Here is a 230,686-nt window from a genome sequence, read left to right as displayed (position 1 = left end):
TTTTTTGATTTTTTAATTACAGACAAACCGATAATTTTCTATTCTTGGGATAATGATATTTACGATTCGACCAGGGGATTGTACTTTGATGAGAAAGAATTACCAGGACCGATTCTAAGTACGATAGATGAAGTGATTGAATCGATTAACGCAATTGAATCAGTGAAAGCTGAATACAAAGAAAATTACAATAGAGCAAAAGAAAATTTTGTGAAATATGAAGATGGCTGGGCAACTAAACGAGTAATAAATTATATATTCAAGGATCAAGCAGCTGGTTCTGGTAAAGTCGTAAAGTTAACAAATACCAAAGAAAAAGTTCTAATATATACAGGTGGAATGCAAAACAATGGTATTACTTCTAGTTTATTGAATCTCTTGAAAAATATAGACTACGATAGATATGAAGTTACTTGTTTCATGGGCAATCCTAATACAAAAGAAAAACTGGAGAATGTGAATAGGATTCCGAAGCAATGTCATCTTATTTTCAAACCAGGATATGCCATTCTTACCCCGGAAGAAAGTAAGAATCTTAGAAAGATAACTTCACAAAATAATGTAGATCGTATTGATAGTTCAATGCTTCCTTGGGAAGGTTTTCGAAGAGAAGCAAATCGTATTTTTTCAAATAGTAAATTTGATGTTGCTATTGATTTCTCTGGTTATAGTTTCTATTGGGCAAAATATATTTTATCATCAGATTCAAAAAAGAAAATTTGTTACATGCATAGTGATATGGATGCTGATAGACAAAAAATAGTAAATGGAAGACAAGTTCATTTTAAAACCCTAGGGCAATTATTTAGTGTATATGATCGCTTTGATATGTTATTGGCTGTATCTCCAGTTATGGCCGATGTGAATAAAAACTCTCTGAAAAAGTTTATTCCAGAAGAAAAAATTAGTTATGTATTAAATTCTTTAGATTTAGAAAAACTATTTAGTAATGATGATAGTACTAAGGAAGAAAAAAAACCTATTATAAAAAAAGTAAATATAGAATTAGAGTTAACGAGTAAAATGGATATTCTCGTATGGGACACATTTCGTGAGAAATCTAGTAAAATGTATCCTTATAAGGACGATTTAAAAATAAAAGCTATAGCATCTGTAAAATATAAAAGTAAAGAGTTCTATAAAATCTTAATAGACGATGTTTATGTGGGATGGGTTGATGCACAGAACTATACTAAAAAGTATCCTTATTTACTTTCAAAGGAACCTTATTCGTCGTATGGTTATATAAAAAGGCAAAAAAACAAGGTCTTTTGGATCGATCTTCCTACAAGTGATCTTAGTAAAAGATATGGAACGACCGATTTTTATAAATACTTATATGTAAGAATTATTGAGAAAGCCACTTTAAGTAATGGAGATATCTATTTTCATATTATTATTGATAATTATGTTAATGGATGGGTCTATTACAACGTAATTAACGAAGTACCAAGATTCAGTAAAATTAGAAGAGTCAAGAATATTATATCTAATTTAAAGAGGCTAGCTGATAAGAAAAAAAATCCTTTATTAACAATTAACGAAGAAGGTTATGTATCTATAAATAGTATAGATGGAAAAGATCCGTTCGATAAAGCGGCGAACAATAATTTAAATTTCAATTCTGTTAACTTAATAAACAAAATAGTCAAATATACTAAGATTATTGATAATTTTTATGGAACTTACTATCTTTTATTTGATGGCAGCAAAAAAATTGGTTGGGTAAATAAGAATAATCTGCGTTTTATATCAGATGATCAAATTGTTTCAGAAAGAAAAGTAAGAGTGGAGATATTATTGAATCCAGGAAACAATAAGTATACTGATTGTTTCCTAAAGAATCCTATTACAATTGATAAAAAAGAAACTATTATTGTTGATACTTTAATTGAATCCACTAAAGGGTCTTTCTTTTATGATGGAACTTTCTATTTTGAAACAAAAGATGTTGAGATAGTAAAAGAGTTTGGAAAATATGATCTACTTGGGAACTTCATTTTACTTCCAGATGAAAGTAATTATAATATTATTTCTATTGGAAGATTATCTGTTGAAAAGCAGCAAGATAAGCTTATTACTGCTTTTCAAAACTTCCAAAAAAAGGTTCCTAAAAGCAAATTGTACATCTTGGGGGACGGCAATTTAAGAGAAGAATTAATATCAATTGTTAAGGATAATAACTTAGAAGATTCTGTTTTTCTAATGGGACATGTTTCTAATCCTTTTGCAATACTGAAAAAGTGTCAACTTTTTACTTTAACCTCGGCCTATGAAGGTCAACCTATGGTTCTTCTTGAAGCTTTATCTTTAGGTATTCCGGTTTGCTCAACTAATATTCCAGCGAGTAATTATGTTCTTTCAAATGGAGATTATGGTATACTGGCATCCTCTAATGATATCAATGGGATAGAAAACATGTTATTGGAGTCTTATCATAGTCAAGACGAATTTAAGAGATTTGATGCAAATGAGTACAATAAAAAAGCTGTAGAGATGTTTTATGATAAAATTAGCATACTGTAAGTGACGTATTAAATAAATATATTTTAAGGAGTATCAATTATGAAGTATTTTGTATCTGGAGGCGCTGGTTTTATAGGGTCTACCATTGTCAACACGCTAATTAAAGAAGGAAATGAAGTCATTGTTTTAGATGATTTATCAATGGGAGATCTTCAAAATCTGAAGCAATCGAAAAATTTAACATTTGTTAAAGGTGATATACGAGACAAAGAAATGATCAAGGAAATATTTGAAAAAAATACGTTTTCGTTTATCTTTCATTTAGCAGCAATCGCCAGTGTCGCAGATTCAATTGGCAGACCATTATTAACACATCAAGTTAACATGGAGGCGACTCTAAATTTATTAGAGCTCTCAAAACAAACTCAGAAAAAACTAAAGAGATTTGTCTTTGCTTCATCTGCCGCTGTATATGGAGATGAACCTTCTTTACCTAAAACCGAAAATTCAAAGATAAAGCCTTTATCACCGTATGCTATTGATAAATATTCTTCGGAACAATATGTTTTACTTTATAATTCACTTTATGATCTACCTACTAGTGCTGTACGATTTTTCAATGTATATGGACCTAATCAAAACCCATCATCGCCCTATTCAGGTGTACTTTCTATAATAACGAACCATTTCAAGAAACTGAAAAACCATGAAAAAAATGTGTTTACCCTTTATGGTGATGGAAGTCAGACAAGAGACTTCGTCTATGTTGACGATGTCGTTCAAGCATTAAAAATTGTGTCAGAAAAAGAAGAGGCACAAGGTAATGTTTATAATGTTGGTACTGGTACTCCAAGTTCAATTAATGATGTACTGGATATTTTTAAATCAGAGACAGGTATAGAGCCAATCATTAAATATGAAAATGTAAGAAAAGGAGATATTCAAGACTCATATGCAGAGATATCTGAATTAAAAAAAATCGGCTATTCCCCTAAATATGATTTGAATAGAGGCATATCCACATATCTATCTACTGAACTGAATTTCGGGGATTTGAATGGATAAATATAAATTAATAAAATAGAAATGGAGCGAATTAATGATTGTTTCTCGCATCAATAAAACCAAAGGGTCGAACATAGAAAAAGGTTTTTCGCTAATAATATTAACCATTGTTATAGTAAGTATATTGCTGACATTTAATTCTAATCCTTTTTCAAATAGGCTAGATGCGCATGATTCTTCAATGTTTTTGTATTTTGGTAAAGGGATGTCTGAGGGGATGGTTCCTTACAAAGATATTTTTGATCATAAAGGTGTCGTCTTATTTTTTATTCAATATCTGGCAAGTATAGTCGGATTTGGAAATATATTTATAGGTATTTTTGTTATACAGGCTGTTTTTTTAGTTGTAGCGATAATTTATCTTTACAAAATCGGTATACTGTTAACTAAGAGTTATACAGTTAGTAGTTTGATTTTATTGATTTCCACAGGGCTATTTGCTGAGCTTTATGAAGGTGGTAATTTATCTGAAGAGTATGCATTAACTTTTATCGCTATTTCATTATTTTATTTCATAAAGGAGATTATGGCGGATTCTTTAAAGAATCAAACTTACTTTTTTCTTGGGTTAATGGGTGGATTAGTTTTCTTTATGAGAATGAACATGATTTCATTATGGGCAGTATTTTGTATTGGGATTGCTATCCGAGAAATGATGACTAAAAATTATAAAGTTTTAGCAAAGAAAGCCTTGTTGATTTTTCTGGGCGGAATTTTTGTTGTTGCAATTGCATTTAGCTATTCAATAATAACAAACTCTTTTAGTGAAATGATATATCAAACTTTTACATTGAATTTGGAGTATTCATCTGTTACATTTTCTGAAAGAATCTCCTCTTTTAGATTTTTCTTTGAATTATTCTCAGTTTATGGAATGCCACTTATATCAGCTTTTATGCTTGCTGTGTATTTTATTAGGTCAAAATATTTGACTAAAAGTCAGCGTACGATCATTCTTAGTATCTTAATATCATTGATATTAAACTTTTTTACAATAATACTTTCTGGACGTAATTATCGTCATTATGCAACTACAGGGATTCCTTTTTTATTGGCAGCACAATTTATTGTTGTTAGTTTTTATTCAACGAAATTGAGTAAGAAAAATAATTTGTTAGCATTATGTACAGTTGTCATTTTTATGGTGCCGGCTTTTGTGCCCACTGTGGCAGAAAGAATCAATAATGTTGTCAGGAAAGACATGCCTATTTTTCAGCAAGAGCAATTGGACATCGCTGATTATATTAATAAAAATTCGAGTGAAAACGACGTGATCTATGTTCATGCAATTGATGCGAATATCTATTTGCATGCAAATAGATTCTCGAATTCCCAATTTTTTGTATTACCGTCTTTAAACTATGAAGAATTCCCTGATTTGAAAAATCAGTTTATACATTCAATGGAAAATAATCCTCCTAAATTTATAGTTATATCAAAGAATTCTTATTTGTCTGATAATCCCAACAATACTAGATTAAATAAAGTTGTTATTGATAAGATACAATCGAACTATATTCAAATTGGAAAATTTGATAAAAACTACTATCTTTTTGAATTGAATCTTTAAGAAAAGCTGTTTTTTAAATCTATTAAGAAAGAAACTAATTCTATTCCACTCCTCCTAACTTTCGTGTATAATGGTACAAGCCAGTATTACGAAAGTTAGGAGGAGTTGTTTTGAGTAAACAACATCCAGAGGATAAGTCCTTTAAAGACGAAGTATTAGGAGCTTTAAAGCAACCTCAATCAGATCAAACCCAAGAAAGCGATGGTTTGAACGAGCGTCCTATTCAACAACCTCAAGAAGAGGTGGGTTCGCGAACTGCAAGTGGAAAGACCAAAAATAAACAAGCAAAGCAAGCTGCTACAAGTCGTAGGGCAGCAGCAGAAGAAGTGCCCATAGCTGAAGGTGGGGAAACGCAATTGCGCAAGCAGCAACGCAAAAAAGAAGATCGGATTGTCAATCGGATCGTTTTGATCGTAGTCCTTGCTCTGCTCGTCATCGGTGGTGTTTTAGGATTTTCAATGTATCGTTATGTGACATCAGGATTGCAGCCGTTGAATCCAGAAGATACAGAAACGGTGGCGGTTGAGATTCCTAGTGGATCGTCCAACAAAGCAATTGGAGAAATATTGGAAGAAGACAATATCATTAAAAGTGGTATGATTTTTAACTATTATACGAAATTCAATAATTTAACTGGATTTCAAGCAGGAAATTATCATTTTTCTCCTAGTATGACATTGGATCAAATCTCAAAGATGCTGCAAAATGGTGAAGGATCGGTCACCTCTGATGCAAAAGTGACGATTCCAGAAGGATTTGATGTTGATCAAATCGGTGATGCTCTAGCGGAAGCAACGAATATCTCGAAAGACGATTTCTTAGCTTTGATGGAAAGTGACGAGTTCTTTGAAAAAATGAAAGAGACCTATCCTGAGCTTTTAGCAAGTGCCGGCGATGCGCAAGGTGTGCGTTACCGACTAGAAGGATACTTGTTCCCAGCGACGTATGACTACTATACAGGGAATACCCTAGAAGAAGTCGTTACCCAAATGGTGGATAAATCAAATTCAGTCTTGTCAAAATATTTCGATCAAATCGCTCAAAAAGAAATGACGGTTCAAGAAGTCCTTACTTTGGCATCACTTGTTGAAAAAGAGGGCAGTAAGCTAGAAGATCGTAAAAATATCGCACAGGTATTCTTCAATCGTTTAGCGATTGATATGCCGCTGCAATCGGATATTTCGATTCTATACGCGTTAGGTGAGCACAAAGAGCTAGTTACTTATGAGGACACTCAAGTTGACTCTCCTTATAATCTCTATGTGCATACTGGCTACGGACCTGGACCATTCAACAATCCAAGTGAAGCAGCGATCCAAGCGGTCTTAGATCCAACACCGAACAACTACTATTATTTCGTTGCTGACATTCAAACCCAAGAAGTGTACTTTGCGGAAACCTATGAACAGCATATGCAATTAGTGGAACAATATGTAAACAATACCTCAAATTAAATTTTCATAGGTTTATAGTTTACATTTAAAAAAAAGCATGGTAATCTTTTGTGGACTCATCGCAAAAGATTACCTTTTGCGATTTATTAGAAGTTACTAAAAGGAGAAAAGAACTATGGTAGAAAAAGTTTACCCAATGACACTTGAAGGAAAAGAAAAGCTAGAACAAGAATTAGAAGAATTGAAAACGGTAAAACGCGGCGAAATCATTGAACGTATCAAGGTAGCCCGCAGTTTTGGCGATTTATCCGAAAACTCAGAGTATGAGTCTGCTAAAGATGAACAAGCGTTTGTCGAAGGCCGAATCACTACTTTAGAAAATATGATTCGTTTTGCAGAGATCATTGATAATGAGGGTGTAGATTCTGATGAAGTTTCCATCGGAAAAACAGTGATTTTTGTTGAGTTGCCTGATGGTGACGAAGAAGAGTACATGATCGTCGGTAGTGCTGAAGCAGATCCGTTTTCTGGTAAAATTTCCAATGATTCACCAATCGCTCGTGCCTTGATTGGGAAAAAAGTCAACGATGAAGTGACGATCTCAACGCCAGGCGGAGATATGCAAGTAAGAATCACAGAAGTAAAGAAAAGCTAATTGCTTGATCACTCGATCAATCTAGTTGACCCTGTTGTTCATTCTCCTTTAGGGAATTTGATCAAACAGGGTCTTTTTTCGGACCAGCGACGGATGGACAAACCATTTTTTTCAGGTATGATAGAGTAGAATTACTAGGAGGAGGAGCTTGAATGAAAAGTCCTTGGCGTTTTTTCTTTATTGTTGAAGCGCTCTTACTGCTTTTTGCGGTATGGCAAATTTTATCTAATCCGCCATTATTATTTTTATTAATACTTGGTGTGACGTGCTTGGTCCTTGTGAACCGAAGTGAGCGCAAGAGCAATTTTAAAAATTTCTTGATGGTCTCAAGTTCCATTGCTATTTTGATCAGTTTGTTAAATAGTCCAGCACTGTGGCTGATGCTGATTTTTGCGATTTTATTTATTGGTTTAAAAGGAGTCGAGATTACCGGAATCGACTTAACTAAAAATTCATTCTGGCGCAAAAAACAAATGATTATCGTTGAAACTGAAGAACCCAAAGCTGATCATCCACTGAAACAAAAGCAGCAATGGTTAGGCAATGAACGGATCGGCAGTCAAGTCTATGAATGGGACGATATCAATTTAGATATCTTGACGGGAGACACTTTCATCGATCTAGGCAACACTTTATTGCCTAAGAAAGAAAACGTCGTGATCGTACGAAAAGGCTTTGGCAGAACTCGTATTTTAGTGCCTGCTGGTATAGCAATCAAATTAGAGCACAGTACTTTTATTGGCTCCGTTATCTTTGAAGGCGAAGAAACGAGCTTGAAAAATGAAAAAGTGACGATCTACAGCCCTGATTATGGCGAAAATAGTCGGCGTTTGAAAATCTTGACGAATACCCTTGTTGGTGATGTTGAGGTGATTCGGGTATGATCGGGAAATTTTCAAGAGGCATGATCGCTTTTTATGCAGGATTAGCAAGTTTTTTTACCATGATTTTGATGCTGTTTTCCTATTTGTATGCCAGTGGGAAAAATAATTGGCTGATAGAAGTCTTTCAAATCAAGCTCTTCTTTATCCCAATCGTCTTTCACTTACTTGTAATATCTGCATTGATTGCTTTAGCTGTCTTTTTACTGATTTCTTTTTTTCGCAACCGTCAATACGGTCCGGTGGAAGAAAAGTTAAGACTGTTAGCCAGCGGCTATATCGATAGCCCTTTATTGGAAACAAAAATCCCCCATGCGTCTGAAAATCATTTGATTGCGAATGTGGATCGTGACATTGCCAGTATCCAATCGAAGATGAAACAGATGTCGATGGAATTACAGCAATTGAATGCGAAACCGCAGTTTGTTGATGGTCAGACGAAAGAAGAGATTTTAGAAGCAGAAAGGCAGCGTCTGGCTCGTGAATTGCACGACTCTGTTTCTCAACAGCTGTTTGCCGCCATGATGATGATGTCTGCACTAAATGAGCAAGCGATTCGAACAGATGCTCCAGAAAGCCAAAAGAAACAGTTAGCTATGGTCACAGACATTATCAATGCTTCGCAATCTGAAATGCGGGCGCTCTTGCTTCATCTACGACCTGTTACTTTGGAAGGGAAGAGTCTAAAGCAAGGAATCGAGCAATTGTTAAAAGAATTAGAGACCAAAATCAAAATTCTATTGACTTGGGATATTGAAGACTTTACGATGCCTAGTTCGATTGAAGATCAACTCTTTCGTGTGATCCAAGAACTCTTGTCTAATACACTGCGTCACGCCAAGGCCAATGAGTTGGAAGTTTACTTGCATCGTATTGATAATAACGTGTTATTGCGGGTGATCGATGACGGTGTTGGCTTTGATCCACAAGATCAAAAGGCTGGCAGCTATGGCTTAATGAATATCCGAGAACGGGTAAGTGCCGTTGGCGGAACGTTGAAAATTATTAGTTTTAAAAATCAAGGAACCAGTATTGAAATCAAAGTTCCACTGTTGAAGGAGGCATAACGTATGATTAAAGTGTTGTTAGTTGATGACCATGAAATGGTTCGTCTGGGGGTCTCTTCTTATCTATCGATTCAAGACGATATAGAAGTAATTGGGGAAGCGGAAAATGGTCGAGTCGGGTATGAAAAGGCATTGGAATTACGTCCAGATGTGATTTTGATGGATTTGGTGATGGATGAAATGGATGGGATCGAATCTACGAAATTGATTTTAAATGATTGGCCCGAAGCAAAAATCATTATTGTCACTAGTTTTATTGATGACGAAAAAGTCTATCCTGCAATAGAAGCGGGGGCGGCAGGTTACCTGTTAAAAACGTCTACTGCTCATGAGATTGCGGAAGCCATTCGTGCAACCCAGCGAGGAGAGCGGGTCTTAGAACCCGAAGTCACCACGAAAATGATGGATCGTTTGACGAATCGGACACCGATCCTGCATGAAGATTTGACCAATCGGGAACAAGAAGTGTTACTGTTGATTGCCGAAGGAAAGAGCAACCAAGAGATTGCGGATGCACTCTTCATTACGCTGAAAACAGTGAAGACACATGTGTCAAATATCTTATCAAAATTAGAAGTAGAAGATCGTACACAAGCCACGATATATGCTTTTAAACATGGCTTGATAAAATAAAATCTTAATAATCATACCTCCTCATGGCAAGCAGGGGAGGTTTTTGTTATACTAAATAATGATCTGGCAAACAAAGGAGCGTTTGTGGTGAAGCAAAATTATGCAATTATTGGATTAGGCCGTTTCGGTGGTAGTATTTGTCGTACGTTGATTGAATCAGGTCAAGAAGTATTGGCGATCGATAGCAACGAAGATCGTGTCAATGAGTATATGAATATCGCCACCCATGCAGTGGTCGGCAACGCACAAGATGAGATGACGTTACGTTCATTGGGTATCCGTAACTTTGACCATGTCATTGTTGCGATCGGTGAGGATATTCAAGCCAGTATTTTGGTGACCTTGATGGTAAAAGAAATGGGTGTTCCTAATATCTTAGCGAAAGCCCAAAACGAATACCATGCCCGTGTACTGGAAAAACTCGGCGCAGACCGTGTCGTCCATCCCGAACGTGACATGGGGATTCGCATCGCCCATAATCTAGTTTCCAAAAATATCTTAGATTATATTGAACTATCTGATGAATTTTCTCTAGCAGAGATTCGTGTGTCCAATCCACGTTTTTTCAATAAATCCCTGATTGAACTGAATTTTCGACAAAAGTATGGTCTGACAGTTGTTGCGATTCGTCGGGGACCAGGACAAGTGATCGTTTCGCCAGATGCAGAGGCGATCGTGCGTGAAAATGACAATTTACTCGTGATCGGCAATACAGATGATGTAGATATACTTGATGAACATATGAATGATTAGGAGTGAAGAAAATGAACTTAACGATAAGTCCTGAAGCAATGCAATGGTTTAAAAAAGAATTGGTGGTAGACCAAGGAAGCGGGATTCGTTTTTTCGGGAAAATTTATGGCAAAACACAAGTGCATGACGGATTTTCCGTGGGAATGTCAGTCGATAAACCAGAACGTCCGATCGTCGAACAAACCATTGATGGCTTGCTTTTTTTTATTGATGAAGCAGACGAATGGTTTTTCAAAGGCTATGATCTAACTGTGGACTATGATGAAACGTTAGATGAACCGAAATATGATTTTAGCGAAGATAAAAAATAATATGAGTTTGGTCAAATGATGACCGATGTAACTCGATTGGCTCTAGGAGATGAAACCGATGTTATCAATTGTTGTACCTTGTTTTAATGAAGAGGCAAGCTTGCCGATATTCTTTGAAGAAACAGAAAAAGTGAAGAAACACTTAAATATGCCTTTTGAATATATTTTTGTTAATGACGGATCTTCAGATCAAACCCTGTCTGTTTTAAGAGACTTGTATCGTACACACCCTGAAAGTGTTCGCTATCTATCTTTTTCGAGAAACTTTGGCAAAGAAGCTGCTCTATATGCAGGATTGCAAGCTGCTAAGGGCGATTTTGTCACTGTGATGGACGCAGACCTGCAAGATCCGCCGACTTTACTGCCGGAAATGTTTGCGATGCTAGAAGCAAAACCGGAACTTGATTGTATAGGGACAAGACGGGCGGATCGCAAAGGAGAACCAAAGATCCGCAGTTTTTTCTCAGATGCCTTCTACAATATTATCAATAAGATTGCCGATACTGAAATGGTAAACGGTGCGCGAGATTTTCGCTTGATGCGCCGCAATATGGTTGATGCAGTTTTACAGCTGTCAGAGTACAATCGCTTTTCAAAAGGGATCTTCAGCTGGGTTGGGTTTGACACTGAATACATCGCCTATGAGAATCGAGAAAGAGTAGCGGGTGAGACGTCCTGGTCATTCTGGAAGCTATTCCAATATTCGATCGATGGTATCGTCAACTTTTCAGATACGCCTTTGAATATCGCCTCGTTTATTGGTGCGCTTTCCTGTTTTGGTTCTCTGATTGCTTTGATCTTTATTGTGATAAGAACTTTTATTTATGGTAATCCTACAAGTGGATGGCCTTCATTAGTAACTATCTTCTTATTTGTTGGTGGTTTGCAATTGCTTTGTTTAGGGATCATCGGAAAGTATATCGGAAAAATTTTCTTAGAGACTAAAAATAGACCTTTGTACTTTTTGAAAGAAACCGAAAAAGACCAAGAAAAACAACGATAAAATAAAAGTGTACATTCTGAGGGGTTTGCCCCCAACTGTACACTTTTTTTGTGGAAAGAGTTTGTTAGTATCCCTTATCCAAGTTTATCTCATTTTTAACAAGTTCTTGTTTCGTTAAAAATTGTTGGAAATTCGCTAAGAAAATATCCATAAATGCCTTTTGAAAATGGGGCGTGTGTCCTGAGATATGAGGAGTAATCAACAGGTTTTCGGTATGCCATAGCGGATCATTTTCTGGTAGAGGTTCCTCTTCAAAAACATCTAGTGCGGCAAATGCCAGCTGCTTTTTCTCTAATGCCTTTGTTAATGCGGCAGTATCCACGCTAGGACCGCGACCGACATTATAAAATGAAGCGGAAGGCTTCATTTGTGCAAAAAAGGCTTCATCATACAAATGTGTGGTTTCTTCTGTCAGTGGAAGAATATTGATGATGCAATCGGCGGTTTTTGCGCAAGCGTGTAAGTCAGATAACGCAAACGTTTTTTCAAAACCTGCCACCTCATGGCCGCTTGTATTAATGCCAATCGGATGTACACCAAAAAAGGTTAATGCTTTGGCTAATCTTTGGCCGATTTGTCCCGTACCAACGATCAAAATCTCTTGATCAGATAGCTTTGCATAAGGAATCGTATCCGGTGCCCATTGCTGTTTTCTTTGTTGTTGGATTGCTTGGAAAATCCCGCGGTTTTCCATAAAGAGCAAAGCCAATAAATGGTCTGTAATCGATTCCGCGTGTATGCCACTGCCATTTGATAAGAGAATGTTGTATTTTGCAAACTCTTTTAATGGCAAGGTGTCTACACCAGCCGAAATCGCCTGGACCCATTTCAAATTTGTTTTTTCGGTTAACAGGTGTTCGTTCCATGCTGGCTTCCAACCGATAGTGATTTCCACTTGTGACCAATCAATTGCTTGGTTCTTTGAGTACACGAGAAATTGATAGTCTTTTTCCATTTGTTCCACATAAGTGTCGCGAAAGTTGCGAGTGGCTAAGATTATTTTTTTCATTGCCAAGCCTCCTTGTATCTTAAGTGTAGCAAAGAATGAGAAAAAAGCCATGTTCAATGAATTGAACATGGCATAGATCATTTTTTTAATTGTATTTTTGGTGAATCTTTGACACCTTGTGTAAACAAGAATAGGGAACCAAACAAAATAAAGGTGGTAGCATCAAAGGAAGGCAGCGCTAGTTGTACAATAACACTAATGAGTGTAGGAAATGCAGCACAGACAATGAGAATCTTTAAATTTTCGAAAAAGGTATAAGAGAATAGCTTCAATTTCGTATAGATCGTTGCAATAAAGGTTCCCATGATTAAGGTGATCAGTAAGCTGACAAACGTGGGATATAAGGCGACAAAAAAGACAATGATTTTTATCAGCCATGGGATCGCTTGGTTGGATAAGGTTTCTCGAATCGCCTGACCGTTAAGATTACGCAGTGCTGGTTCACTATAATCAAACTCTAATTGGTTTGAATCGAACATAGACGTTGAGAAACCAGAAGAAGGGATACGAATGACCAGCTGATCTTTTAACAAACCTACTGCAATCACCGAGCCGGTGACATCAGATGCAATATCTGCTGGTGTACGATTGCCATCAGGATCAAAAGTAAAGATGATCGAATCGGTTTGATAGATGAACCCTTGCGTATTGGGAGCGACAGAAAGCTGTCCATTTTCGATCGTAAAATCAGGAATCGTTTCTCCGATTTTTTGTCCATCTGCTTGCACATCACGAAAGACGTCTAAGACATTGATGGTAACTGGCAAAGCCATCATCACGGCTGCACCTAATAGAAAAACGATCACTTTGGAAAACTCTGCTTTTTTGACGAATTTTAGCTCTGGTATTCGAAAAAAAGCAATTTTAAATAGTTGGACGATAGTCATTTGCTGATAAACTCCTTTGTGGTATAACTAGAGTAATTGTAACGAAGGGTTCTTAGGATTACAAGGAATTCACAAAAAAAGAGCCAAATATCTATTGAATAAGTAAATAAAGTAATGAAAGTAGGCATATGTATGCAAAAGTTTATTGAATACAAACAAATCTTACAACAAAAAAAACTGTGGGAGCCACTCACGTATTTATTTTTTGGTGGTTTGACCACCGTAGTCAATATTGTCGTCTATCTTATTTTTCGTGAAGGGTTTGGTTTTTATTATCAAACAGCGAATGTGATTTCTTGGATCGCTTCTGTTTTATTCGCTTACTTTACAAATAAGTTATGGGTCTTTGAAGCAAAAACAAAAACGAAGCAAGAGTCTTGGGCGGCATTTGGAAAGTTCATTTTTTTTCGCGTTATATCATTAGGCTTGGACATGCTCTGTATGTATTTCTTTATCTCAGTTTTAGCTACCGGAGATCTTGTTGCCAAGCTGGTCACCCAAGTCGTTGTTGTTTTGGCAAATTATGTGTTTAGTAAATTTTTGATTTTCAATACGAAAAAAAGTGAGAAAAAGTAAGCATATTTTTTGAACAAAGTCTGATAGTCTGATAATGTTACTTATGTAAACATTATCATTGAGGAGGATTTTTTTATGACTTACACATTACCAGATTTACCTTACGCATACGATGCATTGGAACCATATATTGATGAAGAAACGATGCATTTGCATCATGATAAACACCACAACACTTATGTAACAAACTTAAATGCAGCGATTGAAAAACATCCTGAATTAGGTGAAAAAACAGTTGAAGAATTATTAGCAGACTTTTCTTCTGTACCAGAAGACATTCAAACAGCGGTTCGCAACAATGGCGGCGGCCATGCTAACCACACATTCTTCTGGGAAATCTTAGGCCCAAAAGCTGGTGGCGAACCTACTGGGGCAATCAAAGAGGCAATTGAAGAAACATTCGGCAGCTTTGAAGACTTTAAAGAAGAATTTAAAACTGCTGCAACTGGACGTTTTGGTTCAGGTTGGGCATGGTTAGTCGTTAAAGACGGTAAACTAGCAATCACTTCAACCGCGAATCAAGATTCACCATTGATGGATGGTCAAACACCTGTTTTAGGTTTAGATGTTTGGGAACATGCATATTACTTAAAATATAAAAATGTTCGTCCAGAGTACATCAATGCTTTCTGGAGTGTTGTTAACTGGGATAAAGTGAACGAATATTTCGCAAAAGCTTAATCAAACTATTAGGAAGAAGCCTGTCTAAGGGCTTCTTTTTTGTTGATGGAAAGAAATTTCATTATTGCTAACGCTTACATATTCCGCTATAATGAAATCGACGGAATCGTCGGATTATAATTATTGGAGGCTTTACACACTATGGAACATGGGAAAGTAAAATGGTTCAACAACGAAAAAGGGTTTGGTTTTATTACAGTTGACGGTGGCGATGATGTATTTGTACACTTCTCTGCCATTCAAGGAGATGGGTTTAAATCGCTTGAAGAAGGACAAGAAGTTGAATTTACGATCGTTGAAGGTGCCCGCGGACCGCAGGCAGCGGAAGTAACCAAAGTCTAAATCAGAACAAAAAAGCTGAGTAACTGAAGTGCCTCAAAAAGATATTTTTTCTTGTTTGATTTTTGAGGCCACAATAGATACTCAGCTTTTTTAATTTGCTATTTCTTTCCATATTTGGTATCTTCAATACATTAGTAAGACTAGGAAGCGAAGAGGGATAAGAATGAAACGAGTAATCACTTACGGAACATTTGATTTATTGCACTATGGACATATCAATCTTTTGCGTCGTGCAAAAGAACAAGGCGATTATTTAATCGTAGCACTGTCAACGGATGAATTTAATTGGAATGAAAAACAAAAAAAATGTTACTTTTCTTATGAGAAAAGGAAACAATTATTAGAAGCGATTCGGTATGTGGATCTAGTGATTCCTGAAGAAGGCTGGGCTCAAAAAGTTTCTGATGTCAAAGAGTACCATGTTGATACCTTTGTTATGGGAGACGATTGGGCAGGAAAGTTTGACTTTATTCAAGAAGAAACCGATGCTGAAGTGATTTATCTAGCACGGACACCAGAAATATCAACCACGCAAATCAAAAAAGATTTGAAACTCAACAATTAAAAGGACTGTTATTAAAAAAGCATCTTTTACAGATGTTTTTTTTATTGAAACCAACTCCAAGAACTTAAGAATTTATTACTAGTTTTTCATTGATTATTTGTTCAGAACTCAAAATATGGTATGATGTTTTGTGAGTTGACTTGATCAATTAGAAATTCTATGAGAATGGATGAAGAAAGTGGAAAAAGAAATCAAAGTCCGTGCAACTTTAGTGACGAAAGAATACGACTTATATAAAAAGAAAGCTGATAAAGTAAAAGCGCTATTCAAGTTCTATCATCGCAATGTTCCCCGATTTTGGGCATTAAAAGGAGTCAGCTTCGATGTGAAAGCTGGTGAATCAGTGGGGATCATTGGGATCAATGGCTCTGGAAAATCAACTTTATCGAACGTGATCAGTGGCATTATTCCACCGACATCCGGTACGATGGAAGTAAATGGTGATACCTCGATCATCGCAATCGGTGCGGGGTTAAAATATCAGCTGACAGGGTTAGAAAATATTCGGCTCAAAGCATTGATGTCTGGAATGACTAATAAAGAAATTGATGAAAAAATGCCTGAAATAGTAGCCTTTGCTGATTTAGGTGATTTTATCAATCAACCCGTTAAAAGCTATTCCAGTGGGATGAAATCACGGTTAGGCTTTGCTATTGCGGTTCATAATGATCCAGATATTTTAGTCATTGATGAGGCGTTGTCTGTCGGAGACGAAACGTTTTATCAAAAATGTGTGGATAAGATCATGGAATTTAAAGAAGCAGGAAAAACGATCTTTTTTGTTAGTCATGCTTTAGGACAGGTAGAAAAACTTTGTGACCGAACGATTTGGATGCACTATGGTGATTTACGGATGTTTGGTCCTACTGAAGAAGTAATGGCTGAATACCGCAAATTTATCGATTGGTTCAAAAAACAACCAAAGAAAGAGCAAAAAGCCTATCAAGATAACTATAAAGAAGAACAAAAAGCATTTAACTTGGACAAACTAGCAGAAAAAAGCCGTGAAGATCATTTTTTGCAACAACAAAATCTTTCCGACCAAATGATTCAAAAAAACTTGAAGCGCACGCCATTAGGAGAAAAAATGAGCTGGCCGACAAAAGGGATCTTAGGTTTGGTCGTAGTCGCAACGATATTCTGTTCGCTGGTTTCTTTTAGTGGGCGTTCGATTACTTACGCAATTAAAAATCCTGTTGAAACGATTAGTCAAGTTTTCAAATAAAGAAGATGTTTCTTTGTTTAGTTCAAATAGAAAAGGAAGAAGTTTGTGAAAGAGATTGCTGCAGTTATAAAAGAACAATTTAAACATGCGGGAATTATATTCCGGATGTCTCGATACGAAGATAAGGCTACTTATCAGAGCCATTATTTGGGATTAGCTTGGCAAATATTAAACCCTGCGATTCAAATCGGTATTTATTATTTAGTTTTCGGATTAGGAGTGAACGGGAATAGAGAAGTTGATGGCGTTCCTTTTATTATTTGGATGCTGATTGGGATCACGGCATGGTTTTATATTAATGCATCTGTGTTAGGTGCCTCCAACAGTATTCATCGACAAGTAGGAATGGTAGCGAAAATGAAGTTCCCAGTAAGCATTTTACCTTCGATCAATATTATAAGTAATCTGTCATCGTACATCCCTATGGTGGCAATAGTGATAGGTTCGTTATTCATAGCGGGTGTAACACCAAGCATCTATTGGTTACAATTTATTTATTACTTTCTTGCGATGGTCATCTTCTTATTTGCATTTGGCCTTTTGAATGCAACCATAACGGTACTGATTCGTGACTATCACATTTTTTTGCAGTCTGTTTTGAGATTATTATTTTATGTTTCTGGTCCAATATGGGATATTAATAATCGAAACATGCCTGTTTGGTTGATTAAAATCCTTCGCTTAAACCCATTTTACTATTTGATCGAAGGATTTCGGGATGCTTTCCTTTCTCGAGCATGGGTTTGGGAAAAAACGACCTACACACTTATATTCTGGTGTCTAACTTTGATGCTTCTTATTTTAGGAAGCCATTTGCATATGAAGTTCCGTGCTCGTTTTGTTGATTACATTTAAAAATGATGTTTTGACGTGTGCTCTCTATCTTAGAGAGCGCACTTTATTTGTTTGTAATTTTTTCTTTATTTCAAATAAGTGACGGAAGCGTTACGGATGAAAGTTATTCTTGATAGCGGTTGCTGAACGTTGTATTTTGTGGGAAAATTTACTCGATAAGTGATTTTTTATTGGCGAGGTGCAGGATGCGGAGTTATCAAAAAGTAATAGTCAGTATTTTAGTCGTGTTAGTAGTTGGAATCATTGGGTTAACGATTTATGGCATGCAGATCTATCAAGAGACGAATGCTACATTCAACCAAATCTCAAAGTCTGTTGATCGTAAAACAGACAAACGAGAAACAGCGATCAGCATTGAAGAGCGCGATCCATTTTCCATTCTGTTAATGGGGATTGATACAGGGGCGCTGGGACGAACCGAGCAAGGCCGTTCAGATAGCATGATGGTGGTAACAGTCAATCCTGAGAAAAAGCAGTCAACGATCGTTAGTCTTGACCGTGATATCTATACGCAAATCGTTGGCTTTAATACGATCGATAAGTTGAATCATGCCTATGCTTTCGGTGGTGAAGCGATGGCAATGGATTCAGTTGAAAATCTTTTAGACATTCCTATCGACCATTATGTGACGATCAATATGCAAGGGATGCGGGATTTGATTGATGCAGTAGGCGGTATCGAAGTGACAAATGCCATCGATTTTACGTTAGAAGGTGTCCATGTCCCTAAAGGACAAATCACTTTAGATGGAAAAACAGGCTTGGCCTACGCAAGAATGCGCAAACAAGATCCAGAGGGAGATATAGGGCGACAAAGAAGGCAAAGAGAAGTGGTGACGAAAATCCTTCAAAAAGTCATGAGCTTGGAGGGAATAGGAAATTACCGCAACATCCTTAAAGCAGTTGAAAAAAATTCGAAGACGGATCTTACCTGGAATGACATGATGGATATCGGCACGAATTACATGCCTGCTTTTACGACCATCGAGCAAGAGCAGCTACAAGGGGAAGGACAACTGATTGGTGGGGTATATTATCAGCTATTAGGCACGAATCAGTTATTGTATACGCAAAATTTGTTAAAGGAGCAGTTGCAACTTCCGACGAACGAGGGGTTGACCCAAGGCGATGAATATACTAACGGATCGCCTAATTATCAGTTATACGACGACAGTTTGACCTTCTCAGAAGAAAATTCAACAACTGGGGAGTAGCTAGTTTCTTTAGAAGCCTAAAAAGCAGGGTGACCGAAAGTCCTCCTGCTTTTAGTTTTCCACAATAACATCAATCAATTTCTTGTTTCACGAAATCAACAAATGAAAAAACATAAGAAAGCTTAAAAAAACAATTTTTTCATGAAAGAGTGAAAATGAAACAATCTATCTGTGAAACATTCAGGCAGATATCATTGAGTTTTTATAGTTTTTTCTAAGGATTAATGGATATTTTTTGTTTTTTCTGTTTCAGATCGAATTTTTTGGTAAAATAGGACAGTAGTCATTATAGATTGGAAGGATAGATGAGATGAAGAATTTGAAAGATAAAGTTGTCCAAGGGATACGTAAGGGGCCAGAAGAACCAAAGGCCAAATCGTATCGCAAATCTCATGTTCCATTTCGATTGAACTTTTTGTTTTTTATTATATTTGCTTTGTTTGTATCATTGATTGTCCAATTAGGCTATCTACAGATCGTCAATGGCGACAATATTGAGCAGCAATTGAAAGCTTCATCTGTAGTGGAAGTAAAAGGAAGTGCCCCTCGGGGGATGATTTACGATGCTTCTGGGAAAGCTTTAGTGGAAAATCAAGCCAATGCAGCAATCACTTTTACCCGGGGAAACAAAATGACCGCTCAAGATCTTTTAGAAACGGCCAAAAAATTGAGCGAGTTGATCGAAATGCCAGTCGACAAAAACTTGTCTGATCGAGATCTTAAGGACTTTTGGTTGGCAGATGAAGACAATCTTGAAAAAGCAACTGAACGATTGAGTGATGAAGAGCGTTCTTTAGGTACTTCTGAACAATATACGGCAACCGTTGAGAAAGTGACCGAGGAAGAAATCAATTTCTCCGATGCCGAATTAGAAGCAGCCACGATTTTCAAGCGGATGAACAGCGCACAATCCTTGAGTACGGTCTTTATTAAGACGTCGGATGTGTCTGACCAAGAATTGGCAGTTGTTGCTGAAAACATGGTCGATTTACCAGGAATCTCCACCGGGACCGATTGGACACGAAAGATCGTTGAAGGAAGTTCTCTGGCTAGTTTGATCGGAACGGTGACTAGTGAAGAACAAGGAATACCTGAAGAAGTTCTAGACGAATTCTTAGAAAAAGGTTACGCACGTAATGATCGCGTTGGACGTAGTTATTTAGAACAGCAATATGAAGAAGTTTTACAAGGAACAAAATCCATCTCTGAAATATCGCTTGACAACAACAACAATATTGAAAGTCAAAAAGAAACCTTTGCAGGCGCAAAGGGGGATAATCTGGTTTTAACACTCGATGCTGAATTTCAAGCGAAAGTTGACAAGATTTTGCAAGACAATTTTCAAAAACTGATTGATTCTGGTGCTGCTGAGTATTCCCCAGGGGTATACGCAGTGGCGTTAAATCCGAAAACCGGCGGTGTCCTTTCCATGTCCGGGTATCATCATGACACGGGATCAAATGAAATGCAGGAAAATGCCATTGGTACCTTTATTAATTCCTTTGTACCAGGGTCCGTCGTCAAAGCAGGAACCTTGGCTGCCGGTTGGGAAAACGGCGTCTTAAACGGCAACGAAGTGCTGCTGGATCAACCAATCAGAATCGGCTCCGATGTAAAAGCTTCTATTTTCAACCCAACTGGGGCAAATAATCGCAATCTTTCTGCGGAGCAGTCATTGGAAGTTTCTTCTAACTCCTATATGATGCAAGTCGCTTTACGTTTGATGGGCATCAATTATCAGTCAGGCATCTCGATTCCAACAGTGGATCGTCAAGGGGATGTCTACGAAAAACTCCGTTCCTCTTTTGCCTCTTTTGGTATGGGAACTGAAACAGGGATCGATTTACCAGGAGAAGCAACTGGTATCAGCACATCCATTGAGAACATGGACCCTGTCAGTGATGGCGGAAAGATCCTCGACTTAGCATTCGGCCAGTTTGATACTTATACGACACTGCAACTGGCACAATATGCAGCAACTGTTGCTAATGGTGGCAAAAGATTGCAGCCTCACATCGTTGACGGAATCTACGACAATGATGAAACAGGCGGACTAGGTTCGCTGATTGAGGACATCGAACCAACGGTATTGAACGAGGTTGGTTTATCAGATGCGCAAATGCAAATTATCCAAAATGGCTTTTACGATGCGGTTCATGGAACGGATGCTTGGGCAACTGCCAAAGGCCTGGCTTCTGCGAAAATGGAAGTCTCTGCCAAAACAGGTACTGCCGAAACACCCATCGTGGATAGTAATGGCAATACCATCAGCTTAGTTAACTTAAACATCGTTGCCTACGGGCCAAGCAGTGATGCGGATATTGCGATTGCGATCGTGATGCCTCAATTGAAAGGAGACACCGATACGCATCCCAATATTCAAATCGCGAAAGAGATCATGGATGCTTATTACGACTTGTATATGAAATAAACAAAAAATCGCAGTGAAAGCTGCGGTTTTTTTAGTTTATAAGAATGCGGATAGAAAACCATCTTTTAGTGAGAAAGACTTGCTATTTTTGAATGATTGGCTTAGAATACTAGCGGTCAAGAGATAATTTTGATTTATACGATAAATAAAAAGATAAACTGATAATAAAAAGGGGCCCAAAGCACAATCATGAACAAGGAATGTTTAAGCAAACAAGAACTGATGAAACAGTTGGGACAATTTACACCAGCTGAAAAAAAAGAGATTCGTGAGTACTTGCAACGGAAAAATCCATTGCTTTTTCGTAAATTTGAGCGAATGAAACACGATCTTTACCGCTTGGAATCACGGCGTGTCCAATGCGAAATTGAAAATAACGAAAAGGAGTTAGGTCTTCTAAACGATAAGATCCTTTTGAAAAAAGAAGATTTTCTTGAGCTGTTATTAGCTATTCGAAAGAAAAGAGGGTAATGGATGGAATTTATTGAACTCGTCATTATCATTGCAATTCTCGTCACGTTATCAAATGTGGCGAGCAAAATATTACCCTCGGTACCGATCTTTTTTATTCAAATCATCTTAGGAATTTTATTAGGTTTAACAGAAATGGGACAGGAAATCGCTTTTGAACCGGAAATGTTTTTAGTAATGATCATTGGACCATTGCTGTTTCGTGAAGGAGAACGAGCAGATGTACCTGAAATTCTCAAAAACAGCAAGATCGTCCTGTTTTTGGCTTTTGGCGGCGTTTTAATGACACTGTTTGCTGTCGGCGGAACGCTCCATTGGTTGATGCCTACGATTCCTCTGGCTGCTTGTTTCGCTTTTGGTGCTGCGTTAGGACCAACTGATGCAGTGGCAGTCTCCTCATTAGCAAAACGTTTGAAAATTTCCAAAAACATTATGCACATTCTGGAAGGCGAGGGCTTACTGAACGATGCTTCAGGGGTTACCGCATTGCAGTTTGCTATCGTAGCTTTGACCACCGGGAGCTTTTCAGCAGCCAACGCAGGGTTCCAGCTCCTATTCTCTAGTATCGGCGGCGGGCTTGTCGGTTACTTGATCGTGTGGCTGAAACGCCGAATTTTGCGCTTTATTGAAAAAATCTCGGCACAAGATGTCACAGTATACTTATTGATCGAACTGCTCTTGCCATTTGCTGCCTATTTGCTGGCCGAAATGATCGGGGTCTCAGGGATCATCGCAGCCGTTGTGGCAGGTGTAGCCCAAGCCCAAAGAAAACGACGGATCTCGTTGTTTGATGCAGAGCTGGCGAACATTTCAGAAAGTACTTGGTCGACCATTGTCTTTACATTGAATGCATTGGTGTTTCTTTTTCTAGGAATCGAGTTGTCACAAGTATTTTCACCAATCTGGGAGAGCAATAATTATGCAAACTGGCATCTAGTGATTACGATTTTGGTGATCACGGCGGTGATCTTCCTTGTTCGTTTTCTCTTTTTGTTGTTTTACTATTGGTTTTTACAGTCAAAAAAACAAGTATCAATGAATCAAGTCGCCTTGTTGACTTTTGGCGGAGTCAAGGGAACAGTCAGTTTGGCAGCCATCTTTATTTTGCCTGTGATGGTGCATGATGCACCCTTTCATGAAAGAGGCTTGCTTCTGTTTTTGACCGCTTGTGTGATCTTACTGACATTGATCATCAGCGTGATGGTCTTGCCATACTTGGCAGATGGGGAAGCTGCCGAAAGCGTCGACTTCAATCACTTGCTGATCTTAGAAGACGTCATCGAACAATTGGAAGCAGAAGAAAAGCAAGAACTCTCGGATAAAGGCCGTTTAGCGATCGATGCTGTCATCAATTCCTATGAAAATCGGCGCTGGGAGTTGTATCGCAATAGTTTGACTGATTCAGAAAAACAAGAAATCCAAGAAATTCAAGGATTGATCCTATCGATCGAACAAGACGGCTTGGATGAAGCTTATCGAAATGGGAAAGTCAGCTTAAATGGCTACCGTTTTTATTCACGGTTTATTTCTCAGCAACAGCATTCCCTCGCAAAACAAATTCTCTCATTCTTTAGTTTTTGGCTCTTCTTTATTCAGCGATTTATCCGTATTTTGATTCATCCTCGCTTGTTTTTACAGCGACAGCAGCAGCTAAAAGCTGCCTTGAAGCAACGAGACATTTCTGAAGTACAAAAAATTTACTTAAAGAACAGTGAATATATTTTTCATAGTTTGAGCAATTTAGAAGATGTCTATGATTCCTCGCTGATCAATTTCTTTATTCGTCAACGAGAAATGAGCATCAAACGGTTTGAACACAGCAATTTCATTGAAACGATCATGATCGAGCAAGACCCGATTTTTGTTAAGAAAGTCCTTTGGGGCTATTACCTTGAGCGCAAGACGATCGATGAATATGAAGTGGCTGAAAAAATCTCAACGATTTCGGCAAATGAATACCGACGCAATGTCAATCTGTTAGAATCGTATGCGATGTCTCGAGCAGAAGAACAGCCGAAACAGCGAATGTTTCGCCGATAATACGTCTCAAGAGGCGCACAACTTAAGGCACGTTTTATGGAGTGTCTTCGTCAGGTTATTCCTAAACGATGATCAACATCGATGATCAGAAGGAGTAGACTGACGAAGGCATTCTTTTTTACAAAAATTGATTTTTTTCTCTCATCGTTTCCGCTGATGAAATGTGGTACAATGAGCGAAGAAAAAACTCAGGAGGGATTCTGTGAAAGAATTAAAAGTAAGTGAATTAACCAAAACATATGGTGAAAAAACACTGTTTGATCAGCTTTCTTTTCTGATACATGAAAAAGATCGAATCGGTTTGATCGGTGTCAATGGCACGGGTAAATCGAGTTTGTTACGGATCTTGGCCGGTTTGGATCGCGGAGATGGCGATCGCCAAACGGTATTTGCCGCCCAAGATTATCGCATCGGTTTCTTGACTCAAGACAATCAGTTACAAGAAGAATTATCTGTTGTAGATGCTGTTTTTCAAGGCACCAGTCCGCTGATTCGCGTTGTTCGTGACTATGAAAAAGCGCTGATTGCCTTAGAGAATAATGGCTTGGATCAACAAACGCAACGGAATTATCAGTTGGCAGAAGAAGCGATGAATAAAGCCGATGCTTGGAATACAGATACAACTGCCAAGATCATTTTACAAAAACTTGGGATCAATGAGTTAGAAAAAAAGATCAGTGAATTATCTGGAGGTCAAAAGAAACGAGTGGCTATGGCTCAAGTATTGATCGATGAACCAGACTTGTTGTTATTGGATGAACCGACTAACCACTTAGATTATGATGCGATCCAATGGTTGGAAGGCTATCTAAAAAATTATCGGGGTGCATTATTGATGGTGACCCACGATCGCTACTTTTTGGATCGAGTCGTTAATCGGATCTTTGAATTGTCTTTTGGCAAGCTGCATGAATATCAGGGCAATTACGAGACGTATCTTCATGCTCGAGCAGAAAGAGAACGTGTGGAGGAGACGCAAGAAGACAAGCGCAAGCAGTTGTACAAACATGAGTTGGCTTGGATTCGCACTGGAGCGAAGGCCCGTACAACGAAACAACAGGCACGGATCGATCGTTTCGATGATTTAAAAGAAAACCTACATCAAGTAAAACGAAACGGCGAAGTGGCCATTGATGTTGCTACGACACGCTTAGGCAAACAAGTCTTAGAACTAAAAGATGCAAGTTTCAAGATTGAAAACAAAACGATTTTGTCTCACTTTGATTTGTTGATTCAATCAAGAGAACGCTTAGGGATCACAGGAGAAAACGGTGCGGGCAAATCGACGTTGCTCAATATTTTAGCTGGTCGCCTGCCTTTAGAAGAAGGGGAGCGTACGATGGGCGTGACTGTGAAAATGGCTTATTATACGCAAACGATTGAAGCGATGAACCCTGATCAGCGAATGATTGCTTATTTGCAAGAAGCAGCCGAGGAAGTGCAAAAAGTGGATGGCTCCCAAGTCAGTGTCGCAGAAATGCTGGAACAGTTTTTATTTCCGCGATCCATGCATGGCACCAAGATCGGCAAGCTGTCTGGTGGGGAAAAACGACGCCTATTTTTACTCAAGCTATTGATTGGACAGCCAAATGTTCTCTTGTTAGATGAACCGACCAACGATTTGGATATTGATACCTTGACGATTTTGGAAAGTTATTTGGAAACATTCCCAGGTGCAGTCATCACTGTTTCCCATGACCGCTACTTTTTAGATAAAGTTGCCCAAAAATTGCTGATCTTCGAAGGAAATGGCAGAATTACGTCCTACTTTGGTTCCATCAATGAATATCTAGCAGCCAATACCAATAAAGCTAGTTCGAGTGTACTAGAGCCAAAAGAAACAAAAACCGATTCACTTTCTGCTGAAAGTGAGGCGTCTGCTGCAGCGCCTGTCAAAAAGAAACTGAGTTATATGGAACAAAAAGAGTGGGCGACGATTGAAGATGATATCGCGGCATTAGAAGAAAAAGCAGCCGCTTTGACCGAAGAAATGAATCATCATGGCGCGGACTTTACTAAGCTGCAAAAATTACAGCAAGAAATCAGCGAGGTTGAAACGCAACTGGCAGAAAAAATGGATCGCTGGGAATATTTGAGCGAATTTGTATAGAGTAAAGGAGAGAACGATGGAACAAGCATATTTAGATCTAGGAAGAAAAATATTAGCAGAAGGCAATGATAAAAGTGATCGTACAGGAACGGGAACACGCAGTGTCTTTGGTCATCAAATGCGTTTTGATCTGTCCCAAGGCTTTCCTTTGCTGACAACAAAAAGAGTTCCTTTTGGCTTGATCAAGAGCGAATTATTGTGGTTTCTAAAGGGAGATACCAATATCCGCTACCTGCTGGAACATAATAACCACATTTGGGATGAATGGGCGTTTGAACGCTATATTAAAAGTGATGCTTATACAGGTCCTGATATGACAGACTTTGGTCGCCGTTCATTAGTGGATGAAGCTTTCAATGAACAGTATCAACATGAGTTGAAACTATTTTGTGAAAAAATCTTAGCCGATGATGCTTTCGCTGAAACTTTCGGCGATTTGGGCCATGTATATGGGTATCAATGGCGGCATTGGGAAAAAAGTACCGGCGGGTTTATCGATCAAATCAAAGAAGTGATCGACATGATCAAAACGACGCCGGATTCTCGCCGTCTGATCGTCTCCGCATGGAATCCTGAAGATGTACCGACGATGGCGTTGCCACCTTGTCACACAATGTTTCAATTTTATGTTCATGAGGGTCGCTTAAGCTGTCAGCTGTATCAACGCAGTGCCGATGTCTTTTTAGGCGTTCCCTTCAATATTGCTAGTTATGCGCTATTAACGCACCTGATTGCTCATGAAACTGGACTAGAAGTCGGGGATTTTGTCCATACATTAGGCGATGCTCATCTGTACAGCAATCATATGGAACAGATGAAGGAACAGTTGACTCGTTCGGTACGTCCTGCGCCAACCTTACAGTTAAATCCTGAAAAACAGTCGATTTTTGATTTTGAAATGGAAGATATTACCTTGGCAGGGTATGATCCGCATCCAACGATCAAAGCACCGATCGCAGTTTAAGTGGTTGTTTGGGTTTCATTTCATAAAGAAAGGAATGAGGCGTAATGGTAAATACCCACAAGCGAGGCTTTGCGACGACCTTTCATCAGAGACATGCTGGATCGATTACTGTAGCGCTCATTGAGCAAGTCATCGAGTTCTTGCATCAGCACTATGATGCAGTTTGGCTATCCGTATCCGAAGAAACAGTGCCAGAGCTAAAGGAAGCCATTCGATCAAATCAGCAGTGTACTGCCATTTTTATACCAGCAAAAGGAGCAGCGGATGCCCGCAGAAGGCTTGTTTTTGCTGCCCAGCACCACCTGCCAGCTTTGGATTCGCTGCATATTTGTGATTTTGATCGCGTGGTGACGTGGATTCAGACCTATCCAGAAGAACTAGTGGCAATAAGCAAAAAGCCTTTACCTGCGAATACGTATTGTATCCTAGGACGAACTGCAAGGGCATTTGCGAGTCATCCGCAAACGTGGCAAAGAACGGAGCGCTTGATCAACGAGATCGCTGCTGACTTCTTTCAAATAGAAGAAGTTGATATCGCAGCTGGTAGTGCTCTCTTTCCAATCTCCCTGATACCGACCTTGCTGAAAAACAACAACGCGCATTTAAACGATGGGGAATGGCCGCGAAATGTCCAAAGAAGCGGCGGCACAATTGTTTACCAAGCCTGTGATGGCTTGCGCTTTGAGGAGCGCAACAAAGATCCATTTGAGCATGAATCAGCTTTTCAGCTGATGCAGCGGCTGCAGGTTGCTGCTATTATTTCGGAGTCATTTTATACAGAAGGGATGTAATTTTTATGTTGATCGCACTTTGGGCACAAGATCAAAAGGGGTTGATCGGAGCGGATGGTACACTGCCGTGGCATTTGCCGAATGATTTGAAATTTTTTAAAGAGCAAACCATCAATAATACGATTATAATGGGACGCAAAACCTTTGAAGGCATGGGAAAAAGATTACTGCCACAGCGTACGACGATCGTTTTGACGAGTGATCGGGATTATCAAGCCAACGGCGCCTTAGTGATGCATGACCGTGAGGAAATTTTGGCGTATGTAAAGCAGCAAGAGCATCCCGTTTTTTTAACTGGTGGAGCAGGTGTTTTTGAAGCGATGATTGACGATTGCGATCAATTGTACCGTACAGTGATCGCTGCGGAATTTAACGGAGATGTGTATTTCCCAGAGATTGATTGGATGCAATGGAAACTTGATCATGTGATCGATGGGATCGTCGATGAAAAGAACCATTATCCCCATCAATTTGAATTTTATCGTAGAAAATAAAAGAACAGGAAGCTTTCTGCAGCGAAAGTTTCCTGTTCTTTTTTTATAAGCAGTGCTTCATTTTTAGGTATACAACAAGACGGAAAAGTACATCAGTCCAGCACCTAACATAACGAATAAGTGCCAAACCACATGCATGAACCGAACGGATTTTAAACTATAGAATAGCGCACCTACAGTATAAGAAACACCACCGCTTGCTAGTAAAAATGTTCCCCAGTAGCCTAAATGTTCGATCAGAGGTTTAAAGGCAATAACACATAACCAGCCCATGATGATGTAGATCAGGGTGGAGATTTTTGAGACGGTCTCTTTTTTATGAAGAGTCAGTGACTTATAAACGATGCCGCTAATTGCTAGTAGCCAAATCAAGACAAAGAGTGACCAGCCAAGCCAGCCTTGGATACTAAGCAAGCAAAAAGGTGTATAACTTCCAGCGATCAGCAAGAAAATGGAGGCATGATCAAAGACTTGGAAGACCTTTTTTGCTTTGGTAAAAATCAAACTGTGAAATAAGGTAGAAAAGAGGAAGAGCAAAATCATCATCGACCCATAAATGGCATAGGAAACGATGTGGATAGGTGACCCTAGATTTGCCCCCTTGATTAAGAGGATGACCAGTCCTGCGATACTCAGTCCTAATCCGATCCCGTGGGTTACTGCATTTAATACTTCATTGACGATCAAATATCTGCGACTAAACTTCATGTGCTGCATTCGGCACCGTCCTTTCGAATCGAAATTAGATGAAAAAAAATTTTCTCTCTGTTATACTTAGTATAAATGGTCTGTGGTTATTTTACCACGAAAAAAGACTTGATTTAAAGAGAGAGTGAATATATGATGGCAAATCTTAAAATTGTGACAGATTCTTCCAGTACGATGGAACCAAGTGTCCGTGATGCTTTGGCTATCCATGTCGTGCCTTTATCTGTAATGATCGATGGTGTCGTTTATCCAGATGATGAAACGCTGCCGGGAGAAAAATTTATGCAAATGATGGCGCAAGCCAAAGAATTACCTAAAACTAGTCAGCCGCCGATTGGTCATTTTGTAGAACTGTATGACGAATTAGGCAAAGATGGCAGTGAAATACTATCGATCCATATGACCAAAGGTCTTAGTGGCACTGTGGAAGCGGCTCGTCAAGCCAGTCATTTATCAAAAGCCAAAGTCACCGTGATCGATAGCGACACGACAGACCAAGCGTTGGCTTTTCAAGTGATTCGGGCAGCAGAATTGGCTAAAGCCGGTAAGACACTAGAAGAAGTTTTACCAGAAGTGGATCTGGTGCGTGAGCATACGAAATTATTTATCGGCGTTTCAACGTTAGAAAACTTAGTAAAAGGTGGGCGCATCAGTCGTGCCAAAGGTCTTTTATCGAGCTTACTGAACATGAAAGTGATCATGGATTTTGATCATTCAGAACTGATTCCAGTCGTCAAAGGACGCGGCGTCAAGACGTTCAATAAATGGTTTGAGGAATTAAAAGCAGAATTGAAGAATATGCCAAAAGTGACGAAAATTGGTATTTCTCATGCAGAAGGGTTAGAAATCACGGAACGTTTCCAAAAAGAACTAGCAGAATTGTTTCCTGACTTGGAGATCCCATTGCTTCACACAACACCGATCATCGCCACTCATACAGGTAGAGGTGCGTTTGCGATCACTTACAGTACGGAAAAAAAAGGTGCTTCCTTTCAGCGATTCGTTTGACGACGAATCGCTTTTTGGTGTATGAAAAGCTGAAAGGAAGAAAAAGCAGAATGAAGCTGCGATTCTTTGTCTATTCAGAGAGTAGGGAGCTGTTTTCTTTCTTAAGTTTGAAGGATTGCGACTAGGAATTTTATGAGAATTTTGTTAAAATAGCAAAGATTACAAAGGAGTTTGAATACCTGTGAAATGGAAGAAATTAGTAACTTATTTGATCGTTGTGGGACTGATAGCCGTTGGAACGGGTGTACTGTTTCATTTAGCTGTTCCCAAAGCGCAACCACTGCTGACCCCTGTGGATAAGCTAGCAGCCAATGATTCGAAAAAATCCGCCATTGAATACCTCGCTCTTGGGGATTCATTGACAGAGGGTGTTGGGGATGAAACAGCTCGGGGCGGCTTTGTGCCTATTTTGGCAGGAGATCTAGAGGACCGCTATGATCTGAGCAATTTAGTAACCAAAAATTATGGGGTCGCTGGTGAACGAAGCGACCAGATTTTAAAACGAGTCAAAAATGATGAAGACTTGCGCCAAGACCTTAGTCAAGCGGACTTGATTACTTTGACCGTCGGCGGAAATGACGTCTTAAAAGTGATCCAAAGCAATTTCTTCGGTCTGAGTATCGAGACGTTTACGGAACCGATGGCAGAATATAATGAACGCTTAAAAGATTTATTCGCTCAAATCCGTGAACTAAATAGCGATGCCCCAATCTATGTTTTGGGTATTTACAATCCATTTTATCTGAACTTTCCAGAGATCACCGACATGCAGACGATCATTGATAACTGGAATAAACAGACGGAAACGTTCGTCAATCAGCAAGAAAATGCCTTTTTTATTCCTATCAACGATTTGCTCTATAAAGGGTTAAGTGATGAGGTCGGTATTGCGGATACAGAAGAAGACGCAACTGAGGAAACAACACAAACAACCGACACTGGAAGTGTACCTGAGTCATCGGCGCCAAATGCTGATGAGACACAAAGCAGCACGTCGGCGACTACCGACTCATCGCAAGCTGTCGGGAATAATATCACCAACAATGTTTTGTATGAAGGCGACCGCTTCCATCCCAATAATCTTGGGTATCAACTGATGGCGAATGCCGTTCGCGATGAAGTGATCAAAACACAAAACTATTGGTTGCTAGAGGAGGAAGCAAAATGAAACCAAGCGAATCAAAGAAGCAGCTGGAAAAAACAGCTGCAAGCACTAAAAAATCGATCAACTACTGGAAAATTGCTTTTCTAGTTCTGGTCGGCATCCTTTTGGGGACAACGGTTTTCTTTGCTTCAAGAATTTTTCAGCAGCGAGAAACTGGCTTAAATGAAAGTGCTGAACTTGTTCAACGGGAGGGCAGTCCTGTTCTGACCGTTAACAGCAACAAAAGCCAAGTCAATCAATTGATTGATTTTTATCTATCTGATTTTCAAAAGGATCAAGAGGTAAAATATAATTTTGAGCTGAGAAACGAAGCACTCTTAACAGGCGAGTTTCAAGTATTAGGGTTTCCTATCACGTTTTATCTCTATTTTGATCCTTATGTGACAGAAGAAGGCAATGTCCAATTAAAAGCCAAAAGTTTATCGATTGGCACCTTGGATTTGCCCACCAGTGAAGTAATGAAAATGATCAAACGTAGTTTTAAATTTCCCGAATGGATCGATGTCAATGCCGATGAACAAATTATACTGATACGATTGGATCAATTCCGCATGCAAAACGGATTGTTCATCAAGGCAAACAAAATCAATCTTGTAGATGATGAAATTCAAATGAGCTTATATTTACCAGCTGAAACGGAGGATGAATAATGGAACGAGCAATTTTTGCAGGTGGGTGTTTCTGGTGTATGATCCAGCCCTTTGATGAACTCGAAGGGGTGCATTCGATTTTTTCTGGCTATACCGCAGGACATACCGAAAATCCAACCTATGAAGAAGTCAAAAGCCATCAAACAGGGCATACCGAAGCAGTAGAAATCATTTTCGACCCAGAAAAAATCAGTTTTGAGGAGCTCTTGACGATTTATTGGCAGCAAACAGATCCAACCGATGCTTTTGGCCAATTTGAAGATCGCGGCGACAATTATCGTCCGGTTATCTTCTATTTTAACGAAGAGCAGCGAAAAAAAGCCGAAGCCAGCAAAGCAGCACTTCAGGCTTCCGGTCGCTTTACCGATCCGATCGTGACTACGATCGAACCAGCGCAACCCTTTTATTTAGCGGAAGAAGAACATCAAGAGTACTACAAAAAGAATCCTGAAAATTTTGCTCGCAATCATGCCCGTCGAGCAGCCTTTTTAGAAGATCATTGGGAGCAAGAACATGCGTAAAAGTTTTTATAGCTATTTAATGGCAGTCAAAGGTCCGAGTCATACAGATGAGGCTCAGATCTTTGCCACTCATGCGAGTCATGATATTCAGTTTCCAAAGCACAGTGATGATTATGATGAAGTCTCTTCTTATCTGGAACTAAACGTTGATTATTTGCCATCCATGGATATTTTTGATCGTATCTGGGCAGAGTATCTCGAAAATAACAAATAAAAACGTCCTTCGTTTTGCCTGTATAAATGCTCAGAACGAAGTTGTTTTTTCTCAGAGAGGTGTTGTGAATGAAAAATGTAACGACAAGCCGATATATCGTTTCTCTTGTCTGTGTCGCGATTTTGTCTGGAGGCGGTGTCTACTTATGGCAAACAGCCCAGCAAAATCAGCAGACGACACAGCCGGCGACAGAAACGACGACAGAAGCCAGCGGGATGGAGAAAATCCAGTCGTTGTATGACCAGATCCTTGCGAATTATTACCAAGAAGTCGATGAGGATGCATTGATTGAGGGTGCTCTTCAAGGGATGACCGATGCGCTTGACGATCCTTACACGACGTATCTAAACCAATCAGATGCGGATAACTTGGATCAGTCCCTCTCAGGAAGTTTTGAAGGGATCGGTGCTACTTTGTCGATCGTGGAAGACTATCCCGAGGTCGCACAAGCGCCAATCAAAAACACCCCTGCAGAAAAAAGTGGTCTGCGCATGAATGATCGAATCGTCAAAGTTGATGGGGAAGATACGCAAGGACAGGAATTGTCTGAAGTCGTGAGTAAGATTCGAGGGGAAAAAGGCACGCAGGTGACCTTAACGATTCAGCGTGGAGCAGATACCTTTGATGTGGAAATCACTCGGGACGTGATCCCAATCGAAACGGTCCATGGTGAACTGGTTGAAAATGATGATACGATCGGTCGAATTGATATTACCTCCTTTGCCGAAAACACAGCAGCTGAGTTGAAAGAAACGATCACCGAGTTGCGGGAAGACGGTGCGAAGTCGTTTGTTCTTGATCTAAGACAAAATCCTGGTGGATTGCTGGATCAAGTCCAGATCATGGCAAGTATGTTTTTAAAAAACGGTCAAACGATCGTGAAGTTTGCCAACAATCAAGGGGTTGTCAGTGAGACCAAAGCGAGCGAAGCATTGGATGAAGGATTCAAAGTCACAGAGCCAGTCGTTGTTTTAGTCGACGGCGGCAGTGCCTCCGCAGCTGAGATTTTTGCCGCAGCCTTGCAAGAATCAGCGGATATCCCAGTCGTTGGTACGGAAACCTTTGGTAAGGGGACCGTTCAAAATGTGAAAGATCTGGGGGATAATAGTGAATTAAAAATGACGGTCATGAAATGGCTGACACCGAATGAAAATTGGGTCAACGATCAAGGTGTGATGCCGGACTATGAAGAGGATTATCCAGAATATGCGTATTTCCCGCCATTACCTCGTGATAATGCCTTAAAAGCTGGACAATCGTCAACGGCTGTCAACAATCTGAATCAATTTCTTAAAGCGTTAGGGTATGCCACGAGCGGCGATACCTTCAATGACGAGACGACTGCAGCTGTGAAAGCCTTCCAAGAAGCTCATGACCTAAAGGCAACTGGTGAAGTCGATGCCGACACTGCCCAAGCAATTGAAAAAGAAGTAGCAGAAAAACTCAAAGCAGAGGACCCAGCGTACTTAAAAGCACTGTCCTTGCTTTCAGAAAAATAAGTAAGGAATAAATCGGAGAGGAGGTAGATTTGTGAATGCCAAGAAACAGTGGATCGATCGTTTTTGGCTAGTCGTAAAATATGCCTTGATCGCCTTTGCAACAGCCTTCTTGATTCGGGCATTTTTACTGATTCCGGTTCCTGTTGAAGGGAACTCCATGGAAGGAACGTTGCAACAAGGAGATATGGTAGTCATCGAAAAGATTTCACCGATCCAGCGTTTTGATGTCGTTGTTTTCCAGCTGCCAGATGGTTCGACCTATATCAAGCGAGTGATTGGCTTGCCGGGTGAGTCGGTAAAATATGTCAATGATCAGCTTTACATTGATGATGAACCGGTAGATGAAGATTTTCTAGTGAAAAACCGCAGCAACGATCATGAGTCTGCCTCTTATACCAATGATTTTGATTTGGAATCTTTATTGGGCGTGGAGAAATTAGGCAAAGACAGTTATTTTGTCATTGGTGATAATCGACGTGCCTCTAAAGATAGCCGCTCCTTTGGTCCTATATCAGGCGATGCGATTTTAGGCAATGCCCGCTTTGTTTATTATCCATTGACTCATATTCGGCTGATTTAGACTGAGAAAAATAGAATGTTCCTAATAAACATCCCCCCTTGGAATCATCTGTTGATTCCAAGGGGGGATTTTGTATAGCAATGATCCTTTTTCAAAAGGATGTGGTTTGTATCGAGAAAAGGGTGGACTTAGGCGCTATTGGCAGTTATTCTTTGTATTTTTTCATTAAAAGCAGCCAAGAGTTTCTGACATAGATTCGTTTCAAAATCACGGTAGCGGCAAAAATCAATGATCGCAGTGTTTTCCTCGGTTGTAAAAGGAGGTAAAAGCTGTGGGGAACTCAGAATATAAAAGTCAAAGGGTTCCTCTGTGGGCAGCGTGATCCGTTCAATTTCAACATAGGGCAATCGTTCACATATATTAAACACTTCCATTGAGACCAAGTAATTGGATACATAGACAAAAGCAACTTTAAGCTTATATTTCTGTTCCTTTTCGATGTAAATGGGGTAAAGCAAACACGCTTGATAAAAAGCAAGATCCGTATAACAGGCTTTTAACCACTCGTAGCCTTTGCGGTTTGCTATTTTACGCCAAAAACTCTGAATCGTATTTGTCAAAATCGTATGTAATGGGTACTTATCTTTGATTACAGTTGTTTCGAAAAAATTTAAAAGAGGGACTTTTTGCTTGAATATGCAGAACTTCAGCAATGTAAGATATGTATTCATATAAAGAAACGATTGATGGTCGAAATCAAAATCACAGAGAAATTTTTGGCAGTGTGCTTCAAATTCAGCCATCAGTTCCTTTAACTCCGATTTTTCATGCTTGTAACAGTCTTGAATGATCGGAAGGCGCACGTCTGCTGCTGAAGTTAGCATCGGCCAGTAATAAAAAAGGAAAAACAAAGCATTGATCTCAAGAATATCTATCGCTGAATCAATGATTTCAAAAAACGCTGAAAAGAAATCAAGATTTTCACCACTGGGAATAAAGGACTGGTTCGTTAACTGATAAAGATTTGTCGCGTGACCATTCTTGATACGAAATAGACAGATTTTGCAATGAAGCAAGGCTTCTTTTTTGCCAATCTCATACTTGCTTTTGTACTTCGTTCCTTCGTAAGTCACAAAAAGTTCTTCGATCTCTTGATCAAATGCCCTCGCCAAACTATCTCCTAAAGAAATGTGCCAGATAAAATTAAACAATAAGATGCGAATCACCATCTCCGAACCTGTAAGTGCCATAGCGGACTGATTTAACGTCACGTTGAATTCTTTCAAATGGTCTTGCAGCTTCTTTGTTTGCCGAAAGCAAGTCGAACGACTGATATAGTTTCTTTGGCAAAATGCCAGTAAACTTTCATCTTGATTGGTCAAGATGCTTAACAATAATTTGTAAGAAATGCTTTCTTGCGCTAAAAATTGCTGATATTGGTTGTATTCAATCAAATTTTTAGGAAGATTCAGGGTGTTTTTATGTAATGAAAGATTCACTGGGGAGAGGTTTTGCAAGTCGAGTTGGATCGAGGAAAGTAAACTTTTCAATCGTGTTGCACTCAAATGGGTCAGATTTTTCACGAACTCTAGGTTGTATTCACCCGGAGCAATTGATAATAGTTTTCCGTAGAGTCCGATTTTGTCTAACGCTCGGGTATCTAAGAGTATTTTTTCAATCAAATGATCACCTTCTTGTTTTATTAATAACGTATTTATATAACGGTGTAAAGACACGTCTCAAAACTTTTGCTTTTTTTTAGAAAAATTGAGACAAATTTTTCATAGAACTGTCTCATAAAGAACAAAAATAGAAATCGCAGGTGAAAAACGATAGTTTTTTTACATTATTAAATAACATATAGATAATGAATTGACTTTAAAATAACCAGCTTTTTTTTCTTATGAATAACTAAAGGTGTGCCAATTAGTTCTATTTTTCAGAAAATAAAAAAAAGAGGTGTCTTTTGCTTCTTTCTTGTATGATCAGCTTGTAATTTTTGATTCTTTGAAAGGAGGTCTTTTTATGTTTTTGACAAAGAGACACCACTGGTTCTCTTTCATTTTCTGTATGTTAGGGGGAATATTATTTTTCATTTATTCGAGTTTGCAAATAAATGGGACTGCAAGTGCACAAGAAGAACATACGATCACTATTGCTGAAACGAAGCAGATCAAACTGACTGGTCACCAAGAGGGCACTCAATTTTCTTTATGCTATCAGCTACCACAAAAAAACAAACAGCAGCGTCTCTGGGTACAACTATACGCGATCGATGAAACGAAGGAACAGTTGTTACTAAAAACAAGCAATGAAGAGATGACTCAAGTCAAGGATGATTCCGCACAGTCTTGGCTTACAACCCAAGATTTCTTGCAAACACCAACGGAACAAGAACTAATCTTTCAGCTGCCTGAAGAAACGAAAAAGCTAAAGTTGATGATTCAGATCGAAGAATATGACAAGGAAGGTGAAGAATCGTACAACCTACTGTCTTCGAATGAATCAGTTTTTGAAATCCCACTTGCCACAAATTCTGCTTCTTCAGAAACGTCAGAAGTCAATTCTGGCACTGGATCCTCTTCAGAAGCCGTGAGTGAGTCGACCTCGGAGCAAGCGTCGACTGAAAGTTCAAAAGAAGTTTCGAACGAAGAAACGAAGGAAGAGACAAACGAGACAGGAACGGCGACAAATGCTTCTGAAGAGGAAACGCTCATTGAACCATTTAAACAAGAACGTCTTTATCAAAAAACGACCGTTTCACAGGCTTTTGCTTCGATTGAACCAGATTATACGACAGACCAAAGCGGGACGTATCCTGTGGCGAACTGGAAAACTGATGAAAACAGTAACGTCTTAAATCATCAGGGGAACAAGGATGCAGGCGAAACGTGGGACGGCATAACTACATGGAATGGCGATCCAGCAAATTTGACCCATTCATATATTGAATATGGTGGTGTAGGAGACGAAGCAGATTTCGCGCTACGAAAATTTGCCAAAGAGACGAATACCCCAGGACTATTTGATGTCTACCTAAATGTACGAGGGAATGTTCAACGTCAAATTGATCCCATCGATGTCGTGTTGGTAGTGGATTGGTCAGGCAGTATGAATGAGATGGGACGGATCGCAGAAGTGAAAAAAGGCGTGGATCGCTTTTTGAATCAAATTGAAGGAAGCGGCATTCAGGATAGTGTCTACATGGGCTATGTCGGTTATTCCAGTGATGGCAGCAATTATCAAAACAAAACCTGCCAATTAGGAAAATTTTCTGAAGTCAAAGAGACGATCCGATCGATGACGCCAGAAACAGCAGCTGGGGGAACCTTTACACAAAGGGGGCTACGTCAAGCAGGGGATATGCTATCGACGCAAAACGGACATAAGAAAGTCATCGTTTTGCTAACGGATGGCGTTCCTACTTACAGTTATCATGTGTCTAAAGTGCATACCCAGGCAGACGGCAGTTATTATGGAACCGCCTTTTCTCTTACTCAAGACCAGCCGATGAATACATCGTTTCTCTACAATGGCTATTTTGCGTTTGATCAACAGAACAATTATAAATGGATCAACAATACCTTTATCGCCACGATTGGTGAAGCGATGGCGTTAAAAGAACGCGGCATCGAGATTCATGGGTTGGGGATTCAACTGCAAGGAGATCAAACCGCTGGGTATACAAAGGCTGATGTCGAGAAAAAAATGAGACAGATGGTTTCTGCTGATGAAGATGGCCATCTTTATTATGAGTCAGCCAATGAAGCAGCGGATATTGCCGACTATCTCGAGAAAAAAGCCCTTCACATTTCGGCAACAGTCACCGATGGCGAGATTACTGACCCCATTTCGCAGCCATTTGTCTACGAAGAAAATAGCTTGTCCGTCAAAAGTGTCGGGTCTGCTGCTCTAACGGTGCAGCCTGACATTTCGATGTCTGACAATACAATCCATGCTTCAGGTCTTTATTTAGGCGAAGGGCAAGAACTGCAAATTCATTATCAAGTGCGGATTCAAACAGAAGCAGCGGATTTTAAACCAGATACTTGGTATCAAATGAATGGCGAAACGGTATTTTATCCGAATCATCAGTCCGATCAAAAGGCATTGTTTGCTGTGCCATCCGCCAAAGCACCTGGGAAGGAGGTGACGATCAAAAAGCACTGGGAAGAATACGATGGCGATACCTCCAGTCGTCCCGAAACGATCTATTTTGAAATAAGCAGGAGTCCTGTCAGCAATGAGAATAGCTGGCAAACAGGGTATCTCAAACTTACTGAGACCGATGCCCAAGATCAGACAACTTGGGAACGAAGCAAGGTTTACGCGCTTTCTGAAAAGGATGGGACGGAGTACGAAGAAACCCGTTTACTGCCACTGTATAACAATCAAGGAGAAACTTTTGATTATCAAGTCACAAATGAACGAGCAGTGGCAGGTTATGAAGCGACAAAAGTGGACGCTTATACATGGAAAAACACAAAGGCGTTTGTGCCCTTGGCATTAAACCTGATCAAAAAATCCGCTGTAGGAGAGGTGAAGCTGACAGGTGCCGTTTTTGAATTAACGGGGGCAGGAGAGACAGTGACACTTGTGGATCAAGGGGATGGAACGTATGGGCTGCCAGCAGATACTGAGTTGCAAAAAGATCAGACCTATCGTTTGGAGGAAGTCACTGCACCGGCGGGACATCATTTGTCTAAGCAGACAGAGTGGCTAATTCATATCGATGCGCAAGGGAATACGACGATCGATGGGCACCCCGTCACAGTGGACGATCATACGATTACGCTGGAGATCACCAATCCGTTTACAGAAATTCCAGTTGCTATTCGAAAATATACGGTACAAAAAGAGCAGCAAGTACTGTTAGCTGGGGCTGTCTTTTCTCTGCAACAAAAAACAGCAGCGGGGGATTATCAAGAAATTGCCTCAGAAACATCGAATGATGTGGGGACGGCTGAATTTACGATCCTTGAGCCGGGCGCTTATCGCATCTCAGAAACAGCCGGTCCGCTAGGATACGATACGATTGCTGGTGATTATGAGTTTGTCGTTGGTTCAGACGGAAAGATCCAGTATCAAGGGGAAAACGTCGCTGCAGATGCCAACTGTTGGACTCTTACCCATGGCAATCAGTTAAAACCTTTTGATTTGGTGGTCAATAAACAGGATGAACTGGGACAAGCGCTTGAGGGAGCCAAATTCCGCTTAAGCGGAAACGGTCAGACGATAGAATTACCAGAATCCCAAGAATCGCTAGCGGTATTTCATTTCCATGATCTAACACCAGGCAGCTATACCTTAGAAGAAATTGTTACGCCTACAGGCTATGCTGGTTTAACAGCACCTGTGAAAATCAGGATCGAAGAGGATGGCAGTGTCTTGATTGACGAAAAATTGCAGCCGAATCTTCTTGTTTCTGGAGAAAAGAACAATCAAATAGAATTGATCGTCACCAATCAAGTAAAAGTGTCTCTTCCTGAAACAGGAGGGAATTGGCATGGGTGGCTGGCGATTCTTTCAGCAGGTCTACTAGTCCTTTTAACAGGTAGCTATCTGTACGTTACGCGCAAAGATAAGCCTTCATTAAAGTAATTTGACCATTCGTGAAATAAACGAAAATATCAAACATATCAAACATAGAAGAGAGGAAAGAACAATGAAAAAGATTTTTAATCATACGAAAATGGTTTGTCTCCTATTTTTACTTCTGCCATTTGTCTTTTTTGGAACGAAAAATCAGCAAGTATCCGCAGAGAGCAATTTGGCACAGGTCCATCTGCATAAAAAGAAAATGGTCAATCTGCCAGGTTCATTGATTCAAAATAGTGGGACTGAGATGGCAGAGTTTGATCAATACCAAGGCTTAGCCGATGTCACTTTTTCTGTCTATGATGTGACCACAGCATTTTATGAAAAACGATCTGCAGGGGCATCCGTTGAAGAAGCGAAGCGTCAAGTCCAAACCTTGACGCCTGGTTCCCCTGTAGCTAGCGGGAAAACAGATGCAGCCGGTGATTTGGTTTTTGAATTGCCGAAAAAACAAGCCGATCGGGATGCAGTTTACACCATTGTAGAAGACCCTAAAGACGGTGTTACCACTGCTGAGAACATGGTGATCGCCTTTCCTGTTTACGAAATGATCCAACAAGCAGACGGGTCGTATGCTTACGGGGAAGAAGAATTAGACACGATTCATCTTTATCCTAAAAATACTGTCACAAATGAAGGAACGCTCCTTGTGAATAAACGAGGAACGGGGGAAAACGAACCACTGAATGATGCGGAATTTGTCATCTCAAAGCAAGAAGGAAACGCACAGACCAAGAAATATATTTTAAGTGCAGCCGATGGACTTTATACGTGGACGACTGACAAACAAGCAGCGTACCGCTTTTTAACAGGTAAACAATATGCTGCTGGAGAAACGACCATCGATGTTGAAGAAAACCAAAAAGGACAGTTAAAAGTTGAGCAGTTAGAAGCAGGCACCTATCAATTAGAGGAAACGAAAGCCCCAAGTCAAGCCGCCTTGATCGAGCAAGAAACCATCAAGGATTTTTCGATCACAGCAGGCAATGACGTCACGGTTGAGTTAACAGTCAAGAATGACACGACAAATGTTACCAAAACAACACCACAATTAGACGGCAAAGACGTGGGAATCGGCGAAAGAATTCAATATCACCTAACGGTCAATATCCCATTAGGTATCCAAGACAAAGTAGGAGCAGAAAACAAATACAAACATTTCCAATTGATCGATGCGCACGATCCAGCATTGACTTTTGAAAACACAGCAGAGGGAGAAACTGGCTATGCGTTGTATGATGGAGAAAAGAAAATCGATTCAACGAACTATCAAGTAACGGAAAAAGAGCATGGCTTTACGGTAACCATCAATCCAGAATTTGTGCCGCAATTAACGCCGGGAAATCAATTGCGCTTTGTGTATTATATGTATTTAAATGAACAGGCTATGCCTATCAATGGCTTTAAGAATGAAGCAAATGTAGAAACAGATTTCATGACGGATCAAACGCCGCCAAGCGTGGAAGTTTTGACAGGGGGCAAACGCTTCTTAAAAGTCGATGGGGCTGTGACCGCTACCGAAGCGCTGGCAGATGCAGTTTTTGTTGTACGAGATCAAGACCGTGATGATGCCAACTACTTGAAAATCGAAGAGGGAACCAAACAGGTATCTTGGGTGCAAACAGCGGATCAAGCGACGAAATTTACCACAGGAACAGATGGATTGGTTGATATCATCGGGTTGAAATTTGGCACGTACTATTTGGAAGAAGTAAAAGCACCGAAAAATTACGTGCTGCTAACAAATCGCATCGCTTTTGAAGTCCATGAAACGTCTTATGGAACGAAAGAGCAATTGGGAGAGCCCGAAAAAGTTCCTAACCGCCGCAAAGGAACCTTACCAGCAACTGGTGGTGTCGGCACGTATCTAATGAGCGCAATCGGACTGGTGATCGTTAGTTTAGCAGGGGTTTATTTTGTAAAACGGAAAGGGTAAGTAAATGAGATGAAAAAGCACGATGAGTATCAGACGAAGAAATGGCGTAAAAGCACCAACTAGAAAAGTAACTTTATTGGATTTTTTGATGGGTGTTCTGCTGCTGCTAGGGGTTTTGATCATCAGTTATCCTTTTGTAAGTAATCAGCTCAACACGTTTTTGGATCAACAGTTGATCAGTTACTACCAAAGCCAAGCCAAAAAAATGAGTGAAATAGAAAAACAACAAAAAAGGAACCAGTTGGAACGAGCAAATCAAGAGCTAGCACAGCAGCCCAGCAATCCTGGAATCAAAGAAACGCAAGATTTATCAGAAACAAGGGACTCAGAATCAGTTGATACACCTGATTACTATGAACGACATACGATCGGCGTTTTAAATATCCCCGTAATTGGTGTCGCTCTCCCGATTTTTGATCAAACCACCGATACGTTGTTAAAAAGAGGCGCAACATTATTGGAGGGCGCTTCGTATCCAATAGGTGGTGAAGATACCCATGCGGTTCTTTGTGGGCACCGTGGGTTAACGAGTGCAACGCTCTTTACTGATCTGCCTAAGCTGCAGATCGGTGATGAGTTTTATATCGAAACGTTTGATGATACATTGGCGTATCAAGTAGATCAGATAAAAACGGTCGACCCTGATGATACTCAGGCATTAAAAATTGTGAAAGGCAGCGATTACGTCACGCTGTTGACCTGTACCCCCTATATGGTCAATAGCCATCGTTTATTGGTACGGGGCAAAAGAATTCCTTATGTTGAAGAAAAAGAAACAGCCGCCGCCAAAAAAGCACAGCAGCAAAAAGTAGGATTGATGCTAGGCGTGATCACTGTTCTTATCCTCCTCTTGTTGATTAGTAACAGGATTCAGCGGAAAAAACGTCTTCATTCGAATACTTCCATTGATGAAAAGTAAGGATCGTTCGTTTTTCTCACTAAGTAGAAGAAAATGACTTTTTAACCTTAGTCAGAATGAAACATGTCGTGTGAAATATGGTACAATAACTAAGATAAAAGATAGCAAAAAAGCAGTCAGACTATTGTGAGTGTGTTAGGAAAAACCAAAATAAAGCGGTAAGGATGCTTCATTCAACCACTTCCCCAAAATTAAAAGTCAAGGAGCGTTGAAACAAACGCGCTCGAAGCTTTTCCTATGCATCAGGTTGGAAAAAGAACTTTGATCCGCAAACAGTTCAGCTAGTTTGCTGCACTGATGGGTTTTTCAGACTCAAAAAAAGCAAGTAGCCTTCGTTCTTGTCACCTATAGACTACACGAATATAAAAACGACTGTCTTTTTTATCAATTCGAAGAAGTACCAAGGAGGAAAACGTTCAAATGACCATTCAATGGTTTCCAGGCCATATGGCGAAAGCCAGACGTGAAGTAAGTGAAAAATTAAAGTTCGTGGATATCGTTTTTGAACTCGTGGACGCACGCTTGCCGATTTCATCCCGCAATCCGATGTTAGATCAATTATTACAACAAAAACCACGATTGATCTTGATCAATAAAGCGGATCTCGCAGATCCCGTTCAAACCAAAAAATGGGAGCATTATTTCCAAGCACAAGGCTATCTAGCACTGGCAATCAACGCCCAAGACAATCAAGGGGTTAAAGCCATTGTTCCTACAGCAAAACAAGTCTTGAAGGAAAAAATTGCTCGCGACAAAGCGAGAGGCTTGAAGCCTCGTGCGATTCGAGCAATGGTGATTGGCATCCCGAATGTCGGAAAATCGACCTTGATGAACCGCTTAGTAGGGAAGAAAATCGCTCAGACGGGCAATAAACCCGGCGTGACGAAAGGGCAGCAATGGCTGCGTTTTGGGACTGATCTAGAGCTTCTAGATACGCCTGGGATCTTATGGCCAAAATTTGAAGATCCTGAGATCGGCAAGAAGTTGGCATTGACCGGAGCGATCAAAGACCAGCTGATCCATTTGGATGATATTGCATTGTATGGTCTTGATTTTTTTGCCCGCTATTATCCTGAAAGAATCGCGAATCGTTACCAACTAAAAGCGGAAGAAGAGGCGTTGTTAGCGCCCGATCTGTTGATGAAAATCACGGAAAAACGTGGCTATAAAGACAATTACGATCGAGGAAGCGAACTCGTTGTCTTCGACATTCGGCAAGGAAAATTGGGCCGATATACACTAGATCGAGTGGAGGAAATGGAAAGCCAAGATGAAACAACCGATTAAGACAATCAAAGAGCGATTATTTGATCCAGCTTTCAATGACCAAGCGTATTTGCAGGCGCTGCAAGCAGATGAACGAGCGGGGGTCCAAAAGCTGCTGCAACAATACGAGAAACAGCGAGTGAAACACCAGCTATTGCAGGAAAAATACGAAGAAATGATGCGTTTTGAAAACGAAGCATTTCAGCAAGGCGCCCGTTTTATTGCTGGTTTAGATGAAGTGGGGCGCGGACCATTAGCAGGACCCGTTGTGTCAGCTGCGGTCATCTTGCCTAAGGAATGTCAGATCTTAGGTCTAAATGATTCCAAACAGCTTTCTGCCAAGAAAAGAGAAGAGCTGTTTATCGAAATTCAAAACAAAGCCGTTGCTGTCGGTATCGGTGTGGTCAGTCCAGAAGAGATCGATCGGATCAATATCTATCAAGCCAGTCGTCTAGCAATGAAAGAAGCCTTGATCGACTTAGCAGTCAAGCCCGAGTATTTACTGATCGATGCGATGACGATCGATACGGAAATCCCTCAACAAAGCTTGATCAAAGGAGATGCCCGTTCCATTTCCATTGCCGCAGCAAGTATCATCGCCAAGGTATATCGAGACAACTTAATGAAAGATTTTCATGAAGTCTATCCTTTTTATGGGTTTGATCAAAATGCTGGGTATGGAACCAAAGTCCATTTAGAAGGGCTAGCTGCCCACGGAATCTGTCCTATTCATCGAAAAACATTTGCGCCAGTAAAACAATATCTATAAATTTCATCCATCCCTCTTTTTTTAGCGAATCTTATAAGTAAGATTACTAAGAAAAGAGGGCTTTGTTTATGAAGTATCAACAAGCAACAGATTTTGAAAAACAGTTGATAAAACTGTACTACTGTCAGGGAATTGGTCTGCAAGGTTGTTGGAAGATCATTTGGCATTGGTTGGAAACAAAAGAGATGAATTGTTCGCTGGAAGAGATGATTGCCATCGGGGTCCTTCCACAGCACCGTGCGGTTTTTCGGCGATCATGGGAGCGATTGACGGACGAACACATCGCACAAAAGATGGGCGCACAAAACTACCTCACTTTCTTCTCGGCGGAGTATCCGATGCTTTTACGACAAATCGCGGACCCGCCATTGATGCTTTTTTATGAAGGGAATCTGCAATTGCTACAAACGACCATGATTGGCTTTGTTGGTGCAAGAACGGCGTCCTTATACGCACGAAAAGTTTGCGAAAAGCTGATTCCACCTCTAGTGACGGAAAATTATACCATCGTTAGCGGATTGGCCAATGGTGTCGACAGCTTTGCCCACGAATCAGCCATCAGAAATCGTGGACAAACCATTGCTGTGATTGCTTCTGGGATGGACCATTGTTATCCGTCATCTGCCTACCGTTTGTTCCAGCAGATCCGTCAAGAACATCTGGTGCTAAGCGAATATCCCCACGATACCAAACCGCAAAGATACCACTTTCCGCTGCGCAATCGCATTATTGCTGGGATCTCAAAAGGGGTCTGCGTAATTGAAGCCAAGGAAAGAAGCGGTTCTTTGATTACGGCACAGTTAGCGATGGAAAACGGACGAGAAGTTTTTGCAGTGCCTGGTGAAATGATTTCGGATCAGTCAAAAGGTTGTCACCGCTTGATTCAAGATGGTGCAAAATGTACGATTAGCGTGTCGGATATTTTACAAGAGTTAGCCTTTTTTTGATTTTTCCAATCAACCTTCCTTGACAAACCTTTTCTTGAAAGCTATGATAAGCTACGATTTGTATGTTTCATCTGCATACGATAGGTTCACTGATTGATAGAATATAATAGTAGGAAAAATTCAGGAAGGAGCCATTCTTTATATGGCATATAAATATTTAGTAATCGTGGAATCGCCCGCAAAGGCGAAAACCATTGAAAAATACCTTGGACGAAATTACAAAGTCGTCGCAAGTGTCGGTCATATTCGTGATCTCCCTAAAAGTAAGATGGGGATCGATGTCGAAAATGATTATGAGCCTCATTACATTTCGATCCGTGGAAAAGGTGACGTGATCAAAAGTCTCCGTTCTGCTGCGAAAAAAGCTGAAAAAGTCTACCTCGCAAGTGACCCGGATAGAGAAGGAGAAGCTATTGCTTGGCATTTAGCTTTTCTACTTGGACTAGATTTAAAAGATAAAAATCGTGTCGTCTTTAATGAAATCACTAAAGATGCGGTCAAAGCAGCCTTCAAAGAGCCAAGAACGATCGATGTGGATCTCGTCGATGCTCAACAAGCACGGCGGATCTTAGACCGATTAGTCGGGTATTCATTGAGTCCGATCCTTTGGCGCAAAGTCAAAAAAGGGTTAAGTGCTGGACGTGTTCAATCGGTGGCGCTTAAGATCATTATTGATCGTGAAAAAGAGATCCGTGATTTTGTTCCTGAAGAATATTGGAGCATTGATGGAAACTTTAAAAAAGCCACGAAGAAATTCAAAGCCAATTTTTGGGGCTTAGATGGCAAAAAGAAAAAATTACCGAATGCTGAAAGTATTAAAGAAGTCACCGATCGCCTTTCTGGTAAAGACTTTCAAGTGACAAAGGTTGAAAAGAAAGAACGCAAACGGAATCCATCTGCACCATTTACCACCAGTAGTTTGCAACAAGAAGCAGCCCGCAAACTGAATTTTCGAACACGGAAAACCATGATGGTCGCACAGCAGCTCTATGAAGGGATCGCCCTTGGCAAACAAGGGACTGTCGGTTTGATTACCTATATGCGTACCGACTCGACGCGAATCGCTGACACAGCCAAAGGGGAAGCAGCCGAATTTATCGAAAACACCTATGGTTCAGAGTTCTCCGCTCACGGTGGCAAAAAACGCGCCAATGCACAAGGGGCGCAGGATGCCCATGAAGCAGTAAGACCGACCAGTGTTTTGCGTACGCCAGAAGCCATGGAGAAATTCTTAGACAAAGACCAATTAAAATTGTATCGCTTGATCTGGTCTCGCTTTGTGGCTAGTCAAATGACGCCTGCCATTTTGGATACGATGAAAGTTACTTTGGATCAAAATGGTGTCATCTTTATTGCCAATGGTTCAAAGATCAAATTCAAAGGATTTATGCAGGTCTATGTGGAAGGACGCGATGATGGCAAAGAAGACAAAGAGAACATCTTGCCAGAGTTAGTCGAAGGAGATGTCGTTCAATCCGTATCGATCGAACCGAAACAGCATTTCACCCAACCTCCTGCTCGTTACAGCGAAGCAACGTTGATCAAAACCCTTGAGGAAAACGGTGTGGGTCGTCCTTCAACCTATGCACCGACGTTAGAAACCATTCAGCGGCGTTATTATGTGAAATTGACGCAAAAACGTTTTGAGCCAACTGAACTTGGTGAGATCGTCAATTCGTTGATCGAGGAATTCTTCCCGCAAATTGTTGATATGCATTTTACTGCTGAAATGGAAAATAGCTTGGATAGCATTGAAGCTGGGAAAGAAGAATGGGTCAAAGTTGTCGATCAGTTTTATCGCCCATTTGAAAAAGAATTGACAACTGCAGAAGAAAGTATCGAAAAAATTCAAATCAAAGATGAACCTGCAGGCTTTGATTGCGATCTTTGTGGTCATCCGATGGTGATCAAATTAGGCCGCTACGGAAAGTTTTATGCTTGCAGTAATTTCCCAGATTGCCGCAACACAAAACCAATCGTGAAAGAAATCGGCGTTGAGTGCCCTGTCTGTCATCAAGGGCAAGTCGTTGAACGCAAATCGAAGAAAAACCGGTTGTTTTATGGTTGTACCCGCTACCCTGAATGTGACTTTACTTCTTGGGACAAACCAGTGGGTCGTAATTGTCCGAAGTGTGATAATTATTTAGTCGAAAAGAAAGTCAAAGGCGGGAAACAAGTCGTTTGTATCAAAGGCGACTATGAAGAAAATGTGCAAAAATAACTAGCAGGATATCCTGTTAAAAAAGAATCGGCGTATTCTCTTGAACGGTCAGCCTCATCGTTGGCTGACAAAAGAAAGCGCCGGTCCTTTTGATTAATACAAGCTGTTTCTTATGAAAAGAGACGAGCTTTTGAAATAAAAGGAGAGCACTATGAAAGAAATCAATGTTATTGGTGCCGGTTTAGCCGGAAGCGAGGCTGCGTGGCAAGCAGCGCAAGCAGGTGTCGCAGTAAATCTTTATGAAATGCGTCCTAAGAAGTCGACAGAAGCCCATCACACAAATAATTTTGCCGAGCTTGTTTGTACCAATTCACTACGAGGCAACAATTTAACAAATGCGGTCGGTGTCTTGAAAGAAGAAATGCGTCGCTTGGATTCAGTGATTATCACTTCTGCAGACAAAACAGCGGTTCCAGCAGGTGGTGCCTTAGCTGTGGATCGCGATGATTTTTCAGAGTTGGTCACCAAACGTGTCAAGGAGCATCCTTTAGTTACAGTCATCGAAGAGGAGATCACTGAAATTCCAGAAGGCATCACTGTGATCGCAACAGGTCCATTGACTTCTGAACCGCTCTCAAAAGCGATCCAAGCCTTTAATGGATCTGAAGGATTTTATTTCTATGATGCCGCAGCACCAATCGTTGACAAATCAACCATCAATATGGATAAAGTTTATTTGAAATCTCGTTACGATAAAGGTGAAGCAGCCTATCTGAACTGTCCGATGAATGAAGAGGAGTTTTATGCGTTTCGTGAGGCCTTGGTCAATGCAGAGGTGGCTCCTTTGAAAGAATTCGAAAAAGAAAAATTCTTTGAAGGGTGTATGCCGATCGAAGTCATGGCTGGTCGTGGTCCGAAAACCATGTTGTTTGGTCCGATGAAACCAGTTGGGTTAGAAGATCCGAAAACTGGCAAGCGTCCTTACGCAGTGATTCAGCTGCGTCAAGACAATGCGGCGGCTTCTCTTTACAACATCGTTGGCTTTCAAACACATTTGAAATGGGGCGAACAAAAACGGGTATTCCGGATGATCCCTGGCTTGGAAGAGGCTGAATTTGTGCGCTATGGCGTGATGCATCGGAATAGTTTTATGAATTCACCTGAGCTTTTGCAACAAACCTATCAATCGAAAAAACGTGAGGACCTCTTTTTTGCTGGACAAATGACAGGGGTCGAAGGGTATGTGGAAAGTGCAGCCAGCGGGTTGATGGCTGGCATCAACGCTGCCAAACTTGCAAAAGGCGAAGCACCGATCATTATGCCACAAGAAACGACGATTGGTAGTATGGCGTATTATATCACCCATGCTGAAGGCAAACACTTCCAACCAATGAATGCAAACTTTGGGTTGTTGCCAGAACTTCCAGAGCGAATCAGAGACAAGAAATCCCGTTATGAAGCATTGGCAAATCGAGCGTTAGCTGCTTTAGAAAAAGCCAAGGAACAATTATAAGCACGATGATCGAAAACTTTCTTACTGATAATTGGTGAGAAAGTTTTTTTTTAATTTGTCTTGAAACTTTAATCAAGGTGACTTATGATAGACAGTAACAATGACAGAAGGTGGTGAAGATGGTGATCGGAGAATGGATTCATTTGATTCAAAACTATTTACAGCGTTTTCCTACAGTGATCCAATTTTTAGGTTGGCTGATCCTCTTGGTCGGGGTCATTTTCGTTGTCTTTGTTGCATTTAGTTTGCTGTTGGGGCCCTTTATGTGGCTCTACAATCGTATCACAGACAAAAACCGCAGCAATGTCATTAGCCGCAATGAGTTTGTGATCGGCGAACTGACGGAAAAGATTGTCGGAGATACAATCGGCGAAGTCATGGAAATAGGGAGTCAAAGTGCACGTTCTGTTTATCCTGCTCGTTTTTTTCGAGAAGAAGATCGTGAAAACAATGTTCGATTGCCAGTCGGCACCAAAGTCATCATTGTCGATTTTGATAAAAAAGGGATCGCGTTGGTGGTTGAAAGTAAAAATTTTATAGAATAGGAAGTGTTAGGTTATGGTGGATACAGGATCAGCAGTTGATTTTTTAAGTAATCCGATTTTATGGGGCGTTGTCCTCGTAGTTTTATTGATCGCCTTTTTGATGATACGCTACCGAATCGGAAAACCCGATGAAGCGTTGATCGTCACGGGGTCGTTTTTAGGAAAAGAAGGCATCAAGATTTTAAAAAACAGTGGGACGTTTGTGATTCCTATTGTTCAAAAGGCACATAAATTAAGTTTACTGACCCACAAGTTAGAGATTGGGACACCAGAAGTTTATACAGAACAAGGCGTACCGATCAAAGCCAGTGCCACGGTATTAGTGAAAGTCGGCAACAGTACCGAGTCGATCAAGACAGCCGCTGAACAATACTTAGGCAAATCCACTGGTGAACTGGAAGATGAAGCGCAAGAAGTCTTAGAAGGTCACTTACGGGCAATTCTAGGAACGATGACGGTGGAAGCCATCTACAAAAACCGCGATGATTTTGCGGAACAAGTACAAGAAGTTGCCTCTACGGATTTGAAAAAAATGGGGCTGGAGATCGTTTCATTTACGATCAAAGACGTTAGCGACAGCAATGGGTACCTCGATGCTTTAGGGCGTCCCCAGATTGCTGAAGTGAAGAAGAATGCTGAAGTAGCAGAATCCAATGCCTTAAGAGAAACGCGGATCAAGCAAGCCGAGAATGAACAGTTGGCACAGCATGAAGAGATCCGTCGCCAAACAGAAATCGCAGAAGCGACAAAAGATATGGCGTTGAAACAAGCGCAGTACAAACAAGAACGTGAAGTTGCGGATGCGAAAGCAGAGCAAATCGCGGTCGGTGAGCAAATGAAAGTACAATTGATCGAGCAAGAAAAAAATATTGAGATTCAAGAGAAACAAGCGGAATTGACAGAAAAAGAATTGAATGCAACTGTCCGTAAAAAAGCCGAAGCAGATAAATATGTCGTTGAACAAAACGCATTAGCAGACAAAGCACGTGAAATCGCCCGAGCACAAGCCGAAGCGGAAAAAGTCAAATTGGCTGCACAAGCGGAAGCGGAACGAATTGAAAAATTAGGTAGTGCCGATGCGGAACGAATCGCAAAAGTCGGTCAAGCCGAAGCGGAAAGCCGAGAAAAAATGGCGATCGCTTTGACCAAGCTGAACGAAGCTGGTATTTTGATGGAATTTATCAAAGTGCTACCTGAAATTGCGAAAGAAGTCAATGCACCCCTTAGCAATATCGATAAAGTGGTTAGCTTTGGCGGCAATGATGGGCTTCAATCAATGGGAGAAGCTGGCTTAGCTCGAACCTTTGATACGATCAAAGAAACCACCGGATTAGACTTAGTGGCGTTGATCAATGACACCATGTCCACAAAACAAGGAAACAAAGAGCTAGTTCAGGCTGTTTCACAAAGCAATGGTTCGCCTCAGCCAACAACGGAGCGGATCGAATAAAAGGAAATAAATGGAAACGTACCAGTCCCTCTCTATTTTGAGAAAGGGACGGGTACGTTTTTATGGCTCTTTTGAGTGATCTTTCTGAAGAATGATAAGAATCTTACGAAGATTCTTAGAAAGTTTTCACAATTATGTCTAAACTTTGAAATATTGATTAAATTCTGACAATTCATTTGTTTTTTTTTGTGGTCTATGCTAAAGTTATTTCGAATCATGAAAAGGGGGGTTACTTTGCAAACGGATCAATTACAAGAAGAGTTTTTTCGTTATCTTATTGTTGAAAGAGGGTATTCGGAAAAGACAAAAAAAGCGTATCAAGAAGATATGAACGATTTTTTTCACTTCTTGAAAGAGTCTGGCAATGAAGACCCGTTAGCGGTGGAGTATCGTGATGTTCGTGTCTATTTGAGCTACTTGACGGAACGAGGGTATAGCCGTAATTCCATCAGTCGGAAAATGGCTAGCTTGCGTTCATTCTACCAATTTCTAACCAAGCATGAGATCGTCAAAGAGAATCCCTTCGCCTACATTCATTTAAAAAAGAAAAACGCCAAATTGCCGCGTTTTTTTTATGAAAAGGAAATGGATGCTCTTTTTCAAAGTGTCGCTGGTGATGAGCCATTACAACAGCGCAATCAAGCATTGTTAGAAGTCCTTTACGGTTCAGGTCTGCGGGTCAGCGAGTGTAGCAGTCTGACGCTGGGCGCGATCGATTGGGAAAGCGGCGTTTTGCTGATCCACGGAAAAGGCAACAAAGATCGCTATGTTCCTTTCGGCAGTTACGCACAAGCGGCAGTCAAGCGCTATCTTTCCTCAGGACGCAAGCAACTGATGGAAAAGCAGAACAAGGAACACGAGGTTCTCTTCGTGAATCATCTAGGTGATGGGATCACTGCAACAGGGATCGAGTATGTGTTGAATCAAATCATCCGAAAAAGCAGTTTAGATAGTAAAATCCATCCGCATATGCTGCGGCATACGTTTGCGACCCATCTATTAAACAACGGCGCCGATATGCGGACCGTTCAAGAATTGTTGGGGCATGCCAATCTATCTACGACACAGATCTATGCGCATGTCACCAAAGACAGTTTACAAAAAAATTATCGCCAATTTCATCCACGTGCGTAAAATTGGTACAGGAGGAACGTAAATGAAGTCAGAATTTCATTCAACCACCATCTGTGCGGTTGAAAAAGATGGCAAGTTTGCCATGGCTGGTGACGGTCAAGTAACGATGGGAGAACAGGTCGTTATGAAAGGAACCGCTCGGAAAGTCCGTCGAATTTACAACGGTGAAGTGATCGTTGGCTTTGCCGGTAGTGTGGCAGATGCCTTTACCTTGGAAGAAAAATTTGAAGGAAAACTCAATGAATACAACGGAAACTTGCAACGAGCTGCAGTAGAATTGGCACAAGAATGGCGGACGCAGCAATCGATGCAAAAATTAGAGGCGATGCTGATCGTCATGAATGACAAGGAGATGCTCTTAGTCTCAGGGACAGGTGAGGTCATTTCGCCAGATGAAGGGATTTTAGCTATCGGTTCAGGTGGAAACTATGCCTTGGCGGCAGCCCGTGCGATGAAACGTTATGGCGGTGAACTATCTGCCAAAGAAATCGCTGAAGGTGCCTTGAATATCGCAGCAGACATTTGTGTCTTTACGAATCACAATATCATTGTAGAAGAGTTTTAAAGAGGGATGACGATATGACAAACCAAAACAAATCACCACGAGAGATCGTGAAAGAATTAGATGAATACATCGTTGGACAAACCAATGCCAAAAAATCAGTGGCGGTTGCATTAAGAAATCGTTACCGCCGACTGCAATTAGATGAAAAAATGCAGCAAGATGTCACACCAAAAAATATTTTGATGATTGGGCCAACGGGTGTTGGGAAAACGGAAATTGCGCGACGGCTAGCGAAAATCGTTGATGCGCCTTTTGTTAAGCTAGAAGCAACGAAATTCACAGAAGTCGGTTATGTCGGTCGAGACGTAGAATCGATGGTTCGTGACCTTGTAGAAAACGCGATCCAAATCGTGAAAAAAGAACAATATAAAAACGTGCGCATCCAAGCGGAGAAAAAAGCCAACCGTCGTTTAGTAAAAGTCTTAGTTCCTGGTATTAAAAAGGAACAGAAAAAGAATACCAATCCTTATGAACAAATGATGAATATGTTCAACGCCGCACAACAACCAGAAGAACCAAAAGAAGAATTGACGGATGAGATTCGCAGCAATCGCCAAGCAATTTTCGAACAATTAGAAAAAGGCCTTTTGGATAACCGAGAAGTGACGATCCAAGTCGATGAACCGAAAAATCAAGCGCCAATGATGAACAATGGCTTAGAACAAATGGGCATTGATTTGAATGAAACATTAGGTGCATTGAAACCGCAAAAGAAAATTGAACGCACAGTAACCGTGAAGGAAGCGCGGGAATTGTTGATTCAAGAAGAATCCTCCAAACTGGTCAACGACGCGGATATTCATAGCGAAGCATTACGTTTGGCGGAATCTAGCGGCATCATTTTTCTTGATGAAATCGACAAAGTATCTTCGAAATCGCAGCAATCAGGAGAAGTTTCTCGTGAAGGGGTGCAAAGAGATATCTTGCCGATCGTTGAAGGTTCACAAGTCAATACGAAATATGGAACGTTACAAACCGACCATATTCTCTTTATCGCTTCGGGCGCATTCCATCTATCAAAACCAAGCGATTTGATCCCTGAGTTGCAAGGGCGTTTCCCAATCCGCGTGGAACTGGATGACTTGACGAAGGAAGACTTTGTTAAAATTTTAACGGAACCAAACAATGCCTTAGTCAAACAATACGTTGCCTTGTTAGGAACCGAGAATGTCAAAGTGGTCTTTACGATGGAAGCCATCGAAAAAATTGCCGAAATCGCGTATCAAGTGAATCGCGATACCGACAATATCGGTGCCCGTCGTTTGCATACGATTCTAGAGAAACTACTTGAAGATCTATTGTTTGAAGCATCTGAGATGCAAATGGGGGAAATCACAATCACAGAAGCGTATGTGGAAGAAAAACTTGCGTCAATCGCAAAAGATGAAGACTTAAGCCGGTATATTTTATAAAGGGAGCGGACCAATGAAAACATTATTAGAAAAGACAAGACAAATCAACGAATTATTGCAGCAAAAAAACACCTTTAATTTAGCTTCTGATTTGCCTTACGACAAAATGGCTGTCATTTTAGGAAACATCCTAGACAGCAATGCGTATATTATTAGCGTCGACGGCAGCGTGTTAGGTTTTGTTGAGAACCATGATGTCAATAATGAGCGCATCAAAAAAATGTTTGTCGAAAAACAGTTTCCTAAAAATTATACAGATTTAGTCGATCACCTGACTTCCACAGAAGCCAATGTGCCGATCAGTGACGATATGACGGCTTTTCCTGTGGAAGGCCGAGAGCTGTATCCCAACGGACTAACAACCATCGTACCAATCTACGGTGCAGGAGAACGCTTAGGGACGATCATTCTTTCCAGAATCGATACATCCTTTGATGATGATGATTTGGTATTAGCGGAATACAGTGCGACAGTTGTTGGTATGCAATTCTTGTACCAAAAATCCCGTAGTATCGAAGAAGATGTTCGCAGTACCACAGCTGTTCAAATGGCGATCAACACGCTTTCTTATAGTGAGCTAAAAGCTGTTCAAGCTATTTTTGAGGCATTAGAAGGAGACGAAGGTCGTTTGACCGCATCAAGTATCGCTGACCGTATCGGCATCACCCGTTCGGTGATCGTGAACGCTTTGCGTAAATTAGAGTCTGCCGGTATTATTGAATCCCGCTCTTTGGGGATGAAAGGCACCTATTTAAAAGTGCTTAACAGCCGCTTTAAAGAGGAATTGACGAAACATCAATATTAGGAGATGAGACCATGACAGTTACCATCACGGCCGGTCATCTGCAAGCAAAAATTGCAGAAAAAGGGGCTGAGCTGCAAAGCTTAGTCGATACGAGCAATGACCTTGAATATATTTGGCAAGCTGATCCAAACCACTGGGGAAAGCATGCACCGATCTTATTTCCGATCGTGGGTGCGTTAAAAGAGGACACCTATCAACATGAGGGCAAGAGTTATCATTTGCCTCGCCATGGATTTGCCAGAGACATGTTATTTACTGTCGTTGAACAACGCACAGATTACGCTTTGTTTTTACTAGAAAGTTCGACTGAAACCAAAGCAAAGTATCCGTTTGATTTTCAGCTGTATGTCAGTTATGAATTAGGCGGTGATGGCTTAGTCGTCAAATACCAAGTGAAGAATAGCGGTCAAAAGGAACTCTATTTCTCCATTGGTGGACACCCTGCATTCAACGTCCCACTTGAAAAAGGGCTGACTTTTGAAGACTATTATCTTTCTTTTTCTCCAAAGAAATCACGGGTGAAATTGCCGTTAAAAGGCAATTATATTGATTATGAGCAACGCACACTCGGTCAAACGAATACGGATCTACGCTTGACCCATGACATGTTTGCAAATGATGCGCTAGTTTATGAAACGAAAGGATTACATTCCTACTCGATTCGCAGTGAAAAATCGCCTCATAGTGTCACGTTAAGCTACAATAATATGCCGTATGTCGGTTTTTGGTCCACGTATCCAGTGAAATCGCCATTTCTATGTATTGAACCATGGTGCGGCATCGCAGATACGCTAGAAGCCTCCGGTGAGCTGTCAGAGAAGCTGGGGATTCAAGCACTTCTACCTGAAGAATTATTTGAAACAAAGTATTCCATTACAGTTAAATAAACGTATGAAAAAAGAAGCTGGGAAAAGCGCAATGACTTTTCTCAGCTTCTGCTTATTTGTTCGTTTGACCCTTATTCAGTCCAAAGGGTACTCGACTTTCGGTCCCATCTTTGATGCGGGTAATGTTTTCACGATGGCGAATAAAGATAAAAATCGTTACGCCGATCGCAATGAAGGTCAGCAGCCAATTTTGCTCAGGCAAGATCGCAGGTGCGATAAAAGGCAAGACGATCGTCGATAAGGTGATCAAACACGCCGCGATCATACTGGTCAGGCTCACCATACTTGTCACATAAAGACAGATAACGAAAATCAATGAAGAATAAATGAAAAAGAGCGGATTGTATCCTAAGAGCATCCCAGCACTTGTCGCCACTGCTTTGCCGCCTTTAAATTTGGCAAAGATCGGGAAGGTATGACCTAAGATCGCACAGACCCCAAACCAGAGCGGATTGACAGTATGGAGACCAAAGATGACTGGCAAGCTGGTCGCCAAAGTTCCTTTTAAGATATCCATCAATAAAACAACGATGCCGGCTTTTTTTCCTAAGACGCGAAATGTATTGGTCGTTCCCGTATTGCCGCTGCCGAATTGGCGAATATCTTTTTTGAAAAACAGTTGGCCAATCCAAACACCAGAGGGGATCGAACCTAAAAGGTAAGCAACAATAAATAAAAGAATCGTATTCATAATAACCAACTTTCTTTGCAAGGCTAGGGCAATTTTAGCATGAAAACGCCTTTCCAACAATAAGAAAATCTTTCGCTGGTCAGACAAAGAAGAAAAACAGCTTTTCTCAGAGCTGTGAAACACAAACAAGCCATTTTGCGACTCTAGCTTGTGCAAACAAAGGAAAAAGGATAAGATAGTTTAGAAAAATGTTCGCTTGAAAAAAGCGTATTTTGTGTTAAGATTTTTTTTGCAGTCCTTTCAGCATTAGAAAAGGACTGATCAAGATTAAAGGAGCGGTGGGTTTGGCAAAGAAAACCACAGAATATAATGATGCTTCCATTCAGGTCTTAGAGGGCCTGGAAGCAGTAAGAAAACGACCAGGAATGTATATCGGCTCGACCGATAGCCGCGGCTTGCACCACTTAGTGTATGAAATCGTCGATAATGCGGTTGATGAGGCACTCTCAGGATACGGCAATGAAATCGATGTTACGATCCATAAAGACAATAGTATCAGTGTTCGAGACAATGGTCGGGGAATGCCGGTCGGGACACATGCATCTGGAATCCCAACTGTTGAAGTGATCTTCACCGTGTTACATGCTGGCGGAAAGTTTGGCCAAGGCGGCTACAAAACTTCTGGCGGCCTTCATGGGGTTGGTGCCAGTGTTGTAAATGCCTTATCCAGCTGGCTAGAAGTGGTCATCGTTCGTGACGGTATTGAATACAAACAGAGCTTCAAAGACGGCGGGAAACCAGCAGGTACTTTGAAAAAAATCGGCAAAACCCGTAAACCAACGGGAACAACCGTTACGTTCAAACCAGACGATACAATCTTTTCTGCAACCAAATTCTCCTATGAGATTCTCGCTGAACGTTTGAGAGAATCAGCGTTCTTGTTGAAAGGGGTCAAAATCTCCCTGACGGACGAACGTGGGGAAGAACCGATTCATGAAGTCTTTTTATATGAGGAAGGCATCAAAGAATTTGTTGATTATTTAAATGAAGAAAAAGATACCTTGACCCAAGTGGTTTATTTTTCTGGCACGAAAGAAGCCATCGAAGTAGAGCTTGCCTTTCAATACAATGATGGGTATTCAGAAAACGTCTTGTCCTTTGTCAACAATGTACGTACCAAAGATGGCGGTACCCATGAAGTTGGGATGAAGACGTCAATGACCAAAGCCTTCAATGAGTATGCCCGCAAGGTCAATTTGTTGAAGGAAAAAGATAAGAACCTTGAAGGCAGTGATTTCCGTGAAGGGTTAGCGGCAGTTCTGTCGATCCGCGTGCCAGAAAATCTTTTGCAATTTGAAGGACAGACCAAAGGGAAATTAGGGACACCCTTAGCAAGAAATGCGGTAGACAATGTGATTGGTGAGCAGCTAGGCTATTATCTACAAGAAAACAGTGAAATGAGTCAAATGCTGGTTCGTAAAGCGATCAAGGCAAGAGAGGCCCGTGAAGCTGCCAGAAAGGCGAGAGAAGAAAGCCGTACTGGAAAGAAACGCAAAAAAGGCGAGTCACTGCTTTCTGGTAAATTAACACCTGCGCAATCTCGTAATCCTAAGAAAAATGAATTGTATTTGGTGGAGGGGGATTCAGCGGGTGGTTCAGCAAAGCAAGGACGAGACCGCAAGTTCCAAGCCATCTTGCCATTGCGAGGCAAAGTCATCAATACTGAAAAAGCCAAGATGCAGGATATTTTGAAAAATGAAGAAATCAATACGATGATCTATACTATCGGTGCCGGTGTTGGCCCAGAGTTTTCAATTGAAGACTGCAACTATGATAAAGTGATCATCATGACCGATGCGGATACCGATGGGGCGCACATCCAAGTGCTGCTTTTAACCTTTTTCTACCGGTATATGAAACCTTTGATCGAAGCGGGGAAAGTATACATTGCTTTGCCGCCTCTGTACAAAGTGTCAAAAGGGTTAGGGAAAAAAGCAGTAGTCGAATACGCTTGGACCGATGATGAACTAAGCAAACTGACCCAAAAAATCGGCAAAGGCTATCTCCTACAGCGCTACAAAGGGTTAGGAGAAATGAATGCCGACCAATTGTGGGAAACGACCATGGACCCAGAAACGCGGACACTGATTCGGGTACGGATCGATGATGCTGCCCAAGCAGAACGTCGCGTCACCACTTTGATGGGGGACAAGGTAGAACCTCGTCGGAAGTGGATCGAAAGTCATGTTCAATTTAGTTTAGAAGAAGATGGCAGTATTTTGGATAAAAAAGAAGATACGGTACCTGAATTAGTTGATGAAAAATTAATGGATACCGAACAAGCAGACAGCAAACAGTTAGTTAAGGAATAGGAGGTGGTCTCTTGGAACACAAAAGCAATATACAAGAATTGACATTGGAAGAAGTGATGGGAGATCGCTTCGGTCGATATTCCAAATACATTATTCAAGAACGGGCATTGCCAGATATTCGTGATGGGTTAAAACCGGTTCAGCGGCGGATTTTATTTGCTATGAACCAAGACGGCAATACCTATGACAAAGGCTTCCGCAAATCAGCAAAATCTGTCGGAAATATCATGGGGAATTTTCACCCCCATGGGGACTCGAGTATCTATGAAGCAATGGTCCGCATGAGTCAAGACTGGAAGCTACGTCAGATTTTGATTGAAATGCACGGGAACAACGGGAGTATGGATGGTGATCCGCCAGCTGCCATGCGTTATACGGAAGCACGGCTTTCAGAATTAAGTGGTGAGCTATTAAAAGATATTGAAAAAAACACCGTCGAATTGGTTTGGAACTTTGATGATACTGAAAAAGAACCAACTGTTCTACCAGCAAAATACCCGAATCTGTTAGTCAATGGCTCAACTGGGATCTCAGCTGGCTATGCAACAGAGATCCCTACCCACAATTTAGGGGAAATCATCGATGGAACGATCTATTTGATCGACCATCCGCAAGCTTCTTTGGATCAGCTGATGAAGTACATTCCTGGCCCTGATTTTCCAACAGGGGGCATTTTACAAGGGAAAGAAGAAATAAAAAAAGCGTATGAAACAGGCAAAGGCAAAGTGATTCTGCGTTCGAAAACCAAGATCGAAGACATCAAAGGCGGCAAACAGCAAATCGTCATCAATGAGATCCCGTATGAGGTCAATAAAGCCAACTTAGTCAAAAAAATGGATGAGATCCGTTTGAATAAACGCATTGATGGGATTGCTGAAGTACGAGATGAAACAGATCGTACTGGACTGCAGATCGTTGTCGAGCTGAAAAAAGAAGCAAATGCGCAAGGGATTTTAAATTATTTATTTAAGAATACCGAATTGCAGATCAACTACAACTTCAACATGGTGGCAATCGACAATATGCGTCCTCAGCAAGTCGGATTAAAGCGGATTTTAGAAAGCTACATCAAACATCGCCGTGAAGTGATCGAAAAACGCAGTCGTTTTGAGCTGCAAAAAGCGCAAAAAAGACAGCATATCGTTGATGGGCTGATCAAAGCTTTGTCGATCCTTGATGAGGTGATCGCTACCATTCGCGGTAGTAAAGACAAAAAAGATGCCAAAAATAATCTGGTGGTTCAACATGGTTTTACCGAAGAACAAGCAGAAGCCATTGTGAACTTACAGTTGTATCGCTTGACCAATACGGACATTACACAATTGCAAGCAGAAGCAAAAGAACTTGCAGAAACGATCGCTGAATTGACAACGATTTTGAATGAAGAAAATGAATTGCTGAAAGTGATCAAGAAAGAACTGCGAGAGATCAAGAAAAAATATACGACGCCGCGGTTGACTGAGATTGAAGCAGAAATTCAAGAAATCAAGATCGAAACACAAGTCTTGGTCGCCCAAGAAGAAGTCGTCGTGACGGTCACAAGAGACGGCTATGTCAAACGCAGCAGCTTGCGTTCTTACGGTGCTTCAAAACCAGAAGAGATCGGCATGAAAGAAGGTGACTCTTTACTTTACAGTAATCAAATGAACACGTTGGATCACCTGTTGTTGGTTACTAATAAAGGGAACACGATCTATCGACCGGTCCATGAATTACCTGATTTAAAATGGAAAGATTTAGGAGAACATATTTCGCAAACAGTCATGACACTGGCGCAAGATGAAATGATCATTGGGGTCTTTGCGTACAAAGAGATCGATCCATTGAAAAATTTCGTGCTGATCAGTAAAAACGGTATGATCAAACAGACACGAATGACGGAATTTGAACCTTGGCGCACCTATAAAACACGGCCAATGACGATTATGAAGCTGAAAGATGAATCAGATGAATTGGTCAACGTCTTTTTGACGGATCAAACGGAAGAAATGGATGTATTCTTAGTCAGTCATCTTGCCTTTGGCTTACGCTACCCGCTTAATGAAGTGCCTGTCGTGGGACCAAAAGCAGCTGGGGTCAAAGCGATGAACCTTAAAGCGGATGATTATCTTATCAATGGGTTGCTCGTTTATTCCGAAGGGGATACACCGATCGTTTTGATCACCCAACGTGGCGCAGCAAAACGAATGTTGGCTCAAGAAATCAACCAATTAGGTCGGGCGAAGCGCGGATTGATGGTCTTGCGGGAATTGAAGAAAAATCCTCATCGTGTCGTCTATATGGGCAGTGGGGAAAATCAGCAAGTGCTAGTGACGAATCAAAAAGGACAATCCTTTGAAGTGATCACCAACCAAATCCCGATCAATGATCGGACCTCCAACGGCTCATTTATCATGGATGAGAAAACAGGGGGACAAATCTACGAAGTGAAAACCCAAATCAGTCCTGCAATCGCAGAAGATTCTGTACTATAAATTATAACAAAGCAACCCTTCTGTACCAGTACAGGAGGGTTGCTTTTTGTCTCATAATTAATCTTTCACATTAACGAAAAAGATACTTTAATAAAAGTTTCACATTTATTAAACACCTATAAATCAACGTTTTTAGTAATTAATATCTTAAAAAAAAATAAATTGTTAAAAATAATTCTTGAAAATGCTTGCAATCATTAAGGTGTGTGTTATACTGTTCACGTAAAGCTGTTACATTAGTGAACAGAAAATTTAAGGAGGTCCATCAAATGGAACAATGGAATGGATTTAAAGGAAAAACTTGGAAAGAAGAAGTAAACGTACGCGACTTCATCCAAGAAAACTACACACCTTATGACGGAACAGATGAATTCCTAGCAGATGCTACTGAAGCAACGACGAAGCTATGGGATCAAGTCATGGAACTGAACAAGCAAGAGCGTGAAGCTGGCGGCGTATTGGATATGGATACAAAAGTCGTTTCAACGATCACTTCTCATGGACCTGGCTACTTAGACAAAGACCTAGAAACAGTTGTTGGTTTCCAAACGGAAAAACCATTTAAACGCAGCTTGCAACCATTTGGTGGCATCCGCATGTCAGAACAAGCAGCAGAATCTTATGGCTATGAAATTGATGCGGAAGTCTCTCACATTTTCCGTGACTACCGTAAAACACATAACCAAGGAGTTTTTGATGCTTATACACCTGAAATCAGAGCAGCGCGCCGTTCTGGTGTAATCACAGGTCTTCCTGATGCTTACGGCCGTGGCCGAATCATTGGTGACTACCGACGTGTGGCATTATACGGTGTGGACTTCTTGATCAAAGAAAAACAACAAGACCTATTGTATTGCGGAAACGGAACGATGTCTGAAGACATTATCCGCCAACGTGAAGAATTGAGTGAACAAATTCGTGCGTTAAGCGAATTGAAAGAATTAGGAAACATTTACGGATTTGATATTTCTAAACCAGCTCAAACGGCGAAAGAAGCATTCCAATGGTTATATCTTGGTTACTTAGCAGCCATCAAAGAGCAAAATGGTGCAGCAATGTCATTGGGACGTACGTCAACTTTCCTTGATATTTATGTTGAACGCGATTTGAAAAATGGCGTGATCACTGAAGAAGAAGCACAAGAAATCGTTGACCATTTCGTCATGAAACTACGTCTTGTGAAATTTGCTCGGACGCCTGATTACAACGCATTGTTCTCTGGTGACCCAACTTGGGTAACTGAATCAATCGCTGGTATGGGTGAAGACGGACGTCATATGGTAACGAAAAACAGCTTCCGTTTCTTACACACTTTAGCAAACTTAGGCCCAGCACCAGAACCAAACTTGACTGTTTTATGGTCAACACGTTTGCCTCATAATTTCAAAACATTTTGTGCGAAAATGTCTATCCAAACATCAGCGATTCAATATGAAAACGATGATGTGATGCGTGGACATTGGGGCGACGACTACGGAATCGCTTGTTGTGTATCCGCCATGCGCATCGGGAAACAAATGCAATTCTTTGGTGCTCGTGCCAACTTAGCGAAAACATTGTTGTATGCAATCAACGGTGGGGTCGATGAAAAATCAAAAGCACAAGTTGGACCAAAATTCCAACCAATTACTTCTGAATACTTGGATTACAACGAAGTAATGGAAAAATATGACACAATGATGGACTGGATTTGTGATCTGTATGTGAACACATTGAACATCATTCATTACATGCACGACAAATATTCTTATGAACGCATTGAAATGGCGCTACAAGATACAGACATTCTACGTACGATGGCTACTGGTATCGCTGGTTTCTCTGTTGCAGTTGACTCATTATCAGCGATCAAATATGCCAAAGTTCGTACGATCCGTGATGAAAACGGCATTGTTGAAGATTACGAAATCGAAGGCGATTATCCGAAATACGGAAACAATGATGACCGCGTAGATGATATCGCAGTCAACTTGTTGAAAGCCTTCATGAAAAAAGTAAAACGCACGAAAACATACCGTGATTCAAAACACACAACGTCGATCCTTACTATCACTTCTAACGTGGTTTATGGTAAGAAAACAGGGAACACGCCTGATGGACGTCGTGCAGGCGCACCATTTGCTCCAGGTGCAAACCCAATGCATGGTCGCGATACGCATGGTGCTTTGGCAAGCCTTTCATCAGTTGCGAAATTACCATATGATTACTCATTAGATGGTATTTCAAACACCTTCTCGATCGTACCTAAAGCATTAGGACGTGACGACGAAACACAACAAGAAAACCTAGCAACAATGCTAGATGGCTATGCAGCAAAAGGTGGTCACCACTTAAATATCAACGTATTTAACCGTGACACATTGCTTGATGCGCAAGCTCACCCAGAAAAATACCCACAATTAACAATTCGGGTATCTGGCTATGCAGTAAACTTCATTAAATTAACAAAAGAACAACAAGATGACGTGATTGCTCGTACAATGCACGAAGCAATGTAATAAGCAACAACTTCAGGCGGCGGACGGGAAAATCCGCCGCCTCTTGTTTTGAAAGTATCAGACGGAGCGTGGTCATCCGTCGTTTCGAAGAAAGGAAGAGCATTATGGCAGTAACAGGACAAGTACATTCAACAGAAAGTTTTGGATCAGTAGATGGACCAGGTATCCGTTTTATTGTATTCATGCAAGGATGCCGCATGCGTTGCCAGTTTTGTCATAATCCAGATACATGGAAGATTGGCACCGGTGTCGAACGAACGACTGATGATGTCTTAGAAGAGGCATTGAAATATCGCGAATTCTGGGGACAAAAAGGTGGGATCACCGTCAGTGGTGGGGAACCATTGCTTCAGATGGACTTTCTGATCGATCTGTTTCGTAAAGCCAAAGCAGAAGGTGTCAGCACGACATTAGATACTTGTGGAAAACCATTTACACGGGAAGAACCATTTTTTAGCAAGTTTCAAGAGCTGATGACCGTTACTGACTTGTTATTGTTTGATATCAAGCACATCGATAACAAAGCCCATAAAGAGCTAACTACCCAATCGAACGATAATATTTTGGATATGGCGAATTATCTTTCAGAGATCAATCAGCCTGTCTGGATTCGTCACGTGCTGGTTCCTTTTAGAAGCGACTATGATGAATTTTTGATCCGTTTGGATGAGTTTATCAAAACACTGAAGAATGTCGATAAAGTAGAGATCTTGCCTTATCACACGATGGGGAAATACAAGTGGGATGAGCTTGGTTTGAAATATCCCCTTGAAGGGATCGAACCACCAACAGAAGATCGGGTGAAAAATGCCAAGCGTTTGCTTCATGTAGACGACTATAAAGGTTACTTAACCCGTTGATCAAAACAGGAAAGAAGAGATTGCTATTGCTTCTTTCCTGTTTTTTTACTATGATTAGAAAGTGAATATCAATTGAAATAGGAGCGATGAAGAAATGTCGAAAATATTAGTATTCGGTCATCAAAATCCTGATACCGACGCCATTGGTGCAGCAATTGCCTTTGCGAATTTACAAAATCAACTTGGAAAAGATTGTGAAGCAGTAGCGCTTGGTACACCGAATGAAGAGACACGATTTGCGTTAGATACCTTTGGCCTAACTGCCCCTCGGGTGATCGATTCAGTGGCAAAGGAAACCCAAGAAGTAATGTTAGTGGATCATAATGAATTTCAACAAAGTGCAGCGGATATTGCGGATGTCACTGTGTTGGCAGTTGTTGATCATCATCGTATCGCTAACTTTGAAACGGCAAATCCACTGTATTATCGTGCAGAGCCGGTCGGTTGTACAAGTACGATCGTGTTGAAATTATACAAAGAAAATCAAGTGGAAATTCCAAAAGCGATCGCAGGAATCATGCTCTCAGCGATCATCTCTGATACATTGTTGTTTAAATCACCAACATGTACCGACGAAGACGTAACAGCAGCCAAAGAACTAGCCGTTATAGCAGATGTAGAACTGGAAGTCTATGGATTAGATATGTTAAAAGCTGGTACGAATCTTGGAACGAAATCAGCAGCAGAATTGCTGGACCTAGATGCCAAAAGCTTCCCAATGGGTGCTAAAAACATCCGTATCGGACAAGTCAACACGGTTGATCTAAAAGAAGTCTTTGACCGTCAAGCAGAGTTGGAAGCGGCTATGAAGGATTCAATGGCAGCAAATGGCTATGATCTGTTCTTGCTGGTTGCCACTGATATCTTAGATAGTAATTCTGAGCTGCTAGTCGTTGGTGAACCAACTGCCCCAGTAGAAGCAGCCTTTAAAACGACATTAACCAACAATCGTGCGTTTTTACCTGGTGTCGTTTCTCGTAAAAAACAAATCGTACCTCAATTAACAGAGGTTTTTGAAGGATAATTAAGCTAACTGTCTGAATGCTGGTGAGATCTGTTTTGGTAGATCAAGCCAGTATTTTTCATGATTGTTTGGATAAGGAGTACACGCAGTGAAATTTTTTTATAGTCCCCACTTTCGCTCATTGCAACCGATACTGGAATCTTCGAAATTCCATGAATTGGTAGAGGAGCTATTAAATAGCCAAGAGCCGCCGACACTACGAGCATTAAAAGCGAAGTTTACAGATGGTTCTTTTGATAAAATTCTTGACCGCTTGATCGCAGAAAAGTTGATCATCCGTCAAGAACGACGCTATTATTTAGGCTTCCCCATCTATACTGAACATGATCAACAGCAGATACAAGTAAGTGATGATTTCTATCAAGCAGCGCGCAATTGGTCAACACAAGAAGTCGCTGGTTTTATCAAAAGTTTTGCTGCGTCAAGTGTTGAAAATAAATACTTTTACGGTTGTCAGCAAGGAGTTGAACAAGGAGCGGTCTATGCATTGAGTCATGAACAATTTCAGTTGATCTCTTACTCAGAAACACAGTGGCCACCAACACTGCCTGCTTTTTTTGAAGCGAATGAACAGTTGCGCACCCTTGCGATCTATGATGAATTAATGGATTTGATCGGTGATGTCGATCCAGTCTATTACTTAGACCAAGTGAGTGTGATCCTTGAACGCATTCGTAAAAATAAAAAAGTCCGTCCGAGTATTTTTCTGGAATCACTTCAACGGGTCGAGATCATAAGCCCTGAGCTACATTTGTTGCTGGAAGAAATAAATTGTGATAATCTAAAAAACGAGCGTTATCCGTCTTCTGAAAAGGATCTGTTCGTCCAACGCCTTGTGATCGCTCACTTGGCAAACAAATCAGGTTCATACAATACACTTTATTTCAATAATAATTAAAATTTCTAATAATTATATTATTTGTTTTAAATTTTCTGACTATTAAAAAGTTGCTAGATTCGATTCTAGCAGCTTTTTTTCTTATTTCTTCAAATGATAATTTGATGAATAAAAATTAAAAAACAACAATCGTTTTGTTTGGAGTTTTGATTTCTTGATGATATGATGATTCTAGAACTTTGAAAGGGGATATAAAAATGGAAGGATATAAAACGGTTGATTTTGAACAGTTGGAACAAAACAAAACGAAAGCAGAAATGATCACGTTCGTATCAATGTCAGAAATAGAAGCTGCTCGGCAAGCAATTACAAAAGCGGGGATCGATGAAACGCGTTTTTCTGATGGCGATCTCATTCTTGCGTTAAAACAACAGGAACGGTTTGGGGCAAATACGATCGTTTCCGTGATCATTGATTGGCTAATCAATCAAAACTATCTGGTGAATCCAGCTCATGCCATGCGTTACTTAGCAAAGAAAATGGCAAATGGGCCAGTGACGAGTTACAAATTATTAAGTGAGGGTGAGTTTGATTGTGACGGGAACTATTACTTGATTGCTCGAACAAACACATCCTCATCGGCAAATAAAGTCTATAAAGTTTACACGGATGGACAAGTAAAAGAGCTTTGGCAGGCAAAATAAGTACAGATGATTTCGGCTCTAGTGAATAAGGAAAACGGCTGTGTAAGCAGTAGTTAGCGGAAAAAGGATTTTTTTAGATTGAAGGTTGTGAAAGACGCGTGAAACTAAACATTCGAATCGGCTTAGCTGGCAGTCATCTTCTGATTGGTGCATTCAGCTTGCTCGGCGCTCTGCTGACGCTTTATAAAGTACCGACAAGTTTTGGTGCGATCCAAGCCTTGTTAGGTGAAATTTATTATACCGATACGGTATTTGACCGATTTACTCAGCTCTTCTTGTTGGGGATCATCAGTCTTTATACCGTGGTGACCAGTTTTTATGGGTTTCGATTTTGGTGTTTTTGCTCCGCCTCTTCTGCATTTGGGACACTGTTGGCATATTTTGAATTAACTGAAACACTTCCAGTGATGGTAGTTTTCATTCTTGTTTTAGCAAGTTTGTTTCAGTTATGGGTAGTCACATACTTCATTTTCCAAAAGCTAAAAAGTAGAGCTGAAACAGGTTGAACAGATACGTTCAAGCTGTTTTTTTCTGTCAAAGATTATTTGCTGGCAACTAAGGTTATTGCGTTACTAGCGCAATGTTTTATGCTATGCTAGATAGAGAGATGTAGTTGATTTTGAAACGATTTCTAAAAGATGAAAGAGTGTAACAAGTTCGTTGGCATTTCAGTCAACGATCAAAATGAATTTGAGGAGGACTGATGAGAGAGTGGTTACCAAACAACAGGTACTGACTGCGGAAAAAGACTTTCTGAGTGGTGAAAATTTTTATGTACAGCATTTCTTAGGCGCCCATCAAGTAGATGATGGCTACGTGTTTCGCGTTTGGGCACCAAATGCTCAGCAAGTTTGGCTTGTTGGCGACTTCAACCAATGGACGGATACCTTGCCGATGAACAAAAGGACGGAATCCGGTGTTTGGGAAATTGAGACCAACCAAGTAAAAGAAGGACAGCTTTACAAATACAAAGTAAAACAAGCAAATGGACGAGAAGTATTGAAGATCGATCCTTTTGCTGTCCATTTTGAAGCTCGACCAGGAACTGCTGCCGTGTTGCATTCGATCCCACAAAAAAAATGGCGGGATGGGTTATGGCAAGGACGGAAAAAAAGACAAAAAACATTTAATCGACCTCTTAATATTTATGAAGTTCATGCCAGCTCCTGGAAGCACCACGAAGATGGCACCCCTTATCGCTTCTCCGAATTAAAAGATGAACTTATTCCTTACGTGAAAAAAATGGGCTACACCCATATCGAATTTATGCCTTTGATGGAACATCCCTTAGGAACCTCCTGGGGCTATCAATTGACTGGTTACTTTGCACTTAGCTCCTATTATGGGACACCAGAAGAATTTCAAGACTTTGTAGAGGCTTGTCATTTGGAAAATATAGGTGTCTTCGTTGATTGGGTGCCAGGACATTTTTGTGTCAATGATGACAGTCTTGCCTATTATGATGGCACGCCGACCTTTGAATACATGGATGAAAACCGTGCGAAAAATGTTCGCTGGGGTGCGATCAACTTTGATCTAGGCAAACCGCAAGTCCAAAGCTTTCTGATCTCAAGTGCATTGTTCTGGATCGAATTTTACCACATTGATGGTATTCGGGTAGATGCCGTTTCCAACATGATCTATCGCGATTATGATGAAGGCCCATGGGAACCGAATCACGAAGGGGGCAATCGGAATTTTGAAGGGTACTATTTCTTACAAAAGCTCAATTCAGTCATCAAGTTAGCCCATCCTGCAGTTGTCATGATTGCAGAGGAAAGTACTTCCGAGACCAAAATAACAGGAATGGTCGAAGGAGGCGCTCTCGGGTTTGACTACAAATGGAATATGGGCTGGATGAATGATGTCCTGCGTTTTTACGAAATGGACCCGATTTTCCGTAAAGATCATCTAAGCCTTTTATCTTTTTCTTTCATGTATCGGATGCAAGAAAATTATATCTTGCCACTCTCCCATGACGAAGTGGTTCATGGCAAAAAAAGTTTGATGCACAAAATGTGGGGAGACCGCTACAAACAGTTTTCACAACTACGAAATCTCTTTACGTACATGATGATGCATCCAGGGAAAAAACTGTTATTCATGGGTAGTGAATGGGGACAGTTTTTAGAATGGAAATATGATCATGGTCTTGAATGGGTCGATTTAAACGACGCATTCAATGCAAAAATGCAGTTCTTCACCCAGACCTTGAATGAATTATACAAAGAAGAACGAGCCCTTTGGGAATTGGATGATCAAGAAGATTCATTGATGGTGATCGATGCAGACAACTTAGATGAAACGACATTGACTTTCTTACGACAAGGAAAAACGAAAAAAGATTTCTTGATCGTGGTTGTCAATCTGACACCAGTGGAGCGTCACGATTTTGCGATCGGCGTGCCATACGAAGGAACGTATCGCGAGATTTTAAACACGGAACGGGATGTATTTGGTGGAACTTGGGTGGCGAATAACCCAGACTGCCAGACCAGTAATACCCCTTTTAAGCAATACGACTATCAAATCAAAACAATTTTGCCTGCACTTGGGGCTTTAATCATCAAACCAGAAAAAATCAAAATGACTCGAAAAAAAGCAGTAAAGAAAGCACAAAAAAAAGAGTAGAGGGGGAACGGTGAGTAGATCACCAAACAAAATGAAAACAGAGATGTTAGCAATGATCCTCGCAGGGGGACAAGGGACTCGATTAGGGAAATTAACAAAGAATATTGCTAAACCAGCGGTTCCATTTGGTGGCAGATATCGGATCATCGATTTCACGTTGAGTAATTGTGTCAATTCAGGAATCAAAAATGTGGGTGTTGTCACTCAGTACCAGCCATTAGCACTAAACAACCATATCGGAAATGGTGCAAGCTGGGGATTGGATGGAATTAGTACCGGTGTGACGATCTTACAGCCATATTCAAATTCAGAAGGCGAAAAATGGTTTGAAGGAACCGCCCATGCGATCTATCAAAACATCGCTTATATCGATGAGATGGACCCGCAATATGTCTTGATTTTATCAGGGGACCATATCTACAAAATGGATTATGAAGAAATGCTGGAAAAACACAAAGAAAATGATGCTTCATTGACGGTTGCAGTTCTCGAAGTACCGATGAAAGATGCCTCGCGTTTCGGAATCATGAACACCGATAAAAATGACCGTATCATCGAATTTGATGAAAAACCAGCCGAACCAAAAAGCAATCTCGCTTCAATGGGGATCTATATTTTCGAATGGAGTCGTCTGCGCAGTATGCTGTTGAGTAACTATACAAAAGACGGCGAAATGGTCGATTTTGGGAAACATGTCATTCCTTCTTATCTCGAAAGCGGCGACAACGTTTTTGCCTATCGCTTCTCTGGCTATTGGAAAGACGTAGGAACGATCGATTCATTGTGGGAAGCCAATATGGAATTTATTGATCCAGCAATGGAGTTGAATATTCGGGATAAAAGTTGGCAAGTATTTTCTAAAAACCCAATCGCACCACCACATTTTGTGACTGAGACCGGGGCTGCGAGAAACTCTCTCGTGATGGATGGCTGTTATGTTGCAGGGGAAATCGAGCACAGTATTTTATCAGAAAATGTGCAGGTGAAAGAAGGATCGACGATCAAGGACAGCGTGATCATGCCTGGAGCGGTGATCGGTAGAAATGTTAAATTAAACCGAGTGATCGTTGGGGAAAATGCAGTGATTGGTGACGATGCAGAGATCGATGGAACAGACGAAATTGCCGTAGTCGGCTATTCTGAAATTTTAGGGGTGACGATTGATGAGAACTAATAAAATGTGTGCGATTTTAGGGAATCTGCAACGATACCAAGACTTGATGCCATTAACAGAAAACCGTCCGCTGTCGACTTTATTGTTTGACTGCAAATATCGCTTGTTAGATTTTAATCTTTCAAGTATCGAAAATGCCAATATCAAACAAGTCTATATGATTTTCAATGAAGGAGAAACGCAGTCGGTCTTCGATCATATCGGTGGCGGAAAAGAGTGGAACTTGGACGGCGTACAAAACCGTTTCTTTATTCACCTGTTCCAAGACTCATTGAAAAAGCAAGCAGAAGGACAAGAGTATTATTATAATGTCATCGACTATTTGGAAAAATCCAAATCGGATCATACCGTATTTATGGGCAGCAAAGTCTTATGCAACATTGATTTGCGTGCCTTGCTGAAAATCCATCAGCTACAAGGCAATGAAATGACCGTCGTATACAAACGCATCAGCAGTGACAATGTTTGCGAAAGTGATCTGTTGTTCAATGTAGACAGTGAAGGTCACTTAGAAGAAGCGATCCAAGCGAAAAAAGGTGAGGTCAGTGACCTTGTCAACTTATGTACGGATATTTTTATCATTCAAACAGATCGTCTGATCGCTGCGCTAAAAGAGGGGCAAAAAGTTGGCGCAACGGCAGACCTCGGTCAATTTTTACGAGAAATGATCGCTGTTGAAAATACAGGTCTATATGAGTACACTGGTTACTTAAGTAACATTTATGACATCTCTTCTTACTATCAAACAAATATGGATATGCTCGATGTGCATAAATTTACGTCGTTGCTTTATTCGAATCAAAAGATCTATACCAAACTGAAAAACGAAGTGCCAACGTATTATTCAGAAACATCTGACGTGAAAAATAGCCACTTTGCTTCTGGCTGCATCGTGGAAGGAACGGTCGAACAGTCACTCGTTGCCCGCCGCACGAAGATCCATCCTGAAGCAAAAGTCAAAGGAGCGATCATCTTCGGAAATAATGAGATCAAAGCAGGTGCCGAAGTCTCTTATGCGATCCTAGATAAAAATGTGACCATCGCAGAAGGTGTCAAAGTGCAAGGAACCAAAGAAACGCCAATCGTCATTAAGAAAAATTCTCATGTGACCCAAGACGTTATTGGAGGGGCAAGCGCATGAAGGTTCTGTTTACAGCAGCGGAATGCGCCCCATTTTTTAAAACAGGCGGATTAGGGGATGTTGCAGGGGCATTACCAAAAGAATTGGTCAAAAAAGGCGTCGAGACGATTGTGGTCTTACCCTATTTCACGAAAATGCCTGCTGAATACCAGGAGCAAATGGAAGATTGTTTTTCCTTTGAAGTGGCGGTCGGTTGGCGCAAGCAATATTGTGGGATCAAAAAATTAGTTCTAGGCTCTGTGACCTATTATTTCATAGACAATCTCTACTATTTTGGCCGCGAACGGCTCTATGATTTTTATGATGATGGGGAACGCTTTGCTTTCTTCCAATTAGCCGTGATCGAAATGATGGAACGCATTGAATTTATTCCAGACATCGTGCATGTCAATGATTACCATACGGCGATGATTCCCTTCTTGATCAAAGAAAAATATCATTGGGTTCAAGCGTATCAAAACATACGCACCGTTTTGACGATCCATAACATTGGGTTTCAAGGGTGGTATAGTCGCGATATTTTACCAGATCTTTTTGGTATGGGGACTGAGAGATACGATGATGGCACACTACGTTTAAACGATTGCTTGAACTTTATGAAAGCAGGAATCTTGTATGCGGACCGCATCACGACGGTCAGTCCTTCCTATAGTGAAGAAATCAAAACCTCTGAGTTCGGCTGTGGGCTTGAAGTGATTTTACGTATGGAAAGCGGCAAACTCAGCGGCATTTTAAACGGAATTGATTACGAAATGAACGATCCAGAAACCGATCCTCATTTGGACTATCCTTTCAGTGTCGAAGATTTATCAGGAAAAGCTAAAAACAAGCGAGCGCTACAAGAACAATTTGGTTTGCCTACCCGTAAAGATATCCCATTGATTTCTGTTGTTAGCCGTTTGACCACTCAAAAAGGGTTCCATTTGGTCCTTGAAGAAATGGAAAATCTCTTGCAATTTGATGTTCAGTTCATCTTACTAGGGACTGGCGAACATGATTTTGAAGAAGGCTTTCGCTATTTTGCTCAGAGATATCCTGACAAATGTGCTGCCGCGATTTCTTTTGATATTGCATTGGCGCAAAAGTTATACGCAGCAGCGGATCTTTTCTTGATGCCTTCCGCCTTCGAACCATGCGGACTGTCACAGATGATCGCGATGCGTTATGGTACATTACCGGTCGTTCACGAAATCGGTGGCTTGAAAGATACGGTAGATTCCTATAATCCGATCACGAAACAAGGTACCGGCTTTGGCTTTCAAGAGTTTTCACCATTTTACTTGATGAATGCCTTGAAGCAAGGGATAGAATTGTATCAATCTGATCAGGCAACGTGGAACGTATTGGTCAAGCAAGCAATGGAAAAAGATTTCAGCTGGAATCAAAGTTCCGATCTTTATATCCAGTTGTATAATACTATCAAAGTTTGATTGTTTTAAGACAGAAGAATCCTTGTCTGCAACAGAACTGCTAGTTGTAAGACTAGCAATTTTGGCGGCAAGGATTCTTCTTTTTTATAAATTGAATGCAAAAAGGAGTGTAACCCTATGACAAAAGAACGATTGCGTGAACTGCTAGAAATCAGTGTTCATGAACTCTTTGCGATTGAAGTGGATGAAGCTTCACCGCAGGAATTGTTTCAAGCACTAGCCAATGTGGTGAAGCAAATGTATTCAGAAGACTGGCGTCAAACCAGAAAAAATCTCTTGCTGGAGGATCAAAAACAAGCGTACTATTTTTCAATCGAATTTTTGCCTGGCAAAATGCTAAAAAGCAATTTGTTGAATATGCAGCTGTTGGAGCAAGCGGAAGCCGTTTTTGAAGAGTTAGGCGTTTCCCTTGATGACGTTGCGGATACAGAAAAAGACATGGCTTTAGGAAACGGGGGCCTCGGTCGTTTGGCCTCTTGTTTTATGGACTCGCTGGCTTCATTAAGCTTGCCGGGAAATGGGAACGGGATTCGCTATCGCTATGGATTATTTAAACAAAAATTTATTGACGGCCATCAAGTAGAATTACCAGATGATTGGTTACGTTCTGGGAATGTCTGGGAAGTCCGCAAAGAAAGCAAAGCGGTGCCTATTCGATTTGGTGGGCAGGTCTATCTCGTTACGGGAGAGGACGGAAAACTAGCGCCAGTCTATGAAGGCGGCTTTACCTGGCGGGCAGTTCCGTATGACACCGCGATGGTTGGCTATCAGAATCAACACATCAACACACTGCGCTTGTGGAGTGTCGAAGTGCCTGCTGAAGATGAGGCGCATTATGCGACATTGGAATCACGGCAAGCCTTAGAAAATTTGACTGCTGTTTTATATCCAGATGACTCAAACGAGATCGGCAAACGCACACGATTGATGCAAGAATACTTTTTTGTTTCTGCAGGCATTCAAAGTATCATTCGCTATTATAAAAAATCGAATCTGCCTTTAGCGATGCTCAGTGAACGAGTAGCAATCCATATCAACGACACGCACCCAGCGCTTTGTGTCCCAGAACTGATGCGTATTTTAGTTGATGAAGAAGGCCTTGCTTGGGAACAAGCGTGGGCGATCACCGTGAAAGTCATGAGTTATACGAACCATACGATCATGGCGGAAGCCTTAGAAAAATGGCCAGTTCGCATGATTGAAGAAGTGTTGCCGAGAATGGATCAGATCATCAAAGAAATTGATCGGCGCTTTGTCGAAGGAATGCAAGGGGTCCATCCGCAAGCCTTACTGGATCGGACGCGAATCATTATTGATGATCAAGTCCATATGGCACATCTAGCCATCATCGGCAGCCATAGTGTCAATGGGGTAGCCAAGCTCCATTCTGATTTACTAAAATCAGTGGTACTCCATGACTTCTATCTCATTTATCCTGCCCGTTTCAACAATAAAACCAACGGCATCGCACAACGGCGTTGGCTTCAGCTAGCCAATCAACCATTAGCCAAAGTGCTGGATCAGTCGATCGGTACGAGTTGGCGCAATGACCCCTTGGATCTGCAGCTGCTCAAAAATTATTATGATGACGAAACCGTTCTGCAACAAATTGCCGACGCAAAAATGAGTAACAAGCGTGCACTGGCACAGTACATTCAAAAAGCAACGGGCATTACAGTAGATCCAACGGCAATTTTTGATGTGCAGATCAAACGCCTGCATGCGTACAAACGACAACTGCTGAATCTAATGCATATTTTGAAGCTCTACTTTGAGGTCAAAGACGATCCGACTGCAGCGTTTCATCCAAGAGTCTTTATTTTTGGTGCCAAAGCAGCACCAAGCTATCACTACGCAAAATCGATCATTAAAGTCATCAATGAAGTGGCGAATCTGATCAATCATGATGAAACCATCAATGATAAAATCAAGGTTGTATTTTTAGAAAATTACAACGTTTCATTAGCAGAAAAAATCATTCCAGCAGCGGATGTCAGTGAACAAATCTCATTGGCCTCTAAAGAAGCGTCAGGGACAAGCAATATGAAGTTGATGCTAAATGGGGCAGTAACGATCGCGACTTTAGATGGTGCCAATATTGAGATTCGAGATGCGATCGGTGATGAAAACATTGCCATCTTTGGGTTGACGGAAGAAGAAGTGTATCAGTATTACGCCCAGCATAATTATTCTGCTTACACCTACTATGAGTCAGATCCAGTCTTGCAACGGGTGGTCAATGCCTTTATTGATGGGACGATCCCGAATATTCAAGTTGAAGGTCGGGAAATCTTTGATTCCCTTTTGAAATACAATGATGAATACTTTTTATTAAAGGATTTTCATGCCTATTGTGACGCGCAGCATCGGGTAGATAGTGCCTATCAGGATACGCAACGTTGGCGTAAAGTCAGCCTAATGAATATTGCCAATGCAGGCAAATTTTCGGCAGATGAAACGGTGCGAAATTATGCTGCAGATATTTGGCAGATCGATCCATTATTTGCCCATGTCAAAGAACCGAATGCAGCAAGCTTGACTGAGACGGTGCCTCCAGCCGAATTTAGCTGAAGTGTCCTCATCTGAAATGGTGTAGTCTTTCGTGAAATTCTCCTTAATTTATGGTATGATGAAAAAAATGCATGTAAGAGGATGAGTACAGTGGCAAATTATTTAGATGTGAAACGAAAACACTTCCGTTTTCCTGCTTATGATGATACAGATGGTGTGAAGCTGCAATCCGAGCATCGCCCCGCATTCAGTAAAGCAGATGATTGGATTTTAACCGAAATCAAAGATCCCGTGAGTCATTCTCACAAGGATGAAAATCAATCTTTACAGCGCAAAGTGCAGTCCAGCCAACGGGATCGGGGGCACAATGTTCGTCAAAAAGAAGAGCTTGCCAATCACCGTGCCAACTTGCCTCAGTACGGAAAACGTCCAGTGAAAGAGCAAATGCCAACAGGAAAAACCAACTTTTTTGGCAAAGAGGCGAACCATTCTTCTTATCAAGTGACTAGTAAGAAGGAAAAAGCTGAGGTTCCTGTTTCTTCGAAAAAAGAATATTCGGGGCGCTCTTATTTCGTGCCTAAATATATTCCTGCATCGATTATTCCAGATGAGCAAAAACCTGAAATTACACCGAACGATTTGATGGATGCAATGGCAAAAAAACAAGAAAGTTATTTGTTGTTTGATACTGAACCAGCAGCTTATCAAGTCAAAGAAGAAAATGATCCGACCGTCAAAAAATTCAATCGCCACCCCTCTGTTGGGATGACACGCAGTGAGTTTCGAGCCAGCAATAAAAAAAATGGTGAAAAAAAACGTTCCGTTTTAGATCGATCATTAAAAGGAATGATTGAAGACGATCAACAAGAAGAATCTTCAAATGGCTATTTTCGTTCTAAATAGCAGTGACAGTTACTCTTAATAGAAGTGGTCCTTTGAGCATAACGATGAATGATTTCAGCTAGATGGCTAACATCTAGCTGTTTTTTTTGTGTGCCGAAACTATCGATTTCACAAAGTGATTAGGTGAAATACATTTTTCACCGCCTGAGGAATATTCTGATTTTACTAAGCAATAGCGTGGGCTATAGAATAAAGTGAAACGATCAAAACCATCGTTATTTATAATGTTTGTTATTTATAATGTTTGTTATTTTAATTGGCGATTTTTTTTGTCATTTAAAATCGATGGCAAGTCAAACGGTGGCAGGACAGTGGTTTTCTGATCAGCTGCAATTGAAAAAGGGAAGCAAGCGTCCTGATGGCTAAAGCTGCTCTTTGGGAAGGCCTGATCCTTGATCGATTTCAAGGGAAAGATACGCTGAAAGGTGGGGCATCAACAAATGAACAAGAAAAAGAGAAAGGTATATTTCACCATCATTATTGGCTTACTTGGAGGACTCTACTTTTTCTCAACCATGAGTGTGTTTTCTTCAAACGTTTTCTTTGCTGCGCAGCTGGAGGAAAAAACGGTTGCGAGTGAATCATTCGATCCGATACGAGAGCAAGAGGCTGAGGAAAGAGTTGCCATTTATTTTGATGAATCAACGAAATCCGGGACTGTAGGAGACCTGTTACTGGTTGCGTTTCATACGGACCGTCCCATTAGTGAAATAGCGATCCGATTGCCGAAAGCTGCGGTTATTGCTGAAGAGGAGTTGCCAAAGGGAGTCAAGATGACGCCACTCACTGAAGAGAACGGTTGGAAACTAACGACCGATACCCCTAGAAGTGATTTTTTGGTTCCATTGATAGTTGATACAGCAGGATCGTTTCCATTTGAAGCAGCAGATTCAAAGATAATGCTTGAAATAAAGGAAGCACGGGAAAACCTTACGGACACACAAGAGGATGAGCGAACTGATTCGAGTGACTCCACTGATCAATTGGATCAATTGGATCATTTGGATCAAGAGGATCAAGAAGATCAACTAGCAGAAGAGAAGGAAATAGAAAGCCAGCTTCCTGAGGCATCAGCATCTGATCCTGGCAATCTTTATCTTTTAGGCGACGACGTAAAAAAGAGAGGGGTTGCTAACTGGGTCGAATTTATGGCTGCAATGGTCGATCCGACGGTCAACTATATTTATTTGACAGCCAGTTTTCAAACGAACGATAATCCTCGTTTAGGCATTACGGGAATTGACGGCTGGAGCAGCAGCGTCAATCCTAACGGCGGATTAGCCTATGTTTATATCAATGCCTCGAGAGTTTCAAGAACGTTAATCATCGATGGCCTCGACAACTATCAGATGGATCTTAGAGCCGTAGCGATCTGTTTCCGCGATTCGAGTGTCAATCCTGATTCTCCATGGGACATTACTTTGCAAAATTTGGAACTCTATCATGGAAACTTTTGGGGGGCAATTGAATACCATGATTTGAACATGACAAATCAGCAGCGTTCAATCATTCGATACCACAATCTCAACCATACGGGCAATCAGTTGTTTTACGGGTTGCACTCTCGAGCCAGCTTTTCTGGACATTCGGTTTCACACCAAACGCCTAGATATACCTCAGACTTCAATGCTTCTTGGACGATTCACACAAATACTCAGGCGAATTTTGAAATCAACCAAATAGAGCTTCGTGAGGGAGCAAACGTCGAAATGTCGACGATCAGCTCAGGAAATCTTGATTTTTATAATACAAATGCGCGTCTCGTATTAGGGGATAATGCCCGACTATCATTAAATGCCAACGGTTCAGCTGGTGAAGCAGGCGGTGCTAATATTCGCTTTGTCGCTGGCAATGGACGCATTGAGTTAGGAAAAGGCGCGGAATTGGCACTAAATACACAAAACAACAGCCCAGCAGTCATCACATCAGGCACGCCCCATGATATTCGCTTAATGGAAAAAAGTCGCTTGTCGGTTGCTGCTGCAAACCGAACGTTGTACAGTCATATTTTCTGGTTAAGTGCCAATACGCATGTCACCTTAGAAGACAGCAGCACCTTAGAGGTTGAAGCAACAAATCAAAATACAACCGCAAATATCTTCCACTTCTCTGGCACGACTGGCAATCTCAACGTAGGCAAAGATGCTACCTTAGATATTCGTTCGGACAGCCCACAAGCTGTCCAACGGCTACTTTTCTTTACCGGCGCCAACAATCCCGCAAGATTGACGATCGACGATGCCAAGCGTGTCAATTTGCAAAGAACCCGCCCCATAACGACCACCACAAATGGTCTAATTGAAGGGGGAGGAATCACTGCAAAGAATCAGGCGATTCGCCAGTGGCGGCATGGAAATACAGGAGAGACAGTTGATTTTCAGTGGCAACCGATTCTGTCCATGACTGCGGCGATTTCAGGAACCAATACCAATGTGACCAATGTATCTTCGCTGAATGAGGAAACAAGTCGAGGGTTTGCCGCGCAGTTTGCTTCTCGTTCGCAACGGCTATTGTTTGAGAACATACCAGACGTCACGGTGACCATCGATCCTTTGACAGAAGATAGAACCTTACCTAATGCCTATACGATTTCGGGAACCGCCAATCCTGGTAGCTACCTTCGATTCCAAAGAGAGGGACTGATGCCAGAACCGACGCTTGAAACGACAGTCGATAGTGCTGGCAATAGCACGTATTTTCACACCCAAGCGGATGAAAACGGGCATTATTTACTTGATCTATCTGATTTAGAACCTTTCCAGTATTTTACTCAAGGTGAGGTGGTCACCGCTCAGGCATTTCTTGATGGCAAATGGGCAGAAGCATCAACCACTGTGGAACCCATTGGTGACGTAGACCCAAAAGATCCCCTTGATCCTGATCAACCGATTCTACCTGAAAATCCACCCTTGATACCAGAAAATCGCGGGTTTATCAGTATAGACTTTGTTTCACAATTCGATTTTGGTACAGTACCGATTCGCTCGTCGACAAGCCGCTATCCGGCGCGTCCGCAACGAATTTCTTTAGTGGATGATCATGAATCAACCGAACGACCAAACTACATTCAGGTTTCCGATCGTCGATTTCTTCAAAAGGGCTGGACCTTGAGTGCCCGATTATCAGAGGAAGGGTTCGTTAGCACGGATGCGTTTAAGCACCACTTAAAAGGAGCGAGTGTGCATTTGACGAATATTGAAATGGTTACCTCTAGAGAAAATCCCTCTGAAGCACCAGACTACTTTGATGCAATCGAGCTGGGACCGCAGAACCAAGTGATTGCACGTGCCAATGAAAAGCAAGGGGCGGGAACTTGGATTCAACGCTATGGAAACGAGGATACCATGCAAAAAAGTGTCGAGCTGGAAATCCCTATTGGCGCGAGGCCGCAAGCAACAAGTTATCAAGGAACCATCCATTGGGAGCTGAGTTTCGTACCTGGTGCTGACGAATAACCCCTTGGAAAACAAGTAAGTATGTTCTGCAATCGTGAATATGATCGAACACTGTAAAAGTTGATCAGACAAAAAGAAGTCCATTTGCCATTGGACTTCTTTTTTGTCTGAAACAAACGAGTAGTGGTTTACACTACTTTTCCCACTTTGGTAGATACGCTTTTCAATCAATAGAAGTGAGTGAAACCACAGGTAGTGTATCGATGAGCAAAATCATAACATGGTAGTCCTCAACAAAATCACCTAAGCAATGTGTCTTCTCCAGAATAAATTTTATTTAGCTATTTTAGTAATTAAATCCTGCTCAAATATTTTAATTTTCGCTTGCCTTTTGATATGCTAAGAACAAGGGGGAATCAAAGATGGAAGTTGATCTACAAATGCTGGCGATGATTTTCTTTATCAATCTCGCCTATGTCACATTGAACACACTGCGATTTTTATTGACAATGAAAGGGTATCGCGTGATTGCCCCATTAGTGAGTATGATCGAAATCACGATCTATATTTTAGGCTTATCTATGGTATTGGATCGTTTGGATAACCCGCTGAATCTCTTGTTCTATGCACTAGGCTATGCTGCAGGAGTCAGTATCGGGATCAAAATCGAAGATAAGCTGGCTCTGGGCTATACAATGGTCACAGTGATCCTACCTAGTAATACGGATGAAGAAAAGAGTTTGCCGAAGATTTTGCGACAAGAGGGTTATGGTGTGACACAAAGCTTTGGTGAAGGATTGGAAGGCCCGCGACTGATTTTAGAGATTCTTTCCCAAAGAAAAAGTGAGAAAAAGCTCTATCAAACGATCAAAGCGGTGGAAGAGCGAGCGTTTATCATCAGCTATGAACCCAAGTATATTTCGGGCGGTTTTTGGACCAAAAAAATCAGCCGTAGAGAGGCGAAGTTGAAAAAGCAAGCACCTGTTGATTGAGGAACTAGAGGCAGCTTGATCCATTCGTGAAGAATAGTTGCATAATAAGCAGGGAGTTTATTGATGAGAGGAAGCGTTAGGTGTGGAAAAGAAAGCAAATGGCATGATGGCGGTCATCGCTGCACTGATCTCAAACATTTTGGTAGCGATCAGTAAGTTTGTCGGTTATGCCTTGAGCGGTAGTGCGGCCATGCTGAATGAAAGCATTCATAGTGTCGTGGATTGCAGCAATCAGATCTTTTTATTGATCGGTGATAAACGGGCAACAAAGGGACAAAGTGAGCTGCATCAGTTTGGTGAAGGTCGGGCGAAATATTTTTTCAGCACGATCGTTGCGATGATGCTCTTCTTTGGTGGGGGCGCATTAGGCGTGATGGAAGCAGTGGAAAAGCTGCTGCATCCCGCCCATGAAGTCGGCAATACCTGGTTAGTGATCGCTATCTTGATCTTCGGGATGATCGTTGAAGGAAGTTCGTTGTGGATCGCAATCAAGGAGATCCGCGAGCTAAACGTCGAACGTCAACCAATCTATCGTTTTTTGAAAGAAAGTCGGCATAGTGAGATTTTGATCATTTTCACAGAAGACTTTTGTGCGGTGATCGGTCTGATGATCGCACTGATCGGAACGGTTTTAACAATGATTACCGGGAACGCATTTTTTGATGCCTTCAGCGGCTTATTGATTGGTCTTTTATTGATGGTAGCAGCGATCTTCTTAGCCCGCGAATTTTACAGTCTACTGATTGGGGAAAGTGTTACTAAACGTGATTTAGCAGTGATCAAACAAGCGTTTGAACGTCCTGATGTTGATCGCTTGATCGATGTGAAAACAGTCCATTTAGGGCCAGCAGAAATTTTGATTGCAGCGAAAGTCGATATTGCCGCAAAACAAGAAGAGGTCGGCTATGAGATCATTAATGAGATCGAAGCCGAGATCCGACATCAAATGGCAGATAAAAAAGTCTATATTTATATTGAAACGGATGAGTACGATCCTCACTACATGGAGAAGCGGCGCAAACTTGTGCGACCTTCCCACTGATTTAGCTAGAATAAAGCTGTTTTTTTTGATACAATAGACAAGGATTATCACATAGTGAAGGAGATTTCAAAATTATGATCAATGCAAGTGACTTAAGAGCTGGAATGACGTTTGTTCAAGACGGCAAACTTATCAAAGTATTAGATGCCAGCCACCACAAACCAGGTAAAGGAAATACGGTTATGCGTATGAAATTACGTGACGTTCGGACTGGTTCTACTTACGATACAACCTTCCGTCCAGAAGAAAAATTTGAAAAAGCGCATATCGATACGAAAGCTGTACAATACCTATATACAATGGACGATACCGCATTCTTTATGGATCTGGAAACCTATGAACAATATGAAATTCCAGTTGAAGTGGTTGAAGAAGAAATGAAGTTCATTCTAGAAAACATGGAAGTAAAAATCCAATTCTTCGGCAGCGAAGTGATTGGCGTGCAACTACCTTCAAGCGTAATCTTGAAAGTTGTTGAAACACAGCCATCGATCAAAGGGGCAACTGTGACTGGTTCAGGAAAGCCAGCAACGATGGAAACGGGCTTAGTTGTCAATGTTCCTGACTTTGTTGAAGAAGGCGAAATGCTAGAAATCAATACAGCTGAAGGTACTTATTTAAAACGTGCAAAATAGCAAAAAAACCGCGACTTGTTCGCGGTTTTTTCTTTGCTCTTGTCGTGTTTAGAAGTGGCTCATTGTCCTTTTGCCGATCTTTTTTGTAACGGATAGATACTATAAGGTTTACTGATAAAGTAGGCGACGGAGCAGACGATCACAAAGAAGGGTAGGTTTTGAAAGCCAAAGACTTCTCCACCAATAAAGATCGGTGCAAATAAGGTGCTAGTGGCGCTGCCAAAAACACTGGCATAGCCTAGTGCTGCTACCAGTTCGATAGGCAGTCCGAACAGCGGCGCCAACACGACCCCCAAAGAAGAGCCAATCGCAAACAAAGGGGTGACTTCTCCACCCAAAAAACCAATGCTGATGGTTAATACGGTCAATACCAACTTAAGCAGCCAATCATAAGAATAGATCGGTTGCTTCGTGAAACTCGCGCTGATCAAATTTGTTCCTAAGCCTGAATAACGCCCTTGATACAACAAAACAAAAAGCAAGACTAACGCCAATGCGCCAATCCCAATACGCCACAGTGGATTCGGGAAGCGCCGCTTCATGATGCGTTTCATCGTTTCTAAACAGCCCGCAAAGCTGCCGCCAACCATACCAAAAATCAACCCAATCACAAGTAATTTCAGAAAAACAGGTATCGTCAAATCGACGGATTGAGGCAACATAAGACTAAATTTTTCTAAGCCTAACCATTGAGAAGTCGTACTAGCAGTGAAAGCAGCCAGCAAAGCAGGTAAGAGGGCATGATGACTGAATTTACCGATGACAAGCACTTCCAATGCAAAGAACGTTGCAGCGATGGGGGTTTCAAATAAACCAGCAAATCCCGCAGCCATCCCAATCATGATCAGGGTGCTGGCGTACTTTTCTAGTCGCACCCAATTTCCTAAACGATTGGCGATGGTGGCACCTAACTGAACCGCAACTCCTTCTCTGCCTGCGCTTCCTCCAAATAAATGCGTCAGCCAGGTTCCCACCATTACAAAAGGAATCAAACGCAGCGGAATATCTTTTTCTTCTTCCTGCCCGACTAAAAACACTAAGTTCATTCCTTGAGGACTCCGATCGCCATACTTTTGGAAAAGGTAAGTAAAGCAAATACCGATAATTGGTAAGAAGAGAATCAATGGCAAAAAATGACTTTCACGGAAGGCACTTAAGAACAGCAAAATTTTGCCAAAGAAAGTGTCAACAGCTCCAGCAAGCACCCCAATCACCAGACTGAGCAAACCTAATGCAGTCAGTTCAAAATACGTTGTTTCTTGTTTCTTCATTTCTATCACGATCCTTTAAAAAAGATAGGAATAATGCTCTTGCAACTATGATGAACGAGTGAAAATAAAAAATGACTACTACACACTAAAAAAAAGTGGTAGAAGTCATTAGCAAAATTGCGGTTTCAGTAAGAACTGAGGGAGACATTCATTCCCTATTAGCATCAATATTATCTGATAAAACCCTCGTTTTGTCAATGGATGCTGGTCGTGAAAAGCAATCCAACGAATACTTATCTTTTATACATACTTATGGTAAAATTAATTTCATAAGAATTTACATGTGAATCGAGCGTCGGAAGAGTCGCTGGCAAGAAAAGGGATGAAAGGACGATCCTTCTACTGGTTGACCAAGGGAAAAACAGTAGGTAGTGAGGAATCGAAGGGGAAGAAAGAATGATTGCATTTATGACGATCGAAAAATGGCTGCAAAGTGAGCGTTTTTACTATGTGTTCCTACCAATTCTCATGGTGGTTGGTCTGATCGCATTATTAGGGTTCCTGATGGTTCTGCTTTATCGAGAAAACCGTAACCCGAAAGTGACGCTATTGCTTGGCGGCATAGTCGTTGCGTGTCTGCTAGGCTTTTTTATTGGAGATCAAGTGTATGGTGAATTCAAAACGTATAATGCGCTGATCACACCGAATATCCGAGACCGCGAAAAAATGTTTTTAGGCTATAAATATTACGAATCTGATACTACAGCAGTTTATCAGCGCATCCAAAGCAATGAAGCGATTGAAACTTTAGGGATCTATCAAGCAGTACCAGTGGAACGGGCGATTGAATTTCTTGGATCTGCTCATAACTCCGTATATTTTAAAATGGGCGCCCAGGTTTACTATGCTCGCTATCAACCGACATTTGTGGAAGAGGAAACAACGGCTAAGCTGCAGGGGGTTCAATATCATTTGACTGATCCTTCCTTTGAAACGATCGGCTTCTATTCCGAAACCAACAACTATTTGACGGCAATTACGATTCCAAAGACTCAAGAAACCCTCGAATATCAATCCGTCGATTCTGTGATCCCGAAAGAATTTGGGAAAAGTCAAACCCAATGGGCGTTACCAAATAGGAATGAATAACCATAAAAGAAAACTACCTAAGTCACGAAAGAAAGCTCCTTCAAGCAGGAATCTTCCGTGCGCAGGTAGTTTTTTGTATGCTTGGTCAGATAACATTACTCTCGCTATGGCTGCTCAGGTAGTCCTCTTTCTTTTTGCGAGACAATTTTTTGAAGGCTGCTTCTGCTTGAGTGGCTTCACTGCGAGTAAAAAAGCTTTCCGCATGGATCATTTGTAATGGTCTGCGACTAGCAGGACGGGTATATTTTGCTCCGATCCCTTTGTTGTGCTCTAATAAGCGGCGGCTCAAATCAGTGGTATAGCCACCGTAGAAGGATTGATCGTTGCAACGCAACACATAAAAATAATGATTCTCAGCAGCCATAGAGCATCGCCTTCACTTCGGGACTATAGGCACCCGTTTCATCATAGGTAATGAGAGGGGAATCAATTTTAAAGCCATCCGCCTTGCCATCCTTGATTCCTTCAATCAATAAAATATTGGCCTCTTTGCCTACTTTCGGATAGACGAAGCGGACGCGCTTTGGTGCGATTCGATGGGCGCGCATATGGTCCAAAATATCGAGAAAGCGATCCGGGCGATGAACCATCGCAAACCGTCCGTTCATTTTTAACGCTTTGCTAGCGGTTTGGATCACTTCATCTAAAGTTGTGGTGATCTCGTGCCGAGCGATCGCTAAATAGGGATTCGGGTTTTTGATCGCCGTCGGTACATTTTTAAAATAAGGGGGATTGCAGACCAATAGATCGACGGAATCAGGCTTGATTTTTTGAAAGAGGTTCTTCAAGTCCATAGGATAGACCGTCAGCTGGTCTTGCAAGTCGTTTAATTCGATACTGCGCTGCGCCATATCCGCTAAGCGTTCTTGCAATTCGATTTGATAAATATGAGCGGTCGTTTTTTTGCTGATAAATAAACCGACTGCGCCATTCCCTGCACAAAGGTCAACGATTACACCTCTTTTTGGCACTCTAGCGTAATTTGCTAATAAGACAGCATCTAATGAAAAAGAAAAAACTTCGGAACTTTGAATGATCTTGATGTCATCGGCATACAATTGGTCGATGCGTTCGTTCGGTTGCAACATGAAGCATACTCCTGTTCTAAATTCATTTCAATGTATTATACTACGATTAAGAATAATGGGAAACGCTAAAAAATGCTTGTCATTTAAACCGTTTTTTTGCATACTTGAATAGGAGAGAAATAGAAAGGAAAATGAGTATGTTTTTTCGCTTTATGCGCGGTGTGGTTCGCGTAGTATTATTTTTGATCAACGGCAATGCTCGTTATCAAAACAAAGAGGTTTTACCTAAAAATGAAAACTACATTTTAGTGGCTCCTCACCGAACCTGGTGGGATCCATTGTACCTAGCAGTGGCTGCTCGACCAAAGAAATTTAGTTTTATGGCGAAAGAAGAGCTGTTCAAAAACCCGATTTTACGGTTCATTTTGATCCATGCCAATGCTTTTCCAGTTAAACGAGACAAACCGGGACCGAGCGCGGTAAAGACGCCAGTCAAAATTTTGAAGGAAACGGATCTTAGCTTGATCATGTTTCCAAGTGGTACGAGACACGCAACGGCTTTAAAAGGCGGCATGGCGTTGATCGCAAAAATGGCTAAGGTCAAGATCGTTCCCTCTGTTTATCAAGGACCGCTGACGTTAAAAGATCTTTTTAAACGCAAGCGAGTAACCGTCCGCTTTGGGGAGCCCATTGACATCAGTGACATCAAAAAGATGGACAAAGAGGGCTTGGCGGAAGTCGAACGGCGCATCCAGGGTGCATTTGACACACTGGATCAAGCGATTGATCCGTCATTTGTTTATCAAATCGATGAGTCCAAAAGAGAAGATTAATACCTAAGAAAAGCCGCTGATCCTTTTGTGATCAGCGGCTTTTTTCTAAAGAGTTAATCCAATAATTCGAAAGCAAATTTGGTCCACGGTTTTAAATATTCCAATAAAGGCAGCTCGTCATTTGAAATGGCGCCGACTTTGTTTTTCCGTGTGTCTTGGTGAGGGGTCAAAACGATCTGCAATTCGTTTTTGTATTGGCCAAAGGTATCATTGCCGATAACGATGTCCCCATAGGCAAAAGGTTCTTGGTTTGTATGAGGGAGGTTTTCGATGGGACGGTACTTCACCCGTGACTGTGTGGAACGAGCGACTAACGCATTACTGTCACCACGCCGAAAATGATTGGTTTCGGCTAATATTCTTCGTTCGATTTCGCTGGCGTCTGCGTCTACGAGAACGCCAAAGGTCAGCTTGTAACGATCGATCGCCGCCAGAGCTTTCAGCTCTGCATCCGACGCATAAGCATTGCCGATAATCACGGTATCGATCAACCCAGAAGCAAAAAGCAGCTTCCCTTGCAGCGCCAATGGTAAATCTCGACAAGATTCTAAGGTCGGTAAGCCATCATTGACTTCCCAAGGGCCGATTTTGGCTGATTGACTAGTGATGAAGGCGGCTGTTTTCAACCCATATTTTTTAAAACGTTGGCTGCAGCTGCGGAAAAAAGCATCCGTTAAGCCTGTGCCTCGTTGGGGGTAAAAATTGTGGCAGCCATATAAAAAAGGTTCATTGGCTTGATAAGAAAGGATATTTTCTAAATAGTTCACATCATTACTCATATTCAATTCAATCGCCAAGCCAAATGGATTAAAGGTCAGCTGGGCTTCTTTACTGCCATCAAACCCTTGATCCAAGCGGATACCGTCCGCGCCTAATTCTGCAAAGAAGCTAAGATCGTCATAAGAGATCGCCAGATCACTAAAAACAGCAGGCGAAATATCTAATATCGTTTCAAAGCCAAGGTTCTTGGCAAAGCCGATAATCGAAGAGAATTTTTTTCTGACGGTCTCTTTGCCTTCACTGACTTCTAGCATACTCATAAATAAGCGAGAGTAACCAAGGGCAGCAGCTTTTTTTAAATAGTCTTGATCCAGTAAAGGATCGCTATGGTCGGGGTAAATCGAAAGGCCAATTTCTCGTTTCAATGGTTTTCCTTCTTTCTAAAAAACCGCACGAAACACCTCTTGGCATTGGAAAAAGCTGGTGAGGAAGGCTTCTTCTGTTTGTCTTGGTGGGTGCTTCGTACGACCTTTATTTACACATTATTGTGCGACTGGTTGATTTTCTTTTTCCAATTCGTTTTTGTCGTAGATTTTTACGAATGGGTAATAGATCAGGATCGATAAAAGAATCAAAAGAACATTCAGCACGATCGCACGCCAATCGCCGCCAGTCGCTAAGAAAGCGCCAATTGGTCCAGGCAATGTCCAAGGGGCATTGACCGTAACTGCATTGACTAAACCAGCTGAGGTAGCGACCCACGCAATGACGCCATTGATCAGTGGTGCAATGATGAAAGGTGGGATCAAGATTGGGTTCAAAACGATCGGTGTACCGAAAATCAGTGGTTCGTTGATGTTGAAAATAGCTGGAATCAAGGCTGTTTTTCCTAGTTTTGAACCGAATTCCGATTTGGTGCGAAACGCTAACAAGATAGCCAAACCAATCGTTGAACCAGCCCCACCGATCCAGATGAACCATTGATAAAATGGTTCGGCTGCGATATTGGGAATCATATCTCCTGAAGCAAGCGCAGTCGTATTTCCTTCCAATAACTGCAACCATAATGGACGAGCCAGTGAACCAACGATAGAAGCACCATGGATCCCGAATGACCAGAAGAAGGTCGTCAAGAAGGTGATCAAAAGCACACTTGGCAAAGTGTCTGCGGCACTGACTAAAGGATCAACGACTTTTGCCACGATCGTGTGCCAGTCAAAGCCGATATAGTAAGTGATCGCACCCATTCCTAAAATAATGACTAAGGTAGGGGTCAAGGCTTCGAAAGAGCGAGCGACTGCAGGTGGGACTTGTTCGGGCATCGTGATTTTAAATTTCGATTTGTCCGTTAACCGATAGATTTCAACGGCAAGAATCGAGGTGATGATCGCCACGAACATACCAGCACTCCCTAAATTGGCCATTGGCAAGACAAAGCCGACCGTTCCAGCAGCATCCAAGGCTTCTGCTGGGATATTGACAGGGGTGAAGGTCAGTAAGAAGGCGGTCGTAGCTAGGATCCCGCCAGAAAGACCATCAAGCTTATAAGAGCGAGAAAGACTGTATCCGATCCCGAATGCCGCATACAAGCTCATAATGTACATCGTCATTCGATAAGGCAATAAGATCGTTGTGGCATTGCTAGACAAGAATTGATAGATGCCCCAACTTTGAGGCAGCGGTGGAAAGGCTAAAATCATAAAGAACGAACTGACGATGATCAATGGCAAGGTTGAAACGATCCCGTCACGAACCGCCCGCAAGTGACGCTGGCTGCCAAGTTTTTCCATCGGTCCTGCCAAATGGCGCTCGATGAATTGAGTGAATTTATCTAACATGGTTTATCCTCCTAAGGTGTTTTACATTTTTGCTTCCCATGGATTCGGAATGATTTTCCCTAAAATCACGCCTTGGGCTGCCCCGGTTGCTGCAGGGGCATTATTGACACGGCTGTGAAGGGTTTCATTTCCTAAGATGGCAAAAGCCACCGCTTCTTTGGCATCGTTGGAACCGCCAATGTCATCTTGTGTTCCAACGGCTACTGATTCTGGTAAATAGCCTTGGATCAGTTCAATCAGCAGATGATTGTGGGCACCACCGCCCGAGAGAATCACTTCCAGATCGTTTGTTCCCAACTGAGGAAAAATGAACCGTTGGTAACTGTCAGCGATGGAAAAAGCGGTGAAATCGGTTAAAGTCCTCACCAAGTCTTCAGGGGCTGCTTCGGGATACTTGGTCAATAACTGCTGCACAAAATGTTTTCCAAAAAGCTCACGCCCGGTGCTTTTCGGCGGTTGCTGGGACAAATAAAAATGAGTTCTTAATTCCTTTTGCAAGGTGGGTATAATTGCTCCCGCACGGGCTGTTTCACCAAACGCATCATAAGGCTGGCCGAATAACTGAACCATTAATTCATCGATGACCATGTTTCCTGGACCTGTATCAAAGGCATACAGCTCGTTTAAGCTGCCACTTTTTGGTAGTACAGTAACATTGCCGATGCCGCCAATGTTTTGCAGCAAACGATTTTTGCTGTCTGATTGATAGAGCAGATAATCTGTATAAGGAACAAGAGGGGCGCCTTGACCGCCAGCAGCCATATCCATCACTCGAAAATCGGCGACGACTTTCGTTTGTAAGCCATAAGCGATAATCGAAGGTTCACCAATTTGCAAGGTGCTGTTTTTCGCTGGGTCAGAATCGGGGGAATGCCAGATCGTTTGTCCGTGGCTGGCAACAAAATCAATGCTTTTTTCTTCAATACCAGCCTTTTGGCAGAGGATTTGACACGCTTTCAAAAATTGATACCCTAGTTCAGTATTTAATTGGCAGATGAGGGGAACATTTGATTCTACCGGATCACAAGCGGTTTTTATTTGTTCCTTCAATTCTTCACCAATGGGTAGCGTGATCATTTCCAACAGCTGTACAGCAGTTTCGGTGCCGTAGCCATTGATTTTTACTAAAGCAGCGTCGATCCCATCCAAACTGGTTCCTGACATTAGTCCTATTGCAAGCATAGCGTTTCTCCTTTCTTTTAGAATAGTGATGAAAGCGATTGTTGAATTCGATTTCACACTCATTGTAAATGAAGTGTAATTATATTTCAAGATATAAATTTATAATTGAAAAAACATTTCAACATAATGATGTCAGGTCTTCGCTCTTTTTATCAAAAATGGGTGGTAAGTGAAATTTTGCTGGAAGAGAGATGTCTAACGATCAGGGAAAGTGGTATAATGATTGGAAGGATATTTTTTAAGAAGGTGAAGAAATGCGCTTTATACATACAGCTGATTGGCACATCGGAAAAAAACTACATGGCTATGATTTGCTGGAAGACCAGCGAGCAATTATTGATCAAATCATTGCGATCGCTTTAGAAGAAAAAGCCGCTGCCATCGTCATTGCAGGTGATCTGTATGATCGTTCCGTTCCCGCTGTCGATGCGGTCAAATTATTGAATGAAAAAATCGCAGAAATCAATCTAACGAATGAACTGCCTTTATTGGCTATCTCAGGAAACCATGATAGCCCAACGCGGCTAGAAACTGGTAGTCAGTGGTTTCAGCAAACACGTTTTTATCTGTCCACCAGCATCGAACAAAGTTTACAACCGGTCGAGTTTGACGATACACAATTCTTTTTGCTGCCTTATTTTGAACCGATCGAGGCGCGCTTATTTTTTCACGAACCGTTAACGAAAATTTCAGATAGTGTCCAAAGAGTGATCGAGGAGATGACCAAGCACTTTGATTCGTCAAAAAAACAAGTGTTAGTGACCCATTTTTTTGTGGCGGGCGCTAGCCAAACGGATTCTGAAACAAAAATTCAAGTTGGCGGATTGGACAGCGTGCCGACCACAGCTTTTGCGCCTTTTGATCGAGTCGTTTTGGGGCATTTACATGCCAATACCGCCCTGAAACATCCGAAAATCGGGTACAGTGGCTCTCCACTGAAATTTTCCCTTTCTGAACGGACGAACCAAAAAGGGGTCTATCTTGTTGATACTGTAAAAGACACCAATGAATTTATTCCCCTGACACCAAAAAGGGATATCCAGCAACTGACAGCCTCCTTTGAGGAGTTGATCGATCCGGTTTTTTACCGTGAGCTGGATCGTGAGGCGTTTTGGCATTTTCTGCTGACGGATCGTGCTGTGATTCCAAATATGATGAATCAGTTGCGAAAGATCTATCCATTTATTTTGTCTGTCGAACGGTTGAATGGTCGAGAACAGACGAAAAAAAGACAGCTAACGACACGAGAAACCGACCCGCAGGCCTTGATCAGTCATTTTTTTCAAGAGATGACGGGAGATTCATTGCTCGATGCACAAACCAAGTGGATCGAACAAGGATTAAATGAAGCATTTGTCGTGGAAAAGAGGGAATAGTCATGCAACCGAAGTCTTTACAAATGAAAAATTTTGGTCCATTCATTGATGAAAAATTGGATTTTAGTCAGCTGCAAGCTGGCGGTTTGTTTTTGATCAGCGGCAAAACGGGTGCAGGAAAAACGACGATTTTCGATGGCATGACGTTTGCCTTGTTCGGTGAAACATCGGGGAATCTGCGCTCAGGCAAAGAAATGCGCTCGATGTTTGCTTCACCAACCGAAGAGACCAGCGTCACCTTTACTTTTGAACATCAGCGTTTTACCTACCAGATCCAACGGAAACCGGAACAGACCTTAGCAAAAAAACGTGGTGACGGGGTCACCAACCAAACGGCAAAAGTCCAGCTGACGATTTTTGACGCCGAAGGCAAAGAGAAAAAGCAGATCAGTAAACGCACAGAAGTTGATGCATTTATCAAGGATCTGCTGCAGCTGGATGCCAAACAGTTTTTTCAAATCATGATGTTGCCGCAAGGAGAATTTCGTAATTTTTTGATTGCCAGCAGCAATGAGAAAGAACGCGTTTTACGGAATTTATTTGGCACGGAAATGTATCAACAATTTAATGAATGGTTGAAAGAGCAAGTCAAAGCACAAAGTAAAAAGCTTGAGCATCAGCAGCTGCTCGCCTCGCAAATCATGGAGCGCTTTGAATGGGAAGAAGCGCAGGAGGTTTTAACGGTTGCGGAAGGTCTGACTTTGTGGGCGCAGGATTTAGAAAAACAGCAGGCGCAGCTTCAGCAGTTATTACACAAAAAAGACCAAGCGATCCAAGAAATGAAAGCTGCGCAAGACGCTTTTTACCGTGCAAAAGAAATTGAAAATGCACGGATCGAATGGCAAGGTCTACAAGAAAAAGCCCGAGAGCTGCATGCTAAAAAAAACGAGATCGCTCAGAAAAAAGCACAGTTGAACCAGTTGGTGTGGGCGCTTGAACATCAAGAAATCATGCAGCAAAAAGAAGAACGAGTGAAAGAAGCACAGCAAGCTACTCAGCAAATCAACGAAACAAAGCAGCAGCTGCAAGAAATTCAGCAGCAACAAGTAAGCTGGCAAGACCAACGAGCGTTGATTGACGGCATCAAGAAAAAACAGGAAGCTGCTAGTCAAAAAGTTCAACGAATCCAGCAGCAGATCCCGCTAGCACAGCGCACACAAGCGCAGCAAGAAGAAGTGGTGCAACTTGAAAAAGCCGCACAAAAACAGACCACCGAATTAACGAAGATAAACCAAGCGCAAGCAAGTGCCAAAGCGCAAGCGCAGCATCTGGCAGAAGAAATCGAAGCATTGCGAGGGTTTCAAGCAGAAGCGGTGAAATTAGTAGAAACGCAGGCTCTGGTAGAAAAATGGCAGCAAGCAAAAGCGCAGTTTCGTGAAGCCGAGCAAAAAGCAGGGGAACAGCAACAAATTCATTCGGAGTTGGTTCTTGAACAACAGCAATTAGCAGCATCCTTGCTGGAGCTGCAAAAAACGTTAAAACAAGAAACCAGTCAAAATGCTCGAATGCAAATTGCTCGGCTTCGTCTTTTGCTGGAAGAAAATGAACCCTGTCCGGTTTGCGGATCATTGGATCATCCGAATACACAAGAGCACACGACCTATCGCATCGAAGACATCATTGCCAGTGAACAAAGACTTGAGCAAACACAAGAAAAATTGACGAAGATCCAGCAGCAAGTATCGGCAAATCAAACGCTGCAGGAGCAAGCCACATTGCGAATCAGCGAATGGCAAGCCACCAGTGCTGCTGCGCAGAAGCAAGTGGCATTCGCTTGGACTACAGTTCAACAGGCATTTGCTGCCTTGCAGCCGATAGAAAACCAAGAGACGATTACCGAGGAAACGACGGTAGCGGAACTAAAGAAACGGCAATCTTTCAATCAACAAAAAGCCGCTTCTTATGAAGACGCGCAGAAGAAACATCAGGCAGTAAATGAGAAATTAGCAACGTTAAATGAGTCCTATCAGCAAGTCAGTGAGCAAGCGAAAAAAGCCCAAGAAGCGCGCCAGCTTGCGGAGGGGAAATTGGCTTCTTTACAGGAACAACTTGCAGGCGCAACGTATGAACAATTACAAGCCGATTTAGCAAAAACCAATGGTTTACTGATGGAATATACGCAAAAAATTGAGGCTGATGCCCGACAAGAAGCGCAGCTAAACGAACAGCAAGCGATTCTTTCAGAGAAGCTGAAAAATCTGCAGCAATTTTTTGAAGAAAAGCAAGTGGCTAAGACAAAAGCAGAACAACGACTGACGCAGCGACTCCAAGAAGCTGGTATGACGGAAGAAACGATGCGGGAATTGATTGCCCAAGCCGCTCAAACAACCGTTCTCTCAGAAGAAATCAAAACCTATGAGCAAGAAACGGTGTTTGTTCAGCAACGGCTAGCATTGTTAGATGCACAGTTAAAAGAGCAAGCTGCGATAGATTTAAACCAATTGGAAGCTGACTACCTTCAGTTGCAGACCGTGATGGAGGAACTACAGCAAGAAACAATTCGCAAACAGGAGAAAGTCAACGGCAATCAACGGTTGTTTGACGAGCTGCAGGTCATTTATCAGCAAAATGTCGAAGAACTGGCCCAATTAGGCCAACTTCAGCAGTTGGCAGAAACCATCAACGGCGAAAACGTCAAAAAAACCAGCTTGGAACGGTATGTACTGCAGCAATTTCTGACAGAGATCTTAGAAGTCGCCAATGAACGCTTGGCTCGGTTGACTCGTGGCCGCTATCAATTTGAATTAGCGGATAAAGTCGGGAGCTATCGAAGCTCAACAGGCTTAGAAATTGACATATATGACGATAATGCGGGACAAGTCAGAAGAGCTCATACACTTTCAGGCGGCGAAAGCTTTATTGCTGCCTTAGCGTTGGCGATCTCTTTGGCGGATGTGATCCAGCAACGAGCTGGTGGGATCGAGATCGAAGCCCTCTTTATTGATGAGGGCTTTGGATCGCTTGATGAAGAATCATTGGAAATGGCGATGGAAGCATTAGAAATGATCGAAAATGAAGGGCGCATGATTGGGATCATCAGTCATGTTCGAGAACTGCGGGCAAGAATCCTGCAGCAAGTTTTCGTAGAAACTAACGGCAGCGGGCAAAGCCGGATCCGAATAAAAGAATAAGGAGAGGAGGGCTCTTATGAAGTGGAGTATTCCAGAAAAAGTAATTGAGCGTGGCAGAACGTATGTCAACGAAGATCGCGTCTTATCTGTCACACCAGACAAAGAAAAAAATGTGTGGCACGCAGAAGTATTGGGGACAGAATTGTATTTAGTGACCTTAGATGCTACAGCCAAAGAGGTAGATTATTGCCAATGTCCGTACTGGGAAGAGCATCATTATTGCAAACACACGGTGGCAGTCGAACTTTATCTACGCAAACAAGGGAAAACACGAAAAATCAATGAGCAAACCCCCATCAAAAAAGCCTTTTCTGCTTCAGAGATGTTTTCCAACGGCTTTGCCCGCTTAGGGAGCGAAAAAGAAACCAGCCAACCCTTACAGGTTGAATTTCGGATAGATACCATCGCCACCAATCCTTACCATCAAGAAATGGATATCTTAGGGATTTCCCTCAAAGTCGGCCATCGTGGCACCGCACGAACCTATGTCGTTAAAAACATTTATAAATTTTTGCAGATGTACCAAGAAAACAAGCAGTACGCAGCGAATAAGCAGCAGACCTTTTTTCTATCTGCGGATGCCTTTGATGAGAAAAATCGAGCATTGTTGAATCGATTGGCAGGAATCGCGCAAACGCAACAGTTAATCGGGCAAGCAGGCATTCAGATCAGTGGTAAACTTGACAAAAAGTATTTGCTGCTACCAGTTGAGTTCGGCAAAGAATTGTTGTTACAGTTAAACGAAGTCTATACGCAAATAACCATTGGTGAAACAAAAGTCAATGAAGCCGATTTTCAAATCGGTGAACCTTTGTCGTTTTCAGTCACAAAACAGGAGGATCATTTTCCGCTGGAATTCGTGAAAGATTTTGACCATTTACTTAGCTATTATAATTGGGGTCTGCTGGATGGAACCTTTTATGAACTGACTGTCGAACAAAAGGAAATCTATGTCACGATGCAACAGTTGTTTAAACGATTTGAACAGCCAGTCATCGACTATCCGAAAGAAGAACTAGCGAATCTTTTTATGAAAGTATTGCCTTATTTGCGAAAAATCGGGCGTGTCCAAGTAGCACCTGAAGTTCAAAATGAAATCGAAGAGTCTGAATTGAAAGCTGTCTTTTCGTTACGGAAAATCAAAGGACAAGTCGATTTACAAGTAGACTTCACTTATGGAGAAGTCGTTTTTTCAAGTGATGAAAAACATCACTATATGCCAGAAAATCATCCCGAGATTTTACGTGATTTTCAACAAGAAGCACGAATTGAAGCGATTATTGAAACCTTTGGCTATCAAGCGAGCACTAAAAATTGGCAAAAAAGCTTACCTGCGGGGGAACAACTTTATACCTTTTTTACAAGGGAGATCCCTGTTTTAAGGCAATTAGGTGAAGTCCGTATCGGCAAGAAGCTGCGGGAACTTTACCTTGACGCCCAACACCATCGACCAGAAATCGTTATCGAAGAAAATGGTTCTTGGTTGGATATCAAGTTTGATGTCAGCGGCATTCAAGAGTCAGAGATCAATGAGGTCTTGCGCAGCCTGTTACAGTCTGCACAATTTTATACCACTGAAAATGGGCAAGTCCTTTCATTGGAATCGGAAGAGTTTCAAGAAGCAAGTGCTGCCCTGAAAAAATTGCGTCTTTCACTAGAAGCGAAGGATGGGGCGATCCAAGTTCCTTTGAATCAAGGGCTGCTCCTGCAAGAGCAGTTTGCTGATCAAGCCAGCTTTAGTGCCGGTTTTCAGCAAATGACGGAAGACTTGATCCATCCAGAAAACTTTGAGGCGCAGCTGCCAGAAAACTTGCATGCTGAGTTGCGGCAATACCAAGAAGTTGGGTTCCGTTGGCTAAAAATGTTGAGCCACTATCAATTTGGCGGTATCCTTGCCGATGAAATGGGGTTAGGGAAGACCGTTCAGACGATCAGCTACTTACTTTCAGAAAAACAAGAGAAACAAAAATTGAATGCATTGATCGTGGCACCGGCGAGTCTAACATTCAACTGGCAACAAGAAATCAAACGGTTTGCGCCAACGATTTCCGCGTCTGTCATCAGCGGAACGAAAGAAGAGCGCGAAGGGCAGATGGCGCAGCCAGCGGACGTCCGCATCACTTCTTATGCAAGCTTGCGGCAAGACATTGATGCCTATCAAGCACTAGATCTGACTTGTTTGATTTTAGATGAAGCGCAAATGGTCAAAAACAGTGCGACCAAAACGGCACAGGCCTTGCGCTCCTTGGAAGTTCCACAGCGGTTCGCCCTCAGCGGCACACCGATCGAGAACAATTTAGAAGAATTGTGGTCCTTGTTCCAAATGATCATGCCAGGCTTTTTCCCGAACAAGCAGAAATTTAAAGAACTGTCTACACAAGAAATTGCGAAAATGATCAAACCCTTTATTTTGCGAAGAGACAAAAAATCCGTGCTGCATGATTTGCCGCAAAAATTGGAAACAAATTATTACAGTGTTTTAACAGAAGAACAAAAGAAAATCTATTTGGCGTACTTGCGGCAAATGCGGGAAGAAATCGCGCAAATGGATTCTACGTCTTTTCGTAAAAATCGAATCAGTATCTTAGCTGGTTTGACTCGACTGCGGCAAATCTGTTGTGACCCACGATTATTCGTGGAGGATTATGAAGGGTCTTCTGGGAAACTTGAACAGGTCAAAGATTTACTCTTAGCAGCCAAAGAAAATGGGCGTCGTGTGCTGTTATTTTCTCAGTTTACTAGCATGCTTTCGATCATTGAAGAAGAGCTAGCACAAGAAGGGTTTGAGTCCTTTTACTTGCGAGGCAGCACACCGCCGCAAGATCGTTTGACGATGGTCGATGCCTTCAATAGTGGAGAAAAGGACGTCTTCTTGATCTCGTTAAAAGCAGGAGGAACAGGACTGAATCTGACCGGCGCAGACACCGTGATCTTATACGATTTGTGGTGGAACCCGGCGGTGGAAGAACAAGCCGCTGGACGAGCCCATCGGATCGGTCAAAAAAATGTTGTCGAAGTCTGGCGAATGATTGCTGAAGGAACCATTGAAGAACGAATGGATGCGTTGCAACAAGAAAAACGTGAGCTTTTCCAAAAAGTGATCCAAGGCAATGAAACACAGCTTCAACAAATGACAGAAGAAGATATTCGCTTGATATTGAGTATCGGCGAAGAAAGTTAGCCAATCAAAAAGATGGACCTGCCGCAGGAGCGAAGGTCCATCTTTTTTTAGTTATACATGTATGCAGGCACTTGCATCAGTCTGTCAATACTGTCTTGCAGCTGTGAAAAAGCAGTGATCGATGCATCTGGTAAGTCTTCCAATCCACTAGGCGCTTGACGGAGACGATGATTGAACCACAAAGCTTGCCAACCGGCTTTCTTACAGCCAACCACGTCATTATCAAAATTATCACCAACGTACAATGTGGTTTCCGGATCAAGAGCAAAGGCGGTTTCTGCCAATTGAAAGATTTCAAGTTGCGGCTTTTGATAACCAGTTGCTTGTGAAATGATCATATGCTCTGGTTTGATCCATCGAGTCAGTTGCAACTGATCCAATTTTTTTTGCTGGTGGTCAGTGGGACCATTGGTAATAATTCCTAGTTTGACTGGCAATGTGGACAAATAGTTCAAAGTTGACTCAACTTCAGGATGCAGTGTGATGGCATCTAGTTCTTGTTCATAACACAGCTGAAACTTACAGCTTTCTTCCATTGTAATAGGTAAGTACCCTAAATCCGTTAATGAATGGGTCAGTCGAAAATAACGAAAATGATCTAGCGTCCATTCATTTGCCAATACCCGTCCAAACTGCTCATCACTGTGCACCCGAAACCGTAAGTAAAGAGCAGTTAAATCTTTGTGGGCTATTTGTGGGAAACATGAGGTTACGGCATTGCGAAATGGTTGTTGCTGGTCATATAAGGTATCATCGACATCAAAAAGAATACTAGTGATCAAAAAAGACACGCCTTTCAGAGTTAGTGAAAATTTTCAGTTTGTTTTCGAATCAATCATAAGCCATTATTCCTGTAAAAAAAAGAGGGAAATCCCTGTAAAATAAAGGTTTTATTTACTGTTTTTAGAAATCCGCGTCTTTATAGGTTTTCAAAATTATAGTGAATTTTACCCATTTTCACATGTTTCTCATTTTGCATTTCTACTGAGAGTTGCTTATAATGAAAGCTATTGAGGAGGGGGAAATGTGTTAAAAAGGTTTTTTCGTTATTATCGACCGTATCGGTCACTATTTATACTTGACTTTACTTGTGCGGTATTTGCTGGTTTATTGGAACTAGCCTTTCCAGTTGCCGTCAACCAAGTCATCGATAAGATCATGCCCCAGAACAACTTTCGCCTAATACTGTTGGCATGCTTAGGCTTGTTCTTGTTTTATGTGATCAATACTGTGTTGCAATATATCGTGGTTTTTTATGGTCATAAACTTGGGGTCAATATTGAAACTGATATGCGTCAAGAGTTATTTCGACATCTGCAAACGCAATCTTTTGAATATTATGATAATCAAAAGACTGGCAAGCTGATCAGTCGTTTGACTACGGATCTCTTTGAGATTTCTGAAGTCGCTCACCATGGGCCAGAAGATGTTTTTATTACCATCATGACTTTGGTCGGTTCATTCCTATTGATGTTAAATATGCATGTTCAATTAGCTGTGGCAACATTTGCGTTGATTCCCTTGATCACGATCGCCTTGGTTTTTTTCAATAAGAAAATGACCAAAGTCAACACACAGATCTATGATAATCTCGGTGAGTTCAACGCCGGAGTGGAAGCATCTGTCAGTGGCATTCGAGTGACACAATCATTTGCCAATGAAACGTTTGAACATAAACGCTTTGACGGGTTAAGTGAGATTTATCGGCAGTCTAAGATCCTTTTTTATAAGGTAATGGCAATCAGTTCAGCGTACAATTATTTCTTGATTCGGTTGATCAACTTGTTTGCTCTGATCTTTGGTGCCTACTACGTGATTCGTGGTGAACTGACGAACGGTCAGTTCGTAGGGTTTATTTTATTGTCAAATGTCTTTGTTAGACCAATTGAGAAGGTTAATACGATGATCGAAAGCTATCCGAAAGGAATCGCTGGCTTCAAACGCTTGACCGAAGAGTTGGATAAAGAACCGACGATCAAAGACAAGCCAGGGGCACGGGCAGTAACTTCCTTAAAGGGAGACATCGTCTACCATGATGTTTCTTTTTCCTATGCGGATGCGACGAAAGTCTTGAATCACATCGACTTGTCGATCAAAGCGGGTGAGACGATCGCCTTCGTTGGGCAAAGTGGTTCAGGGAAAACAACGTTATGCAACTTGTTGCCGCGGTTTTATGAAGTCACGGAAGGCGCCATTACGATTGATGGCATCAATATTCAGGAGATGACCTTGGCATCTTTACGTCAGCAGATTGGTACGGTGCAGCAAGATGTTTTTCTTTTCCCAGGAACGATTCGAGAAAATATTGCTTATGGCAAACTTGATGCAACAGAAGAGGAGATTTTAAAGGCAGTCAAATTGGCACACTTAGAAAAAGTCATTGATCAAATGACGGATGGCTTGGATACGGTCATCGGTGAACGAGGCGTCAAATTATCCGGTGGTCAAAAGCAGCGAGTAGCGATTGCTCGGATGTTCTTGAAAAACCCGCCGATTTTGATTCTAGATGAAGCAACTTCAGCGTTAGATACCGAAACGGAACAAGTGATCCAAGAATCATTGAATTCTTTGGCAGATGGGCGTACAACCTTGATCATTGCCCATCGCCTCGCGACGATCAAACATGCGACAAGAATCATTGTCGTTAGTGAGAAGGGGATCTTAGAAGAAGGAACCCATGAAGAGTTGATGGCGAGAAAAGGGCATTATCGTGCATTGCATGATGCTCAATTTGCTCGCGACCGAGAACCAACACTCGCTTAGAAGAAAGACATGGTAAACGATCAGTTCAAGAATAGTACAGTCTATAATGCTTTGTCAGTGACCAAGCAACATAGTGGCTGGCTTCTTGGATTGATCGTTTTTTACTGAGTTTTTTGTGAGAAACCCTTTTCATTTATAAGCAGATGTTCATTTCTGCTGCTGTTTTATAGCAGATTATGACAGAAATGCTTCTATGGTTTTCTGATTAAAAAGGAATGTGATACAATAAAACCAAGAAGAAAGAGAGTGGTTGCGATTACTCGTACAAAAAAATAACATCCATTTTCATTGTAGCGCGATCGTTTCTCGGCAAAGGAAGGATCGTGAAAAAGTTCTTTTGAAAACGATTGAGCGACTGCCTTGGTTTTTCTCTCATTTTTTGATTACATCTGTAATTGCCGAAGGGAAATTAAAAAACGTTGCCTTCTGTTAAAAGAATATTTTAATATTCTGACATCTTTTTGATACACCTTTGACACACTGTTGTATAAAAGGAGTAATATTAAAAAAAAATTTGAGTTTTCTCATTTAAAAATAAACTTTTTGAAGGAAACCTTTTGCCTTAAAGGTTTCGCTTTTAATATAACTTTCGAGTTTTATTAAAAAATATGAGATTTAGACTAGATTTTTTTTAGTTAAACCTGTATAATTGAAATCAAGCGAGGGAACAGGACTTGCTTGATTGAAAATTAAAAAGGAGAGATGCACGTTGTTGACACTATACACTTCCCCAAGTTGCACATCTTGTCGCAAAGCTCGTGCGTGGTTACAAGAGCACGAAATCCCTTTTGTTGAAAGAAATATTTTTTCAGAACCGTTAAATATTTCTGAGCTTAAGGCAATTCTACAAATGACAGAAGATGGCACAGAAGAAATTATTTCCACCAGATCCAAAGTATTCCAAAAGTTGAATATGGATCTAGATGACCTGCCCCTAAAAGATTTATTGACACTTGTTCAAGAAAACCCAGGATTATTGCGTCGTCCGATCATGATTGATGAAAAACGATTGCAAGTTGGGTTCAACGAAGATGAAATTCGTCGGTTCTTACCTAGGGATGTTCGCCAACTGGAACTAAGACAAGCGCAATTAATGGCAGGATTATAAATTTGACTTCATCGACTCGCTTTCTCTTTGAAAGTGAGTCTTTTTTTGAGTTTTTACGTTTTTCTTAAGAGGATATTCGTTTTCTCTTTACTTTTTATCAGGTTTCGATACAATGAACCTATAGTGAGTAGCAAAAGTGAGGTGTAGCTAATATGGAAATGGAACATATCAATGAGAACACCATTCGTGTATTGATCAAAAGTGAAGACTTAGCTGCGAGAGGCATCACTTTTCTTGACCTTCTAGGAAATCACAATGAAATTGAAAACTTCTTTTACAGTATTCTTGAAGAAGTTGATATTGACGAAGAATTTAAGGGCAGTGAAGCTGTAACTTTCCAAGTCTTGCCTAAAGGCGATGGGTTAGAATTGTTTATTAGCAAAAATCTTCCACCAGAAGGAATGGAAAATTTTGATGAGATGAACGATGAAGCGAATGAAGAAATTACCGACATGTTGAAAAAGCATGTGGCGGCTCAATTACAAGAGTCGGAGCAAGCAGAAGACATCGGCAATCGTTTTGTATTCGAGTTGTTGCGATTCGAAGATATGATTCAATTGGCATCCGAAGTATATTTGGATTCCGTTGCAACCAATCTTTACCAAATGGGTAACCATTATTATATTGAAATTCGATTCATGGATGCAGAGGTTACTGATATTGAAGTGGAAAATGCACTTTCTTATTTGATGGAATTTGCCCAACGGACATCAGTGACGCCAGAGGTTTTATCTGAATATGGTCAGTTGATCATGGAAAACGATGCACTTGAATTGACTCGTTTCTACTTCAATAATGATTAATGAATGAAATTCATTTCCAGCCAAGAACATGTTGCTAATGTTCTTGGCTTTTTCAATTGTGTTTGATGAAAATGGCGTATCTTTTATTGAGGTGAATTAGATGCTGAAAGCATTGAACCAAAGAAAAGAAGTCATTGCAGCGAAAGGGAGAAAGAAAGCATCAGGTCCTTTTTATTGCCCAGGGTGTCACCAAGAAGTGACTTTGCGGCAAGGAACCAAACGACAGCCCCACTTTGCCCATCAAGCAACTGCTGATTGTCAGACTTACAGCGAAGGGGAGACGAAGGAACACTTGGAAGCCAAACAACTATTGTTTGAATGGTTTCAAGATACAGGGATTGAGATCGAAGCCTTTTTGCCTAAACTCCAACAGCGTCCTGACCTTTGTTATAAGAATATCGCCATCGAAGTACAGTGTTCTTCCCTCAAGTTTTCACGATTTCTTGAAAGAACCAGCACGTATTTAGCAAACGGCTATCGACCATGGTGGATCTTAGGGGAGAAATTGCATCCGAAACGCCAATGGTCACTTTTGGCAAAAGCCTGCTGTAGTTATCAGGCAACTGGTTTTTGTTTGTGGCTGATTGATACGCAAAATCAATCCTTAATGAAGTTAGATCAAATCAACTGGCACTATCAAGAAGGAGTCAGCAGTCAAGAAAGCGATGCTCGAAAAGGGGCGCCTTACCAGAAAGAAACTCTTCGCCCTTTGTGCAAAGGACAAAGCTCAAACCATCACCGTCCTCCTGAATGGCTTGCTGCAGACTATCAGGTCTGGTTGATACAAAAACTGCGAAAGAACCTGCCCAAAATCCGTGTGATCCAAGAAATATTGTATCCGTTAAAAGGCAATGTCTCCCAGCTGCCTATGTGGTGCTATTGTAAAAGCAGCTTTGGCATTTTATTTGAGCATCGAATATTGGTTTTTCGCTTTCTTTATTTAAGTGACTGTCCACTTCGTTTTGATCAATGGATAGCACGGCTGCGGCAGCTGGATTGGCAATGGCAGTTCCCGTTACTGGATCAACGGGAAATTTTGCGCGGACTCTTTCAAGAATGCCAATATTTAGAAAATTCGGTTTCTTTTTAAGCCAATGATTTGGTTTCACTGAAAAGTATGATAAGATATTTTTAACCAATGAACAAGGAGTGAAGGGAATGTCAGAAACAAAACAATTACCAGCACGTGAATCGATTCCAGTCGAAAAAACGTGGGACTTAACGAAAATCTATGCCGATGATGCGGCTTTTGACATAGAATTTCAAGAGATCCAAGCACAAGTCAAAGAAGCAAGTCGTTACCAAGGCACTTTAGCCGATGGGCCGCAAGCCTTCTTATCCGCATTAGAATTTGTTTTAGCGCTTTCTCGTCGTTTAGAGAAACTCTATGTATACAGTCATTTGAAAAACGACCAAGATACTGCCAATACGACGTATCAAGGCTTGTATGCAAAAGCAAGTAACTTGGTTGCGCAAGTAAGTGAAGCCGTTGCTTGGTTTGATCCTGAGCTATTGACAATGTCTGATGAAACGATTTGGGGCTATTTCGATCAAGAGCCGAAACTAGCTGTTTATCGTCATATGATCGAAAAAACCATTAACGAGCGTCCACATGTCTTGCCAGCGGAGCAAGAAGCGTTATTAGCTGGTGCTGGCGAAATTTTTGGGGCACCTGGCAACATTTTTTCTGTTTTAAACAATGCTGATTTGGATTTTCCAGTAGTTGAAGATGAAAGCGGGGAAAAAGTGCAGTTATCTCATGGTGTATACGGTGAGTTGATGGAAAGCACGGATCGGTCTGTCCGTGAAGCAGCCTTTAAAGGTCTTTATGGTGTCTATGAGCAATTCCGCAATACCTTTGCCCAAACATTAAGCACCAATATCAAAGCCCATAACTTTAAAGCAAAAGCCCGCAAATTTGATTCGGCACGGCAAGCCGCTTTGCGTGCCAACCACATTCCTGAAAGTGTCTACGATACATTAGTGGATGTCGTCAATCAGCACCTGCCATTGTTGCATCGTTACATGGCATTAAGAAAACGCCTGTTGGCTGTCGATACGTTGCATATGTATGATGTTTATACGCCGATTTTAGGGGAAGCACCCATTCGATATACCTATGAAGAAGCGGTCGGAAAAGCGAAAGAAGCGTTAAAACCATTAGGTGAAGAATACCTTGCGGTGGTTGAAGAAGCCTTCAGCAATCGGTGGATCGATGTCGTTGAAAACAAAGGCAAACGCAGTGGCGCGTATTCTTCTGGTGCCTATGATACGCTGCCATATATCCTGATGAACTGGAATGATCGATTGGATCAACTCTTTACTCTTGTTCATGAAATGGGACACAGTGTGCATAGTTACTTTACACGTAATAACCAGCCTTATGCCTATGGGGATTATTCGATTTTCTTAGCAGAAATCGCTTCAACCACCAATGAAAATATTTTGACAGAGTATATGCTGCAGACTGAAACAGATCCACGGGTCAAAGCTTATGTCTTGAATCATTTTCTTGATGGCTTCAAAGGAACGATTTTCCGTCAAACGCAATTTGCCGAGTTTGAACACTTCATGCACGTGGAAGATGCGAAAGGAACGCCGTTGACCAGTGAGTTCTTAAGCGAGAACTATGCCGAGTTAAATGCAAAATACTACGGACCTTCTGTTGAAAAAGATCCTGAGATTCGTCTTGAGTGGTCACGCATTCCGCATTTCTATTACAATTACTATGTTTACCAGTATTCAACCGGATTTTCGGCAGCTTCTGCTTTAGCGAAGAAAATCTTAGCAGGTGAACCAGATGCCTTAACCAACTATTTGAACTATTTGAAAGCTGGACGCAGTGATTATCCAATCGAAGTCATGAAAAAAGCGGGCGTCGATATGACAAAAGCAGATTATATTGAAGACGCGATGAAAGTATTTGAGCAACGCTTGAATGAATTGGAAGAACTCGTCAAAGAAATTGAAGCATAATTGAAAAGCGAACCAATCCGTAAAGGATTGGTTTGTTTTTTTGTTTGTCCACAATAAAAAACGCTGCGCAGCGAGCCAAACACAAGATCATCGTTTGGCTCGCTGAGCAGCGTCGCTATTGAATAGGGTTTCATAAAAGAATCAACCCGCGATCAATTTCATGAATAGTGGAAAGTTTTGGTGCTTTCAAAGACTGAGCTTTTTGCAAAAATGTATCGAGTTCTGTTGCTGTACCACAGACGAGCGGAAGACTTCTCAGTTCCTCTGATCCTTCTAAAAGGACCCCATATTCTTCTTCACTTGAAAAATCATACACCACAGCAGAGGGTGTGATCGTGATGCCCATATCTTTGGCTACACGCTGATCGGTGGCAAAGTTCTTTTTCACTAGCTCAGAGGATCGATCTTCTAGGAACATCTCTAAATCACCATTCGTTTCAGAAAATAATTCCTTCACTAAGGCATCGCTATATTCTTGTCTTTCGATCCCTATCCGTTGTTGCAGTTTCAACAAGAAATCCCGCGCAATTTTTTTCCCTTGCAACTGAGCGGCCTTATAGTCCAGTGATGCAGCATAGATTTGGTTGGTCTGTTCATTTCGCAAGACCAAATCCGTCTTATTCATGGACAAATAGTCCATTGAGACACCTACGGAAAACAAGTTAACGAAAGGTAGGATCTGCAAATGGATTTTTTTGCGGCTGGTGTTTAATTTATTGAGAATCTCTTTTTCGATATCATAACAAATAGGCCCAATCGGATTAATAAATAAAAACAGTTCGATCATTTGAATCTCTCCCCAATTAAGATTCTTTTGTACCTTGAAAAACAAAATAAGTATGTTTTATTAAATATAGCAAAAAAACGCGAAAAAAGTAAGCAAAAGGACAGCTTACTATGATTTTTCTTCAACGGCTCGGATGATCTTGTTTTTCGCTGGTCGGTAAGGAACGCCAAAGAGACGTAACAAGGAGTGAAAGGCATCTTTCCCTTTAATCGGTTCGTTGACTTCTAACTCCAACTCATAATCATGCTGTTGACCATACCAGCTTTCATCTAACGCGAGCAATCCTTCTTCAATCGGAAATTCCGCCCGTTTCGTTTTTAATGCTGCGATCATACGTAACTTGTCAGGCTCGATACCTGCCGCTCTTAGGCGCTGAGCAACGATACCCGTAGGTAGAATTTTTTCTGAAGCAATCAATGAAGCTGCGGACGTTTTCGTCAAAGGATCAGTCGTCTCTAATAACCCGTGCTCAATGGGGGTTTTTAGCGTTAATTCCGCATTGGTAGCAGTCGTGCGAATACGCAAGCCAAAGTGCTTTTCCCGCAGCTTATGATCTACCGTATCAAAATAGTAATTGGTTTGTATCTTAAATGCTTCTTCTGACAAATTGTAATAAGCAAGCAGCTGGTGGTATTCTTTTTCCGTCAACATCGTCTTGTATTCGATCTCTACTTGTTCGCCCATCGTTTCTCACTCTCTTTCTATTGCAACCATAGTGTACGCTGTTTCAGCTATTCCGTCAAAGAAACCAAACAAAGAAAAGCAGAGATGTTGGGGGAGAGACAAAAAATCTTTTGTTTCTGCTCTTCTGTTCATTCAGTTTTATTCCAAGAGTATGGTAGAATAAGAGGTATGTTATGAACAGAATCGAGGGAGAAGAATGATTCGAGATTGGGAAGAATTCTTAGCGCCTTATGAACAGGCGGTTTCAGAATTAAAAGTAAAATTAAGAGGCATACGAAAACAATATCGGGAACAAAACAAGCATGTTCCCATTGAATTTGTCACTGGGCGGGTCAAGCCAGTGGATAGCATTTTAACGAAAAGTAAATTACGTGGGATTGCTTTGGATCGGCTTGAAGAAGAGATGTCTGATATCGCTGGCTTGCGAATCATGTGTCAATTTGTGGAAGACATTCACCAAGTCGTTGAACTCTTACGAACACGCAAAGACATGAAAGTGATCATTGAACGGGACTATATCACCAATAAAAAAGCCAGTGGCTACCGTTCGTATCATCTAGTGATCGAATATCCCGTTCAACTGATCGACGGGGAAAAAATTATTCTAGCTGAGATTCAAATTCGGACACTAGCGATGAATTTTTGGGCAACGATCGAACATTCACTAAACTACAAATACCAAGGGGAATTTCCCGCAGAAATCAGTGAACGACTGCGTCGGTCGGCAGAAGCCGCCTATCAGCTAGATGAAGAAATGTCCAATATCCGTGAAGAGATCCAAGAGGCACAACGGTTATTTTCACATGGGAAAGGCAAGCGAGGCGGACATGATCAGAACCCGTTGCCAAAGGGGGAAACGGAATGAAAGGTATCCGCGTGGCAATCGTCCATAATCAAGAAAGCAAGTCGGTAGAAGTGACAAAGCGTTTAACTACGCTTTTAGAACAGTCAGAAAATAAGATCGATCAAGACAATCCTGAATTAGTGATTTCTGTTGGGGGAGATGGCACGCTCCTTTCTGCTTTTCACTTGTACAATCATAAGTTGGATCAAGTACAGTTTTTAGGCGTCCATACGGGTCATCTCGGCTTTTACACGGACTGGCGAGATTATGAATTGGAAGAACTAGTCGAGTCATTATGCAATGACCATCAAAAAAGCGTCAGCTATCCGTTATTAGATGTCCGTATCACGTATGCGAATGGAAAATCAGACAAGCATTTCCTAGCATTGAATGAATCAACGATCAAGCGCGGCAATCGAACGATGGTTGCCGATATTTCTATTAAAGAAGACCTCTTTGAAAAGTTTCGCGGCGATGGCTTATCGATCTCAACGCCCACCGGCTCCACTGCTTATAACAAGAGTGTTGGTGGGGCAGTCTTGCACCCAAGTATCAATGCCTTTCAATTGGCAGAGATTGCTTCGTTGAACAATCGTGTCTTTCGGACCCTTGGTTCGCCGATCGTCGTGGGTCACCATGAATGGGTCAAAGTACAACTGCAGCAAAGCACCGACTATTTAGTGACGATCGATCAGTTTACCATCGAACAAGAAGAAATCGATGCTATCTATTACCGTATTGCCGATGAACGGATTCATTTTGCGTCTTATCGGCATATGCATTTTTGGAATCGGGTCAAAGATTCCTTTATTGGAGAAGAATAAACCCATGGAATTTACGTATCACTATACTGGACAAGGACAGCAAGTCAAATACTTTTTGAAGGAACAGGGGGTGTCCAAAGGACTGTTAGCAAAAATCAAATTTCAAGGCGGAAAGATATTTGTCAACGATCACGAGCAAAACGTCTTGTTTTCTTTGGCGCAAAATGATAGGGTAACTATTGTAATTCCTCCTGAAGGGGAACATGAGACGATGCTGGCTGACCCGACACCGATTGAGATCGTGTATGAAGATGCCCATCTGTTAGTCGTGAATAAGCCAGCAGGCATCTCATCGATCCCTGCGCAATATCATCCGACTGGCACGATGGCCAATCGCGTCAAGGCCTACTATCAAGCGCAGCACTATGAAGATCAAGTGATTCATGTAGTCACGCGGTTAGACCGTGACACATCAGGACTGATGCTTTTTGCAAAACATGGGTTTGCCCATGCGAAGCTGGATAGCCAGTTGCGAAAGAAGCAGGTCGTAAAAAAATATCAAGCCCTCGTTGCTGGTGAACTGCCCGCACTTTCTGCCCATGGTGAGATTGAGCTGCCGATTGCTAGAGACCTGACGTCACTATTGAAACGCAAGGTCAGTGACGAAGGAAAAGAAGCACGGACGGAGTATTGGCTAAAACAGCGCAATTCAGATTGCGCTTTAGTTGATATTCAGTTACACACAGGCAGGACGCATCAAATAAGGGTCCATTTTTCTGCAATCGGTTGTCCTTTATTAGGAGACGAGATGTATGGCGGTACAATGGCTCTTGGGATCAAACGACAAGCATTACACTGCTGTCAGCTGCAATTTCAGCATCCCTTTACGAATGAACCGTTGGCTTTTAAGCTGCCCTTACCAGCAGACATGGCCGCTGTTTGCTCAGCCATGGATAGGCAATAACAAATGAGGTGAAGAGATTGGATGAAAATCAAGAATTAACTGAACGGTTTGATCAACTGAATCAAGCATTAAAAGACAATGATATCCAGGGATTTCGTGAGGCGTTCTTGGATCTGCATATCTACGAGCAGGGTCAGTTCTACCAATCTCTAGAAGCAGCCGATCGACAAATCGTCTATACGTATCTTTCCCCGAAAGAATTGGCAGACATGTTTGACGTCATTGAAGAAGATGATGAACACATGGTGGACTATCTTTCAGAGATGCGCCCTGCCTATGCGGCTGATATGTTGGCGCAAATGTATACCGATAATGCGGTTGACCTGCTGAATACTCTGGATAAAAAACAAACAGCAAAATATTTGAGTTTGATGACCGCTGAAGCTGCTAGCGAAATCAAAGAGCTGCTGCACTATGAAGATGAAACTGCTGGATCGCTGATGACTACCGAGTTTGTTTCCATTGTTGCCAACCAAACGGTTCGTTCAGCGATGTATGTCTTAAAAAATGCCGCAGATGTTGCCGAGACGATTTACTATATTTACGTCGTGGATACTTATAATAAGCTTGTGGGCGTTATTTCTTTAAGAGACTTGATCATCAATGATGAAGATACCATGATCGCTGATATTTTGAACGAGCGGGTGATGTCGGTTCATGTTGGAGATGACCAAGAGGATGTCGCTCAGACCTTCCGAGATTATGACTTTCTCGCATTGCCAGTCACTGATTATGACGATCACCTATTAGGGATCGTGACCGTCGATGATATCATCGATGTTATCGATGATGAAGCAGCCAGTGACTACTCTGGTTTGGCAGGGGTCAATGTGGAAGAAGTCAGTGAAAACCCGATCAAAGCGTCTTCGAGACGCTTGCCTTGGCTTATCACCTTACTCTTTCTCGGAATGGCCACCGCCAGTCTGATCAGTCATTATGAAGAGTTGGTCAGCGAAGCAAGTATTCTCGCTGTTTTTATCTCACTGATCACTGGGACCGCTGGTAATGCTGGTACCCAATCCTTAGCCGTAGCCGTTCGTCGTCTGGCGATCAATGACGACAAAGAAAACAGCTTTATGAAGACGGTGGTAGGTGAAGTGCTGACGGGACTGTTCACAGGTGCCATCACGGGGTTGACGATTTTTGCTATCGTAGCTGTCTGGAAACAAAATCCGATTCTAGGGTTTGTGATTGGGATGGCGATGATGTGTGCCATCACAGTAGCCAACTTAGCGGGAAGTTTGATCCCGATGCTGATGGACAAGCTGGGTTTTGATCCAGCAGTGGCAAGTGGTCCGTTTATCACGACCCTTAGCGATTTGACCAGTGTTTTGATCTACTTCAACATTGCCAGTCTTTTTATGAACTATTTTATTCAATGAACAAAGAGCAAGCCGATGATTCTTCATTCGAAGGAAGGTCATCGGCTTGCTCTTTAATTTTTTGGTTTTGGCAATACCCCAGAAGGAGAGACACCATAAAGTTTTTTAAAAGACTTGCTGAAGTGATAAGCATCCTGATAGCCCACAGCAGAGGCGACTTCTTTGATCGTGAGGTTTTCATTTTTTAACATGTCTTTGGCACGCTTTAAGCGAATCTCAATCAAGTAGTTGATGGGACTGACACCCGTCGCCTCTTTAAAAATCTTTGAAAGGTACGTCGGGCTGAGAAATTGATCCTGTGCGAGCTTCTCTAACGTGATTTCTTCTTTGTAATGATTTTCCAAGTAATAGACCGTATAGTTGACGATTTGTTGTTGTCGTCGTTGGCTTTTGGAAAGGTAAGGCACGACATTGATATGGTCTTCATTTAGTCCACGTAAAATGTAGACGAGCATCTCCATCAAAACAGCCTTTTGCATCAATTGAAACTCATCCCGCTCTTCACTGCTTTCTCTCACCAACTGCCAGGCTTTTTCCAAAACTTGATGATGGTATTTGCCTAGCTCCAACAAGGGGTGTTTGTTCGGGAAAAAATTCCGTTTAAAGCCTTCCAAAGAAATATTTTTCAAACCAATATGCAGCTGATGGGAGCGAGTGCCCTTAGGCTGCAATTCGCAGTGATCGACGCCAGGATTGAAAAGCATGACGCTGCCAGCACGGATTTTTTTCGCTGGTTCTTTTTCAAAATAATAGGTACTTTCTCCTTCTAATAAGACGCTGATTTCTAAAAAGTCATGATGGTGCATTTCTCCATGACTTTCTGATTGTGTCCATGGGTCAAAGAGATAGATGATTTCTGGATTAAACGTGCGAGGGTTAACTAAATTCATGGCTGATTCACTCCAATTGGGTGCTTATTTCCTGTAAAAAAAGGGAATGGTACTTCTTACTAATATTTTACATCAAAATGAGTAAGAAAAACCATTCAAATCGCTTTTCAAAACGCTAAGCTTAACAACGAGAGGGGGAATTAGATGAGTAATACACAATGGATCTGGCGCTATGCCAAAAAGAACCGGGGCAAAATCATATTGGCAGTCCTGTTTTTAGTGATCAATGCAGCGCTGATCATTGTTAATCCGTACTTGGGAGGAATGGTGATCGATGATGTCATCAATCAGCAAAAAACGCACTTATTGATTCCATTATTGTTGATCATGATCGCAACGACCGTCATTCGTACCATTGTCCGCTACAGTTATCAAATTTTATTTGAACGGGTCGGGCAAAATACGCTATACGATTTACGGGAAGATTTGTATCAGAAGCTGCAAGAATTGGATTTCGACTTTTTCAATCACACTCGTGTGGGAGATATTATGGCACGGATGACTGGTGATACCGATGCCATTCGCCACTTTGTTTCTTGGGTGACCTACAATATCGCTGAATGTATCTTGTGGTTCTTTTCAGCGGTGGTGGTTATGAGCTTTATTGATTGGAAATTGATGTTGGCGCTGGTGGCTGTCACACCGATCATATTTCTGTTGACCAATCGCATGTCTAAGAAAGCACACCCGTTGTTTTTTGACATTCGTGAGAGCTTTTCGCGCTTGAATTCAATGGTGGAAGAAAATATCGGCGGCAATCGAGTGGTGAAAGCTTTTGCTCGTGAAAATTTTGAGATTGAAAAATTTCGCTCTTACAACGAAGATTTTAAGACCCGCAATATGGCATCTGCCAAAGTATCCCGTACCTATCTGCCATGGCTTGATGGCTTAGCAGGAAGTTTGTCAGTCATTGCCTTGATTTTGGGTGGGATCTTCGTTATCAACGGCGAGATGACATTAGGGGATCTTGTTGCGTTTAATGGCTATCTTTGGATGTTGAATAATCCTATGCGCATGAGTGGTTGGTTGATCAACGATGTTCAGCGATTTTCTGCAGCCTGTATCAAAATTCGGCAAATGTTGGCGCAAGAATCGAAAATTCCTGTTCATCAACAAGAAAAATTAGAGCCAATCAAAGGATTTGTAGAGTTTAAAGATGTTTCCTTCCACTTTTCGGATGATCCGAATCAAAATGTGTTGGAAAACATCAACTTCAAAATTGGCCCTGGCCAAACGTTAGGGATCTTAGGGGAAACCGGTTCAGGGAAAACGACGTTAGTGAATTTAGTTGGACGCTTTTATGATCCGACTGAAGGGGAAGTATTGATTGATGGAAAAAACGCCAAAGAGTATCCCGTGCGCCAAATGCGGGAAAACATTTCAATGGTGATGCAAGATGTCTTCTTGTTTTCCAATACCATCTCCGACAACATTGCTTTTGGAAATCCTTTAGCTGATGAAGGCTTTATTCGGCAAATGGCGGTAGTCGCTGATGCAGATACCTTTATTTCTCGGATGCCTCAAGGCTATGAAACGATCGTGGGCGAGCGAGGTGTGGGGCTTTCTGGCGGACAAAAACAACGGATCTCCCTAGCACGGGCCTTAGCCAAAGATCCATCGATCTTGATTTTGGATGATACGACGTCTGCCGTCGATATGGAGACAGAATCGAAGATCCAACAGGAGCTGACAAAATTAACAGGAGAGAAAACGACGTTTATCATTGCGCATCGAATTTCCTCTGTTCGAGAAGCCGATCAGATCCTGATGATGGAAAAAGGACGAGTCGTTGAACAAGGGACCCATGAAGAACTTGTCAGTCTGCGGGGCAAATACTACGAAGTGTATCAAAAACAATTAGGCTTGTCAGGAGGTGAAGACGATGGCGAGAAATAAATTTGATGTGGATGAGGAATTAGACCAGGAGTTTAGTTGGAAGGATTTCAAACGCTTGTCACAATATGTCGTTCCTTATAAAAGAAGTATTGCCAAAGTCCTATTTACGATCATTCTGGCAAACTTAGCAGGAATGTTAGCGCCCGTTTTCACAAAGATCGCGATCGATTCATCGATTCCTGAGAAAAATGTCAACCAATTGCTGCTTCTAGGAGCTGCCTTTCTAGTGACCTTGATCGTTATCGGCGTCTGCATGCGTTACCGTATCTACCATATCACGAATATTGGTCAAGACGTATTGAGGGATATGCGCTTTGATATTTTTGAACATCTGCAGCGACTGCCTTTTTCTTATTTTGATACAAGGCCCCACGGCAAGATCTTGATTCGCATCGTAAACTATATCAATACACTGAGTGACCTATTGAGCAACGGCCTGATCAATTTGATCTCGGATGTTTTCAACGTCATCATCACCTTGATCTTTATGTTTGCGATCGACTTCAAATTGACCTTGTATTCCCTTGCGTTGCTGCCAATTTTGTTCATCATGGTGATGGTGATCAAGAATAACCAGCGCAAAGCCTATCAGGTGTTGAGTAATAAACAATCCAATCTAAATGCTTACATTCATGAAAGTATTGCTGGTATCAAGATTACTCAATCCTTTGCGCGAGAAGAAGAAAATGCTGAGATCTTCCAAGAAGTCAGCAATGATTACCGGACTTCATGGATGAAAGCTGTCAAAATTCAGTTTCTGATGTGGCCAGGGGTGCAAAACATTTCAGTCATTACGACTTGTTTGATTTATTTTGTCGGCATTCGTCAGATCGGTGTCGATGTCAGCACAGGTACTCTGATCGCTTTTATCAGTTATATCAATAATTTCTGGAATCCAGTCATCAATATCGGGAATTTTTATAATTCTTTGATTACAGCAACAGCCTATCTTGAACGGATTTTTGAAACGATGGATGAAGTCCCAGATATCGAAGACAAACCTGATGCAAACGTATTGCCGACGATGAAAGGGACCGTTGATTTTGAACACGTGACCTTCCGATACGAAGAAGGCAAAAACATTCTTTCTGATGTTAACTTCCACATTGAACCTGGGGAAAGTATTGCTTTGGTTGGTCCTACTGGTGCAGGGAAAACCACGATCATCAACTTGCTGAGCCGCTTTTATGATGTCAATGAAGGCAGTGTTAAAGTGGATGGGATGGACGTTCGTGACGTGACGCTGGAATCGCTGCGCTCACAAATGGGTGTCATGCTGCAAGATACCTTTATTTTCTCAGGAACGATCATAGAGAATATTCGCTATGGAAAATTAGATGCGACAGAAGAAGAGATCATCGAAGCAGCGAAGATCGTCCGTGCCCACGACTTTATCACGGAGTTGAAAGACGGCTATCAAACCGTCGTCGAAGAACGAGGAAGTACTTTATCTGCAGGGCAACGGCAACTGATTTCCTTTGCCCGAGCGTTGTTGGCTGATCCAAAAATTTTGATCTTAGATGAAGCGACCTCAAGTATCGATACGAAGACAGAAGAATTGCTGCAAGAAGGATTGTTGAAGCTGTTAGAAGGCAGAACCTCATTTATCATCGCTCACCGACTGTCCACGATCAAAAATTCTGATCGAATCTTTTACGTGGCAGGGGGGACAATCGCTGAATCGGGTAACCATGATCAGCTAATGGCACAAAAAGGCTTGTATCACCATTTGTATCAATCACAATACGACTTATTGCAAGCGATCTAAAAGAATCCCCACAAACAATAGAAACGCATCGTTTGTGGGGATTTCTTTGTATCCTTCAAGCTCAATCGTTAAGGTCAACGATTCTGGTTCCATGAACTTCTTTTACACCTAGTGTATCGGCAACTTCTTGGGCATTTTCAAAGGAAATGCCACCGCCAGGTAAAATCGTTAAACGCTCACCAGCATAGGCGATCAATTCTTTCAGACGATCGAAATTTGCTTCGATTGGAGTGCCTGCAGCACCACCATGGGTCAAAATCCGCTGTACCCCATGCTCAGCTAACCAATCGATCGCCTTGAATTGGCGCGCTGCAGGAATCGCGTCGAATGCCATGTGAAAAGTAACCTGCAAGCCTTCTGCGGTTTCTAACAGTAGCTCCAATGCTTCTTCGTCCAACCAGCCGCTAGGTGTTAAGCAACCTAGAACAACGCCGTCTGTTCCTAATTTTTTTGCTTCGATCAAGTCGGTATGCATGATTTTCAATTCTGTATCATTGTAAACAAAATCACCGCCCCGAGGTCGAATGATCGTCATAACGGGTATTCCTTTTTCGCCAGCATATTGCAGAACTTCTTCTTGCACGCCGGTACTTGGTGTTGTTCCGCCGACTGCTAAATTATCACAGAGTTCGATGCGCTTTGCACCTCGGGCGATTGCTAAGGGAATATTGGTATAGTTTTCTGCACAAAATTCTTTTAACATGATTTACCTCCATTTGATGGGTGTTCAATTGATTTGTTATTCTATCCACTAGCATTCTACCACAAGAATATGCTAAAGTAGAGCAGAGATGAGGGAAGTTGAATGTTAAAAAAAATCGATCGCGGGCGCCTATTTTTAAACGCCCATTATCACTTGTTTGAATGTCCATTGTGCCGCCAAGCATTTTTCCCGACCGAAAATGGCTTGGTTTGTCCAAATCGTCATCGATTTGACTTATCAAAGAAAGGCACACTTTTCTTTTTGGATCATCAAGTCAAAGCAGATTATGATCAAGCACTGTTTTTGCCGCGTCAACGAATGATCGCTAGCGGCATGTATGCACCAGTCCTTGAGACCATCAAAGCAGCTTTGGGAGATGCTAAGCATCTTTTAGATGTTGGCTGCGGGGAAGGCAGTTTTCTGGCTCAGCTGGTCAATGAAAAGACTCAGGCGGCTGTCGGCTTTGATATTGCCAAGGACGGAGTCTATCTAGCAACCAATCAAAACGTACCAGCTTTTTGGTGTGTGGCGGATCTGACCAACCTGCCGTTTGCTGAAGCGAGCTTTGATATGATTTTTAATCTATTTTCGCCGTCAAATTATGGGGAGTTTAACCGCATTTTAAGAAAAGGCGGACAGCTGATCAAAGTGGTCCCTGCGGCGGATTATTTAAAAGAACTACGAGCCGCTTTTTATCCTGATGATGAAACAAAACAACAGTATTCGAATGAACGGGTCGTTAGCAAATTTTTTGAACACTATCCCAACGCATCCCGTCAAAGAGTGACGCATGTTTTTGCGATCCCTGAAGAAAATCGTCAAGATTTACTTGCCATGTCCCCGTTAGAGTGGGGGGCTTCGGAGGAACGCAAAGAAAAGCTGCGACAAACCCCTTTGACACAGATTACGGTTGATGTTGAGGTGTTGATTGCGAAAATTTCCTGAAAATATTTTGAACTTTTTTGTTATTTACTCTTGCAATCATGCCATGGGAGTGATATATTGTTCTCAAGTCATTTTTCATTGGTTTTTATCAGGTTCCTGTTCTGATAAAAGTTAGTGAAAAGAGCTTCACTAACGTAACGACTCGCAGTGATCGACACCGAGTTGGTACGTTTTTTTTATGCCCAAAAAAGCGCCCAAAAAATGATGTTTCTAGAAAAACAAGCGTGCCAAAATATGGTACTATAGAAGTTATTGAAGTAGTTACTGAGCATGCAATGGAAAACGTAACGTTTAACGACACAAATCAATGCGAGAACCGATCGGCAGTAACCGATCGAAAGGAGTTTTTATCTATGAATCACATCGTTCTTTTTGAACCTCAGATCCCAGCCAATACGGGGAATATTGCACGGACGTGTGCAGCAACAAATACTCATTTACACTTAATCGAGCCTTTAGGCTTTTCAACGGATGACAAGCAATTGAAGCGTGCTGGGCTTGATTATTGGCACGATGTCAATATTACCTATCATAAAGATTTAGCTGCTTTTATGGACTTTTTAGGAGCGCGTCCGTTGTACCTGATCTCGAAATTTGCCAATCGCGTGTATTCTGATGTCGATTACACCGCAGATGACGATCAGTTCTTCATTTTTGGGAAAGAAACGACGGGGCTTCCAGAAAGCTTTATGCGTGAGCATGCCGAAAAATGCTTGCGGATCCCCATGAATGATGAGCACGTTCGTTCCCTAAATCTATCAAATACGGCTGCGTTGATCATTTATGAAGTTTTGCGGCAGCAAGGATTTCCGCAGTTGGAATTGACGCATCATTACGAGAACGACAAATTAGACTAAGAAGCGAGGCTTTTTCGATGCAATTATACTTTACCCGTCACGGAAAAACAGAGTGGAACCAAGCACGCCGCTTTCAAGGAATGCTGGGGGATTCGCCGTTATTGCCAGAAAGTTATGATGAGATCAAATTACTCGGTGATTATCTGGCAGCTATTCCTTTTGAGAAGATTTACTCAAGTACATCTTTGCGAGCAAAAGTGACTGCTCAAGAGATCCAAGCAAGACTCCAACACCCTGTTGAAATCATTTATAATGAGAACCTGCGAGAAATCGGACTCGGTGAATTGGAAGGTCGGTCCATCGATGAAATGCATGAGAAGTATCCCCAACAACTGACTGATTTGCGTAATCACCTGGATCGTTACGATCCCAGTGCCTTTAAAGGTGAGCCGATCCAAGAAACATTGAGCCGAATCGAGACCGTCGTCATGGATGCGGTGATGCAGCATGAAGGCCCATTATTGTTCGTCGGTCATGGAGCATCCTTTACGGCTGCTATACAGTGGCTTGCAGGCAAACCATTAGCCGAATTAAGAGAGCAAGGTGGATTAGTCAATAACAGCGTTAGCTTATTAGAGACGAATGAACAAAAAGTATTGCCTTTTGAACTAAAAGTTTGGAATGAAGCAAGCTTTCTAAGCAATCAGGCAGGATTAGACGCTTTATTGTAAACCATGAAAGGAGCGGCACCATGATTCCAGAAAGAACGTTTTTTGTCGGCCATGTTGCCGCCATCTTTTTCCAGAATCCCAGCAATTTTTATAAAGTACTATTAGTTAAAGTCACTGAGAATAATGCCGACTACAAAGACTCGGAGATCGTCGTTACTGGTAGTTTCGGCGAAATCCAAGAAGAGGAAAAGTATCGTTTTTTTGGTGAGCTGGTCAATCATCCCAAGTATGGCGTCCAGTTGAAGGCCGAAAGCTACCAACAAGAACAACCGACCTCTGAACAAGGGTTGATCGCCTATCTTTCTGGAGAAAAATTTCCTGGGATCGGTAAGAAGACCGCTGAAAAAATCGTTGATCTTTTAGGAGAAGAAGCGATCGACCGGATGCTGGAAGAACCAACATTGTTGGAGCAGATTCCAGGATTGAATGAAAGTAAGCAAAAAATGATTTTAGATACCGTTCGGCAAAATCATGGGATGGATCAAGTGATCGTTGGCTTGAGCCGTTATGGTTTTGGTAGTCAGCTTTCTTTTGCAATCTACCAAGCCTACAAAAATGAAGCATTAGCAATTATCGAAGAAAATCCTTACCAGCTGGTGGAAGACATTGAAGGCATTGGCTTTAAACGCGCAGATGGCATCGCTGAGCAGCTAGGGATCGAAGCTTCGTCACCGCAACGGTTTCGAGCCGCAGTCTTGCATCAGATCTTTGCCCAATCCTTGCAGACGGGTAATACCTTTATCCACGCCCAGGACTTGTTAGAGCAGACACTGCGTTTATTAGAGACGAGTCGTCCTATTGAGATCGCGCCAGACGACCTGGCATCAACGATCATTCAATTAGTGGAGGAAGGAAAAATCCAGCAAGAAGAAACTCGTTTATATGAAAACAGTTTGTACTTTTCTGAGTGGGGAATCGCTAGTTCCATCGAACGCTTGCTTTCCCGCAAAAAAGAGATCGTGTATCCTGAGAAAAAAATCAGCAAAACGCTGCGAAAAATTGAGAAGCATTTAGGCATCACCTATGGGTCTTCGCAAGAAGAAGCGATCAAAGAAGCCATTCGTTCGCCATTGTTTATTTTGACAGGAGGACCTGGTACTGGGAAAACGACGGTGATCAATGGGATCGTACAATTGTTTGCTGAATTGAACGATTTGGACTTAGAACCATCAAAATACAGCGACGAAACCTTTCCGATTCTCTTGGCAGCACCGACTGGTCGAGCCGCCAAACGAATGAACGAAACGACTGGCTTGCCAAGTGGTACGATCCATCGTTTGTTAGGCTTGAACGGACGTGAAAAAGCGCCATCGATCAGTCCAAAAGAATTAGAAGGCGGCTTACTGATCGTCGATGAGATGTCTATGGTGGATACATGGCTGGCGAATACCCTCTTTAAGTCGATTCCTACGAATATGCAAGTGATTTTTGTGGGGGATAAAGATCAGCTTCCTTCTGTGGGACCAGGGCAAGTCCTTCATGACTTGCTAGCGATCGATGCGATCCCGAAACAAGAATTGACGGAAATCTATCGTCAAGGCGATGGGTCAAGTATTATTCCACTCGCCCATGCCATAAAAAATGGGCAGCTGCCTGCTGATTTTACACAAAACCAAAAAGATCGTTCTTTCTTTGCGTGTGATGCTTACAAAATCGAACCGTTGATCGCTCAAATCGTGAAACGGGCAAAAGACAAAGGCTACACGCCGCAAGATATTCAAGTGTTGGCACCGATGTATCGTGGGGCAGCGGGTATCGACGCCCTTAATAAAATGATGCAAGAGATTTTTAACCCCAATGATGGGACCAAAAAAGAGGTGACCTTCAATGATACGGTGTATCGTATCGGCGATAAGGTCTTGCAGTTGGTAAACTCTCCTGAAGATAACGTGTTTAATGGCGATATGGGACAAATCGTTGGGATCACTCTAGCCAAACAGTCGGAAGACAAGATCGACGAGCTGGTCATTCAATTTGATGCCAACGAAGTGACCTATAAGCGGAATGAATGGAACAAGATCACGTTATCCTACTGTTGTTCGATCCATAAATCTCAAGGCAGTGAATTTCAAATGGTCATTTTGCCGATGGTTCATCAATACCAACGCATGCTGCAGCGCAATTTGCTATATACTGCTGTGACCCGCAGCAAAGAGATGCTGATTTTACTTGGTGAACCACAAGCGTACCAAACTTGTGTCAATCACGAATCTGCGACTCGTTTAACGACGCTGAAAGAACGCATCAATGGCACAGAAAAAATGACGCCGTTGCAACGAGCAAAATTGGCCCAATTTGAAGAAGCCGATGATCCATTTTATGATGATTCCTCTGTTGACACGAAAGTAAAAACGTCTTCGACGAAGATAAAGGAGCAATCCAGCACTGAAGTTACTGCTAACAAGCTAGCAGTAGAAAAGACCTCAGATAGTGGGCTTGATTTGTTTGCTTTTGCCGAGACGGAGCCGTTAGCATCAAATCAGACAGAAACGGCAAAGCCTCTGTCAGGGGATAAGGTTCTAAGTGAAGGGACTACGGGGGAAGAAGCACTCATCGAAGAAACGCCAAACGATGGTGTATTGACTTTAACGATGGTCAAAAAGCATTTAGTGGATCCAATGATTGGCATGAAGGATTGTTCTCCATACGACTTTATGCCCACAAAAAATGGTTGATTCAAAGATGAGAAAATACTAAAAAAGGGTCGTTAGTGAGCGCTTTCTTTTGGTTTTTTAGCTTCTTATGCTAAGCTAAAATCAAAAGGAGGCGTTACGTTATGGCGAAAGAAACCGAAGATAAATTAGCAAAATTAGCAAAAGAATCTGGCAACGACTTTAAAAAGTTAGATGAGATGGAAAAAGAATTCAAATTGGATGAAAGTCCTGAGTCAGAACGAGGCGATCGGGAAGAATCTGGCTTAGAAAAAACGTTAGATAAGGCACCGATTTTTCCGCCTAACACACCGAATAATCCAACGAATCCTGGCAGTCCTGGAAATCCATAGCTTGTCCACCAAAAAACTACGACAGTCGGATAATCGAATAGAAAACAAAAAGCCTGAAGAATGCAGCTTCGCATTCTTCAGGCTTTTTTGCAATCGATGAGGTTTACTGTAAATGCTGATAATAATAGATCGCTAATTGCGTGCGATCCCGCAACTCCAGCTTTTCTAGTAATTGACTGATGTAATTACGAATGGTTCCATCACTTAGATACAAGGCATCGGCGATTTCTTTATTATTTTTACCCGCTGCTACTTCTTTGATGATCGCAAGTTCACGTTCGCTAAAAGATGCTTGATTATCTATCGCTGGTTGGTTCTTCATCATTTGCGTGAAGGTCTCGACGATCTCATTCCCAAACACGACTTGCCCATTGTATGCGGCTTTGACAGAAGGGATGATCGCTTGCAGGTTCTGTTTGATCAAATATCCTTTGACACCGATAGAAAAGGCTTCACGAATGTATTCTTGATCTTTGAAGGTGGTCAAAAGCAAGAGGATCGCTTGCGGAAATTTAGCCAGTATTTCTTTGGCAGCAGCGATCCCAGTTTGTTCCGGCATACGGATGTCGGTCAACAAAACGTCAGGACGATGGGCTTCGTAAAGAGCAATGGCGTCTTTGGCACAATGACCGATACCCAACACCTGAATCTCTTCTGTGCTTTCAAGAATGGTTTGTAACGAGGTCGTCACAAACGGGTCATCATCAATAATGACTACAGTAATCATTGGTGTTCCTCCTTTGGTAAAATGATCGTCAACTGAAAGCGTTGGTTTTCTTGCAAAATATGAACTTGACCTTGCAGCTCCTGGACCCGTTGACGCATCGTTTTCAGACCGATTCCGCTGTTTGCAGTTTGGGGTGAATTGACGTCCTCGTTGGTGATCTGCAAACGGTAAAAGGCGGGCAGCGTGCGAAAATGCAAGACAACGGTTTTGGCATGACTGTGTTTGATGCTGTTGGTCAAGGCTTCTTTGATGACCATTAAGAAACAGTTTTGCTGTGCTTCGCTCAATCCTTCAAACAAGTTTCCTTCAATCGTTACGGAAGAGGGGAAATCAGCAATCAGAAACTCTATGGCTTGCGGAAAAGAAATCGATGTTTCATGGAGATCATGAACGCTTTGCCGAATGCGATCCATCCCAGTGTGAACCGTTGCACTCAAATTTGCTAACGGCACATTTAATTTCGGCTCTTGATTGATCATTTCAAGCGCACCAATTTGTAAAATGGCACTCGAAAGTAGATGGCCGACATTGTCATGGATATCTCGCGCGATTCGATTTCGTTCTTCCGCGATTTGTAAGGCTAATTTTGTCTCTTGTGACAGGGCTAATGCTTTGTTTTGTTCCGATAACTGCTGCTGCTTTTCCCAATGGGTATCTTTTGAAGCAATATATTTTTTCTCAAGATCGATCATTCGCTGCTCTTTTTTTCGTAAATAAAAAGCGAAAAGCAGTAGCAGGATGATAAAGGCGAGCTCAGTGGGTGAATGGTTGCCAACCGTCGAAATCAACAAAAAACCTAATAGGAATAAACCATCATCTTGTCTTTCTTTTGGAGCGATCACCCGCATCATTGCGGGCAAAAAGAGGGCAAGCGCTGACCAAAAGGCACATAGCAGCAACAGAATAACTTGAAAAAACCAGCTTGGTTTCTTAGGCAGCAAATAACTGACGCCAGTAAATAAAACAGCGATCAGCAGATAGATGACTTGCACAGCAACAAATCCTTGGTTTACCAATAAGAACAATGAGATAGCGAGGAAAAAGCCCGCTTCGGTGAGTGGTCGATAGTTCGTCATAGGAGACTCCTTCATTGTGACAAATGTCATGGTTGGTTTAGCCAATCGTCACTAGTTTCTTTCCTTGAACTTTATTATAGTCAGATTAACAAGAAATTTGGAAGGAGTTTTTCATCATGATTATCGAAATTGATAAATTAGTAAAACGCTATGGTGATTTTGTGGCGTTGAACCATTTTGATCTGCAAGTTCAAGAAGGAGAAGTTTTAGGATTATTGGGACCAAACGGAAGCGGAAAATCCACCGCCATCAACTGTATGCTCTCTTTGTTAAATTATGACAAAGGCACCATTAAACTGTTTGGATCAATCATGACGCCGGAAAATTATGCCGTCAAGGCAATGATTGGCGTCGTTCCTCAAGATGTTGCCGTCTTTGAAGAACTTAGTGTGCAAGAAAATATCGATTACTTTTGCGGTTTATATGTTGCTGACAAACAGAAACGCCAAGCCTTGATCGAAGAAGTGATTCAATTAGTGGGATTGGAAAATTTTGTGACGTTTCACCCAGGCGAGCTCAGCGGTGGGTTGAAGCGACGATTGAATATCGCCTGCGGGATCGCTCATAAGCCGCGCTTGATCTTTTTAGATGAACCCACGGTAGCGGTCGATCCTCAAAGTCGGAACAAAATTTTAGAAAGTATCAAAGAACTGAATCGTCAAGGAGCGACGATTGTTTATACGACCCATTACATGGAAGAGGTGGAGATTCTTTGTGACCAGATCGTGATTATGGATCAAGGACAGGTGATTGCTAAAGGAACCAAGGAATCTCTAAAAGATATGGTACGGACAGCGGATCGTTTGACCATCGATATCCCCTTACTGCCTGAGCCTGTATTGACAACGATTCAGCAAACCATTGCTTCTGATGGGATCGCCTATAAAAACGGTCAGCTTGAAGTAACAACGACGGAGCTGAATACAGTTTTATTACCGATTCTGACGCTCTTACAAGCAGAGCATATCACTTATGGAAAAATCGCAACCAAAGAAGCCACCTTGAATGATGTCTTTTTAGAGATCACGGGCAAGGAATTGAGAGATTAAAGGAGGGAATCACAATGTTTTGGCATTTTTATAAATACCGCACAAAAGTATTGCTGCGAAATAAATCCATGCTGTTTTGGACGTTGGCGTTTCCTATCCTCTTAGGTCTAATGTTTATGGCTGCCTTCGGGGAGATCGATCAAGCGGCCAATCTAGAAACGATCACAACGGGGATCGTAAAGACTGGAGATCAAACAGCGCTTTCGGAAAATTTTTCCACCGTCCTTGAACAAGTAAAAATCAATGAAAAACCATTATTTGAACTCGAGGAATTACAAGAGGCAGAGGCAGCTGAGAAGCTGACTGCCGGTGATTTAGCTGGGTATTATCTGATTGATGATGAAACCATTTCTCTGTATGTGGGCCAAGCGGGCATGAGCCAGTCGTTGATGAAAAATGTAATGGATCAATTTTTACAACGCACAGCAATCATTGCTAGTAAAGCGGCAGAACTTGAGAGCCTTGATCTGGCACCAATTCTATCGGCTTTTGAGCAGGAAGCGACTTTTCAAGAAGTGAATGCTGATCGTGACATGAGTTTCAAAAGTTTCTATTTCTTTACGTTGATCGGGATGGCGATCCTCTACGGGACGATGTGGGGTGTCCGCAATGTCCAGGATCAGCAAGCCAATCAATCCGCGAATGGTATTCGGCTTTCCTTGATACCAAGAAAACGGACATTGGTTTCAAGTGCGAATTTAGCGGCGAGTTTTACGATTGTGTTAGTAGAAGTCTACATTATTTTAGCGGTGTTTCGTTTTGTCTATCAAGTAGACTTTGGCGATCGTTGGCAATGGTTACTGCTGGTTGCCGCATTAGGATCATTGTGTGCGATTTTGCTAGGGACATTGATTGGGAATCTGACACCAAAAATGAATTTGGTGCAAAAGGACGGAATTTTGATTTCCGTGACGATGGCAATGAGCTTTTTTGCCGGGATGATGGGCTCGGAACAAATCAAGTATTGGCTTGATCTGCATGTGCCACTGTTGGGGCAAGTGAATCTCGTCAATTTGATCAGTGAAAGCCTGTATCAATTGTACTACTATACAGATTTGACTAGCTTTTATACCAATCTTCTATGGCTGACTGGCTTTATCGTCCTATTTGCCATCGGGAATGCTTGGATCGAAAGAGGGGTGCGCTATGACGCTTTATAAAACGATTTGGACTTTGCTTAAAGCAAATAAGTCGAACTTACTGATTGGGGTATTGATCACTGTTGTTGTCACATTCTTTTATGCACAAAGCATCGATGTCGAAAACACCTCTTTGCAAGAGGCAAAAATTGCTTTGATCAGTGAGGAGGAGTCGCCTGTCGTGGATGGTCTCCGAGCCTATTTAAAAGAAAAGCAAACCTTGGTCACGTTGGATGGCACCTGGCAAAAAGAAATTGATGATGCGCTTTATTTTAATCGTGTAAACATCGTCTTGCATGTGCCAGCAGATTTCACTCATCAAGTTGAGGCAGGCAAGATGCCGACGATCGAGATTCAAAGTCGACCAGATGCCTTTTCTAAAACAGTCGTCACTCAGCAAGTGAACACTTTTTTACAAACAGTCCTTTTGTTTCAGGAGGAAGGCAAAACCGTCGGATCGGCGATAGAACAAGCGCAATCTGCACTGGCGGTCACAGGGGATGTGAAGCTGAGTGCAGAGTATGGGCAGCGAATGAAAAAACTGTTGACTGGCATGACCTTTAACTTATTGTCTTATGGGCTCTTTCTCTCGGTATTTAGCGGGTTTGGTGTGATCAACTTGGCATTCAATCGCAAAGAAATCAGCAAGCGAAACCAGAGTGCACCACTTCCGAAGCGTGTATTGCAGCGGAAAATCCTTCTAAGTTTGATCAGCTACTCGCTACTCTTGACCTTCGGCTTTCTACTACTGATGGTGTTATTAGTGATTCGCACGTCTTGGGATACAGCAGCCTGGTACCACATTTTGAATACGTTCTTGTTTTTATTGCCAGTTATCAGCTTTTCAGCTTGTGTCACTTCCCTGGTGAAAAACTCAGAAGCAATCGGTGGGATCAGCAATATCTTTATAACAGGAAGTTGTTTTGTCGGTGGTGTCTTTGTATCCGCGAATTTCCTGCCAGATATCGTCAATAAAATTGCAGCGTTTACGCCAACCTATTGGTTTGTACAAAACAATACATTGATCAGTGAAACCCTCACTTATAATCAAGCGTTCACAGAATCCTTTTGGTTCAATGGCTTCGTACTAGTCGCTTTTGCTGCCGTGTTTTCAATGCTCCAATTTATTTTGGGAAGAGAAGGAAGCCGTCGTTGGCAATACCACTCGGCGAAAAATTAATGATCGAACGTATAGAAAAACGATACAAATCAGCAGCGATTTGTATCGTTTTTTTATGGGCACCAGAATAGTTGTGAAGCCGTGGTAAAGGTAATATCAAAGGGGCGTTGCCCCATTTCCTCGCCATCTTCTTGTCCATGTTGAGGAACGGTGGAGATGATTCTCAGCTTCGAAGTGGAAAGATGGTGAAAGTAACGTGAATTCATGTGTTTCTTTTGCATCAGTAAGCCGATCAGCCAAAAAATCTTAAAAAGCGACACACGTTCGACAAGAACAAAATCAAACTTTTTCTCTTTGACTGAAGCAGTTGGGGCAATCGCCACACCGCCGCCAAAGTAAGGATGATTGGTCGTGGTACATAAAAAAGCTTTTTTGTAACTGAACTGCTGCCCATTGCACTCAACTAAGATCGGGAAGCCTTTTTGGCGAAACAAAACCCGAATAATCGCAGCAATATAGGAAAAGGAGCCAAGATTAAACTTATTTAGATTGCTTTTTGCCACAGAGTGATTGGTGGTATAGACGATTGCCGCATCAAGACCAATTCCGACATTATTAAGAGCAATGCCATTTTCTTCTTGGATCTGCTCCTCATAACGGATAATGGTCAATTCTTGAGGCTTCGTAGTACCAGCAATTTTCCAAAATGCTTTTTCTGGTTCCCGCGGCAACTCAATACTCCGAGCAAAATCATTTCCTGAACCAGCAGGGATATAGGCAACGGGGATTTGTTGTTGTTCAAGTTGTAACTCTGATACTACTTGGTGCAACGTTCCATCACCGCCGATAACCACCAATAATGGATAAAGCATCTCGCCATTTTCTAAATAGACCTCATCCCAAGGAATGAGGCGTTCTTTTAAGAGTTTTCGTGTGATCGTTCGTTCATCACCTGGAGACTTTGTTACATAGACTTGATGGGGGAAACGATGTTTTTTTACGATTTTTTGCACACGTTCCACCGCTTTTTTTCCTCGTCCACTGCCTGAGGCAGGGTTCACGAGGAAGTGATAATAATAGTTCATTTTATGAATAGCTCCATATCGTTTTTTCGTTCAATGCGATTAATTATAGCATGTTTCGACAGAAGGAGGGGGGACGATGCCTGAAAAAAAGAGCAAAAAAATAGATTCGACGATTGTGCTTTCTAGGTTCTCAAAGGTTCTTATGTCCACTTTGATCCTCAGGTAACGATGCCCATCGCCGAATCCTATTCAATTAGTAAGGAGTAACTCAAATTCCCACATCCTTTGTCTTTTATTCTAAGTTGACAACAATTCTTTTCTTGCAGAACCTGCTTCGTCTGCTTTACTGGGAATCCTTGCTCCTTACACTTACAGTATAGCAGGTTTTCCTATTTTAGCAATCGCTTACAATGTTTGTTTTTGTGCTTTTTAGAGAATTTTAAACTTTCTAAATGAAAGGTAAAGAAAAAAAGCAAAATCGATGGACAAACGATTTTGCTTTTAAAGTTTACGGCTCGAGCAGCCACGAAAGATTATTTTTTGGGATTTTTCACGAAAGTTAAAAGTAAAATTGGAATCACCAAAAATATAATCGCATTATTGATTATGAGCACATCTGAATTACTAAAATTTAATGGATTATTTTGCCAAGTTTGAATCATAAATCCCAGTAAATTATGAGTGTGAGCAATATAAAACAGAGCAGAAGTGCCTATCACATTTAAAATAATCGCGATAATGCTTAAGATTCGTACCAGTTTGATTAGTACTTTTTTCATCGCATTTCTCCTTTAATTATGGCTGCATTTCTGGTAAATTACCGAAAGCTTCTGTTAGTTTTACAGAGTCCTCCAAAATATCCATATAGATATCGTGATAGGCCCAGCCGTCACCTAAATCAGCAGCTTCAATTGCTTCTGTAGTCGTTTGTAATTCTCTCATCAAATCAGTATAATTGCGCATGATAGAGGTGTAGGCTGTTAAGTCATACGTGTCAGGATTCGCAATATAACCCTCCACTTCTGCAATCATTTCAGCGTACGTATCGGATAATTTTTCAAGTTGTACTTCTAAATCGTCAGCAGACACTTGATTCGCTTCGCTGTCAGTTTCTTCTTCAGAACTTTCACTGATGTCGGCATCAGAATCATCAGTTTCGTCTGAATCATCTATCTCTTCATCATCTTCAGATGGCGCCGTCCTGGTTTCTGTTGTTTGTTGTGAGGATTCGACAGTATCACTTTCCGCGTCTTCACTCGAGCAGCCAGCCATAAATAAGGCCGTTACCAACACAAATCCAAATAGAGTCTTTTTCATTTGTTTATCCCCTTTGTTCAAAGAAAACTATACTTTCTTTTTATAATTTTCGATGAGTTAGTATTTTTGTATTGTAAAAAAAGAACGGTTACCATTCTTTCCTAATACTCTATCTATTTTACATTTAAGCACTTCTTAAATAAAGAAATATTCCGATTTTTAATCATTATTTAACAATGTATACGTGGTAATTTTGTTAAATTTGAATAAATTTACGCTTTCATCGATGGGAGGACTTTCAAGGTAGCTGATTTTTGTTGTTTTGTAGTATTAAAACAATCATAATATATCTAACTATTTTTTTATTAATATTTCTTCCGTTTTACTTGTTAAAAAAATGCGATAGGAGTAAATTAAAGGTGTAAAAACTTATTTTAGGAGGAATTAGGATGTGTACTGCGCTAACGTATGTAACGAAGGATCATTATTTTGGCAGAAATTTTGATTACGATGTTTCTTATAAAGAAGTGGTGACCATTACTCCGAGAAATTACCAATTGAAATTTCGCAAAGTAAGTGAAATAGATCACCATTATGCGATGATCGGGATTGCTGCTGGAGTCGCTGAATACCCACTCTATTATGATGCGGTCAACGAAAAAGGCTTAGGTATCGCTGGTTTGAATTTTCCAGAAAATGCTGTATACAATGAGTTTCAAGAGGGGAAAGAAAATGTCACGCCTTTTGAATTCATCCCATGGATACTAGGACAATGCGCTACCGTGGAAGAGGCAAAAGCCCTGTTGGCGAAGGTTAATCTGGTAAAGATCAATTTTAGTGAAGAACTACCATTATCGCCATTGCATTGGATGATTGCTGATAAAAAGAGCGCCATCGTTGTTGAGAGTATGAGTGATGGTCTTCATATTCATGAAAATCCGGTCGGGGTCTTAACGAATAATCCGCCATTTGACTACCAGTTATTCAATTTGAATAACTACCGTGTGTTATCATCGAAAACACCAGAAACGCATTTTTCTGACAAGCTGGATTTTGATGAGTACAGTCGTGGAATGGGGGGCTTAGGTCTGCCAGGAGATCTTTCTTCGATGTCTCGTTTTGTCAAAGCGGCATTTACCCGATTGAATTCCGTTTCTGGAGAATCTGAATCCGAAAGCATTAGTCAATTTTTCCATATTCTAGGTTCTGTCGAACAGCAAAAAGGACTATGTGATACTGGAAATGAAAACTATGAATACACGATTTATACTTCTTGCTGCAATACAGACAAAGGGATCTATTACTATCGTACGTATGAAAATAGTCAGATCGTTGCAGTCGATATGAATAAAGAAGATTTGGAAGGCAATGTACCGATCGCTTATCCATTAGTTGAAGACCAACAAGTATTTTTCAGTAATTGATCCATTTTTAAAACCCCATCTCAATGCCGTTTTGAGATGGGGTTCTTTTTCTGCTTTGTTTCAAACCGAATCGCTCTGACTCGGTGTTGCCTTTGTTCCGGTAGTGCGTTTATTGGGGAATGGAAAAAAGCGATTTACCAGTATGGCGATCGTCATGCCTATGAAGCTGTCAATAATCCGGTTAAAGGCATACAAGTATGATTCAGTTTGAGGAATCATAAATAAAATCGTCAATAGTGTGGCACAAGCGCCAACTGTTCCCTCGGAGTAATCAAATTTGACCAATAAAGCGATCATCAACATGATCACTAAAGGGATCGCAATGATTTGTATAACGGACGAATGTCCGAAAAAGTTAAATATCGCAATACAAAACACGGAAGCGATTGCGCCAAAGCTGTTGCCGGCAATCCGATGTTTCCCGTATTTGACAGTGTTTTCATGGTCTTCTCGTAATGTGAAAACAGCTGTGATCGTCGATACAACATACGTTTCACGATTCAAAAGAAAACTAATCAAAATACATAGAAATACACTAATGCCAGTTTTTACATTTCTTAAGCCAAAGGTCAAGCCAAATAATTTCAATCATGCCATCCTCTCAAAACAATTTCAACGAAATAGATTATACCATATCGCAAGCACTCATATTTTAGAGTTTCAGAAAAATGAACAACGATTCTTTCATCGTGCGTTGAGAGGTAAATTCTACCAGTAGTCGAAAAGCTAGTTTTATCCTATGCACTTTTCAACTTTGAGTATTGAAAGGAATACAATAAGTAAACCTAACTTAAAATGAATTGATTTTCGCATTCCTCGTTTAAAGCTCCTTTCCATTTCCATGAGTGATCCTTCTTTTGATTTTTCAGTCCTGTTATCATTTATATAAGTTGTTTTGATAAAAAACTACTTATTGTTTATAAAAAGTTTGTTTTTTAGATATTATATTGAGATAATCAAAAATAAGGAGGGGATAAAATGAAAAAAGTTTCTGTATTACTTGTTTTCTTACTTGGTTTTGTTGTTTTTCCAGTGACAGTTTTCGCTGCTTCTTCACCGAGCGTGAGCTATCAAACGAATGTCCAGTCTCAAGGGTGGCAATCATGGAAAACAAACGCTCAGACGTCAGGGACTACAGGAAAAGGGAAGCGACTTGAAGCAATCAAAATAAAAATTACAAACGAAAAATATAAAGGAAGTATTGAATATAAAACATCCATTCAGAAACAAGGATGGGAAAAATCTTTTAGAAAAAATGGTGCGCTATCTGGTACAAGCGGTAAGGGGCAACGTTTGGAAGCGATCCAAATCAAACTTACCGGTGAGATCGCTAAGTATTATGATGTCTATTATCGAGTCAATGCACAACAATTTGGCTGGATGGGCTGGGCAAAAAACGGGCAGTCCTCAGGAACTTCTGGCTTTGGCTTTCAATTGGAAGCAATTCAGATCAAGCTGGTAAAAAAAGGTGGGAAAGCACCTGGAACGACGAATAATGGCTTTCGAGATGGACGAAAAAAATATGTAGATAAACGGGGCAAAGGGTTGATCAAAGGGTCAAAACAAAAGATTTATCACCTGCCGGGCAGTCAATACTATAAGAAAACGACCAGTACGATTCGTATGTTCAAGACAGAGGTGGAAGCTTACAAAGCGGGCTTTCGACCAGCTAAATAGAGGGGTGGCAGGCATTCGCTGAGTAAAAAAATCTGTGAAAAATCGCTTTGCCAAAAAGGGAACGATAAGAAAGGTATCTTTGAGCAAAAAGTAATTGAAGCGGCTGATTCATTCTAAACATCCCTTTCCATTAGCGAAAAGGGATGTTTTACGTATTCAAGATGATTTCTGTGCGTAGATCAGACGAATCTTAAAGTCATTCAGCACTTATCCTTTTATCACGCGATGCGCCTTCATTTAGCGAGGTTTCAACACAAAGCCACCATCTTCATCGTTCATTTCTTCGGTAGGCGTAAAAATAATATTTTTGCCATCTCTTTCAAGGGTAAAGAAGGTTGTATCATGTTCATTATCTGGGTTTTGCATCATCAGCTCATTTTCTTCCAGTGTATAATTCATCGTGTACTCAAACTGAGCTAAGAATTCTTCCACAAAAGCTTCACCAAGTTCTTCCATCTCACTCGCTGCTTCTGACTCGAGAGAGCTTGGATCGATACCAAAAGTTAGCTCGTTTTCAGTAAATGATACAGTCATAATAACCTCGTCTTCATCATCCTCTGATTCTGCGAGCCAGTCATTTTTTTGTAAATCTTCTTGCGTGACATTCTCATTATTATTCCCACAACCAACTGCAAAGACCAGTAGAAACAAAATACCAACACTAACCATTAATTTCTTCATTATTACACCTTTTTACTGTTATTTTTGTTTATCTTTGACTATATAGTAACATAAAAACTGTACGAATAACCGAAATAAAAAAATACATTCTTCATAATGAGGGAGGGCTTTTGAAAAAGGAGTTTGTTGACGCGTATGGCTTTTCTTCCGTGAGCCGATCAATGATTCGCGTGTGAATGGCAGCAAGAAGACAATCAACGTTCAGGTTGATCATAGTCATCCTAGCTTCTGTTTTCTTAACCGTAGTATTTCTCGCTTCACAAGGCATTAGAAAATCTGACGATGGATGCTGTATTGGTAGGCGAATAGTGCTAGAAAATGGGCGCTGCAAAGTTTTTCTTTGAATCGATGAATGAAGGAATTGAGGGTGCAATTCCATCTGTACAAATTTTTGTCAGGTGAATTCGAGGTGATTTGAAGATTAAATGGCTGGTTTAACATTGATATATGGCTATTAATGTGTATAATAAGTACTTGTGCGAAGCGCACCGCGGTTCATCAACCATCCCGCGTAATCAAAACTCGGAGAAAGTAGGGATCAAATGGAAAAATCAACAAATCTAACCAATCAACGTTTGCGTGTCGTCGCAGCCAATGGGATCATTATGGCACTTTATGTTGCTGTAACGGTTCTGGTCGCACCAGTCGCCTCAGGAGCGATTCAATTCAGAATATCTGAAGGGTTGAATCACTTAGTCGTTTTCAACAGAAAATTGATGTGGGGTGTCGTCGGTGGGGTTGTTGTGTATAACTTGTTCTTTGGAATGGGGATCTTGGATGTCGTATTCGGCGGTTTCGGAAGCTTTTTAGCCTTAGGAGCAACTGCCTTGGTACATAAGAAGATTCCAAATGTTTTCTTAAGACTCGCATTTAATACAATTGTTTTTTCATTAAGCATGTTCCTGATTGCGATTATGCTAAACATCACCTTAGCATTACCTTTCTGGCCAACCTTTGCAACAACGGCATTGAGTGAATTTATCGTGATGACGATCACTGCACCTGTGATGTATATCATCAATCGTGCCGTTCGTTTCGATAAACGCGTTTAAAAAAAAATCTTGTTTTTTGCTTTGATGGTTCTCAAAAAACAAGAAAAAAGATCATTCCTTTCTTTCTTAGGAATGATCTTTTATTTTATTCTGCTTTTAGGTCTTCGATCTCCACAACTTTGAAATTTTTTGCTTCCAGTTGAGAAACGATCTTGTCGCATAATTCTTTTGATGTGTTCGCTGGTAAAGTGATCATCGTACGACGGATAAATTCATCTTTACCGATATCCAGTGTGATACAGCTGGCAATACTGCTGTATTTTGCGATTATTTTTGCGATGACTGCTAAGTCGCCTTGTTGACCAGTTGATGCGATCGTCAACACATAGCTTCCTTGCTCAACACTCCATGACTGTGACAACATGTTCAACAAAGAACTGTGTGTCAAGATGCCATAAAATTGATTGTTTTCATCTAATACAGCAATATAAGGCAATTCTTTGATCGTGAAGAAAACGTTAAAGAAAGAAGAATTGACATAAATAAATTTGGTCGCATTTTTTAGTAGATAAGTGACTGGCAAAGTCATGTCGCCGCCGTTTGCTTTGTGGCGATAAATGTGCATTTTATAAATATTTCCTCTGAAAATCTTGCCTGATTCATCTAGGATAGGCACACAACGATAACCAGATTCTTCCAAAATTGCCAGCGCTTCTTCTAAAGTAGCTGTTTCTTTTACCGTTGTTAAATCGCGTTTTTTGTAAACCATTGTTTTTAATAACATAATTTTCCCTCCCAAATACCCATTTAACACCATTATCATACCACAAAATTAGAAGAAACTATATTTTTACGACAGAAAATCAAAAATTGACACATTCTTAAATAAATGGTATTTTTAGTGTTGGAAAACTTTATAAAAAGGGGGAGGACACTAAGATGGCAACAAAAAAAGCTGCTTTGGCTTGTTCTGTCTGCGGATCCCGCAACTATTCAAAATCAGTCAGTGAAGGTAAAAAAGGCGAACGCCTTGAAATCAACAAATTTTGCAAGTATTGTAATCAATATACGTTGCATCGTGAAACGAAGTAAGGAGGGAATCAAATGAAATTTTTGAAAAATGTTGTTGAAGAAATGAAAAACGTTTCTTGGCCATCGAAAAAGCAATTACGTAAAGATACCTTTGTGGTGATTCAAACAACCATTATTTTTGCATTGATGTTCTTTGTGATGGACACACTGATTCAAACAGTCTTCAATTGGATCCTAAAGTAAGACTTCTTACTGATAGCGCTAGTCATTTATCGCAAATCATGCTATAATCGCTTTGAGGAAAAACTTCGGTGCAGCTGAGGTTTTTTTATTTTACAAAAAGATGGGGAGTCCGAAAAAAATGGAATCTTTTGAAAAAAATTGGTATGTACTGCATACGTATTCTGGCTATGAAAACAAAGTAAAAGCGAACCTAGAGTCACGTGCACAAAGCATGGGTATGGGTGATTATATTTTCCGTGTCGTCGTTCCCGAAGAAGTAGAAACAGAAGAAAAAAACGGCAAAACCAAAGAAATCGTTCATAAAACATTTCCTGGCTATGTATTAGTTGAAATGGTCATGACGGATGAATCTTGGTACGTTGTACGTAATACTCCTGGGGTAACAGGTTTCGTTGGTTCCCATGGTGCAGGAAGCAAGCCAGCGCCTTTATTACAAGAAGAAATCAATTCAATTTTACGTTCGATCGGTATGAGCACTCGGACAGTTGAACTGGAAGTAGAAATTGGCGAAACCGTCAAAATCATCGAAGGTGCGTTTTCTGGTCTAGAAGGACAAGTAGCAGAAATCGATGAAGAAAAACAAAAACTAAAAGTGAACATCGATATGTTCGGTCGTGAAACGAGTACAGAACTTGATTTTGAGCAAGTAGATAAGATTTAACTACTGGATTCACTAGCAAGAATGACTCTTTTACGGTAAAATAACAGTAATGAGAATAAAGTGGACCAATTCGTTGGCCCACTTTTTTTCTCAAAATCAGTAAGCGCTTTATAAGAGGAAGGGGTCCTATGTCAAAACTAGTCACTTTTTTTAGAGTAAAGTTTCACAATGATTTTCATCCCCATGGTAAAGGGATGATCTCTGTACATAATGGATATAGCTTGTTATTTCTTTTCAATTTGCTGCTATTTTTCTTTGCTATGTTGTTTTTTGATCCAATGGTGGCAATCGAAGAGCTCAAGTTGATTTTGTTTTCGGAAAGTCATTTAGTCACCGATTATATTGCCATGACCTCGGTAGGAACGGCTTTGTTAAATAGCAGTCTGATGACCTTTGTAGCGATCTCGATTTGCTATCACTATCGGGTACCGATCACGGGCGGTGCAGTCTCTGCGATATTCATGGTGACTGGCTATGGCTTTTTTGGAAAGAATCTCCTGAATTTTATCCCAATATTTTTAGGCATTCGACTGTATTCGTATTTTATGAACGAACCATTGAAAAAATTTCTGTTGATCGCTCTCTATGGGTCATCGGTTTCCCCAATCGTCAGCTATTTTGCTTTCAATGATTCCTTACCACCATACTTTAGTCTAGTGATGGGGTATGGCATTGGGCTCTTCACCGGTTTTTTGATGGTTCCTATGGCCTTATACTTTCAAGCGCTGTTTCAAAGCGTCAGTCTATACAGTGCGGGATTTACTTCAGGGATGCTATGTACACTGGTCGCTGCCATCTGCCGAATGTTTGGCTTGACGATCGAGCTAAGAACATTAGTATCTCAAGAGCAGCAACCTCGATTGATTTTTATGATGCTGGTTTTAGGAGGGGTATTCGTCGGCTATGGCTTGTTGATGGCGATCAAGAAAAAACGATTGAATATGCGAGCGATTTGGTCGCATAGTGGCAAAATCGAGCGAGATATTTTAAGGGATACTGGCGTTTATAATACGATGATCAATATGGGGTTAATGACATTCTTGTTAGTGGCTTACGTTGTCAGTATTGGTGCGGTTTTAAATGGACCAGTTATCGGTGCGATCTTTTGTGTCATCGGCTTTTCTGCTTGTGGCTCTCATGTGTTTAACTCGCTGCCTTTATTGGCAGGGGTGACGATCGCCAATCTATTGAGCGTATACACCATCAACGAGACGGTTACAGTCACGTCAGCGATTTTTGCGATGATGCTCTGTGCAGTAACAAATGCCTATGGCTGGAAAGGCGGCTTGGTGGTCGGTTTTGTCCACGCCTCAATGGTACTGAATATTGATTTCTTACATGGAGGTTTGAATCTGTATAACAATGGTTTTTCTGGCGGGCTCGTCGCCATGATGATCATTCCCTTATTGGATCTCAGCAAACAGCTCTGGCAAAAATCAGCCGATCAGGCACAAGCTACCCAGGAAGAAAAACCACAAATGGACTTGAAAGCACAAGAAAGCGAGCAGCCATTGGTCACGTTGGATCAAACAGAAGGGAAACCTAAATTTTCCGAGCCTGTGAAGGTATTAAAACCCGTTGCCCAAAAGAAACACTATAGGTTAGGCGAGTGGGAGTAGAAAAACCGCCAATGTCGTTTGTTACTTGTTTAACAAGTGTGGATTACTTGTCTTTTCGTCGCTGGAAATCATGGGAAAATGAAAACCAACCAAGAACAAGCAACGATTGGTTGTTCTTGGTTGGTTTTTATTCGTGTTCGTTTCTAAAAAAATCAACGATTGGCTTCTAAGATTTCTGCCTGCAAGCGTTGGGCAGTCGGTGTCATGGCTAGACCGCCTTCAGCCGTTTCCTTGAAAATGCTAGGCATTTGGCGACCGACTTGATACATCGCTAAGACCACTTCATCAGGTGGGATAACACTTTCGATTCCTGCCAGTGCCATGTCGGCAGAGATAAAGGCTTGGGAAGATCCCAGGGCATTGCGCTTCACGCATGGGACTTCGACTAAGCCCGCGACAGGGTCACAAATCAAGCCCATCATATTTTTGAGGGTGATCGCCACCGCTTGAGCCGCTTGGTGAGGGGTGCCACCTTTTGCACAAACCAAAGCTGCCGCTGCCATTGCGCTAGCAGAACCGATCTCCGCTTGACAACCGCCTTCGGCTCCAGAAATCGAGGCATTGTTGGCAATCACTAGACCAAAGGCGCCGGCTGTAAACAAAAAGTCGACTTGTTGCGCTCGAGTCAGTGCCAAACGTTCACGTACGGCCATCAAGACACCAGAAACAACACCCGCACTACCGGCGGTCGGTGTTGCACAGATCAAGCCCATTTTCGCATTGACTTCGTTGACTGCAATGGCATTTTGGACCGCTTGTAGAATGGTTTCTCCGCTTAAAAAATCACCGGCAGCAAGGTAGTCGTTCATGCGTGTCGCATCGCCGCCGGTCAATCCCGTCACCGATTTTACACCAGCGACACCTTCAGCGACTGATTGTTCCATAACAACTAAATTCTTTTCCATGATTGCAAGGATCTGTTCGCGACTACGGCCAGTATTTTCAGCTTCGATCGCAATCATCATCTCTGCAACGGAAGGATAATTTTTACTCTCTGTTACTAATTCTTCTATTGTATAGAACATGTGCCTTTTCTCCTTTAATCAAAATACGCAGCGCTGTAAACGTGTGGCAAAACTTTGATTTGTTGCGCCAGCTGATCATTGCGCTGATCGACTTCGATGATCATGATTGCTTTATCACCGACAGCTTCTCTTGTTACGGTCATCGTACCGATATTGATTTGAGCCTCTGATAGTAAATTGGTTACTTTTGCAATCATTCCTGGAACATCTTGATGAACGATCACATAAGTTGGCGTACCCAGCGTCAGAGAAATTTTGAAGCCGTTAAGCTCTGAGATTTGAATATTACCACCACCGATCGAGATACCAGTGACAGAAAGTTTGTGGCTACCTTTTGTCAAAATCATCTTGACCATATTTGGATGTTCCGCTTTTTCTTTTTTAGGAACGAATAGGACTTCGATCCCTTTCTCATAAGCGATTTTTAAAGAGTCTGCTAGGCGAGCATCATCTGGCTCCATGCCTAAAAGACCGCCAACTAACGCAATATCGGTTCCATGACCGCGATAGGTTTTGGCAAACGATTCATACAAAAGGATATCAACACTGTCTGGCTGTTCACCAAAAATACTGCGAACGATTTTTCCGATCCGAGCCGCACCGGCTGTATGAGAACTGCTGGGACCCACCATGATGGGACCGATTATATCAAATACACTGCGGTATTTTAATTGTTCCATTTTTTTCACCTCGATAGTAGTAAACGAATAGGGAAGAATTCCAGTAGTAGTGTAGCATAAAAAAATGAGAGAATGAAAAAAGCAGACCAAAAGCAAGAGATTTTTATTTATTTTTTTATCGAAGGAATAATGAAAAGCGTTGGTGAGTATTTTTTCAAAAAAAAAACAGCTGAAAGACCTTGAATTATTCCTTAAAGATGCTATAATATTCCAGTGTGCTTTCGTCACACGTTTTTTGTGTGTGCACATGAATCACCAAAGTGGGAGGAGAAATTTGGATCTCCAATTAACCACATCACGGACTCAAGGAGGTATGTCTCGTGGCAAAAAAAGTAGAAAAAATCGTTAAATTGCAAATTCCTGCAGGTAAAGCAACACCAGCTCCGCCGGTAGGTCCTGCGCTAGGTCAAGCGGGTATCAACATCATGGGATTCACTAAAGAATTCAATGCTCGTACAGCTGATCAAGCAGGTTTGATCATTCCAGTAGTGATCTCTGTATACGAAGACCGTTCATTTACTTTCGTTACAAAAACACCACCAGCAGCAGTATTGTTGAAAAAAGCAGCAAACGTTGAAAAAGGTTCAGGCGAACCAAACAAAACAAAAGTTGCAAAAGTTTCACGCGATCAAGTAAAAGAAATCGCTGAATTGAAAATGGAAGACCTAAACGCAGCTGACGTTGAAGCAGCAATGCGCATGGTTGAAGGAACTGCACGAAGCATGGGGATCACTGTAGAATAATTACAGCCCTAAGGAAGTAGCTTCTCAGTCGGCTTCATATTGAAAAATATGGGACACGTGGGAGGTTCTACCGTTATAACCACATCAAGGAGGAAACAAAATGGCTAAAAAAAGCAAAAAAATGCAAGAAGCATTGAAAAAAGTTGATGCTACAAAAGCTTATTCAGTTGAAGAAGCAGTAGCTTTGGCAAAAGAAACAAATATTGCAAAATTCGACGCAACGGTTGAAGTTGCTTACAAATTAAACGTAGACCCTAAAAAAGCGGATCAACAAATCCGTGGCGCGGTTGTATTACCAAACGGTACTGGTAAAACACAAACAGTTTTAGTTTTTGCTAAAGGCGATAAAGCCAAAGAAGCAGAAGCAGCTGGTGCTGATTTCGTTGGTGACGACGATATGGTTCAAAAAATCCAAGGTGGCTGGTTCGATTTTGACGTTGTTGTTGCAACGCCTGACATGATGGCTACTGTTGGTAAATTAGGTCGTGTGTTAGGCCCTAAAGGTTTGATGCCTAACCCTAAAACTGGTACAGTAACAATGGACGTAACAAAAGCAGTTAACGAAGTTAAAGCTGGTAAAGTAACTTACCGTGTTGACAAAGCTGGAAACATCCACGTACCAATCGGAAAAGTTTCATTTGAAGATGACAAATTAATCGAAAACTTCAAAACAATCCATGAAACATTGTTGAAAGCTAAACCTTCAGCAGCAAAAGGTCAATACATGAAAAATATCTCAGTTACAACAACATTTGGACCTGGGATCCATGTAGAACAAGCTTCTTTCTAATTTAATACAAAAATTTAAAACTTTTATTGACTTGACTGCCTTATCTATGGTAAGGTAGTCAAGGTTAAAAGTTTAACTGTACCGAAGACAGTAGGTGGCATTTGCCTTAATTCCCTACCGAGGACGTTTATTGAGAACCTTCAATAGTCCCTCTATGTCTACGGTGGCATAGAGTTTTTTATTGTCTTTTTTTAAGACAAAGGAACCGTTCGTTTCGAAGAAACTCTTCCATCAAAATCAGGAGGTGAAATATAAATGAGTGAAGCAGCTATCGCTAAAAAATCCGCGATCGTTGATGAAGTGAGTGAAAAATTCTCTGCAGCCGCATCTGTAGTCGTTGTTGACTACCGTGGACTAACTGTTGATGAAGTAACTCGCTTACGTAAACAATTGCGTGATGCAAACGTTGAGATGAAAGTTATCAAAAACTCAATTCTTTCTCGTGCTGCTGAAAAAGCTGGTCTAGAAGGTTTAGGTGAAGTATTCACTGGTCCTACTGCCGTAGCATTCAGTAACGAAGACGTTGTTGCACCTGCAAAAATCATTAACGATTTCGCAAAAGACGCAAAAGCTTTAGAAATCAAAGGCGGTATCATCGAAGGCAAAGTTTCTTCATTGGAAGAAATTACTGCATTGGCGAAATTGCCAAACCGCGAAGGACTTCTTTCTATGTTGCTATCTGTGCTACAAGCACCTATCCGCAACGTGGCTTACGCTGTCAAAGCAGTGGCAGAAAAAGAAGAAGATGCAGCATAATTGCCGCATGATTTTTCAGTATTAAAAAACTAAACTACTTACTTAAATGGAGGAAAACAAAATGGCATTGAACATTGAAAACATTGTCGAAGAGCTAAAAGGCGCGACAATCTTAGAATTAAACGATTTAATTAAAGCTATCGAAGAAGAATTTGGCGTATCTGCTGCAGCTCCTGTAGCTGTAGCTGGTGGAGCTGGCGATGCTGGTGCTGCTGAAGAACAAACTGAATTCACTGTAGAATTGACTGCAGCTGGCGATCAAAAAGTTAAAGTTATCAAAGCAGTTCGTGAAGCAACTGGCTTAGGCTTGAAAGAAGCGAAAGCAGTCGTTGACGGAGCTCCTTCAGCAGTTAAAGAAGGCATCTCTAAAGACGAAGCTGAAGCATTGAAAGCAGCTTTAGAAGAAGTTGGCGCTTCAGTAACTGTTAAATAATTTTTCTTAGTGTCAAATCCTTTTGTATGAAGGGGTTTGGCGCTTTTTTTTGTAAATGAAATTCCTGCAAAAGGAATAAGCAGCGATCCCCGTTTCTTACTAGCGAGGATCACTGCTTATTTTTTTCGGAATTGTTGGAATAGGAACACAAAAATAAAAAAGAAAAATGCTTCCCACAATGTTGTGGTCCAGCTAAAGCTGCGGTTGATACCAAAAACGAGATTACCGATATTGGAAACCACCAAATACAATGCTGTTGCAAGCAAAGAATAGCCGAGTCGTTTACCCATCATTACGCCTCCCTTTGCTATGATTGTAACAAGTCGAAAGAGTTGTGGCAATCAATTCTCTCCTGATGGAAAGGAATTGGTTGGCGGAAAGAGAATAAAACGAACGATCACAGTGGACCGTTCGTTTTATAATGGTCTATGGGTGTGGCTATTTCAATGGGACATCAAAGATCCAACCTGTTGGGGCCGCAATATCCCCAAATTGAATGCCGGTCAATTGATCATACAATGCTTTTGTTTGTGGACCAACTTCCGTTTCACTATAGAACACATGAAAATCCTCACCGTTTTGGATTCCGCCGATTGGGGAGATAACAGCAGCTGTTCCGCAGGCACCCGCTTCGACAAACCGATTCAGCTCATTGAGATAAACATCGCCTTCAACAGGGGTCAATCCTAATGAGTGTTGCGCTAGATGCAGCAATGAATATTTTGTGATACTTGGCAAAATAGAAGGAGATTTTGGTGTCACAAATTCATTGTCGGCCGTGATTCCGAAAAAGTTAGCAGAACCGACTTCTTCGATTTTGGTATGCGTTTCTGGATCCAGATAGATGCAGTCGGAAAATTTCCGCTGATGGGCTTCGTATCCAGGCAACAAACTCGCAGCATAATTTCCACCAACTTTGGCTGCGCCAGTACCATTTGGTGCCGCGCGATCATAATCAGAAACAATGAAATTGGTCGGTGTCAATCCGCCCTTAAAGTAAGGACCGACAGGCATACAAAAAACCGTAAAAATATACTCTGGTGCTGGACTGACACCGATGTTTTCTCCGACCCCAATCAATAGAGGACGAATATACAAGGTGGCGCCGCTGCCATAAGGTGGAACATATTCCTGATTTGCTTTTACTACTTGTTTTACCGCATCTAAGAAAAAGTCCTCAGGAACCTCTGGCATGCGCAGGCGATAGGCACTGCGATTCATCCGTTTGCTATTTTCGTCTGGACGGAACAAATTGATGCCGCCATCTTTTCTTCGGTAGGCTTTTAGTCCTTCAAAACATTGCTGTCCATAATGAAGAGCGGTTGATCCCTCGTGGATATGCAGATAATTATCCTCGGTAAGTTCGCCTCCATTCCAAGAACCGTCTTTCCATGTTGCCAAAAAACGCCATGGCGTCTTGATATAAGAAAACCCTAAATTTGACCAATCGATTGTCATTCGTTCACACCCTTTTTTAATTTTTCTAAGTATAGCACTTCAGAAAAGAAATGTCATTATTTTCTGAAAATTCTTCTGTAAGAATAGTTGGTGACATTGACGTGTAAAGGATAGGGAAGTGCTCTTTGCTTGTACGAGTTCCCCAGTTTGTTTTTCTACAAGTTCTGTGCTTCAATGAGAGTATAAAAAAACAAAAAAGGGGGAACGTTTGTGATTGAGGAAGTGTTGACGGACAGTCTGGGGATCGCTGCTGCGTATCGACGATTGAAACCAATCATGATCCATACACCACTTGCACCAAGTAATATTTTAGGCAAAGAAAAAGAGGGCGCGATATTTTTGAAATTAGAAAATCTACAGCGTACCGGCTCCTTTAAAGCGCGGGGGGCGTATAACAAGCTCGCTTCATTGACTGATGCAGAAAAACTTCGCGGTGTCATCGCCTGTTCTGCAGGAAATCATGCGCAAGGTGTTGCTCTCGCAGGATCGTTACTGGGGATCAATGTCCGAATCTTTATGCCATTAACGGCTGCTAAAACAAAAATAGAGGCGACAAGAAGCTATGGCGCACAAGTCGTTTTAGCAGGAGAGACGTTTGATGAAACCAAACAACTGACAGTAGACGCCATGAAAGAAAGTGGCGAAGTTTTTGTCTCTCCCTTTGATGATCGTGCAGTAATGGAGGGGCAAGGAACGATTGCGATCGAACTGTTGGAGGATCTTCCAGATGTTGATAATGTCATTATTCCCATCGGCGGTGGTGGGTTGATCGCTGGGATCGCTTTAGCCTTAAAAGAACTTCGTCCAGAAGTCAAAATCATCGGCGTTCAATCCTATGGCGTTTATGGTATGATCGCATCGATCTGGCAGCAAAAGCTGGTAGCCAATCGCCGCAGTAGAACGATCGCCGATGGCTGTGATGTTGCTTTGGCAGGGGAGCTGACCTATGATGTTTTAAAGACCCGTATCGATGAAACGGTCTTAGTTGAAGAATCCGACATCGAACAAGCGATCCATTACTTGGCTTTGAAGGAAAAAGTCATTGCAGAAGGTGCTGGTGCATTAAGTACAGCGGCGATTTTAAGCGGACAGATCGATCATTTACTTCGAGGAAAGAAAACTGTGGCTTTGGTCTCCGGCGGCAATATTGATTTCTCTGTGTTTAAGGAAATAATTTGAATAAAAAGCATACTCAAGTAAAATCGATGAGGTTCATTTGAAATTATCAAAAGGATCTCTATATCTTTACCTTCGATAGGGTCAAAATCATTGTGACGATAGCTAAAGGATCTTGTCGATTCATGGTATGAATAGCAGCAAAAAAAAAGAGTTCCCGTTTGAAGGAACTCTTTTTTACATTCAAAACAACTATTTTACGATTAGAAACTGCGTCCGCCGCCGCCGAAAGTACCGCCGCCAGAAGAGTGGGTCGTACTGCCGCCTCCGCCGCCAGAAAAACCGCCACCACCGCCGCCTCCGCCATTATTCGAAGGACGGGGGATGCGTCTGGTTGTGACAAAGGAGTTGACTAAGCGATCTTCTTTTTGGGTCAGATCAATACTTGATTTTTCTAGATAGTTAAATTTGTAGCCGCCCATTTTTAATTGGTAACGGGATTTAACAATGATGAAAAAGGCGATACTGATCACTGCTGCGATTGCTAAGCAAATAGCAATTTCTAGTGGCGTCATCACTTTGTAATAAGTAATTTTTCCAGTATCACGATCGATACGATAGTGATCGGCAGGAACACCGGCTTCCACAAAACCAGCTGCTTTTTGCAGATAGACCAATGCCGCTTGGTAATAATTTCCCTCTGCCATCTGGTCAAATACCGCATCAAGAAGATTGTCTAGACGTGAATCGGTGAGGTAATCGATCATATTTCCAGAAGTCGAAACGTGAAATTTACGTTGCGACATATCGATCACCAAAGCGGATCCGTTGTTGTCGTTGCCGATTCGTCTCGAAAGATACCGATTAGTATACAACTCGATATCTCCCGTGTTGCTGTTCGTTGTTTGAATAAACACTTCGCCTTTGATTTTCGCATTCAGCGCTTCTGCTTCTTCATTTAACTTCTGGATTTCTTGTTCGGTAAAAAGTCCAGCGTGGTCTGCGACTGTCTCTTCGGCTGCAAAGGCGGGCAGGGTGGTGAAGAAAAAGCCAACCAGCAGAAGCAACAAATAAGATAGTTTTTTCATAAGAAATACGCTCCAATCAATGCGAGGATGGTCGTTGCCGCGAAAATTGCGCCACTGACGATTCCCAAGCGTTTGTAACTGATCGGTAAAACACCGCTGACTTTTCCTGTTTGCCCATTCATCGCATAATAAAAGGCACTCTTGTTTTCATCATCGGCTCGATAGGTCACTAGCCATACAGGAAGCAAAACGTAGTTGTTTTCTTCTTTTGTTAGATTGATGGATCGATTGTTGCGTTTAAAACTAGTATAGCCATTGACCGTACCTGCTAGCAGGTTTTCAGCATAACCCGATAATTCGTTTTTGACTTCGTCGGAAAGATCAATGTATTCAATGTCTCTTTTTTCTGCTTGGAAGCCGGCTAAATACTGACTGCGAAAATTAACAGCTTTTTCAAGGGGAAACGGCTGAACGCCAGTTACCATTTTTTGTTGGACGTTTTTTGACAGCGCATGCTTGAGCAATTCATTCACCTTGATTTTTCCTCGTCGCAAGACATCGTATTGTTTGTGTTCAGTATATTCAATATCACCAACGCGCCAAATACGCAAGGAGGTACCCATTCCTGAAAGGGAGCCGTTCATCTCGGCATCGACGACCCAATAAGGGAAGTATACGCCAGTCAATTTCTCTACTTGTGCTTGGTCGAAGAAATCCCGTGGGACGAATTTTTTCTTTTGCGCCCATTCTAAAAACTTTTGCGTTGCTTCTTCTTTTTCGATCGCAAAGGGAAGGACTTTGTTTGGCAAAAATTCTCCCGAAAGCCGTCCAGATAAAACGACCGGGTTATGGCAAAAGTAGCAATAGGTTGCAGCTGTAGTTGCATCCGTCACGATTTCAGCACCGCAGCTGGGGCAGGTGAAAAGGTCCATCTGTCCCGCTTGTGCATTGGCTTGTTGCTGCACTTCTTCTTCAAGGCTCGGCTCCGTCACTGAGGCAGCCGTGGCATCTACAGAAGAATCAGCGGCCATTTGCGCTTCTTTTTGCTTTTCTTCAAAGGCAGTGACTTCGTCTTCAGTAAAAATACTCAGACAAAATGGACAATGAAATTTTTGATCGCCAGGATCAAAAGTTAAAGCGCCCCCGCAATTGGGGCACTTATGTGTGATAACATCCATCAGCAATCCTCCTCAATTAGTCTACTGGGACACCTTTGAAAGGTTTGCCGCAATTCGGACAGAATTTTGGAATGCCGTTGGCTAAATCAATCACTTCACCACAATCGCTGCATTTCATTTTCAGACTTGGTCCATCGCTCGTTGGTTTAGGCGTGCCGCAATTGCTGCAGAATTTACCAGTATTAGATGTGCCGCATTGTGGGCAGTCCCAATGATCTGCGTTGCTTTGTGCAGGTGCTTGTTGCTGCTGCATCTGCTGTTGGTTATTTTGTGACGCTTGGTTCAAATAACCGCCACCAGCGTTCATCCCCATGCCCATGCCAACAAACCCAGTCGTAGCGCCAGCGGCATTGCTACCGGCAGATTCCATACCACGAGCTACCGAACCTTGAACATAGCCTTCACGAATCGAAGGGTCACCTAACATTGCCCCTTGGTTCCGCATGTTGATCAATTTTACGGAATCATCCGTATAAGAGATGCTTGCGACGGCAACCGAAACGATTTCCATTCCTCGGAGTTCTTGCCAACTGTCATCAAGAACTGTTCCCATATATTTGCTTAATTCCATGCTCTTAGATGGAACGTAAGAAATTCGTTCGCCATCAGCGGACATTTTGTTGATCGCTGTTTGTAGGGCGGTCAAAAATTCAGCTAAGTACTGCTCGTTGATGTCGTTGATATCGACTTGACTTTTGTTTTTTGGGATCGCATTCGTATAGAACAAAATTGGATCGGTAATTCGTAAGGAATAGTTTCCGTGCGCCCGCAAGAAAAGTTCTGCGTTGTAAAAGTTGTCAAAATAATTCAAAGGCGAGGAAGTACCGAAGCGAATCCCTTTGATTTCTTGTAGATTGATATAAAAAACTTGTTGTTTTTGCGGTGTAACGCCACCAAACTTAAAGCGGTCAAACGTTTCAGAAATCGCATCTTTCAATGAACCGTTTAACATTGAAGGCGCTAATTCGTTTTTCACTGTATAGTAGCCTTCTTCGGCGGTATAATCGATGATTCGCCCGCCATCAACCAATAACATCATCATATTCGGATAGACATGGATCACTGAGCCATCAGTGATGACATCTTCTGTGCCTTTTCTGTTGGAACCGCGTTTGTCATTACGCCGCACTTTGACACCTTTTGTCATTACTGTCGAATCGCTCATATTGTCAGGCTCGATCACCTCTAGCCATTGATCTGCTAATCCGCTGCCAATTGCGCTTGTTGCCGCTTTGATAATACCCATTTTCAGTCCTCCTTTAAATTGTTTTCATCACAATAGATGAACATAGATTCATTATACCATAGGAGGTGAGATTTACGTTATCAGTCTAAAGTTGGAGAGGAGTTTTTCGCAAAATCCATCAATAAACGGTTCGTTCGCAGGTGGATTTGAATAAAAGAGACAAATTGGAGATTGCGGATTAAATTTCCATTTCTTTTGAGATTCCCCCACGCAAACGGTGGTTTTTTTGGCTGATATTACGTATAATAGAAGGTAGCGAATTTTGAAATGAGTGTGGAAAACTATGGCTTATCAAGCATTATATCGTGTTTGGCGTTCTCAGCGTTTTGATGATGTTGTCGGACAAAAAGCAATTACCCAAACCTTAAAAAATGCAATCGATCAAAACCAGATCTCGCATGCCTATTTATTTACGGGTCCTCGAGGAACCGGGAAAACAAGTGCAGCGAAAATTTTTGCCAAAGCCATCAATTGTCCGAACCAGGTCAACGGTGAGCCTTGCAATGAGTGCGATATGTGTCGCTCAATCACAGCAGGGACGCAAGAAGACGTGATCGAAATCGATGCGGCAAGTAACAACGGTGTAGAAGAAATTCGCTTTATTCGTGATCGTGCGAACTATGCACCGACCCAAGCTGAATACAAAGTTTATATCATTGATGAAGTGCACATGCTGTCAACAGGCGCATTCAACGCTTTACTAAAAACATTGGAAGAACCACGGAAAAATGTTGTCTTTATTTTGGCAACAACAGAGCCCCATAAGATTCCAGCAACGATCATTTCCCGAACCCAACGCTTTGATTTCAAACGGATCAATACGCAAGATATCGTGGGTCATTTAGAAACGGTCCTTACTACTAGTGAGATCAATTATGAGGCAGAAGCTTTACAGATCATTGCGCGAGCCGCAGAAGGCGGTATGCGGGATGCCTTGAGTATCACCGACCAGGCGATCGCTTTTAGTGATGGAACCGTAACGACCCAAGATGCTCTTGAAGTGACGGGCAGCTTGTCCTATGAAATGATGGACCGTCTGATGCAAGCTTGCGGGGAAAAAGAAGTTGCCGATGCGTTAGCGACCTTGCGGGAGTTATTAGCCTCTGGTAAAGAAGCCCGACGTTTATTGGAAAACTTGTTGGTTTATTGTCGAGACTTGCTGATGTATCAACAAGCGCCGCAGCTGCTCTCTGAAAAGTCGCTGCAGTTGACTGAAGCGTTTCAAACACTGGCAAAAAATACCCCGCCAGCAAAAATCTATCACTGGATCACGGTCTTAAACGATACGCAAAATGAAGTACGATTTACGAACAATCCTACGATCTATTTGGAAGTGGCTGTGGTCAAATTAGCCAATGATCCAGAAAGTGCTGCTGTTGCTAGCAATTCAGCTGATAATAGTCAAGAAGTGGCGCAGTTACGGCAAGCATTGCAAAAACTTCAGGCAGAGGTGCAACGACTGCAGGAGAATCGACCGGCAGGTGCCGTTGCGGAAACCACTGCGCCAGTGAAGAAAGCCAAGGCGACCACTACGTTCCGTTTACCAAAGGAACGCGTGTTCCAAGTACTGAAAAGTGCAACGAAGAAAGACTTGGCAAACGTTCGCAATGTTTGGGACGATCTTTTGATGTCTCTTTCCGTGACGCAAAGAGCGATGCTGCATTCCAGTGAAGCAAAAGCTGCCAGCGAATCGGGCGTCGTGATCGCTTTTGACTATGAGATCTTATGCCAGCGAGCAAGTAACGACCAAGAGTTTCAATTGATGATCCATAATCAATTGTCTCGCATGATCAAAGACTACGCCCCCCAGGCTGTCTTTATCACAAAAGAAAGTTGGCCAGCACTACGGCAAGAGTTTTTGGCCGGCGGTCAAGCAACGGCAGATTCGGAAATTGAAGTAGACCAAGAAGAGACCGAAGCCGCTCCTGTCGAACCTGAAAATGACGACTTAGTAACAAAAGCGCAAGAGTTATTTGGTGAATTAACCAGCATTGAAGAAAATTAATGAAAATGGAGTGATTGATAATGATGCGAGGCATGGGAAATATGCAAGGCATGATGAAACAAATGCAAAAAATGCAAAAAGAAATGATGAAAGAACAAGAAGCGCTGAACAGCAAACAATTTATCGGCGAATCGACAAATGGCTATGTCAAAGCGACCTTTACTGGCGATAAGACATTACAAGACATTACTATCAATGAAGCGATCGTTGATGCTGACGATGTGGAAATGCTGCAAGATATGATCATTTTAGCTGTCAATGACGGATTGAAGAAAATTGAAAAAGAATCGGAACAAACGATGGGCAAATATACAAGAAACATTCCGGGTCTATAAAAGGAGAAATGACGGTGCAATATCCTGAACCGATCGCCCGATTGATCGACAGTTACATGAAACTGCCGGGAATCGGACAAAAAACCGCGACACGTTTGGCATTTTATACAATCGATATGAAAGAAGAAGTCGTCAATGAGTTTGCCAAATCGTTGCTTAGTGTCAAACGAGATTTGCACTTTTGCAGTATTTGCGGAAATATAACTGAAGAAGATCCTTGTGAGATCTGTAGTGATCCAACAAGAGACAAAGAAACGATTTTAGTGGTTGAAGAGCCTAAAGATGTCATGGCACTAGAAAAAGTCCGGGAGTATCATGGACTTTATCATGTGCTGCATGGCGTGTTATCCCCGATGGAAGGGACAGGTCCAGAAGATATCAACATTGCATCGCTGATACAGCGGCTGCATGATGATCAGGTCAAAGAAGTGATTATTGCGACCAATGCGACCACGGAAGGTGAAGCAACGGCGATGTATATGTCACGTTTGATCAAGCCTGCTGGTATTAAAGTCACGCGTTTGGCTCATGGCTTATCTGTGGGCAGCGATATTGAATACGCGGATGAAGTGACCTTGCTAAAAGCAGTAGAAGGTCGCCGAGAATTATAAAGATATTGGAGGCAATTAGGGTGAATGGATTGTTTATAACCATCGAAGGACCGGATGGTGCTGGAAAAACCAGTGTGATCGAAGAGGTGTATCCTCGGTTACAGCTTGAAGCAACAAGAAAAATCGTGAAAACAAGAGAACCTGGCGGAGTTAAAATCGCTGAAAAGATTCGTAAAATTATTTTAGATCCGCGAAATGAAGAAATGGATGAGCGGACGGAAGCCTTACTTTATGCAGCGGCCCGCCGCCAACACTTGATTGAGGTTGTCCTGCCGGCATTAAATGCTGGACACATTGTGATCTGTGACCGCTTTGTTGACAGTTCGCTTGCCTATCAAGGAGCTGGACGCCGCATCGGGATTCCTGAGATCGCACGGATCAACGAGTTTGCGACGGAAGGAACGACGCCTGATTTTACCTTGTATCTAGATGTTGACTCTGATACTGGCTTGCGTCGCATCCAAGAAAACCGCGCACATCAATATGACCGCTTAGATTCGGAAGGATTGGAGTTTCATCAACGGGTTCGTCATGCGTATCTTAAGCTGGCGGAAGAAAATCCTGTACGCATTCATAAGATTGATGCTAGAATGGGGTTACAAGAAGTTGTTGAATCCAGCTATTCAGCAATCGTTGAATCGTATCCTGCTTACTTCAAGTCAATCTAGAGTAGGTTGGATAACACAAAGGAGATGGTCCCATGAAATTAATTATGGCAATCGTACAAGACAAAGACAGTAATCGTTTGGCAAATGAGTTTATTGATGCCAATATCCGTGCTACAAAATTGTCCTCAACGGGTGGGTTTTTAAAGGCTGGCAACAGTACGTTTATCATTGGTATTGAAGACGATCGGGTACAAGATGCATTAGAATTGATCAAAAAAACCTGTCAATCAAGAAAACAATATGTCTCGACACCGATGTCTTTAGACATTTCCTTAGACGGTCAAGTTCCTTATCCAGTCGAAGTCGAAGTCGGCGGAGCAACTGTGTTCGTGCTACCGGTTGACGGATTCCATCAATATTAAAAAAGGAGCTTTTCATGGAGGAGTTATTTCTACAAGAATATCAGCCTCTTGTTTTTGCCCAACTAAAAAAAAGTATCAAGCATGGGCGCATTGCTCATGCTTATCTTTTTGAAGGGGACAAGGGGACTGGCAAGCACGAATTAAGTCTGTGGCTCGCAAAACGCCTTTTTTGTACCAATGTGCAAGAAGAAGCCCCGTGCGGCACATGCAGCAATTGTCTGCGGATCGCCCAAGGAGAGCATCCTGACGTCATCCAAATCGAGCCGGATGGGCAGATGATCAAAGTCGACCAGATTCGGCAGTTGCAAGAGGAGTTCTCAAAAAGCGGCTTTGAAAGTCGTCTGAAAATCTTTATTTTGTCTCAAGCTGACAAAATGAACAACAGCGCTGCCAACAGCCTATTAAAGTTTTTGGAAGAACCGGTGGGAAACTTTTTGGCGATTTTAGAAACTGAGAGTTTAGGACGTATTTTGCCGACGATTCAGTCTCGCTGTCAGATCATTCATTTTTCGCAGCTGTCAAAAGAAAAACTACAGGAGAAGCTCCAAGAAGAAGGACTTTCCAAAGAGACGAGTCGACTTCTGAGCCACTTGACGAATAGTTATCATAAAGCAGTTGAAATCTCGCAGGATGAATGGTTTAATGAAACTAAGGATGCTGTTAAGCGTTGGGTGAATTACCTTTTGAAGAAAGACCCGCAAGCATTTATTTTTGTTCAGAAAAAATTATTGGGTCTAGCAAAAGAAAAAAATCAGCAATCAGAAATCTTTTTGCTCTTGTTATTTTACTTTCAAGAGGAACGAGATCGATTGTTGGCACAAGGTTTATGGGGAAAAGAGATCAATCGTGCCATTGAAGCCGCATTGCAAGCACAAAAAAAATTGCAAGCCAATGTGTCTTTCCAAGGAGTGGCAGAACAATTTTCCGTGAAAATCATCTATGGATAAAACGCAGCAGCCGGAAAAGGAGACCAGAGATGATCGAAGTTGTCGGAGTGCGTTATCATGACGTGGGCCAGATTTATTTTTACACACCAAAAAAACAGACCTATACCATAAATGAACAAGTCATCGTGGAATCACAAGATGCCAAATGTCTTGCCACGGTGGTTACAAAAAGCAGAAAAATGAATGAGAGCGATTTGCCTCAAGCAGTCAAACCGATCCTGCGTCGAGCGACGAAAAAAGATTTAGAGCAAGCTGCCGCCAATCAAAAAGCAGCAGACGAAGCGTTGAAAATCGGGAAAGAAAAAATCCGAGCACACCAGCTGCCAATGAAGCTGATTCGGGTGGCATATACCTTTGAGCGCACAAAACTGATTTTTTCGTTCACGGCAGAAAGCCGCGTTGATTTTCGTGAGTTGGTCAAAGACTTGGCAAGTGAATTTCATACACGGATCGAACTGCGGCAAATTGGTGTCAGGGATGAAGCAAAGGCGCTAGGCGGAGTTGGACCCTGCGGTCGCAAACTATGCTGTGCGACGTTTTTAGGCGATTTTATCCCAGTGTCCATCAAGATGGCTAAGGATCAAGGACTCTCCTTAAATCCTGCAAAAATTTCAGGGTTATGTGGTCGTTTGATGTGTTGTCTTAAGTACGAAAGTGAAGAGTATGAGCGTGCAAAAAAAGAATTGCCGGATCGCGGCAAGGAAGTTGAAACGCCAGATGGCAAAGGGCGTGTGGTCGGGCTGGATCTGTTGAGCCGAGTGATCAAAGTCCGTTTGCATGATCGGCAAACACCAATCGAGTATGATTATGAAGAACTAGTGACAAAATAAGTAGGTGACCATAATGAGCATGGACAAACGATCAATATATGACGGATTGAATCAGTTAGAAGTGGAGTTGCAAAATTCCTTGAATAATCTAGCGGAAATGAAGCAGTCTTTGCAAGAAATCGTCGAAAAAAATACGACATTAGAATTGGAAAATCAACGCTTACGTGAACACATTCGTGAGTTGAACCAAGTGGCAGATGCACCCGCTGAATCGGTCAAACAAGAGCTTTCTAAATCAAGGATGAATTTAGAAAAGATTTACGAAGAAGGATTTCATGTTTGTTATGACTTATACGGTTCTCGCAGAGAACATGACGAACCTTGTGCGTTTTGTCTAGAAGTGATCTATCGTGAAAGCGGCAAATAGCTGACAGACGAAGCGGTTCGTTAGAAAAAAGATCAGTTTCTGCTGGTCTTTTTTTCGAAAGGAGCAGTACATGCAAAAGCAGCAAAGTTATAAACAAGACACTGGGAAACTGTATCTTGTTCCAACACCGATCGGTAACTTGGAAGATATGACGTTCCGATGTGTCAAAATTTTAAAAGAAGCGGACCTGATCGCAAGTGAAGATACTCGAAATACCCAGAAATTGTTGAATCATTTTGAGATTGCGACACCGCAAAAAAGCTTACATGAACACAATTATAAAGAACGGGTGCCACAGCTGATAGAACAGCTGCAAATGGGCAAGACTATTGCCCAATGCAGTGATGCTGGTATGCCCTCCATTAGTGATCCAGGTCATGAATTAGTCAAGGCGTGCTTGGTCGAAGGAATCGCAGTGATTGCGCTCCCAGGACCTACGGCTGGTTTGACCGCGCTGATCGCTTCTGGCTTATCACCGCAGCCGAATCTTTTTTATGGTTTTTTGCCTCGTAAGAAAAAAGAACAAAAGCAAGCGTTAAGTGAATTGGCAAGCCAAAAAGCTACGATGATTTTTTATGAGTCACCGTATCGAATCGCAGCGACGATCGAAACGATGAAAGAGGTATTGGGAGAACGTCAAGCAGTTATCTGCCGTGAATTGACAAAAATCCACGAAGAATATTTGCGAGGGACCTTTTCAGAATTGATTGAATACCTCGACCAACAACCAATCAAAGGGGAATGCTGTCTATTAGTGGAAGGCGCTTCTGAAATCCCTGAAGTCGTTTATGAAGGAAGCTATGCTGAACAGGTGGCAGCCTTGATGGAAGAGGCAGACTTGTCTTCGAAAGAAGCCATCAAAGAAGTGGCTAAACGCAATCAAGTGAAGAAACAGCTTGTTTATCAAGCCTACCATCAATTAGAAACGTAATCATACCGAGAATTCTCTCGGTATTTTTTTGTCTTTTTTCGGACTTGTGTTAAATTATCTGACATCAATAGTTAGCTATTTTCAGAAAATTCACGGTTTTCTCAGAAAAATCTAGATTATTTGAAAATATGATGTTAGGATAGCTAACATAAAGAAAAGGAGGCGTCAAAAATGAACACAGGGAATATTGCATTTATTTTAATTTGTAGCGGCATGGTTTTTCTTATGACTCCAGCATTGGCATTTTTTTACGGAGGATTGGAACGTCGCAAAAACATCCTCAATACCATGATGATGGTGATTTGTACGATGGGCTTGGCGTCTGTGCTATGGGTCGCTTTAGGGTATACCTTATCTTTTAGCGGCACAGGCTCATTTATTGGGAATTTAGATAAAGTCTTTTTCAATCATGTCTCGATGACAGAAGGAGAAGGGATTCCTGAAGGGTTATTTGCGGCCTTTCAAATGATGTTTGCCTTGATCACAACGGCGATCATTACTGGATCTGTCGTGGGCAGAATGCGTTTCTCAGCTATTTTCCTATTTATCGGCTTCTGGCTAGTTCTCGTGTATTTTCCAATGGCACATATGGTATGGGGCGGCGGTTTCTTAGATGCGATCGGCTCGATCGATTTTGCAGGAGGCAATGTCGTTCATATCAGTTCGGGTATCAGTGGGTTAGTCTTAGCGGTCGTTGTCGGTAAGCGGCGAGAATTTCATCAAACCGAATATCGTCCTCATAATATTCCCTTTGTTGTACTAGGTGCTGGCCTTTTATGGTTTGGCTGGTTTGGCTTTAATGCTGGCTCTGCGTTAGCAGCTGATGGTCTAGCGATCCACGCCCTAATGACCACGAATACGGCAGCAGCCAGTGCGATGCTTTCTTGGATGCTGATCGAAAAAATCGTGTTGGGCAAACCGACGATCGTTGGTGCGTGTACTGGAGCCGTCGTGGGCTTAGTTGCCATCACACCAGGTGCGGGATTTGTCTCGCTTTGGTCTTCCTTTATCATTGGCGCTTTAGTCAGTCCGTTTTGCTACTTCTTTATTTCTGTCATCAAACATCGTCTAGGATTAGATGATGCGCTGGATGCCTTTGGCTGCCATGGCGTAGGCGGAATCTTTGGCGGTTTGATGACGGGGATCTTTGCGGATCCAGCAGTGGGTGGACGGTCAGGATTGCTCTATGGCGGCGTTGATCTTTTTCTCGCACAAGCCGAAAGTATCGTATTTACGATTCTATTCGCAGGTATCTTATCCTTTGTCATTATCACTTTGATCAAATGGGTAATGCCGATTCGCGTATCGCAACAAGAAGAAGCAGTGGGGATGGATCGGATCGAACATGACGAAACGGCCTATCCTACCTTTATGGGGTTAGACTCTTAAGAGTGGAGGAGCAGTCATGAAAAAAGTTGAAGCGATTATTCGCCAAGAAAAATTAGAAGAACTAAAGGCCGCTTTGGATCAGTCTGATTTGATCAGCGGCATGACAGTCAGTCAAGTGCTGGGCTGTGGCAATCAAAAAGGCCTCAAAGAGTTTATTCGTGGCCAAGAAGTGATCACAACTCTTTTACCAAAAGTAAATGTCCGTTTTGTTTTAGCAGATGAAAAAGTCGATGCGGTGATTGAGCTGATTGTATCGATCTGTCGGACAGATGAAGTCGGTGACGGCAAAATATTCGTCTACCCGTTGGAAGAAGCGATTCGGATTCGCACTAATGAACGAGGGGAAGCTGCCTTATAGTAGAACTTCTTGGACCATGAAGAGGGCCGCAAAAGCAGTGAATGTAGAAGGAAGGACCAATGAAGATTGGTCCTTTTTGCGTGCTTCCCTCGATTCCTTGCTTGATAGGGAACCTCTGTTCGTTTATAATAAGAAGTGAGGTGAACAACGATGTCGGAACTGCAATTTCCCTTAAAAAATGATACGAGCCGCAAAATTATTCATATTGATATGGATGCTTTTTTTGCTTCGGTGGAAGAAAGGGATGATCCAGAGCTTGCCAAGCATCCCCTCGTCATTGCCCGTCACCCAAGTGATACTGGCGGACGAGGAGTGGTCACGACCGCCAATTATCTGGCACGACAATATGGCATCCACTCGGCAATGAGTGCGCAAAAAGCTTATGAGCTTTGTCCGCAAGCGATTTTTAAACCGGGAAATCATCAAAAGTATCGTGAAGTGTCCCAGCAAGTCAGAGAAATTTTTCATCGATACACCGACATCATCGAACCAGTTTCTATTGATGAAGCGTATCTAGATGTCACAGTCAACAAGATCAATTGTCCTTCAGCAATTAAGATCGCTCGTTTGATTCAACGAGACATCTGGCAAGAGACTCATCTGACCTGTTCGGCAGGAGTCAGTTACAACAAATTCTTGGCAAAACTGTCTTCGGATTATCATAAACCACGAGGATTGACGGTGGTGATGCCAGATGAGGCAGTGGCATTTTTGCAACAATTACCCATTGATAAATTTCACGGGATCGGGAAGAAAACTGTTCCGCGGATGCATGAGTTAGGTATTTTTACAGGAGCTGATCTGTATGGCTGGAGTGAGATGGCGCTGATTCGTGAATTTGGCAAAATGGGGTATTCCTTGTATCGGAAAGTTAGAGGGATCCATGATTCCCCAGTTAGTGTGACGAGAGAACGGAAATCAGTTGGAAAAGAGCATACATACGGCAATCCATTAACCAGTGAAGAACAAGTATTGAGCCAGTTACGGGCTATCGCAGAAGAAGTCGAAAGATCACTGAAGCGCACACAAAAACATGGCAAGACGGTCGTGTTGAAAGTTCGTTACAGTGATTACTCTACGATCACCAAGCGAGTGACCTTGCCAACCTATGTTCATAAAAAAGAACAGCTATTTTCCGAAGCAAGTCTGATTTGGGAAGAAATTTTAGGTCTGGAAAAAGGCATCCGTCTTTTGGGGATCACCGTCACAAATCTTGATCCACTGACCTATGAAAATATCGTACTGCCCTTATGGCAACTATCTGACGAGCAGTAGTCAGAAGAGGAGGAGCAAAATGACACTCTATCAAGTATATGACACGATGGTGGGGTTGGCTGATCAGGAGCGAAGTGAAAAAATGGCCGCCTACATGCGGCATCAGTTTGATTTTTTAGGCATTCCTACGCCGTTGCGCCGCCAGCAGGAGAAAGCGACCTTCAAAGCAGCAAAACAAACGAAAACGGTTGATTGGGACTTTATCGATCATTGTTGGCAAAGCAGCTATCGGGAACACCAATACCTTGCGATTGATTATTTAGTGGTGATGGAGCCGTTTCTAGCGGCCATCGATCTGGCAAAAATTGAACAGCTAGTCATAACAAAAGCTTGGTGGGATAGCGTGGATGCCCTAAGTGAGGTTGTCAGAAAACTAGTTCGCCGACTGCCAGCGTTAAAAGCTGAAATGCTTCGCTGGAGTCTTGAGGAAAATCTTTGGCTGCGGCGAGTGGCAATACTCCATCAACTGCTGCAAAAAGAACAGATGGATCGACCACTGCTTGAAGAGGTCATCGACAATAATTTGGGTAGTTCTGAATTCTTTATCAACAAAGCCATTGGTTGGAGCTTACGAGATTATGCCAAGACGAATCCTCAGTGGGTCCAAGACTTTCTGCTTCGCTATCAAACAAGTCTGGCGCCTTTGACGATTCGTGAAGCAAGTAAGTACCTGTAAAAAGCTTGGTCACTGAGTTGAGATAACATAAAAAAACACCGTGCATCATCTTTGAAGAAAGAGGAGGTGACCGTCAAAAGTTCGATTTTTTGGTCTAACTTTTGGGGTCACCTCAAGATGCACGGTGTTTTTAGTTTTTAAATTTGTTTTTTGATTTGTTCGTAGCTTGCTTCAGCATCTTTGCACTTTGCCCAGATAACCGCTTTTCCTTGTTCCCGAGATGCAGCAAGATCAATGATTCGTTGATTGCTGCTGCCGCGAAACTGCAAGTTTAAATTTCGTTTGCTCAGTTCAAAACGACCGTCGACTAAAATATCGATTTTGGATAAAAGTTCCAATTTATCGGGTGTTTCCAAAAGCAATTCTTCATAGGTGTAGCCTGACCAGCTCCAAATATCTTTGCTGTGCCCAAATTCAGCACGAACCCGATCAACGACTTTCAGACAGACTGTTGTGTTCAAGAAAGGTTCGCCGCCCAGGAGGGTCAGCCCTTGGACATAATCATGCCGCAGATCTTCGATGATTCGATCCTCTAGTTCTTGCGTAAAAGGTGTACCATAGCGAAAGTTTTGGACCGCTTTGTTGAAACAGCCTTCACAAGCAAAGAGACAGCCGCTCACGTATAAACTATTTCGAATGCCTTCACCATCAACAAAGTTGAAGGCTTTGTAATCAGCAATATAATTTTGGCTATATTCTTTGGCTTGCCATTCTTTAGGTTTCGGATTTCTCATAAGAAAACTTCTTTCTATCATGAATTACAGGGATTGGTCTTCAAGAAAAGGAGTGTAGAAGAATTCTAGCACTCCTTTTTCGTTTATTCTTGCAAATGTTTGACCCGGGCAGAAATTTCTTTGTGCCGTCCATTGACCATTGGACGAGCTTGAGGATTTCCAAGATACCCACAGGTTCTTTTGACGACGTCACAACTTTTTGGGTCATGATTGCCGCATTGCGGGCATTCGAAGCCCCGTTCGGTTGGATTGAAATCTCCTTCATACCCACACTCATAACAGTGATCGATAGGGGTATTTGTTCCAAGATAGGCGACCCGATCATAAGCGTAATCCCAAACCGCTTCTAACGCTTTTGGATTTTGCTGCAAGACTGGGTATTCACAGTAATGAATAAACCCGCCAGAACAGTATTTTGAATATTCTTTTTCAAAATCAAGTTTTTCAAATGGTGTCGGATTTTTCCGCACATCATAGTGGAAGCTGTTGGTGTAGTATTCTTTGTCGGTAATGTTTTCAACTTCACCGAATTTTTCGGTATCCAAGCGGCAGAAACGATCAGTCAGGCTTTCACTAGGCGTCGAGTATACGCTGAAATGATAGCCGTATTCATCGCCCCAAGCATCTGCATGAGCTTTCAATTCTTTCACGATCGCTAGGGTAAAGGCTTTTGCTTCTGGATCTTGTTCCCATGTTCCACCATAAAAAGCCGAAGCAGCTTCATACAAACCGATATATCCAAGAGAAACAGTAGCACGTTTGTTTTTGAATAGTTCATTCACATTGTCTTTGCGATCCAAGCGTTCACCGAAAGCCCCATACATATAAAGGATCGGCGCATTCGCAGGGCTGGCTTCTTTACAGCGCTCCACCCGATAGACAAGAGCATCCTTGACGATTTGCAGACGGTCTTCCAGCAGCGTCCAGAATTTTTCTTGATCACCATTTGCTTCTAAGGCGATCCGAGGAATATTCAATGTTACGACGCCTAGATTCATCCGACCGACATTGACTTCTTCGCCACGTTCGTTTTTCCAGCCTTGCAAGAAAGAACGACAGCCCATCGGCACTTTAAAGCTGCCGGTCAATTCAACCAATTTATCATAATTCAAAATATCAGGATACATCCGTTTGGTGGCACACTCTAAAGCCAGTTCTTTAATATCATAGTTCGGATCGGTAGGGGCCAAGTTGACGCCACGGCGAATACTAAAGATCAATTTTGGAAAAATAGCGGTACGCTTTTCACTGCCTAACCCGTTGATGCGAATTTGGAGAATCGCTCGTTGGATTTCCCGTTCGAACCAATTGGTTCCTAAACCAAAGCCAAGGGAAGTAAACGGCGTTTGTCCGTTTGAGGTGAATAACGTATTGATTTCGTATTCTAGACTTTGCATTGCATCGTAGATATCTTTGCGCGTTTTGCTCTTCGCATAAGCTTCCCGACGTTCAGGCGACTCGATCCATTCTTCGGCATCTTTTAGATGCTTTTGATAATTCAACTCAGCAAAAGGAGCCAATAATTCATCTGTTCGATCAGCAGAACAGCCGCCATATTGACTCGATGCTACGTTTGCAATGATTTGTGAGATTTGAGCGGTGGCCGTTTGGATCGATTTTGGCGATTCCACTTCGGCGTTCCCAATTTTAAACCCATTATTCAGCATGCCTTTAAAATCGATCAAGCAGCAGTTGGTCATTGGGGTGTAAGGATGATAATCCAAGTCATGGTAATGAATGTCGCCTTTTTGGTGAGCATTTGCCACGTGAGGAGGGAGCATTTTCAAACCGATCGATTTTCCTACGATCCCAGCGGTCAAATCACGTTGTGTATTGAACACATTGCTATCTTTATTGGCATTCTCATTGACGACCGATTGATCTTTATTCATCAATTTGTTGATCGTAAAGTTGATGTCTGTGGCTTTGCTGCGCTCGAAATCACGATGGGTCCGATAGTTGATATATTCTTCAGCCAAGGCATACTCGTTTTTTGCTAATAAGATATGCTCGACGATATTTTGGATCTCATAGATTTTTACATTCGTACGAAAACGTTCCGCGATCTCGTGATCGACACTGTCAACGATCTCGGTGATTTTTTCGTGGTCGATGGGAGAAAGCTCGCCGTTGATTTTTCTTAGGGCTTTCACTAACGCATCGTAAATTTTTTGATCATCAAAATCGACAAGCCGTCCATCACGTTTTACGATTTTTAACTGACGCAAAGCGGACTGTCTTTCCAACCCTTGCTCAGGATTTCTCTTAATGTTCATCATTTCTACCACTCCTTATCTTCCTCAATATAATAAAACAAATTGTAGAAATGAGCAACTATATATAGTGGTGAATAAGGGTTGATAAATTGGATATACACAATATATGGTGTATATTCATTGGGGTGTTTTCTGAGAAAACTGATAAGATTAAGGATTTGGTTGTTCCATGTTTCACATAATGAATAAAAAACTTTTTTAAATTTATTTTTTCTCTGTTTTGAAGCAGAAGTATTCAATGAAAAAGTATGCTACCATAAGGAGAGAATTTTATTAAAGGAGGGTTCTATGTGAAAAATATGATTGATGTGAAGCATCTGACCAAAAGTTACGGCACTCGTTTCAATCAAACCAAAGTATTAGATAACCTTTCTTTTGCAGTGGATCAAGGAGAATTTGTCGGGGTCATGGGGCCCAGCGGCGCTGGGAAAACGACCTTGATGAATCTGTTGTCTTCAATCATGCGACCTAGCTTAGGCTCGATCTATATCGATGGCAAAGACATTACCCGAATGTCGGAAAAAGCCCTCAGTGATTTTCGTCGTCAGCAGATCGGTTTTATCTTTCAAGACTTTAATCTTTTAGAGGCGTTGACAGCCAGAGACAATATCTTGCTTCCCCTTGCCATTGATCGTTTGCCCGTGAGTGAAACCCAAGAGCGCATTGAACAAACGGCCAATTTGTTAGGAATCGAGCACTTGTTAGATCGCTACCCAGAAGAATTGTCTGTAGGGCAAAAACAGCGGGTCGCTGCTGCTCGAGCAATCATTAGTCGTCCGGCGGTCCTTTTTGCTGATGAACCCACTGGCGCCCTTGATTCAAAAGCGGCGACAGAATTGTTACGGTATTTAGCACAAATCAATCAACAAGAGAAAACAACGATCTTGATGGTCACCCATGATCCTTTCACCGCCAGCTACTGCAACCGAATTTTATTCATCCGAGACGGTGTCTTCTTTGCAGAAGTCGTCAAAAAAGGCGGGCGTCAGGAATTTTTTGAAAAAATCATCGATATGCAGGCAACGATTGGAGGCGGTCCGCGCCATGTTGTTTAAAATCGGCTGGCGGAGTTTCTTGCGGCAGTTTCGCAACTATATGGTGTATTTTATTTGTATGATGACCGCCGTGATGATTTTTTATTCCTTTAACGCCTTGATGAATGATCGTCTGCTGAATCAACGGGTCCAGCAAGATATCCGCATTGAAGGGGTTTTAGGATTCGGCAGCAGTGTGGTTGCCTTTGTCGTCTTGTTTTTTATGCTGAGTGCCAATCATTTTTTTCTTAGTCAGCGACAAAAAGAAATCAGTGTTTACCAGCTTTTGGGGCTGCGGCAAGGTCGTCTGGCTTGGCTGTTGCTGCGGGAAACGTTTCTATTGAACTTTTTCTCTTTAGTGACCGGCATCTTTATGGGGATTATTTTTTCGAAATTTTTTTCTATGATTTTGATTCGAGCGATGGGCTTGAATTTAACGAGTCATTTCTTTAATTCACCCCAATCGATTTTTTCAACGGTTTTTGTCTTTATCGCGGCGATGATTATTTTGAGTATTCAAGTGATCCTTTTTGTATGGCGTACCCCAATGAGTGAGCTGATCAAGACTGAATACCGCTTACCGATCAAGAAAATGAAAATGACCCCGTTTCGTTCATTAATGGGGGTTCTAGGTCTGATTCTACTAGGGGTAGGCTACTATCTGTCTTTGACCTTGCGGGAAACGTGGACCAACTATATCACGTATACACAAGATTTTTCAGCAATTTTATGGATTCCTTTATTGATTCTGTTTTGCTGTGTGACGGCAACCTATCTTTTTTTTGATTGCTCCTTGCCAGCATTGTTATATTTTTTGAGCAAGCCGAAAAAACGTCTTATCAAAGGGGCGAAACTGATTGCTTACAATAACGTGCGGGCTTACTTGCAAAGAACGTGGAAAAGCTATGCGCTTTTGACGATCATCACAGCGATCGCAATCTCCCTGATCGGGGGAACGATGGGGGTCATCTCATTAAACTATCAAGCAACGAACCGCATTTACCCAACGTCCTTTCAAGTGTCAGAAGAGCAGGCAGATACCTTGCGGGACCTTTTAGAAAAAGCCGATACACCGATTATTGCCGAACAATCGATTCCCTATAAAATGACCAATATGACGGTTCAAACCCGTTACCTTGGAGAGTTGCAAGACGAAAATATTGAAAATATCATGGTGAATCTGGTCGCTTTTTCTGATTATCAGCGTCTGCGAAAACTGGTTCCCGATGCCCCGGAGATTCAACTGAGTACCGATAAACAAGCGGTGCTTTTTGACAGTCAATACGATGTGACTCGTTCGTTTATCACCTATCGCGATGAGGTCAAAATCGGCAGTCAACATACGTTCAAACTCATTCAAGCAGAACAGGATTATTTTGGGGATTCTGCCTTGCGCTATTCCTTGCCGAATGTCCTTGTCATCCAAGATGATGCGTACCAACAAGTTGAGGGCTTCACCTATAGCGTTGCTTATTTACAAACAGACAAGGTGCAAACGGAGAGCTTGACTCAGCTGCTAGATGAAGAGCTGCCGATTGAGTGGACGCATCCTTTGACCTATGAGTTTAGCGATGACCAAAAAAGCGTGCGTTTTTATCCAGAGACTGCCCGAGATTCCACCAGTGAGAATAACCAGATGACCGCATATCGACTGACCTTAGCGAATCGTTTTACAACGATGCGCGGCGTGCGGCGGCAAGCAGGAATCGTTTTGTTTGTGTCATTATTTGTAGGTGTGATCGTTTTGATCACGACATCCAGCAGTTTGATCGTTCGGCAATTTTCAAATACCGAGCGGGAGAAACACAATTACCGATTATTGACCAAACTAGGTTACACCCGAAAAGAAGTACGCAAACTCGTTTACTGGCAAAACATCTGGATTTTTATGCCAGGTACGCTACTGGCGATCTTGCATGCCGTCTTTGCCATCAATACCTTCACCCAAATCATCGACAGTCCTGGGTATTGGGTGGCTCATTTGTTTGCGGCAGTTGCAGCAGTCGTCTATCTATTTGCCTATTTGATTACCGTCAAGCTGTGTCTGCGAATAATTGAAACTTGATTGAATTCTTGATAAAACGATCCTTAGAATTGAAGCGAACCTTACAAGTTAGACCAAAAAATCTAATCTTGAGGATCACTACAAAACGAGGATCGTTTTTTCATTTAACCAATCTTTTTGTATTTCCCTCTGGCACCAGATTAAGAGAATGGTATAATCATAATCAATGAGACAAAGGAGGAAGCAAGATGGAGAAAAAAGAAGAACAGCTTTTAATAGACCTAACGACTGCACGTGGGGTTCCTGGGAATGAGGAGGAAGTGCGTGAAGTCTTTAAAGAATATGCCAAAGACTTTGCTGAAGATATCTTTTTTGATGGTTTAGGAAGTGTCATTGCCAAACATGTTGGTGATGGCGGTGGACCGAAAATTTTTATATCGGGACATATGGATGAAGTCGGCTTTATGGTAACTAAAATCACAGAAAAAGGCTTTATTGAATTCCAGACCCTTGGTGGTTGGTGGGGGCAAGTGATGCTGGCACAGCAAGTCGAGATCAAAACCAATGAAGGCAAATTGATCCACGGTGTCGTCGGTTCAAAACCACCCCATGTCTTGAGTCCAGAGACTCGAAATAAACCGTATGATATCAAAGATATGTTCATTGATATCGGCGCTTCAAGTGAAGAAGAAGCCAAAGGTTGGGGGATCCGTCCGGGCGATATGATCACCCCTTATATCCAATACAAACGGATGAACGACAGCAAATTTTTATTAGCCAAAGCATGGGACAATCGAATCGGTACGGCGGTATCACTGCGGGTATTAGAAACCTTGGCAGCCGAAGGACATCCCAACTGCTTGTTTGCTGGCAGTGACGTGATGGAAGAAGTTGGCCTAAGAGGGGCGCGAACAAGCACTCACTTAGTGAATCCCGATATCGCGATCGCACTAGATACTGGTACCGCTGGGGACACACCTGGAATGACACCAAAAGAAGCGGATTCTGTGTTAGGCAAAGGCCCACAAGTCCTGATTTTTGATGCTTCCATGATTCCTCACAAGAAATTATTGAATTTTGTGATCGATGTCGCAGAAGAAATGGAAATTCCTTTCCAATATACCGTGATCACTGGTGGAGGAACCGATGCTGGTCAAATGCATTTGACTCGTGATGGGGTCCCTTCGATCGCTATTACCGTGCCAGTTCGTTACCTGCATTCTCATACTTCTGTCATTCATGAGGATGACTACTTCAATACAGTCAAGCTTGTAACGGAAGTGGTTCGCCGCTTAGACGATAAGACCGTTAAAGCATTGCGCAGTTATTAAGGTGAGTCTATGAGATCAAATACAATGATTCGAGAGACCGCCAAAAACTCCTTGCGCGGATTCTGGGGAACGTTCGTCTTAAGTATTTTAGCGACGGTTGCGGTACAAGCGGTGGTCAGCTCGCTTTTTAGTAGTATTGGGACTTCTTTTGGTGCAAACAATGCAGGGAGCTGGATCGATCTGATCTTGGACAATTTTGTCTTCTTTGCGTTTTCGGTAGCGTTGAGTATCATGGCACTCTATCTGGTTCGTGGCAGAGGAATCAAGGTGGGGGATATTTTTCTCGTCTTTGATAAACGTCTGTATGTACCGTTTTTGCTACTAAATTTAGTGAGCGCGCTTTTAAATTATCTTTTGAGTTTTGCGATTTTCTTGCCGCAGTTTGTCTTATCAGGGCTCAATCAATATTTGGACTTGGTATTCAATTTTAATCGGGGAATCTCTATTGATTTGGCGATGTTTAATGGCTCCCTGGCTTTTGTACTCGGGACTTTTCTCGCCATCATTTTGTTCTTCTTTTTGTCACAAGTCGTTACTGGTGTGATCCAATTAGCGATCTATCTGCGCTATGATCAACCGGAATTAGGGGTTCTTCAGTCAATTAAAGTGGCCTTTGCGCTCTTGCGTCCACATCTGGGTCAATACATTTGGCTACAGTTATCATTGATTGGTTGGTTTATTCTCGGCTTTTTAGCACTGATGGTCGGGATGCTATGGGCAAACGCCTACGCTTATGCAGTTAATGCAGTATTTTATGAGGAATTGATCAATGAACAACGAGCGATGATCAGATAAACAAAAAAGACGACGGCCCATTGGTCTGGCTCCCTGCAGATAGAGTAAAAAACTCATTCATAGGGTTCTACCAATAGACGTCGTTTTTTTCTCGTTTTCTCGATCTTTTTTTGCAAAAAAATGGTCGGATTTTAGTCAAATCAGCTGAGATGTGATAGCATAAAAGAAGTAGAAAACCAGCTTGAGCCAAAGAGGAGGAAACACAAGTGAAAATAACTGTCTTAGGTTGTTTAGGTGCCTATCCGTATAATGGTGAAGGGACTACTGGCTATTTAATTGAGTCGGAAGGCTTTCATTTGCTGCTTGATGCGGGAAGCACCACCTTGGTCCAACTAGAAAAAATCCTTGATCCCTTAGACTTAGATGCAGTGATTCTGACGCATTACCATCACGATCATATTGCGGATCTAGGGGTATTGCAATACTATTGGCAATTATATCCAGGAAACGAAGAACGCCAGGTTTTGCCGATCTACGGACATGGGGAGGACACAGTTCATTTTGAAAGCCTGACGATGCCTGGAGTGACTCAAGGAATTGATTACCTCCAAGCGGAGTCATTGGAATTGGGCCCGTTTACCATTACCTTTATGAAAACGATCCATCCAGTCACTTGCTATGCCATGCGATTTGTTGAGAAAAGTACAGGCAAGGTTTTTGTTTTTACAGGCGATTCTGGCTACTTAGAATCTTTTGTTCCGTTTGCACAAGGAGCTGACCTGTTTTTGGCAGATACCTATCTTTTTGCAGGCAATGAGCGTCACAAGGCTCATTTTACGTCAAAAGAAGCAGGCGAGATTGCCCATGCGGCGCAGGTAAAAAAATTAATGTTGACGCATTTGCCGCAACACGGTGATTTAGAACAGTTACGAGAAGAGGCTGCACTAGCTGCCAATGGAATCCCCGTTGAATTGGCGGCTGTTCAAAAAATAATTGAAATCATCTAATTAGGAGGAACGAATAGTATGCTTTTTGTACCGAACGAACTGAATGACCCACGCATCAATTTAGCCATCGAGATTTTTCTTCTTCAAGAAATGAAAGTGGATGAACCCATCTTACTTTTTTACATTAATGAACCATCGATTATCATTGGACGCAATCAAAATACGATCGAAGAGATCAATAAGGAATATGTGGATGAACATGGGATCCATGTCGTTCGTCGTTTCAGCGGCGGCGGTGCAGTCTATCATGATTTCGGAAACTTGAATTTCAGCTTTATTATGCCTGACGATGGGAATTCTTTCAGAGATTTTGAAAAACTGACCAAACCAATCGTCCAAGCTTTACATGAGATGGGGGTTGAAGGGGCGCAACTAAAAGGCCGCAACGACCTTGTGATCAATGACATGAAGTTTTCTGGGAATGCGATGTACGCAACAAATGGCCGGATGTTTGCTCATGGCACGATCATGTTTGACAGTGATATCAATGAAGTAGTTAACGCCTTGAAAGTCCGTAAAGACAAAATCGAATCAAAAGGCATCAAATCGATCCGTTCAAGAGTGACCAACATCAAACCATTCTTGCCAAAAGAGAAGCAAGACATGACGACTGAAGAGTTCCGTCAAGAAATCTTATTGAAGATTTTTGGTGTCGATTCCGTGGAAGACGTCAAAACCTATGAACTAACAGAAGAGGATTGGGTCAATATCAATGAGATTTCCGATAAGTATTATCGTAACTGGGATTGGAATTACGGCAAATCACCAGCCTTTGATATCGAACGTCGTCATCGATTCCCGATCGGCTCCATCGAAGTTCGTTTAAATGTGGCAGAAGGAAAAATCACAGATGCCAAAATCTTTGGCGACTTTTTCGGCCTAGGGGACATTGCAGATGTAGAACAAGCACTGATCGGTACTCGTTATGCCAAAGAAGATTTGGCACAAGTCATTGCCAACATTGATGTCAAAAAATATTTTGGCAACATCACGACTGAAGATTTTCTTTCATTGATTTATTAATCAAAAAACGAAGCAGCCTTTTCCATCTGGCTGCTTCGTTTTTTATTAGTATGCGCGGGCGATCCAAACGGTGTGTTTGGCAGGTTTGCCGCTGACAATATCGACTGTTTTTTCCATTGGTGCTTCAAACGGAATGTTTCGGGTAGTAAAGCCAGTTTCTTCTTTGATTTTGGCCTCGGTTTCTTCCGAGCCATCCCAACCGATCAAAACAAAACCAGTCACTTTGTCTTCTTGTTTGCACATTTCGATATGGGCTTTTAGTTCATCCAATGTATCGATGTTGGTGTACTCATTATCTTTGTTTCGTTCCTTCGCAGCTGCTAATAAACGTGGAGTCATTGCTTGTAATTCTTGGTCAACAAACGCTTCTAATTCCTCAAGCGCCACCGTTTGCTTGTCAGCTAGGTCACGGACTTTGACCATGACTTTGCCAGCTTCTAAATCTCTTGGGCCACATTCGATTCGCAAGCAAGCGCCTTTTAGTTCCCATTCATTGAACTTATAGCCAGGTGAGTTATCAGAATCATCCAAACGAACACGAATGCCCTTGGCTTTAAAGTTGGCATACAGTTCTTCTAATTTTTCTAAGATGGCTGGATTCTTTTTCCAAGGACCGACTGGTAACAACACAACTTGGGTTGGTGCAATGGTTGGTGGGAAAACTAAACCATTTTCATCGCCATGGGTCATGATCAAGGCACCTAACAAGCGGGTAGAGACACCCCAAGAGGTTGTGTGGGCATGGGTATGCTTGTTTTCTTTCGTTAAATACGTAATATCAAATGCTTCAGCAAATTTTGTCCCCATGTAGTGGCTGGTTCCTGCTTGGACTGCTTTGCCGTCTTTCATCATCGCTTCGATCGAATAAGTATCTACTGCCCCCGCAAAGCGCTCAGATGGGGTTTTTTGTCCACGATAAACAGGGATCGCTAGGAATTCTTCGCAAAGGCGGGCATATTCATCTAAGACTTTCATGGTGCGTTGACGAGCATCTTCTTCATTTTCATGAGCGGTATGACCTTCTTGCCATAAAAACTCTGAGGTACGCAAGAAAGGCAATGTTTTCTTTTCCCAACGAAAGACGTTTGCCCATTGATTGATTTCATAAGGCAGGTCACGGTAGGAGTTGATCCAATCAGAAAAGGCAGAGCCGATCATGGTTTCTGAGGTTGGACGCAATGCCAAAGGTTCTTCCAGTTTTTCGTTGCCGACTTCTGTGACCCAAGGTAATTCAGGGGCAAAGCCTTCGATATGATCCGCTTCCTTCATAAAGAAATTTTGCGGAATCAGCATTGGGAAGTATGCATTGCGAATGCCTTCTTTTTTCAAGAAACGATTGAACTCCTCTTGAATATGCTCCCAAAGTTCGAAGCCGTCAGGACGGAAAATAATGGAACCTTTCACTGGGGAGTAAGCCATCAATTCGGCTTTTTGGATCGTTTGGATATACCATTCTGTAAAATCATTTTTTTGTGTCATTGTTTTTCCTCCTTAAAAAAATAAAAAAGCATCTCGTCCTAAAAAAGGACGAAATGCTTGGATTTCGCGGTACCACCTTTGTTGATTATCGATAGGGATAATCCAACTCGTAAAGGATAAGGCCTTTCCACCGACCGTTTTGCGGTCATTGCCATTGGGTAGGTTCATTTTATCAGCGGGTGTCGATTTTTCAGCTGCCATCGACTCTCTAAGACCATCATAAAATTACTATTCCAATGCTTGTTGCTGTTCTTTATCATGCTAAAGCGAAAAAGCGAAAAAAGCAAGAGTTTTTTCGCTTTTTCTTAAAATAGACCGTTTAACGTATTGGAGAAAAGGCAGTCAGTCAAAAGACAGCAGATCCGCTTTAGCGGCAAGTGTCAAACGCAAAAAATGAAAACCAGCTGAATCCTCGATACGCATACTTCCTTGATAGACAAGACATATTTGTTCCAGCATTTGCACATCGGTATGGATCGCCTGTCGTTTTGCTTCGTCAGTTTGCAGTTTTTCTGCCTCATCCTCTGTCAAAAGCGGCATTTGACAGTCGATATGCAGCTGTTCTTTTGTGTCAGTCACTTTCAACGAAAGCCTGCGATTTTGAGGATCTGTGACCGAACAGGTGTAGCGGATGGCGTACTCTAAGCAATGGGCGATCAAGGACAGACGATCATTTTCTTCCAATCGTTCCAGTGGTTCCGTGAGGTCATCGCAGGTAAGCGTGATTCTTTTTTGAGCGGCAGTGTGTTGATAATCAGCAAGCAGCATCGTCGTGATCGATTCTTTTTCAACCGCAGGGATCGTTAGCTGCTGCTTGATTTCTTCTTCAATCTCGCAAAGACCTTCATACGCAGCCGCTAGTTGTTCGTCTTCTAACATGTCTTTAATGGTATGGGTTCTCTTTTTGATGGTTTGTAAAACTTGCTGCCATTGTGCCGTTTGATCTGGACCGATCGCCTGCTGATTTTCATACAATCGCACTTTGATGTCTGCTGTGTCGATCTGCTTATTTTTGCCTTCACTGGCAAAAAAGAGTTCGAGGAACCCATAACAAGTAAAAATAAGTATCAGTAAGAAAAAGATGATCGAGCGCCAATTGATGTCAGATTGCGGGAGGACTAAAATATCCTGGATATACAAGAACCCATGACCGATTGCCGCGACAACGATCCAAGGTGCACAAAGGACATAAAATTGATTCTTTTTTAACGCCTCATAAATCGCCGCAAACGAAGTCACAAAGGTGCTGGTGATGTTTAACAAAAACAGATAGTTCATGACGACTGGCAAACTTTGTTTTTGAAAAAGTGCCAAAAACATGGCAAAGATCCCGAAGGAGTAGTGAACAAACAACCATTTCTGATAATACTTACGTACGAAGTGCATGTTTGTGTAGTAAAACCCAATCAAAAACATGGGCGTAATAATCGAAAGAAAATTTAACATAAATGAATTCACGATGGGAGAAAAAAGCAGTCCACCCAGCAGATCCCCGAAGCCTGCTTCTAAACCTGCACTTAAGGCAAAGCCACTGAATAAAATGGAAGATACTTTCAGCTTTCTTTGGTTGATAAAAGAAACGAAGAGATAAAATAAATTAAGGATACAAATAAATCCGGTAAATAGGAGGATATAGATATTCAAAATTGATAGACTAAAAACATAACCGATCAATGCATTGGCAGGACCAAAAAAGACTTCGGCTGGAAAGCCAGAATAGGTGTCAAAAGGACTAGTCACGTAGATCTTCAACGTCTTTCCAACGTAATCCTCTGGCAATGTGATAAAAGATAAGGTTTTGCCAGGATGGTTGAAGGTCAATGAATGTTCGGCAGCTTCATTGGTATAAATTTCTTGATCATCCAAATAGACGGTCATGTGTTGATGATCGCCAATCAGCAGCATCGTTGGATATTTGTATTCATTGGTCATTTTTCGCTGCATGACAAATCGCTCATTGGCTTTTACGCTAGTTAAATATTTCACATAACGGCTAATAAAAGTAGAATCAGGATTGTCTTCCGCATAAAAAATCCAATCTTCCTTCTTCTCCACGGTATGGTTATCAGAAGTAGGAGATAGGAAGAGTATAAGAAAAAAACCGATGCTTCCTAGCAAAAATAGAACGAGTAGGATAAAGGGAATCCAACGTTTAAAAAAGAACTTGTTATTTAAAAAAAGCATACTTTTTCTCCTGTGTTTTTTAATCGCTTTTAGCATAATATAAATAGTAAAATAAAGTCAAATAATAATCAGAAAAAATACGCATAAAAATTCAATGAATCGTTTTTAAATATTTGAAAAAAATTTAAATATGTTATAGAATCGAAAAAGAAACTGAGCCTTAGAAGGAGAAAAGAAAATGAAACTTTTGCCAAAACAAAGTATCATGCTCTCACTTTTTGTATTGTTGTTTATGCTGATTTCTGTTTTAGCGGTCGTGATTCCTCATGCGTTTGGTTTCACAATGGCCATCGTTAACAGCGATGCAATGGAACCTACATATTCCGAAGGGACATTACTTTTTGTTAAAAAGGCTTCAGAAGACAATTTGGTCGTTGGTAATGAAGTGACCTATTATGTCGATCACGGCAGACAGATGCGCACACGGCGAATCGTTGCAGTGGGAGAAAACCAATCGGTGCTTTATACGATCGGTGATAACCAAAGCCAGATGGAACCAAAAGAAATCCAAAAAAGCCAATTGATTGGGCAACCCATTTTTTATATCCCTAAAGTAGGGGCTTGGCTCAATCAAACGACGATCCAGCTTTTTAAAAACATGTATTTCCTTTTCGCAATGTATATTTTAGTGACCACCTTGTTTGTAACGCTCTATCAAATCAAATCTGGATCCATAAAAAAATCAATCATCTCTTAGCCATAAGAAGGAAAAAGCCAAAGAAACGGCAGTGTTTCTTTGGCTTTTTCTCTTTTTCCCCTTTATAAGAGCAGTGTTCCAGCGAGGCCGATTATCAGACAAAAAGATAGAAAGAGCATATCGGCGAAAGTGATGCGAAATGACTTGGCGTAGGTTCGCTTTGCCTCGCTGTCAAATCCTCTTGAAAGCATCGCAGTCGCCAAGAGCTCAGACCAACGAATCGATTTGACCAGTAAAGGGATCAGCATGTTGAATGAAAATAGATTGACGGGGATTCCTCTAGAACGCATGCTATTACGGATATTCTGATACTCGGCTGGAATGATGGGCGCAATTTGAAACGCAGCGAGCAGACCATAGGCAAAAACGGCGGGGAGTCGCAGCTGTTGCTGCAGCGAATAAATCAGCTCATTGATCGTGGTCGATACAGTGAAAGAACTACCCAACATACCAAAGCAATAGATACGGCTTGCCATGTCAAGTCCATAGCGCATAGCTGCTGCTGACGAGGAGCCACCTTGGTTGTCCTGGTAGTAAAGGAGTCCGGTGAAAAAGACCCCCACAGCTGCCAAGGTCAATGCAGAAACAAGCAAAAGGCTTTTTTTCAAAGAGCGTTCATTTACAGAAACAGCAAAGAACAGGACACAGAGTAGCAGATTCAATCTGAAATTATTTTGAAAAGAAACCAGTAAGGCGAGTCCTAAAATGGCGAATAACTTGACTGTCGGGTTGAGGGTGCGCATCTATGTCCTCCTTTTCATAATGATTAAAATCAATGATTTGTGAACAAAATGCTTCCAATAATAAGACATCGTGACTAACGATTAAAACCAAGGTGCCGCTTGCGGCTTTTTCGGCTAACAACTGCATGACCTGCCAAGCTTGCTTGACATCTTGGCCATAGGTCGGTTCATCCACCAACAGTAATTTGACTGGTCGCTGCAATAAAGCTGCTACTGCCAAGCGTCTTTGCTGGCCTTGGCTGAGTAGAAAAGGGGACTGAGTGCTCTTGTTTTGTAGTCGCAATTTTTCCAGCAGTTTGTCACTCTCGGTCGCTGCACGTCCTTGACTAAGCTCCTGTGCCACTGTAGCAGCCAAAAACTGGTCCTGCGGATTTTGCATGATCCAGCTGATGGACCGAAAAGGGGAGGGATGCTTCTTGATTGGATCCCCGCACAGGCGAATGGTTCCTGAGTACGCCTGCTGCTGCAAGATCGCTTTTAAAAACGAAGATTTGCCGCTGCCGCTACGTCCGGTAAGCCCAATCATTGTCCCACTATCAAAGGTAAGATTCGGAAAAACAATCGCTTGGTTACGGATCGGCAGGCGAAAATCTTGAAAAGATAGCCGCCCTTTTGCAGAAAGTTTCTTAATCTCAACAGGCGGTAGTGACCTGCGCAGCTCCTGATCGAGTGTGCGCATCTTTTCTTGATCGACGGATCTGAATCCTTCTTCAATCAGCAGCCACTCAGCAACCCAGTCAGCAGTTTCTTTGATTTGATGGTCGATCAGTAAGATGCCAATGGCATGTTGCTTTTGGAGCTGTCGCAGTTTTCGAATGACTTTTTGACTTGTGTCGGCGTCCAAATTGGCAAATGGTTCATCCAAAAGCAAGTAGCGACTCTTTAAAATCAGACAACAAGCCAATGCTACTAACTGTTTCTCACCGCCAGACAAGGTCGTAAAGGGCTGATCGGCAAGATGGCTGATCTCGCAAAACGTCAAGGCATCCGCTACTTTTTTTGGCATGTCGGCTTGGGGAATACATTGATTTTCAAGACAAAACAGTAGTTCTTCTCGAGGCGTGGACATACAAAATTGCATATCTGGATTTTGAAACAGTAAGCTGATCGACGTGCTTCTTTCTCGAATGGAAAGCTGGTTTAGCATTCGGTCATCGATCGTATAGGTTCCTTCTTCAAACCCTTTCTCGTTAAGCCCCGCTAAGAGGTGGAAAAGAGTGCTTTTTCCTGTTCCTGAAGCACCATAGATTCCTTTTGTTTCTCCGGGGGCTAAAGACAGTGTCAGATCAAGCCGTTTTTGATCCACGAAAAAGCAGCCGTTTTTCACGAGCAGGCTCATGCCGCTTCTCGTTTGGCGCTAATGGTTTGGTCTTCAGCAATCGGGTAACTGTTGAGAACGCCCATGCGTGTCAGATGGTCACAGACGATCTTGACCAAAAAGGCGGAAAAGAATAAAGAAGAAAGCAAGCGAATAATAAAAATCACCACCAACAACTGCCATTGCAAGTCAACGAAATTTGACCGAATGATCCCCCAAAGAAAACTCGTGATCGTGGCGCCAATGGCACCAGTGATCAAAGGGAACCAGCCATAGCGACGGTAGCCACCTAATGCAAAGCCAGCTTCTGTTCCAATCCCTTGTACAAACCCGCTGATAAAAATAATCGGTCCATAAAAATTCCCCATAAACACTTCTAAAAGTGCGGCGATCATCTCAGTGATCGTCGCTGCGCCCGGTTTGCGCAGCACATAGCCAGCAAAAGCCGCTGCCATGAACCATACCCCGAAAATAAACTCATTCGCTAAAACAGACAAACCAAAGGGTGTTAAAAGCGTACCTAACAACAGCCCAAAATGAACAGCGCCCAAATAGATCACGCCAAAAATCAACGAAGCGATCCCCACCATAATGACATCTTTTAAGACCCATTTAGTCATGCGACACCGCCTTCTTTTTGGAAGGACTGTTGACTGAGACCGTTGCTTCTAACACATAATGGGGAAGATGGTCATGGGCATACGCTAATGCCGCTTCAAAATACCCAAAGAGTTGGTTGGCCGTTCCCGTCAGCATCGTCACATAATGGGCGGAGCGAGGCGCCAAACCATAGGTTTCTGCCAGTTGGACGATGGTGGCGATCTCTTTCATATAATTGTTTTCCCCAAATACATAAAACGAGTATTTACAATCCACGTCAAACGTACCATTCACAAGATTGCTTGCTTTATTGGGTTGTGCCTGTTCTCCATTCAAAAACGCGTCACCTGCAGAATCGCCAGGACAGCCCTTAGAAAAAGTAAACTCACCCACGAGGTGTGTCTTGGATTCGTAAGCGTTGATAAATAGCCCAGCTGCCGCATCGACAACACTTGGGGCTTCCCCTCGGAAAAGGGTGCTGAACAGATCGGTTTGCTGCCAAACAGCTGTTGTATCCGTCCGCTCAATGCTCGTTACGATTTGTTGCGCAAAGTGGTCTTTCATGGGGTACAAACTTACTCGGCACCCAGTGATATCGATCCCGCCTGCGGCACAGGCGATTGGTTCATTTGTCATATTGTCTTCTCCTCTCGATGGTTTTTCTGTCTACAAAAAAAGCGTTCCTCCTTTTTCTATCCACACGTAGACAGAAAAAATGGGAACGCGAAAAATCATGCGCTGCCACTTCCCTACGTTGGTACTAACCAAATCAGGTTCTAAGGGACCAGACTTACGTCTATCTCAGCATAAAGCGCCCCTAGTGGATAATCTTCTATTCAATTACCCCTCGAGTGTAGCACAGGACCCAGTAAAGGACAATAAAAAGAGATGTTCGACGATTGAAAAAAATCAGCAGAGCAAGTCTTTCAAGGAAATTTCTTCACTGATATCTGTGGTGGTACATATGAAGGTTTTTACATATAAAAAAACAAGTGAAAAAGCGGTTGACAGGTTGCAAATAGTTGTGTAAAGTATAAAACCGATGGTAAAACGTAAACGTTACGTTTTGTTTTTATAAATCGTAATTGATTTATCAGTATTTTACCAAGGGAAAGAAAAAGAGGAAAAATAAAAGGAGTGTAGTTAGAAAATGAAGAAGTTTTTTAAAATAACGATGTTATCAGCAGTAGCCCTCGCATTGACTGCCTGTGGTCAAGGTGGATCTGACGCTACGGAGCAGTCAGGAAACGCCTCTTCTGAGAATGAACAAATTCAGGTCATGGCCACGTTTTATCCGATGTATGATTTTACACGCCAAGTCGTAGGGGATGAAGGGCAGGTCGAATTATTGATGCCCGCAGGCACTGATTCCCACGACTACGAACCTTCTGCAAAGGACATGGCAAAGATCCAAGATGCGGATGTCTTTGTCTACAACAATGAAAACATGGAAATGTGGGTTCCTTCGATTGAAGCTACGTTAAATGATGGCGATGTGACAGTGGTCAAAGCCACAGAAGGAATGGTCTTACTTCCAGGAGACGAGGATCATGATCATGACCACGATCATGGCGATGATGGTCATTCCCATGAATTGGATCCCCATGTTTGGTTAGCACCAAGCTTAGCCATGAAACAAGTAGAGGCGATCCGTGACCAACTAAGTGAGGCTTATCCAGCGAAAGCGACAGCCTTTGCTGAAAATGCTGCGAATTATTTAGCGAAGTTACAAGAGCTTCATGCGTCTTATGAAGAAGCGTTTAGCAATCCAGCGCAAAATCACTTCGTGACCCAGCACGCAGCTTTTGGTTATTTGGCATTGGAATACGGGTTGACCCAAGTACCAATCTCTGGTCTTTCACCAAGCGAGGAACCTTCCGCTTCACGAATCGCAGAACTAAAAGAGTTCGTTCAAGAAACAGGTATCCAAACGATTTACTTTGAAGAAAATGCCAAAGACAGCATTGCACGAACGTTAGCTTCAGAAGCAGGTGTCGAACTGGCTGTCTTGAATCCATTAGAAGGGTTGACCCAAGAGCAAATGGATAACGGGGAAGACTATATTTCGATCATGGAACAAAACCGTGATGCCTTGAGAAAAACGACCGATGTAGCAAATGACAAAGAAATAGCGGAAGCCGAAAAAGAAAAAACGGTTTATAACGGCTATTTCGAGGATGCAGATGTTCAAGATCGTCCCTTATCTGATTGGGCAGGCGAATGGCAATCCGTGTATCCATTTTTACAAGACGGAACATTAGACCAAGTGTTTGATTATAAAGCAAAAATGGACAAGAAAATGACGGCTGACGAATACAAAGAGTATTATACGACCGGTTATCAAACAGATGTTGCTCAGATCAAGATCACAGACAATACAATGACGTTTATCTTCGATGATGGTACGAAGAAAGAAGCAAATTATGTGTATACTGGCAAAGAGATTTTGAACTATTCCGCTGGTAATCGGGGCGTACGTTTCTTGTTTGAAAGCACTGACGAAGATGCGGCATTCAAATACATCCAATTCAGCGACCATATGATCGCACCAAGTGCGTCCCATCATTTCCATATCTACTTCGGCAATGATAGTCATGAAGCCTTATTAGAAGAAATGGATCATTGGCCAACCTATTATCCAACTGGGATGAGCGGATTAGAAATTGCACAGGAAATGCTTTCCCATTAAAAAAAAGATTGACAATCCTCGCTCTTTTCGTCAAAGTAAACTTGATAGGAAGGAGCGAGAATTTTTTTGGAAAAAACATTGAAGAAATTAGCGAAAGTGATTGACCGTATGATGGATCACGTTGATTTGTATGGCGGACCAAGTGTGGTTAGTGACGACGATCTTGAACACTACTTAGATCCTGTTTTTTACTTGATCTTTTGCGCGGAAACAGATGGTGGCATGACTAAATTAAAAGACAAAGTCTTTGTCGAATCGGTGTACACCGAAATGCTGCCTCAAGAAGTACCGTACAGTTTAAATTTTCTTCCGTTTGCCAAAACAGCCATTGAAGACTTTTATTACTGCATGTATAAAGAAAAGCATATCACCAAAACACAATACCAAGAAATCGCCTTTGTATTGGCTGAAAAACAACCTATCTTTTTCGCACGGATGTCCAAACCCCAGTTTTGGTCAGCTGAAAAGAAAGAAGCGATGTTAGCGATGATTCAAGACACCGATCCTGAAGAACATGAACTATTGCCCGTTGATGACCCGCGTATTGCTGCAATCTCGCCAAAAATCGTCCCATTTCCAACGAAACATACGGCCTTTGATGAAGCGGCGAATAGACCAGTCGCCTATCAGATCCGTATTGATTTAGAAGGATACCGTCCGCCAATTTGGCGTCGTTTGATCATTCCTGCAGGGCTGACTTATGAGCAGCTGCATATTTTGATCCAGATTGCCTTTGAGTGGATGAATCAACATTTGTACTTGTTTATTGCCGGTTCGAAATCGATCGGCTTAGGCAATTCCGTACCAACGGATGCTTCCGGTATTGACCAAGATTTTCAGTATTGCAAGTCCATGACCTACATTTATGATATGGGGGCAGATTGGACACATAAGATCAAAATTGAAAAAGTGTTGACGACAGAAGATCACCCAGATCCCGTCGTTCCAGTTTGTATCAAAGCTGTTGGCGATGTTCCAATTGAAGATGCCTTTGATGACGATTTCCGAGAACCACTGGATCGCGAGATCATCAATGAAATGTTACTCGATTATTGGGAAACAGGAGAATATGTTTAGCGATCAGCTAGAAGACTGTATCGTAACTCTGCAAGACTATCAATGACAACCACCAGACCCTAGCGGTTCTGGTGGTTTTTTAGTCTTCTGTCAAAGACGCTTCTTGATATATTCTGTCATCGGTTTTGTGTAGCTCAAGAAATTTTTTGGTTGAATTCGTCCATCATTGATCCGATTGGCTAGGAGATAACCGATATAAGGCCCGGTCGTTAACCCAGAAGAACCAAGTCCACTGGCGGCGAACAAATTCGTTTCATCAGGCACTTCCCCAAAGAACGGCGCAAAATCAGAAGTATAGGCACGTGTGCCAACGCGCATGGTCACAGGCGTGGCAAAGAGTGCTTCGGGATCTTCAAGAAAAGCACCGATTCCTGCCATCAATTGTTGCTTGGCAGCTTCCGTAGGCGTCAGATCCCAACCAGCATCATTTTCATGCGTAGCGCCTAATAAAATTTGACCATTTGAGAAGGGGATCAAGTCGCCTTCACCCTCTAGCATGGCGACTGGCCAATTATCTGTCGGCAAGTTGGCAGCAAAGGAAAGCAATTGGCCTTTTTGCGGACGAATATCAACGTGATACCCCAAAGGTGATAACAAGTCTAACAATCCAGGTCCAGCTGTCAGACAAAGAACCTCTGCCTCAAGGAGTTGATCCTTTGCTTTGATTTGCCAATGGCTGTCCTTTCTTAAAATCTCGGCTTTTTCTTCGATAAAAGTCACTTGCTGCTGTAAGGCAACTCTTTTTACGTGCGCAAGATAAGCACGACCATCTAAACGACCACCTCCTGAGATCCGTAATGAGGGCATTTCCTTCAATAATGGCAGTGCCTCTTTGGTTTGTGGTCCTGTCAGTAACTCGATCTCGCCGATTTCTGGCGCTTCTTTGCGGCGACTTACAGCCAGATCTGCTAGCTCCTGAAGCGCGTTTTCGGGACGCACCACCAACGTGCCACAGGGGGCATAGATGGAATCATCTAATGCAAAATCCCGCACCAATTGTGGGAAAAACGCGGCACCGTCTTGTGCAAGCTGGTACCATTTTTTATTGCGACGTTTGGAGAGCCAAGGGGAGATGATGCCAGCACTAGCAGACGTTGCTTGCCCGATAAGGGAATCAACGACAGTCACGTCAAATTTGGTTTTATCAAGATAATTGGCGAGGGTCAATCCAATGATCCCACCGCCGATAATCACAACTTTTTTCATAGTAGAAGACTCCTTTGGTTGATTTCAATGAAAAGCGAATAAAAAGCGAAAGTTCTCTTAATGCCGTTTTCTTTGCGTACTTAATTGCGTATAATAAGGAAATGGAAAAGAGGGTATTATGCAAACTATTCAAACAGTCTTAAAAGAACATTTTGGCTATTCACAGTTTCGTGAAGGTCAAGAGACGATTATTCAATCTATTTTAACACAACAAAATGTTTTGGGAATCATGCCTACTGGTGGCGGGAAATCGATTTGTTATCAGTTGCCAGCGCTCTTGCTGGATGGGGTCACCTTGGTCATTTCCCCTTTGATTTCTTTAATGAAAGATCAAGTAGACAGCCTCGTTGATATGGGGATCCCTGCTGCTTACATCAATTCTTCGTTGACCGGAGCACAGATCAATCAACGCTTGCAAGAAGCTCGCCAAGGACGAATCAAGCTGCTGTACGTTTCTCCAGAACGTCTGGACTCAGAAGCTTTTCGCTATTCGCTGCGGCAGATGCCGATCGCTTTGTTAGCCGTTGATGAGGCCCACTGTATTTCCCAATGGGGGCACGATTTTCGCCCGAGCTATCTGCGGCTCGCCGAAACGATCGACAATTGGGAACAAAAGCCCACGATCGTAGCCCTTACCGCAACAGCTACGCCCAAAGTTGCCGAAGATATCGAAAATTTACTTTCGATTCCAGCTGAAAATCAAGTCAAGACCGGCTTTGCGCGGGAAAATTTGGCTTTTCAAGTCGTCAAGGATCAAAAAGATACCTACATAACGACGTATTTGAAAATGAACCAAGGACAATCAGGTATTATTTACGCCAGCACCCGTAAAGAAGTGGAACGAATCTATCACCTGTTGAAGCATGAACACGTGTCAGTCGGATATTACCATGGCGGGCTTTCAGAAGAAGAGCGCTCCTTTTTCCAAGAAGAATTTCTCTATGACCGCCTGCAAGTGATGGTAGCCACCAATGCATTCGGAATGGGAATCAACAAAAGCAACGTCCGCTTCGTGATCCATGCCCAGATACCAGGTAATTTGGAGTCTTATTATCAAGAAGCAGGGCGTGCTGGACGAGATGGGGAACCCAGTGATGCGATCTTGCTTTATGCGCCGCAAGACATGCAGATCCAGCAATTCTTTATCGATCAATCCGAATCAGACATTCTTTATCGCCAAAACGAATACTTGAAGTTGCGGGAGATGAGCCAATACGGACATACCCAATTGTGTTTGCAGCGCTATATTTTGCGTTATTTCGGAGAAGATGGTCCCGATTGCGGTCGTTGCAGCAATTGTCTTGATGAAAGAGAACAAGTGGATATCACAGTGGATACACAAAAAGTGTTGTCATGTGTGAAACGAATGGGCGAACGCTTTGGGAAAGCCCTGGTGGGGAAAGTGCTAACTGGCTCAGGCGATCAAAAAGTCAAACAGTGGGGCTTTGAAAAGTTACCAACTTATGGATTAATGAAAGATTGGTCCCAAAAGGAAGTCAATCAGCTGATCGATTATTTAACAGCATCAGGGTATCTTTTGCCGTCTGAAGGGCAATACCCGTTGTTAAGTGTGACCAATGCGGGGATTGATGTGTTGCTTGGAAAAGCAAAAGTTTATAGAAAACAAACCAAAGTCAAACAGTTAGTGGTGGATGATGAGCTATTCGATCAATTGCGCACCTTACGATTGAATCTTGCACAAGAACAAAATTTGCCGCCATATGTGGTTTTTTCTGATAAAACACTACGAGAGCTGGCAGAAGTTCAGCCAAAAACGCCGATCGAGTTTTTACAGATCAAAGGTGTTGGCCAAAACAAGTTGGATAAGTATGGCGACGCCTTTTTAGCATTGCTTTCTGAATACGAAAAGACGGAAAGTGACTAAAATAGACCATTTTTCTATGATAAGACAAAAAAGACAGCAGGAAGGGACGAAACATCAGTGATTACGATTCGACCGGCAGTAGCTGAAGATCAAGCATTTTGGTTTTCTTTGGATACTCACTTACCAACGGAAGTCTTCGCCAAAAAGATAATGGAAAAAACTGCTTATGTTGTAGTTGCAGACGACCAGCCAGTAGGGTTGCTACGCTACAATTTTTTCTGGGACACGATTCCTTTTTGTACCATGTTAGTGATCGCAGAAGCGCATCAAGGCAAGGGACTCGGGAAACGGTTGGTTACTTATTGGGAACAACAGCAAAAAGCAGCTGGCCATGCTCTTTGCTTGACTTCCACACAAGTCGACGAGCAGGCACAGCATTTCTATCGCAAACTCGGTTACCAAGATGCCGGTGGGTTACTTTTGACAAGTCCTGGATTTGAACAGCCGATGGAATTGTTCCTTGTCAAACAGTTATGATGTTTCTGCCAGCTTATGGTACATTGATAGGAGAACAAAAAAATAGGAGCGTTTAACATGTCTTTTTTTGGAAAAATCGATTTCAATGAGTTATCAGAGACCGATCGTGCAATCTATCATTACATGTCCAGCCAAAGTGATAAAATTCCTTACATGCGTGTCCGGGAGATCGCGCTTGAATCCCACACTTCAGCTTCTTCGGTCATGCGCTTTATCCGTAAATTAGGGTACGAAAGCTTTACGGAGTTTCGCACCCAATTTAAAGTCCCTGAATTAGATGCCGTTAGTTTTTATAGCAGCATGAATGTCCTGAATGCTGAACATTTTCCCCGAGACATTGAAGGAAAGATTCGTCGGATCGCAGAAAGAATGTTGGAATGCGACAACATCATTTTTTATGGCATCGGTGCCTCTGGTTCCATGTGTGAATACGCTGCCCGCCGTTTTGCTACGATTGGGTTTAATAGCTATGCATTAGTGGATAATACGTACCCCATTTTTGCTAAGCTGAAGCATACTTCGGATAATATGATCGTCGTCCTTTCCATCACGGGAACGACTACCGAGATCATTGAAGTCGTCAATGGGTTTCGTAACAATCCAGACTTCACCACGGTAGCGATCACCAGTGACGCCAATAGCACTCTGGGACGAATGTCCGATTATGTCTTGGATTATTCAGTTGATGTAAAACGCATCAACAAGTATGAAGATTTGACGACGCAAATCCCTTGTCTTTTCTTAGTGGAAGCTTTATCAGAGACGGTTCGTCAGTTTTCGTTAACAGCAGAAGAATTGTAAACGGATTTTTCTCTTTATTCACATGTAAATCAACAAACAGCTTCATTCCATCAAAAGGGATTCCTTTGATGGAATGATTCGGCTGTTTGTTTTTTTTATTAGGAAAAAGAGAAAAAAATAGGTTTAGGTATCGTTAAAAGTCGACTTGAAAAGTTTGCTGTATGAAAAAAAGTAAAGTGACAAGCAAGGGGAAATGAGGGGTGAGATAAAGTGTGCAGTAAAAATGACTTGGATTCGTGTCATTTTCACTAGATTTTTATAGAATGACGAGTATTTTGGAAGGAATGAGCCACGAAAGATAACGAAGATTCACAATATTCACCATTCGATGAAGAATGTGAATTTTATCAAAAGTCAAACAACGATATAATAAATAGAACATGTTTGAAAACCATCGTTTTTGAGACGTGTTATTTTATTTTGAGCGATATTTTTAATAAGGCTGGTAAACCATGCTTTAAAATGGTTTTCTCCTGTATTTCTTGCAAATCCTTTTATAATCCCAAAAACGATGGTTTTTGAAGTGAATTCTATAAAAGGAGGAGGGAGAATGAACATCAAAGGTGCGCCTTTTCGAGCAAAACTTCTAAAAGGCTTTCTCGTCTTATGGGTCGCTTGCAGCTTTCCAATAACAAGCTTCAGCAATGAGCTGCGATCAACCGAAACAGATGGGACCGTGCAGTTTACAGGAGTATATGAACCGCTAGATCCCCCAGTACCGTCACCGCCAACAGGACCAGTCCCGCGTCCCCCGCAAGACACGGTGAAGCCGGGGGGAGAACTGCCTCAGACCAACACCGTTCAGCGATTGGATTGGGTGATCCTAGGCGGTCTTTTGCTAATTATCGCGCTTGACTTATATATGTTAAAACAAATCATTCGAAAAGGAAAAGTTGCATCCCCTGACTGGGGATAGCGTCTATTAAACAAACAAGAGAATGACATTTAGGAGTGAATGGGATGAACTCATTTTTTCGTAAAAAAAATAAAGGATTGCTGGTTTTGCTTGTCTTACTCACACTGATTACGACGTTCACGATCATGAATGCCGAGACGATTTTTTCGTGGACCCCAGAGAATGAGCAAGAGGAAAAATCAGCTGAAGACGTAATCGGAGAAATTACTTTTCCAGAAGAAATGATCCAAGGAGAAGTCGATCATGTACTAGATTTTATCTTCTACTCAGAAGATGCCCTTGAAACGGTGGACCTCGCTTTGCCTGAACAAGTAATCATCGATCAGGAATCATTGATTGAGGGGCTAACTGCTGTAGAAACAGAAAACGAAGGTGTGTGGCAGCTGACCAGCGAGACCCCACAAACCACCTTTGTCTTACCGATTATTGTGGATACGATCGGAGAATATGAGATCATCGTTGCCGAGTCTGCGTCACAACGGCTTCTGATAGTTGAAGACACGGTGATTGAAGATATTGATCAAGACGAAGATGAAAAAGATTCTGCGGAATCTGCACCAGAGGAAGAAGTAGACGAGGCTTCGGATGAGGCAGCGAAAGAGGCGGAAGTGGATGATAGAAGTGATCAGATGGTAGAAGTGACGATTGACAAAAACAATTTTAGAGAACACTTTGATGTCCAAGGCACTGCTACTTACAATGAAGAAACTGGGCTATTAGTCTTGACAGAAGATATCACTTGGTCAGTCGGTTATGTTACCTTAAAAGACAGAATTAGTCTGGATCAGCCATTTACGCTTAAAGGTAGAGCCAATATAGGGGCTAAACTGAATGGTGCTGATGGGATGGCGTTTGGCTTTCACAATTCTGAGACTCATATAAGAGGTCACGAAGGCAATGCGTTTGGAATTGGAGGATTGAGGGATGCTTTTGCTTTTAAGCTAGACAATAACTATAATGATACCCGAGGTTTTTTTGACGAGAATAGGTTTATTGTTGAAAGGGACCCTATAGCTGTCGGCGGAGCACCCTTTGCTGGCTTTATCTATCATAGGACGCCGTTATTACTGGAAACATATATGGGAAATGACGCTCCAGCAGCAAGAACGGGTGCTAGGAATGGAGCAAATGACCCTATCTTGATTGAGTACAGGCCAGATAGTCAAGGTCGCTGGTTTCAAGTTACGTATAGAGATCGGACTTGGCGACGTGATATCAGTGATTGGCAACCCGCTGATATTTCTGCAATGGCATTTATAATATCCGGTAGTACGGGGGCGAGAAGTGATCGTCATACCTTTTATTTTGAAGAGATGAATTATTATATTGGTACCGAAACCGTCCATGTGAATTATCGAGATCGAGAGACAGGGGTGGATATTCTACCAACTGAAACATTAGAACTGCCGTTACGTTTTCTTCATACACTGGACCCCAAGAATCGAGAAAGCGATGAACCCTATCAGTTAGGGTATGACTATTATGGTGTTGAGTATGAAGCAGAATACTTTGACCCAGATACATTTGACATTATGCCGCAGCCTTTCCATCAGGAGGTGACTTTTTTATTTGATCGCGTGCCATCGAACATCAAGATCAATCACATAGATGAAGAAGGGGTAGCACTGAGGGAACCCACCTATCAAGGAGAATTCGTAAATGAATCGGTTGATATCCTGCCTGAGGAGATTCCTTATTATCAATATCTTTACGAGCGGGACGGTCAGCCGCTGGAAACAAGAGTCACCCGAGATGAACAAGAATACTGGCTGGTGTATGGTTTAGAAAGTACTCCGCAACCAGTAGATCCTCTTGACCCGGATACGCAAGTAAACCCTGAGAATCCGCCTGAGATTGATGAAGAACAAGGGTTTGTCAGCTTGGATTTTGTTTCCCAATTCCAGTTTGGGACAGTTGGCATTCGGTCAGAAACGACGACCTATGATGCCTTGCCGCAGAAACTGCTTCATCCGGCTGATCCAAATGATAATCTACGCCCTAATTATGTGCAAGTTTCGGATCGAAGGCGGGAAAATTCTGGTTGGACCCTCCGTGCAACCTTACGAACACCTTTTGAAAGTGATGAAGGGCATCAACTGAATGGTGCTAGAATTTTGTTAAATAATATCGATGTAGCAACAACTCGAGAAAATGCGTCTGATCCCCCTACGTATAAACCGCAAGCAACCCTGACTGTTGGACAGGCTGAAGTGATTGCGCAAGCAAATGCCAACGAAGGTAGAGGCACTTGGGTCCAGCGCTTTGGCGATCGAGAAACAATGGATCAAAGTGTGAAACTGGAGGTGCCAGTGAGTGCAGCACCTCAAGCCACGCGATATACAGCAACGATCCTCTGGGAACTTTCCTTTGTTCCTTAACAATAAAGTAAAAAGAAGCTGCAGCTAGTTGTAGCTTCTTTTTATTAGAATCATGGAAGAGACAATGACAGATGTATCAGGCGATTCGGTGCGATCGATTTTTTGTGGTACACCTTGTACCATGATGAAGATTTTTCCTTTTTCCCATGAGTTGCACCAAAGTAGGAACACTATCTTTTTTTGAAAACGTTTTTAATTATACTAGATGAAAGGAATAGATACTTTTTTGCTTCTGCTAAGAAGGCGCAAATAAGGCTTTTTTTTAGCAAAAGAAGAGAACCGAATGATTGGAGAGAATAATAGTGGAGACCGTAAAACTAAAAGAACTGATTGACCAAATGACCGTAGCTGAAAAAGTGGGTCAGTTAGTCCAACTGACGCCAGATTTTTTTGCACAAGGAGGAGAAATAACGGGTCCGATGCAGCAATGGCAAATGAGTGAAGACCAATTATTTACGATTGGTTCTGTGTTGGGCACTCATACTGCTGAACAAGTATATGCCATCCAAACGTCTTATCTTGAGAAAAGTCGTTTAAAAATTCCCCTTGTTTTTATGGCAGATGTTATCCATGGGTATGAAACGATTTTCCCAATTCCGCTTGCCTTAGCCTCTTCCTTTGATGCGCAGTTAGTGGAAGAGGTTGCTAAAGCTTCAGCGAAAGAAGCGGCAGAAGCTGGTGTCCATGTCACGTTTTCACCGATGGCGGATCATGTCAAAGACGCGCGCTGGGGAAGGGTCTTGGAAAGTAATGGGGAAGATCCCACCTTATCTTCTGTATTGACGGCTGCTTATGTACGAGGGTATCAAGGAACTGCTTCCCTTGCAGAAAATAAACAGCGAATTGCCGCTTGTGTCAAACACTTTATCGGCTATGGCGCTGCAGAAGGTGGACGGGACTACCATACCGTTGATTTGTCCGATCTGGAGCTCTATCAGAATTATTTGCCCGCGTTTCAGGCTGCGATTGAAGCAGGGGCACAATTAGTAATGACCTCCTTTAATACGATCCACGGTGTTCCTGCCACCGCAAATCAACCCTTATTGCAGGAAGTATTACGACAAAAGCTGGGATTCGACGGCTTGATCATCTCAGATTGGGCAGCGGTAGCGGAATTGATGGCGCATCGTGTCGCTGCTGATCGAAAGGAAGCCGCAAAGAAAGCTTTTACTGCTGGCGTGGAAATGGATATGATGAGCGATTGCTATCTGAATGCACTGGAACAAATCATTCATGCAGAACCTGAAATGAACGAGCAGCTAAATAAGGCTGTCTTTCATGTGTTAAGCTTAAAAAATAAGTTGGGTCTTTTTGAAGACCCTTTTAGAGGATTAGTGCAGGGCAACTTAGCACCAAAATTAGCGCAGGAAACACGCCACCTTTCACGAGAAGCAGCAAAGAAAACAACGGTTCTTCTGAAAAACCAAGCACTGTTGCCGTTGCAGAAAAAGCAAAAGGTCGCGTTGATCGGCCCCAAAGCAGCTTCGAAGGATCTTTTGGGGGCTTGGTCGTGGATCGGCAAACCGGAGGCTGCGGTCTCCTTAGCGGAGGGTCTTTCTCAAAAAGAAATTGACTTAACTGTCTTATCGTATCCTGATGGGGAAATGCTGACGAGCACCTTTATTGATGAGGCGTGTAAAGTTGCTAAAGAAGCTGAGTTTGTTTTATTGGCTCTGGGGGAAACTAGCGAGGAAGCGGGAGAAGCGGCAAGTCTGACCAAACTTTCTTTATCAAGAAAGCAAGAAGCATTGATTGAAGCAGTAAGTCAGGTCAATCCTAGGATCGCAACGATTCTTTTCTGTGGCAGACCACTGGTTTTGACCGCCATCGAGCCTCTTTGCCAAGCCATCATGATTGCCTGGTTCCCTGGATCAGAAGGAGGCAATGCGTTGGCAGATTTGTTGATGGGCGAGTCTGAACCGCAAGGACGTTTAGCTATGAGTTTTCCTCGAGCAGAAGGCCAATTACCGATGACCTATGCGCAACTCTCTACAGGGCGTCCACTGACTGAAGAGAATAGTGATCAAAAATATATTTCGCGTTATATGGATGAAAAAAATGAGCCATTGTTTTCTTTTGGCTCGGGGATGGGCTATGGTCGATGCACGATCACCCACACCCAAATCATTAATCCTCAGGAAAAGGATGCACCATTTGAGGTCAGCTGCACGCTGAAAAATGAGGGAGATGTACCGCATACCACGACACTGCAACTCTATAGCAGAGACGATGTTACAGAAGTAGCGCGACCGATGCGGGAATTAAAACAATGGCAAAAAATCCATCTTGCTGCAGCCGAAGAAAGGCAGCATTCATTCTATGTTACACCAGAGGATTTTGCTTATGTTCATTCCGATTTCTCGACAAAAAGTGATCCTGGTACGATTTCTTTATACCTTGGCTTTGCTGCTGCCTCAGCGAAGTTGATTGGTACGCTCACGATTTAAAAGCCTTTCGAGGCTTTTTTTTGTAGGTACAACTTGTACCATGATGGCACAGGTTTCAAGTTGCTGGTACAAACGCCAATCAGCCCTAGAATCATTGTGGATGAAAACGTTTTTATATATAGTTGGATTATCAGATGACCAGTGAGGAAGCGGTCGTTCATTTTTCCGATAAAATAAAAACGTTTTTATTTTTGTGGGATCAGTTTAGGAGGTGAGGGTCATTTGGCAAATCGAATCACGATCCGAGAAGTGGCGAAAGAAGCAAATGTGTCGATTGCGACGGTTTCTAAAGCACTCAACGGTGTCGATGTTGTTCGTCCAGCTACGAAAGAACGCGTGATGGCGGCAGCACAACGTTTGCATTATGTTCCCAATTTAATGGGCAAACAATTGAAAAACACGAAAACGAAAATGCTCGGTTTCTACACTACCAGCATGAAAGGGCCTTACTTTAGCGTATTAGTTGAAGCGATTGCCAGAGAGGCAGAAAAACATGGTTATGCGGTCAATGTCTTCTTATCCACGGATAAACGAGTGGTTCTCAATAGTATATTAGGCGGTGTTGTTGATGGCATTATTGGCTTTGAAGATTTTTTAACGAAGCAGGATTTGACTGCAATGGAACGAGAACAAATCAAAGCCGTCTTTATCGATCGAAACATCCAAGAGAAGAACTTCGGCAGTGTAGTCTTTGATTCTTTCGAAAAAGGAAAAGCAGCCACCGAGTATCTTTTGTCACTTGGCCACAAAAAAATTGCCTTTATCAGTGGTATCACTGGTGTTTATGATAGTGATGAGCGCTTAAGAGGGTATTTAGAAGCATTAAACGAGGCAGGGGTTTCTAAACGGTCGGACTATCAATTACAGGGGTTCTTTGAAGAAGAACGAACGAGAGTCCGTGTGCAACAGTTTTTGTTAGAGCAGAAAGATTTACCCACAGCGTTTCTGGCGGGAAATGATCTTAGTGCGATCGGAACGGTCAAGGCGATCCATGAGACCAAGTGGCGGGTGCCAGATGATTTCAGCGTAATTGGTTTTGATGGCATCGATCTTTTGGACTATTTCATGCCTCGGTTGACGACTGTGAAAAATCCAATCCAATTGCAAGGGGTCACGGCAGTCAAACACTTGATCGAAATGATTGAGGAAAATGCCATTGGGATCTCCTACGTTTTATCAGGGGAATTGTGCATCAATCAATCGACAAAACAAGTAAATGAATAATGAGGGTGAAGCAATGTTTATTGGAATCGATGTTGGAGGAACCACCATCAAATATGGTGTGATCTTGAAAAACGGTGAAATTGTCAAAAAAGGACAGATGCCGACGATCCATGAAAAGGAGGGATTTTTGCAATCCATCACAGCATTGATCAAATCATTGCAGCAAGAAGCAATAGTCGATGGTGTCGGGATTAGCGCACCGGGCATCATCCAAAAAGATGGCACGATGATTACAGCAGGATCAATCAAATCCCTTTATGGAATCAATTTAAAGCAAGAAATAGAAGAACGTGTCAAGCTACCGGTCATGGTTGAAAATGATGCCAATGCAGCGGCGATCGCTGAAAAATGGCTTGGGCACGCACAGAACTGTGAGAACTATCTATGCCTTGTCGTCGGTACAGGCATTGGCGGTGGGATCATTGTTAATGATCAGCTCTATCGCGGCAGCCATGGCATGGCAGGTGAATTCGGATGGATGCTGATCGATAGCTTACCTGACCAAGGAAATTTAGAAACTGTTTCCTTGAACCAAAGAGCTGCTGTCGTGGGTGGTCTTTTCCATCAGTACCAGTTGGCACTTCAACAGCTTGGTCGGAGTGATTTCCCTCAAGATGCGGTGGAGATCTTTCAGCGAGGAGCGCAAGGAGAAGTGGTAGCGAACCAAGTGCTTGCACAGTTTTTTCAAGATTTATCGGTGGGCTTGCTCAATTTGATCAGTACATTTGATCCCGAGCTGATTTTGATTGGTGGTGGGATCAGTGAAAATGATGGGTTTATGGCAAGGCTTGAAGAGACCCTCTGTCAGCTAAAAGTTCGCCATGAAAGTATTGGTTACTTAGAAGGACGCACGATTGCACCGATTCGACGTGCAAAATTAAAAAACGATGCAGGTATGATTGGTGCGGTCTATCAGTTGATGAACCAACGAAGGAAGTAACTCATTTCCTTCAGATGAAAAAGTAAGCGTTTTAGAAAGGGTGGAACAATGGAATCTAAAGGAGTCGTACTTAAAGCAACCCCAAAGAAAAGAACCTTTTTGCAGAAACTAAAAGGCCAAAGCTTTTATCAAGCAATGGTTTGGCCAGGGATTATCCTGATGATTATTTTTAATTTTATCCCACTATACGGGATCGTCATCGCATTTAAAGATTACTCAGTGCTTGATTCGATCGCGAATGCAGAGTGGGTCGGTACCCAATATTTCCAAGAATTTTTTAGTGATTCAATGTTTTGGACGGTGATGAGTAATACGTTAGGCATCAGCTTTTTTAAACTACTGATTGGTTTTCCAGCAGCGATTGGCTTAGCGGTATTGATCAATGAAATCGTTCATGTGCGCTTGAAGAAGGTTGTTCAAACGGTGTCTTATTTGCCGCATTTTCTTTCTTGGGTCATCTTAGGAGGCATGTTTATTACGTGGTTGTCTGATACCGGTTTGGTCAATAATTTACTGTTAGGTGTTGGGTTGATCGATGAACCGATTCGCTTCTTGACTGATCCCGAAAAATATTGGGCGATTGCAGTCATTTCCGATATTTGGAAAGAAGTTGGATGGAATACGATTTTATACATTGCTGCTATGACAGGGATCAATCCAGCTCTTTATGAAGCAGCGAGAATGGATGGCGCCACGAAGTTTCAGCAGATCACTCGGATCACGATCCCTTCGATCCGTCATATTATCGCCTTGACATTTGTTTTGTCAGTTGGTGGGTTATTGGGTTCAAACCTCGATCAAACACTCGTCTTACAAAACCCTGTCAATTATCAGTCCAGTGAAGTCATTAATTCATTCGTCTATAAAATGGGGATTCAACAAGGAGACTTCTCCTATGCGACCGCCGTTGGTCTATTTGTGTCGGTTGTTTCATTGATCCTTGTGGTCGGTAGTCATCTTTTGACAAAAAAAATCAGTGATGAATCAGTCTTTTAGAGGAGGGAAAGTATGAAACAAACATTTTCAAAAGATGAGAAGATCTTCAATACTGCCAATGTGATTTTCATGGTGTTCTTCTTAGCCATCATTGCGTTGCCACTATGGAATATCGTCGCCTTGTCTTTCAATGATGCAACCGATGCCGCAAGAGGGGGGATCTATTTCTGGCCACGGGAATTTTCACTAGAAAGTTACTACACCGTTTTTGAAGATTCTGCGATCTATAAAGCCTTTGTCATCTCAGTTGCAAAAACAGTGATTGGTGTTGTTTTGCATACGGCATTGACGGCGATGGTTGCTTACGGGATGAGTCGTAGAAACTTAATGGGGCGGAAAATCTATATGAACATGGGGATTTTAACGATGTTCGTTTCTGGAGGGATGATTCCTACCTTTCTCTTATTTAAAGAACTCGGCTTGTTAAATAATTTTTGGGTTTACATCATACCTGTCTTATTTTCTTTTTACGACATGGTGATTTTGATGAATTTTTTCCGGAGCATTCCATTTTCGCTGGAAGAATCTGCCATGATGGATGGCGCCAATCCTTTTATTATTTTCGTAAAAATCATTTTGCCATTGTCCCTTCCAGTTTTGGCAACCATCGCATTATTCCACGGCGTCTTTCAGTGGAACGACTACATGACCGCCAATATCTATGTTGATGATCGTAGTTTATATCCTTTACAAATGCTACTATTTCGGATCGTTTCGGAAAATCTATCGCCTGCAGTAGCAACAGGCACCAATGTGGTCAGAAATACGACTTCTCAGTCATTGCAATTAGCAACCATGGTGGTAACGACGGTTCCTGTCGTCGTGATCTATCCATTTTTACAAAAGTACTTTATTCAAGGGATGACTCTTGGATCAGTAAAAGAATAGACAAAAGGAGAGAAAAAAATGAAAGCAAGCAAATTATTCTTAGGAATCGGTCTCGTATGTACATCAGTCGTGGTATTAGGCGCCTGTGGTAATTCCAACAGCGAGTCAAAAGGGGCTGCTGTAGTAGAAGATCTGCCAGAAGCTCGCTTTGAAGCAGACAAAGATACCCCAAGCTGGCAAAAAGACACTGACCATGAAGCGACCTTGAAGTGGTATGTCAACTTTGATTGGTATGCTCAGCCAGGGTGGGGAAAAGATACTGTGACGCGAAAAATCAAAGAAGATATGAATATCAATGTCGAATTTATTTCAGGGAATGATGAGAACCTTAACACGATGTTAGCTGGAGGCGATCTGCCAGATATCATGACCTTCGATAAAAATCTATCTGCTGCCAACGAAGCGACGAAATTTGCTTTACCACTGAATCTTTTGGCAGAAAAATACGATCCTTATTTCCTAGAACATGCAGCGAAGCCTGAATCTGTTCAATGGTTTACTTTAGAAGATGGCAATATCTATGGATACCCAAGCTTTTCAACGACTGCGCAAGATTATGAGGACGGCAATGTAGTGGGAGATCAAGTCTTCATTGTCCGCAAAGATATTTACGAAGCATTGGGTGAACCTGATATGTCGACGCCCGAAGGATTTTTAGATGCGTTAAAACGGGCAAAAGAAGCATTTCCGACAGCAGATGATGGTGCTGCATTAGTCCCATTTGCTTCGACTGCATTAGATATTTCCAATGGCGGGGATGGCGCTTATGGTGGTACTTTGCAAGATTTTCTAAGCATTGCACCAAGTGTTGATGGGCAATTCAATGATCGAGACGCTGATGAGGAGTATATCACGTGGATCGAGACTTTTAGAAAAGCTTACAATGAAGGATACATCACCAACGACCAATTTTCAGACAATGACAACACGATGAAAGAAAAACTAGGGCAGGGCCGTTACTTTGCTTACTTGCATACAAACACGAAAGGACTCAATGAGTTCATGTCAGACAATAATGCCCGTAATCCTGAACAAACCTATATTGCCGTCGATGGGCCGAAGAATTCGAATGGCGATGATTCCACTTTTACTGGCGGAAATATTGGTGGATGGACACAAACCTTTATCACGACGTCGACAAAAGAACCCCAAAAAGCCATGGAGCTTTTGACCTATTTGGCAAGTGAATATGGCACGATGGTCACGACCTTTGGGATTGAAGGGGAAACATACAACCTCGTAGATGGCGTGGTTGAATACTCAGAGGAAACAGAGGCCTTACGAAATTCGGACATAGCTCGTTTTGACAAGGAAGTTGGGCTAGGTTCTTATTGGTTTGTTGGGAATGACAATTATGCTATCCAAATGGGACAAAAACCAGCTACATCGATTCGTCAGATGGTGGAATGGTCTCAAGATAAGTTAGCACCACGTTTTGAGATCGAAGACATTGATCCTCGCACCGGTTCTGAAGCAAGAAACCTCACTTCCATCAACACAGCAAGAGTGCAAGCGTTGGTCAACTTTATTCAAGCAGACTCTGAAGAAGCGGGACGTCAGATTTGGGAAGACTACTTACAAGAACGAGAAAACAATGGGTGGTCAGCAATCGTTGATTACCGAAATGAGAAAATCGCTGAAAATATTGAAAAACTAAACTAAAGGTGTGTGTGTGATGTTTGCTTTAGAGAGTCGTTTTTATCGTCTTTGCGAAGTTATTTTTCGTATGCTGGTTTTGAATCTCTTGTTTTTGGTGGTGTCGTTTCCGATCATCACGTTTCCTGCAGCTATGCGAGCGGTCGTAGATGCTTATGAACATCCTGAAGCAAAACTGCTACGCCCCTTCTTGAAAAACAGCAAAAACGCATTGTTGAAGACCCTACCATTAGGGGTCTTCAATCTCTTCTCATTTTTATGCGGACTCAGCTTGTGGCGTTCTGCTGCTTTGACGAATTCATTGTTTTTCTCTTTTTTGACCATCATTTTTCTTACATTTTTGTTGTCCTACAACATTAACCTGTATGTGATGCAATCAAAATTGCAAGATCGGCAAAACCTGTTTGACCTTTTTCGTAGTAGTTTTTTCTTTACGATGATGCACTACCATAAAGGGATCGGAATTTTAGTCCTAGCAGCGATCGGCTATTTCTTCACATGGCAATCAGCACCAAGTATCTTCTATCTGTTTTGTCTGTCTGGGCCCTTGTATTTTTATCAAAAAGTGTTGCATCTAAACAGAGTGGATCAATCTTGATTCACTCTGTTTTTTGCTTGTATTCGCCACTAGCAAGGAAGTAGACAGGATGAAACATGTTCCAATCTTTGAAACGCATTGAATTGAAAACGTTTGCTATTCTATTAGTAACAAATGTTTCCTATAATGAACCTACAAATCAACTACAAAGGAGTTTCCTCAATGAAAGAAAAAGTGATGGATGCGATGCAGAAATTCTCCAAGGCAATGTTTGTGCCCGTTTTGATTTTGCCGATCGCCGGGATATTGATTGCCGTTGGGAATGTGTTTACAAATGTCCGCTTGCTTGAGCAGTTTCCTTTTTTGGATAATCCGATAACCACCGGTTTTGGTAGTATCTTATCCGCTTCCTTATTACCGATTTTAACCAATTTAGGCATTATTTTTTGTGTTGGGATAGCTCTAGGGTTGGCCAATAAGAAAAAGGCTGAAGCGGGATTTACCGCGTTGTTGGGATATTTCGTCTTCTTAAATGCCATGAACAAATTCATGGAGCTTCGGGGGATGTTGGTTCCAGCCGATGCACTTCAAGGTTCAGGACAAGCGATCGTTTTAGGGATCCAAGTGCTGGATATGGGGGTCTTTCTTGGCATCATTTTAGGGATAGTCGTGGCATTGGTCCACAATCGTTTCATCGATACGACCTTTAACAACGCCTTTCAAGTTTATGGCGGCGCGCGCTTCGTCTTTATTGTCTTGATTCCGGTCGTCGTGTTGCTAGCCATCGTTTCCACGTTTGTATGGCCAGTAATACAAACTGGCATCGACGGTTTAGGCGGCATCATTCAACAAACGGGCAACTTTGGTATCTTCTTGTACGGTACGCTAGAACGCTTATTGATTCCAACTGGCTTGCATCACTTGATCTACACGCCGTTTTTGTATACTTCATTAGGCGGTGTCGCAGAAGTTGGCGGTCAAGTCTTTGAAGGGGCACGGAATATTTATTTTGCGGAAATTGCTGACCCAGCAGTCCGCGTATTATCGCAAAGTGTCATTTGGGACGCTCGTGGGATCTCAAAAATGTTTGGACTGATCGGTGCCTGTTTGGCGATGTATCAAACGGCAAAACCAGAAAATAAAGTCAAAGTCAAAGCCATTTTGATTCCAGCAGTTGTGACTTCCTTTATTGCAGGTGTGACTGAACCGATCGAATTTTCTTTTATGTTCGTGGCACCTGTTTTGTTCGTCATTCATTCTGCCCTTAGCGGCTTGAGCATGGTGGCGTTAAATCTCTTTGGTTCTCGCGCCATCGGACCGAATGGCTTCATCGACTTTCTTTTGTACAACTTGCCCTTAGGGATCGAGAAAACTCGCTGGCCAGTGTACTTGATCGTCGGGGTCGTCTTCTTCTTTCTTTATTACTTCTTGTTCCGTTTTTTGATCACGAAACTGAATTTGAAAACGGTCGGTCGTGAAGAAGATGGGACAGAGACCAAACTGTATTCGAAGAAAGAGTACAAAGAAAAACAACTTGCTGGAGCAGGTGTCGGGGTCATGGCGAGTGACCAAGCAGCCCCTAGTCCAACTAGTGAAACAAGTATCTCAGCAATCATCACCAAAGCGCTAGGTGGCGATGACAATATCAAAACCATCGACAACTGCTATACCCGCTTACGTTTAAAACTAAAGGATCCTGAACTCGTGGATGAAGCACTGCTAAAAGACGAAACACAAGCCAAAGGCGTGATCAAAAACGGTGAAAATGTCCATGTCGTTTACGGGTTGACCGTGCCGAAAGTGCGGGAAGAATTAGAAAATTATCTGGGAAGAGAAGGAGAGATTGAATGATGAAACATTTTTCAGTAGTGATCGCAGGGGGCGGCAGTACCTTTACCCCGGGAATCGTTATGATGCTGCTTGACAATCAAGAACGCTTTCCTTTAAGAAAGCTGAAACTATACGACAATGATGAAGCACGCCAAGCGATCCTTGGTGAAGCCCTAGCGATTTTATTAAAAGAACAAGCACCGCAAATCGAATTTTCGTTTACGACGGATCCTGAAGAAGCCTTCAGCGATGTCGACTTCTGTATGGCGCATATCCGAGTAGGAAAGTATGACATGCGGGAAAAAGATGAAAAAGTCCCTTTGCGCCATGGCGTCTTTGGCCAAGAAACCTGTGGACCAGGAGGGATCGCTTATGGGATGCGCAGCATTACTGGTATGCTGGAGATCATTGATTACATGGAAAAATATTCCCCCGATTGTTGGATGCTGAATTATTCCAATCCAGCTGCAATCGTAGCTGAAGCGTGTCGGGTCTTGCGTCCGAAATCAAAGGTTCTGAATATCTGTGACATGCCCGTGGGCACGTTGCGTCGCATGTCGCAAATCATTGGCAAACAGCCAGAGGAACTAGAAGTTCGCTACTTTGGCTTGAATCATTTTGGCTGGTGGACCAGCGTCAAAGACAAAGAAGGCACGGAATACATTCAAACCATTCGTGACTACGTTGCAGAACACGGCTATTTGACGCAGATCGAAGTGGATACCCAACATACTGACCCAAGTTGGCAAGACACCCACAAAAAAGCCAAAGACCTCTTGGCGCTCACACCAGAATATCTGCCAAATACGTACTTGAAGTATTATTTATACCCAGATTACGTATACGAACACATGAAAGAACATCCAGAGTATACGCGTTCCAATGAAGTGATGGAAGGACGGGAAAAACGAGTGTTCGATCATGCCAAAAAAATCACTGCCCAAGGATCTGCTGAAGGGATCGCCTTTGAGATTGATGCCCATGCAACCTTTATCGTTGATTTGGCACGCGCCATCGCTTTTAATACGCATGAGCGAATGGTCATGATTGTGGAAAACAACGGCGCGATTGCGAACTTCCCAGATGATGCCATGGTGGAAGTGCCATGTATCGTTGGTTCTGATGGACCAGAAGCCCTCGCTCAAGGAAAAATTCCTGCCTTCCAACAAGCGCTGATGTTCCAACAGGTGACTGTGGAAAAATTAGTGGTCGAAGCATATGTGGAAAAGAGCTATCAAAAAATGTGGCAAGCGTTAAGCCTTTCCAAAACGATTCCTAGCGCAAAAGTAGCCAAAGAGTTACTCGATGATTTGGTCTCGGAAAATGGTGATTACTGGCCAGGATTGTCTTGAATTGTTTCACATTTGCGAAACATTCGCTGGTTAGATAACTGAAAGAGGAAGATTCTCCAAGAATCTTTCTCTTTTTTGATTTTTGTTGTGGAAGGATAATTCTCTGAAGAAAATCACCACGAAACGTCTTATCAACAAAAAGATCAGACAGGTATACTAGAATATGCCACTAACTATGGTAGAATAAAGCTAATTGAATCAGATGAGAGGGAGCAATGCGATGTTTTTAGGGATTGATATCGGCACGACAGCCATAAAATTTGGGGTCATTGAAGATCGGAAAATCATTTACTCACAGTCATTACCAATCAAAACCCATAGCCACGGGTTAAAACAGACCCAATCAGCGACCCAGATCAGTAGCCAATTAATCAGTGGTGTCACAACGATTCCCGCTCAATTAAAAGCGGCAATCACAGTGATCGGGTTCAGTACCGCCATGCACAGCTTGATGCCAGTGGAGGGTGAGACAGCAGAAGAGATTTACATTTGGTCAGACAATCAAGCGAGTCAAACGATGACGGCCTTTCGTCAAACGGATCTGGCGGCAACGTTTTATGAAGAGACAGGGACACCGATCCATGCGATGTCTCCCTTTGCGAAACTTGCTTATTTTCAAACAAATGGTTCATATTCCAAAGAGACGAAATGGTTTGGCTTAAAAGAACTAGCAATGGCGTTGTTTACCGGACAAGCACGGATCGATTATAGTACCGCATCAGCGACCGGTCTTTTTTCTTTGAAAGAAAAGCAATGGAGTCAAAAGATTCTCAATTATTTATCCCTTTCAAAAGCCCAGTTGGCGCCTTTATGTGCACCGACTGATCGTTTTTTGATTACCGAGGAGATGGCGCAGCGGTGTGGCTTGAAACCTGAGGTAGAAGTGATGTGTGGGGCTAGCGATGGGTGTTTAGCAGCATATGCTGGCTATATTTCTACAGGGATCCGCAACAGCTTGACGATCGGAACCAGTGCGGCGGTTCGTAAAGTAAGTGAGACCACCGTCTTTGATCACCAAAAACAAAATTTTTGCTACTATCTGCAAGATGACCTCTATGTCGTAGGGGCACCTTCAAACAATGGTGGCTGTGTCCTTGCTTGGGCAAAAGAGACCTTATCAGAAGATCCTGATGCGTTTTATCAGTATCTGCCTCAAGTCATGGAGGAGTCGCCGATCGGCAGTAACGGCTTACGTTTTTTTCCCTATTTAAACGGGGAGCGGGCACCTTTTTGGACAAATGAGATCACAGGCGGCTTTTCTGGCTTGACCCTGAAACACAATCGCTCAGACATGTTGCGGGCAGTCATCGAAGGCATGCTGATGAACATCGATTTATTAAAGCAAATGGCGCAGTTGGAAGGGGCAGTCACTGTAAGTGGTGGTTTCTTTCAAACAAAACTTTTAGGTCAAATGACCGCGGATGTGTTGGGGCTGACCTGTTATCTTTCCGATGAAAACGAACCGATATTCGGCTTGTATGATTTATACAAAAGCTCTGTTGTGCGGCAAGATCAGCCAGATGAAAAATTTGTTCCTGATCCGCAGAACCAAGCGCTCTATCAAGAATTGGCAAAAACCTATTTTCAAGCATAAGCAAAAACCAGCAATCCACTAGGGTTGCTGGTTTTCTTTTTCAACATGGGTAAAAGCGTCGACGATATATTCCATCAATAAGAGCAGTTTACCAAAGAAGCTAGTGTACTGGATGTTTTGGGTGTCATAGGGACGTTCATCGGTCACTTCAAAGGAAAAGGTCGCTAGTTGATTGGCGCGATGATCACCGTTCCCGCAAAACAAAACAGTTGGTATGTGATGTTCATTGGCTAATGCCATCTTTTCCAGCACTTTTTGTGTTTCGCCAGATTTAGAGATGGTGATCAGCATACTGATGTTCTCGATGTTGTTACTAATGATCCCACCTGAGTCAGAAGCACTGACTAATAAGGTTTTGATGCCGTTGACAAGCATTTTTTTGTGGAGGTATTCTGCCACGATCCCAGAAAAACCTGTTGCATAAATCGTAATAAACTTGTCCTTGTTTCGTCCATAGATTTCTTTGATCGCGTCGATCGTATCTGCAATACTGGCAGCGTCAATTTGGTAATCGATGGCGGCTTCAGTGATCGTCTGATTTTTCAAGCGATTCTTTAAGAAGTAAAGTAGCTCTAGATAGCCAGAAAAACCCAATTTTTGCGCAAGCCGCACGATGGTTGCGGGAGAAGTGTAGATCGCTTTAGCGATTTCTCTTAAGGGCAATCCATCGATCGCAGCGGTATTTGCAAGCAAATAATCAAGGATTTGCAGCTCATTGTCAGTCAATTTTTTTCCTTTGATCAATACATTTAAGTCCATTGTTCGGCACTCCTTTGTCTTGTCTTCATCATACAATGAATAACGACAGAAAGTAAAATGGGAATCGCCTCATGCTGATATATAGGAAAAAGGATTGTGCATTTCCTAAAAAGATATTATAATTTCTTATATAGAAAATAAAGGTGGAGAAATGATGACGCAAAAACCATATGGAACCGTACTACTAAAAGCAGCAACCATTCTAGATTATCTCGCAGAAGCGCCAAGTAAACCATTGCAAGAAATTTCAGAAGCAACGAAACTAACCCCATCCACAGCTTTGAAAATATTAGAAACGCTGCAAATGATCGGCTATGTCAAACGCGACAAAGAGAAGAATTATCGCTTAGGGTCTAAGCTGATCAAGTATGCCAATCAAAACATTCAAGAGCTTGATTTAGTGGAAATCAGCTTGCCTTACTTGGAAGCATTGCAGAAAACGGCGGATGAAACGATCCACTTAGGGGTCTTGACTGCCAATGAGATTCTTTATGTCAATAAATTGGAGCCCCACAATCAAACGATCCGCATGTCTTCAAAAGTAGGGATCACAAGACCGTTGTATAGCTCTGCCATGGGGAAAGCCGTTTTAGCGGAGTTTGATGCCCCTCAAGTGGAAGAATATTTGGCAGCAACGCCTTTAACCGCTTATACCGAAAACACCATTACGAATCAGTTGAAGTTGAAGAAAGAATTGGAACAGGCAAAAGAAAACCAAGTAGCGTTTGATGATGAAGAAATGGAACAAGAAATCTATTGCATCGGCGCCTCACTGATAAAGGATCAGGAGATCGTTGGGGCGTTTTCTATCAGCCTACCGAAATACCGCTTGACCCCAGAATACAAATCGACATTGATCGATGCGATTATTGCGACAAAACAACAAATTGAACAAGCATTATAAACTTTTTAGTGGAAAGCCCTTGCAAATAAAAACGAGAACGGTATAATAAATGTGTAAGTTTCTTTATAATAAATACCATTTTCCAAATAGGAAATAAATGGAGGGTCTCAATGAAAAAAGTAGCGAATTTAATGAAACTAAAAGAAAGCGGCGTGATCGCTGTTGTGCGTGGCGCTTCAAAAGAAGAAGCACTACAAGCAAGTAAAGCGATCGTTGCAGGGGGGATCACTGGCATTGAGTTGACTTTTACAGTGCCTCAAGCGGCGGATGTAATCGCTGAATTAGTAGCAACCTTCAAAGATAATCCAGAGGTAGTCGTTGGTGCGGGGACCGTTCTTGATGCAGTGACCGCTCGCTTAGCGATCATGGCAGGAGCACAATATGTGGTAAGCCCAACCTTTGATCAAGAAACAGCTGAATTATGTAATTTATATCAAATCCCGTATCTGCCTGGTTGCATGACCATTTCAGAAATGAAGGACGCCTTAAAAGCAGGCGCAGATATCATTAAACTATTCCCGGGTAGTGCGTATGGACCAAGTATCATCTCGGCCTTCAAAGCGCCATTGCCACAATTAAACATTATGCCGACCGGTGGTGTCAGCTTAGACAACATGCAAGAATGGTTTGCGGCGGGTGTCGTAGCCGTTGGTGTAGGGGGCAATTTGTTAGCGCCAGCAGCAAGTGGGGATTTTGACAAAGTAACAGAAGTAGCGAAACAATATGCGGCAAAATTAAAAGAGATTCGAGGAAAGTAAGATGGCAAACATTCTGACACTAGGAGAAATCATGTTGCGTCTATCGACAACGTTAGGCGACCGAATCGCCCATAGTTCGATGTTTGCTGCCCATTATGGCGGTGGAGAAGCCAATGTTGCGATCTCCTTAGCGAATTTTGGTCATCGCGTTTCTTTTGCTAGTAAAGTGCCTGAGAATGCTTTAGGAGATGCCGTTTTTCATCATTTACGAAGCTATGGCGTCGATTGTCGCCACGTGCTTCGTGGCGGTTCCCGACTAGGTACTTACTATATTGAAACCGGTATCGGGGAACGAGCAGCGCGAGTGGTTTATGATCGCGCAGGCTCTAGCTTTGCTCAAATGAAAGAAAATGAGTGGCAATCTGACCTTTTTGATGGGGTTGATATTGTTCACCTTTCAGGGATCACGCCCGCTCTTTCAACGACTTGGCAGACACTTTTGCTGACGTTGATCAAAGAAGCGAAAGCAGCTGGTTGTAAAATCAGTTTCGATATCAATTATCGTGGAAAGCTGTGGACGACCGCTGAAGCACGCGTCTTTTTGCAAGAAGTGCTCCCCTATGTCGATTATTGCTCGGCAGGACAGTTAGATGCCCAAGTCTTTATGGATGTATCAGCTCCAACAGAGGAAGTCGAAGATGACTACTATTATCAAGAAATGCATCGGAAATACCCAAATATCCAGCTCTTTTATTCAACTAGTCGTCAGGTGCTCTCAGCAAGTCACAATCAATTGACAGGAAGCCTATGGCACAACGGCAATTATGTCATTTCTGCTACCCATGAGATCAATCCAATCGTTGATCGCGTCGGCGGCGGCGATGCCTTTTCAGCTGGTATCCTTCATGGTCTTGTCACGAAGAAACAAGACCAAGAAATCATTGATTTTGCCACTGCAGCATCTGCTTTGAAACATACGATCCATGGCGACTGTAATCAGTTTAGCGCCAATGAGATACAAGAATTTATTGCAACAGGTTCAGGAAAAATTATCCGATAGGAGGAATAAAACATGCAACACATGGAAACACGCTATACCCATAGTCCACTTGATATTCGTCACTATAGTACCGAGGAATTACGCAGAGAATTTTTGGTAGAGAAAATTTTCACACCAGGACAAATCATGCTGACCTATACCCACAATGATCGGATGATCTTTGGCGGAGTGACACCGACAGAAGAAGCGTTAGAAGTGCAATTAAGCAGCGAATTAGGGGTGGAATACTTCTTAGAACGTCGCGAATTAGGTGTCATCAATATTGGAGGACCTGGTGCGATCACGATCGATGGCCAAAAAGAACCAATGAAAAAACAAGACGGCTACTATATCGGCAAGGAAACCAAACAAGTCTTGTTCCACTCAGATGATCCAGCAAATCCAGCGAAATTCTATCTATCTTGCGTGCCAGCACATAAGAAATACCCAAATGTAAAAATCAGTATCGATCAAGTCACACCAATGGAGACAGGCGAGGGCTTGACATTAAATGAACGGAAAATTTATCAATACATTCACCCAAATGTTTGTGAAAGCTGTCAATTACAAATGGGGTACACGATCTTAGAACCAGGCAGTGCTTGGAATACGATGCCAAGTCATACACATGAACGTCGGATGGAAGCATATGTGTATTTTGATTTTGCCAACGAAGACACAAAAGTGTTCCATATGATGGGCAAACCAGATGAAACGAAGCATTTAGTCGTTAGTGAAGAACAAGCAGTTATTTCTCCAAGCTGGTCGATCCATTCGGGTGTTGGAACCAGTAACTACTCATTTATCTGGGCAATGTGTGGCGAAAATATCACCTATACCGACATGGATATGGTGGCAATGGACGACTTAAAATAAAAAGAAAGAGGGTTTATCAATTATGGATTTTTCAATGGATCAATTTCGTTTAGATGGTAAGATCGCATTAGTGACAGGAGCTGTCTATGGGATCGGTTTTACGATCGCTCGTTCATTAGCAGCAGCAGGAGCAACGATCGTTTTTAACAACTTGGATCAAGAATCAGTGGATAAAGGATTAGCAAACTATCGTGAAGCAGGGATCGAAGCCCACGGCTATGTCTGTGATGTAACGGATGAAAAAGCAGTCAACGAAATGGTCAAGCAGATCGAAGAAGAAGTTGGCGTGATCGATATCTTAGTCAATAATGCTGGGATCATCAAACGAATTCCGATGTTGGAGATGTCTGCTGAAGACTTCCGCCAAGTCGTTGACGTGGACTTGAACGCTCCATTTATCGTTTCAAAAGCAGTCTTACCGTCAATGATCAAAAAAGGACATGGAAAAATCATTAACATTTGCTCAATGATGAGTGAATTGGGAAGAGAAACGGTGGCTGGTTACGCAGCGGCTAAAGGCGGCTTGAAAATGTTGACGAAAAACATTTGTGCTGAATTTGGTTCAGCTAACATTCAATGTAATGGGATCGGACCTGGTTATATTGCAACACCGCAAACCGCACCATTACGAGAGATCCAACCAGACGGTTCTCGTCAACCATTTGATCAATTTATCGTAGCGAAAACACCTGCTGCCCGTTGGGGTGAGCCAGAAGATTTAGCAGGACCAACGGTTTTCTTAGCTTCTGAGGCATCCAACTTTGTCAATGGCCATGTCTTATATGTAGACGGCGGTATCTTGGCGTATATCGGGAAACAACCTGAATAAAACAATCGTAAGGAGGCAGAATTCTTTTTGAATTGCTGTCTCCTTTGTTGTAGACTGTAAGGGCTACAAGAAGATAATAGAACACGTAGCAAAGAAGAATAAAGACTTTTGTAAAAAGTTTTGAATAGAGGGGAAAAGATGTCAAAAGAAAGAGTTTTGACTGTTTTGAAGGAGCATACGAATCAAGTTGAAAAAATTGCACCAAGTGAGACCTTAACGACAGAAGGGATTTCCGAAAAAGTCGGTATTCAAAGAAATACCACGAGCCAATACTTGAACGAATTAGTAAAAGAAGAACGGGTCCTTAAGATTCGTAGTAGACCGGCAATCTTTTATGACAAAACAGTTTTTTCTGAACGCTTTTTTACGCCAAAACAGACCGTCTACGATACCTATGAAGAGCTTCTAAATGAAACAAAAAATCAAGAGCAGGGAAATGATGTTTTTTCGACATTGATCGGAAATCGTTCAAGTTTGCAGCGAGTGATTGATCAAATCAAAGCTGCCTCATTTTATCCCGACACAGGACTGCCAATCATGCTTCATGGAGAAACCGGTGTTGGTAAGAGTTTACTCGCAAAAAAGATGCATGAATTTTGCGTTGAAAAAAAGCTCATTGGAGAAACTGCCCCCTTTTTTGAATTAAATTGTGCGCAGTACTATCATAATCAAGAGTTATTGAGTAGTATCTTATTTGGCTATAAAAAAGGTGCATTCACTGGGGCAAACGAAGAACAAGTAGGCCTTTTGGAAGCTGCTGACGGGGGAATCTTATTTTTAGATGAATGCCATCGTTTACCAGCAGAAAGCCAAGAGAAATTATTTACCTTTATGGATAATCAAACCTTTTCGAGAATAGGTGAAAGTAATAAAACCAGAAAAGCGCAGGTCCGTTTGATTTTTGCAACTACGGAAGATATTCAGCAAAATTTTTTAAGAACATTTATCCGACGCGTGCCCATCACGGTTCAGATCCCGTCGTTGCAACAACGGACAAAAAAAGAAATTTCTGAATATATCTATACGTTTTTGATTCATGAAAGTCAAAAATTTGCAAAAGAAATCGTCATTACGTCATGGGTCTTGAATCGGTTGTTGTATTTAAATTATCGCGACAATGTCGGTGAATTGAAAAACTTGATCAAGATCATCTGTGCAAATGCGTATAGTCGTCAAAAAAATCACCCCTATGTTTTGATCAATTCCGAGTCAATCGAAAATAGTTTGTTGTCTCGATTTCTTTCTTTGAAAGAAATCGATAATCTAGAAAACAAAGATATCCGCATCACACCCCAAAGCCAAGCCGGTGATTTCATGCACCTAGAAACAGCGGATAGTACGATCATTCATGCAATCTTTAAAGTTTTTGAGAAATTGTTTCAGCAATATGAAAGCGGTGGAATCACTGAAGATTATTTAGTCAAACAGCTTTCTAGAGAAGCCAGCACAGTCGTGGAGATGTTGGTTTACGAGGATGCAGAAGAAAAACCAACCTTGAAGTTATTGCGTAATACAGTCAAGGAACTAGTAAATTTCTTAGAAGCTAGTTTTTTTATCAAAATTCGTGGCAACTCGATTATCGCCCTGACAAGTTATTTGTATAAACGGAATAATTTTATTTTCAATATTCCCAAAATTGACGAAAAGACCATTGATTCGATCGAATCGTTTATGAATGTGCATTTATTGATGGAATCAAAGCTCCTCAATTCTTTATTGGAATTAGTAGAGACAAAGCTTGATGTTACTTTGATGAGAATGGAAAAAATCTTACTGGCTTTTTACTTCAAAGGATTAGGTTTAGAAAGCCAACAAGACGCGATCCGAGGCGTCATTTTGGCCCACGGATTTTCCACTGCTAGCAGTATCGCTGATGTCGTGAATCGTTTTATGAAGGAACACATTTTTGATGCCTTTGATATGCCTTTTAATGTCAGCGTGGATAAAGTCAAAGAATTTATGACGCATTATATAAAAGCCAATGATTGCTCAAAAGGATTGATCGTTTTAGCGGACATGGGTTCACTTATGTTCTTAGCAGATACGTTAGAACCATTGTTAGATGGGCCATTATTGATTATCAATAACGTCACGACACAGCAAGCATTATTCGTGGGTGAAATGATGCAAAATAATTACGACCTTAAGATTATTGGCGATAAAATCAAGGAAGGTCTCTCGATCGAATACAAAGTTACTTATCCGAGAAAGCAAAAGCAGCCACTGCTGATCACTGTTTGTCAGACTGGTCTTGGAACAGCACAGCAGCTGCAATCATTTTTGAAAGCGAGTATCCCTGAAGAAACGAAGTTTGAGATCGAAGCGGTAGATTACCATTACTTGAAAAAGTATGGAAAGAAGAATGGTCTATTTCAACAATATGATGTGCAAGGAATCGTGGGAACAGCTGATCCAGAAATTGATGGTGTCCCATACATCGCTTTAGAAGACTTGATTTCTGGTAAAGGGCAAGAAATCATTGATGATATTTTTGTTCTTGTCAAAGATCCGGCCATTCGTAAAGCGATCAATGACAATCTTGTACGAAATCTATCGATCGAACGGCTGCTTTCGGCGGTGACGATCTTAGATGTCAATAAAGTCATTTCCTATATTGACCAAGGATTTGTTAGTTTGGAGCGGTACTTACAGCTTCAATTATCCAACAGTAAAAAAGCGATATTATATGTACATATCGCAAGCTTAGTAGAACGTCTGATCCGAAATCAAGAAGTCCCAATTTACCAAGGAGATCCGAGCAAGTTTATGGAAGAAAAAGCAACTATCGCCAAAGCATTAGAGGGCTTAGAGGTGGCTTACAATATCAAAATCAGCGAATACGAGCTAAATTATCTCTGTGAGATTATTTTCGACTGATAAAAATCCTTCTTCGACACTAAAACAATCCATTCCGACAGATGATCAAGTGTTTCGTTTTCACTTTTTTGGCTGGAAAGAATGGATTTTTTTTGTTTTTAAACTAGGAACAATTTTTTATATCAGTAAATAGAAAGCCTTTTATGATAGCGTTTTTATTTATTCTTGTGAGAAGATGAGCGAAATATTTGTTATCGCCAGAAACTTGGCACAGAAATTGCTTATTAGTAATACGACAAAACAAAAAATGGAGGAAACAATATGATCTCAATGATAAGAATCGATGACCGTCTTGTGCATGGTCAAGTAGCTGTGAAATGGTCGAAGGAGTTGGGGATTAGTCGCATCGTCGTCGTTAGTGATAGTATCGCACAAAACGAAATTCAAGTAAGTGCGTTAAAAATGGCAGGGCCTTCAGGGGTGAAAGTTGCAGTGCTCTCATTAGAAAAAGCGATTGCTATTTTGAATGATCCACGCTCGGAACAATTAAAAATCTTAGTTGTTACAAATGAACCGAAATATGTCGCTGGTCTTGTGCCAAAACTTAAAGAGAAACCAATGTTGAATATGGCAAATTATGGACGGATCGGCGGTAGTCTGTCAGACAAAGAAAAAATCACAGAGACTGTCTATTTATCAGAAGAAGACAAAGAAACACTGAAAGAGATCTTTGATGCTGGGTATGATTTTAGCTATCAACCGTTACCAGATGATACCCCACAATCTTTGAAATCATTAATAGGAGGTTAAACTTATGTTAGTCAATGCGTTAATCGTTGGATTTGTCGTCGCTTTAGCAAAATTTTTGGATTGGTGGGGGTCCACTCAGCTAGCTAGACCTATTTTTATCGTTGCCTTATTAGGAATGCTTCTCGGTCATCCGACTGAAGGAATTATTATGGGTGCTCAGCTGGAATTGATTTTCTTAGGAAATGTTAGTTTAGGAGGCGTTATGCCTTCGGATATTACTTTAGGATCCATTTTTGGTGCTGCATTTGCCATGATCGTTGGTTCGGATTTAAATGTAGCGATCGCACTAGCTGTACCGATCTCCATGTTAGGTACCTTGCTATATTCCGTTATGAAGATGGTTGTCACTTCATTAGTTCCTCGATTTGAAAAACATATCAAGGATCACAATTATCGAGCATTCAGCCGGTTATGGCATATTCAGTTTTGGGGATTTGAACTGTGCTATTTCTTATTAGGTTTTGTCGTTATCCTTTTAGGTGCCGATGCAGTAAAAACGTTTGTTGATTGGTTACCCGAGTGGGTTCAAAGTTCTATGACCGTCGCTTCAACCATGCTACCAGCAATTGGACTTGCTCTACTACTAAAAATGCTATGGCAAAAATCTTTGGCTCCCTATTACTTTTTAGGATTTGCTTTAGGTGCATTCTTTTTCTATCAACGTGCGACCGAAGTCAAAGATGGTGTGATCACAACCCAATCAAGTAGTATCTTGTCTTTAGTACAGATTGCATTTATCGGATTTATCGTTGCAGCATTAGTTGTGATGGCAGAGTTGAGAGCAGCGAAGAATCCAGCTGTCAGCAGTGGTCCAACTGTATCGACCGCAAGTGAAGACGAAGGAGATGACTTTTTCAATGACTAAAAATGATATGCTTAAATTAAACAAAGAAGAACGAAAAATCGTTTCGAAAATGTTCTGGAGAAACCAATATTTAATGTTTTGTACAAGTTATACAAAGCAACAAGGAATTACCTATGGGTGGTTAATGGCACCTTTTTTACAAAAAGTATATGGAAAAGATACCGATGAGTTTTATGAAGCAATGAATCGTAATTTGGATTTCTATAACACCGCACCTGCAATGAATGGCTTTATCTCTGCTTTAGGGTTATCGATGGAAGAAGAGAATAAGGCAATGAAAGACAAAGGAGAGTTTTTTGATGCTACTTCGATCTCTGCATTAAAAACTTCTTTGATGGGTCCATTAGCTGGAATCGGTGATGCGATTTATCTTTCTGTTTTGCGAGTCATTGCAACCGGGATCGCATTAGGGCTCAGTGAACAAGGAAACATTTTAGGACCGATCTTGTTCTTATTAGTCGTAAATGTACCAAACATGCTGATTCGTTGGTTTACAACGGTGTTAGGCTATAAAGCAGGCGGTCAGTTCATCTCAGAGGCACTCAAATCAGGTACCTTTGCGGCAATTACAAAAGGTTCCGCAGTGTTAGGATTGATCATGACGGGAGCAATGACGGCTCAATTTGTAACGTTTAGAACAACTTTTGTTGCAGAATTGTCAGGAACGACCTTCAACCTGCAAAATGTGTTTGACTCGATCATGCCAGGTTTATTACCGTTAGCGATCACTATGGGTTGCTTTGCCTACTTGCGTAAACACAATCGTCCTGTTTTAGCATTAGTCGTGATGTTTTTAGCATCAGTCGTTTTGACGATTCTAGGTATTGCAGGATAAGTTGATAGAGAACTTTTCTGGTTGATTCAGAGAAGTTCTCTTAGCTTTTGATCGACATAAATACGTTTGGTCCTCGTTCGAGACAGTTGCAGGCATCATTTTCGAAAAGGAAAAACAAACAGTTCGCCACTTTCGACAGAAAGTTGGCATACATATTGCTTATAACTAAGCGAATAGCAAAATCGAACAAGGAGTGAACAAAGTGAAGAAAAAATATTTTTTGATCTCACATAACGAATTAGCCAATGGCTTGAAAAAAGCATTAGAAATGATTATCGGCACTCAGAAAAATTTATATGCCTTTGGACTGATGCCAGGAGGCCATCCAGATTTGATCACCAATCAAATCGAAGCGCTGATCGATGAGGAAACACAAGTTGTTATTCTAGGTGATATTGCTGGTGGCAGTGTTTGTAACTCGGCCATGCGTTTGACCCAGCAACCGAATGTCGTATTAGTTACCGGTATGAATCTCCCTCTTGCTATGGAAATTATAGTTAGTCAAAGCACATCAGAACAGCAGATCGCAGCAATTATTGAAGAGGTACGCAAGGGGATGACTGTTCAAAATTTACGTCCTTCTATCAAAGAATCATTCGAGGATTTCTTTTAATGATGATTTCTCAAAAAGACTTGCAGATGTGGATGGAAAGGATGTTGCCCAACGATCGCTCATATCTGGCACAAAGCGGTAGCAGCTATACCAAAGAAATTCGATCGTTTGAAGCAATAATGAGGAGTTTTTGGGGGATTTTCCCAGCGTATGGTGACCAACCCCAGAAGCTCAAGACATTCGACACTGTCCAAGATTTTATTGATTGTGTCGAAGAAGGAAATTTACCTAAACTCTCAACAGAAAATCGCCAGATTGCAGTGGAATTAGGTGTATTAGGTTTTATGTTGGGTCGTTATCCATCCTCCTTCTTTCAACTATTTTCGAACAAAGGTAAAAAAGAACTCCTCGCATGGTTATATCAAATCAACGAGATTGATCTGCCAAAGGGCAATTGGTTTTTCTTTTTGCTATTGGTCAATCTTGGTTTGAAGAAAAATAATAGTCCTTATTCTCAAGAGAAAATAGACGAAGCAGTGGCAATAATTGAAGAATGTTATTTAGGTGAAGGATGGTACTCAGATGGGGTCAATCGCCAAAGAGACTATTATGTTGCTTTTGCTTTTCACTTTTATGGGTTATTGATCGATTATTGCTTTCCTGAAGAGATCAAAACGCGCTACAAAAAGCGAGCCATCATTTTTGCAGAATCGTTTAAACACTGGTTTGACGCAGAGGGTCGATCGATTCCTTTTGGTCGTAGTTTGACCTATCGTTTTGCACATTGTTCGTTTTGGAGTGCGCTTTTGCTTACAGAGGCCTATCGAGAAACGAGTTTGTCTGTGTCCGAAATAAAAGGACTAATGGAAAAAAATATTTCTGATTGGCAAAAAAGACCTATCGTTTTACCTAAGGAACAAAACCTCTCGATCGGATATGGATACAATCAGCAATTATTATCGGAAGATTACAATGCCCCCGGGTCACCTATGTGGGCATTTAAAACCTTTGTTGTGCTCGCACTTCCTGAAAAGCATGAGTTTTGGCAGGCGATCAGCGCCATGAACATCCAACGAAGAGATAAAACGGTTCAAGCACATGCTGGATTTCATATCAATCACGACTTACATCAGACAACCGCGTTAAGTAGTTTGCAATGTAGCAATAATCCACTTTTGTACCATCATTTTGAAAAGTATAGCAAGTTTGCTTATTCAAGCTATTTTGGCTTTAATGTCACGCGGGATATCCAAGGAATCGAGCAATTTGCAATCGATTCGACGTTAGCAGTTTCAATACCCGGTCATCAGCAGTATATGACCCGTGGGAAAATTGAAAAAACAAAGATGTATGATTCCTATGGGGTTAGTTTTTGGCATGTCTGGCAAGAGGTTTCGATCACGACGTATTTGGTTCCAATCGATGCTGCCAATCATATCCGCATTCATGAGATTCTTACAAACCAACCGTTGGAAGTGGTTGAAGGTGGTTTTCCTTTGGCAAATTGGAACCGCAAATACAATCAGGCGATCATTCAGGAGAATTCTTGCGCTATTGAAAACGAACAAGGGGAATCGATCATTCGTAATCTTGGTGATGTGCGAACTGCCAGAGTGATTCCTCAAGGACCTAATACCAATATTTATTCTAGTGAAAAAAATGCAGTTCCGACGTTAACGACTATGATCGAAGCTGGGCGGACTGTTTTGGCTGCGCATATCATTGGTCAAAAAAACAAGCAGCTGCTTCCAAAAGTGACTTTTCATGAAACGAATAATGCGTTTCAACTTAGGGGAAACGTTGATTTAACAATTAAAAAGGAGCGATTTGCGAAATGAATGATGAAATCAAACAATGGGCGCTAAAAATTTTTGAAAAAATCGACCACAAATTAGAAGTACAAGTAGCACGGGTGGGGGAAAAAATTCCGTACATTCCTAATGAGATGACAGGTTTATATGAAGAAGATAAAGGTGTAACAGATCCCGTGTGGTGGACCAATGGGTTCTGGGCTGGGATGTTGTGGCAGATGTATCACGCAACTGGGAAACCAGCCTATAAAGAAACAGCAGAAATAAATGAAGTTCGGTTGGATAAAGCTTTCGATCAATACACCGGACTGCATCATGATGTTGGGTTTATGTGGCTGCATACAGCGGTCGCTAATTACCGTTTGACGGAAAATGAGCGTTCAAAAGCAAGAGGACTACATGCTGCACATCTATTAGCGGGTCGCTACAATCCAAGAGGAGGTTTTATTCGCTCTTGGAATCGCGATCGTTCCGGTTGGGTCATTATTGATTCGATGCTAAATATTCCCTTGTTGTATTGGGCAGAAGAAGCAATCGGTGATCCACGTTTTCGTTATATGGCAGAAGACCATGCCGACAAAGTAATGAATCACATCGTTCGACCAGATGGTTCAGTCAATCATATCGGTGTATTTGATCCAACAAACGGTGAACTAGTTGAAACACCAGCCGGACAAGGCTATGCCTCAGGTTCTGCTTGGTCTCGTGGCCAATCGTGGGCAATCTATGGATTTGCATTAAGTTATCTGCATACGGGGAAAAAGGAATATTTAGAAACAGCCAAAAAAGTTGCTCACTATTTTATTGCGGAAGTCTCGAAAACAGACTGGGTACCAGTTGTTGATTTTCGTTCACCTAAAAATCCCGTGATGATCGATACTTCTGCTGGATTATGTGCTGCCTGTGGCCTATTGGAAATCGCAAAACACGTAGACGATTTAGAAAAAGATCTTTACACAGATGCGGCGATCAATATTTTAAAAGCGACAGAGGCCAACTATGCGATTCGGGATGAGGAAAAAGACGGTTTGATTGATTGCGCAACAGGCAGCTATCACGATGAACCGTGGACAGAAGTGCCGATCATTTACAGTGATTATTATTTTGTCGAAGCGATTTTACGCTTGCTAGATAAAGATTTTTTGATTTGGTAAAAGGAGCGACCAATGAACTGTTCAGGCAAAGAAACGATCACGCTTACAACAAAGCACAGCCAACTTAGCTTTATAGTCACAGAGAATGGCTATCTAACTTTGGCTTATTTTGGAAAAAAACTACCCAAAAGTGATCTATCCTATGTGATCACGGAGATTCCAAGGGCAAGCTATTTGGCTGATACCGACAGTATTGAAAACTTTAAGCTGGAACAGCTACCTGTAGGCTATCCTGCATTTGGCAATTCTGATCTAAGAAGTCCAGCTCATCAAGAGATTTACGCTGACGGCAGCCGTCTTTCGGATTTTAGATACGTTGATCATTCATTTAGTAAAATCAAACAGCCACTGAATGGATTGCCTTACGCAAATACTGAAAGGCTTGATTATCTAATTATTGAATTAAGCGATCGTTATACAGGAGTGAGTCTCCACCTAAAGATCACTGCGTTTCAGGAGCAAGATGTCTTTACACAATCGGTCACCTTTAGTAATCCTTCAGATCAGGAGGTCGTATTGACCAAAGCGATGTCTCTCAATCTTGACTTTTTAACGGATGATTTTGAGTTATTACTTTTATCAGGGGCTTGGGGTAGAGAAATGCATCTTTCAAGACGCAAACTTGTTCAGGGGCTGCAGGGAATCGATAGTAAACGTGGGGCGAGTGGTCATGGACAAAATCCTTTTATAGCGTTAGTTTCCCCAGATACCACAGAAGCAGCTGGTGCGGTCATCGCTTGTCAATTAATGTACAGTGGGAATTTTGTTGCAAGCGCCGAGGTCGACATGCATCAAAACACCCGGATGCAAATCGGGATCAATCCTTTCGACTTTAGTTGGACATTAGCTCCGAGTGAATCATTTGATACGCCAGAAGCGATTTTCTTGTATGCAGATGGTTTGAATCAAATGAGTCAGAAATTTCATACTTTTTATGAGGACTGTGTCGTACCTCGTGCTTTTAAAAACAAAGAGCGTCCGATTTTATTGAATAATTGGGAGGCAACCTATTTTGACTTTGATCAAGAACGCATTTTGCGATTAGCTAATGAGGGCGCTAAAATCGGTATCGAATGCTTTGTTTTAGATGATGGTTGGTTTGGCAAGCGAGAAAATGAACGAACGTCGTTAGGTGACTGGACACCAAATCAAGAAAAATTGGGGGGCAGTTTGCAACAACTGATTACGGCAATCAAAGAGCTAGGACTCGATTTCGGTTTATGGATCGAACCAGAGATGGTATCGAAAAAAAGCCTTCTCTACCAGCAGCATCCCGAATGGATCGTACGTGTACCAAATCGTCGACCACAGCAAGTCCGATATCAGTATGTTTTAGACTTGTCTTTAAATGAAGTCCAAAAATATTTGATTGAACAGATAACCTGGTTGTTAGATACCCATGAGATCAATTATTTGAAATGGGATATGAATCGCAATATCACTGACAGCTTTTCTAGTGGATTGAAAAAAGAACATCAGCAAGAATTTTCTCATCGCTATATTTTAGGCTTATATCATGTCTTAGAAACGATCACTAAGCGATTTCCTAATGTTTTGATAGAAAGCTGTGCTGGAGGTGGCGGTCGTTTTGATCCGGGCATGCTATATTACACGCCTCAAATCTGGACAAGTGATGACTCTGATGCCATCGCAAGATTAGAAATCCAAAAAGGGACCTCACTGCTTTATCCGCCCAGCACGATGGGCTGCCATGTCACAGCATCGCCGAATCACCAAGTAGGCAGAGTGACCTCCCTTCACACACGAGCACTTGTGGCTCAACAAGGCAATTTTGGGTATGAATTGAATCTTTTAGCATTATCTGAAGCAGAAAAAGATTGTTTGGCACAGCAGATCAAGCAGTACAAGCTAGAAAGGCAAACACTCCAATTTGGTCAACAGACGAGACTCGCTGTCTATGATTCACAAAATGAATACGCATGGCAAAAACAGAACTTAATGACGAGTGAAGTGATCGTTACTCATATCAATATTTTAAATAAACCAAACACAGTTCCAAAGCGCTTAAAGCTGAAATCCTTAAAGAATGACCAACTATATCAAGTCAATGACACGGTACGATCCGGCGCTGAGTTGATGGAAATCGGACTAATGATTCCCAAACCGTCGGAAGATTTTTTTGCAACAAGATGGAAAATTATGCCGATAAAGGAGACACAATATGCTGACACTAAAACTAATTGATCATGAGGGGCACACGATCGAGGAACATACCCACTCAGAAGAAGTTTATCTTGCATTTAAAGATCGGACTTATCAAGCCGGTGAGAAAATTATGCTTACGACGACGAAAGCGCCACTATTCGTCTGGCTGCAAGTGGATGAGGCACTTGCACCAAGTCTGGTTTATTTGAAAGAAAGTGAATGGATTTTTCCAATCATTACAGAAGACACGCTACGGCGAGCGTATTCGCCTAAATTATTTTCAGGAAAACGCCATTATCTACACGCCTGGTTAGCAAAAGAATACGAAATCAACGCCTATCGAAATTTGGCAGTGAATGCCCATGATCAAAAGAATCATAGTGGCGCCTATCCTCATGCTTATGCCAATGTTGAAACTAGAAATGATTCGACATTTTTTGCAAGAAATGCGATCGATGGCATGATCGCCAACGAGAACCACGGGTCTTTTCCATATCAATCATGGGGTATCAATCAACAAGCGGATGCGCAATTGACGATCGATTTTGGTCGCAACGTTGAGATCGACAAAATCGCTTTGGTTCTTAGAGGAGACTATCCTCATGATAGTTACTGGACGCAAGTGACACTCGAATTTTCCAACGGACAACAAGAAATCCTGAAACCAACGAATCAACTCGATCGCCAATATTTCAGCTTTACCAAAATCCGTACTTCCTCAATTTTGTTAAAGGAATTGATTAAGCACCATGATGAATCACCTTTTCCAGCGCTAACACAAATTGAAATTTATGGCACTGAATGTCAACAGGAGGAAAGCAAATGATAGAAAATCCAATTCTTAGAGGATTTAATCCTGACGCCAGTGTAGTCAAAGTCGGATCTGATTATTATCTAGCAACCTCAACGTTTGAATGGATGCCCGGTGTTGAAATCTATCATTCATCTGATTTAGTAAATTGGACGCTAGTTGCTCAGCCGTTACAAGACGAGACCACTATTAGCTTAGTGGGCAATCTAAATTCCGGTAGTATTTGGGCGCCACACTTAAGCTACTCCGAAGGGCAATTTTGGTTGTTGATCACTGATGTGAAAACAGGAACGGCATTCAAAGACACACTGAATTATGTGCTGTCGGCAAAAGAAATTACTGGACCTTGGAGTGAACCTGTCTTTGTCACTGCCAGTGGATTTGATCCGGCATTTTTTCATGATGATGATGGAAAACATTATCTAATGAGTATGCTTTTTGACCATCGTTTGGAAAAGAAACGGTTTGCTGGTCTTGTGATGCAGGAATTCGATTTAGCTACAAAATCTTTGGTGGGGGAAAGAAAAAAATTCTTCGAAGGAACGGATCTGGGGGTCTGTGAGGGGCCACAGATCCTAAAAAAAGATGGTTGGTATTATTTACTAGCAGCTGCTGGTGGAACCGATTATAGTCACGCTGCGACAGTATGTCGAGCAAAACAGGTGATGGGTCCATATGAGCTTTCACCGTATCATCCTTTTTTAACAACTAAAAATGATCCAAAAAATCCGTTACAAAAAAGTGGTCATGCTTCTTTTGTTCAAGTAGCGGCTGATGAATGGTATATCGTTCACATTTGTGCACGCCCATTGACGGAGCGTGGCTATTGTCCATTAGGTCGGGAAACCGCCCTTCAAAAAATAGAGTGGATCGATGGCTGGCCTCGTTTAGCTACTGGTACCTCTGCGCCAGAACGTTTGATTGATGAACCAAGTATTGCCAAAGAAGTTATTCAAAAAAAAGACCATAGTTCTCGGACAGATTTTGATGAGCCGACTTTGCCAAGTTACTTTAAAAGTCTTCGACAGCCAATTGGCAGCCAGTGCTCACTTTCAGAAAGAAAAGGGTATTTACGTCTTTACGGTCAACAAAGTATAACGAGTTTGCATCGTCAGACGTTGATTGCCAGACGTTGGCAGCATTTTGCCTTTCGCGTAGAAACCAAAATGGAATTTGAACCACAGTCGTTTCAACAATTAGCAGGTTTGACCTTATTTTTTGATACAGATAATTGGCATTACCTGCATGTTTCCTACGATGAGGAAACCAAGGAAAAATATATCCAATTAGAAACAGATGCGATCAATCAGTTTCAATATGCTTCAGAACGATTAGTTATCCAACCGAATCTTGCCATTCATTTAGCAGTGGAAGTGGATCATGAATGGGCACAGTTTTCATATGCTGTCGGGGATGAACCATGGCAAATGATTGGTGATCCGGTCTCAGCTGCCCAATTAAGTAGTGATTTTATCAAAGAAAACGGGAAACTAGCTTTTACCGGCGCAATGGTAGGTATCTGTGCACAAGACATGGATAATCATCGATCCTACGCAGATTTTGATTTCTTTACTTACACGGAAAGCCATTCGTGAGAGGGCGTAAAGTAAATCAGCGGGTTTTGCTTAAGCGATTCATTCATTGTTCGCTCGTTTTGTTCAAGGATAGAACGAGATAGCATGAAAGACAAAATAAAAGAAAGACGGGCACAGAATGAATGAGCAGCGCCAGATTGCCCATAGTCTGTGCCTTTTTTCAAAGAATGAAAAGCCTTGAGGAGCAAAAGAAGATCGTATGAATAATGATCGAGTATCATGAACTCAGAATCACGCAGGAACAGAGTAGTCAAATGGCGATAACAATTATGTAAGCGCCTACTTTTTGTCGGAGAGGAGATTACAAATGAATAAACTTTTTGAATTAATCCGACAGCAGTCTTTGCTCAAAAAAATGATCGTTAGTTTAAGTAGCTTGTTTCTCACCTTTTTTCTCATATTATCTACTTATCTTTATCTTCAATCGCAGCGAGTACTGTTGGACCAAGGAGAACTTTTATTAAAGAATGCCAGTGAAAAAAATCAGACGAATTTTAATGTAGGAATTGAATCGATCGAAGAGTTAGGCATCGAGCTGGTTTCAGACAATGAGTTTGTCAATTTTTTACAAAGATATGTTTCCGAAAGGACGATCAACGATCAGCCTTCCTTTGATTTTCAGACGACCGTCATTCCTCTTATACGCAAACTTCTTTCTACCACCCCGACACTGGCAAGTATACAGATACAGCTGTACGACCTTCAATATACTGTTTCATCTAAAAGCATGGTCACTGATCATCAGCTGTATCAGGAAGATCCCTTGACCTTCGGTTGGTATTTGGATCAAGATCAGCAATTATATTATCATTTTCCAATCAATCCTTTTGAATCGAATCAGCGGAAAAAGGGCTGGATCAATCTGTATGTCAATCCTCTTTTTCTTTTCCAATCGGTGAATGAAAATCTCGACAATCAAAGTGGGTTCTCTATTTTAGATGCTACCGGAGCAGTGATCTATGATCCATTGCTGTTTGCTGATCACCAAGATAAGGAAAATTACTTGATTCAGGAAGTTCCATTAAAAAATCAGTGGCAGTTGCTGACTTTTTATGCGAAAGAAAATTTTCGTGTGTCGTTAAAGGATTTTCTGAATAGCAATTTCATTTTGATTATTTTTTTGCTCAGTATGATGATCGTTTTTACGAATATCTTCTATAAATGGCTCGTTTCTCCGATTCGAAGGTTATGCGAAAAAATGAAATTGACGAATGGTCAGCAATTACCGCACAAAATCGCCATTTCGAGTAATGATGAAGTTGGTCAACTAGAAGCAACCTTTAATAAAATGATTGAAGATTTAGAAAACCTTCTGCTTAAGATCAAATCAGATGAAGCCTTGAAAAGAAAGGCGCAGTTGAGTAAATTTCAAGCACAGATTCAACCCCATTTTTTATACAATACGTTAGCAATCATTTCTTGGTGTGCAAAAGCAGGTGAGACAGAGCAAGTCGTTCAAATAACGAACGATCTCGCTCAGTATTATCGACTCATTTTGGCGAAAGGAAAAAACTTCGTTTCTTTAAAAGAAGAATTAGATTTAGTGAAACATTACTTATCCATTCAACGATTACGCTTTGCAGATCAACTTGACTATGAGATTGCTGTTGATCCTGAAATCGATGTAGAGTCGATTCAAATTCTTCATCGAATTTTACAACCCTTAGCAGAGAATGCTTTTCAGCATGGTATCTATGTAAAAGGTCAAGGGAAAATCAAAGTTACTGTTGCTGAAAATGAGGAAACATTAATCCTTCTAGTCGCAGATAATGGCGCGGGTGCCTCGCCAGAGATAGTAGAGAAAATTCGCAGCGGGGAACAATTAGAGCTAAAAAAGGGAGGCTTTTCCTTGCAATCCATCATCAATATCTTGAAATCTTCTTATGGGGATCAGGTGAGGGTAGAATTCTTTTCAAAACAAGGGGAAGGAAGTGTGTTTCAAATTGAGTTGAATAAAAGCGTGCTTTAGGATCAAACTGTTTTATTGTGGTAGATATTACCATTTTCGGTGAATATTACCAGTTTTCAATCCTTCTCAAATCGTATAATTCTATATAAGAAAGCGTTTACTAAGGAGCTTTAGAAGGAGGTTTTTAAATGAGTACAGCAACCATTAAAAGAAAGAAGAGCTTATTTTCCACTGGAAATAAGCTATTGTACTGGGTGTTGCCCTTTTTGCTAGTTGTTCTAGTTTTTGGGTATTTGCCGATGTTGGGCTGGTATTTAGCTTTTATTGATTATTCACCTGGTGCTTCTTTGGCAGATATGCCATTTGTAGGATTCAAATGGTTTCGAATGTTGATCTCTTCCAGAGAACAAGTGAATATCATCATACGCGTGATGAAAAACACACTAGGTATGAGCTTTTTAGGGTTAGCAACTAGTGTGTTACCAATGTTTTTTGCCATTTTATTATACGAAATCAGAAGCAGTAAACTAAGACGGCTCATTCAAACCATGACGACTGCGCCACATTTTGTCAGTTGGGTTTTAGTTTATTCTTTAGTTTTTGCCTTTTTATCAGTTGATAATGGGGTCATCAATAATCTATTGGTTGACTGGGGATTTATTGATACACCAATCAATTTTTTGCTAGATAACAGTCATATGTGGCTGAAAATGACGGCTTTAGGGGTATGGAAGGGCATCGGTTGGAGCGCCATCATGTACTTAGCGGCGATCAATGGGATCGATCAAGAATTGTATGAAGCTGCCAGTATAGATGGTGCGAATCGTTTGAAAAAAGTTCTTCATATCAGGATTCCGGGTTTGTTGCCAACCTTTTTCGTTTTACTCATGATGAGTGTTGCCAACATGATCAATACTGGAATGGAACAGTATTTCGTTTTCTCTAATGCGATGACGAAAAGTTCGCTAGAAGTACTAGATCTTTATACGTACAACATCGGGATCGGTCAAGGGAACTTCTCTTTAGCAACGGTTGTCAGTATTTTGAAAACGGTCGTCAGCTTGATTTTATTCTATTCAGTTAACCGTTTGTCAAAAACCGTTCGCGGTGAATCGATCTTCTAGGGGGAGTACAGTATGGCAGCTATTAGTAAAAAAAATAAAGCCTATTCAGTAAAAGATACGTTGTCGATAGGTGAACGAGTATTTAATTTCTTCAATATCTTATTCTTTTTTCTTTTCATGTTTTTGTGTGCTTACCCATTTTACTATATTTTTATCAATACGATCAGTGACAATCAGTTGAGTGCAATGGGGGAAGTCTTGTTTATACCTAAAGACATTCATTTTCAAAATTATAAACAAATTTTGGAGATCCCAAATATCACAAATGCATTTATCATCAGCGTCGCTCGGACCGTTATTGGGACGACGTTGACTGTCTTATGTTCAGGATTTCTTGGCTTTATGATGACCCAACAAAAAATGACGGGGCGCAAATTTGTTTACCGTTTTATTATTTCAACGATGTATGTCAGCGCGGGGACGATTCCCGTCTATATGTTATTCAATTACCTAGGCCTATTGGATAACTTTCTCGTTTACGTCATTCCGGGTATGGTTTCAGCTTACAACATTGTTTTAGTTAAAACGTATATCGAGTCTAGTATTCCAAGTTCTTTGCAGGAATCGGCAGAGATGGACGGTGCTGGGATCATCACGATGTTTTTCAAAATCGCTTTGCCACTAATGGTGCCGATTTTAGCCACTTTGGCCATCTTCAGCGCAGTTGGACAATGGAATAGTTTTATGGATACAGTGATTTATGTAACGCGTGAGGATTTACATACCTTGCAGTATGTGCTTTACCGTTATTTGACACAGTCCACAGCGTTAGCGAATGAAATCAATTCGGGAAACATCTCTATTGATCAAGTTGCTGCTACGGCGCAGACAGCTCAGTCCGTCAAATTAACGGTGACAATGATGGTCGTTTTACCAATATTTGCCATTTACCCGTTCTTTCAACGTTTCTTTGTTAAAGGAATAACGATTGGAGCGGTCAAAGGATAAAAAAATTAGGAGGAAAGAGAATGGATTTAAAAAAGACTGGGAAAGCATTAATGTTAGGCGGACTGTTAGTGGGGACAGCAGCGTGCGGTAGCAACAACGAAAGCAGTGATGAGCCTCAAGGTGCTCAGGATGTATCGATTTATTCAATGTCAAGTACCTATGAGGGAGAGATCAGAGGGTACGTAGGGAAATATCTTCAAGATGAATTAGGCGTCAATGTAAATGTGATTCCTAACAGTGTCGGAGGGACAAGTCGATTAGAGACGCGTTTGACTACTGGGGAATTGGGGGATTTGATCGTTTTTACAACTCAAAAGGATTTGAATCGAGCAAAAACGGCTGGTATTATCGAGGATTTGACTGAGTATAAGGAGAAACTGCCGAATGTTACCCGTTTTGAGGACGCCGTAGCTCGAGCTGAGACTATTTTTGAGGGATTGTACGGCATACCAACCACCGTTTCCCAAGAAGCAGAAGTAACCAAAACGAATCCGACCTGGTTGCCGTCAATGCGTTATGATTATTATAAAGAATTAGGCAGTCCAGAAATTGAAACGTATTGGGATTACGGGGTTTTGGCAGAGCAAATGGTCGAGGCACATCCTGAAACTGAAAATGGAGATAAATTTTATGCTCTTTCCTTGTTCAGCGAATGGGATGGAAATAGTGTCAACCAATTGCGTAGTATAGCAAAATCTCAAGGTTATACTGATACTGATGGTGTAAATCGCTATGAGTTCATCAACGTGTCTGTCCTTGATGATAGTTATGAAGATATTTTGAGTGAAGATAGTCTGTATCTGCAAGCGTTGAAATGGGCGAATGATCTGCATAAAAAAGGATTGCTAGATCCCGATTCTGCTTCACAGACATGGGAGGACTATTTAAAGAAGGCGGAAAAAGGACAATCGGCGATCATGCCATGGGGCTACACTGGCGAGCTGAATTTTAATCCCGTCAATCCCGAATTAACCAGTCAAGGCAAAGGGTACAAGCTAGTACCAAACAATGAACTTCTAGTAGCGGATCAAAAAACGACGACCTACGGGAACAACTGGTTCTGGGCGGTTAGTAAGAATGCAAAGAACAAAGACAAAGCATTAGAACTTTTGGACTTCCTATATTCTGATGAAGGACATTTGTTCTGGGAAAACGGTCCTCAAGGAATCATGTGGGATATCAATGATGATGGCAAACCCTATCTCACAGAATTAGGCAGCGGCAGCTGGGAAGCACAGGCACCAGAAGAAGCAGGTGGCGGTGCTTTATCAGAGACGTTCAAAAAATTAGTCAATGGACCAAGTGTGGATCAACAATCCGTAAGCCCAATTTTGAACGAACCAGCAAATCGCTCCGTTTGGGAAACGACGCTTTTAGAAAGTGCGACAGAGTTAGATAAACAGTGGACAGAAGATCACGATGGTGCGCTAAATTCAAAAGAATACTTGCTTGAAAATGGCTTGCTAGCATCTTACGATATCGCAGATGTTCCATTAGTTGAGCGAGGGGATGAACTAGACTTGACCTACAATCAAGTAGGTGCAGTCATTAAAGAATACTCATGGCAAATGATCTATGCCCGAGATGATGAAACATTTGATAGCTTAAAGAATGAAATGATTGAGAAAGCGAAAAATCTAGGATACGACCGTTGTGTAGAATCTGAGCAAACGATCGCTCAAGCATGGTTCGCAGCACGTTAAATCATTTTGAGGATCACTCTTAGAAAGGTCTATTTCTTTGGGTGATCCTCCTCATTATGGAGGTGATGAAGAGGTGAAAGAGAATTGGGCTGCTTGGCTCTATGAAACGACGCTTTTATTTAGTCGTTTGGTAGCGATGAATCTCTGTTGGTTATTTTTTGTCCTATTAGGTGGAGGGGTTTTTGGCGCTTTACCAGCAACGATCTCACTTGTAGCAGTTTTTCGTAAGGCACTCGTTTCAGAAAATGAGTTTTCATGGCTAAAAGAAGCGTGGTATTGCTACCTAAAGAATATCAAAAAATTCTTCTGGCTTTCGCTCCTATTGTCTCTGATTTGTACAGGTTTACTGTTCAGTAGGGTTTTATTTATTCAAAATTCTTTGCTGTTAGAAAGAGCGGCGTACCTTAGTTTACTCTATTTACTCGTTCTGGTCGTACCTTATTTTTCATTGAATGAAGTACATTTTTCGTTATCCACAAAAGCGCTACTTAAAAATGCTTTTTTATTACCTTTATTCTGGCAGTTTTCTTCAATCAAAATCATCGTTAGTTACAGTGCTGTCTTGGTATTAAGTTTACTTATACCAGGGATCATTCCGATTCTGAGTTTTTCACTCCCTTTATATCTTACAACGACGATTTTGCTCAACCGTTGGAAAAAACAGCTTTCGAAGGAGGCGTAACGGATGTATCGCTGTTTGATTGTTGATGATGAAAAAATCAGTCGTGATGGCATCGCTCAATCGATTGATTGGCAAAATCTAGGGATTGAAATCGTCGGATTAGCCAAAAATGGCGCAGAAGGATTAGCAATGTTTAGAGAAACCACTCCTGAAATCGTTCTTTCAGATATTCAGATGCCCATCATGGACGGACTTGCATTGGCAAAGAAAATCAGAACACAGGCTCCAGAAACAAAAATCATTATATTATCCGCTTTTGGCGAATTTTCTTATGCACAAGAGGCGATTCAACATGGCGTTCAAAACTATTTGTTAAAGCCAATTGATGAGAAGGAATTAGAAGAAGCTTTGATCAAGCTATTGCAAGAAATCCAAATAGAAACCAAACGCAAGCATCAAAGGCAAACAATTGATCTTCTCTTCAAACGGGAGATCATACCCTTGGTTAAAAATACCGGGATCGTTACTGTTTTGGATGCTGAAGGATTTATGCCTACAGAAGGTGAAGGGATCGAGGGTGAAATAGAAGGCAATAGAATCTCTATTTTAACACTTACTCATTTTACGTATGAGCGAATCATCTTATCTGGACAAAAGGGGTTTTACAGTAGTTATCGTAGTGACGGTAATGTAGTAAAAAGCTATCAAGAAGCTCGAATGGTGATGGCAATTGCCTTGTTTTGGTCACGAACGAATCTAACGTATTGGCGTGTTGAACAACAAAGAAAAAAATGGCGACAATTTCGTTTTGAGCGAAACAACGTAGTCAATAAATCCTCAAGAAAGCTAGTTGAGGCATTGCATCAGTCTTGCCAAAGTGAAATTCAAGAGACATTGACCATTTTTTTTCGGCTATTAAAACAGTTTGTCGGATTAGATGCTGAGGAGATGAAAACGACCTGTATGAATCTCCTTCGTAAAGTTAACGAGTATAGTAACTTTCTTGCTGAAGAAGAACAACGTCGCTTTCCAGAAGAAATCATGGCATTAACAACCTTTGACCAAATTGAAGAAAAAATGCACCAACTATTTGAGCAATTACTGATCAATTATCAAAACCTTGACCAGCAGGCGCATTTGTCGATCATTGAAAAAATCGATCGCATAATTGAGCAACAAATGGCAGGGGATCTGACCAATCAGACGATTGCTGAACAAGTTTTTTTGAGTCCAAATTATATGGCAGCAACGTTCAAAGAGTTGACTGGTCGTTTGTTAAGTGAATATATCACGGAAAAACGTTTGGAAAAAGCAAAGGAACTACTTTTGACAACCAATTTGCCGATCGTAAAAATCGCCAAACAAGTAGGTTTTTCTTCTCAATCGTATTTCACCAAAAATTTCAAACGATTTTTCGGAGTCACACCGAAAAGATTTAAACAATTGCACTGGTCGAAACAAGGAGTCGAAGATGAAAAATAAAGCAACTACTTATGATATTTTATCGTGGAATGAACAATCAGAGGAAAACAAGTGTATCTGGCTATTTTCAAATTCTAAAAGAGAAATGCACTGGGTCGAACATGGATTTATCCAGTACCACCCGTGTGCAGCCAATGCGCTAGGTTGGTGGGGCCTTCGCTTTGAAGTGGGGGCGCAAAAAAACAAGCGGATGAAGATTCGTTTGGCATGCAGTGTAAATCGCAATCCACAAGAAGAGGCGATCCGTTTTTTTGAAACTGAAGTAGTGCTGCTTTCGGGGCAAACCCAATATGTGCCTTTCAGCCAGTTTGGATTTGATCAAGGAATGCTGATTTATTTAAAAGCTATTGTCGGCATTGAATGTTGGGCGGTAAAAAAAGAGGCGATCAAACAACTAGAGATTATTGCGGCACCCTGCGTATATATGGATGCTACAATCAAAGGAAAAGCATTGCAGAAAAAACAAGTCGATTATGAGATAACTTTGACGAATACCACCTCAAAACCACAATTTGTTCAGATCGCGCAGCAGAAAATGGGCTGGGAGATTTTGACGACACTGCTTCATGAGAGCGGATCGGATCAACCAATCAAAGGGCTAGAACTGAAGCCTTTTGAAGAAAAAGTGGTTCTCCTCAGTGTATTTGATGATCTCCGTTTTGGACCATTGGCTTCAGAAAAGCATAAAATCCAACTCATTGATCGTAGAGGTTTTACGCAAACCTTAACCTTTATAACGGGTCGTTACGAAGAAACGTTCACGACCACCCTTTCAAGCGCTGATATCCATGAGATCCAAGAGAAAATAGGCAGCACACCATGGGCGCAGGCAAAGTACCAACAGCTCTATCAAAGGGCTAAGCTTTGGCAGGTACCGAAAATCGATCCTGAATTGCCCTATCTTTTTATGAGTAGGCAATCAGACGAAGCAGGAAATGCTGCGTTGATTTATTTGCTGAGTGAGGAAGAAGTATTTGGAAAAAAAGCGGCTGAATTCTTGAAAGAATTGGTTGACGATGAAAAAGGATACCTTGTTTTACCACATGCAGGAAATCAAGAATTAGTCCATGAAGGTGAGTTTTTTAAACACGCAGCGCTAACTTATGATCGATTGAAGCATAGCGGTTTGCTTACAAAAGATGACAAACAAAAGATTGAGGAAGCCTTTCGACTATTTATGTCCATTATTCGGGATGAATGCCATCGGGGGAAAATATCGAATTGGAATTTAGCGGAATTAGCTGGGGTCATTGCTTGTGCTGCTGCTTTACAGGATCTGGAGAAGATTGATTACTTTTTACACTGTCCTGGTGGGGTGATCGAGCATATCAGTAAAGGAATCCTAAATGATGGCTGGTGGTATGAAGCGTCCATTGGTTACAACTTGCTAGCAATGGGTCTTTTTTTAGAAATCAGTCAGATTGTAAACAAATGGGGTTACCAGTTGCATTTGCAAAGAGTCCCAGCAAATTATGCCCCATACTATGATCTTCATCAGAAAGGTTTAGATGAAAGTGATCGCATTGACGGGCTTTCCACAGAAGTCTGGGGTCCTACTGACAAAAATTATCGTTCCATTGAAATGCTGACCGATAGCATGATCGATTATTATGATGAAACTGGCGTGATATTTGGCATGAATGATTCCTGTGAATCGCGAGCAGTTGGTGTCCATCTAATGGACCCAAGATACGATTTAGCTTACCGCTTGTATCAAAAACCCGCGTATCTCTCTTTGCTTAGGACGATTCGACCCGAGGACCGTGATCTTTGTTTTGGTGTCGCTCAGTTGTCAGATACTCCTCATGAGAAAAAGGTTCCCTATCGTGAGGCTGTCATCGCTGAGGTTGCTGGCATTGCTTTGTTGCATTCGAATGCTCCGAAGCGTTCTGCCGAACAACAATATCAAGTAACTTTGAAGAGCGGAATTTTAGGGGGGGCTCATGGACACTATGATCGATTAGCGTTAAACTCGATGCGACGTTTTGGGAAAAGTTTCTATAACCCGGAAAATGTTTGGTATGCCTAT

At 41.8% G+C, this 230,686-nt stretch carries 201 protein-coding genes, 2 riboswitches and 2 other annotated features (2 of these 205 running past the window's edge); of the genes, 160 read left to right on the top strand and 41 right to left on the bottom strand.

Going from position 1 to position 230,686, the window contains the following annotated elements; translation table 11 throughout:
- The 11 genes from IGI72_RS11515 to IGI72_RS11465 all read left to right on the top strand — a co-directional run.
- Window positions 1–2,526 carry the 3' portion of a CDP-glycerol glycerophosphotransferase family protein gene (locus tag IGI72_RS11515; RefSeq protein WP_438754260.1) on the top strand. Its footprint begins 933 nt before the window's first position, so 2,526 of the gene's 3,459 nt are visible here — the last part of the coding sequence; its start codon lies off the left edge, out of view; its stop codon occupies window positions 2,524–2,526.
- 39 nt (window positions 2,527–2,565) lie between these two features.
- Window positions 2,566–3,531, top strand: coding sequence for an NAD-dependent epimerase/dehydratase family protein (locus IGI72_RS11510; protein WP_438754258.1), 966 nt, complete (start codon window positions 2,566–2,568; stop codon window positions 3,529–3,531).
- 34 nt (window positions 3,532–3,565) lie between these two features.
- Window positions 3,566–5,101, top strand: a complete 1,536-nt coding sequence (locus tag IGI72_RS11505; protein ID WP_153883793.1) for a glycosyltransferase family 39 protein — start codon at window positions 3,566–3,568, stop codon at window positions 5,099–5,101.
- 110 nt (window positions 5,102–5,211) lie between these two features.
- On the top strand, window positions 5,212–6,555 hold the full coding sequence (gene mltG / locus IGI72_RS11500; RefSeq protein WP_015510027.1) for an endolytic transglycosylase MltG: 1,344 nt from the start codon (window positions 5,212–5,214) through the stop codon (window positions 6,553–6,555).
- Between the two features lie 115 nt (window positions 6,556–6,670).
- Entirely contained in the window at window positions 6,671–7,150 is a 480-nt protein-coding gene (gene greA, locus IGI72_RS11495) for a transcription elongation factor GreA (protein WP_005229556.1), read from the top strand.
- Between the two features lie 152 nt (window positions 7,151–7,302).
- A complete protein-coding gene (gene liaF, locus IGI72_RS11490; RefSeq protein ID WP_010749367.1) occupies window positions 7,303–8,034 on the top strand; it encodes a cell wall-active antibiotics response protein LiaF in 732 nt (243 codons plus the stop codon).
- Window positions 8,031–9,098 carry a sensor histidine kinase gene (locus tag IGI72_RS11485; RefSeq protein ID WP_005229561.1) on the top strand — a complete coding sequence of 356 codons (1,068 nt, stop codon included), beginning with the start codon at window positions 8,031–8,033 and terminating at the stop codon, window positions 9,096–9,098. Before liaF ends, IGI72_RS11485 begins: the two co-directional genes overlap by 4 nt.
- A gap of 3 nt (window positions 9,099–9,101) precedes the next feature.
- Window positions 9,102–9,731, top strand: a complete 630-nt coding sequence (locus IGI72_RS11480; RefSeq protein WP_005229563.1) for a response regulator transcription factor — start codon at window positions 9,102–9,104, stop codon at window positions 9,729–9,731.
- 87 nt (window positions 9,732–9,818) lie between these two features.
- Complete coding sequence (locus IGI72_RS11475; protein ID WP_005229566.1) at window positions 9,819–10,484, top strand: potassium channel family protein; 666 nt, start codon at window positions 9,819–9,821, stop codon at window positions 10,482–10,484.
- 11 nt (window positions 10,485–10,495) lie between these two features.
- Complete coding sequence (locus IGI72_RS11470) at window positions 10,496–10,795, top strand: HesB/YadR/YfhF family protein (RefSeq protein WP_005229567.1); 300 nt, start codon at window positions 10,496–10,498, stop codon at window positions 10,793–10,795.
- Window positions 10,796–10,853: 58 nt separating this feature from the next.
- Entirely contained in the window at window positions 10,854–11,798 is a 945-nt protein-coding gene (locus IGI72_RS11465; RefSeq protein WP_034858375.1) for a glycosyltransferase family 2 protein, read from the top strand.
- Window positions 11,799–11,862: 64 nt separating this feature from the next.
- Here the strand turns inward: IGI72_RS11465 and IGI72_RS11460 are convergent, their stop codons facing one another.
- A complete protein-coding gene (locus IGI72_RS11460; protein WP_438755096.1) occupies window positions 11,863–12,858 on the bottom strand; it encodes a phosphoglycerate dehydrogenase in 996 nt (331 codons plus the stop codon).
- A 26-nt stretch (window positions 12,859–12,884) separates the two neighbouring features.
- Entirely contained in the window at window positions 12,885–13,694 is an 810-nt protein-coding gene (locus IGI72_RS11455; protein WP_438754255.1) for a DUF1189 family protein, read from the bottom strand.
- A gap of 132 nt (window positions 13,695–13,826) precedes the next feature.
- On the opposite strand from IGI72_RS11455, the gene IGI72_RS11450 reads away from it, so the two are divergent.
- The 14 genes from IGI72_RS11450 (at window position 13,827) to IGI72_RS11385 (ending at window position 28,453) form a co-directional block, all read left to right on the top strand.
- Complete coding sequence (locus IGI72_RS11450; RefSeq protein ID WP_034858380.1) at window positions 13,827–14,270, top strand: GtrA family protein; 444 nt, start codon at window positions 13,827–13,829, stop codon at window positions 14,268–14,270.
- 75 nt (window positions 14,271–14,345) lie between these two features.
- The gene (locus tag IGI72_RS11445; protein ID WP_438754252.1) at window positions 14,346–14,951 is read left to right on the top strand and encodes a superoxide dismutase; all 606 of its coding nucleotides are present in this window, start codon (window positions 14,346–14,348) and stop codon (window positions 14,949–14,951) included.
- Window positions 14,952–15,092: 141 nt separating this feature from the next.
- Window positions 15,093–15,293, top strand: coding sequence for a cold-shock protein (locus IGI72_RS11440; protein ID WP_005229578.1), 201 nt, complete (start codon window positions 15,093–15,095; stop codon window positions 15,291–15,293).
- Window positions 15,294–15,456: 163 nt separating this feature from the next.
- Window positions 15,457–15,858 carry a glycerol-3-phosphate cytidylyltransferase gene (tagD, locus tag IGI72_RS11435; protein WP_008379620.1) on the top strand — a complete coding sequence of 134 codons (402 nt, stop codon included), beginning with the start codon at window positions 15,457–15,459 and terminating at the stop codon, window positions 15,856–15,858.
- Window positions 15,859–16,027: 169 nt separating this feature from the next.
- Entirely contained in the window at window positions 16,028–17,083 is a 1,056-nt protein-coding gene (locus IGI72_RS11430) for an ABC transporter ATP-binding protein (RefSeq protein WP_015510021.1), read from the top strand.
- Between the two features lie 45 nt (window positions 17,084–17,128).
- The gene (locus IGI72_RS11425; RefSeq protein WP_213356702.1) at window positions 17,129–17,938 is read left to right on the top strand and encodes an ABC transporter permease; all 810 of its coding nucleotides are present in this window, start codon (window positions 17,129–17,131) and stop codon (window positions 17,936–17,938) included.
- A 185-nt stretch (window positions 17,939–18,123) separates the two neighbouring features.
- Window positions 18,124–19,152, top strand: coding sequence for an LCP family glycopolymer transferase (locus IGI72_RS11420; protein ID WP_438754250.1), 1,029 nt, complete (start codon window positions 18,124–18,126; stop codon window positions 19,150–19,152).
- Between the two features lie 310 nt (window positions 19,153–19,462).
- The gene (locus IGI72_RS11415; RefSeq protein WP_005229581.1) at window positions 19,463–21,583 is read left to right on the top strand and encodes a peptidoglycan D,D-transpeptidase FtsI family protein; all 2,121 of its coding nucleotides are present in this window, start codon (window positions 19,463–19,465) and stop codon (window positions 21,581–21,583) included.
- Between the two features lie 189 nt (window positions 21,584–21,772).
- Entirely contained in the window at window positions 21,773–22,054 is a 282-nt protein-coding gene (locus IGI72_RS11410) for a hypothetical protein (RefSeq protein WP_015510017.1), read from the top strand.
- A 3-nt stretch (window positions 22,055–22,057) separates the two neighbouring features.
- Window positions 22,058–24,094 (top strand): cation:proton antiporter, encoded by a 2,037-nt coding sequence (locus IGI72_RS11405; protein ID WP_005229585.1) that lies wholly within the window; start codon window positions 22,058–22,060, stop codon window positions 24,092–24,094.
- 202 nt (window positions 24,095–24,296) lie between these two features.
- On the top strand, window positions 24,297–26,204 hold the full coding sequence (locus IGI72_RS11400) for an ABC-F family ATP-binding cassette domain-containing protein (protein WP_438754248.1): 1,908 nt from the start codon (window positions 24,297–24,299) through the stop codon (window positions 26,202–26,204).
- A 16-nt stretch (window positions 26,205–26,220) separates the two neighbouring features.
- The gene (locus IGI72_RS11395; protein WP_010749378.1) at window positions 26,221–27,168 is read left to right on the top strand and encodes a thymidylate synthase; all 948 of its coding nucleotides are present in this window, start codon (window positions 26,221–26,223) and stop codon (window positions 27,166–27,168) included.
- 44 nt (window positions 27,169–27,212) lie between these two features.
- Window positions 27,213–27,959: a hypothetical protein gene (locus IGI72_RS11390; RefSeq protein ID WP_438754246.1), complete on the top strand. Its 747-nt coding sequence runs from the start codon at window positions 27,213–27,215 to the stop codon at window positions 27,957–27,959.
- Window positions 27,960–27,964: 5 nt separating this feature from the next.
- Window positions 27,965–28,453 carry a dihydrofolate reductase gene (locus IGI72_RS11385; protein WP_218212666.1) on the top strand — a complete coding sequence of 163 codons (489 nt, stop codon included), beginning with the start codon at window positions 27,965–27,967 and terminating at the stop codon, window positions 28,451–28,453.
- A 63-nt stretch (window positions 28,454–28,516) separates the two neighbouring features.
- On the opposite strand, the gene trhA is transcribed toward IGI72_RS11385, so the two are convergent.
- Window positions 28,517–29,170, bottom strand: a complete 654-nt coding sequence (trhA, locus tag IGI72_RS11380) for a PAQR family membrane homeostasis protein TrhA (protein WP_005229593.1) — start codon at window positions 29,168–29,170, stop codon at window positions 28,517–28,519.
- Between the two features lie 126 nt (window positions 29,171–29,296).
- On the opposite strand from trhA, the gene IGI72_RS11375 reads away from it, so the two are divergent.
- The 7 genes from IGI72_RS11375 (at window position 29,297) to lepB (ending at window position 34,798) form a co-directional block, all read left to right on the top strand.
- Entirely contained in the window at window positions 29,297–30,169 is an 873-nt protein-coding gene (locus IGI72_RS11375) for a DegV family protein (protein WP_438754243.1), read from the top strand.
- A gap of 181 nt (window positions 30,170–30,350) precedes the next feature.
- Window positions 30,351–31,337, top strand: coding sequence for an SGNH/GDSL hydrolase family protein (locus tag IGI72_RS11370; RefSeq protein ID WP_266167315.1), 987 nt, complete (start codon window positions 30,351–30,353; stop codon window positions 31,335–31,337).
- On the top strand, window positions 31,334–31,984 hold the full coding sequence (locus tag IGI72_RS11365; protein ID WP_005229598.1) for a YpmS family protein: 651 nt from the start codon (window positions 31,334–31,336) through the stop codon (window positions 31,982–31,984). Before IGI72_RS11370 ends, IGI72_RS11365 begins: the two co-directional genes overlap by 4 nt.
- Window positions 31,984–32,505, top strand: a complete 522-nt coding sequence (msrA, locus tag IGI72_RS11360; protein WP_005229599.1) for a peptide-methionine (S)-S-oxide reductase MsrA — start codon at window positions 31,984–31,986, stop codon at window positions 32,503–32,505. Before IGI72_RS11365 ends, msrA begins: the two co-directional genes overlap by 1 nt.
- Window positions 32,498–32,719: a YozE family protein gene (locus IGI72_RS11355; protein ID WP_005229600.1), complete on the top strand. Its 222-nt coding sequence runs from the start codon at window positions 32,498–32,500 to the stop codon at window positions 32,717–32,719. The genes msrA and IGI72_RS11355 overlap by 8 nt, the downstream gene beginning before the upstream one ends.
- 68 nt (window positions 32,720–32,787) lie before the next feature.
- Window positions 32,788–34,218 carry a S41 family peptidase gene (locus tag IGI72_RS11350; RefSeq protein WP_438754241.1) on the top strand — a complete coding sequence of 477 codons (1,431 nt, stop codon included), beginning with the start codon at window positions 32,788–32,790 and terminating at the stop codon, window positions 34,216–34,218.
- Window positions 34,219–34,249: 31 nt separating this feature from the next.
- Window positions 34,250–34,798, top strand: a complete 549-nt coding sequence (lepB, locus tag IGI72_RS11345; protein ID WP_005229602.1) for a signal peptidase I — start codon at window positions 34,250–34,252, stop codon at window positions 34,796–34,798.
- A gap of 128 nt (window positions 34,799–34,926) precedes the next feature.
- Here lepB and IGI72_RS11340 read toward each other — a convergent pair whose 3' ends face one another.
- A complete protein-coding gene (locus IGI72_RS11340) occupies window positions 34,927–36,420 on the bottom strand; it encodes a helix-turn-helix domain-containing protein (protein ID WP_213356687.1) in 1,494 nt (497 codons plus the stop codon).
- A gap of 343 nt (window positions 36,421–36,763) precedes the next feature.
- On the opposite strand from IGI72_RS11340, the gene IGI72_RS11335 reads away from it, so the two are divergent.
- From IGI72_RS11335 to IGI72_RS11265, 15 genes are all read left to right on the top strand, one after another.
- Complete coding sequence (locus tag IGI72_RS11335; protein WP_438754239.1) at window positions 36,764–40,339, top strand: SpaA isopeptide-forming pilin-related protein; 3,576 nt, start codon at window positions 36,764–36,766, stop codon at window positions 40,337–40,339.
- Between the two features lie 64 nt (window positions 40,340–40,403).
- Window positions 40,404–42,272 carry a SpaH/EbpB family LPXTG-anchored major pilin gene (locus IGI72_RS11330; protein ID WP_438754237.1) on the top strand — a complete coding sequence of 623 codons (1,869 nt, stop codon included), beginning with the start codon at window positions 40,404–40,406 and terminating at the stop codon, window positions 42,270–42,272.
- A 22-nt stretch (window positions 42,273–42,294) separates the two neighbouring features.
- Window positions 42,295–43,191 (top strand): class C sortase, encoded by an 897-nt coding sequence (locus tag IGI72_RS11325; RefSeq protein ID WP_438754235.1) that lies wholly within the window; start codon window positions 42,295–42,297, stop codon window positions 43,189–43,191.
- Between the two features lie 420 nt (window positions 43,192–43,611).
- Window positions 43,612–44,478 carry a ribosome biogenesis GTPase YlqF gene (gene ylqF, locus IGI72_RS11320; RefSeq protein WP_005229614.1) on the top strand — a complete coding sequence of 289 codons (867 nt, stop codon included), beginning with the start codon at window positions 43,612–43,614 and terminating at the stop codon, window positions 44,476–44,478.
- Window positions 44,462–45,226, top strand: a complete 765-nt coding sequence (locus IGI72_RS11315) for a ribonuclease HII (RefSeq protein ID WP_005229617.1) — start codon at window positions 44,462–44,464, stop codon at window positions 45,224–45,226. Before ylqF ends, IGI72_RS11315 begins: the two co-directional genes overlap by 17 nt.
- A 68-nt stretch (window positions 45,227–45,294) precedes the next feature.
- Window positions 45,295–46,173: a DNA-processing protein DprA gene (gene dprA, locus IGI72_RS11310; RefSeq protein ID WP_121260975.1), complete on the top strand. Its 879-nt coding sequence runs from the start codon at window positions 45,295–45,297 to the stop codon at window positions 46,171–46,173.
- Between the two features lie 142 nt (window positions 46,174–46,315).
- Window positions 46,316–48,394 (top strand): type I DNA topoisomerase, encoded by a 2,079-nt coding sequence (gene topA, locus IGI72_RS11305; protein ID WP_005229621.1) that lies wholly within the window; start codon window positions 46,316–46,318, stop codon window positions 48,392–48,394.
- A 151-nt stretch (window positions 48,395–48,545) separates the two neighbouring features.
- On the top strand, window positions 48,546–49,847 hold the full coding sequence (trmFO, locus tag IGI72_RS11300; RefSeq protein ID WP_005229622.1) for an FADH(2)-oxidizing methylenetetrahydrofolate--tRNA-(uracil(54)-C(5))-methyltransferase TrmFO: 1,302 nt from the start codon (window positions 48,546–48,548) through the stop codon (window positions 49,845–49,847).
- 119 nt (window positions 49,848–49,966) lie between these two features.
- Window positions 49,967–50,392 carry a hypothetical protein gene (locus IGI72_RS11295; protein ID WP_438754232.1) on the top strand — a complete coding sequence of 142 codons (426 nt, stop codon included), beginning with the start codon at window positions 49,967–49,969 and terminating at the stop codon, window positions 50,390–50,392.
- 13 nt (window positions 50,393–50,405) lie between these two features.
- Window positions 50,406–51,842, top strand: coding sequence for a flotillin family protein (locus IGI72_RS11290; RefSeq protein ID WP_015510006.1), 1,437 nt, complete (start codon window positions 50,406–50,408; stop codon window positions 51,840–51,842).
- Between the two features lie 195 nt (window positions 51,843–52,037).
- Window positions 52,038–52,976 carry a tyrosine recombinase XerC gene (xerC, locus tag IGI72_RS11285; RefSeq protein ID WP_080544137.1) on the top strand — a complete coding sequence of 313 codons (939 nt, stop codon included), beginning with the start codon at window positions 52,038–52,040 and terminating at the stop codon, window positions 52,974–52,976.
- Between the two features lie 22 nt (window positions 52,977–52,998).
- Complete coding sequence (hslV, locus tag IGI72_RS11280) at window positions 52,999–53,541, top strand: ATP-dependent protease subunit HslV (protein ID WP_005229630.1); 543 nt, start codon at window positions 52,999–53,001, stop codon at window positions 53,539–53,541.
- A gap of 14 nt (window positions 53,542–53,555) precedes the next feature.
- The gene (hslU, locus tag IGI72_RS11275; protein WP_010749393.1) at window positions 53,556–54,953 is read left to right on the top strand and encodes an ATP-dependent protease ATPase subunit HslU; all 1,398 of its coding nucleotides are present in this window, start codon (window positions 53,556–53,558) and stop codon (window positions 54,951–54,953) included.
- Window positions 54,954–54,966: 13 nt separating this feature from the next.
- A complete protein-coding gene (gene codY / locus IGI72_RS11270; protein WP_005229632.1) occupies window positions 54,967–55,758 on the top strand; it encodes a GTP-sensing pleiotropic transcriptional regulator CodY in 792 nt (263 codons plus the stop codon).
- Between the two features lie 11 nt (window positions 55,759–55,769).
- Window positions 55,770–56,645: an aldose 1-epimerase family protein gene (locus tag IGI72_RS11265; RefSeq protein WP_016610797.1), complete on the top strand. Its 876-nt coding sequence runs from the start codon at window positions 55,770–55,772 to the stop codon at window positions 56,643–56,645.
- A gap of 52 nt (window positions 56,646–56,697) precedes the next feature.
- Here IGI72_RS11265 and plsY read toward each other — a convergent pair whose 3' ends face one another.
- On the bottom strand, window positions 56,698–57,336 hold the full coding sequence (gene plsY, locus IGI72_RS11260) for a glycerol-3-phosphate 1-O-acyltransferase PlsY (protein WP_015510003.1): 639 nt from the start codon (window positions 57,334–57,336) through the stop codon (window positions 56,698–56,700).
- 284 nt (window positions 57,337–57,620) lie between these two features.
- Between plsY and parE the strand changes: the two genes are divergently transcribed.
- The 18 genes from parE (at window position 57,621) to efp (ending at window position 83,900) form a co-directional block, all read left to right on the top strand.
- Entirely contained in the window at window positions 57,621–59,648 is a 2,028-nt protein-coding gene (gene parE, locus IGI72_RS11255; protein ID WP_074535153.1) for a DNA topoisomerase IV subunit B, read from the top strand.
- Between the two features lie 11 nt (window positions 59,649–59,659).
- Window positions 59,660–62,122: a DNA topoisomerase IV subunit A gene (gene parC / locus IGI72_RS11250; RefSeq protein ID WP_015510001.1), complete on the top strand. Its 2,463-nt coding sequence runs from the start codon at window positions 59,660–59,662 to the stop codon at window positions 62,120–62,122.
- A gap of 269 nt (window positions 62,123–62,391) precedes the next feature.
- Window positions 62,392–64,620: a formate C-acetyltransferase gene (pflB, locus tag IGI72_RS11245; RefSeq protein ID WP_010749399.1), complete on the top strand. Its 2,229-nt coding sequence runs from the start codon at window positions 62,392–62,394 to the stop codon at window positions 64,618–64,620.
- Window positions 64,621–64,724: 104 nt separating this feature from the next.
- Entirely contained in the window at window positions 64,725–65,480 is a 756-nt protein-coding gene (gene pflA / locus IGI72_RS11240) for a pyruvate formate-lyase-activating protein (protein ID WP_010749400.1), read from the top strand.
- A 94-nt stretch (window positions 65,481–65,574) separates the two neighbouring features.
- Entirely contained in the window at window positions 65,575–66,504 is a 930-nt protein-coding gene (locus IGI72_RS11235) for a manganese-dependent inorganic pyrophosphatase (RefSeq protein ID WP_438754227.1), read from the top strand.
- 88 nt (window positions 66,505–66,592) lie between these two features.
- A complete protein-coding gene (locus IGI72_RS11230; RefSeq protein WP_332283482.1) occupies window positions 66,593–67,402 on the top strand; it encodes a DUF1803 domain-containing protein in 810 nt (269 codons plus the stop codon).
- A 197-nt stretch (window positions 67,403–67,599) separates the two neighbouring features.
- Window positions 67,600–68,046, top strand: a complete 447-nt coding sequence (locus IGI72_RS11225; protein ID WP_005229648.1) for a hypothetical protein — start codon at window positions 67,600–67,602, stop codon at window positions 68,044–68,046.
- A 98-nt stretch (window positions 68,047–68,144) separates the two neighbouring features.
- Window positions 68,145–68,552: a hypothetical protein gene (locus tag IGI72_RS11220; protein ID WP_005229650.1), complete on the top strand. Its 408-nt coding sequence runs from the start codon at window positions 68,145–68,147 to the stop codon at window positions 68,550–68,552.
- A 178-nt stretch (window positions 68,553–68,730) separates the two neighbouring features.
- Window positions 68,731–70,677: a 1,4-alpha-glucan branching protein GlgB gene (gene glgB / locus IGI72_RS11215; RefSeq protein WP_213356793.1), complete on the top strand. Its 1,947-nt coding sequence runs from the start codon at window positions 68,731–68,733 to the stop codon at window positions 70,675–70,677.
- 31 nt (window positions 70,678–70,708) lie between these two features.
- A complete protein-coding gene (locus IGI72_RS11210) occupies window positions 70,709–71,851 on the top strand; it encodes a glucose-1-phosphate adenylyltransferase (RefSeq protein WP_431401863.1) in 1,143 nt (380 codons plus the stop codon).
- Window positions 71,841–72,992, top strand: a complete 1,152-nt coding sequence (glgD, locus tag IGI72_RS11205; protein WP_016610808.1) for a glucose-1-phosphate adenylyltransferase subunit GlgD — start codon at window positions 71,841–71,843, stop codon at window positions 72,990–72,992. Before IGI72_RS11210 ends, glgD begins: the two co-directional genes overlap by 11 nt.
- Window positions 72,989–74,422 carry a glycogen synthase GlgA gene (glgA, locus tag IGI72_RS11200; RefSeq protein WP_438754225.1) on the top strand — a complete coding sequence of 478 codons (1,434 nt, stop codon included), beginning with the start codon at window positions 72,989–72,991 and terminating at the stop codon, window positions 74,420–74,422. The genes glgD and glgA overlap by 4 nt, the downstream gene beginning before the upstream one ends.
- 117 nt (window positions 74,423–74,539) lie before the next feature.
- Entirely contained in the window at window positions 74,540–76,993 is a 2,454-nt protein-coding gene (locus tag IGI72_RS11195) for a glycogen/starch/alpha-glucan phosphorylase (protein ID WP_428207122.1), read from the top strand.
- An 81-nt stretch (window positions 76,994–77,074) separates the two neighbouring features.
- Entirely contained in the window at window positions 77,075–77,836 is a 762-nt protein-coding gene (locus tag IGI72_RS11190) for a hypothetical protein (RefSeq protein WP_142968261.1), read from the top strand.
- Window positions 77,837–78,276: 440 nt separating this feature from the next.
- The gene (locus IGI72_RS11185; RefSeq protein ID WP_438754222.1) at window positions 78,277–81,291 is read left to right on the top strand and encodes a WxL domain-containing protein; all 3,015 of its coding nucleotides are present in this window, start codon (window positions 78,277–78,279) and stop codon (window positions 81,289–81,291) included.
- Between the two features lie 362 nt (window positions 81,292–81,653).
- Entirely contained in the window at window positions 81,654–82,223 is a 570-nt protein-coding gene (locus IGI72_RS11180) for a DUF2179 domain-containing protein (RefSeq protein ID WP_005229664.1), read from the top strand.
- A 103-nt stretch (window positions 82,224–82,326) separates the two neighbouring features.
- Complete coding sequence (locus IGI72_RS11175) at window positions 82,327–83,265, top strand: cation diffusion facilitator family transporter (RefSeq protein ID WP_005229666.1); 939 nt, start codon at window positions 82,327–82,329, stop codon at window positions 83,263–83,265.
- Between the two features lie 74 nt (window positions 83,266–83,339).
- Window positions 83,340–83,900, top strand: a complete 561-nt coding sequence (gene efp / locus IGI72_RS11170; RefSeq protein ID WP_005229668.1) for an elongation factor P — start codon at window positions 83,340–83,342, stop codon at window positions 83,898–83,900.
- Window positions 83,901–83,959: 59 nt separating this feature from the next.
- Here the strand turns inward: efp and IGI72_RS11165 are convergent, their stop codons facing one another.
- A complete protein-coding gene (locus IGI72_RS11165) occupies window positions 83,960–85,171 on the bottom strand; it encodes a chloride channel protein (protein WP_121260985.1) in 1,212 nt (403 codons plus the stop codon).
- 92 nt (window positions 85,172–85,263) lie between these two features.
- Window positions 85,264–85,336, bottom strand: a riboswitch (Fluoride riboswitch).
- Window positions 85,337–85,567: 231 nt separating this feature from the next.
- Here IGI72_RS11165 and IGI72_RS11160 point away from each other — a divergent pair.
- A complete protein-coding gene (locus IGI72_RS11160; protein WP_438754220.1) occupies window positions 85,568–86,260 on the top strand; it encodes a hypothetical protein in 693 nt (230 codons plus the stop codon).
- An 85-nt stretch (window positions 86,261–86,345) separates the two neighbouring features.
- Here IGI72_RS11160 and IGI72_RS11155 read toward each other — a convergent pair whose 3' ends face one another.
- Window positions 86,346–86,624: a GIY-YIG nuclease family protein gene (locus tag IGI72_RS11155; RefSeq protein ID WP_121260989.1), complete on the bottom strand. Its 279-nt coding sequence runs from the start codon at window positions 86,622–86,624 to the stop codon at window positions 86,346–86,348.
- Window positions 86,614–87,348, bottom strand: a complete 735-nt coding sequence (locus IGI72_RS11150; protein WP_016610820.1) for a tRNA1(Val) (adenine(37)-N6)-methyltransferase — start codon at window positions 87,346–87,348, stop codon at window positions 86,614–86,616. The genes IGI72_RS11155 and IGI72_RS11150 overlap by 11 nt, the downstream gene beginning before the upstream one ends.
- 137 nt (window positions 87,349–87,485) lie before the next feature.
- Here IGI72_RS11150 and IGI72_RS11145 point away from each other — a divergent pair, with 137 nt between their 5' ends.
- Entirely contained in the window at window positions 87,486–88,121 is a 636-nt protein-coding gene (locus IGI72_RS11145; RefSeq protein WP_005229679.1) for a lysophospholipid acyltransferase family protein, read from the top strand.
- A gap of 53 nt (window positions 88,122–88,174) precedes the next feature.
- On the opposite strand, the gene IGI72_RS11140 is transcribed toward IGI72_RS11145, so the two are convergent.
- From IGI72_RS11140 to anmK, 3 genes are all read right to left on the bottom strand, one after another.
- The gene (locus IGI72_RS11140) at window positions 88,175–89,266 is read right to left on the bottom strand and encodes a DUF871 domain-containing protein (protein ID WP_266166577.1); all 1,092 of its coding nucleotides are present in this window, start codon (window positions 89,264–89,266) and stop codon (window positions 88,175–88,177) included.
- 117 nt (window positions 89,267–89,383) lie between these two features.
- Complete coding sequence (locus tag IGI72_RS11135; protein ID WP_005229683.1) at window positions 89,384–90,679, bottom strand: PTS sugar transporter subunit IIC; 1,296 nt, start codon at window positions 90,677–90,679, stop codon at window positions 89,384–89,386.
- Between the two features lie 21 nt (window positions 90,680–90,700).
- Window positions 90,701–91,861: an anhydro-N-acetylmuramic acid kinase AnmK gene (anmK, locus tag IGI72_RS11130; RefSeq protein WP_395997808.1), complete on the bottom strand. Its 1,161-nt coding sequence runs from the start codon at window positions 91,859–91,861 to the stop codon at window positions 90,701–90,703.
- 254 nt (window positions 91,862–92,115) lie between these two features.
- Here anmK and IGI72_RS11125 point away from each other — a divergent pair, with 254 nt between their 5' ends.
- From IGI72_RS11125 to IGI72_RS11115, 3 genes are read left to right on the top strand one after another with little or no spacing between them, the layout of a single operon-like run.
- On the top strand, window positions 92,116–93,237 hold the full coding sequence (locus tag IGI72_RS11125) for an exonuclease SbcCD subunit D (protein WP_438754216.1): 1,122 nt from the start codon (window positions 92,116–92,118) through the stop codon (window positions 93,235–93,237).
- A gap of 2 nt (window positions 93,238–93,239) precedes the next feature.
- A complete protein-coding gene (locus tag IGI72_RS11120; RefSeq protein WP_438754214.1) occupies window positions 93,240–96,368 on the top strand; it encodes an AAA family ATPase in 3,129 nt (1,042 codons plus the stop codon).
- A gap of 16 nt (window positions 96,369–96,384) precedes the next feature.
- Entirely contained in the window at window positions 96,385–99,549 is a 3,165-nt protein-coding gene (locus IGI72_RS11115) for a DEAD/DEAH box helicase (protein ID WP_121261001.1), read from the top strand.
- 47 nt (window positions 99,550–99,596) lie between these two features.
- Here the strand turns inward: IGI72_RS11115 and IGI72_RS11110 are convergent, their stop codons facing one another.
- A complete protein-coding gene (locus tag IGI72_RS11110) occupies window positions 99,597–100,331 on the bottom strand; it encodes an HAD family hydrolase (protein WP_034858406.1) in 735 nt (244 codons plus the stop codon).
- A 244-nt stretch (window positions 100,332–100,575) separates the two neighbouring features.
- On the opposite strand from IGI72_RS11110, the gene IGI72_RS11105 reads away from it, so the two are divergent.
- From IGI72_RS11105 to pepF, 5 genes are all read left to right on the top strand, one after another.
- The gene (locus IGI72_RS11105) at window positions 100,576–102,312 is read left to right on the top strand and encodes an ABC transporter ATP-binding protein (protein ID WP_034858408.1); all 1,737 of its coding nucleotides are present in this window, start codon (window positions 100,576–100,578) and stop codon (window positions 102,310–102,312) included.
- A 709-nt stretch (window positions 102,313–103,021) separates the two neighbouring features.
- On the top strand, window positions 103,022–103,420 hold the full coding sequence (gene spxA, locus IGI72_RS11100) for a transcriptional regulator SpxA (protein ID WP_003127030.1): 399 nt from the start codon (window positions 103,022–103,024) through the stop codon (window positions 103,418–103,420).
- Window positions 103,421–103,572: 152 nt separating this feature from the next.
- Window positions 103,573–104,223, top strand: coding sequence for an adaptor protein MecA (locus IGI72_RS11095; RefSeq protein ID WP_438754211.1), 651 nt, complete (start codon window positions 103,573–103,575; stop codon window positions 104,221–104,223).
- Window positions 104,224–104,323: 100 nt separating this feature from the next.
- The gene (locus IGI72_RS11090) at window positions 104,324–105,313 is read left to right on the top strand and encodes a competence protein CoiA (protein ID WP_438754209.1); all 990 of its coding nucleotides are present in this window, start codon (window positions 104,324–104,326) and stop codon (window positions 105,311–105,313) included.
- Between the two features lie 68 nt (window positions 105,314–105,381).
- Window positions 105,382–107,199 (top strand): oligoendopeptidase F, encoded by a 1,818-nt coding sequence (gene pepF / locus IGI72_RS11085; protein WP_438754207.1) that lies wholly within the window; start codon window positions 105,382–105,384, stop codon window positions 107,197–107,199.
- A gap of 130 nt (window positions 107,200–107,329) precedes the next feature.
- Here pepF and IGI72_RS11080 read toward each other — a convergent pair whose 3' ends face one another.
- The gene (locus IGI72_RS11080; RefSeq protein WP_005229705.1) at window positions 107,330–107,986 is read right to left on the bottom strand and encodes a ClpXP adapter SpxH family protein; all 657 of its coding nucleotides are present in this window, start codon (window positions 107,984–107,986) and stop codon (window positions 107,330–107,332) included.
- Between the two features lie 108 nt (window positions 107,987–108,094).
- A complete protein-coding gene (locus IGI72_RS11075) occupies window positions 108,095–108,670 on the bottom strand; it encodes a CYTH domain-containing protein (RefSeq protein ID WP_438754205.1) in 576 nt (191 codons plus the stop codon).
- Window positions 108,671–108,866: 196 nt separating this feature from the next.
- Here IGI72_RS11075 and IGI72_RS11070 point away from each other — a divergent pair, with 196 nt between their 5' ends.
- The 4 genes from IGI72_RS11070 to mgtE are packed head-to-tail and all read left to right on the top strand — an operon-like array spanning window position 108,867 to window position 112,624.
- Entirely contained in the window at window positions 108,867–109,535 is a 669-nt protein-coding gene (locus IGI72_RS11070; RefSeq protein ID WP_005229708.1) for a GTP pyrophosphokinase, read from the top strand.
- Between the two features lie 5 nt (window positions 109,536–109,540).
- Complete coding sequence (locus IGI72_RS11065) at window positions 109,541–110,338, top strand: NAD kinase (RefSeq protein WP_026008090.1); 798 nt, start codon at window positions 109,541–109,543, stop codon at window positions 110,336–110,338.
- A gap of 4 nt (window positions 110,339–110,342) precedes the next feature.
- The gene (locus tag IGI72_RS11060; RefSeq protein WP_074932946.1) at window positions 110,343–111,242 is read left to right on the top strand and encodes an RluA family pseudouridine synthase; all 900 of its coding nucleotides are present in this window, start codon (window positions 110,343–110,345) and stop codon (window positions 111,240–111,242) included.
- Window positions 111,243–111,259: 17 nt separating this feature from the next.
- A complete protein-coding gene (mgtE, locus tag IGI72_RS11055; RefSeq protein WP_438754203.1) occupies window positions 111,260–112,624 on the top strand; it encodes a magnesium transporter in 1,365 nt (454 codons plus the stop codon).
- A 53-nt stretch (window positions 112,625–112,677) separates the two neighbouring features.
- Here mgtE and IGI72_RS11050 read toward each other — a convergent pair whose 3' ends face one another.
- The gene (locus tag IGI72_RS11050; protein WP_010749431.1) at window positions 112,678–113,514 is read right to left on the bottom strand and encodes an AraC family transcriptional regulator; all 837 of its coding nucleotides are present in this window, start codon (window positions 113,512–113,514) and stop codon (window positions 112,678–112,680) included.
- A 144-nt stretch (window positions 113,515–113,658) separates the two neighbouring features.
- Here IGI72_RS11050 and IGI72_RS11045 point away from each other — a divergent pair, with 144 nt between their 5' ends.
- Window positions 113,659–115,410, top strand: coding sequence for an ABC transporter ATP-binding protein (locus tag IGI72_RS11045; protein WP_010749432.1), 1,752 nt, complete (start codon window positions 113,659–113,661; stop codon window positions 115,408–115,410).
- The gene (locus IGI72_RS11040) at window positions 115,397–117,178 is read left to right on the top strand and encodes an ABC transporter ATP-binding protein (RefSeq protein WP_438754201.1); all 1,782 of its coding nucleotides are present in this window, start codon (window positions 115,397–115,399) and stop codon (window positions 117,176–117,178) included. Before IGI72_RS11045 ends, IGI72_RS11040 begins: the two co-directional genes overlap by 14 nt.
- Window positions 117,179–117,239: 61 nt before the next feature.
- Here IGI72_RS11040 and IGI72_RS11035 read toward each other — a convergent pair whose 3' ends face one another.
- Window positions 117,240–117,881 carry a copper homeostasis protein CutC gene (locus tag IGI72_RS11035; RefSeq protein WP_015509972.1) on the bottom strand — a complete coding sequence of 214 codons (642 nt, stop codon included), beginning with the start codon at window positions 117,879–117,881 and terminating at the stop codon, window positions 117,240–117,242.
- A gap of 102 nt (window positions 117,882–117,983) precedes the next feature.
- On the opposite strand from IGI72_RS11035, the gene IGI72_RS11030 reads away from it, so the two are divergent.
- From IGI72_RS11030 to IGI72_RS11010, 5 genes are all read left to right on the top strand, one after another.
- Window positions 117,984–118,826 (top strand): methyltransferase domain-containing protein, encoded by an 843-nt coding sequence (locus tag IGI72_RS11030; protein ID WP_428220813.1) that lies wholly within the window; start codon window positions 117,984–117,986, stop codon window positions 118,824–118,826.
- A gap of 353 nt (window positions 118,827–119,179) precedes the next feature.
- Window positions 119,180–119,683 carry a tRNA (uridine(34)/cytosine(34)/5-carboxymethylaminomethyluridine(34)-2'-O)-methyltransferase TrmL gene (trmL, locus tag IGI72_RS11025; protein ID WP_015509970.1) on the top strand — a complete coding sequence of 168 codons (504 nt, stop codon included), beginning with the start codon at window positions 119,180–119,182 and terminating at the stop codon, window positions 119,681–119,683.
- A 17-nt stretch (window positions 119,684–119,700) separates the two neighbouring features.
- Complete coding sequence (locus IGI72_RS11020; protein ID WP_015509969.1) at window positions 119,701–120,354, top strand: histidine phosphatase family protein; 654 nt, start codon at window positions 119,701–119,703, stop codon at window positions 120,352–120,354.
- Window positions 120,355–120,374: 20 nt separating this feature from the next.
- Complete coding sequence (recD2, locus tag IGI72_RS11015) at window positions 120,375–123,029, top strand: SF1B family DNA helicase RecD2 (protein WP_438754198.1); 2,655 nt, start codon at window positions 120,375–120,377, stop codon at window positions 123,027–123,029.
- Window positions 123,030–123,130: 101 nt separating this feature from the next.
- The gene (locus IGI72_RS11010; RefSeq protein ID WP_005229738.1) at window positions 123,131–123,358 is read left to right on the top strand and encodes a hypothetical protein; all 228 of its coding nucleotides are present in this window, start codon (window positions 123,131–123,133) and stop codon (window positions 123,356–123,358) included.
- A 103-nt stretch (window positions 123,359–123,461) separates the two neighbouring features.
- Here IGI72_RS11010 and IGI72_RS11005 read toward each other — a convergent pair whose 3' ends face one another.
- Together IGI72_RS11005 and IGI72_RS11000 are read right to left on the bottom strand one after the other, a co-directional pair.
- Window positions 123,462–124,085, bottom strand: a complete 624-nt coding sequence (locus tag IGI72_RS11005; RefSeq protein WP_005229739.1) for a response regulator transcription factor — start codon at window positions 124,083–124,085, stop codon at window positions 123,462–123,464.
- Window positions 124,082–125,191, bottom strand: a complete 1,110-nt coding sequence (locus tag IGI72_RS11000) for a sensor histidine kinase (RefSeq protein WP_438754196.1) — start codon at window positions 125,189–125,191, stop codon at window positions 124,082–124,084. The genes IGI72_RS11005 and IGI72_RS11000 overlap by 4 nt, the downstream gene beginning before the upstream one ends.
- Before the next feature lie 86 nt (window positions 125,192–125,277).
- Here IGI72_RS11000 and IGI72_RS10995 point away from each other — a divergent pair, with 86 nt between their 5' ends.
- Genes IGI72_RS10995 through IGI72_RS10985 form a run of 3 tightly spaced genes read left to right on the top strand, consistent with a single transcriptional unit; the run spans window position 125,278 to window position 128,529 of the window.
- A complete protein-coding gene (locus IGI72_RS10995) occupies window positions 125,278–126,210 on the top strand; it encodes an ABC transporter ATP-binding protein (protein WP_015509966.1) in 933 nt (310 codons plus the stop codon).
- A 14-nt stretch (window positions 126,211–126,224) separates the two neighbouring features.
- A complete protein-coding gene (locus tag IGI72_RS10990) occupies window positions 126,225–127,370 on the top strand; it encodes an ABC transporter permease (protein WP_438754194.1) in 1,146 nt (381 codons plus the stop codon).
- A complete protein-coding gene (locus IGI72_RS10985; RefSeq protein WP_438754192.1) occupies window positions 127,357–128,529 on the top strand; it encodes an ABC transporter permease in 1,173 nt (390 codons plus the stop codon). Before IGI72_RS10990 ends, IGI72_RS10985 begins: the two co-directional genes overlap by 14 nt.
- Before the next feature lie 53 nt (window positions 128,530–128,582).
- On the opposite strand, the gene IGI72_RS10980 is transcribed toward IGI72_RS10985, so the two are convergent.
- From IGI72_RS10980 to IGI72_RS10970, 3 genes are all read right to left on the bottom strand, one after another.
- Window positions 128,583–129,554, bottom strand: a complete 972-nt coding sequence (locus IGI72_RS10980; protein WP_422704068.1) for a diacylglycerol/lipid kinase family protein — start codon at window positions 129,552–129,554, stop codon at window positions 128,583–128,585.
- A gap of 473 nt (window positions 129,555–130,027) precedes the next feature.
- The gene (locus tag IGI72_RS10975; RefSeq protein WP_015509962.1) at window positions 130,028–130,273 is read right to left on the bottom strand and encodes a hypothetical protein; all 246 of its coding nucleotides are present in this window, start codon (window positions 130,271–130,273) and stop codon (window positions 130,028–130,030) included.
- A gap of 16 nt (window positions 130,274–130,289) precedes the next feature.
- The gene (locus IGI72_RS10970) at window positions 130,290–130,811 is read right to left on the bottom strand and encodes a hypothetical protein (RefSeq protein ID WP_438754189.1); all 522 of its coding nucleotides are present in this window, start codon (window positions 130,809–130,811) and stop codon (window positions 130,290–130,292) included.
- Window positions 130,812–131,200: 389 nt separating this feature from the next.
- Here IGI72_RS10970 and bsh point away from each other — a divergent pair, with 389 nt between their 5' ends.
- Window positions 131,201–132,175 carry a choloylglycine hydrolase gene (bsh, locus tag IGI72_RS10965; RefSeq protein ID WP_266166360.1) on the top strand — a complete coding sequence of 325 codons (975 nt, stop codon included), beginning with the start codon at window positions 131,201–131,203 and terminating at the stop codon, window positions 132,173–132,175.
- A gap of 60 nt (window positions 132,176–132,235) precedes the next feature.
- Here the strand turns inward: bsh and IGI72_RS10960 are convergent, their stop codons facing one another.
- Window positions 132,236–132,763 (bottom strand): FUSC family protein, encoded by a 528-nt coding sequence (locus IGI72_RS10960; protein WP_015509959.1) that lies wholly within the window; start codon window positions 132,761–132,763, stop codon window positions 132,236–132,238.
- A 390-nt stretch (window positions 132,764–133,153) separates the two neighbouring features.
- On the opposite strand from IGI72_RS10960, the gene IGI72_RS10955 reads away from it, so the two are divergent.
- Window positions 133,154–133,852: a sunset domain-containing protein gene (locus tag IGI72_RS10955; RefSeq protein WP_438754187.1), complete on the top strand. Its 699-nt coding sequence runs from the start codon at window positions 133,154–133,156 to the stop codon at window positions 133,850–133,852.
- A 237-nt stretch (window positions 133,853–134,089) separates the two neighbouring features.
- Here the strand turns inward: IGI72_RS10955 and IGI72_RS10950 are convergent, their stop codons facing one another.
- On the bottom strand, window positions 134,090–134,533 hold the full coding sequence (locus IGI72_RS10950) for a hypothetical protein (protein ID WP_284591606.1): 444 nt from the start codon (window positions 134,531–134,533) through the stop codon (window positions 134,090–134,092).
- A 542-nt stretch (window positions 134,534–135,075) separates the two neighbouring features.
- Between IGI72_RS10950 and IGI72_RS10945 the strand changes: the two genes are divergently transcribed.
- Window positions 135,076–135,585 (top strand): QueT transporter family protein, encoded by a 510-nt coding sequence (locus IGI72_RS10945; protein ID WP_005229760.1) that lies wholly within the window; start codon window positions 135,076–135,078, stop codon window positions 135,583–135,585.
- Window positions 135,586–135,670: 85 nt separating this feature from the next.
- Here IGI72_RS10945 and cbpA read toward each other — a convergent pair whose 3' ends face one another.
- Window positions 135,671–136,309, bottom strand: a complete 639-nt coding sequence (gene cbpA, locus IGI72_RS10940) for a cyclic di-AMP binding protein CbpA (protein WP_005229762.1) — start codon at window positions 136,307–136,309, stop codon at window positions 135,671–135,673.
- A 155-nt stretch (window positions 136,310–136,464) separates the two neighbouring features.
- On the opposite strand from cbpA, the gene rpmG reads away from it, so the two are divergent.
- The 4 genes from rpmG to IGI72_RS10920 all read left to right on the top strand — a co-directional run bounded on the left by rpmG (window position 136,465) and on the right by IGI72_RS10920 (window position 139,080).
- A complete protein-coding gene (gene rpmG / locus IGI72_RS10935; RefSeq protein ID WP_005229764.1) occupies window positions 136,465–136,617 on the top strand; it encodes a 50S ribosomal protein L33 in 153 nt (50 codons plus the stop codon).
- Window positions 136,618–136,629: 12 nt separating this feature from the next.
- Window positions 136,630–136,800 carry a preprotein translocase subunit SecE gene (secE, locus tag IGI72_RS10930; protein WP_005229766.1) on the top strand — a complete coding sequence of 57 codons (171 nt, stop codon included), beginning with the start codon at window positions 136,630–136,632 and terminating at the stop codon, window positions 136,798–136,800.
- 118 nt (window positions 136,801–136,918) lie between these two features.
- Window positions 136,919–137,461, top strand: coding sequence for a transcription termination/antitermination protein NusG (gene nusG / locus IGI72_RS10925; RefSeq protein ID WP_005229769.1), 543 nt, complete (start codon window positions 136,919–136,921; stop codon window positions 137,459–137,461).
- Between the two features lie 128 nt (window positions 137,462–137,589).
- Window positions 137,590–139,080, top strand: a complete 1,491-nt coding sequence (locus tag IGI72_RS10920) for a DUF1576 domain-containing protein (protein ID WP_438754185.1) — start codon at window positions 137,590–137,592, stop codon at window positions 139,078–139,080.
- A gap of 152 nt (window positions 139,081–139,232) precedes the next feature.
- On the opposite strand, the gene sdaAA is transcribed toward IGI72_RS10920, so the two are convergent.
- The gene (sdaAA, locus tag IGI72_RS10915) at window positions 139,233–140,105 is read right to left on the bottom strand and encodes an L-serine ammonia-lyase, iron-sulfur-dependent, subunit alpha (RefSeq protein ID WP_010749448.1); all 873 of its coding nucleotides are present in this window, start codon (window positions 140,103–140,105) and stop codon (window positions 139,233–139,235) included.
- A gap of 14 nt (window positions 140,106–140,119) precedes the next feature.
- Entirely contained in the window at window positions 140,120–140,785 is a 666-nt protein-coding gene (gene sdaAB, locus IGI72_RS10910) for an L-serine ammonia-lyase, iron-sulfur-dependent subunit beta (protein WP_005229781.1), read from the bottom strand.
- A gap of 320 nt (window positions 140,786–141,105) precedes the next feature.
- Between sdaAB and rplK the strand changes: the two genes are divergently transcribed.
- From rplK to rplL, 4 genes are all read left to right on the top strand, one after another.
- Window positions 141,106–141,528, top strand: a complete 423-nt coding sequence (gene rplK / locus IGI72_RS10905) for a 50S ribosomal protein L11 (protein ID WP_005229787.1) — start codon at window positions 141,106–141,108, stop codon at window positions 141,526–141,528.
- A 100-nt stretch (window positions 141,529–141,628) separates the two neighbouring features.
- Complete coding sequence (rplA, locus tag IGI72_RS10900) at window positions 141,629–142,318, top strand: 50S ribosomal protein L1 (RefSeq protein WP_005229790.1); 690 nt, start codon at window positions 141,629–141,631, stop codon at window positions 142,316–142,318.
- Window positions 142,319–142,381: 63 nt separating this feature from the next.
- Window positions 142,382–142,508: a sequence feature (ribosomal protein L10 leader region), on the top strand.
- A 65-nt stretch (window positions 142,509–142,573) separates the two neighbouring features.
- A complete protein-coding gene (gene rplJ, locus IGI72_RS10895; protein WP_016610861.1) occupies window positions 142,574–143,074 on the top strand; it encodes a 50S ribosomal protein L10 in 501 nt (166 codons plus the stop codon).
- Between the two features lie 61 nt (window positions 143,075–143,135).
- Window positions 143,136–143,507: a 50S ribosomal protein L7/L12 gene (gene rplL / locus IGI72_RS10890; protein ID WP_003127081.1), complete on the top strand. Its 372-nt coding sequence runs from the start codon at window positions 143,136–143,138 to the stop codon at window positions 143,505–143,507.
- A 116-nt stretch (window positions 143,508–143,623) separates the two neighbouring features.
- Here rplL and IGI72_RS10885 read toward each other — a convergent pair whose 3' ends face one another.
- Window positions 143,624–143,797, bottom strand: coding sequence for a hypothetical protein (locus tag IGI72_RS10885; protein WP_005231922.1), 174 nt, complete (start codon window positions 143,795–143,797; stop codon window positions 143,624–143,626).
- Between the two features lie 148 nt (window positions 143,798–143,945).
- Window positions 143,946–144,965, bottom strand: coding sequence for a branched-chain amino acid aminotransferase (locus IGI72_RS10880; RefSeq protein WP_438754183.1), 1,020 nt, complete (start codon window positions 144,963–144,965; stop codon window positions 143,946–143,948).
- A 210-nt stretch (window positions 144,966–145,175) separates the two neighbouring features.
- Between IGI72_RS10880 and IGI72_RS10875 the strand changes: the two genes are divergently transcribed.
- Window positions 145,176–146,144 carry a pyridoxal-phosphate dependent enzyme gene (locus IGI72_RS10875; RefSeq protein WP_438754181.1) on the top strand — a complete coding sequence of 323 codons (969 nt, stop codon included), beginning with the start codon at window positions 145,176–145,178 and terminating at the stop codon, window positions 146,142–146,144.
- 200 nt (window positions 146,145–146,344) lie between these two features.
- Here IGI72_RS10875 and IGI72_RS10870 read toward each other — a convergent pair whose 3' ends face one another.
- From IGI72_RS10870 to IGI72_RS10860, 3 genes are read right to left on the bottom strand one after another with little or no spacing between them, the layout of a single operon-like run.
- Window positions 146,345–147,169 (bottom strand): TPM domain-containing protein, encoded by an 825-nt coding sequence (locus IGI72_RS10870; RefSeq protein WP_121261039.1) that lies wholly within the window; start codon window positions 147,167–147,169, stop codon window positions 146,345–146,347.
- Window positions 147,166–148,287, bottom strand: coding sequence for a hypothetical protein (locus IGI72_RS10865; protein ID WP_015509952.1), 1,122 nt, complete (start codon window positions 148,285–148,287; stop codon window positions 147,166–147,168). Before IGI72_RS10865 ends, IGI72_RS10870 begins: the two co-directional genes overlap by 4 nt.
- A 16-nt stretch (window positions 148,288–148,303) precedes the next feature.
- Window positions 148,304–149,533, bottom strand: coding sequence for an SPFH domain-containing protein (locus IGI72_RS10860; protein WP_438754178.1), 1,230 nt, complete (start codon window positions 149,531–149,533; stop codon window positions 148,304–148,306).
- Window positions 149,534–149,816: 283 nt separating this feature from the next.
- On the opposite strand from IGI72_RS10860, the gene dnaX reads away from it, so the two are divergent.
- From dnaX to IGI72_RS10795, 13 genes are all read left to right on the top strand, one after another.
- A complete protein-coding gene (gene dnaX / locus IGI72_RS10855; protein ID WP_015509951.1) occupies window positions 149,817–151,538 on the top strand; it encodes a DNA polymerase III subunit gamma/tau in 1,722 nt (573 codons plus the stop codon).
- Window positions 151,539–151,558: 20 nt separating this feature from the next.
- Window positions 151,559–151,873, top strand: coding sequence for a YbaB/EbfC family nucleoid-associated protein (locus IGI72_RS10850; RefSeq protein WP_005229811.1), 315 nt, complete (start codon window positions 151,559–151,561; stop codon window positions 151,871–151,873).
- 14 nt (window positions 151,874–151,887) lie between these two features.
- The gene (gene recR, locus IGI72_RS10845) at window positions 151,888–152,484 is read left to right on the top strand and encodes a recombination mediator RecR (protein WP_005229813.1); all 597 of its coding nucleotides are present in this window, start codon (window positions 151,888–151,890) and stop codon (window positions 152,482–152,484) included.
- A gap of 20 nt (window positions 152,485–152,504) precedes the next feature.
- Window positions 152,505–153,152 carry a dTMP kinase gene (gene tmk, locus IGI72_RS10840; protein ID WP_438754176.1) on the top strand — a complete coding sequence of 216 codons (648 nt, stop codon included), beginning with the start codon at window positions 152,505–152,507 and terminating at the stop codon, window positions 153,150–153,152.
- Window positions 153,153–153,184: 32 nt separating this feature from the next.
- Window positions 153,185–153,514, top strand: a complete 330-nt coding sequence (locus tag IGI72_RS10835; RefSeq protein ID WP_005229817.1) for a cyclic-di-AMP receptor — start codon at window positions 153,185–153,187, stop codon at window positions 153,512–153,514.
- A gap of 14 nt (window positions 153,515–153,528) precedes the next feature.
- On the top strand, window positions 153,529–154,461 hold the full coding sequence (holB, locus tag IGI72_RS10830; RefSeq protein WP_087627663.1) for a DNA polymerase III subunit delta': 933 nt from the start codon (window positions 153,529–153,531) through the stop codon (window positions 154,459–154,461).
- A 29-nt stretch (window positions 154,462–154,490) separates the two neighbouring features.
- Window positions 154,491–155,291, top strand: coding sequence for a PSP1 domain-containing protein (locus IGI72_RS10825; RefSeq protein WP_005229821.1), 801 nt, complete (start codon window positions 154,491–154,493; stop codon window positions 155,289–155,291).
- Between the two features lie 19 nt (window positions 155,292–155,310).
- A complete protein-coding gene (locus IGI72_RS10820; protein WP_026008088.1) occupies window positions 155,311–155,658 on the top strand; it encodes a DNA replication initiation control protein YabA in 348 nt (115 codons plus the stop codon).
- A gap of 70 nt (window positions 155,659–155,728) precedes the next feature.
- Window positions 155,729–156,589, top strand: a complete 861-nt coding sequence (rsmI, locus tag IGI72_RS10815; RefSeq protein ID WP_015509949.1) for a 16S rRNA (cytidine(1402)-2'-O)-methyltransferase — start codon at window positions 155,729–155,731, stop codon at window positions 156,587–156,589.
- 171 nt (window positions 156,590–156,760) lie between these two features.
- Window positions 156,761–157,978, top strand: a complete 1,218-nt coding sequence (locus tag IGI72_RS10810; RefSeq protein WP_195961201.1) for an ammonium transporter — start codon at window positions 156,761–156,763, stop codon at window positions 157,976–157,978.
- Window positions 157,979–157,994: 16 nt separating this feature from the next.
- The gene (locus IGI72_RS10805; protein ID WP_005229830.1) at window positions 157,995–158,336 is read left to right on the top strand and encodes a P-II family nitrogen regulator; all 342 of its coding nucleotides are present in this window, start codon (window positions 157,995–157,997) and stop codon (window positions 158,334–158,336) included.
- A 150-nt stretch (window positions 158,337–158,486) separates the two neighbouring features.
- Window positions 158,487–159,611, top strand: a complete 1,125-nt coding sequence (gene dinB / locus IGI72_RS10800; RefSeq protein WP_005229832.1) for a DNA polymerase IV — start codon at window positions 158,487–158,489, stop codon at window positions 159,609–159,611.
- Between the two features lie 19 nt (window positions 159,612–159,630).
- Window positions 159,631–160,287, top strand: coding sequence for a DNA alkylation repair protein (locus IGI72_RS10795; RefSeq protein WP_438754173.1), 657 nt, complete (start codon window positions 159,631–159,633; stop codon window positions 160,285–160,287).
- A 137-nt stretch (window positions 160,288–160,424) separates the two neighbouring features.
- Here IGI72_RS10795 and nrdG read toward each other — a convergent pair whose 3' ends face one another.
- Together nrdG and nrdD are read right to left on the bottom strand one after the other, a co-directional pair.
- Window positions 160,425–161,021: an anaerobic ribonucleoside-triphosphate reductase activating protein gene (nrdG, locus tag IGI72_RS10790; protein WP_005229836.1), complete on the bottom strand. Its 597-nt coding sequence runs from the start codon at window positions 161,019–161,021 to the stop codon at window positions 160,425–160,427.
- A gap of 83 nt (window positions 161,022–161,104) precedes the next feature.
- Window positions 161,105–163,300, bottom strand: coding sequence for an anaerobic ribonucleoside-triphosphate reductase (gene nrdD, locus IGI72_RS10785; protein ID WP_438754171.1), 2,196 nt, complete (start codon window positions 163,298–163,300; stop codon window positions 161,105–161,107).
- A 287-nt stretch (window positions 163,301–163,587) separates the two neighbouring features.
- Here nrdD and IGI72_RS10780 point away from each other — a divergent pair, with 287 nt between their 5' ends.
- The 6 genes from IGI72_RS10780 to IGI72_RS10755 all read left to right on the top strand — a co-directional run bounded on the left by IGI72_RS10780 (window position 163,588) and on the right by IGI72_RS10755 (window position 170,432).
- A complete protein-coding gene (locus IGI72_RS10780; protein ID WP_438754169.1) occupies window positions 163,588–164,352 on the top strand; it encodes an ABC transporter ATP-binding protein in 765 nt (254 codons plus the stop codon).
- Complete coding sequence (locus IGI72_RS10775; protein ID WP_060793061.1) at window positions 164,342–166,396, top strand: FtsX-like permease family protein; 2,055 nt, start codon at window positions 164,342–164,344, stop codon at window positions 166,394–166,396. The genes IGI72_RS10780 and IGI72_RS10775 overlap by 11 nt, the downstream gene beginning before the upstream one ends.
- A gap of 188 nt (window positions 166,397–166,584) precedes the next feature.
- A complete protein-coding gene (locus tag IGI72_RS10770) occupies window positions 166,585–167,667 on the top strand; it encodes a M42 family metallopeptidase (protein WP_010749523.1) in 1,083 nt (360 codons plus the stop codon).
- Window positions 167,668–167,676: 9 nt separating this feature from the next.
- Window positions 167,677–168,462, top strand: a complete 786-nt coding sequence (locus IGI72_RS10765; protein ID WP_438754166.1) for a DUF975 family protein — start codon at window positions 167,677–167,679, stop codon at window positions 168,460–168,462.
- Window positions 168,463–168,668: 206 nt separating this feature from the next.
- Window positions 168,669–169,409 (top strand): MBL fold metallo-hydrolase, encoded by a 741-nt coding sequence (locus IGI72_RS10760; protein ID WP_218212623.1) that lies wholly within the window; start codon window positions 168,669–168,671, stop codon window positions 169,407–169,409.
- Between the two features lie 18 nt (window positions 169,410–169,427).
- A complete protein-coding gene (locus tag IGI72_RS10755; protein WP_438754164.1) occupies window positions 169,428–170,432 on the top strand; it encodes a lipoate--protein ligase in 1,005 nt (334 codons plus the stop codon).
- A gap of 45 nt (window positions 170,433–170,477) precedes the next feature.
- Here the strand turns inward: IGI72_RS10755 and proS are convergent, their stop codons facing one another.
- Together proS and IGI72_RS10745 are read right to left on the bottom strand one after the other, a co-directional pair.
- A complete protein-coding gene (gene proS, locus IGI72_RS10750; protein ID WP_015509942.1) occupies window positions 170,478–171,911 on the bottom strand; it encodes a proline--tRNA ligase in 1,434 nt (477 codons plus the stop codon).
- Window positions 171,912–171,952: 41 nt separating this feature from the next.
- Window positions 171,953–172,157, bottom strand: a binding site (T-box leader).
- A gap of 96 nt (window positions 172,158–172,253) precedes the next feature.
- Window positions 172,254–174,131, bottom strand: a complete 1,878-nt coding sequence (locus tag IGI72_RS10745; protein ID WP_438754162.1) for a hypothetical protein — start codon at window positions 174,129–174,131, stop codon at window positions 172,254–172,256.
- A gap of 142 nt (window positions 174,132–174,273) precedes the next feature.
- On the opposite strand from IGI72_RS10745, the gene IGI72_RS10740 reads away from it, so the two are divergent.
- Window positions 174,274–174,792, top strand: a complete 519-nt coding sequence (locus tag IGI72_RS10740) for a S24/S26 family peptidase (protein ID WP_016610953.1) — start codon at window positions 174,274–174,276, stop codon at window positions 174,790–174,792.
- Between the two features lie 62 nt (window positions 174,793–174,854).
- Here IGI72_RS10740 and IGI72_RS10735 read toward each other — a convergent pair whose 3' ends face one another.
- Genes IGI72_RS10735 through IGI72_RS10720 form a run of 4 tightly spaced genes read right to left on the bottom strand, consistent with a single transcriptional unit; the run spans window position 174,855 to window position 178,089 of the window.
- A complete protein-coding gene (locus IGI72_RS10735; protein ID WP_438754160.1) occupies window positions 174,855–175,535 on the bottom strand; it encodes an energy-coupling factor transporter transmembrane component T in 681 nt (226 codons plus the stop codon).
- Window positions 175,462–176,874 (bottom strand): ABC transporter ATP-binding protein, encoded by a 1,413-nt coding sequence (locus IGI72_RS10730; RefSeq protein ID WP_438754157.1) that lies wholly within the window; start codon window positions 176,872–176,874, stop codon window positions 175,462–175,464. Before IGI72_RS10730 ends, IGI72_RS10735 begins: the two co-directional genes overlap by 74 nt.
- A complete protein-coding gene (locus tag IGI72_RS10725) occupies window positions 176,871–177,473 on the bottom strand; it encodes an ECF transporter S component (protein WP_010749530.1) in 603 nt (200 codons plus the stop codon). Before IGI72_RS10725 ends, IGI72_RS10730 begins: the two co-directional genes overlap by 4 nt.
- On the bottom strand, window positions 177,466–178,089 hold the full coding sequence (locus IGI72_RS10720; protein WP_438754155.1) for a YkoF family thiamine/hydroxymethylpyrimidine-binding protein: 624 nt from the start codon (window positions 178,087–178,089) through the stop codon (window positions 177,466–177,468). Before IGI72_RS10720 ends, IGI72_RS10725 begins: the two co-directional genes overlap by 8 nt.
- Before the next feature lie 93 nt (window positions 178,090–178,182).
- Window positions 178,183–178,282: riboswitch (TPP riboswitch) on the bottom strand.
- Window positions 178,283–178,603: 321 nt separating this feature from the next.
- Here IGI72_RS10720 and IGI72_RS10715 point away from each other — a divergent pair.
- Both IGI72_RS10715 and IGI72_RS10710 read left to right on the top strand, forming a co-directional pair.
- Window positions 178,604–180,142, top strand: coding sequence for a metal ABC transporter solute-binding protein, Zn/Mn family (locus tag IGI72_RS10715; RefSeq protein WP_438754153.1), 1,539 nt, complete (start codon window positions 178,604–178,606; stop codon window positions 180,140–180,142).
- A gap of 66 nt (window positions 180,143–180,208) precedes the next feature.
- Window positions 180,209–181,219, top strand: coding sequence for a plasmid pRiA4b ORF-3 family protein (locus IGI72_RS10710; RefSeq protein WP_218212614.1), 1,011 nt, complete (start codon window positions 180,209–180,211; stop codon window positions 181,217–181,219).
- A gap of 90 nt (window positions 181,220–181,309) precedes the next feature.
- Here IGI72_RS10710 and IGI72_RS10705 read toward each other — a convergent pair whose 3' ends face one another.
- The gene (locus IGI72_RS10705) at window positions 181,310–182,425 is read right to left on the bottom strand and encodes an NAD(P)/FAD-dependent oxidoreductase (RefSeq protein WP_438754151.1); all 1,116 of its coding nucleotides are present in this window, start codon (window positions 182,423–182,425) and stop codon (window positions 181,310–181,312) included.
- 118 nt (window positions 182,426–182,543) lie between these two features.
- On the opposite strand from IGI72_RS10705, the gene recQ reads away from it, so the two are divergent.
- The 15 genes from recQ (at window position 182,544) to IGI72_RS10630 (ending at window position 202,347) form a co-directional block, all read left to right on the top strand.
- Window positions 182,544–184,310 (top strand): DNA helicase RecQ, encoded by a 1,767-nt coding sequence (gene recQ / locus IGI72_RS10700; RefSeq protein ID WP_010749536.1) that lies wholly within the window; start codon window positions 182,544–182,546, stop codon window positions 184,308–184,310.
- Between the two features lie 57 nt (window positions 184,311–184,367).
- Window positions 184,368–184,787 carry a GNAT family N-acetyltransferase gene (locus IGI72_RS10695; protein ID WP_438754149.1) on the top strand — a complete coding sequence of 140 codons (420 nt, stop codon included), beginning with the start codon at window positions 184,368–184,370 and terminating at the stop codon, window positions 184,785–184,787.
- 57 nt (window positions 184,788–184,844) lie between these two features.
- Window positions 184,845–185,588 carry a MurR/RpiR family transcriptional regulator gene (locus tag IGI72_RS10690; RefSeq protein ID WP_015509932.1) on the top strand — a complete coding sequence of 248 codons (744 nt, stop codon included), beginning with the start codon at window positions 184,845–184,847 and terminating at the stop codon, window positions 185,586–185,588.
- A gap of 550 nt (window positions 185,589–186,138) precedes the next feature.
- Window positions 186,139–186,504 (top strand): hypothetical protein, encoded by a 366-nt coding sequence (locus IGI72_RS10685; protein ID WP_375837477.1) that lies wholly within the window; start codon window positions 186,139–186,141, stop codon window positions 186,502–186,504.
- A gap of 44 nt (window positions 186,505–186,548) precedes the next feature.
- Window positions 186,549–188,882, top strand: a complete 2,334-nt coding sequence (locus IGI72_RS10680) for a lectin-like domain-containing protein (RefSeq protein WP_438754146.1) — start codon at window positions 186,549–186,551, stop codon at window positions 188,880–188,882.
- Window positions 188,883–189,184: 302 nt separating this feature from the next.
- Window positions 189,185–191,329, top strand: coding sequence for a glycoside hydrolase family 3 N-terminal domain-containing protein (locus IGI72_RS10675; protein WP_438754144.1), 2,145 nt, complete (start codon window positions 189,185–189,187; stop codon window positions 191,327–191,329).
- A 222-nt stretch (window positions 191,330–191,551) separates the two neighbouring features.
- Window positions 191,552–192,553 carry a LacI family DNA-binding transcriptional regulator gene (locus tag IGI72_RS10670; protein ID WP_438754143.1) on the top strand — a complete coding sequence of 334 codons (1,002 nt, stop codon included), beginning with the start codon at window positions 191,552–191,554 and terminating at the stop codon, window positions 192,551–192,553.
- Between the two features lie 13 nt (window positions 192,554–192,566).
- The gene (locus IGI72_RS10665; RefSeq protein WP_428215125.1) at window positions 192,567–193,493 is read left to right on the top strand and encodes an ROK family protein; all 927 of its coding nucleotides are present in this window, start codon (window positions 192,567–192,569) and stop codon (window positions 193,491–193,493) included.
- Window positions 193,494–193,541: 48 nt separating this feature from the next.
- Complete coding sequence (locus tag IGI72_RS10660) at window positions 193,542–194,489, top strand: ABC transporter permease (protein WP_016610970.1); 948 nt, start codon at window positions 193,542–193,544, stop codon at window positions 194,487–194,489.
- 12 nt (window positions 194,490–194,501) lie between these two features.
- Window positions 194,502–195,377 (top strand): carbohydrate ABC transporter permease, encoded by an 876-nt coding sequence (locus IGI72_RS10655; protein ID WP_005236529.1) that lies wholly within the window; start codon window positions 194,502–194,504, stop codon window positions 195,375–195,377.
- A gap of 18 nt (window positions 195,378–195,395) precedes the next feature.
- Window positions 195,396–197,039 carry a hypothetical protein gene (locus IGI72_RS10650; protein ID WP_016610972.1) on the top strand — a complete coding sequence of 548 codons (1,644 nt, stop codon included), beginning with the start codon at window positions 195,396–195,398 and terminating at the stop codon, window positions 197,037–197,039.
- Window positions 197,040–197,052: 13 nt separating this feature from the next.
- Entirely contained in the window at window positions 197,053–197,631 is a 579-nt protein-coding gene (locus IGI72_RS10645; protein ID WP_115232481.1) for a hypothetical protein, read from the top strand.
- Between the two features lie 162 nt (window positions 197,632–197,793).
- Window positions 197,794–199,422, top strand: a complete 1,629-nt coding sequence (locus tag IGI72_RS10640) for a PTS transporter subunit EIIC (protein ID WP_010749540.1) — start codon at window positions 197,794–197,796, stop codon at window positions 199,420–199,422.
- On the top strand, window positions 199,422–200,753 hold the full coding sequence (locus IGI72_RS10635) for a 6-phospho-alpha-glucosidase (RefSeq protein WP_325845080.1): 1,332 nt from the start codon (window positions 199,422–199,424) through the stop codon (window positions 200,751–200,753). Before IGI72_RS10640 ends, IGI72_RS10635 begins: the two co-directional genes overlap by 1 nt.
- A 220-nt stretch (window positions 200,754–200,973) precedes the next feature.
- Window positions 200,974–202,347 (top strand): gluconokinase, encoded by a 1,374-nt coding sequence (locus tag IGI72_RS10630; protein WP_438754140.1) that lies wholly within the window; start codon window positions 200,974–200,976, stop codon window positions 202,345–202,347.
- An 18-nt stretch (window positions 202,348–202,365) separates the two neighbouring features.
- Here the strand turns inward: IGI72_RS10630 and IGI72_RS10625 are convergent, their stop codons facing one another.
- Complete coding sequence (locus IGI72_RS10625) at window positions 202,366–203,106, bottom strand: MurR/RpiR family transcriptional regulator (protein ID WP_060792114.1); 741 nt, start codon at window positions 203,104–203,106, stop codon at window positions 202,366–202,368.
- A 151-nt stretch (window positions 203,107–203,257) separates the two neighbouring features.
- Here IGI72_RS10625 and IGI72_RS10620 point away from each other — a divergent pair, with 151 nt between their 5' ends.
- From IGI72_RS10620 to IGI72_RS10515, 22 genes are all read left to right on the top strand, one after another.
- On the top strand, window positions 203,258–204,010 hold the full coding sequence (locus tag IGI72_RS10620; RefSeq protein ID WP_026008086.1) for an IclR family transcriptional regulator: 753 nt from the start codon (window positions 203,258–203,260) through the stop codon (window positions 204,008–204,010).
- Window positions 204,011–204,120: 110 nt separating this feature from the next.
- Entirely contained in the window at window positions 204,121–204,768 is a 648-nt protein-coding gene (locus IGI72_RS10615; protein WP_005229908.1) for a bifunctional 4-hydroxy-2-oxoglutarate aldolase/2-dehydro-3-deoxy-phosphogluconate aldolase, read from the top strand.
- Between the two features lies 1 nt (window position 204,769).
- Window positions 204,770–205,768, top strand: a complete 999-nt coding sequence (locus tag IGI72_RS10610; RefSeq protein WP_438754138.1) for a PfkB family carbohydrate kinase — start codon at window positions 204,770–204,772, stop codon at window positions 205,766–205,768.
- Between the two features lie 12 nt (window positions 205,769–205,780).
- Window positions 205,781–206,623 (top strand): 5-dehydro-4-deoxy-D-glucuronate isomerase, encoded by an 843-nt coding sequence (gene kduI / locus IGI72_RS10605; protein ID WP_005229915.1) that lies wholly within the window; start codon window positions 205,781–205,783, stop codon window positions 206,621–206,623.
- A 22-nt stretch (window positions 206,624–206,645) separates the two neighbouring features.
- Window positions 206,646–207,452 carry a gluconate 5-dehydrogenase gene (locus IGI72_RS10600; protein ID WP_438754136.1) on the top strand — a complete coding sequence of 269 codons (807 nt, stop codon included), beginning with the start codon at window positions 206,646–206,648 and terminating at the stop codon, window positions 207,450–207,452.
- Window positions 207,453–207,590: 138 nt separating this feature from the next.
- Complete coding sequence (locus IGI72_RS10595) at window positions 207,591–210,329, top strand: sigma 54-interacting transcriptional regulator (RefSeq protein ID WP_438754134.1); 2,739 nt, start codon at window positions 207,591–207,593, stop codon at window positions 210,327–210,329.
- Between the two features lie 261 nt (window positions 210,330–210,590).
- The gene (locus tag IGI72_RS10590) at window positions 210,591–211,079 is read left to right on the top strand and encodes a PTS system mannose/fructose/N-acetylgalactosamine-transporter subunit IIB (RefSeq protein WP_016621199.1); all 489 of its coding nucleotides are present in this window, start codon (window positions 210,591–210,593) and stop codon (window positions 211,077–211,079) included.
- 4 nt (window positions 211,080–211,083) lie between these two features.
- Window positions 211,084–211,944: a PTS mannose/fructose/sorbose/N-acetylgalactosamine transporter subunit IIC gene (locus IGI72_RS10585; protein WP_016621198.1), complete on the top strand. Its 861-nt coding sequence runs from the start codon at window positions 211,084–211,086 to the stop codon at window positions 211,942–211,944.
- On the top strand, window positions 211,937–212,779 hold the full coding sequence (locus IGI72_RS10580; protein ID WP_016621197.1) for a PTS system mannose/fructose/sorbose family transporter subunit IID: 843 nt from the start codon (window positions 211,937–211,939) through the stop codon (window positions 212,777–212,779). Before IGI72_RS10585 ends, IGI72_RS10580 begins: the two co-directional genes overlap by 8 nt.
- A 202-nt stretch (window positions 212,780–212,981) precedes the next feature.
- Window positions 212,982–213,392: a PTS sugar transporter subunit IIA gene (locus tag IGI72_RS10575; RefSeq protein ID WP_325836774.1), complete on the top strand. Its 411-nt coding sequence runs from the start codon at window positions 212,982–212,984 to the stop codon at window positions 213,390–213,392.
- Window positions 213,392–215,170, top strand: coding sequence for a DUF2264 domain-containing protein (locus IGI72_RS10570; RefSeq protein ID WP_438754131.1), 1,779 nt, complete (start codon window positions 213,392–213,394; stop codon window positions 215,168–215,170). Before IGI72_RS10575 ends, IGI72_RS10570 begins: the two co-directional genes overlap by 1 nt.
- A complete protein-coding gene (locus tag IGI72_RS10565) occupies window positions 215,167–216,297 on the top strand; it encodes a glycoside hydrolase family 88 protein (RefSeq protein WP_438754129.1) in 1,131 nt (376 codons plus the stop codon). The genes IGI72_RS10570 and IGI72_RS10565 overlap by 4 nt, the downstream gene beginning before the upstream one ends.
- Window positions 216,298–216,309: 12 nt before the next feature.
- Entirely contained in the window at window positions 216,310–218,502 is a 2,193-nt protein-coding gene (locus IGI72_RS10560) for an alpha-galactosidase (RefSeq protein WP_438754127.1), read from the top strand.
- Window positions 218,480–219,289 carry a hypothetical protein gene (locus IGI72_RS10555; protein WP_438754125.1) on the top strand — a complete coding sequence of 270 codons (810 nt, stop codon included), beginning with the start codon at window positions 218,480–218,482 and terminating at the stop codon, window positions 219,287–219,289. The genes IGI72_RS10560 and IGI72_RS10555 overlap by 23 nt, the downstream gene beginning before the upstream one ends.
- A complete protein-coding gene (locus tag IGI72_RS10550) occupies window positions 219,286–220,869 on the top strand; it encodes a glycoside hydrolase family 43 protein (protein ID WP_438754123.1) in 1,584 nt (527 codons plus the stop codon). The genes IGI72_RS10555 and IGI72_RS10550 overlap by 4 nt, the downstream gene beginning before the upstream one ends.
- A 307-nt stretch (window positions 220,870–221,176) precedes the next feature.
- Complete coding sequence (locus IGI72_RS10545) at window positions 221,177–222,838, top strand: sensor histidine kinase (RefSeq protein WP_151195035.1); 1,662 nt, start codon at window positions 221,177–221,179, stop codon at window positions 222,836–222,838.
- A gap of 128 nt (window positions 222,839–222,966) precedes the next feature.
- On the top strand, window positions 222,967–223,902 hold the full coding sequence (locus IGI72_RS10540) for an ABC transporter permease (protein ID WP_438754120.1): 936 nt from the start codon (window positions 222,967–222,969) through the stop codon (window positions 223,900–223,902).
- A 12-nt stretch (window positions 223,903–223,914) separates the two neighbouring features.
- Window positions 223,915–224,850, top strand: a complete 936-nt coding sequence (locus tag IGI72_RS10535; RefSeq protein WP_195961227.1) for a carbohydrate ABC transporter permease — start codon at window positions 223,915–223,917, stop codon at window positions 224,848–224,850.
- A gap of 20 nt (window positions 224,851–224,870) precedes the next feature.
- A complete protein-coding gene (locus tag IGI72_RS10530) occupies window positions 224,871–226,553 on the top strand; it encodes an extracellular solute-binding protein (protein ID WP_269924252.1) in 1,683 nt (560 codons plus the stop codon).
- Window positions 226,554–226,626: 73 nt separating this feature from the next.
- A complete protein-coding gene (locus tag IGI72_RS10525) occupies window positions 226,627–227,235 on the top strand; it encodes a DUF624 domain-containing protein (protein WP_139843211.1) in 609 nt (202 codons plus the stop codon).
- A 3-nt stretch (window positions 227,236–227,238) separates the two neighbouring features.
- On the top strand, window positions 227,239–228,657 hold the full coding sequence (locus IGI72_RS10520) for a response regulator transcription factor (RefSeq protein WP_438754117.1): 1,419 nt from the start codon (window positions 227,239–227,241) through the stop codon (window positions 228,655–228,657).
- Window positions 228,647–230,686, top strand: the 5' portion of a protein-coding gene (locus tag IGI72_RS10515) for a hypothetical protein (protein ID WP_438754115.1). It continues 1,440 nt past the right edge of the window; 2,040 of the gene's 3,480 nt are visible here — the first part of the coding sequence; its start codon is at window positions 228,647–228,649; its stop codon lies beyond the right edge, outside the window. The genes IGI72_RS10520 and IGI72_RS10515 overlap by 11 nt, the downstream gene beginning before the upstream one ends.

Source organism: Enterococcus sp. DIV1059_2 (assembly GCF_051713685.1).
GTDB lineage: Bacteria > Bacillota > Bacilli > Lactobacillales > Enterococcaceae > Enterococcus_D > Enterococcus_D casseliflavus.
The sequence above is the reverse complement of the archived record's forward strand: the minus strand, read 5'-3'. Positions and strand labels throughout refer to the sequence as shown.

Bases quoted from the DNA above. Each gene is read 5' to 3' on its own strand.
- rplL (WP_003127081.1), top strand. From the start codon at position 143,136: ATGGCATTGAACATTGAAAACATTGTCGAAGAGCTAAAAGGCGCGACA.
- IGI72_RS10870 (WP_121261039.1), bottom strand. From the start codon at position 147,169: ATGAAAAAACTATCTTATTTGTTGCTTCTGCTGGTTGGCTTTTTCTTC.
- glgA (WP_438754225.1), top strand. From the start codon at position 72,989: ATGAAGGTTCTGTTTACAGCAGCGGAATGCGCCCCATTTTTTAAAACA.
- IGI72_RS11075 (WP_438754205.1), bottom strand. From the start codon at position 108,670: ATGGGCGAACAAGTAGAGATCGAATACAAGACGATGTTGACGGAAAAA.
- IGI72_RS11125 (WP_438754216.1), top strand. From the start codon at position 92,116: ATGCGCTTTATACATACAGCTGATTGGCACATCGGAAAAAAACTACAT.
- IGI72_RS10730 (WP_438754157.1), bottom strand. From the start codon at position 176,874: ATGAGCCTGCTCGTGAAAAACGGCTGCTTTTTCGTGGATCAAAAACGG.
- IGI72_RS10880 (WP_438754183.1), bottom strand. From the start codon at position 144,965: ATGACAATCGATTGGTCAAATTTAGGGTTTTCTTATATCAAGACGCCA.
- IGI72_RS11135 (WP_005229683.1), bottom strand. From the start codon at position 90,679: ATGTTAGATAAATTCACTCAATTCATCGAGCGCCATTTGGCAGGACCG.
- IGI72_RS10810 (WP_195961201.1), top strand. From the start codon at position 156,761: ATGAACACAGGGAATATTGCATTTATTTTAATTTGTAGCGGCATGGTT.
- IGI72_RS10550 (WP_438754123.1), top strand. From the start codon at position 219,286: ATGATAGAAAATCCAATTCTTAGAGGATTTAATCCTGACGCCAGTGTA.
- IGI72_RS10645 (WP_115232481.1), top strand. From the start codon at position 197,053: ATGTTTGCTTTAGAGAGTCGTTTTTATCGTCTTTGCGAAGTTATTTTT.
- rpmG (WP_005229764.1), top strand. From the start codon at position 136,465: ATGGCAACAAAAAAAGCTGCTTTGGCTTGTTCTGTCTGCGGATCCCGC.
- IGI72_RS11365 (WP_005229598.1), top strand. From the start codon at position 31,334: ATGAAACCAAGCGAATCAAAGAAGCAGCTGGAAAAAACAGCTGCAAGC.
- IGI72_RS11090 (WP_438754209.1), top strand. From the start codon at position 104,324: ATGCTGAAAGCATTGAACCAAAGAAAAGAAGTCATTGCAGCGAAAGGG.
- IGI72_RS11120 (WP_438754214.1), top strand. From the start codon at position 93,240: ATGCAACCGAAGTCTTTACAAATGAAAAATTTTGGTCCATTCATTGAT.
- glgD (WP_016610808.1), top strand. From the start codon at position 71,841: ATGAGAACTAATAAAATGTGTGCGATTTTAGGGAATCTGCAACGATAC.
- recD2 (WP_438754198.1), top strand. From the start codon at position 120,375: ATGATTCCAGAAAGAACGTTTTTTGTCGGCCATGTTGCCGCCATCTTT.
- IGI72_RS11000 (WP_438754196.1), bottom strand. From the start codon at position 125,191: ATGACATTTGTCACAATGAAGGAGTCTCCTATGACGAACTATCGACCA.
- IGI72_RS11010 (WP_005229738.1), top strand. From the start codon at position 123,131: ATGGCGAAAGAAACCGAAGATAAATTAGCAAAATTAGCAAAAGAATCT.
- kduI (WP_005229915.1), top strand. From the start codon at position 205,781: ATGCAACACATGGAAACACGCTATACCCATAGTCCACTTGATATTCGT.
- IGI72_RS11330 (WP_438754237.1), top strand. From the start codon at position 40,404: ATGAAAAAGATTTTTAATCATACGAAAATGGTTTGTCTCCTATTTTTA.
- IGI72_RS10580 (WP_016621197.1), top strand. From the start codon at position 211,937: ATGACTAAAAATGATATGCTTAAATTAAACAAAGAAGAACGAAAAATC.
- xerC (WP_080544137.1), top strand. From the start codon at position 52,038: ATGCTAAAGTTATTTCGAATCATGAAAAGGGGGGTTACTTTGCAAACG.
- IGI72_RS11430 (WP_015510021.1), top strand. From the start codon at position 16,028: ATGAAGAAAGTGGAAAAAGAAATCAAAGTCCGTGCAACTTTAGTGACG.
- IGI72_RS11060 (WP_074932946.1), top strand. From the start codon at position 110,343: ATGGAATTTACGTATCACTATACTGGACAAGGACAGCAAGTCAAATAC.
- IGI72_RS10885 (WP_005231922.1), bottom strand. From the start codon at position 143,797: ATGGGTAAACGACTCGGCTATTCTTTGCTTGCAACAGCATTGTATTTG.
- IGI72_RS11070 (WP_005229708.1), top strand. From the start codon at position 108,867: ATGATTCGAGATTGGGAAGAATTCTTAGCGCCTTATGAACAGGCGGTT.
- IGI72_RS10600 (WP_438754136.1), top strand. From the start codon at position 206,646: ATGGATTTTTCAATGGATCAATTTCGTTTAGATGGTAAGATCGCATTA.
- IGI72_RS11115 (WP_121261001.1), top strand. From the start codon at position 96,385: ATGAAGTGGAGTATTCCAGAAAAAGTAATTGAGCGTGGCAGAACGTAT.
- IGI72_RS10615 (WP_005229908.1), top strand. From the start codon at position 204,121: ATGAAAAAAGTAGCGAATTTAATGAAACTAAAAGAAAGCGGCGTGATC.
- efp (WP_005229668.1), top strand. From the start codon at position 83,340: ATGATCAATGCAAGTGACTTAAGAGCTGGAATGACGTTTGTTCAAGAC.
- IGI72_RS10545 (WP_151195035.1), top strand. From the start codon at position 221,177: ATGAATAAACTTTTTGAATTAATCCGACAGCAGTCTTTGCTCAAAAAA.
- IGI72_RS10650 (WP_016610972.1), top strand. From the start codon at position 195,396: ATGAAAGCAAGCAAATTATTCTTAGGAATCGGTCTCGTATGTACATCA.
- IGI72_RS11355 (WP_005229600.1), top strand. From the start codon at position 32,498: ATGCGTAAAAGTTTTTATAGCTATTTAATGGCAGTCAAAGGTCCGAGT.
- IGI72_RS10755 (WP_438754164.1), top strand. From the start codon at position 169,428: ATGCTTTTTGTACCGAACGAACTGAATGACCCACGCATCAATTTAGCC.
- nrdG (WP_005229836.1), bottom strand. From the start codon at position 161,021: ATGAGAAATCCGAAACCTAAAGAATGGCAAGCCAAAGAATATAGCCAA.
- IGI72_RS10595 (WP_438754134.1), top strand. From the start codon at position 207,591: ATGTCAAAAGAAAGAGTTTTGACTGTTTTGAAGGAGCATACGAATCAA.
- IGI72_RS10590 (WP_016621199.1), top strand. From the start codon at position 210,591: ATGATCTCAATGATAAGAATCGATGACCGTCTTGTGCATGGTCAAGTA.
- glgB (WP_213356793.1), top strand. From the start codon at position 68,731: ATGAATTTGAGGAGGACTGATGAGAGAGTGGTTACCAAACAACAGGTA.
- IGI72_RS10640 (WP_010749540.1), top strand. From the start codon at position 197,794: ATGAAAGAAAAAGTGATGGATGCGATGCAGAAATTCTCCAAGGCAATG.
- IGI72_RS11030 (WP_428220813.1), top strand. From the start codon at position 117,984: ATGTTAAAAAAAATCGATCGCGGGCGCCTATTTTTAAACGCCCATTAT.
- IGI72_RS11325 (WP_438754235.1), top strand. From the start codon at position 42,295: ATGAGTATCAGACGAAGAAATGGCGTAAAAGCACCAACTAGAAAAGTA.
- IGI72_RS10520 (WP_438754117.1), top strand. From the start codon at position 227,239: ATGTATCGCTGTTTGATTGTTGATGATGAAAAAATCAGTCGTGATGGC.
- plsY (WP_015510003.1), bottom strand. From the start codon at position 57,336: ATGAATACGATTCTTTTATTTATTGTTGCTTACCTTTTAGGTTCGATC.
- IGI72_RS10565 (WP_438754129.1), top strand. From the start codon at position 215,167: ATGAATGATGAAATCAAACAATGGGCGCTAAAAATTTTTGAAAAAATC.
- IGI72_RS10970 (WP_438754189.1), bottom strand. From the start codon at position 130,811: ATGAAAAAGACTCTATTTGGATTTGTGTTGGTAACGGCCTTATTTATG.
- sdaAA (WP_010749448.1), bottom strand. From the start codon at position 140,105: ATGTTCTATACAATAGAAGAATTAGTAACAGAGAGTAAAAATTATCCT.
- trmL (WP_015509970.1), top strand. From the start codon at position 119,180: ATGAATCACATCGTTCTTTTTGAACCTCAGATCCCAGCCAATACGGGG.
- IGI72_RS11150 (WP_016610820.1), bottom strand. From the start codon at position 87,348: ATGTTGCAACCGAACGAACGCATCGACCAATTGTATGCCGATGACATC.
- IGI72_RS10530 (WP_269924252.1), top strand. From the start codon at position 224,871: ATGGATTTAAAAAAGACTGGGAAAGCATTAATGTTAGGCGGACTGTTA.
- hslU (WP_010749393.1), top strand. From the start codon at position 53,556: ATGACAAACCAAAACAAATCACCACGAGAGATCGTGAAAGAATTAGAT.
- IGI72_RS11375 (WP_438754243.1), top strand. From the start codon at position 29,297: ATGGCAAATCTTAAAATTGTGACAGATTCTTCCAGTACGATGGAACCA.
- IGI72_RS10775 (WP_060793061.1), top strand. From the start codon at position 164,342: ATGTTGTTTAAAATCGGCTGGCGGAGTTTCTTGCGGCAGTTTCGCAAC.
- IGI72_RS10655 (WP_005236529.1), top strand. From the start codon at position 194,502: ATGAAACAAACATTTTCAAAAGATGAGAAGATCTTCAATACTGCCAAT.
- recQ (WP_010749536.1), top strand. From the start codon at position 182,544: ATGCAAACTATTCAAACAGTCTTAAAAGAACATTTTGGCTATTCACAG.
- IGI72_RS10835 (WP_005229817.1), top strand. From the start codon at position 153,185: ATGAAATTAATTATGGCAATCGTACAAGACAAAGACAGTAATCGTTTG.
- IGI72_RS11295 (WP_438754232.1), top strand. From the start codon at position 49,967: ATGGTGATCGGAGAATGGATTCATTTGATTCAAAACTATTTACAGCGT.
- cbpA (WP_005229762.1), bottom strand. From the start codon at position 136,309: ATGTTATTAAAAACAATGGTTTACAAAAAACGCGATTTAACAACGGTA.
- IGI72_RS11395 (WP_010749378.1), top strand. From the start codon at position 26,221: ATGGAACAAGCATATTTAGATCTAGGAAGAAAAATATTAGCAGAAGGC.
- IGI72_RS11450 (WP_034858380.1), top strand. From the start codon at position 13,827: ATGCAAAAGTTTATTGAATACAAACAAATCTTACAACAAAAAAAACTG.
- secE (WP_005229766.1), top strand. From the start codon at position 136,630: ATGAAATTTTTGAAAAATGTTGTTGAAGAAATGAAAAACGTTTCTTGG.
- IGI72_RS10690 (WP_015509932.1), top strand. From the start codon at position 184,845: ATGTCTTTTTTTGGAAAAATCGATTTCAATGAGTTATCAGAGACCGAT.
- IGI72_RS11040 (WP_438754201.1), top strand. From the start codon at position 115,397: ATGGCGAGAAATAAATTTGATGTGGATGAGGAATTAGACCAGGAGTTT.
- IGI72_RS10765 (WP_438754166.1), top strand. From the start codon at position 167,677: ATGAGATCAAATACAATGATTCGAGAGACCGCCAAAAACTCCTTGCGC.
- IGI72_RS11080 (WP_005229705.1), bottom strand. From the start codon at position 107,986: ATGATCGAACTGTTTTTATTTATTAATCCGATTGGGCCTATTTGTTAT.
- IGI72_RS10795 (WP_438754173.1), top strand. From the start codon at position 159,631: ATGACACTCTATCAAGTATATGACACGATGGTGGGGTTGGCTGATCAG.
- IGI72_RS10535 (WP_195961227.1), top strand. From the start codon at position 223,915: ATGGCAGCTATTAGTAAAAAAAATAAAGCCTATTCAGTAAAAGATACG.
- tagD (WP_008379620.1), top strand. From the start codon at position 15,457: ATGAAACGAGTAATCACTTACGGAACATTTGATTTATTGCACTATGGA.
- IGI72_RS11195 (WP_428207122.1), top strand. From the start codon at position 74,540: ATGACAAAAGAACGATTGCGTGAACTGCTAGAAATCAGTGTTCATGAA.
- IGI72_RS10705 (WP_438754151.1), bottom strand. From the start codon at position 182,425: ATGAAAAAAGTTGTGATTATCGGCGGTGGGATCATTGGATTGACCCTC.
- IGI72_RS10665 (WP_428215125.1), top strand. From the start codon at position 192,567: ATGTTTATTGGAATCGATGTTGGAGGAACCACCATCAAATATGGTGTG.
- IGI72_RS10990 (WP_438754194.1), top strand. From the start codon at position 126,225: ATGTTTTGGCATTTTTATAAATACCGCACAAAAGTATTGCTGCGAAAT.
- IGI72_RS10720 (WP_438754155.1), bottom strand. From the start codon at position 178,089: ATGACAAATGAACCAATCGCCTGTGCCGCAGGCGGGATCGATATCACT.
- topA (WP_005229621.1), top strand. From the start codon at position 46,316: ATGGCATATAAATATTTAGTAATCGTGGAATCGCCCGCAAAGGCGAAA.
- msrA (WP_005229599.1), top strand. From the start codon at position 31,984: ATGGAACGAGCAATTTTTGCAGGTGGGTGTTTCTGGTGTATGATCCAG.
- IGI72_RS11290 (WP_015510006.1), top strand. From the start codon at position 50,406: ATGGTGGATACAGGATCAGCAGTTGATTTTTTAAGTAATCCGATTTTA.
- IGI72_RS10610 (WP_438754138.1), top strand. From the start codon at position 204,770: ATGGCAAACATTCTGACACTAGGAGAAATCATGTTGCGTCTATCGACA.
- dnaX (WP_015509951.1), top strand. From the start codon at position 149,817: ATGGCTTATCAAGCATTATATCGTGTTTGGCGTTCTCAGCGTTTTGAT.
- IGI72_RS11175 (WP_005229666.1), top strand. From the start codon at position 82,327: ATGATGGCGGTCATCGCTGCACTGATCTCAAACATTTTGGTAGCGATC.
- IGI72_RS11050 (WP_010749431.1), bottom strand. From the start codon at position 113,514: ATGAATTTAGTTAACCCTCGCACGTTTAATCCAGAAATCATCTATCTC.
- pflB (WP_010749399.1), top strand. From the start codon at position 62,392: ATGGAACAATGGAATGGATTTAAAGGAAAAACTTGGAAAGAAGAAGTA.
- anmK (WP_395997808.1), bottom strand. From the start codon at position 91,861: ATGCTTGCAATAGGACTAATGTCAGGAACCAGTTTGGATGGGATCGAC.
- IGI72_RS10540 (WP_438754120.1), top strand. From the start codon at position 222,967: ATGAGTACAGCAACCATTAAAAGAAAGAAGAGCTTATTTTCCACTGGA.
- IGI72_RS11005 (WP_005229739.1), bottom strand. From the start codon at position 124,085: ATGATTACTGTAGTCATTATTGATGATGACCCGTTTGTGACGACCTCG.
- IGI72_RS10975 (WP_015509962.1), bottom strand. From the start codon at position 130,273: ATGAAAAAAGTACTAATCAAACTGGTACGAATCTTAAGCATTATCGCG.
- IGI72_RS10560 (WP_438754127.1), top strand. From the start codon at position 216,310: ATGAACTGTTCAGGCAAAGAAACGATCACGCTTACAACAAAGCACAGC.
- IGI72_RS10770 (WP_010749523.1), top strand. From the start codon at position 166,585: ATGGAGAAAAAAGAAGAACAGCTTTTAATAGACCTAACGACTGCACGT.
- rplA (WP_005229790.1), top strand. From the start codon at position 141,629: ATGGCTAAAAAAAGCAAAAAAATGCAAGAAGCATTGAAAAAAGTTGAT.
- IGI72_RS11510 (WP_438754258.1), top strand. From the start codon at position 2,566: ATGAAGTATTTTGTATCTGGAGGCGCTGGTTTTATAGGGTCTACCATT.
- IGI72_RS11225 (WP_005229648.1), top strand. From the start codon at position 67,600: ATGGAAGGATATAAAACGGTTGATTTTGAACAGTTGGAACAAAACAAA.
- IGI72_RS10630 (WP_438754140.1), top strand. From the start codon at position 200,974: ATGTTTTTAGGGATTGATATCGGCACGACAGCCATAAAATTTGGGGTC.
- IGI72_RS10985 (WP_438754192.1), top strand. From the start codon at position 127,357: ATGACGCTTTATAAAACGATTTGGACTTTGCTTAAAGCAAATAAGTCG.
- nusG (WP_005229769.1), top strand. From the start codon at position 136,919: ATGGAATCTTTTGAAAAAAATTGGTATGTACTGCATACGTATTCTGGC.
- trhA (WP_005229593.1), bottom strand. From the start codon at position 29,170: ATGCAGCACATGAAGTTTAGTCGCAGATATTTGATCGTCAATGAAGTA.
- IGI72_RS11480 (WP_005229563.1), top strand. From the start codon at position 9,102: ATGATTAAAGTGTTGTTAGTTGATGACCATGAAATGGTTCGTCTGGGG.
- IGI72_RS10585 (WP_016621198.1), top strand. From the start codon at position 211,084: ATGTTAGTCAATGCGTTAATCGTTGGATTTGTCGTCGCTTTAGCAAAA.
- IGI72_RS11390 (WP_438754246.1), top strand. From the start codon at position 27,213: ATGGTAAATACCCACAAGCGAGGCTTTGCGACGACCTTTCATCAGAGA.
- IGI72_RS10995 (WP_015509966.1), top strand. From the start codon at position 125,278: ATGATTATCGAAATTGATAAATTAGTAAAACGCTATGGTGATTTTGTG.
- IGI72_RS11455 (WP_438754255.1), bottom strand. From the start codon at position 13,694: ATGACTATCGTCCAACTATTTAAAATTGCTTTTTTTCGAATACCAGAG.
- nrdD (WP_438754171.1), bottom strand. From the start codon at position 163,300: ATGATGAACATTAAGAGAAATCCTGAGCAAGGGTTGGAAAGACAGTCC.
- IGI72_RS11180 (WP_005229664.1), top strand. From the start codon at position 81,654: ATGGAAGTTGATCTACAAATGCTGGCGATGATTTTCTTTATCAATCTC.
- holB (WP_087627663.1), top strand. From the start codon at position 153,529: ATGGAGGAGTTATTTCTACAAGAATATCAGCCTCTTGTTTTTGCCCAA.
- IGI72_RS11445 (WP_438754252.1), top strand. From the start codon at position 14,346: ATGACTTACACATTACCAGATTTACCTTACGCATACGATGCATTGGAA.
- IGI72_RS10680 (WP_438754146.1), top strand. From the start codon at position 186,549: ATGAACTCATTTTTTCGTAAAAAAAATAAAGGATTGCTGGTTTTGCTT.
- IGI72_RS10570 (WP_438754131.1), top strand. From the start codon at position 213,392: ATGATGATTTCTCAAAAAGACTTGCAGATGTGGATGGAAAGGATGTTG.
- IGI72_RS10825 (WP_005229821.1), top strand. From the start codon at position 154,491: ATGATCGAAGTTGTCGGAGTGCGTTATCATGACGTGGGCCAGATTTAT.
- sdaAB (WP_005229781.1), bottom strand. From the start codon at position 140,785: ATGGAACAATTAAAATACCGCAGTGTATTTGATATAATCGGTCCCATC.
- IGI72_RS10625 (WP_060792114.1), bottom strand. From the start codon at position 203,106: ATGGACTTAAATGTATTGATCAAAGGAAAAAAATTGACTGACAATGAG.
- IGI72_RS11145 (WP_005229679.1), top strand. From the start codon at position 87,486: ATGTTTTTTCGCTTTATGCGCGGTGTGGTTCGCGTAGTATTATTTTTG.
- IGI72_RS11210 (WP_431401863.1), top strand. From the start codon at position 70,709: ATGAAAACAGAGATGTTAGCAATGATCCTCGCAGGGGGACAAGGGACT.
- IGI72_RS10955 (WP_438754187.1), top strand. From the start codon at position 133,154: ATGAAAAAAGTTTCTGTATTACTTGTTTTCTTACTTGGTTTTGTTGTT.
- bsh (WP_266166360.1), top strand. From the start codon at position 131,201: ATGTGTACTGCGCTAACGTATGTAACGAAGGATCATTATTTTGGCAGA.
- IGI72_RS10735 (WP_438754160.1), bottom strand. From the start codon at position 175,535: ATGCGCACCCTCAACCCGACAGTCAAGTTATTCGCCATTTTAGGACTC.
- IGI72_RS11095 (WP_438754211.1), top strand. From the start codon at position 103,573: ATGGAAATGGAACATATCAATGAGAACACCATTCGTGTATTGATCAAA.
- IGI72_RS10920 (WP_438754185.1), top strand. From the start codon at position 137,590: ATGTCAAAACTAGTCACTTTTTTTAGAGTAAAGTTTCACAATGATTTT.
- IGI72_RS10685 (WP_375837477.1), top strand. From the start codon at position 186,139: ATGAACATCAAAGGTGCGCCTTTTCGAGCAAAACTTCTAAAAGGCTTT.
- IGI72_RS11315 (WP_005229617.1), top strand. From the start codon at position 44,462: ATGAAACAACCGATTAAGACAATCAAAGAGCGATTATTTGATCCAGCT.
- dprA (WP_121260975.1), top strand. From the start codon at position 45,295: ATGAAGTATCAACAAGCAACAGATTTTGAAAAACAGTTGATAAAACTG.
- proS (WP_015509942.1), bottom strand. From the start codon at position 171,911: ATGACACAAAAAAATGATTTTACAGAATGGTATATCCAAACGATCCAA.
- rsmI (WP_015509949.1), top strand. From the start codon at position 155,729: ATGCAAAAGCAGCAAAGTTATAAACAAGACACTGGGAAACTGTATCTT.
- IGI72_RS10635 (WP_325845080.1), top strand. From the start codon at position 199,422: ATGAAACATTTTTCAGTAGTGATCGCAGGGGGCGGCAGTACCTTTACC.
- IGI72_RS10715 (WP_438754153.1), top strand. From the start codon at position 178,604: ATGAAGAAGTTTTTTAAAATAACGATGTTATCAGCAGTAGCCCTCGCA.
- IGI72_RS11470 (WP_005229567.1), top strand. From the start codon at position 10,496: ATGAACTTAACGATAAGTCCTGAAGCAATGCAATGGTTTAAAAAAGAA.
- IGI72_RS11335 (WP_438754239.1), top strand. From the start codon at position 36,764: ATGTTTTTGACAAAGAGACACCACTGGTTCTCTTTCATTTTCTGTATG.
- IGI72_RS11235 (WP_438754227.1), top strand. From the start codon at position 65,575: ATGTCGAAAATATTAGTATTCGGTCATCAAAATCCTGATACCGACGCC.
- IGI72_RS11020 (WP_015509969.1), top strand. From the start codon at position 119,701: ATGCAATTATACTTTACCCGTCACGGAAAAACAGAGTGGAACCAAGCA.
- IGI72_RS10850 (WP_005229811.1), top strand. From the start codon at position 151,559: ATGATGCGAGGCATGGGAAATATGCAAGGCATGATGAAACAAATGCAA.
- IGI72_RS11385 (WP_218212666.1), top strand. From the start codon at position 27,965: ATGTTGATCGCACTTTGGGCACAAGATCAAAAGGGGTTGATCGGAGCG.
- liaF (WP_010749367.1), top strand. From the start codon at position 7,303: ATGAAAAGTCCTTGGCGTTTTTTCTTTATTGTTGAAGCGCTCTTACTG.
- IGI72_RS10620 (WP_026008086.1), top strand. From the start codon at position 203,258: ATGATGACGCAAAAACCATATGGAACCGTACTACTAAAAGCAGCAACC.
- pepF (WP_438754207.1), top strand. From the start codon at position 105,382: ATGTCAGAAACAAAACAATTACCAGCACGTGAATCGATTCCAGTCGAA.
- IGI72_RS10865 (WP_015509952.1), bottom strand. From the start codon at position 148,287: ATGGATGTTATCACACATAAGTGCCCCAATTGCGGGGGCGCTTTAACT.
- IGI72_RS11160 (WP_438754220.1), top strand. From the start codon at position 85,568: ATGATTGCATTTATGACGATCGAAAAATGGCTGCAAAGTGAGCGTTTT.
- IGI72_RS10860 (WP_438754178.1), bottom strand. From the start codon at position 149,533: ATGGGTATTATCAAAGCGGCAACAAGCGCAATTGGCAGCGGATTAGCA.
- IGI72_RS11405 (WP_005229585.1), top strand. From the start codon at position 22,058: ATGGAATTTATTGAACTCGTCATTATCATTGCAATTCTCGTCACGTTA.
- IGI72_RS11155 (WP_121260989.1), bottom strand. From the start codon at position 86,624: ATGGCTGCTGAGAATCATTATTTTTATGTGTTGCGTTGCAACGATCAA.
- IGI72_RS11410 (WP_015510017.1), top strand. From the start codon at position 21,773: ATGAACAAGGAATGTTTAAGCAAACAAGAACTGATGAAACAGTTGGGA.
- IGI72_RS10820 (WP_026008088.1), top strand. From the start codon at position 155,311: ATGGACAAACGATCAATATATGACGGATTGAATCAGTTAGAAGTGGAG.
- dinB (WP_005229832.1), top strand. From the start codon at position 158,487: ATGTCGGAACTGCAATTTCCCTTAAAAAATGATACGAGCCGCAAAATT.
- IGI72_RS10660 (WP_016610970.1), top strand. From the start codon at position 193,542: ATGGAATCTAAAGGAGTCGTACTTAAAGCAACCCCAAAGAAAAGAACC.
- greA (WP_005229556.1), top strand. From the start codon at position 6,671: ATGGTAGAAAAAGTTTACCCAATGACACTTGAAGGAAAAGAAAAGCTA.
- IGI72_RS10950 (WP_284591606.1), bottom strand. From the start codon at position 134,533: ATGAAGAAATTAATGGTTAGTGTTGGTATTTTGTTTCTACTGGTCTTT.
- IGI72_RS11485 (WP_005229561.1), top strand. From the start codon at position 8,031: ATGATCGGGAAATTTTCAAGAGGCATGATCGCTTTTTATGCAGGATTA.
- IGI72_RS11035 (WP_015509972.1), bottom strand. From the start codon at position 117,881: ATGTTAAAAGAATTTTGTGCAGAAAACTATACCAATATTCCCTTAGCA.
- IGI72_RS10945 (WP_005229760.1), top strand. From the start codon at position 135,076: ATGGAAAAATCAACAAATCTAACCAATCAACGTTTGCGTGTCGTCGCA.
- IGI72_RS11460 (WP_438755096.1), bottom strand. From the start codon at position 12,858: ATGGCTTTTTTCTCATTCTTTGCTACACTTAAGATACAAGGAGGCTTG.
- IGI72_RS10745 (WP_438754162.1), bottom strand. From the start codon at position 174,131: ATGCTAAAAGCGATTAAAAAACACAGGAGAAAAAGTATGCTTTTTTTA.
- IGI72_RS10980 (WP_422704068.1), bottom strand. From the start codon at position 129,554: ATGAACTATTATTATCACTTCCTCGTGAACCCTGCCTCAGGCAGTGGA.
- IGI72_RS11420 (WP_438754250.1), top strand. From the start codon at position 18,124: ATGCGGAGTTATCAAAAAGTAATAGTCAGTATTTTAGTCGTGTTAGTA.
- pflA (WP_010749400.1), top strand. From the start codon at position 64,725: ATGGCAGTAACAGGACAAGTACATTCAACAGAAAGTTTTGGATCAGTA.
- IGI72_RS11505 (WP_153883793.1), top strand. From the start codon at position 3,566: ATGATTGTTTCTCGCATCAATAAAACCAAAGGGTCGAACATAGAAAAA.
- IGI72_RS10555 (WP_438754125.1), top strand. From the start codon at position 218,480: ATGCTGACACTAAAACTAATTGATCATGAGGGGCACACGATCGAGGAA.
- rplJ (WP_016610861.1), top strand. From the start codon at position 142,574: ATGAGTGAAGCAGCTATCGCTAAAAAATCCGCGATCGTTGATGAAGTG.
- IGI72_RS11415 (WP_005229581.1), top strand. From the start codon at position 19,463: ATGAAGAATTTGAAAGATAAAGTTGTCCAAGGGATACGTAAGGGGCCA.
- IGI72_RS10725 (WP_010749530.1), bottom strand. From the start codon at position 177,473: ATGACTAAATGGGTCTTAAAAGATGTCATTATGGTGGGGATCGCTTCG.
- IGI72_RS11440 (WP_005229578.1), top strand. From the start codon at position 15,093: ATGGAACATGGGAAAGTAAAATGGTTCAACAACGAAAAAGGGTTTGGT.
- IGI72_RS11350 (WP_438754241.1), top strand. From the start codon at position 32,788: ATGAAAAATGTAACGACAAGCCGATATATCGTTTCTCTTGTCTGTGTC.
- IGI72_RS11465 (WP_034858375.1), top strand. From the start codon at position 10,854: ATGTTATCAATTGTTGTACCTTGTTTTAATGAAGAGGCAAGCTTGCCG.
- IGI72_RS11265 (WP_016610797.1), top strand. From the start codon at position 55,770: ATGACAGTTACCATCACGGCCGGTCATCTGCAAGCAAAAATTGCAGAA.
- IGI72_RS11190 (WP_142968261.1), top strand. From the start codon at position 77,075: ATGAGTACAGTGGCAAATTATTTAGATGTGAAACGAAAACACTTCCGT.
- IGI72_RS11165 (WP_121260985.1), bottom strand. From the start codon at position 85,171: ATGAAGAAACAAGAAACAACGTATTTTGAACTGACTGCATTAGGTTTG.
- IGI72_RS11185 (WP_438754222.1), top strand. From the start codon at position 78,277: ATGAACAAGAAAAAGAGAAAGGTATATTTCACCATCATTATTGGCTTA.
- IGI72_RS11045 (WP_010749432.1), top strand. From the start codon at position 113,659: ATGAGTAATACACAATGGATCTGGCGCTATGCCAAAAAGAACCGGGGC.
- IGI72_RS10740 (WP_016610953.1), top strand. From the start codon at position 174,274: ATGAAACTTTTGCCAAAACAAAGTATCATGCTCTCACTTTTTGTATTG.
- IGI72_RS10805 (WP_005229830.1), top strand. From the start codon at position 157,995: ATGAAAAAAGTTGAAGCGATTATTCGCCAAGAAAAATTAGAAGAACTA.
- ylqF (WP_005229614.1), top strand. From the start codon at position 43,612: ATGACCATTCAATGGTTTCCAGGCCATATGGCGAAAGCCAGACGTGAA.
- hslV (WP_005229630.1), top strand. From the start codon at position 52,999: ATGAAGTCAGAATTTCATTCAACCACCATCTGTGCGGTTGAAAAAGAT.
- trmFO (WP_005229622.1), top strand. From the start codon at position 48,546: ATGAAAGAAATCAATGTTATTGGTGCCGGTTTAGCCGGAAGCGAGGCT.
- codY (WP_005229632.1), top strand. From the start codon at position 54,967: ATGAAAACATTATTAGAAAAGACAAGACAAATCAACGAATTATTGCAG.